Origin of the sequence: Bradyrhizobium sp. SZCCHNR1053 (assembly GCF_032381235.1) — a bacterium.
Classification (GTDB): domain Bacteria; phylum Pseudomonadota; class Alphaproteobacteria; order Rhizobiales; family Xanthobacteraceae; genus Bradyrhizobium.
Map to the genome: position 1 here is coordinate 57,239 of NZ_JAUHJM010000006.1, position 230,686 is coordinate 287,924.

A 230,686-nucleotide genomic window follows, 5' to 3' on the forward strand; every position below is an offset into this window, starting at 1 on the left:
TGGCAGCGAACGAGGCGAACCACGCTGCGACAAGTACGACGATTGATACACGCAGGTTCATGTTCCAGTCACTCTTCGTCGCCAACCTTGGATATCACCTCTGTTCCAGAGCTTGCATATGACTTCCAGCCGTTCCGGGCCTCATGGTTCGAGACGCGCCGCAAGCGGCGCTCCTCACCATGAGGGGCTTGGATTGCGCTCCGAACACAGACCTCGTCCTGAGGAGCGCGCCCCTTGGCGCGCGTCTCGAAGGACGGCCACAGGGCACTCCCGTTGGTGTCATCCATGTGAAAGCAGCCCCGCGTTCGTGCGGAAGAACCAAGGAGCGCCAATCTCGTTATGCACGCCGGCACCGCCCTGTTTTGTGGATACGGCGCGAGCCGCCTTTTCCATTATAGTCCGCCTCCATGAAGGAGAGCCGAATCGATGCACGGCCGCTCGCCACCCTGGCGACGGACTGTTGGCCAACCGCGCTTCTGCTCGCGGCGACGGTGCTCGCCGTGCCCGCACTCGGCGGCCTTGTCAGGCCGGCCTTCGTGCTCGGCTGCGCGGTCGCCGGCTGGTTCGCGTGGCGTCGCAGCCCCGCAGCCCACGTGCAGTCGGCGATCCTGATGTTCGCCTTTGCTCCTTTCGTGCGCCGCCTGGTCGACATCTCCGCAGGATTCGATTCGTCCGGCGTCATGCTGAGCGGCCCGCTGCTGTTCATCATCGCGCCAGTTCCGAGTCTGGTGCTCTCGCCCTCGGACAAGGACAGGCCGGGCAATCCCTGGCTCGTGGCGCCCTTCATCGTCCTCGCCTGCATCGTCTATGGCGGCGCGCTGTCGATCTTCCAGAACGACTGGTTCAACGCCGCCAATGGCGGAATGAAATGGGCCGCGCCCGTACTCTATGCGATCGCCCTGCAGCAGCGGGCGCAATCCGACGGCGTCCTGCTCGATGCCATCACGCGCGTGTTCCTGCTGGTGCTGCCGCTCACCGGCCTCTACGGCATCTGGCAATATGTCGATCCGCAAGGCTGGGATCGGTTCTGGATGGTGAACGCCAGCATCACCTCGGCCGGCTATCCGCTGCCCTACATGGTGCGCGTGTTCAGCACGATGAACGGCCCGGCCAGCTACGCGACCTTCACGGCCACGGGCCTGCTGCTGGTGGGCTTCCTGCGCCCGGGATGGCTGGCACTGGCGGCGATGGCGCCGGCGGCGCTCGGCCTGTTGCTGTCGCTCTACCGCACCAGCTGGATCACGCTCGCGGTGGGCGTGCTGTTCTGCATGTTGTTCCCCGCGACGCGGCGTCGGGCCGTATCGATCACGGGCGGACTGGTCGGCGCGGTGATCGTCACCGTCATGTTCACGCCGTTCGCGGAGGTCATCACCTCCCGTCTGGAATCGCTCGGCAGCGTGTCGCAGGACAGCAGCGGCAGCGAGCGGTTGGATGAGTTCGTCACGCTGTGGAATGCGCCGAACAGCATGGTCCTGGGATCTGGCTTCACCATCACGGACGTCGGCGTCGCCGGCGCGATGCCGATCGACGGGCAGATCATCGCAAGCTGGGTGACGATGGGCATTCCGGTCGGACTGATCTGCCTCGCGGCCTATGTCTGGGTTGGGCTCGCCGCCACCGGTGCCGCCTGGCGGATGCCGACGCGCGAGGGCGCCGTGCTCGGCGCGCTCGCCATCAGTGCGCTGCTGATCCAGCTGCCGCTGACCAGCATCTCCTCCGGCGAGGTCTCGGCGCTGTTCTGGATGCTCGTCGCCATGGCCTGTCCGCTCGACCAGATGGCCGGCGGCGCACGGCGCACCGTCGCCGCTCGGCAGCATCAGGCCGGCGCCTGATCGGACGTTGCAACGCGCGGCGCGATCACTGCGGCCTGCGACTTCCGGGAGGCCGGCGGTGCAAGCCCGAAGACCGGCAGCAGATGCAGCCGCTGCAGGATGGCATGCGCCATCAGAGGAAGCACGACACCGGCCGCCGTCCCGGCCAACAGATAGACCCATGGCGATGGCGGGATGTGCAGCTTGAGCATGATGATGCGCATGCCCGAGCCGCTGAGGATGTGCAGGACATAGATCGTCATCGACGCGACGCCTGCGGCCGCAAGCCAGCGATGACGCGCCGGGGCAAGCAGCTTGCAGAGCCCGACCGTGCCGGCGATCCCGAGCACACAGGCCGGCAGGGAGGCGAGCCCGTTGGCGTCCATGCCGGACAGCCGGCCGCCCAACGCCACTGCGGCCGCAAACGCAATCCCGATCACGGCCATGAAGGACCAGCCGAACGGCCGCCATTCCGCCACCACGCGAACACCGTAGACGCCCGCAACGTAGAACGGCAGATGATGCAGGGTGAGCGCGAGGTCAGGCCGGATCGGCAGCGTGAGGAACACGCAGAGCCCGGCCAGCGCGAGCGTGATCAAGACCGTCCGCGACGGGACCAGCACCGCGATCACGTGGCAGATCATCAACGCGTAGAGGAACCAGAACTGCGCGATCGGACGATACCAGATCGCGGCGAGATCGCCGGGATGGATCGGGATGTTGGCATCCCGTGCCAGCAGCATCGTGATCCCGCCCTGGATCAACGACCACAGCACGTAGGGATAGGCGATGGTCCAGAGCTTGGACGTGAGGAAGGGACGCGCGCCGCGCCGCAAGCTGTGCTGCACGTTCAAGCCGGCCAGGAAGAAGAACAGCGGCATGTGGAACGTGTACAGCGTGTAGTCCATCCAGCGCGCGACGGCTCCGTCCGGGAAGATGCCCGGGCGTACCAGACCGCCAAGCACGTGACCGTACACGACCAGGATGACGCCGAGGCCGCGCGCGAAATCGATCCACGCCGTGCGCGCGGTGTCAGCCGTTGCCCTCTGCGTTCCAGCCTCCACGCCCGATATGTCCTACCCTGTCGCGCAGCCCGCGTCCGGTTTGCGATCCTGCGAAGTCAGCGCCGCATTCATCCAAGTCATAGCGCAGCCGGCTTTGCAGCGCCGTCGGCGCCTGCCAGGACATCGGGGGTATTCTCGCGTTAGTCTTAACCAACCGATAAGCCTCTGCCGGATGGCTGCCGGCTACGCCGGGGATCGCGACCAGAGCCAGGCACGAGGTGGAGACGCTGGCCACCTCACCCGGCGCCGGCGATCAAGCGCGGCGCGTCCGATCCGCTGCGGCCTGGTCGGCACACGCGACTCGGGCTCCCGCGCGGCCCTTCCCAGGGGAACGGCCGACGCAGGGCTCGTTTGCAGCTCATGGCCCAAGAGCTGGCGCCGCATCCGACCCCAAGCCCGGGGCTCACCCCTGCCCTCGAACGCAACATCGAGGCGCTGGTCGACCGGCGCAAGCGCGAGCTGACGGAGGCGACCACCCAGCAGAAGGTGGCCGAAGCGATCACGCGCTTCACGGGGGCGATGACTTTCGTCTATCTGCATCTCACGGTGTTCGGCTTCTGGATCGTCGCCAATCTGCATCTCATCCCCGGCGTGCCCGCCTGGGACGAGAGCTTCGCCGAGTTCGCCATGATCGCGTCGGTCGAGGCGATCTTCCTCTCGACCTTCGTGCTGATCTCGCAGAACCGCATGGCGGCCGAAGCCCACAAGCGCGCCGATCCCGACCTGCAAATCAGCCTGCTGGCGGAGCACGAGCTAACTCAGGTCGAGACGCTGCTGAACCAGATGGCGCAGCGGATGGGCATCGAGCCGGATGCCAAACCGGAACTGTGCGACGCGTCGAAGGACATCGCGCAGGAGCGCGTGCTCGACAAGATCGAGGAGGCGCAGCGCTGACGTCGCGCGAGCAGCATGCGGGGCCGGTATCCCCGCGGTCGTTGCGCTCGCCCGGGCGACGCACCCCCGAGGCAGCAAAGGTGGAGCGGTTTCCACTTGCGCGCCACACTCAATCCTCATTCGCCTTGAAGCGCCCGAGTCCCTTGAGGACGAACGGTGCGACGAGCGCAATCAGCGCGACCACCAGCAGAGTGGCAGAGATCGGCGACTGCAGCAGGGTCATGGGATCGCCGAGGCTGATCGCGAGCGCCCGCCGCAACTGGCTCTCGGCGATCGGCCCGAGGATCAGCCCGACCACGACCGGCGCGATCGGGAAATCGAAGCGGCGCATCAGGAAGCCGAGCACGCCGAAGCCGGCCAGCATCGACAATTCGACCACGGACGGCTTTGCGGCGATCGTCCCCATCGTGGCGAACACGAGGATGCCGGCGTAGAGCCAGGGTGTCGGGATCGCGAGCAGCTTCACCCACAGTCCGACCAGCGGCAGGTTGAGCACCAGCAGCATCGTGTTGGCGATGAACAGGCTGGCGATCAGGCCCCAGACCAGGTCGGGCCGCTCGGCGAACAACAGCGGGCCCGGGTTGAGACCATATTGCTGGAAGCCGGCGAGCATCATCGCGGCGGTCGCCGAGGTGGGCAGGCCGAGGGTCAGCAGCGGCACCAGCGTGCCCGCGGCGGAGGCGTTGTTGGCGGCCTCAGGACCGGCGACGCCCTCGATCGCGCCCTTGCCGAACTGCTCGGGATATTTGGTCAGCCGTCGCTCGGTCGAATAGGACAGGAAGGTGGGGATCTCCGCCCCACCGGCCGGCAGCGCGCCGATCGGAAAGCCGAACATCGTGCCGCGCAGCCACGGCTTCCACGACCGCTTCCAATCCTCGCGCGTCATCCACAGCGAGCCCTTGATGGCCTCGATCTTCTCCTCGCTATGGTGCCGGCGCGAGGCGACGTAGAGCGCCTCGCCGACCGCGAACAGGCCGACCGCCAAGGTCGTCACCTCGACGCCATCGAGCAGTTCCGGCACGCCGAAGGCGAGCCGCGCCTGTCCCGTCAGTTTGTCGATGCCGATCAGGCCGAGCGTCAGGCCGATGAACAGGCTGGTGAGGCCGCGGATCGGTGAATCGCCGAACGTCGCGGACACCGTGACGAAGGCGACGCACATCAGCGCGAAGTAGTCCTCCGGCCCGAAGCGCACGGCGATGTCGACGAGATACGGCGACAGGAACGCGAGTCCGATGGTGGCGATGGTGCCCGCGACGAACGAGCCGATTGCCGCCGTCGCCAGCGCCGGGCCGCCGCGGCCGGCCTTGGCCATCTTGTTGCCCTCGAGCGCGGTCGCCATCGAGGCGCTCTCGCCGGGGGTGTTGATCAGGATCGCGGTGGTCGATCCGCCATACATGCCGCCATAATAGATGCCGGCGAACATGATCAGCGAACCGCCGGGATCGAGCTTGTAGGTCACCGGCAGCAGCAGCGCGACGGTGAGCGCCGGCCCGATGCCCGGCAGCACGCCGACGGCGGTGCCGAGGAACACGCCGACCAGCGCATAGAGCAGGTTCATGGGCTGGACGGCGATCGCCATCCCATGCGCGAGCGCGGCAAAGGTGTCCATCAGAGCAGTCTTTCGAGCGGACCGGCGGGAAGGCTCAGGGTGAGGAGGCGGTCGAATGCGAGATAGATCAGCGTCGTCAGCACCGCGCCGATGACGAGATCGGTGACGAAGGCGCGCCGGCCGAACGCGGCCGACGTCGTCACGAACAGCGCGGTGGTCGCCAGGATGAAGCCGCCACCGAAGCCGATGATCGCGATCAAGAGCGCAAGGCCGGCGAGGATCAACAGCACCGCCTTCGGATCGGAGCTCTCGCGCGGCGGCAGGTTGCCTCTGAGGGCATCGATCAGATTGGCCAGTGCAAGAATGCCGAGCCCGATCGCGATCACGACCGGCATGACCTGCGGGCCCATGCCGTACATCGTGGTCGCCGGGATCTGATTGGCGTCATAGACAAGCACGAGCGCGACAGCCGCCAGCAGCGCCGCAATGACGATGCCGGCCTTGTCGACGCCTCCCGAGGCGGGTGTCTCGGTGCCGGCACTCTCCGTCGTCATGACTTGACGAGGCCGACCGACTTCAACACGTCGGTGACGCGGACGTTCTCCTTTTTCAGGAAGTCAGCGAACGCATCACCCGGAAGATAGGCGTCATCCCAGCCCTTCTGCTTCAGGATCTCCTTCCACGCATCCGACTTCACCATCTTCTCGACGGCCTCGCTGAGCGTCTTCTTCTGCTCCGGCGTTATGCCGGGCGCCGCGACCACCGAGCGCCAATTGGCGAGCACGAGATCGATGCCCTGCTCCTTGAAGGTTGGGATGTCGACCCCTGGAATGCGTTTCTCCGAGGACACACCGATGGCGCGCAGCTTGCCGCTCTTGATCTGCCCGTCGTATTCCGACAGGCCGGAAATGCCCGCCGTGACCTTGCCGCCGAGGATCGCCGCCAGCGACTCGCCGCCGCCCGAGAACGGGATGTAGTTGACCTTCTTGGCGTCGGCGCCGACGGCGCCGGCGAACAGCGCCGCCATCACGTGATCGACGCCGCCGGCCGAGCCGCCGGCGAAGGTGACCTTGGCGATGTCGGCCTTCAGCGCCGCGGCGAGATCCTGCGCCGTCTTGATCGGCGAGTTCGCGGGCGCGACGATGACCTGGATCTCCTCGGTCAGCCGCGCGATCGGCGTCACCTGCTCCAATGTCACCGGCGACTTGTTCATGGCGAGCGCGCCGACCATGACGAAGCCGTTGACCATCAGTTGGTTGCCGTCGCCCTTGGCGCCGTTGACGAACTGCGCGATGCCGACGGTGCCGCCCGCCCCCGCCACGTTGGTGACCTGGACGCTGCGCGCCACGCCCGACGCCACGAAGGCCTGCTGCATGGCCCGCGCGGTCTGGTCCCAGCCGCCGCCGGGCGCGGCCGGCGCCATCACCTTCAGCTCGAGCTGCTGGGCGAAGGCCGGAGCACCGGCAAGGAAGGTCAAAGCGACGACAGCGCCGAACAGGCGCGTACAGAACGAATTCAAAGCGGTCCTCCACGGTCGGCCGAACGAACGGCTCGCGTTTCTTCTCTTGCCCCTCACGAGCGGCATTTCAGCGGGAAATGCGGCCTCTGTCCAGACGGGATTGCTCGCGCCGTCGCCCGCGTTGCAGCAGCAGCCCTGGGAGGACGAGACGGTTGTGGGAGGAGCGGCCTAACCGCAAGTCCAGACCATCCCCACTGGCGTCCGCGTCCAGCACGGGCCGAAGCTGCCGCCATTGTAATGGCCGCGATAGAAGCCTGGCTGGCCGAAATAATGCCACTCGCCGTTGTAGAGCATGTATTTCGGCGTACCGTCGATATACCAGTGGCGGCGGCTGCCGCGCGGCCCGTTGCGCATGGCCTCCTTGTCGGCATAGAGCGGCAAGCTGTTGTTGGGCGGCTGCTTGTAGCCGGGCAGGAAGCCATAGCCCTGCCAGCGGTGGGCCTTGCGCTTGTGCGACGGCGCCGCGGTCGCGATCGCGGGGACCAGCAGCAGAAGCGTCACGATCGAGACGATGAAACGATGTGGCATCACGGCAGCCCGATGGATACGAGGTCTCGAATCTTCAGTTCGATTGCGGCACGGCAACGGCCGTACCGTCATGAATTGTTTCAGCGATGCCGCCGATGCGCGCGGCGCGGCGGAGGCGACGGCGGGGCGTAGAAGGGATTGAGATCGCACATCGCCGCACGGCCCGACGCCGTCGCGCGACATTGCGGCAGCGACGTATAGCTGCAGTCGATCCACTCGCCACCGCCAAACCGGCCGCCTTCATAGACCTTCATGCACACGGGATAGCGCGGATCGTAGGCCTGGGCGTGAGCCGGCCCCGATATGGCCGAGCCCACCATCAAAGCGACCGCGACAGCGCTGCAGGTCAGGACACGCATTTCGGGACCTCCGGAACGGGTCTCGTCGGCCAAAGCCGATTCCCGAGACCTTGTTGCATCTGCTCTGTATCGCCGGCGCTGGCCGGTCGCAATGACGACATTACAACAGGTCGGTCTGCTCTCCGCCGCGGAACCCCATCGCCAGCACGTAGCGCTCCGACGAATCCTGCCGGCTCGCCGCCGGCTTGACGTGGCGGACGCTGGCGTAATCGCGCTTGAGCTGCGCCATCAAGTCGGCATCGGCGCCGCTCTGGAACGTCTTGGCGAGAAAGCTGCCACCCGGCTTGAGCACCTCGCTGGCGAAATGCGCGGCGAGTTCGACGAGACCGACGATGCGGAGCTGGTCGGTCTTGCGGTGGCCGGTGGTGTTGGCCGCCATGTCCGACATCACCACGTCGGCACGCCCGCCGAGCATCGCGCGGAGCTTTTCGGGCGCATCCTGGGCATGGAAGTCGAGCTGGGCGAAGGTGACGCCGGGGATCTCGCCCATCTCCAGCAGATCGATCGCGATCACCTTGCCCTTCCCGGCTTCGGCCCCGACCCGACGCGCCGCGATCTGGCTCCAGCCGCCGGGTGCGGCGCCGAGATCGACCACCGTCATGCCGGGCTTGAGCAGCCGGTATTTGTCATCGATCTCGAGCAGCTTGTAGGCCGCGCGCGAGCGATAGCCGTCGCGCTTGGCCTGGACGACATAGGGATCGTTGAGCTGGCGCTCCAGCCAGAGCTTCGAGGACAGCTTGCGCTTGCCTCCGGTCTTGACCTGCACATGCATGCGGCCGGTCGTGTCTTTTGCCATGTGTTTCTCGGTCGTCGTGACCAGACGCGGGAGGCGAAAATCCGTCCATGCTCGAGGTCTGGCGGAACTACAAAGGTCACCCTCCCCTGGAGGGGGAGGGTCGATCGGGAGCGAAGCGAGCGATCGGGGTGGGGTGAGCCACACGAAGACTGCTCGTGGAACTCACCCCACCCCGTCTCACATTGCGCTGCGCTCCATGTGAGACGACCCTCCCCCTCCAGGGGAGGGTGAAGTCGCTACGCCGTGCGCAGCGCACCGTCTTCGCGCATCATCTCGACCAGCATGCCCTCGCGCAGGCCGCGATCGGCGACGCGCAGCCGCGGCAGCGGAAACGCCAGGCGAATCGCGTCGAGAATGGCGCAGCCCGCGAGCACGAGGTCGGCGCGGTCGATGCTGATGCAGTTGTTCTCGGCGCGCTCCTGGTAGCTCATCGCCAGCAGCTTGGCGATCGTCGTCGTGATGTCGGCATCGTTGATCCAGATGCCGTCGACCCGGCGCCGATCGTAACGCGCGAGGTTGAGATGAATGCCGCCGAGCGTCGTCACGGTGCCGGAGGTGCCGAGCAGATGCATGCCGGAGAGGTCGCCGCCGTTCTCGGCCGCGAACGGCCCGACATGCTCGGCCACGGCCTCGACCATGGCGGCATAGATCTCCGGCGTCACGTCGCGGCCGCCGAAGCGTTCGGCCAGCGTCACGACGCCGAGCGGGATCGACATCCAGGCCTTGATCCGCGGCTCGGCGCTGCGGTCGGCCGGATCGCGCTCGATCCGCACCAGCTCGCTGGAGCCGCCGCCAATGTCGAACAGGATGGCCCCGCGCCCGCCTGGATCCAGCAGCGGCGCGCAGCCCTTGACGGCCAGCGCCGCCTCGGTCTCGCGGTCGATCACCTCGAGCTCGATGCCGGTCTCCGCCGCCACCCGGCTGCGGAACCCCTCCGCATTGGAGGCGGCGCGGCAGGCCTCGGTCGCGATCAGACGCAGGCGGCTGGCCTTCTTGGATTGGATCTTGTCCCGGCAGATGCTGAGCGCGGCGATGGCCCGATCCATCGCCGCATCGCTGATGCAGCCGGTGGTCGAGATGCCCTCGCCCAGCCGGACAATGCGCGAGAAGGAGTCGACCACGCGGAAACTGTCGCCCGAAGGACAGGCGATCAGGAGCCGGCAATTGTTGGTTCCGAGGTCCAGGGCCGCGTAGACGCTGCTGCCGTTGCTGGCGCAGGAAGGCGTCGCGACGTCCAGACCCGGACGCAAGCCGGGCTCCAGGTTCCCGCGCGGCGTGGGACTCTCCCGCAGCCGCGTGTCATTGATCATTCAAATGTCTTTCCGCTGGCCGAACCGGCCCAGATGGAAGTTCTCTTTCATGAGACATTATCAGTGGATAGCGCCGGCGCAACAGCCCCTCCGTCAGGCGTGATGCACCATTCCTAATCAACCGTTGTCCGGCCGCGGGCGCTGCACTATCTGGGAACAGCCCGCATTTGCGACCAATCCAGCCTCTTGGATCCTCATTCATGCAAGATCACACCGTCCCGGCCTCCCTCGAAAACGCGATCGCGCTGCAGAAATTCGGCGTCGGGCAGCCGGTCCGGCGCAAGGAGGACGACACGCTGGTGCGCGGTCACGGCAAATATACCGACGATTTCAACCTGCCCGGCCAGGCCCATGCCTGGATCGTGCGCTCCAGCCACGCCCATGGCATCATCAAGAGGATCGACACCGCAGCCGCCAAGGCCATGCCCGGCGTGCTCGGGGTGTGGACTGGAGCCGACCTCGCCGGAGCCAACTATGGCCCGTTCACCTGCGGCCTGCCGCTGAAGGGCCGGGACGGCTCGCCGCTGCTGCAGACCAACCGGCCGGCGCTCGTCACCGACAAGGTGCGCTTCGTCGGCGACCCCGTCGCGTTCGTGGTGGCGGAGACCGCGGCCCAGGCCCGCGACGCGGCCGAGGCGGTCGAGGTCGACATCGAGCCCCTGCCCGCGGTCACCAATGCCGAGGAAGCCGCCAAGCCCGGCGCGCCGCAGCTCTATGACCATATCCCCAACAACGTCGCGCTCGATTATCATTACGGCGACACGGCCAAGATCGAAGAGGCCTTCGCCAAGGCCGCGCACGTCACCAAGCTCGACATCGTCAACACCCGCGTCGCCGTGGTGTCGATGGAGCCGCGCGTGGCGCTGGCTGCCTTCGACGGCAAGACCGAGCGCTTCACCTTGCAGGTGCCGACCCAGGGCGTATCCGGCAACAAGGCGACGCTGGCCAAGATCCTGAACGTCGCGCCCGACAAGGTCCGCATCCTCACCACCAATGTCGGCGGCTCCTTCGGGATGAAGAACGTCTCCTATCCCGAATACGTCTGCATCCTGCACGCCGCCAAGCAGCTGGGACGTCCGGTGAAGTGGCGCGACGAGCGTACCACCGCCTTCCTGTCGGACAGCCAGGGCCGCGACCAGATCATCCATGGCGAGCTGGCGCTCGACGCCGACGGCAAGTTCCTCGCTGTCAGGCTGTCCGGCTACGGCAATCTCGGCGCCTACATCATGGGCGTGGCGCCGCTGCCGCTGTCGCTCAACACCGGCAAGAACCTCGCCAGCGTCTACAAGACGCCGCTGCTGGGCGTCGACATCAAGACCGTGCTGACCAACGTCACCCTGATGGGCGCGTATCGCGGCGCCGGCCGCCCCGAGGCGAACTACTTCATGGAGCGGCTGATCGACACCGCCGCGCGCGAGATGGGTATCGACCGTCTCACCATCCGCAAGCGCAACTTCATCAAGCCGAGCCAGATGCCGTTCCCGGCGGCGTCGGGCGTCACCTACGACTCCGGCGACTTCGCCGCGGTGTTCGAGAAGGCGCTGCAGGTCTCCGACTACGCCGGCTTCGCCAGGCGCAAGCGCGAGAGCCGCAAGAACGGCAAGCTGCGCGGCATCGCCGTCGGCTCGTATCTCGAGGTCACCGCGCCGCCGTCGGGCGAGCTTGGCAAGATCACCTTCGACGCCGATGGCGGCGTGACCCTCACGACCGGCACGCTCGATTACGGCCAGGGCCACGCGACCCCGTTCTCGCAGGTCTTGTCGGCGCAGCTCGGCGTGCCCTTCGAGAAGATCAGGCTGGAGCAGAGCGATTCCGATCTCGTGCGGTTCGGCAACGGCACCGGCGGCTCACGCTCGATCACCGCGACCGGCCAGGCCATCGTCGAGTCCTCGCAGCTCGTCATCGCCAAGGGCAAGCAGGCGGCGGCGCATCTGCTCGAAGCCTCGGAAGCCGACATCGAGTTCGCAGACGGCCAGTTCACCATCGCCGGCACCGACCGCAGCATCGACGTCATGGAGCTAGCGCGCCGCCTACGCGACGGCAAGATGCCCGAGGGCGTGCCGGCCTCGCTCGACGTCGACCACAACTCGACGGTCACGGAGTCGACCTTCCCCAATGGCTGCCACGTCTGCGAGGTCGAGATCGAGCCGGACACCGGCGTCGCGCAGATCGTCGCGTATACCGCAATCAACGACTTCGGCACGGTGATCAATCCGATGATCGTCGCCGGCCAATTGCATGGCGGCGTCGCCCAGGGCATCGGCCAGGCGCTGATGGAGCATCTGCGCTACGACGAGAGCGGCCAGCCGATCACCGGCTCGCTGATGGACTACGCGCTGCCGCGCGCCTCCGATGTGCCGATGATGACGGTGGACAACCATCCGGTGCCCGCCAAGAGCAATCCCCTGGGCACCAAGGGCTGCGGCGAGGCCGGCTGCGCCGGCTCGATGGCGAGTGTGATCAATGCGGTGATCGACGCACTGTCGGATTACGGTGTGAAGCATCTCGACATGCCGCTGACCACCGAGAAGCTCTGGCGCGCGATCCAGGACGGCAAGGCGAAGACCGCGGCGTAGCTGCTTCGCAGCGCTCGCGATGAGGCGAAAACATCTCATTGCCAAACGAAAAAGCCCGTAGCCCGCATGAGCGCGGCGATATGCAGGGTCTCACGGGCTGTATCGGTGAACCCGGATGTCGCTCCCGCCTGCACCCGCTGGGCGCCGGCGTGCGCGCATCCGGGCTACGGACTGTCGATCGGGCCGTGGGGCCCTCTCCACGTCATTGCGAGCGTAGCGCGTAGCGAAGCAATCCAGAATCCTTCCACGGAGACAGTCTGGATTGCTTCGCTGCGCTCGCAATGACGGGAGTGTGGGGCGACCAGCATGCCCCAATCTCAACTGTCATCGTCCGCATGCGGACGATCCAATACTCCGAGGCGGTTACGATTCAGCCGAGACGTCGCGGCGTACTGGATGCTCCGCCTGCGCGGAGCATGACAGCTGCTTTATGGATGCCGCCTGCCTTTTACCATTACGCCGCCGCCTGCGCGCGCGGCTGGTAGATCGCCACATGGTGACAGTGCGCCAGCGGCCGCGTGCCGTTCGCCACCACCAGCGCATCGATCTCGACGAAGCGGTGCCCCTTCTTCTCGTAGTTCGCGACCACCCGGCCACGCGCGGTGATCTCGTCGGTTTCGGCAATCGCCGACAGCAGCTGCATGCGGCAGCCGACGTGAATCCACGGACCGAGCACGATGTTGTCGACCAGCAGGCGGTTCATCACCCGCTGCAGCATGCCGGGATGACCGAGCCGCTCGCTGGAATAGATCGGATCGCGCTCGCGGATCTCGGCGAGATAGGCCGTCGCCGCCTGCCCCGGCCAGGCGCGTGGCGCAGTGCCCAGCCAGCTGCCGACGGCGAACGAGTCTGCGCCGATCGCCGACCGCACCGCTGCTGGCGGAACATCGCGATAGCCGGCCAGCACCACGTCGGGCGCCGCCGCCGGCAACGACGCGGAACCGGTGGCGCAGATCTCGCCTTTACTCGTCACCTCCAGGCGGAGCCCGTCGCCGACCTCCTCCGCCCTGACCTCGGCGATCTCGCCGTCATAGACTGGCTTGGTGAACCGCGCCTCGATCAGCCCACGTTCCAGGAACGCCCGCCCCCAGCGCGCGACCGGCTGATGCAGCATATAGGCCAGCACCTCGACGCCGGGCACCAGGCCGCCGGCGAAGCCGAACCGCCGGGCCACGCTGTCGTCGTGCATCTTGTTCTCGGACTGCTTGGCCGTGTTGAACGCCTCGACCGCATACGCCGCGATTCCGTCTACCATCCTTGCCTCCCGTTGCCCCATTTTTGGCCGATGGTAGCGGCCGGAAAGGCCGTGGCAAGCGGCGCGTTTGGCTCGCAATTCCCGCTGCGATGGAGTACCAACCGGACCATTCCAACCGATGGCCCGATGACGACCGAAACCGCCCCGATCAACATCTATGTCGACGCCGACGCCTGCCCGGTGAAGGACGAGATCTACCGCGTCGCGATCCGGCACGGTCTGCCGGTGATCGTCGTCGCCGGCGGCTTCATCCGCGTGCCGGAGGATCCGTTGATCACGCGCGTGGCGGCCGGCAGCGGCATGGATGCCGCGGATGACTGGATCGCAGAGCGCGCCGGCGCCGACGACGTCGTCATCACCGCGGACATTCCGCTGGCGAGCCGCTGCGTCAAGGCCGGCAGCGCCGTGATCGCACCGAACGGCAAGCCGTTCACCGAGGAGTCGATCGGCATGACGCTCGCTGTGCGCAACCTCATGACCGATCTGCGGTCATCGGGCGAGGTGACCGGCGGCCCGCGCTCGTTCACGCCGCGCGACCGCTCCACCTTCCTCTCCACCCTCGATACCACGATCCGCCGCCTGCAGCGCCAGCGCGCGGCGCGGGTCCAGCAGCAGAGCTAGAGATATGGCGCCGCCTCTCATCCAACTCAAAGACATCCGCCTGACCTTCGGCGGCACCGCGCTGCTGCAGGGCGTCGAACTGTCGGTCTCGCCCGGCGAGCGCGTCTGCCTGATCGGCCGCAACGGCTCCGGCAAGTCGACGCTGCTCAAGATCGCCGCCGGCCTCGTCGAATGCGACAGCGGCACCCGCTTCGTGCAGCCGGGCGCCACGGTTCGCTATCTGCCGCAGGAGCCGGATTTCTCCGGCCATGCCACCACGCTGTCCTATGTCGAGGCCGGGCTCGGCCCGGGCGACGATCACTATCAGGCGCGCTATCTCGTCGAGCAGCTCGGACTGACTGGAGAAGAGGATCCCGCGCATGTCTCCGGCGGCGAGGCGCGCCGCGCGGCGCTGGCGCGCGTGCTTGCGCCCAACCCCGACATCCTGCTGCTGGACGAGCCGACCAACCACCTCGACCTCACGACCATCGAGTGGCTGGAGAACGAGCTCGACGGCCGAAGCTCGGCGCTGGTGCTGATCAGTCACGATCGTCGTTTCCTCACCAATCTGTCCCGCGCGACAGCGTGGCTTGACCGCGGCCAGATCAGACAGATCGACCGCGGCTTTGCGGCGTTCGAGGCGTGGCGCGACGAGGTGCTGGCGGAGGAAGAACGCGAGCAGCACAAGCTCGACCGCAAGATCGTCAACGAAGAGCACTGGCTGCGCTACGGCGTCTCCGGCCGCCGCAAGCGCAACGTCAAACGGCTCGCCAATCTGCATGCGCTGCGCCAGCAGCGCCGCGACTATCGCGGCACGGCGGGCGCCGCCAACCTCGCCGCGGCCGAGGCCGACAAGTCCGGCAAGCTGGTGATCGAAGCGAAGGGCGCATCGAAGAGCTATGGTGATCGCAAGATCGTCGACAACTTCTCCATCCGCATCCAGCGCGGCGACCGCATCGGCATCGTCGGCCCCAACGGCGCCGGAAAGACCACGCTGGTCAACCTGCTCACCGGCGGCAGCGAGCCGGACAGTGGCAGCATCCGGCTCGGCGTCAATCTGGAGACGGCGACGCTCGACCAGCACCGCGAGAGCCTCGATCCCCGGACGACGCTCGCCGAAGCGCTGACCGGCGGCCGCGGCGATCACGTCATGGTGGCCGGCAAGCCGAAGCACGTCGTCGGCTACATGGAGGACTTCCTGTTCTCGCGCGAGCAGATGCGCACGCCGCTCGAAGTGCTCTCCGGGGGCGAGCGCGGCCGGCTGATGCTGGCGCGCGCGCTGGCCAAGCCATCGAACCTGCTGGTGCTGGACGAGCCGACCAACGATCTCGACTTGGAGACACTCGACGTGCTCGAGGACATGCTCGGCGACTACGAGGGCACGGTGATCCTGATCAGCCACGACCGCGACTTCCTCGATCGCGTGGTCACCTCGGTGATCGTCCCCGAGGGCAACGGCAAATGGCAGGAATACGCCGGCGGCTACAGCGACATGCTGGCGCAGCGCGGCGCCGACCTGAAGCGCCAGCATGCCAAGGCGGCTGAGGAGAAGAAGGAAACCAAGCACGCGGCCGCGGCGCCTGCGAGCGCGCCGAAGCGCAAGCTCTCCTTCAACGAGAAGCACGCGCTGGAGACCTTGCCGAAGACGATCGCCAAGCTGCAAGCCGAGATCGCCAAGCAGCAGGCCGTGCTCGCCGACCCCGCGCTGTATGCGAAAGACCGCAAGAAATTCGACGCCGCCTCCCTCGCGATCGCCACTGCGCAAGCCGAGCTCACCGCCGCCGAAGACCGCTGGTTGGAGCTCGAAGTGCTGCGCGAGGAGATCGAGGGCGCGTGACGTTCATCGAAATCACTTCGTCATTGCGAGCGAAGCGACATGTCCGCCATAGCCCGAAGGGCGACGGCGGAAGCAATCCAGGGCTGCAGTCGTGACTCTGGATTGCTTCGTCGCTTCGCTCCTCGCAATGACGGTTATATGGAGTAAATGACATGACCACCCCGCTCGCCGCCAAGATCGCCAGGGACTACGGCACGCCCTGCGCCGTCATCGACATGGACAGGGTTGAGCGCAACATCGCGCGCATCCAGACGCAATGCGAAGCCGCCGGCGTCGCCAACCGCCCGCACATCAAGACCCACAAGAGCCCGGTGCTTGCCAAGCTGCAGATCGAGGCCGGCGCGCAAGGCATCACCTGCCAGAAGATCGGCGAGGCCGAGATCATGGCGGCCGCTGGCATCAGCAACATCCTGATCAGCTACAACCTGATCGGCGAGGAGAAGATGGCGCGTCTTGCCGCGCTGCAGACCAAGGCCGATATGACCGTCGCCGCCGACAACGCGACCGTGATCGCCGGCCTGCCGCAGGCAGCAAAACAATCCGGCCGCACGCTGTCGGTCGTGGTCGAATGCGACACCGGCCGCAAGCGCGCCGGCGTCGAGACACCGGCCGAGGCGATCCAGCTTGCGCGCCAGATCAAGGCCAGCGAGGGCCTGCGCTTCGCCGGCTTCATGATGTACCCGACCGAGACCGGCTGGGACGAGGCGCAGCGGTTCTATGACGAGGCGCTGGCCGGCGTCCGCGCCGACGGGCTGGAGGCTGCCATCGTCTCGACCGGCGGCTCGCCGAACCTGAAGAATCTCGGCAAGCTCAAGGGCGCCACCGAGCACCGGCCCGGCACCTACATCTACAACGACCGCATGCAGGTCGCCGCCGGGGTCGCGACCTGGGACGACTGCGCGCTGCACATCTACTCCACCGTCGTCAGCCGCGCCGCGCCCGAGCGCGGCATCCTCGACGCCGGCTCGAAGACGCTGACGACCGACACCGGCGGCCTCGACGGCCACGGCCTGATCCTGGAGCACCCGGAAGCGAAGATCGCGCGCTTCGCCGAGGAGCACGGCTTCCTCGATCTCTCCCGCAGCAACACCCGCCCCAATGTCGGCGACGTCGTGCGCATCATCCCCAACCACGTCTGCGTCGTCGTCAACATGATGGACGAGGTCGTGATGGTGCGTGGTGAGGAGATTGTGGGCGTGTTGCCCGTCGCCGCGCGGGGCAAGCTGCGGTAGGACGAAGCTCTCTCGCAGCGTCACTGCGAGGAGCGAAGCGACGAAGCAATCCAGAGTCGCGCGCGTGACCCTGGATTGCTTCCACCTACGCTCGAGGAGCTTCGGCGGACACGTCGCTTCGCTCGCAATGACGAGAAATCTGTAGGGTGGGCAAAGACGCGAAGCGTCGTGCCCACCGCGTTCTTGTACGAATGCCAATGGTGGGCACGCTTCGCTTTGCCCACCCTACAATTCGAGCCGCTTCAAGACGCCCCTGCCCGCGGCGGCCCCGGTCGCGAACGAGGCTTGCAGCAGATAGCCGCCGGTCGGGGCTTCCCAATCGAGCATCTCGCCGGCGGCGAACACACCGGGCAGGCGTTTGAGCATGTAATCGGCGTCAAGCTCGTCATGCGCGATGCCGCCGGCGCTGGAGATGGCGCGGGCGAGTCCGGCGGTGCCCGCCAGCTTCAGCGGCACGGCATTGATCAGCGCTGCGAGACGATCGGGCGGCAGCGACGAGAGTGACAGGCCGTGCGCCTTGGCCGCCTCCTGCAGCAGCCCGATCGCCACCGGCGACAACTGCACCGCCTTGCGCAGCACGTTCGAGAACGACTGCTTGCCGCGCGGTGCCGAGAGCCGCGTGATGAGATCGGCTGTCGCGAGGTCGGGCCGCAGCGCGACGTGCAGGATCGCCCCCCCTGTCAGCGCGATCGCCTCGCGCAGCTCCGCCGACAGCGCATAAACGGCGCCGCCCTCGATGCCATCGCGCGTGACGACAGCCTCCCCGCGCACGCCGCGATCACCGAACGACAGCGCGATGCCCTTCAGCGGCTGGCCCTCGAAGCGATCGCGGAAGATGTCTGACCAGGCGACGGTGAAGCCGCAATTGGCCGGCCGCAGCGGCGCGATCGCGACGCCCTTCGCCGCCAGGATCGGCACCCAGCCGCCGTCGGAGCCGAGCCGCGGCCAAGAGGCGCCGCCGAGCGCGAGCACGACAGCGTCAGCGGCGACCGCGCGCGCTCCCGCCGGCGTTTCGAATGTGAGATGTCCGTCCGCGTCCCAGCCGGTCCAGCGATGCCGCAACTCGACGCGCACGCCCTGCGCATCGAGGCGGCGCAGCCACGCGCGCAGCAGCGGCGAGGCTTTCATTGCCCTCGGAAACACGCGGCCCGAGGAGCCGACGAAGGTCGGCTCGCCCAGCGCCTCGCACCAGTCGCGCAGCCGCTGCGGCGGGAACGCGCGGATCGCCGGCTCAAGCCACGCCGCCGCCTCGCGGTAGCGCGCCAGGAAGGCGGGCAGCTCTTCGCTATGGGTGAGGTTGAGGCCGCCGCGACCGGCCATCAGAAACTTGCGCGCCACCGACGGCATGGCGTCGTAGACGGTCACGGCAGCACCGCCCTCGGCCAACACCTCGGCCGCCATCAGCCCGGCCGGGCCGGCTCCGATGACGGCGACTTGGTTTGAAGAGGACATGGCGCCAATCTAGGCCGAGCAGGTCGCCGAGCAAAAGGTCGTCATGCCCGGGCTTGACCCGGCCATGACGGCGGAGTTCGACCCGGGCATCGTGTCTTACAGCTTGATCCCCAGCCGCGCGGCGGCCTGACCGACATATTTCTGCGTCTGCTCGAACGCTCCCTGCAGCGCCCTCGCCTTCGACATGTCGCTGATCTCGGCAAAATGCGCGGCGATCGCGTCCGGCGTCCATTCCTCCGGCGGCAGGTTGATGCCCTCGCTCTCCAGGATCCTGATCACCGCGAAGGAGCCGGCACCCGCGCCCACGATGGTCCGGGTCGGCGCGTCCTCGCTCAGCAGATACTCCACCGCGGGCGTGATCGATTCCGGCTTCATCAGCTGCAGCGCCTGCGGTGGCAGCAGTTCCTCCGTCATGCGCGTCGCCGCCGTCGGCGAGATGATGTTGACGCGGATGTTGGTCTTGCGGCCCTCCTCCGCCAGCACGTTCATGAGGCCGACCATGCCGGTCTTGGCCGCGCCGTAGTTGGCCTGCCCGAAATTGCCGAACAGGCCCGAGGACGAGGTCGTCAGCACGATGCGGCCGTAATTGCGCTCGCGCATGCCGTTCCACACCGCCTTGCAGCAGTAGAAGCTGCCGACAAGATGCACATCGAGCACCTTGGCGAAATCGGCAACCTCCATCTTGCCGAACGACTTGTCGCGCAGGATTCCGGCATTGGCGCACATGATGTCGACGCTGCCCCACTCTTTGGTTGCGCGCTTGACCATCGCCGTGACCTGCTCGAAATTCGAGACGTCGGCACCGTCAGCCATCGCGGTGCCGCCGGCTTTGCGGATCTCCTCGACCACCGTCTCCGCCGCGGTCATCGAGCCGCCGGTGCCGTCGCGCGCGCCGCCGAAATCATTGACCACGACCTTGGCGCCGCGGCTCGCCAGTCCCAGCGCATGCGCGCGTCCGAGACCATTGCCTGCGCCGGTGACGATGGCGACGCGTCCGTCGAATCTGATTGCCATGATGTTTGTCCTAGGTTCTAGGCTCGTCATGCCCGGGCTTGACCCGGGCATCCATCCACTTCGAAAAACTCTCAGTTTTGTTGGATCGCCGGGTCAAGCCCGGCGATGACGAGGGGTGGGTTGGGACGAAGAGAGTTAGCTGAGATAGATCAGTCCGATCCAGTCGGCGACCAGCGCGGGTTTGTCCTCGCCTTCGATCTCGACCGTGACATTGGTGCGCGACTGCAACTCCTTGGGCTTGCGCAGCGTGGCTTCCGCCAGCACGAAGCGGCCGCGCACGCGTTTTCCCGATTTCACCGGCGAGATGAAGCGCAGCTTGTCGAAGCCGTAATTGACGCCCATCGCCGTGCCCTCGATCGCCGGCATGACCTCGTAGGACATCACTGACAACAGCGACATCGTCAGGAATCCGTGCGCGATCGTGGTGCCGAACGGCGTCGCCTTGGCTTTCTCCGGATCGACATGGATGAATTGATGATCCTCGATCACATCGGCATAGGTGTCGATGCGCTGTTGATCGAGCACGTGCCACGATGACACGCCGATCTCCTGGCCCACCATGGCCTGATAGGCTGCGAGCGAAATCGGCGGCTTCTTCCAGATCTGGTTCATGCGTTCCTACACCTCGTGCCCGGACGGCCTGGTCTTCAGCTCCGGGAAATCCTCTTCCTTGAACTCCGTGCCGCGCAGATGATCCGTGCGGTCGTCCTCATGCTCCAGCCGGCGCAGCTGCACGCGGCGGATCTTTCCGGAGATCGTCTTCGGCAGCTCGCTCACGAGCTCGAGCCGGCGGATGCGCTTGAACGGCGCCAGCCGCGCCTGAAGATGCACGAAGATCGACAGCGCCGTGGCGCGCGAGCGCTCCGCGCCGGCCGTCAGCAACACATAGGCTTTCGGGATGGCGAGACGGATGGGATCCGGAGACGGCACAACGGCAGCCTCGGCGACGGCCTCATGCTCCAGCAGCACGCTTTCCAGCTCGAACGGCGAGATGCGGTAGTCGGACGATTTGAACACGTCGTCGGAGCGACCGACGAAGGTGAGATAGCCGTCGCCGTCCTGGAACACGACGTCACCCGTGCGGTAGCGCGTGCCATCGGCGCCGGACAGCTTACCGTCGTCGCCCTGATAGCCCTGCATCAGGCCGGCCGGACGCTCGCCGGTGAGCGCCAGCGTGATCTCGCCTTCGCTGGCGAGATTGCCGTCGATGTCGGCGACCTCGACGCGATAGCCCGGCAGCGGCCGACCCATCGAGCCGATCTTCAATTTCTGGCCCGGCGAGTTGCCGACGATGGCCGCGGTTTCGGTCTGGCCATAGCCGTCGCGAATCGTCAGCCCCCAGGCGGCACGCACCTGATCGATCACCTCCGGATTGAGCGGCTCGCCGGCGCCGCAGGCCTCGCGCAACGAGACCTTGAAGTCGGCGAGGTGCTCCTGGATGAACAGCCGCCACACCGTGGGTGGCGCGCACAGCGTCGTGACGCCGCAGCGTTTGATGATCGCGAGCAGCCCCTTGGCGTCGAAGCGCGGCTGATTGACCACGAATACCGTGGCGCCGGCATTCCAGGGCGAGAAGAAGCAGCTCCAGGCATGCTTGGCCCAGCCCGGCGAGGAGATGTTGAGGTGCACGTCGCCCGGCTGCAGGCCGAGCCAGTACATGGTCGAGAGATGGCCGACCGGATAGCTGCGGTGGCTGTGCCGCACCAGCTTCGGCTTGGCCGTGGTGCCCGAGGTGAAATAGAGCAGCATCGGATCATCCGGCTGCGTCGGCCCATCCGGCGTGAACGCCTCGGCCGCGTCAGCCGCCTGCTCGAACGGCAGCCAGCCGGCGGGCGTGGCCGCCGCGCCGACGACGATCCGGACGAGATCATCGGCGCCGAGATCGGCGAACTTCGCAACCTGATCCTGCGCCGCGACCACGGCCTTGGCGCGGCCGCGCTCCAGACGATCGCGCAGCTCGTCGGTGGTCAGCAGCGTCGTCGCGGGGATCACGACGACGCCGAGCTTCATCGCCGCCAACATCGTCTCCCACAGCGGCACGACGTTGCCGAGCAGCAGCAGCAGATGGTCGCCGCGCTTCAAGCCCTGCGCGCGCAGGAAATTCGCGACCTGGTTGGAGCGGCGCGACAGCGCCGCGAAGGACAGCTTGGTCTGGCGGTCCTGCGCGGCATCGAAGATCCATAGCGCCGTCCGCTCGCGACTCTCCGGATCAGATGCGAGTTCGGCATCGAACCAGTCGAGCGCCCAGTTGAACGGGACGGGATCGGGCCAGCGAAAACCCTTCACGGCCGCATCGTAGTCGGTGCGATGCGCCAGCAGAAACGCGCGCGCGTCCTTGAATGTCGTCATCAGATGGTCCCGGCGAGCTTACGGACGTGCTGAATGATCCCGGAAAAATCGACGCCGCCATGGCCGGCAGCCTCAAATGCCTTATAGATCTCCTGCGCATGCTGCCCGAGCGGCGTCGCCGCGCCGGCCGCCTTGGCGGCGTCCTGCGACAGCGTGAGGTCCTTGAGCATCAGCGCGGTCGCAAAGCCGGGCTTGTAGTCGTTGTTGGCCGGCGAGGCCGGCACCGGGCCCGGCACTGGGCAATAGGATGTCAGCGACCAGCACTGTCCTGACGAGGTCGAGGCGACGTCGAACAGCGCCTGATGCGACAGGCCGAGCTTTTCGCCGAGCGCAAAGGCCTCGCTCACCGCGATCATCGAAATGCCGAGGATCATGTTGTTGCATATCTTGGCCGCCTGCCCGGCGCCTGCGCCGCCGCAATGGACGATCTTCTTGCCCATCTTCTCCAGGATCGGCTTGGCCGTGGCGAAGGCGCTTTCCTCGCCGCCGCACATGAAGGTGAGCGTTGCGGCCTTGGCGCCGCCGGTGCCCCCGGACACCGGCGCGTCCACGGCGGCGATGCCGTGCTTGGCGGCCAGCACATGCGCGGCGCGCGCGCTCTCGACGTCGATGGTCGAGGAATCGATGATCAGCGCGCCCTTCGTCATTGCCGGCACGACCTCGGTCCAGACCGCCAGCACATGCTTGCCGGCCGGCAGCATGGTGACGACGGCATCGGCGCTTTTGGCCGCGGCGACGGCGCTGTCGGCGATTTCGGCGCCATCGGCCCTGGCCTGGACGCGCGAGGCCTCGACCAGATCGAACGCGACCACCTTGTGGCCGGCCTTGACCAGGTTGGCGGCCATTGGTCCGCCCATGTTGCCGAGGCCGATGAATGCGATCGTTGCCATGGTTCGTTCTCTCCCCTCGACCTGATTGTTATTTGCTCTGCGGAAAGGTCAGCTCGTCGGCGCCGATCTCGGCGAGATATGGCGCCAGCATCTCCGGTGTCACCTGATCAACATCAGGCGGCGACCATCTGGGATTGCGGTCCTTGTCGATGATCGCCGCACGCACGCCCTCGCGGAAATCGTCGCTGCGGAACACTTCGAGCGCCGCACGATACTCGCGCACCAGGCATTCCTCCAGGGACGCCGCACCGCGTGCCAGTCGCAGCAGCTTGAGCGTTACGACCATGCCGCGCGGCGACTTCTCCTTCAGCGTCTTCAGCGTCGCCAACGCGAGCTCCGAGCCGTCCGCTCTCAGCGCGGTAAAGATGTCGTGCATGCTGTCATGGGCGAACCACGCGTCGATCTTCGCCTGCTGCGCCGCCACCGGGCCGGCCGTCTCCGACGTCGCGAAGCCGGCGATCAGCCGGTCGATCTCGATCGACAGCGTGCCCGGCCTGACTTTGGTCAGGACCTCGCGCAGCGCCGGCCATTTCTCGGTCGGCACCACGGCATCGGCAAAGCGCGCATGGATCGCATCGGGCCCGTTCATGGTCTGCCCGGTCAGGCCGAAATAGGCGCCGAGTTCGCCAGGCGCGCGCGACAAGAGCCAGGTGCCGCCGACGTCGGGAAAGAAGCCGAGGCCGACTTCCGGCATCGCGAGCTTGGTCTTCTCGGTCACGATGCGGTGACGGCCATGCGCCGATAGTCCGACGCCGCCGCCCATCACCAGCCCGTCCATGTAGGCGACATAGGGTTTTGGGAACGCCCCGATGCGCGCGTTCATGATGTATTCCTGGCGCCAGAACACCTTGCCGAGATCGCCGTTCGTCTTCGAGCTCTCATAGAGCCCGCGGATGTCGCCGCCCGCGCAAAGTCCACGCTCGCCCGCGCCTTCGAGCACGACAATTGCGACGGCCGGATCGCCCTCGAACTGATCCAGCGCGGCATCGATGCCCATCGACATCTCCAGCGTCATCGCGTTGATCGCCTTCGGCCGATTCAGCCGGATGATGCCGGCCGAGCCTTCGCGGCGGATGATCAGGTCGCCTTCGATGACCTCGCTCATCGCGCCGCCTCGATCAGCTTGCGCGACACGATCAGGCGCATGATCTCGTTGGTGCCTTCGAGAATCTGGTGCACGCGCAGATCGCGGACGATCTTCTCGATGCCGTATTCGCTCAAATAGCCGTAGCCGCCGTGCAGCTGCAGCGCCTGGTTGGCGACCTCGAAGCCGACATCGGTCCCGAAGCGCTTGGCCATGGCGCACAGCATGGTCGCGTCAGCATCCTTGCGGTCGAGCGCAGCCGCCGCGCGCCAGACGAAGGTGCGCGCCGCCTCCAGCTCGATCGCCATGTCGGCGATGCGAAACTGCAGCGCCTGGAATTCGTCGAGCCGCTTACCGAACGCCTTGCGCTCTTTCGTATAGGCCAGCGTCTTGTCGAGCGCCGCCTGCGCGCCGCCGAGCGAGCAGGCGGCGATGTTGAGACGGCCGCCGTCGAGCCCTGCCATCGCGATCTTGAACCCAATGCCCTCCTCACCCAGCCGGTTGGCCACCGGCACCCGCGCATTCTCGAAGATCACGGCCCGGGTCGGCTGCGCATTCCAGCCCATCTTGCGCTCATTGGCGCCGAACGACACGCCGGGGGCATTGGCGTCGATCACCAGCGTGGAGATGCCGCCGGGACCATCGGCGCCGGTTCGCACCATCGCGACGAGGATGTCGGTGGCGCCGGCACCGGAGATGAACTGCTTCTGCCCGTTGAGCACGTAGTCGTCGCCGTCGCGCACCGCGCGCGTGCGCAGCGCCGCCGCATCGGAGCCCGCGCCCGGCTCGGTCAGGCAGTAGCTCGCGATCAGATCCATGGCGCAGAGCTTCGGCAAGTAAGCCTGCCTCTGCGCCTCGGTGCCGAAGGTGTCGATCATCCACGAGGCCATGTTGTGGATCGAGATGAAAGCCGAGACCGTGGGGCAGCCCGTCGCCAGCGCCTCGAAGATCAGTGCCGCGTCGAGCCGGCTCAGGCCCGAGCCGCCGACATCGTCGCGGATGTAGATGCCGCCCATGCCGAGGCCCGCCGCCTCCCGCATCACATCAACGGGAAAATGCTTCTCCTCGTCCCAGCGCAGCGCATGCGGGGCAATCTTCTCGGCCGCGAAGGCGCGCGCCATGTCGCGCACCGCGATCTGATCCTCGTCGAGAGCGAACTGCATCCGTTCTCCGCGTTTCCTAGTCTTGTTTGTTGGTCTTTGCGCTTTCCTCATGCGCCGTCATTGCGAGGAGCCGAAGGCGACGAAGCAATCCAGACTGCCTCTGCAGAAAGATCCTGGATTGCTTCGCTTCGCTCGCAATGACGAAGGAGAGAGTCCGAACGGACCCGACCTCACTTCATCAGCGGGATCGAGAACTCCGCGCCTTCCTTGACACCGGACGGCCAGCGCGAGGTGACGGTCTTGGTCTTGGTGTAGAAGCGGATCGAATCCGGACCGTGCTGGTTGAGGTCGCCGAAGCCGGACTTCTTCCAGCCGCCGAAGGTGTAGTAGGCGATCGGCACCGGGATCGGCACGTTGATGCCGACCATGCCGACATTGACCTTGGCCGCGAAGTCGCGCGCCGCGTCGCCATCGCGGGTGAAGATCGCGACGCCGTTGCCGTAATCATGCTCCGACGGCAGCGCCAGCGCCTCGGCGTAGTCCTTGGCGCGCACGACCGACAGCACCGGGCCGAAGATCTCCTCCTTGTAGATCCGCATGTCCTTGGTGACGTTGTCGAACAGACACCCGCCCATGTAGAAGCCGTTCTCGTAGCCCTGCATCTTGAAGCCGCGGCCGTCGACGGCGAGCGTCGCGCCTTCCTTGAGGCCAATATCGACATAATTCTTGACGCGCTCGACCGCCTCGCGGGTCACCAGCGGACCGAAATCGGCCGAGGGATCGACCGAGGTGCCGATCTTCAGGCTTTCAACGCGCGGGATCAGCTTCTCCATCAGCCGGTCGGCCGTGGTCTTGCCGACGGGCACGGCGACCGAGACCGCCATGCAGCGCTCGCCGGCCGAGCCGTAGCCGGCGCCGATCAGCGCATCGACCGCCTGGTCGAGATCGGCGTCGGGCATGATGATGGCGTGGTTCTTGGCGCCGCCGAAGCACTGGCAGCGCTTGGCGTGCGCAGCCGCGCGCGAATAGATGTACTGCGCGATCGGCGACGAGCCGACGAAGCCGATCGCCATGATGTCAGGATCCTCGAGGATGGCGTCGACCGCCTCCTTGTCGCCGTTGACGACATTGAGGATGCCCGCCGGCAGCCCGGCCTCGATCATCAGCTCGGCGAGCTTCATCGGCACGCCCGGATCGCGCTCCGAGGGCTTGAGGATGAAGGCATTGCCGCAGGCGATGGCAGGGGCAAACTTCCACATCGGAATCATCGCCGGGAAATTGAACGGCGTGATGCCGGCAACGACACCGAGCGGCTGGCGCATCGAATAGATGTCGATGCCGGGGCCGGCTCCCTCAGTGTACTCGCCCTTCATCAGGTGCGGAATGCCGCACGCGAACTCCGCGACCTCCAGGCCGCGCTGGATATCGCCCTTGGCGTCGGGGACGGTCTTACCATGCTCCCGCGCAAGCAGATCGGCGAGCTGGTCGTAGTCGCGCTGGACGAGTTCGACGAACTTCATCATCACGCGGGCGCGGCGCTGCGGATTGGTCGCGGCCCAGGCCGGTTGCGCCGCCTTTGCGTTCTCGACAGCGGCACGGAGCTCGGCGCGAGAGGCCAGCGCGACCTTGGCCTGAACGTCGCCGGTCATGGGCTCGAAGACGTCGGCCGTCCGTCCAGACGTGCCCTTGACCTCTTTGCCGCCAATGAAATGACCGATCGAACGCATGGGGTATCCTCCGCAGGGGTAAGCAGTGCCGATTTGGCCGGCATCTTGCAGTCTTTGCGGCGTTTGGGAAGGGTCTAAGCGCTGCCCGGCGCTGCGAAAATGCCGCCCCTTCGCTCGGCCGGCACGATCACGGCAGGCCCTGCAGCGTGGCGAGCTGCGTCCACCATCCGAGCCGCGCGACGGATCAGCGCTTCGCGGCTGCCGCCTTCTTCACGGGCCTTTTCGCGGGCGCCCGCGCAGGGGCCCTCCCCGCCGGCCCGCCGCCGCTGGCGACAGCCAGCGCCACCTCGCGCCCGGAGCTCAGGATTTCGTCTGACAATTCGCCGCTGCCCATGAGTCGCGCCATCACGAGCGTCCCCATCAGCGTCGCGAGCATCGCCGAAGCCCGCCTTCGCGCAGTCTTGGCCGGCACGTCGCTGATGTACTCGGCGAACAGGGCGATCAGCTCTTCCAGCTTCGCAGCAAAGGCCTTGCGGGTCTTTGCGCTCTCGCGGGCGATTTCCGCTCCGAGCGCAGGAACCGCGCAGCCGTGACCGACATCGTCGCGATGAGCCGCGGACAGATAGCCGTCGACGATGGCCGCGAGTCGCTTCTGCGGCGGCAGTTGGTCCAGCAGCTTGCGCCAATGCTCAATCGAACGGTCGATCGCATAACCGAACGCCTCCACGACCAGCGCCTCGCGCGAATCGAAATGCGCATAGAAGCCGCCATGAGTCAGCCCGGCCTCCTTCATCAGGTCGGCAACCCCGACACCGTGAGCACCACGCTCGCGCAGCCGCACCGATGCCTTGCGCACGATCCGCGCGTGGGTTTCCGCCTTGTGTTCCGGAGAGTAACGCATTGCCGTCCCATTGAATGTCTGCGGTCATACAATAACAGTTCTGCGTCCTGCTGACTGCAGCTATTTGATGAATTCGAGTTGATCTAAATCAACTTCGCTGGCCTGATTTATTCCCGGCACACTCTCCCTTGCCCAGGAACCCGACGAGGACAACCATGGACATGCTCAATTCCCACTGCGGCGTGAGTCGTGACGGCCGCGGCGTGGTCCGGCTGACGATCTGCAATGCCGGTCCGCTCAATATTCTCGGTTCGGCGGCGATTCTCGACATGGAAGCCGGCCTGCAATCGCTCGCCGCCGAAGCCGGCATTCGCGTTCTCGTTTTGGCCGGCGAAAGCGGGAAGAGCATGATCGGCGGCGCCGACATCAAGGAGATGGCGACGCTCGATCAGGCTTCAGCGGAAACGTTCATCTCGCGACTTGCCGGGCTCTGCGATGCGGTGCGAAATTTTCCTGCACCCGTGATTGCGCGGATGCCGGGGTGGTGTCTGGGTGGCGGATTGGAGGTCGCAACGGCCTGCGATATCCGTGTCGCGGCGCATGATGCCAAGTTCGGCATGCCCGAGGTTCGTGTCGGCATCCCCTCGGTCATTCATGCCGCGCTGCTGCCGCGTCTCATCGGCTGGGGCCGCACGCGCTGGCTGCTGATGACGGCCGAGACGATCGACGCGCCGACGGCGCTCGCCTGGGGCCTTGTCGATGCCGTCGCCGCCGAGGGAGAGCTCGACATCGCGGTCGAGAAGGCCGTGGCATCCCTGCTCGCCTGCGGTCCCGAAGCGCTGCGGACTCAGAAGGCTCTGCTGCGGCAATGGGAGGAGCTGCCGCTGAAGGAGTCCGTCGAGATATCGATCGGCGCCTTCGGACGGTCGTTCCTGACCGACGAGCCGAAACGGCTGATGCAGCAGTTCATCGACCGCAAGCGATAGCAAGTTTCTCCAAGTCTCGTCTCGCGGATCCCGGCAGTGTCGCGCCAGCTTCACGACAAGTTCAGCGCGATTGCCGGGGTTTCCTTTTTCGCGATGTCATTATATTATGCTCATCATCTTTCTCAAGGGAGAGCCTGTCATGGCCTCGTCCGATCCCGTCGTGATCCTGTCCGCTGCCCGCACTCCACTCGGCCGCTTCATGGGCGAGTTGTCGCCGCTGAGTGCGCACAAGCTCGGTGCGCACGTGATCAAATCCGCGCTCGAACGCGCCGCCGTTTCGCCTGACGCGGTCACGGAGGTTGTCATGGGCAACGTGCTTCCTGCAGGTCAGGGCCAGGCTCCGGCGCGGCAGGCGGCACGGGGCGCCGGCCTGCCCGATGCCACGGGCGCCACCACCATCAACAAGGTCTGCGGCTCTGGAATGAAGGCTACGATGCTGGCGCACGATATCATCCAGGCCGGTTCTGCCGACCTCGTCGTGTCCGGTGGCATGGAAAGCATGAGCAACGCGCCGTATCTGCTGACCAAGGCGCGCGGCGGCTATCGCGCGGGCCACGATCGGATCCTCGATCACATGATGCTGGATGGCCTGGAGGACGCCTATGAGACCGGACGCTCGATGGGCGATTTTGGCGAGGCGACGGCCGAGGCCTATCAGTTCACCCGCGCCGACCAGGATGCCTACGCCGTCGAGACGCTGACGCGTGCGCGCAGGGCGGTCGAGAGCGGCGCGTTCAAGGCCGAGATCGCGCCGATCACGCTCGTCGAGAAATCCGGCGCACGCCTGGTCGTCAATGACGAGCATCCGCTCAAGGTCGATCCGGCGAAGATCCCGGCGCTGAAGCCGGCGTTCCGCAAGGACGGCACTATCACGCCCGCGGCGTCCTCTGCGAACGCGGATGGTGCCGCAGCGCTCGTGCTCGCCAAGCGCTCGCGTGCGGACCGTGACGGGCTGCCCATCATCGCGGAGATCAAGGGCCACGCCACGCACAGCCAGGAGCCGCAATGGTTCACGACCGCGCCGATTCCGGCGATCAGGAAGCTGCTCGACAAGGTCGGCTGGCGGGTGGAGGATGTCGACCTGTTCGAGATCAACGAGGCGTTTGCGATCGTCGCGATGGCCGCGCAGCGCGACCTTGGCATTGCGCGTGACCGGCTGAACGTCAACGGCGGCGCCTGCGCGCTGGGCCATCCCATCGGCGCCACCGGCGCGCGGCTGATCGTGACGCTGCTGCATGCGATGCAGGCCCGTGGACTAAAGCGCGGCGTGGCGTCGCTATGCATCGGCGGCGGCGAGGCGACTGCGATCGCCGTAGAGCGACCTTGATGTCCTGAAACGAGGGAACTTAGCCATTTATGTCGTTGAGGCGCCCTGACAGAATGGGCGCGAAATCCCCATCGAACTGAGAAGCACATGATCTCGAACCGGCTCGCGGCAGCACTCGAACGGCGCAACATCCACTATGGCTGGATCATGGTGGCCGTAACGTTCTTCACGGCCCTGGTATCGGCCGGCACGGTGGGAGCACCCGGCGTGTTCATCGTGCCGCTGCAGCAGGAGTTCGGCTGGAGCACCGCGGAGATCTCCTCGGCACTGTCGATCCGCTTCGTGCTGTTCGGGCTGATGGCCCCCTTCGCCGCCGCCCTGCTCAACCGCTACGGTCTGCGCAACATCACGCTTTTGGCCCAGTTGATCGTCGTGACCGCGCTGCTTTCGTCGTTGGCGATGACCCATGTCTGGCACCTCGTGCTGCTGTGGGGCGTCGTGATCGGCATCGGCACCGGCATGACCGCGCTGGTGCTGGGCGCCACCATCGCGACGCGCTGGTTCGTCGCGCGCCGCGGCCTCGTCGTCGGCATCCTCACCGCCAGCGTCGCCACCGGACAGCTGGTGTTCCTGCCGCTGCTCGCCAGCCTCACCGAGCGGCTCGGCTGGCGCGTCGCGCTCGGGCTCATCTGCGTCATGCTCGGCGTTTCCGCGACCGCCGTGCTGCTGCTGATGCGCGATCGCCCGAGTGATCTCGGCCTGCGTCCCTTCGGCGACAAGGGCACCGACCCGATCGCCGCACCCGCGCCCGTCACCACACCGATCCTCGCCGCCGCGCTCGGCACCCTCCGCGATGCGGCGCGCGCACCGGTGTTCTGGATGCTGTTCGCGACCTTCTTCATCTGTGGCGCCTCGACCAACGGCCTCGTCCAGGTCCATCTGATCCCGATGTGCCTCGACTTCGGCATTCCGCAGGTGCAGGCGGCGAGCCTGCTCGCCGCGATGGGCATGTTCGACTTCGTCGGCACGATCGTCTCGGGATGGCTGTCGGACCGGTACGACAATCGCTGGCTGTTGTTCTGGTACTACGGCTTGCGCGGGCTCTCGCTGCTGTTCCTTCCATTCACCGACTTCTCGTTCTATGGCCTGTCGCTGTTCGCGATGTTCTACGGCCTCGACTGGATCGCCACCGTGCCGCCGACGGTGCGGCTGACCGCGCAGCGGTTTGGGGCCGAGCGGGCCAATCTGGTGTTCGGCTGGGTGTTCGCCGGACATCAGCTCGGCGCCGGCACCGCCGCGTTCGGCGCCGGCCTGTCGCGCACTCTGTTGCAGAGCTACCTGCCGGCGTTCTTCACGGCGGGCGCATTGTGCATCGTCGCCGCGCTCCTGGCGCTGGCGATCGCGCGGCAGGCGAAGCCCGCCGCGGCTTAACATCAGCGGCTCACGGCCGAGTCGTCATCGCCGTGGGCGGCCCGGGCGTGCGCAGCGGCTCGGCAAGGCGCGCAAACTCGCACAGCAGCGCGCGCGTCTTGCGCGGGTCGATGATCTCCTCGACCCAGAACTTCTCGGCCGAGCGGAACGGCGAGCGCAGCTTGTTCAGCCGATCCTCGATCTCCTTGAGCTTGGCTTTCGGGTCGGGCGCGGCGTCGATCTCGGCGCGATAGGCCGCCTCGATGCCGCCTTCGAGCGGCAGCGAGCCCCAATAGGCCGACGGCCAGGCGTAGCGGATCGAGAACCGGTCGGCTGGCTGATGCACGACACCGGCGACGCCGAAATTGTTGCGCACGATCACCGTGCACCACGGCACCGTCGACTGATTGACGGCGGCCATCGCGCGCACGCCATGGCGGATGGTTGCCGCCTTCTCCGCCTCGAGCCCGACCATGAAGCCGGGGCAATCCATCAGGTAGACGATCGGCAGATGGAAGGTCTCGGCGAAATCGACCCAGCGGATCACCTTCTGGCAGGCATCCGCGGTCCACGAGCCGCCATAATGATAGGGATCGCTCGCCAGCACCATCACCGCGCGGCCTTCGAGACGCGCGAGGCCGATGATGATCGGACGGCCATAGTTCTGCGTCACCTCGAAGAACGAGCCGTTGTCGACGACGGACTCGATGATCGGCCGCATCTTGTAGACGCGCCGGCGATCCCGCGGCACCGCGCTGATGAGCTGCTCGTCGACGCGCTGCGGGTCATCGGTGCAGGGCAAGGTCGGCGGCAGCTCGTAGACCGACGATGGCAGGTAGGACAGGAAGCGCCGCGCGCAGGCGAACGCCTCCGCCTCGGTGTCCACCGCATGATCGACGCCGCCGGCGCGGGTCTGGATGTCGGCGCCACCGAGCTCCATCTTGCCGAGGTCCTGCCCCAGCCGCTTCACGACCGGCGGGCCGGCGACGAACATCGCCGACTGCTTGGTCATCACCGAGTAGTGGCTCGCCGCGAGCCGCGCCGCGCCTAGCCCTGCGACCGAGCCGAGGCCGAGCGCGACCACGGGCACCAGCGACATGTTCTCGGTCGTGTAGCGGTACCAGCGATTGCCGCCGATGCCGCCAGGCAGGTTGGCCGCGCCCTTGGTCTCGATCGTCTTGACCGAGCCGCCGCCGCCGGAGCCCTCGATGATGCGGATGATGGGCAGACGGAAGTCGTGCGCCATCTCCTCCGCCATCAGCGGCTTGGCGGCGATCGATGCGTCGGCCGAGCCGCCGCGCACGGTGAAGTCATCCCCGACCACGACGACGGTGCGGCCGTCGATGCGGCCGCGCCCGAACACGCAATTGGCGGGCGTCACATGCGTGAGCTCGCCCTGCTCGTCATACTCGCCGATCCCTGAGACCGCGCCGATCTCGTGGAAGCTGCCGGGATCGACGACGCCGTCGATGCGCTCGCGAACGGTGAGGCGGCCCTGGTCGTGCTGACGCTTGACCTTGTCAGGCCCGCCCATCTCCCGCGCGAAGGCCTCGCGCCGGGCCAGTTCCTCGAGCTCCGGCTGCCAACTCATTCGTTCCCCCTGCCCCGGTGATGGTCTTGTTCTTATGGTTGGTCTTCGCGTTCACCTGGAGCGGCTTTCTGTCCATCCGGCTGTTGAAGACGTCGGCTTCCGCGCCCTGCAGCAGCGCGGCGATGCTGCGGCCGAGCTCGCGCATCGGCTGGGCGACCTCGTCGTGCAGCCGCTGCTCGTCGTACATCGCCGACAACAGGCCGATCGTGAGCACGACATAAGTCTGGTATTGCGGCGACCACAGCGGCAGCGCGACGCCATTGATGTGCGGACTCCACAGGCCGCAGGCTACGACGTAGCCATGCTCCTTGAGAAACTGTCTGTTGTGCTCGAGGCGTGGCCGCAGCAGCTTGGCCGCGTCCGGCATCTCGCGCTCCATCTCGGCCAGCAAGGCGTCGCCGACCTCCGGCTCGAGCGCGGCGACATAGGCATGACCGGCCGCGGTCGAGGCCATCGAGATGCGGCTGCCCGTGGTCTCATGCAGGCCGAGCGCATTAGCGGCGCGGCCGAACTCCAGATAGACGAGGTGGAAGCGGTCGGGAATGACGAAGCCGACGGTGCCGGGCAACTGCTCGGCGACGTCCTGCAGCCGCTGCCGGATCAGATTGCGCAACTGCAAGCCTCGGGTCATCGACGTGCTCATCGCCACGGCGCTCGGGCCGATGCGGTATTTCTGATCACGCGGCAGGTAGACCAGCTGGCCCATGCGCGTCAGCGTGTGCGTCAGCCGCGACACCGTCGACCGCGGCAGGCCGCAGCGGTTGGAGATTTCGAGATTGCCGAGCCGCGCCTCGTGCCCCTCGAAACAGCGAAGCACGTCGAACGCCCGCGACACCACCTGAATGACCTCGCCCTCGCCGGCGAGATCTCCGGGCAGCATGCTGCTCCTGCTCAATCGCTCAGACCGTCGTCCCATGCGTTTCCCACCAATTCCGTCATGCGGAATGATATTCCGCTTATCGAACAAGCTAACCCAGCCGTTTTGCCGTCACAACAGTAGACCGTCTCTAAAAGCCGCCATTCTTCAGCGTGTTGGCACAAGACTCGGCATCCTTAGACAACGGCCAGCGGTATGCGGGCGTGACGACCGTCGCCGGTTCCAAAGCGCGGTACCCCAGCGCTGGCTTTCGATCGGCATCGTCCCCGCGCATGGCAACACGGGGCGGTCATCGCGCCCGCAAACCCGCTCAATCGGTGAGCAGCGGCAACATTTGACCAGCGTTGCGACAAGTGTGGGCTGGCTGCGCCGTCGCAGCTGCGACATAACCGGCGCGAGACCTTGTTCCCGCCGAGCTTGCCATGACCACCCACCCGAGGCCGATCCGACATCCGCAGCATTGGGCGACGGCCGCGATGCCGCCGCTGCAGCGCTTCCTGTCGGCCTGCCATGCCGACTTCTGGCCTGACCACGACGGCGCGGTCGCGAACTACATTCCCGAGCTCGGCAAAGCCGACCCGGCGCATTTCGGCATCAGCCTCGCCACGCTCGACGGCCATGTCTATGAGGTCGGCGACAGCCGCGTGCCGTTCACGATTCAATCGATGTCGAAACCGTTCGTGTTCGCGCTGGCGCTCGATACGCTCGGCTCCGACGAGGTCGAACGCGTGATCGGCGTCGAGCCGTCCGGCGATCCCTTCAATTCGATCCGGCTCAATGCGGAGAACCACCCGTTCAATCCGATGGTCAATGCCGGCGCGATCGCCTGCAGCGGCCTGATCCGCAGGGCACGGCACGACGACGCCTTCGAGACCATCCGCGATGCGCTCGGCCGCTTCGCCGGCCGCAAGCTCGATGTCGACGACGCGGTGTTCGCATCGGAAGCCGCCACCGGCGATCGCAACCGCGCGATCGCCTATCTGCTGCGGACTTCCGACGTCATCAGGGAGCCTGTCGACGACGTGCTCGCGGTCTACTTCAGGCAATGCGCCGTGCTCGTCACAGCGCGCGACTGCGCGATCATGGCGGCCACGCTCGCCAATCGTGGCGTCAATCCGGTCACCGGCGAGCAGGTGGTGACGCCCTATGCGGTGTCGCGCACGCTGTCGGTGATGACCTCGTCGGGCATGTATGACTTCGCCGGCGAGTGGATCTACCGCGTCGGCATTCCCGCCAAGAGCGGCGTCGGCGGCGGCATCCTGGCAAGCCTGCCGGCACGGCTCGGGCTCGGCAGCTATTCGCCCAGGCTCGACGGTCACGGCAACAGCGTGCGCGGCATCAAGGTCTGCGAGGCGCTGTCGGCGCATTACGGCCTGCACATGCTGAACCGTTCCGACGATGCGCGCACCACGATCATCGCCGACTACGACATCGGCGCCAACCCGTCGCGACGCAGCCGCCGCGCTCAGGAGCGCAACATCCTCACCGCCCATCCCGACGCGGTGCGCGTGCTCGAGCTGGTCGGCACGCTGTCTCTTTCCAGCGTCGACTACGTCTCGCGCCAGCTTGCGGCGAGCACGCGACCGCAATTCGTCATCGTCGACCTCCACCGCGTCACCGCGATGACACAAGCAGGCCTGCGCCTGCTCTCCGAGCTGTTTCACGAGCTCGCCGACTTCCACGTCACCGTCGTGCTGTCGGGCATCCGCCGCAGCTCGCCGGAATGGCAGGAGATCGCGGCCCGTACCGGCGACAGCAAGAACGTGCGCGACTTCTACCTGCTCGACACCGCGATCGAATGGGCCGAGGACCAGATCGTCTATCGCTATGGCGGCGCCATCGATTTCCTCGAAACCACCGAGCTCGCCGAGCAGCCGCTGCTCGCGGGGCTCTCCGCGGACGAGCGCCATGAGCTCGCGGCACTGGCGATCATCCGGCACTATCGGCAGGGCGAACGCATCCTTGCGGCCGGCGATGCTGCGGCCTCGTTGTTCTTCCTGCGCTCCGGCGTCGTCCACGTCACCCTGCCCGACGGCATCCGGCTCGCGACGCTGACGGCAGGGCAATGCTTCGGCGAGATGGCACTGCTGGAGCCCGTGCGCTCCGCCGACGTCGTCGCGGATTTCTCGGCCACCGCTTTCGAGATCTCGCTAGTGGATTTCGAACGTTTCCGCGTGCGACATCCGAAAGCCGGCGAGCGGATCATGCGCAATCTGGCGCAGCTGTTGGCCGAGCGTCTGACTGTCGCCAATGCGCGGCTCAATTTGCTTGCGGCAGACTGATCTCAGTGCGTCGAAGTCCGTCATCGAAGTGTCGCACGCGGTCGAAGCAAACAATTTACTCAAGGTTGCAATCCACAGTAACTAACGGCTTTCGGTCGATAATTCGCATCACTCGTATTTGTACGGGCTCGCCTAAACGTTACCGGGACTCGGTCGCAGGACAACCATAAGCGAGCCCAATTCACGCCGCATTACCCGACGATGTTCTGAACCGTCGATGAACGCCGAGTGGGGACTCGCGAAGCGAACGTCGAAGTGGGGTGTTCCGAGTAAAATTCCAGCCGACGTAGCGTGTGTATTTGCGCCACGGAGAGTCGTGTCCAGTGTCCAGGGAGGAACGGCATGAAGGAAGCCACTAAGAGGGCAACGTCGGAGGCACTCGCGCATATGCTGGCGGTGACGTCCATGATCGTCATCGCCAGCGTCCTGTTCTACGGGCGATGAAGGGCTGTCTGGAGGTTCTGCGTCGCAGTTTCTTCATCGCCCGTAGGTAGGAATGTGAGCTTGATTGCTCACGCGAACGACCGAGTAGAGTTGCGTTTGAGTTGGTGAGCGTAGCGTAACAGTTTTGCGTCAATCGCGCGGCGATCCGGGTCGGGACGAATTTGTCATGCGTATCGTCCCGCCTCGGCCGCCTGCGCTTGGCGTGTCCTGTCATAGCGCGGCGCTCCATCGTCATTTCGCCTTCCTGAAGTAAGGCACCGTGCCGCCTGCAAAGGCGACGAAGCGCGCTTCGACCGAATCGCCGATCGCAAGTTCGTGGTCGCCATGGGCCATCATGCGAAAGCCCTCGCGCATATCCACCAGCACGATGTTGTAGGGCACATGCGCGCGCGTCTCTGGAGTCGCGGCCCGGCAGACCAATGATGCCGCATAGATGGTGCCTTCGCCCGTCGCCGCGTGATCGGTGAGCGCAAGCGAGCCGCAGGCCGCGCAGAAGTTGCGGCGGAAATACTGCAGGTGGGCGCAGCACGCGCAGCGCTGAAAGCGAATCGTTGCAACACCCCTGGTCCAGTCTGCCGATTCGCTCATCGCACCCGCTCCCAGAACATGCTGACATGCGACGACAGCACGCCGCCATCGCCATGCAGCAAGGTCAGCGTGGCGTCGCCCACCTGACGATGACCCGCCCGCTCCGTCATCTGCAGATGTGCCTCGCTGAGATGCGCCATCGCGCCGCCGACGCCGCAATGGCCATAGCTCAAGAGCCCGCCATGGGTGTTGAGAGGCACCGCGCCGTCACGGCTGAAATTCCCGGCCCTGACCCGCGCCGCAGCCTCGCCGCGGCCGGCGAGCCCAAGGTCTTCGAGCAGCATGCACAGCGTGATCGTGAAGCTGTCATAGACCGCGGCGTAGTCGACGTCGGCGATCTCGATGCCTGCGGCCGCCTTGGCCTTTTTGATCGCGATTTCGGCACCGAGCTCGCTCAGGGCCGGCGCCGCCGTGACGTGCTGATGTGTGTGCGCCTGGGCGCAGCCGCGCACGCGCACCGCTGTCGCTCCGGTCGGCTCGCGGCTGATGATGATGGCGGCGCCGCCGTCGGAGACCGGACAGCAGTCGAGCAGCTTCAGCGGCCGCGCCACCGGCTTCGATGCCATGACGTCCGCGATGGTGATCGGCTCATGGAATTGCGCGCCGGGATGATCGAACGCATGCGCCCGCATCAGCACGGCGAACTCGGCGAGGTCATGCTCGGTGACGCCGTATTCGTGCATGTAGCGCGAGGCGACGAGGCCGTAATAGGCAGGGATGGTCGGCCCCAGCGGCAACTCGTAGTCGGGATGGCCGACTTGCGCCAGCGCCTGGATCGAGGCGTCGCGGCTCTGCCCGGTCAGGCGGTTCTCGCCGGCGACCACGAGCATGTGCTTGACCACGCCGGCCTCGACCAAATGATGCGCCAGCATTGCCATCGCAAGCCCGGTGGCGCCGCCGACCTGGACGGCGTGAGCATAGGACGGCGTGAGGCCGAAATGCTCGGCGAACACGGTCGCGAGCATGATGTGCGGCGACACCGTGGAATAGCCACACAGGATGCCGTCGATGTCGCGCCGCCTCAGCCCGGCATCGTCGAGCGCGAGCTGCGCGGCCAGGCTCATGAGATCGAGCGAGGAGCGGCCGTCGTGTTTGCCGAACGGCGTGAGACCGGTGCCGGTGACGTAGGTCATCTGGCGCACCAAGAGCACCGCTGCGCTCCCCTCCCCCTTGCGGGGAGGGGTCGGGGGTGGGGGTGGCCGCACGAGGAGTCGTCGTGGGGTACCCCCCTCCCTGCCCCTCCCCCACAAGGGGGGAGGGAATGCGGGCAGCGTGCGTCCATCGCGATTGGGTTCATCATTTCAGCAAGAGTTCATCTCAATACGACTTGGGCAGGCCGAGGACCTTCTCGGCGATGAAGGACAAAATCAGTTGCGGGCTGATCGGGGCGATGCGGGGGATCAGGGATTCGCGCAGGTAACGCTCGACGTGATACTCGCGCGCGTAGCCGAAGCCGCCATGGGTCATCACCGCCTGCTCGCAGGCGTGAAAGCCGGCCTCTGCCGCGAGATATTTCGCGGCGTTGGCGGCCGGGCCGCACGCCATGCCCTGGTCATATTGCCAGCCGGCCTGCAGCACCATCAGCCAGGCGGCTTCCAGCTCCATCCAGTTCTTCGCCAGGGGATGCTGGATGCCCTGGTTCTGACCGATCGGGCGATTGAACACGTTGCGCGTCCGCGCATAGGCGCTCGCACGTGACAGCGCGAGATGACCGAGCCCGACGGCTTCGGCGGCAATCAGGATGCGCTCGGGGTTCATCCCATGCAGAATGTAGTCGAAGCCCCGCCCCTCCTCGCCCAGGCGGTCCTCGACCGGGATCTCGACATCCTCGAAGAATAGCTCGTTGGAGTCGACCGGCTTGCGGCCCATCTTCTCGATCTCGTGCACCTTGATCCGGCTGCGATCGAAATCCGTGTAGAACAGGCTGAGCCCATGGGTCGGGCGCTTCACCTCCTCCAAGGGCGTCGTTCGCGCCAGCAGCAGAATCTTCTCGGCGACCTGCGCGGTCGAGATCCACACCTTCTGGCCGTTGACGATGTAGCGGTCGCCCTTGCGCACGGCGCGCGTCTTGAGCTGGGTGGTATTGAGGCCAGTGTTCGGCTCGGTCACCGCGAAGCAGGCCTTCTCGCTGCCATCGACGATGCCCGGCAGCATCCGCGCGCACTGCTCTTTGGTCCCGAACACGACGACCGGATTGAGCCCGAACACGTTCATGTGGATCGCCGAGGCACCGGACATGCCGGCGCCGGATTCGGCGATGGTGCGCATCATGATCGCAGCATCGAGAATGCCGAGGCCGGAGCCGCCAAACTCCTCGGGGATGCAGATGCCGAGCCAGCCAGCCTCGGCCAAGGCCCTGTGGAAGTCGGCAGGAAAGCCGCCGTCCTTGTCCTTCTTCAGCCAGTAGGCGTCGTCGAAGCGAGCGCAGATTTTGGCCACCGCATCACGGATCGATTCCTGGTTGGCGGAGAGCGCGAAATCCATCGTCTCACTCCCTGGCTGGCGCCGGCGTGGTCACGCCGTCGCGGATCATCGCGGCGATCTCCTCGTCCGAAAATCCAAGCCCGTGCAGGATATCAGCGCCATGCTCGTTCGGCCGTGCCGCCAGACGCTGCGGCTCGGCCTTGGTCTCTGACCAGGTCGCCGAGACGCGGGTGCTGCGGATCGGACCTTCGGTCGGATGTTCGACCACGGGAAAGAAATCGGTCGCCACGAGGTGCGGATCGTTCAGCAGGCTTTCGAGGTCGTGCATCGGCATGACCGGCACGTCGGCGGCATCCAGCAGATCGGTCCATTCGGCCGTGGTGCGGGTCTGGAAGATGCGCGCTAGCTCGGCATAGACGAAATCGATGTTGGCGGCACGTCTGGCAAAGCTGTTGAACCTGTCATCCGCGCGCAGGTCGGTGCGGCCGGACGCGGTGAAGAATGCGTCCCATTGCTTGTCGTTGTAGACGATCACGCAGATATGGCCGTCGGCGGTCTTGTAGGGCCGGCGGTCGGGCGACAAATGCCGCGCATAGCCGCCCTTGTCGAGCGGCGGCTCGTAGGTGAGCCCGCCCATGTGGTCGCCCATGATGAAGGCCGACATGGTCTCGAACATCGGCACGTCGAGACGCTGGCCGCGCCCGGTGCGGTCGCGATGCACGAGGCTGGCGCAGATGGCGCCGACCGCGGTCAGGCCGACGATGCGGTCGACCAGCGCATTGGGTACATAGCGCGGGGTGCCATCACCGGCGACCGCCATCAGGTGCGACAGCGCCGCCCCACCCTGGATCAGGTCGTCATAGGCGGGCTTGGCCGCATAGGGACCGTCCTGGCCGAAGCCGAACACGCCGGCATAGACCAGCCGCGGATTGAGCGCGGAGACGACATCATAGCCGAGGTTCAGCCGCGCCATCGCCTGCGGCCGGATGTTGTAGAGCAGCACGTCGGCATCCTTGACCATGCGCAGCGCGGCCTCGCGGCCGGCCGTCTTCTTGAGGTCGAGGCAGATCACGCGCTTGCTGCGGTTGGTGTTGAGGAACACCGGGCCCATGCCGGGATGGTGCCAGGGGCCGATCTTGCGGGTGACGTCTCCTTCCGGCGATTCCACCTTGATGACATCTGCGCCGTAGTCGCCGAGCGTCTGGGCAGCATACGGCCCCATCAGCACGGTGGTCATGTCGATGACCTTGATGCCCGCAAGCGGTCCCATCGTGGCGTCGGCTCCCTCGATCCTTGTTGTCGCCAGAGCTAACGGCACCTGATGTTCCCTAGCAAGCGGGCCTGCGGGTATGGGGCCATGCGTCTGATCCCCCGCCGCAACATTCCGTGTCGCGGATCACGGACGAGGACCGCTGCGCTGCACCAGATGTTCCCTGCAGCGAGCTGCATTCTAGGATTCCATTTCAACGTTCAGGTGTGTCAGCATGCCGGTCCAACATCCAGAACACACACGAGGGAGAACGCTCTCATGACGCTCTATCAGGGCAAATGCTTCTGCGGCACGGTCGAGATCGAGGCCGACGGCGAGCCGGAGGCAATGGGCTATTGCCATTGTTCGTCGTGCCGGTCCTGGTCGGCCGGCCCGGTCAACGCCTTCACCCTGTGGAAGCCACAGAGCGTGCGGGTGACAAAGGGCGCCGATGCGATCGGCACCTACCACAAGACCGACATGAGCTACCGCAAGTACTGCACCAAGTGTGGCGGACATCTGATGACCGACCACCCGCCGCTCGGCATGATCGACGTCTATGCCGCGACGATTCCGACGCTGAAGTTCACGCCCGGCGTGCACGTCAACTACGCGGAAACGGTGCTGCCCATCAGGGACGGCCTGCCGAAGCTGAAGGATTTCCCGGCCGAGTTCGGCGGCTCCGGCGAGATGATGCCGGAGTAAGGCAAGGTCTGCTTCCAGCAACCACGCGAGCATCAGGGGCCTCGCGACAGGATCTGTCCGAGCTGTGCTGATCGAAGCCGCCCCCTTCGAAACAGAGGGCGCAGGGAAGGCCGGGTGCCGACTGGCACCCGTGGCCCCCGTGCGAAAGAAAGCACGGGGAGAGAACCACAGGTTCAGCCGGACCGACCCGGCCTTCCCTGCGCGATGGTTTTCACGCTTACTTCGCGATCTCCTCGGTGCACCGGCTTTTGGCCACCGTCGCCGTTGGGATCATCATGCCCCTTAGGCTTGGCATCAGCGTCGGGATGCCGGGACCACGCGACTTCACGTCCGCGCCATGCCGTTCGTCCGCGCAGACAAGCTACGCTGCGACACGTCGCGGCCACCGCCTCCCTGCCTCAACGTTCGTGACGATCGCGAAGCGCCCCTCGTGGCGAAGCAGGATGGCGGGAGTGAAACATATTTTCTGTAAAAACGAAACATGAATATTTTTCGCGCGGGGACTGGACAGGGCAAATCAGCCTGAAGGCACAAGCGAAATTCGCCGCTCGACGCAGCCATAGGCCCGAAGCCCGGATGACCGAAGCGATATCCGGGGTCACGCGAGCTGTGCGAATGAACCCGGGTGTCGCTTCGCTCACCCGGGCTGCGCGTTCTACGCCCGGACCTGCACCCCCTCCGCCGTCCGCTCCGGCGCCAGCTCGGGGGCGGCGTCGGGTGGCCTCGTATCCAATTCCTCGATCATGCCGCGCGCGATCTCGCGCTCGCCCATGATGACCTTGTCGGCGCCCAGCGACTTGAGATGATCGACCTCGGCATCGGAATGCGCCCGCGCCACGATGTGCAGCGCCGGATTGGCGGCGCGCGCCTGCTCGACGATCTGCCCGGCCTCGAACGCCTCGGGGATGGCGATGACCAGCGCGTGCGCCAGGGCCGGATTGGTCGCGCGCAGCACGTTGCTGCGCGCGGCGTTGCCCGTGATGGTCTCGACGCCGGCGCCTTTCAGTTGCTTCGGGATGTCCTCCGACGTCTCCACCACAAGGAACGGATGCCCGCGCTGCTGCAGCGCCTCGCCGACGAGGCGTCCGACGCGGCCATAGCCGACGATGATCGTGTGCTCGGTCAGTTGCGTCACCGGGATCTCGGCCGGCGGTGTTGCGGCCGGCGTCGAGGCATCGGCGCGGCGGCGCTCCAGCCGCGGCAGCAGCCAATCGAGCGCGGCGAACATCAGCGGATTGAGCATGATCGAGATGATGGCACCGGCCAGGATCAGGTCGCGGCCCGCTTTCGGCAGCAGGTTCGAGGCACCGCCGATCTCGGCGAGGATGAAGGAGAACTCGCCGATCTGGGCGAGGCTCGCGGAGATCGTCAGCGCCGTCGACGTGGGATGGCGGAATGCGATCACGATCAGGAACGCGGCAACCGACTTGCCGAACAGGATGATGAACAAGGTGGCGAGCAGCGGCCAGGGCTCGCGGATGACGCTTCCCGGATCGAACAGCATGCCGGCGGAGACGAAGAACAGCACCGCGAAGGCATCGCGCAGCGGCAGCGACTCCTGCGCGGCGCGCTGGCTCAGCGGCGACTCGCCGAGCATCATGCCGGCGAAGAAGGCGCCTAGCGCGAGCGACACGCCGAACAGTTTTGTCGATCCGAAGGCGACGCCGAGCGCGATCGCGAGCACGGCGAGGCGGAACAGCTCGCGCGAGCCGGTGTGGGCGATGTAGTGCAGGATCCACGGGATCAAGCGGCGGCCGACCAGCAGCATCACCGCCATGAACACGCCGATCTTGACGAAGGTCAGCAGCAGCACGCCGGTCAGCCCGAGGCCGAAGCGGGCGGCGAGCGGATCGGCGGCGGCGACGTCGCCATTGCCGTTCTGCAGGCTGGCAAAGGCCGGGATCAGCACCAGCGCCAGCACCATCGCGAGATCCTCGACGATCAGCCAGCCGACCGCGATGCGGCCACGCTCGGTGTCCATCAGCCGCCGCTCCTGCATTGCGCGCAGCAGCACCACGGTGCTGGCGACCGAGAGCGCGAGACCGAACACGAGCCCCCCGCCGATCGACCAGCCCATCGCCCAGCTCAAGGCCATACCCATCAGGGTCGCCACAGTGATCTGCACGATCGCGCCGGGCACGGCGATGGCGCGCACCGACATCAGGTCCTTGAGCGAGAAATGCAGGCCGACGCCGAACATCAGGAGAATGATGCCGAGCTCGGCCAGTTCGGTCGCCAGCGCCTGGTCGGCGACGAAGCCCGGCGTGAACGGACCGACGGCAACGCCGGCGAGGAGGTAGCCGACCAGCGGCGGGAACCGGAACCGCTGCGCGAGCGCTCCGAAGACGAAGGCCAGTCCAAGGCCGGCGACGATGGTCGCGATGAGGGGTGTGTCGTGCGGCATCTCAACTTGTTGCACAGGAGGCGCAGCGATGCACCGCGACCAATTGTGGCAGAGTTCCGCAACGCGCATGGGGATGGTGCACGGATGGCTGCGGAAATCGGTGGTGAATGGCGTGATCAGTTCCGTATGATCTGAAGCGAGCCATCACGGGGTGCCCTGTCCCAATGCCCGCCGATCTCGTCCAGACCTTTCGCGCCTTCGCCTATAACAATGCATGGGCCAATCACCGGCTGCTGACCGCCTGCGGCCAGCTCAGCGCCGAGGATTTCGCCGCCGAGCGCACGGGCTTTTTCCCGAGCCTGCAGCGGACGCTGAACCACATCTACATCATCGATCTGTTCTACATCGATGCGCTGGAAGGCGGCTGGCTCGGCCCGATGGCGTGGCAGAACGAGGTGCCGTTCCCGCGCCTGGCCGATCTTGCGAAGGCGCAGAGCGCGATGGACCGCCGGCTGATTGCGTTCTGCGAGGCGCTGACACCGGCGCGGCTCGACGTGAATGTACGCATCAACCGCGAGAGCCGCGTGCAGAACGAGCGCTGCGACCGCCTCCTGCTGCATCTGTTCCAGCACGACATCCACCACCGCGGCCAGGCGCATGCGATGCTGTCGAGCACGTCGGTGAAGCCGCCGCAGCTGGATGAGTTCTTTCCGGCGGATGACGCCTCGTTCCGGACGAAGGATTTTGCCGAACTCGGCTTCAGCGAGGAAAAGGTCTGGAAGCCGTAGCCCGGATGAGCGCAGCGACATCCGGGGTCACACGAGCTGTCGCGATGGACCCGGATATCGCTGCGCTCATCCGGGCTACCAGAATGGCACCCTGGGGTGGGCAAAGGCGCTGCCGCGCTCTCTCCACGCGTGCGCTTGCAATGGCGCCGTGCCCACCATCCTGCTGATGCGCACGCCGCCCGACGGTGGGCACGCTGCCGCCTTCGGCGGCCGCTTTGCCCACCCTACCGCATCTCGCTCTTGGCCCACATCTCGCGTGGCAGCCGGTACATCACCTGCCGGCGCAGCGGACTGTCCGCCTCGACCCGCGGATGATCGAAATCGGACGCTTCGTCGCGGATCATGCCGAGCTTGCGCATGACGTTCTGCGAGGCGTGATTGGCCGGCGCGGCATAGGCGATGATCTCATCAAGGCCGAGCTCATCGAAGCCGAACGCGAGCGACGCGCGCGCTGCCTCCGTCGCGATCCCCTGCCCCCAGGCCGCGCGCGCCAGCCGCCAGCCGATCTCGACCGCCGGCGTGAACGGCGCGTCGAAGGTGACGCGGAACAGACCGGTGGCGCCGAGGAAAGTGCCGGTGGCGCGGTCTTCGACCACCCAGAAGCCGAAGCCGTGCGCGGCCTGATGGGCGATCTGGAAATCGATCCACCGGTCCGAGTCCTGCCGCGTTGGCAGCGCGCGGAGGAATTGCATCACGGCCGGATCGACGGACATCGCCGCGAACGGCGCCCGGTCCTCGTCGCGCCACTCGCGCAAGGTCAGACGTTCGGTGGAGATGATCATGATAGGCAATCGGACCAGCGAATGACAAAGAGCTTCCGCATCGCGGAAGCTCTCCTGTATCACCGTCATTGCGAGGAGCGCAGCGACGACGCAATCCAGGGCAGCATGCTCGGCCCTGGATTGCGTCGCTTCGCTCGCAATGACGGAGGATGGACCTCGCCTACTTCGCCGGCTCCAGGATCGAGACGTAGTTCGCAACCGCCGCACCGCCCATGTTGAAGATGCCGCCGAGCTTGGCGTTGGGGAGCTGCATGCCCTCGGGCGCCGTGCCGGTGAGCTGCATCGCGGTCATCACGTGCATGGAGACGCCGGTGGCGCCGATCGGGTGGCCCTTGGCCTTGAGGCCGCCGGACGGATTGACCGGCAGCTTGCCGTCCTTGAGCGTCCAGCCTTCCTTGATGGCGCGGGCGCCCTGCCCTTTCGGGGTCAGGCCCATCGCTTCGTACTCGATGAGCTCGGCGACAGTGAAGCAGTCATGGGTTTCGACGAAGGAGAGATCGGACAGCGTGACGCCCGCCTTCTCCAGCGCGCGCTGCCAGGCCACCGTGCAGCCTTCGAAGGCAAGGATGTCGCGCTTGCTCATCGGCAGGAAATCCTGCGCATGCGCCGTGGCGCGGACATTCACCGCCTTGGCGAACGACTTCGCGGTCTCGCTGTCGGCCAGCACCAGCGCGGCGGCGCCGTCGGACACCAGCGAGCAATCGGTGCGCTTCAGCGGACCGGCGACATAGGGGTTCTTCTCGCTCTCGGAGCGGCAGAACTCGAAGCCGAAATCCTTGCGCATCTGTGCATAGGGGTTGGCGACGCCGTTCTTGTGGTTCTTGGCGGCGATCAGCGCCAGCGCGTCGGACTGGTCGCCGTATTTCTGGAAATAGCCCTGCGCGATCTTACCGAACACGCCGGCGAAGCCGCCGACGGTGTCGCCGTCCTCCGGCAGATAGGACGCCTTGAGCAGGTTCTTGCCGATCTCCGGGCCCGGTGTACGCGTCATCTGCTCGACGCCCACGACCAGCACGATTTTCGCGGCGCCGGCGGCGATGGCGCGGATGCCCTGGTGCACGGCGGCCGAGCCCGTGGCGCAGGCGTTCTCGACCCGCGTCGCCGGCTTGAAGCGCAGCGCGGGGTCGGCCTGCAGCACCAGCGATGCCGTGAAATCCTGCGGCGAGAAGCCGGCGTTGAAATGGCCGAGCACGATCTCGTCGACGTCGCCGGCCGAGATTCCGGCATCCGCGATCGCCTCGTTGGCGACCTTGACGACGAGGCTCTCGACGGTCTCGGCGTCGAACTTTCCGAACGGCGTATGCGCCCATCCGACAATGCTGGCGGTCATGATCTCTCTCCCGAATGTCTCCCTCTCCCAAAATGGCGCTTCGCGCCATTCAGGTCCAGGGCCTGGCGTTCTCAGGCCACGAACTTACCACCGAGTTCGTCCTCGATGTGAATCCGGATGATGTCGTCGAAGGTCTTTTCTTCCGTGGTGAAGCCGAGTTCGCGGGCCCGCTTGGCCTCGAAATTCCGCGGCCAGCCGTTGACGATGCCGATGATGAAGGGATCGGGAACCCGCTTGATGCGAGCCGCGACGTTATCGCCAGCGACGCGCCGGAGCGCGGCAATCTGCTCGCCCACCGTCGCCGACAGGCCGGGCATGGTGAGGTTGCGGCGCGGGCCGATCCGCGCGGTGTCCATGGTCGCGGCATGCAGGAGGAAGCCGACAGCGGAGCGCGGCGTCGCGTGCCAGTGCCGGACGTCCTCGGACACCGGCAGCACGGCCTCCTTGCCGGCCAAGGGCTCGCGCAGGATGTTGGAGAAGAAGCCGGAGGCGGCCTTGTTGGGCGCGCCGGGGCGGATGCAGATGGTCGGCAGGCGGATGCCGACGCCGTCGAAGAAGCCGCGGCGGGAATAATCGGCCAGCAGCAGCTCGCCGATCGCCTTCTGGGTGCCGTAGCTGAGCAGCGGCGCATTGACGAACTCGTCGCCGATCGCGTCGGGGAACGGCGCGCCGAACACCGCGATCGACGAGGTGAAGACCAGCCGCGGCTTGTAGCCGTCGCCGATCAGCCTGACCGCGTCGAACAGCATCCGCGTGCCGTCGAGATTGATGCGGTAGCCCTTGTCGAAATCGAGCTCGGCCTCGCCGGAGACGATCGCGGCGAGATGGAAGATCACGTCCGGACGCGCGGCGACCAGCTTCTCGGCAAAACCTGCGACGGCGAAATCGCCGGCGATGGTCTCGACCGCGATGCTCGTATCCGGCTTCGCCGGCGCCACGATGTCCTGCAGCGTCATGCGGGTGATGGCGCTGTCGCCGAGGCGGCCGTCGCGCACGAGCCGCTCGACCAGCTTGCGTCCGACCATGCCGGCGGCGCCGAGAACGAGAATATGCAAGGGAGTGCTCCTTCAAAATGTAGGGTGGGCAAAGGCGCATAGCGCCGTGCCCACCGCAGCACCGGGTGATGCCGGACGACGGTGGGCACGCTTCGCTTTGCCCACCCTACGAAAACTGGTCGTCATTGCGAGGAGCGAAGCGACGAAGCAATCCAGAGTCTTCTCCATAGCTCTGGATTGCTTCGCTGCGCTCGCAATGACGGAACACGCGAATCTCGCCTACTCCTTCACCGCGCCGGTCATCGCCGACACATAATGCTCGACGAAGAAGGCGTAAAGGATCACGAGCGGCAGCGAGCCGACCAGGGCGCCGGCCATCAGCGATCCCCATTTGTAGATGTCGCCGTCGACGAACTCGTTGACGATGGCGACCGGCACCGTCTTGTTCGGCGTCGACTGCAGGAAGGTCAGGGCATAGATGAACTCGTTCCAGCACAGCGTGAACGAGAAGATGAAGGCCGAGATCAGGCCGGGCACCGCGAGCGGCACCACGATCTTGACCAGGATCTGCCAGCGACTGGCGCCGTCGATCAGGGCGCATTCCTCGAGTTCGAACGGGATCGTCTTGAAGTAGCCCATCAAGAGCCAGGTCGAGAACGGGATCAGCAGGGTCGGATAGACCAAGATCAGCGACAGCGGCGAGTCGAACAGCCCGTAGGCCTGGATCACCGAGGCCAGCGGGATGAACAGGATCGACGGCGGCACCAGATAGGCGAAGAAGATCAGCACGCCGACGGTGTCGGCGCCCTTGAAGCGCAGCCGCACGATGGCATAGGCCGCGAGCACGGAGGCGAAGATCGACAGCGTGGTCGCGCCGACCGCGACATACATCGTGTTCCAGAGCCAGCGCGGATACTGCGTCTCGAACAGCAGCTTGGAGATGTGCTTGAAGGTCGGATGCACCACCCAAAACGGATTGTACTTCTCCATGTCGATCAGTTGCTCGTCGGGTTTGATCGACGTCAGCCCCATCCAGTAGAACGGGAACAGCAGCACCACGAGGATGATGAACAGCGGCAGATACAGCGTGATCAGCCGGCGCGGCAGCGACTCCAGGTAGCTCATGCCCTCGGATTCGTCGGAGCCGGCCGTGGTGGGCGCCTTGGCGTGCAGCGTGGTGTCGGTCATTGGTCGGATCCTTGCTGCCATTTGCGCCGTTGCATGCCGAACCAGGAGATCGCGATCGCCGCCATCAGGAACGGGATCATGGCGGTCGCGATCGCGGCGCCCTCGCCGAGCCGTCCGGAGATGATGCCGCGCTGATAGCTTAGCGTCGCCATCAGGTGGGTGGCGTTGACGGGGCCGCCACGGGTGAGTGCCCAGATCAGCTGGAAGTCGGTAAAGGTGAACAGCACCGAGAAGGTCATGACGACTGCGATGATCGGCGTCAGCAGCGGATAGGTGATGAAGCGGAAGCGCTGCCAACTGGTGGCGCCGTCGAGCGTGGCGGCCTCATAGAGCGAGGGTGACACGGTCTGCAGGCCGGCCAGCAAGGTGATGGCGACGAACGGCACGCCGCGCCAGATGTTGGCGATGATGACGGAGGCACGCGCCCAGTTGGTGTCACCGAGAAAGTTGATGTTCTGAGTGATGACCCCGAGCTTGATCAGCGACCAGGAGATGATCGAGAACTGCGAATCGTAGATCCACCAGAACGCGATCGCCGACAGCACGGTCGGCACGATGAAGGGGATCAACACGATGGCGCGGATCATGGCCTTGAACGGCATGTGCCGGTTCAGCAGCAGCGCGAGATACAGGCCGATCGCGAATTTGATGGCGCTCGCCACGATCGTGTAGAGCAGCGTGTTGAACACCGACAGCCAGAAGATCGAGTCGTCCCACAGCCATTCGTAGTTCTCGACCCCGACGAAGACGCCGGTGCGGCCGATCTTCTCGTCGGTGAAGCTCATCCAGACGCCGAGCCCCAGCGGATAGGCCAGGAACAGGATCAGGAAGGCCGCCGCGGGCAGCATGAACCACAGCGCAATGACGTTGCGGTTGGTCTTGATGCGCACCCATGCCGAGGGCTCGCCGACGGCGGCGCCTCGCGGCAACGAGGTCTGAATGGTACTCATGGGTCGAGCAGCTCCCTTCGAACCGTAGGGTGGGCAAAGCGTAGCGTGCCCACCGGCGTTCGGGACGGATAGAAAAGTCGTTCCGTCATTGCGAGCGAAGCGAAGCAATCCAGGGCCGAGCAAAGAAACTGGATTGCTTCGTCGCCTTCGGCTCCTCGCAATGACGACAGTCAGCAACCCGTATGGTGGGCACGGCGCGCGATAGATCGCGATCTCTCGATTCGATCTCGGCGCGCCTTTGCCCACCCTACAAGGTCGGCGATCTTCCTCAGCGGAAGATGCGCTTGGCGGAGCGCTCGGCGCTCGCCATCGCCGTCTTCACGTCCTCGCGGCCCGTGCAGTAGTTCGCGAACATGTCGACCAGGACGAAGTCGGCGATCGCGGCCGCAGCCGCCTCGCCGAGCTTGCCGAGGCCGGCCGGCGTGGTCGCGGTCGCCGCGACCTCGCGATACGGCGTATTCTTCGGATCGACCGTCCAGATCGGGTTGGCGTCGTAGCCCTTCAGGAAGTGCGACAGATAGCCCTGCGCCGCCTCGATCCACGGATTGAACTGCTCCGGCTCCAGCAGGAAGGCGGTGAACGCCTTGCAGGTCTGCGGGTACTTGGAGAAGTTGAACACCAGGATCGGGAAGCCCAAATGCATCTCGCGGGTCTTGCCGTCGAGGCCGGGCGGCAGATGCGCGTGGTTCATGTCCTCGGCGATCTGCGGCGCCTCCTTCTTGGCGGTGACATAGATCGAGATGCCGTTGACGGTCGCGTAGAGCTGGCCGGCCAGGAACGCCTTGTTGTTGGACGAGTCGTTCCACGACGCGGTGCCCGGCACGAAATTGTCGTACAGGCCCTTGACGTATTCGAGCGCTTTGGCGGTCTCAGGCGAGTTGATGACGACCTTGTTGTCCTTGTCGATCAGATTGCCGCCATGCGCCCACAGCGCCCAGTGCACCCAGCCATTGGCGTCGCCCGAGGCGTGGCCGAGCGCCATGCCGCCCGGGGTGCCGTTCTTGTTCATCGCCTTGAAGAACTCGGACAGGCCGGCGAGATCCTTCGGGAACTGCTTGAAGCCGGCCTTCTCGGCCGCCGAGATGCGGTAGTTGACGAGGCCGCCGGTGGCGGCCACCGGGATGCCGATCCACTTGCCGTCGAGCATGCCATAGGCCTTGCCCGAGTCGGTCCAGCCGCCGCACTTCTTGCCGAGGTAATCGGCGACGTCGGTCATGTCGACGCACTTGTTGGAGAACAGGAAGGGCAGCGTGTAGAGGCCCCACACCATGTCGAGCCCCTGCCCCGTATTGGCCGCGACCGAGGCCTTGGGCTGGACGTCGTCATAGGATTCGTTGGAGACGTTGATGGTGACGTTGTTGGCCTTCTGGAAGGCGTCGACGATCTTCATGAAGGCCACGTCCTCGGCCTCGACGAAGCGCTTCCAGCGCATCATGTTGATCTTGGCGCCGGGCTCCGGCTTGAAGGGCGAGGTCTGCGCCCAGGCCTTGGCGTAGCCGAGCAGGTCCTCGGCCGACATGGTCGCGGCAGCCGCCAGCAAGGTCGCGCCGCCCTTGAGCAGAGACCGTCGATCGGTGGGGAAATGAGCCATCTGAAGTTTTCTCCCGTTGAGTATTTTGCTTGTTTTGCTTGTTGTCAGTTCCGCGCCGTGCGGCTGGTCAAATTCTCCGGCCGCTGTCCTTGTCGAACAGATGCGCCGCCGACGCGCGCGGACGCAAATGGATCTTCGCCCCAGGATTGACCTCGTGGCGATCGCGGAACACCGCGATGATGTCCTGGGTGCCGATGCGGGCGACGATCTGCGTCTCCGAGCCGGTCGGCTCGACCACGACCACTTCGGCCTCGATGCCGTCATCGGCGAGTTCGAGATGCTCGGGCCTGACGCCGTAGACGACGGGGCGGCCGTCGGAGGCAGACGGCGCGGTGAGGATCGGCAGCCTGGCGCCGTTCTCGGTCTCGACATAGACCGAGCCGTTGGACTTGAGGTGGCCGTTGAGGAAGTTCATCGCCGGCGAGCCGATGAAGCCGGCCACAAACTGGTTGTCCGGCTTGTCGTAGAGATCGAGTGGCGAGCCCATCTGCTCGACGATACCATCATGCATCACGACGATCTTGTCGGCCATCGTCATGGCCTCGATCTGGTCGTGGGTGACGTAGACGGTGGTGGTCTTGAGCCGCTGATGCAGCTCCTTGATCTCGGTGCGCATCGCGACGCGCAGCTTGGCGTCGAGGTTCGACAACGGCTCGTCGAACAGGAACACCTGCGGATCGCGCACGATGGCGCGGCCCATCGCGACGCGCTGGCGCTGGCCACCGGAGAGCTGGCGCGGATAGCGGTCGAGCAGCGGCGTCAGCGCCAGGATCTCGGCGGCGCGCGCGACGCCCTTCTTGATGTCCTCGGGCCGTGCGCCGCGCAGCTTCAGCGAGAAGCCCATGTTGTCGGCGACCGTCATATGCGGATAGAGCGCGTAGTTCTGGAACACCATCGCGATGTCGCGCTCTTTCGGCTGCACGTTGTTGACGACGCGCTCTCCGATCGAGATGGTTCCGGCGGTGATGTTCTCGAGCCCTGCGAGCATGCGCAGCAGCGTCGACTTGCCGCAGCCGGACGGCCCGACCAGCACGACGAACTCGCCATCCTCGATCGGAATCGTCACGCCGTGCAGCACCTCGAATCCGCCGAATGATTTGCGCACGTCGCGAATTTGCACCGACGACATCAATTTCCTCCTCAAAGACCGACAGCATTGGCTGCTTGCCGGCGGCATTCTGACCGTTGTTCTCGGCCGTTTGATCAGGCCGCTTGTCGTTTTGTAGTCTTGGTCGTGCAGTCTTGCTTTTGGTGGTCTTGTTGTTGGCTCTGGTCGCTCCGACTGGATCTGAAACAAGGACCAGCTCGGCTGACATTGTCCGCAGTTCAGTTCGCTTCCGCAATGCCTCGCTTAGCAACCGCGTGATAGCGCTGTCAATATCGCTTGTGTACCAGACCGCCTATGCTATGAGCGAGGCATGGGACGGAAACGCATCGAGCCGGGCAAAGTCCGGCTGACCGAAGTTGCGGCACTGGCGGGCGTCAGCCCGATCACGGTGTCACGCTTCTTCCGTAATCCCGCCACGGTCTCGGCCGGCCGCCGCACGCGGATCGAGAGCGCCGCCAAGGAGCTCGGCTATGTGCCGAACCTCGCCGCCCGCGCGCTCGCTTCGCAGCGCACCGAAGTGATCGGCGTGCTGATACCGTCCCTCACCAACAACGTGTTCTCCGACGTGCTGCGCGGCATCTATGACGCGTTCGAGGGTAGCCGCTACAGCATCCAGCTCGCCAACACCCGCTACAGCGTGCTGCAGGAGGAACGCCTGTTGCGGCTGTTCCTCATGCAGAAGCCGGCCGGGTTGATCGTGACCGGTCTCGACCAGACGGCGGAGAGCCGGTCGATCATCCAGGCAGCGGACTGTCCCGTCGTGCAGATCATGGAGCTCGGCACCGACCCGATCGACATGATGATCGGATTTTCGCATGTCGATGCCTGTTTTGCAGCCATTTCACACCTTCTCGCGCAGGGCTGCCGCCGCATCGGCTTCATCGGCGCCCGCATGGACCCAAGGGTGCAGCGCAGGCTGCAGGGCTATCAGAACGCGATGAAGGAGGCCGGTTTGTTCGACCCGCGTCTCATCGTCACGGCGCCTGTTCCGACCTCGACCACAATGGGTGGCAGCCTGTTCTCCGATCTGCTGATGAAGGCGCCGGATCTCGACGCAGTGTTCTGCGCCAATGACGATCTCGCCCTCGGCGTGCTGTTCGAATGCCAGCGCCGGCACATCGCGGTGCCCGAGCAGGTCGCGATCGTCGGCTTCAACGACATGGAATTCATGGCCGCGGCGGTTCCGACGCTCACCAGCGTGCGTACCAATCGCTACGAGATGGGCCGGCGCGCGGCAACGATGATCATGGACGCCGTCGAAGGGCGTCCCGTGGCGGAGCGCGTCGTCGATCTCGGCTTCGAGGTGATCGAACGGCAGAGCTCGACCTTGCAGCGCGCCGCCGCAAGTCCGCAGCCCGCGTCGGGGCGCGCTTCCGGAACAAAATGGTAGCGCAACCAAAAGCCATGAACTAGAACCACTCGAACCAACAACGACCTGAACGAAAGACGTAGGCGATCTTCGACAGCGGGCCGATGGCGCGCAGACGACAGACCGGCCTCGCCACGTTTGCACTGCGGGAGAAAACACATGACGAAGTCGAACGGGCATGCCGGCAACGGCGCTGACAAGAGCCGCAAGCTGCGCTCGCAGGCGTGGTTCAACGATCCGCACAATCCGGGCATGACCGCGCTCTATCTCGAGCGCTATCTGAATTACGGCCTGACCCGCGCCGAGCTGCAGTCGGGCAAGCCGATCATCGGCATTGCCCAGACCGGCAACGATCTCTCGCCCTGCAACCGCCATCACATCGAGCTGGCGCACCGCGTCCGCGAGGGCATCCGCGCCGCCGGCGGCATCGCGATGGAATTTCCGACCCATCCGATCCAGGAGACCGGCAAGCGCCCGACGGCCGCGCTCGACCGCAACCTCGCTTATCTCGGCCTGGTCGAAATCCTGTTCGGCTATCCGCTCGACGGCGTGGTGCTGACGACCGGCTGCGACAAGACGACGCCGGCCTGCCTGATGGCCGCGGCGACCGTGAACATCCCCGCCATCGTGCTGTCGGGCGGCCCGATGCTGAACGGCTGGCACGAGGGTCAGCGCACCGGCTCCGGCACCGTGGTGTGGAAGTCGCGCGAGCGGCTCGCCGCCGGCGAGATCGGCTATGAGGAGTTCATGGAGATCGTCGCCTCCTCGGCGCCGTCGGTTGGCCATTGCAACACCATGGGCACGGCATCGACGATGAATGCGCTGGCCGAGGCGCTCGGCATGTCCCTGCCCGGCTGCGCCGCGATCCCAGCGCCCTATCGCGAGCGCGGCCAGATCGCCTACGAGACGGGAACACGCATCGTCGACATGGTGTGGGAGGACCTCAAGCCCTCTGACATCCTCACCCGCAAGGCGTTCGAGAACTGCATCGTCGCCAACTCCGCGATCGGCGGCTCGACCAACGCGCCGATCCACATCAACGCGCTGGCGCGCCATGTCGGCGTCGAGCTCGACATCGACGACTGGCAGAAGTTCGGCCACGACGTGCCGCTGCTGGTCAACATGCAGCCGGCCGGCTTCTATCTCGGCGAGGAATTCCATCGCGCCGGCGGCGTGCCGGCCGTGATCGGCGAGTTGATGCGCCACAGGCGCATCCACGAGGACGTCATCACCGTCAACGGCCGCAGCATGGGCGAGAATTGCCGCGAGGCGCCGAAGCCCGACGGCGACGTGATCTGGTCCTACGACAAGCCGCTGGTGAAGGACGCCGGCTTCCTGGTGCTGCGCGGCAACCTGTTCGATTCCGCGATCATGAAGACCAGCGTGATCTCCAAGGAATTCCGCGACCGCTATCTCGTCAACCCGAAGGACCCCAACGCGTTCGAGGGCCGCGCCATCGTGTTCGAGGGTCCGGAGGACTATCACGACCGCATCGACGATGCGTCGCTTGCGATCGACGAGCACTGCGTGCTGTTCATCCGCGGCGCCGGGCCGATCGGCTATCCCGGCGGCGCCGAGGTGGTCAACATGCAGCCGCCGGCGGCGCTGATCAAACGCGGCATCCTGTCCCTGCCCTGCATCGGCGACGGCCGGCAGTCGGGCACCTCGGGCTCGCCTTCGATCCTCAATGCCTCGCCGGAGGCCGCCGCCGATGGCGGGCTCGCTATCCTCAAGACCGGCGACCGCGTGCGCATCGACCTCAACAAGGGCTCGGCCAACATCCTGATCTCGGACGAGGAGCTCGCGAAGCGGCGCGCCGAGCTGAAGGCCAAGGGCGGCTTCCCGCACCCCGCCAACCAGACGCCTTGGCAGGAGCTCTATCGCAACACCGTGGGCCAGCAGTCCACCGGCGCCTGCATGGAGCTTGCCACGCGCTATCACAACATCGCCGGCACCGTCGGTGTGGCGCGGCATAATCACTAGTCACAACGCACAAAGCCAACCACTGTCATTGCGAGGAGCGAAGCGACGAAGCAGTCCAGAGTCCTCGTTCGGCCCCTGGATCGCTTCGCTGCGCTCGTGATGACGGAAGACATCAAATCGCATCTCCAGGGAGACCCCATGTCCGACCGCCTCAAGGGCAAGCGCGCCTTCGTCACTGCCGCCGCTGCCGGCATCGGCCGCGCCTGTGCCATTGCCTTCGCGCGTCAAGGCGCCACCGTATTCGCCACCGACATCGATGAGAACGGCCTGAACACGCTGAAGAGCGAAGGCATTGCCGAGGTCGCGACGCTCGACGTGCGCAACACCGCGGCCGTGAACGCGATGGCCGAGCGGGTCGGCAAGGTCGAGATCCTGCTCAATGCCGCCGGCTTCGTGCATAACGGCACAATCCTCGACTGCTCCGACGACGACTGGGATTTCTCGTTCGATCTGAACGTCAAGTCGATGCACCGCACGATCCGCGCCTTCCTGCCGAAGATGCTCGATCAGGGCGGCGGCGCCATCGTCAACATCGCCTCCGCCGCGGGCGTGTTCAAGGCGGCGCCGAACCGCTACGTCTACGGTGCGACCAAGGCGGCCGTGGCGGCGCTGACGCGCTCAGTCGCCGCCGATTTCGTGGGCAAGCGCATCCGCTGCAACTGCATCTGCCCGGGCACGATCGAAACGCCCTCGATGCTGGGGCGCGCGGCCTCGGCCGGCCCGAACGGACTGGAGATGTTCATCTCGCGCCAGCCGATGGGCCGGCTCGGCACGGCGGAGGAGATCGCCCATCTCGCGGTCTATCTCGCCAGCGACGAGAGCGCGTTCACGACCGGCGTCGCGCATACCATCGACGGCGGCTGGACGCTGTAATTCTGCTCCGTCATTCCGGGGCAGCCCGCAGGGCTGAACCCGGAATCTCGAGATTCCGGGTTCGCGCTGCGCGCGCCTCGGAATGACGACAACAAAGATCGACCGGGGAAACATCATGAACCACATCGACCTTACCAACCGCTGCGCCGTGGTCACCGGCGGCGCGCAGGGCTTCGGCCGCGCCATCACCGAGCGCTTCAAGGCGTCGGGCGCGAAGGTCGCGATCTGGGATCACGACATCGCGCTGGCGGAGAAGACCGCGCAGGCGATCGGTCCGGAGGTGCTGGCGCTGCAGGTCGACGTCACCGACACCAAAGCGGTCGAAGGCGCGCGTGACGCGACGCTGGCCGCGTTCGGCGGCATCGACATCCTGGTCAACAATGCCGGCATCGCCGGCATCAACAAGACGGTGTGGGAGACCGATCTCGAGGAGTGGCGCAAGGTGCTGCGCATCAATCTCGACGGTCCCTTCATCTGCGCCAAGGCGATCGTGCCGGTGATGCTGAAGCAGGGCTATGGCCGCATCGTCAACATCGCCTCGATCGCCGGCAAGGAGGGCAACCCGAACGCTGCGCACTACTCGGCGTCCAAAGCCGGCCTGATCGCGCTGACCAAGTCGCTCGGCAAAGAGCTGGCGCAGCACAACATCACGGTCAATGCGGTGACGCCCGCCGCGGCGAAGACCGCCATCTTCGACCAGATGACGGAAGCGCACATCAATTTCATGCTGTCGAAGATCCCGAAGGGCCGCTTCGTGCTGGTCGAGGAACTGGCCGCGCTGGTGTCGTGGCTCGCCTCGGAAGAATGCTCGTTCTCGACCGGCGCCGTATTCGACATTTCCGGCGGCCGCGCGACTTATTAGTTTGGTTAGTTTGGTACGTCCCATGTGTAGGGTGGGCAAAGGCGCCGTCGCAGACGGCAACGTGCCCACCATCGGCTTTCGCCCATCAGGACGGTGGGCACAGCGCGCGGGAGATTTTGCGAGAACACAGGGCATGACTGCCTCGCGCCTTTGCCCACCCTACACGTCTCGCTGACGACACGGATTTCTGACCCATGGAGCTTGCCTGATGACCCACCACGGCGGCTGCTTCTGCGGCGCGGTGCGCTTCCAATGCACCGGCGAGCCGATCAACGTGCGCGTCTGCCACTGCCGCAACTGCCAGCGGGCGACGGGCGCGCCGTTCTTCGCCCGCGCGCTGTTCGCGCACGACGCGCTGACGATCACCGGCGAAACCGCGCGCTTCCCCTCCTCCGACGCGCTCGACCGCATGTTCTGCCCGCGCTGCGGCGTCAGGCTGTTCTCATGGCGCAACACGCGCGCGGTGGTCGGCGTGGCCCTGGCCTGCTTCGACGACCGCAACGCCTTTGCCCCGACCGAGCACATCTGGGTCTCGGAAAAGATGGATTGGGTGCAACTCAACGACGGCCTGCCGCAATTTCCGGAGAATCCCGCGTAGCATCGGGGAACCATCGTGCCTATGTAGGGCCGTAACGCGTCCGGAACCCCGATCCTTGAACATCTCCCTCTACGGCATCTCCGTCTGGATCCTGCCGATCATCATTGCCATCACCTTTCATGAGGCCGCTCACGCCTTCGTCGCCTGGCGCTTCGGCGACGACACTGCGTTGCGACTCGGTCGCGTCAGCTTCAACCCGCTCAAGCACATCGATCCGTTCGGCACCATCCTGCTGCCGGGCATGCTGCTGCTGTCCGGCTCGCCGTTCCTGTTCGGCTACGCCAAGCCGGTGCCGGTCGATTTTCGCAATCTGCGGCCGCTGCGCGCGGGCATGGTGATGGTGGCGCTCGCGGGCCCGGCGACCAACATCGTGCTGGCGCTGGCGGCCGGACTGGCGTTCCACGCCCTGCCCCTGGTTCCGCCGGAGGCTGCCCGGTGGGTGGCCAGCAATCTTTGGAATATTTTCTCGTTCAACATCCTGCTCGCCGTGTTCAACATGCTCCCGATACCGCCGCTGGACGGCGGCCGGGTCGCGGCCGGCCTGCTGCCGTCGGTGCTGGCGCGGCCTTTTGCCCGGCTCGAGCCCTATGGCATGCTGATTCTGATCGGATTTTTGATCCTTCTGCCGCTGGCGGGTTCCCAGTTCGGTCTCAATCTTGATCTTGTGTCGGGGCTGCTCCGCGCCACGACCGATTCTCTGAAGCAGCTGCTTCTGTTATTGACGGGTAACGTCTAAATCTACCCGTCAGGGATGGTAACGAACGAGCCCCGAGGCACTCTTGGTCAAAGCCGCCGACATGATGATCGCACGCCGCGCCGACACCCGCGCCCGTGCCGATTTCGCGACCTGGAAGATGATCGCCAAACTGAACGGCGCCTCCGGCCTGCCGCCGGCGGCGCAGGACTTCCTGGCAAGCTACAAGACCCGCCTCGGCGACATGTCGGAGGACGAGGCCACCGAGGCCACCATCCGCGAGATGTACAAGGCCTATTATGCCGAGATGGGCGGCGGCGGCGCCCCGCCCGAAGTCAAGCCGGTCGCCGCCGAGCCGGTGACCGACAACGTCACCGCCTTCCGCAAGCTGCCGCCGAAGCCGAAGGCCGCGCAGAGCGGAACGACAGCACCGCGCAAGCTGCCGGTCGCGTTGATCTTCGCCGCGCTCTGCGCGGTCTATGTCGGGGTCAGGCTGTATTGGCAGTGAGGTCGGCCAAAGCCCATGCCCTCATTTCGGCGGGTTGAACTTGACCGGCAGGATGAAGGAGAATTCGTCGTCGGTGAGGCCCGCGGGAGGCTTTGGCACGGGATCCGAACGGCGGACCATGCTGACGGCGGCCTGATCGAACTCCGGATCGCCGGACGTTTCCCTGACGTCCACCGAGACGACACGGCCGAGCCGGTTGAGCACGAGCGCCAGCTTGAGCTGGGCCGCAACCTTCTTTCCGGATGGATACTTCTTGTGCAGTTCGAAATAGGCGCTGATCTTGCGGCCCCAATTGGCCGTCAGCCTTTGCACGTCCTTGCCGATGCCGGCATTCGGCGCTTTGGTCTTCTCGGCTTCAGGAACCTTCTCGTCCAGGGCCTTGCGCGCCGTGTCCTCGGAGGCTTCCTGCGCCTCTGATGCCTGTGTCTGGACCGTCGCGACCCTCTGCTCCTCGGTCGGCTTCTTCACGTCGGAGGTCGTGACCTCGCGGTCGGCCTCCTCGGTCGTGGTCGGGACATCCTTCTGGAGATCAGTCTGCTCGACCTCGGCCTTCTGCTCCTGCATCTGCGGAGCGGCGGTCTGCGCCACCGAGTCCTGTCCGACCGGAACCTCGTCGTTCTCGACCTTCGGCGAGCCCATGTCGATGTCGATGACCTCAGCGCCTGCCGCGCCGAGGCCGCCGGCGTCCTCGTCGTCCTTCAGATGCGTCAGCGCCAGTGCGGCGCCGCCGACATGCAGCATCAGCGCGCCCATGATGGCCAGAAACCACAGACGGCGCGAGGGGGAGTGCTCGATGTCGAGGTCGCTCATCACAAGCCAGCGCCCCTCACGGCTGCGCGGGCTGGGCCGGCGGCACCTGGGCGGCCGCGGCAGGCGGCGCTTCCAGCGCCACCAGCTTGATCTTGGTGTAGCCGCCGGCGCGCAGCAGCTCCAGGACTCCCATCAGCTCGCCATAGGGCACCAGCTTGTCAGCGCGCAGGAAGATCGGCCGGTCCTTGGGCTGATCGGTCATGGCGTCGAGCTCGCGCACCAGGTCGACGCGTTTGACCAGGTTTTCCCCGATCGCCAGCGACAGGTCCGGCTTGATCGAGACATAGGTCGGCTTGTCCGGCTTCTTCTGCGGCGTGGCGCTGGAGGACGGCAGGTCGATCGGCAGGTCGACGGTCGACAGCGGCGCCGCCACCATGAAGATGATCAAGAGCACCAGGATGACGTCGATGAACGGCGTCACGTTGATGTCGTGGGTCTCGTCGAAATCGTCGTCGAGATCGCCTTCGGAGAGCGAAACGGCCATCGCCTGCTACTCCGCCGCGCGCACGTGAATGCCGACCTGGCTGCGGTCGAGATCACGCGACAGCAGGCGGCCGGCGGCGCCCGATGCGCGGTTGACGAGCTCGAGATAGCCCTTCGTCACGCGCGAAAAGTGATTGTAGATGATGACGGCCGGGATCGCCGCGGCAAGCCCGATCGCGGTCGCCAGCAGCGCCTCGGCGATGCCCGGCGCGACCACCGCGAGGTTGGTGGTCTGCGATTTGGAAATGCCGATGAAGCTGTTCATGATGCCCCAGACGGTGCCGAACAGCCCGACGAAGGGCGAGATTGCGCCGACCGTGGCGAGCAGGCCCATGCCGACGCGCACGCGCCGGGCCTCGGCACGCACGATCTCGGTGAAGCTCGAGGCCGCGCGCTCCTTGATGCCCTCATCGCTGTTCAGCCCTGCCGACAGCCGGGCCTCCGATATCGCCGCCTGCAGCAGTACCGCCGCAACGTTTCTTCCATGGCCGAGCGCGAGCTGCGCTTCCGCCAGCGACTTGGCGCCGGTGAGCTTGCGCAGCGCGCCGACGAGCCGCCGGCGCAGCACGGAAAACTCGATGCTCTTGGCAATCAAGATCGCCCAGCTCGCGACCGAAGCCAGCGCCAGCGCGATCATGACCGCTTTGACGACCATGTCGGCCTTGAGGAACATGCCGAGTGGCGACAGCTCGTCGAGTCCGGTGGCAACCGATTTGCCGCTTCGGGTGCCGCTCTCTGCGCCGGCCGGCGCAGCAGCCGTCGGCGCGGCCTGGACCGATGCCGGTGGTGCCATCGTGTGTGCCGTGCCCGGCGCCGGCGCGGACGGATCGGTCGAGACCGCCGGTGCGGACCTGGCTGGCTCCTGCTGCGCATATGCAGGTAGCCCCGCAGCAACAGACAGACATGACAGGACGATTGCAAACCTAACGAGGAACGATGTCATCATACTTCGGCCCATTAGACCTCGGCCCATTGCCGGATCAGATTGTGATAGATGCCGGTCAGCTTGACAGCATCGGGATCGTCCCTCCCGAGGCGTTCCGCCAAGCTCTGGATCGCCGTGTCCAGATCGAAGATCATGCTCCGGACGTGGGCATCCCGTATCATGCTCTGCATCCAGAAAAAAGAGGCGACCCGGGCGCCGCGCGTGACCGGCGTGACCATGTGAAGGCTCGATGACGGATACAGCACCGCGTGCCCCGCGGGCAACTTGACTTCGTGCGAGCCGTAGGTGTCCTCGATCACAAGCTCGCCACCATCATATTCGTCGGGCTCGGCGAGGAACAACGTCATCGACAGGTCGGTGCGGATGCGCAAGCCGGTGAGCGGATCGCCGCGCACGGCATTGTCGACATGGATGCCGAAATGGTCGCCGCGCGAGGCAGTGTAGCGGTTGAACAAGGGCGGAAAGATCTGCAGCGGGATCGCCGCCGACAGGAGGCGCGGATGCTTCGTCAACGCCTGGATGACGCGCTGGCCGAGCACCCGCGCCGCCTCGCCATCCGGTGGCAATTGCTCGTTGCGCTTGACCATGGCCGACTGCGCCCCGGCCGTCGAGCGGCCGTCCTCCCACTCCGCCGCATCCATGATGCGGCGGAACTCGGCCACCTCGTCCTTCGACAGAACGTCGGGGATGCAGATCAGCATGATCAGAACTTCGCAGTGGTGACGATGTAGAAGGCGCGCCCCGGGGCCACGGCGACGAACGGCACCGCGCTCCGATACAGTGTGTCGTAATAGAGCTTGTTGGTCAGGTTCTGGGCATAAAGCTTCATGGTCCAGTGCGCATCAAGCTTCTTCTCGACGAACGCGTCGAAGCGCCAGTAGCTCGGCAGCTCGTTGCCGGTGTTCGCCGCGAAGGTACCGCCATAGACCTTGGAGCGGTAGACCGCCTGGCCGCCGATCTCCCAGCCATTGTCGAGCTTGTACTTCGACAGCATGCTGAACGACTGATGCGCGATGTTGGCGAGCTGCAGGCCGATGTTGGAGGCGACGCCGCTCTGCGTGACCTTCGACTGCATCAGCACCAGGCCGCCGAAGATGCTCCAGCGATCGGTGAGCTTGCCTTCCGCCTCGATGTCGATGCCCTGGATGCGGTAGGCCGCGCCCGAGGTGAGCAGGCCGCCGACGGTCTCGCGGGCATTGTCCTTGGTGGTCTGGAACAGCGCGGCTGAGACCAGCAGATGGCGGTCGACCAGCTCCCATTTGGTGCCGAGCTCGGCCGCCTTGTTGCGCTCGGGTCCGAGCAGGACCGCGGTGTTGGCGGGCACGCCGCCATAGTCGGTGCCGGTGGCGTCGAGCTCGGAGCCGAACGGATTGGCCGAGGTCGCATAGGCCGCGTAGATGCTGCCGATCGGCATCGGCTTGTAGACCAGGCCGACATTGTAGTTGACCAGGTCGGCGTTCATCTTGAGGTATTTCGGCGAATTGGTCGACGAGCTCATGGTGTAGCCGTCATAGCGCACCCCACCGTTCAGGATGACCGTGTCCTGCCAGTTGGCCGTGTCCATGACGTAGACGCTGTTGGTGTTGACGCCGTAGCGCGTCGGGTTGCCGACCAGCGACGGCGTATTGCTGAATGGGATGTAGGTGTACTGCGGCGAGTACACGTTGACGCCGGTGACCGCGCCCGAGCTGGTCGAGCCGCCGCCGAACAGTTCGGACGAGAGGCCGGTGTAGCGATCGATCGAGATGTTCTCGTTCGAGAACTCGGTACCAAGCACCGCCGTGTGCTTGATGCCCCCGGTATCGAGCTTGAACGTCGCATCGTTCTGGTTGGCCCAGACGTCCACCGTCTGATAGCGGCTCTGCGCGCTCGCCGTGGTGGTCCAGAGCAGCGGATTGGGGCTGGTCGTGTTCGGATTTTGCGGCAAGGTGCCGATATAGTTGAGCAGCGAGTGCTCGCCACGGAACTTGCTGCTGAGGGTGATCGCCTCGTTGACCTTGTACTCGGCCGCGGCAGTGCCGAAATCCTGCCGCGCCGTCTGGAAGTCGCGATTGAGGAAGCCATACCAGGTGCCGCGCGGAATGCCCGCGGAGGTCACGGGGACGTTGCCTTGCTTGTAGTAGGGTACGCCGAAATCCGGATAACCCGACAGATCGGTATGGACATAGTTCGTCGTGATCTTGAGATCGTCGATCGGCGTCCACTTGGTCGAGAGGAAGGCGCCCCAGCGGTCGTCGGTGACGTAGTTGCGCCCCGCGACGTTGGAGTCCTGGAACAGACCGCCGGTGCGCACCGAGAAGGTCGGCGAGATCACCTGGTTCACGTCGAGCGTGACGCGCTTCTGCTGGTCGGTGCCGAACTCGGTATCCATCCGCTTGAAGTTCGTATCGCCAGCCTGCTTGGTGACGATGTTGATGGCGCCGCCGGCGGTGCCGCGTCCGGCATACGAAGAAGCCGGGCCGCGCAGGATCTCGATCTGCTCGGTGAAGAAGTTCTCGCGGATCGACACGGCGGGATCGCGGATGCCGTCGATGAACACGTCGTTGCGGGCATCGAAGCCGCGAATGAAGAAGCGGTCGCCGAACGCATTGCCGCCCTCGCCCGAGCCGAGCGTGACGCCGGCGGTCGAGCGGCCGATCTCCTTGAGCGCCGTGATGTGCTTGTCCTGCAGCACCTCCTTGCTCATCACCGTGATGGTCTTGGGCGTATTCAGGAGCGGCTCAGGAAACTTGCCCGACGCCTGCACGCGATTGACCTTGTAGGGCTCGGCTGCGTCTGCGTAAGGGTTGGCGTCCGGCGCAGATAGCCCGCCCGCGTTCGGGAACGCCACCGCGGCCTGCTGCGCCGCCTGTTGACGGGCCGCCGCGCGGCGCAGGGCATTGCGCGCGCGGACCTGCTCGGCGGTCGGCTTGGAGGACGTCGGCTTGGCGCGCGCGATCGGCGCGTCGACGTTGACCGGGGGCAGGTCGGAAGCCGGCTGCGCCTCGGCCGAGGACATCGATGCCACCGCCATCAGCCCGGCCACTGCCGACACCTTGGTGACGGAGGGCCCCTCTCCTCGTCCGTCATTGACCTTCATCGCTGCGACCCCACGCAGCGAACGCGGTGCTCTCACCTGTCCCATTTTATTTTCACGCGCCCCAGATTTTTTCATTCCACATCGCGAACGCGGATCATTTGCGTTGCAACGATGTGTCGTTGGTATCGGGCGTGTTTCAGGGGGTCAATTTGAGGAGCCCCAATTTGGCCTTGAATAGTTCCAGATCAAAACAATTCTAAAACGCTCAACTAACAACATGCGGAACTTGAAATCGTTCTAAACAGCGCGAATTGACTCGCGCTGCCGTCGAATCGCTGCGCTTGTCAGTTCGACGAGCCAGCCGGCTCGTCGCTGCTCGGCGGCTTCATCAGCGAGAACAGCTCGTCCACGGTCTGCACCGCGATCTGGCGCACGCGATCGGAATCATCGACCCCCGCGATCCGCACGCCCTTGACGACGGCCCTGATCTCATCGCGAAAATCGGTCAGGAAGCGCAAGGGATCGCGCTGCTCGTTGGCGACGCGCGCGATCAGGCCGGTGACCAGGATCTGGCACGCGAGCATCTTTCCATTCAGTTCTTCCATCGTGAGCTCCCCATTCGCTATCGTCGCACGGCGCATCGTCGGGCGACGCAGCCTCGCTCCGGTTGAATCCTGCCCCTGCCCGACGGCGCCATGACGGCGGCCGGACTCATCGGCTTCTAATCAGCTCCCATCGGGCGCGACAAGACGGCGAGAATAGGTCGGAGTGCGGCTTTCGCACGAGAGACCCGCGCGGTCAGCGACAGATCCGGCGCGGCGCGCTGGCCGACGATGGCGGCAGAGGAATGCCGCAGACCGCCCTGCTCTCGCGCAGGCCGCACCGCGGCAATGGCAAGCTTCTGCGCCATTTTTCGCACTCAAGATGTTTTAGTATAACGACGCAACTCAAGATGGGATCAAGACGGTCCGCGCTGCGGCTCGGCTATTTGAGCGCGACCTCGGCTTTCGGATCGGATAGCGTCTTGATCCGATCCTTCAGGTCCCTGAGCGTGGACAGGCTGGTCGCGACGGCCTCGTCCGGAATGTCGTGCAGAACCTCGCCGGCAATCGCATCGCGCAGCTCGTCGAGATCATCGACGAGCTTTCGTCCCGCGGCGGTGAGATGGAGACGGTTCGCGCGGCGATCCCTCGGATCGTGCCGGCGCTCCAGCAGCCCCTGCTCGACCAGCCTGTCGAGCAGACGCACCAGCGAAATGGGCTGCAGTTCCAGCACTTCTGCGAGATCGACCTGTGACATCCCCTCATGCGCGCGCAGCCGAAACAGCACCACCCATTGTGCGCGGGTCGTGCCGCGCTGTTTGGCACGATGATCAATATAGTTGCGCAGGATGCGCGAGCTTTCGACAAGCTGCGCAACGAGCTGACGTCTCATATCCAGCGACATGGCTGTGAACTCCCTTGCGATCCCTCGAAGCTTGCCGATTGTTTAGGTTTGTCCACGCGCTCGTGTGTTTACACATTAATTGCGTGCGTACTATATCTGGCGTGCTGGGAATGGTTTTAAAGACCGGTTATCCTGTTCGTCTCAGCATGTGGGCCAGCATGAAGACATCGCGAACCATAGGTTGGATCCTGCTGCTGGCGGCTCTCGGCGGCGCCGGCTATTACGGCTGGCAGCGCTATCAGGGCGCTGAGGCAGCGAAGAAGACGGCTGCGCAGAAATCGGCCGGGCCGCAGGCCGTTCGAGTCTCGACCGTGCTGGTCCAGAAGACGGACTTCCCGGTCTTCCTCACCGGCCTGGGGACCGTGCAAGGCTTCAATACGGTCCAGGTCCGCACCCGCGTCGACGGCCAGATCGACAAGATCGCCTTCACCGAAGGCCAGCTCGTGAACGAGGGCGACCTGCTGGTCGAGATCGACCCGAGGCCGTTCCAGGCGGCGCTCGATCAGGCCAAGGCCAAGCGGGCGCAGGACGAGGCCAATCTCAACAACGCCAATCTCGACCTGCAGCGCACCACCAAGCTCGGCGAGTTCGCGACCCGGCAGCAGCAGGACACGCAGCGCGCCACCGTCGCGCAGCTCACCGCTCAGATCGCAGCCGACGACGCCGCGATCGCCAATGCCCAGACCCAGCTCAGCTACACGCAGGTCAAGGCGCCGATCTCCGGCGTCGCCGGCCTGCGCCAGGTCGACATCGGCAACATCGTCAATGCCTCGACCCAGACCGGCATCGTTTCGATCGCGCAGATCGAGCCGATTGCGGTGATCTTCACCGCGCCGGAGGAGCAGTTGCCCTATATCAACGAGGCGCAGAAGGTTGCTGCCCTGAAGGTGATTGCGCTCACCACCGACGGCAAGAAGCAGCTCGCCGAAGGCAAGCTGATGGTCGTGAACAACCAGGTCGACACGTCGAGTGGAACGATCCGGCTGAAGGCGGTGTTCGACAACAAGGACCACGTGCTGTGGCCTGGACAGTCGGTGTCGACGCGGCTCCTGGTGCGGACACTGAAGGACGCCACGGTGGTTCCCGACGACGCCGTCCAGCATTCGACCAACGGGCTCTATTCCTACACGGTGAGCCCGGACAACAAGGCCGAGCTGCGCAAGGTGAAGGTCGGCGTTTCGATCGATGGCCGTACCGTGGTCGAAGAGGGGCTGACCCCCGGCCAGCAGGTGATTACGGGCGGTCAATTCAAAGTGCAGCCAGGCTCGGTCGTGACCACCGCGGTGGCCAGCTCGGAGCCGGCGCCAGCTAAGGTCCGGCAGGAATGAACGGCGGCGGCATCTCGGCACCCTTCATCAAATACCCCATCGGTACCTCGCTGCTGATGGCGGGCATCCTGTTCATCGGCCTCGTCGCCTATCCCCTGCTGCCGGTCGCGCCGCTGCCGCAGGTCGACTTCCCGACGATCCAGGTCACGGCCAACCTGCCGGGCGGCAGCCCCGAGACGATGGCAACCTCGGTCGCCCAGCCGCTGGAACGGCAGTTCGCCCAGATCCCGGGCATCGCCCAGATGACCTCGACCAGCTACCTGGGCACCGCATCGGTCACGATCCAGTTCGACCTCAATCGCAGCATCGACGGCGCCGCCAACGACGTCCAAGGCGCAATCAATGCCGCCTCCGGCCAGCTGCCGAAGAATCTGCCGTCGCCGCCGACCTACCGCAAGGTCAACCCGGCGGACTCGCCGATCCTGCTGCTGTCGGCGACCTCCGAGACGCTGCCGCTGACCACCGTCAGCGACGCGGTCGACGCCGGTCTCGCTCAGCAGATCAGCCAGATCTCGGGCGTCGCCCAGGTGATCATCGGCGGCCAGCAGAAACCATCCATCCGCATCCAGATCGACCCGGCCAAGCTCGTCGCCAAAGGGCTGTCGATGGAGGATGTGCGCAGCCAGATCGCGATCACCACGGTCGACGCGCCCAAGGGCAACATCGACGGCGAGCGGCGGGCCTATACGATCTACGCCAACGACCAGCTCACCGAGTCGAAGGACTGGAACGACGTCATCATCGCCTACCGCAATGGCGGCCCGCTGCGCATCCGCGACATCGGCAAGGCTGTGACCGGGGCCGAGGACGCCAAGCAGGCGGCTTGGGCCAATGGCAAGCGCGGCGTGTTCCTGGTGATCTTCAAGCAGCCCGGCGCCAACGTCATCGAGACCGTTGACCGCATCAAGGGGCTGTTGCCGCGGCTGGTCGCGGCGATCCCACCGGCGATCAAGATCGATCTCATCTCCGACCGGACCACCACCATCCGCGCCGCCGTTGAGGACGTTCAGTTCACGCTGATCCTGACCATCTTCCTGGTGGTGATGGTCATCTTCATCTTCCTGCGCAGCTTCTGGGCGACGGTGATCCCGACCATCACAGTGCCGCTGGCGTTGCTCGGCGCCTGCGCGATGATGTGGGGGGTTGGCTACACGCTCGACAATCTGTCGCTGATGGCACTGACGATCGCGGTGGGCTTCGTGGTCGACGACGCCATCGTCATGCTCGAGAACATCTCGCGTTATGTCGAGGAAGGCGAATCGCCGATGGCCGCCGCCTACAAGGGCGCCAAGGAGATCGGCTTCACCATCGTCTCGATCTCGATCTCGCTGGTCGCGGTGCTGATCCCGCTGCTGCTGATGGGCGGCATCATCGGCCGGCTGTTCCGCGAATTCGCGGTCACCCTGGCGATGACCATCTTCGTCTCGATGATCGTGTCGCTGACGCTGACGCCGATGATGGCCTCGCGCTTCCTGCGCAACGAGCACGCCGCGCAGCACGGCAAGTTCTATCAATGGAGCGAGGCCGCGTTCGACGCGATGCTGCGCGCCTATGAGAAGGGGCTCGATGTGGCGCTGCGCTGGCGCTTCGCCACCTTGATGGTGTTCTTCGCCACGCTCGGATTGTCGGTCTATCTGTTCATCCTGATCCCGAAGGGCTTCTTCCCGCAGCAGGACGTCGGCCTGATCACCGCGACCTCGGAGGCCTCCCAGGACATCTCGTTCAAAGCGATGCAGTCGCGCCAGGAGGCGCTCGCCAACATCGTAATGGCCGATCACGACGTCGCCAGCGTGGCCATGGCAATCGGCGGCTCCGGCCGCGCCGGCAACAACGGCAACATGTTCATCACGCTGAAGCCGCGCGAGGAGCGCAACGCGACGGCGCAGCAGATCATCACCCGCCTGCGGCCGCAGCTCGAGAAGGTCGAGGGTGCGCGGCTCTACATGCAGGCAGCGCAGGACATCCGGCTCGGCGGCCGCCCGTCCCGCACCCAGTTCGAGTTCACCTTGCAGGATCCCAACGTCGCAGAGCTGAACGAATGGGCGCCGAAGATCCTTGAGAAGATGCGTTCGCTGCCGCAGCTGCGCGACGTCGCCACCGACCAGCAGGCCGACGGCACCACCGTGCAGCTCACGATCAACCGCGACACCGCCTCGCGGTACGGCATCTCGCCGCAGCTGATCGATGACACGCTGTATGACGCGTTCGGCCAGCGCCAAGTCGCGCAGTACTTCACCCAGCTCAACTCCTACCGCGTGATCCTGGAGATCCTGCCTGAGCTGCAGGGCAACATCGACACGCTCAACAAGCTCTACGTGAAATCGCCGACCACCGGCGACCAGGTGCCGCTCTCGACCTTCGCCAGTTGGACCAACGTGCCGGTGCGGCCGCTGTCGATCAGCCACCAGGGCCAGTTCCCGTCGATCACGATCAGCTTCAACCTCGCCCAGGGCGTCGCGCTCGGCCAGGCCACCGATGCGGTGCAGCGCGCGATGGTCGAGCTCAGCGCGCCGGCAACCTTGAACTCGAGCTTTCAGGGCACTGCGCAGGCGTTCCAGCAGTCGCTGTCGACCGTGCCGCTCTTGATCCTCGCCGCCCTCGTCGTGGTCTATCTGATCCTCGGCATCCTCTACGAGAGCTACATCCACCCGATCACGATTCTCTCGACGCTGCCCTCGGCCGGCGTCGGCGCGCTCGCGATCCTGATGGCGTTCGGCTACGATTTCAGCCTGATTGCGCTGATCGGGGTCATTCTGCTGATCGGCATCGTGAAGAAGAACGGCATCATGATGGTCGACTTCGCCATCGCCGCCGAACGTGACCAGCATCTGCCGCCGGAGCAGTCGATCCGCCAAGCCGCCCTGCTGCGCTTCCGTCCGATCATGATGACGACCATGGCCGCGCTGCTCGGCGGCGTGCCCCTGATGCTCGGCAACGGCACCGGCTCGGAGATCCGCCAGCCGCTCGGCTATGCGATGGTCGGCGGCCTCATCGTCAGCCAGATGCTGACGCTGTTCACGACGCCGGTGGTCTATCTCTATCTCGACAAGGTCAACAACGCCTTCGCGCGCTGGGGCCGCACGCATATCGACCACGAGCCCGAGACCGCAGCGGCAGGTCCGGTCAAGGAAGCGGCGGAATAATCCGCCGCTTCTTGTCGCCTACTGCCGCGCCATCTCGGCGTTGGCCACGCCCTCGCCGTCCAGGCTTTGCTCGTCCTGCATCGTCACGGTCACGTGCGAGAGCCGTCCGGTGAACGAGATCGCGGAACGGCTCGGCGCCTGCCTGGTCCTGCTGCTGGGCGCCGGCCCGGACGGGCTGCGAAAGCCGCAGGCCGCGAGAGGCGGGCGCTAGGCCCCTGCCGGCCCGTGGCGCGGCGGCGGCCAGAGCACGTTGGAAATCCGTCATCCAGCGGCTTGCCAAAGCCTGAGACATGCGGGTAGAAGGACCCGTCGTCGCCGCCCTGCTTTGCCGGCCGGCGCGCAGAACGGTGCCAGACAGTCCGGCAATTGCTTGAAACTGCAGGGCATTCCGTTGGGGAATGGTGTAACGGTAGCACAACAGACTCTGACTCTGTTTGTCTTGGTTCGAATCCAGGTTCCCCAGCCATTTCGGCGCTGACCCACTATCCCACTATTTTTGAGGTCAGCCGGTTTCGACTCGCGAACGAAATGTCACCCCGTTGTCGCGCACACTTCGTCCCGTCACTGCACCTCGGCGTCTCCGCGCACTTCGTCCTCGGAGAGCTTTCTCGATCGCAGCGGTGCCCTGTTCTTCCAGATCCTCCAGCGCGATGCTTGCGATGGCGGATGGTCGACACCGCCTGACCCGGCGCCGAATTGCCAGGAACACAGTCCTCCCGATTGCGAATCGGCGAAAACAAAACAACCATTGCGAGCAATGAAGCGCTCCCCGGAGGATTGCACTTGCAGAGCAGCGTTGGCTCCCGCGCCTTTCAAAACGCAAGGCTGCAGAAGCGCGCCAAGAAACAGGCGGACGTGCTGTTGCCAGCGGCGGTCAAGGCCTACCGCGAAGGCCGACATCCGGAAGCTCAGGCACTGTGCCAGCAGATCCTGCAGGACCTGCCGCATCATTTCGGCGCCCTGCATCTGCTCGGCGTATCCGAGCGGGATTGCGGCCGTTTCGACCAGGCGGTGCTCGTCCTGACACGCGCGGTCGAGATCGACCCGCGCTCGGCCGGAGCCCAGTCCGATCTTGGTCTCTCGTTATTTCGGCTCGGCCGCTATCAGGAGGCCCGCGCTCGTTACGAACGCGCCGTCGAACTCCAGCCGAACTTCCCGGCCGCGCTCACCAATCTCGGCACTACGCTGATGAGCCTCTCGCGTTTCGAGGAGGCGATTGCTGCGCATGACCGCGCCATCGCGCTGAACCCCGGCTATGGCGACGCCCACGCCAATCGCGGAATGGCGCTGCTGCTCACGGGCCGGTACGAGGACGCCGGCCGGAGCTTCGATCGCGCGCTCACGCTGCAGCCGCGGTTGCTGACGGCCCTGTTCGGCAAGGGCCTGGTCAGCATGAACCTGCGGAATTTCGATGCTGCACTGGCGGCGCTGACTGCGGCGCTGGCCATCAATCCGAATGCGGCCCCTGCCCTCGCCCAGCGCGGGCGGGCCTATCAGGAGCAGGGCAAGTTCGACGAGGCAGAAGCCGATTTTGACGCGGCACTGGTCCTCGAACCGTTGCTCGAAGACGCCCTGCGCGGCAAGGCCACGGTTTCGCTCGTGCGCGGCAACATCGCCCTGGCGATCTCGTTCGTCGACAAGATCCTGGCGCAGAACCCGAAGCAGGAGAGCGCCTGGACCCTGCTCGGGGTCTGCTCTGCGATGCAAGGCGACATCGCCACGGCGATTGCGGATTACGACCGCGCGCTCGCGATCAACCCGAACTACGAGGACGCGATCACCAAGAAGATCTTCGCGCTGGATTTCCTGCCCGAGATCGGAGTCGAACGTCTCCAGGCAGAGCGGAGATATTGGTGGGAGGCGATCGGCTCGCGATTGCCGCGTCTGCCGCTCGGCGAGCGGAATCTGGACCCGGACCGGCGCCTTCTCGTCGGCTACGTGTCGTCCGATTTCCGCGAGCATTCGGCGGCTCTCGGCTTCCTGCCGATCCTGCGCCATCACGACCGCGCAAAGTTCGAAATCGTTGCGTATTCCTGTTCGCCGGCGAGGGACGCCAAGACGGAGCTGTGCCGTTCGCTGGTCGATCGCTGGGTCGACGCCTGGCAGTTGACCGACGAGAGGCTCGCCGAGCAGATCCGGGCCGACAAGGTCGACATCCTCGTCGACCTCTCGGGGCATTCCGCCGGCCATCGGCTCACCTTGTTTGCGCGCAAGCCCGCCCCGATCCAGGTCTCCGCCGTCGGCAGCGTCACCGGCACGGGGCTGCCAGTGATGGACTATCTGCTGGCCGATGCGGTGACGATCCCGGCCGCGGTCCGGCATCTGTTTGCCGAAAGGATCTACGACCTACCGTCGCTGATCACGATCGAACCGCCGCCGCCAATTCCACCGTCGCCGCTGCCCATGCTTCGCAACGGTCACGTCACCTTCGGCTCATTCAATCGCGCCGACAAGTTTTCGGAGCCCACTCTGGCTCTATGGTCGAAGCTGATGGCTGCGACGCCGGGCTCTATGATCGTCGTCAAGAACCATGCGATGAGCGATCCCCTGCTGCGCGACCGATTGATCGCCCGCTTCGTCGCCCACGGCATCGCCGCGGAACGCCTCCGTTGCGTCGGAAAGACGTCGCGCGAGGAGCATCTTGCGATGTTCGCCGATATCGACATCGCACTCGATCCGTTCCCGCAAAATGGCGGCATATCGACGTGGGAGTCACTGCAGATGGGCGTGCCTGTCGTCACCAAGCTCGGCAGCAGCCCCTCGGCACGCGCCGGCGGCGCGATCGTCAAGGCGGTCGGCCTCGACGCGTGGGTCGCCGATGACGACGAAGGCTATCTCGCGGCAGCGCTGAAATTCTGCTCGCGGCCCGGCGAGCTTGCCGAGCTCCGCGCTGAGCTGCCGGCCAGGGTATTGAATTCAACCGCCGGAAACGGCGCGCTCTACACGCAGCATGTGGAGCAGGGATACCGGACGTTCTGGCGTGACTATTGCGCACGAGCGACGACCGGCTAGCGCTTGAATCAGATCTCGTCCGGCCGGCACAGCGTCGCACCCGTGCGCCGTTCGACCCATGCCGACGCTTGCGGTGCATCGATGACGCAGTCCCGCCGATCATCGTCGGCTCGCCGTCACGATTCCGCCAACGTGCGCCCGATCACGGAATTAACCCGTCATTCACCACGATCCTCATCCAGCCGGAACGATGCAATTTGCTTCAAATTGTCCGGCCAGGGAGACGGGACATGACCAAGCTGACGGACCTCGACGACCAGATTGAGCGGGCCGAGCGGCTCGAGCGGAGCATCACGGACACGCTGACGATCGAGCGGCTGCGCCAATTCGCGGCCAAGTGCCGGCGCGAGCGCGAGCGGCTGTCGCGGCACCAGCAGCACGCGGCCTGAGGGATTTGATCCGCTTCCGTCGGCGGCGGACGCGGCCGCTCACGAGCAGGTCGTCACCATGTTGGTGCAGAGCTGCCGGGTCCAGCCGATGCCTTTCTTCATGCGGATCTTGGCGAAGTCGCCGAAGCAGCCGAGCAGTTCGACAGCCTGGTCGCCGTTCGCATGCGGATCGAGCTTCGGGCTCGAGGCGGCATGGTCGCGATAGATCACCGCACCGTTCTGCAGGCCGCCGACGCCCACCACGCTCCGATGCACGAAGCCCCTGCCCTGAAAGATCACGCTCTCCTTGCCCTGATCGACGTCGTTCAGCACGGCCCGGTCGATCTCGAACCAGTCGCCCTGCTGCGCGGTGAGATGCACGACGATCCAGCCGTCGCTGGTCGGATTCTTCAGCGCCTTGATGATGCTGCCGCCCGGCTCCGCGCGGACATTGGCGCCGTTCGGATCGCGGTCGGCGATGTCGACCTCGACGTTGCAGGCTTCGCGATGAGGCGCCTGCGCAACGGCCACGCTCGGCGCCGCGAGCAGCGCCGTCAGCAACAGCATTTTCGTCAGCGTCATGCGGTCAACCGGCCTCGGATTCCTCTCGCATTGGTCGTGCCGCGAGCGCCGCAGTTCAACGCCGCGCGATAGGCGACTGCGCCGGGCCCGCCATGCGCATCGGCTGCCTCGATGGAGCCGGGCCATGGGTGCGGCCCTCACGCAAGACTGCCTGCTTCATTCGAGAAGGTGTTATGCTTGCACGAAGCTGACCCGAAAAAAGTCGTCAGATGCGTGAACGCCCCTCCGCCCGCCTGCTGGTGCTCGATCCCCACGACAGGCTTCTGCTGTTCAAGTTCGTCCACCTTGCCGGCGCGCTGACTGGGACGCAGTTCTGGGCCACGCCGGGCGGCGGCGTCCATCCCGGCGAGAGCTACGAGGCCGCAGCCTGCCGCGAGATGTTCGAGGAGACAGGCATTTGCATCGACGACCCTGGGCCGCAGATCGCGCAGCGCTTGGTCACCTTCACGATGGTCGATGGCGAGGAGGTCAGCTCGGACGAGCGCTATTTCCTCGTCAGAGTTGCGCGCGCCGACCTGTCGTCGATGCACTGGACCGAACTCGAGCGCGCCGCGATTGCAGGACAGCACTGGTGGCGGGAGGCCGAGCTCGCGGAAGCGGCCGACACCGTCTACCCCGAGGACATCATCGACATATTGACGCGTGCACGCGTGTGGTGACGGCTCCCTGCTACAGCCGTCCGCCCGCAAGCGCCGCAGCGCGCGGGCGGCCGACATCATCGAGCACATGCGGCATCGGGGTCACCGGGAAGACCGCGTTGATCTGGCCCGTCCCAGACGACGGGAAGAACGGGGTCACGACCTCGACGCCGCGGTCGTAGTGGTTCCAGCCGAGCGCGCCGAGCAGCATGGCCGTATCGTGCATGAAGCCCTCGCCATGGCCCTTGCTGGCATATTCCGGCAGCATGTCGCAGAAATCCGGCCACTCGCCGTGCTCCCACATCTGGATCACCTCGTGGTCGAGCCGCTCCAGGAACGGGCTGAACATCCGGTCGCGATACTCGTCGGCGGTGCCGTTCTGGGCGAAGCGATGGCTCAGCGAGCCCGAGGCGAAGAAGGCCACCGTGCCGTCGTAATGATCCTCGACCGCGCGGCGGAACGCCCAGCCGAGCTTGGCGCTGTCGGCGAGATAATGCGAAGTGCACAGCGCCGAGACGGATACGACCTTGAAGTGGCGGTCGGGGTTCATGTAGCGCATCGGCACCAAGGTGCCGTATTCCAGCGCCAGCGACGTCGCATCGTGGGCCATGGTGGCAACGCCATGGGCGTTGGCGCCCTCGGCCAGGATGTGGCCGAGCTCCGGGTTGCCGTCGTATTCATACGTCATGTTGGCGATGAAGTGCGGCAGCTCGTTGGAGGTGTAGAGCCCCTCGAAATGCGGCGCGCAATTGATGTGGTAGCCGGCATTGACCAGCCAATGGGTGTCGAACACGACGATGGTGTCGACGCCAGCCTCGCGGCAGCGCCGGCCGATCTCGATATGACCGTCGATCGCCGACTGTCGCTTGCCCTTGGCCGGACCATCCAGCTCGCTGAGATACATCGACGGCACATGCGTGATCTTGGCCGCCAGTGCGAGCTTGCCCATCCTCTCGTCTCCCTTCCGGTCGTTCCCCGGTCCGGCATCGCAGACCGTTTGCTTGGGAGGCAGACTACCCCTGCAGCTCCGCGAAAAAAAGGGCCGCGCGCGCGGCCCTTCCTCGGCGTCCAATCCATCGCCTGTCCCACGATCATGGGACAGAAAGCCACGCGATGCGGTCACGCCGCCTTGATGTCGATGGTCTTGGCGGCCTTCTGCACCTCGGGTTTCTTCGGCAGGGTGACCTTGAGCACGCCCTGCTTGAACACGGCCTCGATCTTGTCGGTGTCGACGCCGTCAGGGATCTGGAAGGAACGTTCGAAGGATCCGAAGCTGCGCTCACGGACGTAATAGTCCTTCTTCTCCTTCTTCTCCTTCTTCTCCTCCTTCTCCTCCTGCTTCTCGCCCTTGATCGAGAGCACGCCGCTCGCAACTTTCACCTCGACGTTCTTCCCGTCGAGGCCCGGCAGCTCAGCCGTGACCTCATAGGCATTGTCGTGCTCGGCGACGTCAACCGCCGGCGCCACGGCAAAGGACCGTGCGCGGGCGAGACCCGGCAGTTGGTCGAACAGCGACGGCGTGCGCCAGATCCCGCCATGGAAGTCCTCGAACACGCGATCGATCTCGCGGCGCAGGTTCTCGAACGGCCGCCACCCCTGCATGGATGGCGCACCTGCCTTCTCGGTGTTGACGGGCAGCTTGGTAGGTTCAGCCATAACATCATCCTCCTGCTTCACGCGAGGATCGGGTCCGCAACGGCATGGGCGCGACCGATTTCGTTCGACGAGATCGGCGGCATCCGCTCCCTCGCGCTTGACGGGCAAAATATAGCAGGCACGCCCGGGTTCCAGATTGCTGCGATCAAATCGCTGAGCGGCTGGACGGGTTCGGATCGGCGTGGGACCATCCACTTGGCTTTCGGCAATCTTTCGGCACCGCGCGCCCCAGAGCTGAAGAGCCTTACAGGAAGAGCCTCCAGGAAGAGCCTCCAGGAAGAGCCTTGGAGATGGTGAACCGGACGTTAATCCGAGCGGCTCGCGCGACGCTTTAGGGAAGGATGCAGAAAGCCTTATGCCGCAAGGTGTTAGGCGCCATTGAGAAGGTGCATTCGCAACGCTCCGCGCGCCCCTCCGACCGCCGGGCTGGGCGGCAGCACGTTCACAAACATTGCCCGCTTAACAAATTTTCCAGTCCCAGCAGAGAAGGTGTCAGCTCAACAATTCACCACAGGTTTCATGACCGTGACATCCTTCGGACGCGTGATCTCGGTGCGGGGCTCCCAGGCCCGCGTCGGCATTCTGTCGACCCAGCAGATGACCGTTTCCGATATCCGCGCCACAGTCGGCCGTTTCATCAGCATCCGCTGCCCGAGCGCCACGATCATTGCGATCATCACCGAGGTGACCAGCGAAGACCTGTCGCATGCCAGCGAATACGTCGCGACGGCGTCGGTGGACCTGCTGGGCGAGATCCTCGGACCGGCCGAACGGCCCAAGTTCCAGCGCGGCGTCACCCACTACCCGACCATCGGCGACGCCGTCGACATGATCACGAGCGAGGAGCTGCGCACGATCTACACGCCGACCGCCGGCGACCACATCGACATCGGCGCGCTGCAGCAGGACACCTCCGTGCGCGCCTGTGTCAATGTCGAGGAAATGCTGTCGAAACACTTCGCCGTGCTCGGTTCGACCGGCGTCGGCAAATCGACGGGCGTGTCGCTCTTGCTCAACGAGATCCTCAAGGCGCGGCCGAACCTGCGCATCTTCCTGCTCGACGTCCACAACGAATATGGCCGCTGCTTCGGCGAGCGCGCGCTGGTGCTGAACCCCCGCAATCTGAAGCTGCCGTTCTGGCTGTTCAATTTCGAGGAGATCGTCGACGTCCTGTTCGGCGGCCGGCCCGGCGTGCCGGAGGAGCTCGACATCCTCGCCGAGGTGATCCCGCTGGCGAAGGGCATCTACACCCAATACCAGAATACGGACCGCATCGGGCTCAAGCGCGTCGATCCCAAGATGGTCGGCTACACCGTCGATACGCCGGTGCCCTACCGCCTTGTCGACCTCATCAACCTGATCGACGAGCGCATGGGCAAGCTGGAGAACCGCTCCTCGCGCATCATCTATCACAAGCTGATCTCGCGCATCGAGACCGTGCGCAACGACCCGCGCTACGCCTTCATGTTCGACAACGCCAATGTCGGCGGCGACACCATGGCGGAGGTCATCAGCCATCTGTTCCGCCTGCCGGCCAACGGCCGCCCGATGACGGTGATGCAGCTCGCCGGCTTCCCGGCCGAGGTCGTCGATTCCGTCGTCTCGGTCGTGTGCCGCATGGCGTTCGATTTCGGCCTGTGGAGCGACGGCGTCTCGCCGCTGTTGTTCGTCTGCGAGGAAGCGCACCGCTACGCCTCCGCAGACCGTTCGATCGGCTTCGGTCCGACCCGCAAGGCGATCTCGCGCATCGCCAAGGAAGGCCGCAAATACGGCGTCTATCTCGGCCTCATCACCCAGCGGCCGGCCGAGCTCGACGCCACCATCATCTCCCAGTGCAACACGCTGTTCACGATGCGCCTCGCCAACGAGCGCGACCAGTCGCTGCTGCGCTCCGCGGTGTCGGACGCCGCCGCCAACCTGCTCTCCTTCGTCCCGTCGCTCGGCACCCGCGAGGTGCTGGCGTTCGGCGAAGGCGTCGCGCTGCCGACCCGGCTGCGCTTCAAGGAGGTGCCGCTGCATCAGTTGCCGCGCAGCGAAGCGACGATCGCGACTGTCCGCTCGGTCAATGCCGGACACGACATGCATTTCGTCAGTGCCGTGCTGGAGCGCTGGCGCGGAGCGACCTCGAGCCGCGACGCTGCGAGCGGCGACAGCGGCGCCGGCAGCCTCGGAGATCGCGGCAATCTGTCGGCCTCGCTGGACGCGCCGATGCTGCAGCCCTCGATGGGCCTCGATCCGGACCGCTTCTCGCTGCTGAAGAAGCCGCTGCGCTAAATACGGCGGCGCCCCCCTCCCAAATCTCGATCGACGACGCCTTCGAGAAGGCGTTGCGGGCATTCCGCCACGGGGCGAGGTGATGGGCTGAGCTGGACCGTTGCGCCTGCGCCGCGATCCACTAAGGTTCGCCCCCTGCCACACATGTCGGACCCGTTGCCATGACCCAGCCCGCCATCAGCCGCTTTCCCGTTCCCGCAATCGAAGCCCTGCCGGACGACATCCGCACCCGGCTGCTCGGCGTGCAGGAGAAGAGCGGCTTCGTGCCCAACGTGTTCCTGACGCTCGCGCACCGGCCGGACGAGTTCCGCGCGTTCTTTGCGTATCACGACGCGCTGATGGAGAAGGACGGCGGGCTGACCAAAGCCGAGCGCGAGATGATCGTTGTCGCGACGTCGAGCGCCAACCAGTGCCAGTATTGCGTGATCGCGCACGGCGCGATCCTGCGCATCCGCGCCAAGAATCCCCTGCTCGCCGACCAGATCGCGATCAACTACCGGAAAGCGGACATCACGCCGCGGCAGCGGGCGATGCTCGATTTCGCAATGAAGGTGGCGCTGGAGGCGCAGACGGTCGGGGACGCCGATTTCAAGGCGCTGGCCGGCCACGGTTTCAGCGACGACGACATCTGGGACATCGCCGCAATCGCAGCGTTCTTCGCGTTGTCGAACCGGATGGCAAATGTCACGGGCATGCGGCCCAACGACGAGTTCTATCTGATGGGGCGGCTGCCCAAGGCGAAGTGAGCCAGTCAGTCGTCCGACGCGGGTCCGCACCAGCCGGGCAGATAGACGGCGTCGTGGCTCTTTGCGGCCGCCAGCGCGTGCTCCATGGCGGCGGCGAAATGGGTCTCGACCGTCTTGCGCTTGACCTTGCGGCGCAGGAAGTCGGCCCATAGGAACTCGCTGAACGGCGTCGTGTCCTTGGCAAAGCCGCCTGCGCGGCGCAACTCGCCGGCCAGGCTGCGGAACGGATCGTCCTTCATATCCGCGACGGTCTTCGGCAGGTCTTTGAAATGCCGCCGCTCGCCCTTGGCGTCGTAAGGATAGGCCCAACGCTTGTTGTCCATCACGCCCCAGAACGCCTCGCGATCGACCATCGACAGATCGCCGATCACCGTGACCAGCACGTCCTTGACGCCCTCGTCATGGAGCGCGCGGGCGAGGTGATGGTGGTCGACGACGTAGTGCCGCTGGTCGGGACCGAGCACCACCGGGATCATGTGCTTGCCGAGCAGCTCGGCCTGCTTCTTCTTCGACTTGTGCTCGCGCCAGCGCTCGCGCTTCTCCTTCACTTCGCGCATGCCGACGGTCATCTGCGTCGGGCGCAGCGACAGGATCGGCACGGGATGAAGCAGCGGCTCGCGGGTATTGGCCATGGCCTGGGCTCCCGGGGGATGATCAGCATTATGCCACGCCTGCCGAGCCGTTCCAGTGCATCTGCCCGTAGCTGCGACGCCGTTCGGACCGGTCGCGGCAGGTTCCAATCACCCGCGGAGCGGGCGCCGATTGGATGCATCCGAGGAGGGAGATGTTTTGCTGATGCAGCTCAATTGTGGCAAAGTTTCTTTGTGAGAGGTTGGGCCCGCGTGCTAAAAAGGACCATCGGAGTCGAGGCATGAAGTCCCAGCGCCCCATTGCAGCGGAGGAAGAGCATCGCGTGGTGCCGTTCCGGCCGCGCAGCAGTCCGGTGCGGCGCGTGACCGAGGGCGGCAGCCCGCCGATTCAGCTGCATCGGCGCGAGCGGCCGACACTCGATCTCTCCCGGTATGAGCAGCCGCGCGAAGAGCCCGACGATTTCCGGCACCGCATCCTGGCCAACATCGCGGCGATCGCCTTCACGGTCGCGTTGACCGCGATCGGCATCTGGCTGGCGATGAGCATTGCCGACCTGCGCAAGACCCAGGACTGCCTGCTGACCGGACGGCGCGACTGCGCCCGCATCATCACCGAGACCTACACGCCCTGATCCCTGCTGGACGCCTCTCGGCCGCCAGCGGCGGAGCATCACAATCCCGCCACAACCGCCGTGTCCGGCTCCATTGAACTCACCGCGTCGCTCCGATATACGGGCACACGACTCCCGGGCGGCGGGGGTAGAAGGGCTCGCATCAGACGGCCCCGGGGGCGCGGTGTCCTCCCGTCGCCACCTACCGGATTAGCTCCAAAATATCAAAGGCTTAGTGATGTCCTCAACATTCGATCAGGTCGCCACGATCATCGCTGAAACCTGCGACATCCCGCGCGACACGATCACGCCGGATAGCCACGCCATCGACGATCTGGGCATCGACAGCCTCGATTTCCTCGACATCGCGTTTGCGATCGACAAGGCCTTCGGGATCAAGCTGCCGCTCGAGAAGTGGACGCAGGAAGTCAACGACGGCAAAGCCAGCACCGAGCAGTATTTCGTGCTGAAGAACCTGTGCGCCCGCATCGACGAGCTGGTCGCCGCCAAGGGCGCCTGAGCGCCCGCCATGCAAATCGAATATTTCCTGCTCATCGACCGCATTCTTGACCTCCGACTGGACGAGAAGGCCATCACTGTCGAAGCCAAGGTTCCCACCGAAAGCACGATCTTCGAAGGACACTTTCCGGGCTATCCGATCATGCCCGGTGTTCTCTTGATCGAGTCCATGGCCCAGACGTCCGGCTGGCTGCTGCTCGCGCTGATGAAGTTCGAGCGGATGCCGTTCCTCGCCGCCGTGAAGGAAGCCAAGATGCGCGGCTTCGTGTCGCCGGGCGAGGTGCTGACCGTCGAGGCCAACGTGCTGCACGAGGGCTCCGGCTACGCCGTGACCGAAGCGCGCGTGAAGGTCGGCGGCAAGCTGCGCTCGAACGCGACGATCACTTTCAGCCACGTCCCCTTCCCCAATCCGGAGCTGCGCGGACACATGGACGCCGTCGCCGAGCGCGTCGGCTTTCCGCAACAGGTCCTGCAGCGATGAGTGAGACGACAGCCGTGACCTCCAATCCCGTCGAAGTCTGGATCACCGGTATCGGTCTTGCGACCTCGCTTGGCGAGGGACTCGATGCGAACTGGGACGCCCTCAACTCCGGCCAGATCAACATCGACGAGCAGGGTTTCGCGCCCTACATCGTGCATCCCTGGGCCAAGGTGAATCTGGAAGCGCAGATCCCCAAGAAGGAGCAGCGCCAGATGGAGGCGTGGCAGCGCATCGGCACCTATGCCGCCGGGCTGGCGCTGGATTCCGCCGGCCTCAAGGGCAACAAGGACATCCTGTCCCGGATGGACATGATCGTGGCCGCGGGCGGCGGCGAGCGCGACATCTCCGTCGACATCGCGATCCTCAACGCGGAAGCCCAGGGCAATTGCACGCCCGGCTTCCTGAACGACCGGCTGATGAACGACCTGCGCCCGACCCTGTTCCTGGCGCAGTTGTCCAACCTGCTCGCCGGCAACATCGCGATCTCGCACGGCGTCTGCGGCACCTCGCGCACCTTCATGGGCGAGGAGGTTGCGGGCGTCGACGCCTTCAAGATCGCTTTGGCCCGCATCGCCGGCGGCCAGAGCGACATCGCTCTGGTCGGCGGCTCGCACAATGGCGAGCGCAAGGATCTGCTCGTGCTGTACGAGTTCGGCGACTACAATCTCAAGAACGAGTTTAAGCCGGTCTGGGCCCGCAAGGACCATCCGGGCTTCGCGCTCGGATCGGCCGGCGCGTTCCTGGTGCTGGAATCCAAGCCGCATGCCGAGGCCCGCGGCGCCAAGCCGCTGGCGCGGCTCAGCAAGGTCGTCGCCGACCGCGCCCGCCGCAAGGAGGCAGGTGCCGTCACCGGGACGCTCGACCGTCTTTGGTCGGCGCTGGACGTGCATGACGCGCCGGGCGCGATCATCACCGGCGCGACCGGTGCCGAGCCCGTGACGTCGGAGGAACGCGCGTTCCTCGACCATCACAAATCCTACGCCGTGCGCTCGAGCGGCACCCGCTTCGGCCACACGATGGAGGCGCATTTCGCGCTCGATCTCGCGCTGGCGGCGCTGTCGATCTCGCGCGGTGCCCTGTTCGCACCGGGCGACTCCTCGGGCGTCGAGGCGGACATGAAGGAGGCTCCGACCCAGATCGTAGTGGTCGGCGCCGGCCATTACCGCGGCGAAGGCATGGCCTTGGTCGAAGCAGTCAAGTGAACGCGGCTCGGCAGACCGATTCACGACGGGGGACATCATGAGTGTACGCGACAAGTTTGGACGTCCCATCGTGGTCGTGACCGGGATGGGGATCGTCACCTCGCTCGGGGCCGGCAAGTCGGACAATTGGAACAAGCTCGTTGCGGGCGAGTCCGGCATCCGCACCATCACGCGCTTCCCGATCGACGGCCTGAAGACGACGATGGCCGGCACGGTCGACTTCGTTCCCGTGGCCCCGTTCACGTCGACGGGTCTGTCCGAACGGCTGGGCCACATGGCCGTTGAGGAAGCCATCGCGCAGGCCGGGATCGGCTCCAAGGGGGACTTCCCGGGGCCGCTGTTTCTCGCCGTCGCCCCGGTCGAGATCGAATGGCCGCAGCGGCTCGAGCTCGCGCACGAGGTCGGCGGCACCCAGTTCACCTATGACGACCTGCTGAAGGTCTGCGGCGGCGGCAAGTTCGTCAACTATCACCACCGCTTCCTGTTCGGCTCGGTGGCCGATTCGCTGTCGGACACATTCGGCACCAAGGGCTCGCCGATCTCGCTGTCGACTGCCTGCGCCTCCGGCGCGACCGCGATCCAGCTCGGCGTCGAAGCGATCCGGCGCGGTGAGACCGACGTTGCGCTATGCGCCGCCACCGAAGGCTCGGTCAATCCGGAAGGGCTCGTGCGCTTCTCGCTGCTGTCGGCGCTGTCGACCCAGAACGACCCACCGCAAGGCGCCTCGAAGCCGTTCTCGAAGAACCGCGATGGCTTCGTGATGGCCGAGGGCGCCGGGGCGCTGGTGCTGGAGAGCTATGATGCGGCGGTCGCGCGCGGCGCCAAGATCCTCGGCGTCGTCGCCGGCTGCGGCGAGCTGACCGACTCCTTCCACCGCACCCGCTCCTCGCCGGACGGCAAGCCGATCATCGGCTGCATCCGCAAGGCGCTGGCCGACGCCGGCATGGCGCCGGAGCAGATCGACCACATCAACGCCCACGGCACCGCCACGCCCGAGAACGACAAGATGGAATATGTCGGCGTCTCCGCGGTGTTCGGCGAGCACACCGGCAAGATCCCGGTGTCGTCGAACAAGTCGATGGTCGGGCATACGATCTCGGCGGCCGGCGCGGTCGAGGCGATCTTCTCGCTGCAGACGCTCGAGCATCAGCGGATTCCGCCGACCATCAACTACGACATTCCGGATCCCGCGATCCTGTTCGACGTGGTCGGCAACAAGGCCCGCGACGCGCGGGTCACCACCGTGATGTCGAATTCGTTCGGCTTCGGCGGCCAGAACGCCTCGCTGATCCTGACGCGCGAACCGGCCTGATCCGCCGCTGCCATCGATGAGTCTCCTGCCACTCCGGACCAAGCTCGTGATCCGCCGAGTCGTGAAGTCGGCCGGGGCTTCCGCCGTCGGCGCGCTGACGGTCGGCATGCTCAGGACCACGCGCTATTTCGACCCGCAGAAGACGGCCGACCGCTTCGCGCGCATCGCGCAGATGATCGGGCCACGCCTGCGCGAGCAGCGCATCGGTCGCGACAATCTCACCGCGGCCTTCCCGGAGAAATCGCCCGCGGAGATCGAGAAGATCCTCGCCGGCGTGTGGGACAATCTCGGCCGCGTCGGCGCCGAGTTCGCCCATCTCGACAAGATCTGGGATTACGACGAGGCGCATCCCGAGCTCAGCCGGATCGAGCTGTCGCCGCGCACCCATGAGCTGTTTCATCAGCTCCGTCTCGACGGCAAGCCAGCCCTGATCTTTGCCAGCCATCTCGCCAATTGGGAGATGCCGGCGCTGGCGGCGGTCGCCCATAAGCTCGATACGGCCATCCTTTATCGCCGACCCAACATCGCCGCCGCCGACCGCATCATCCAGGAGATTCGGCAGGTCAAGATGGGCACACTGGTCCCGGCCGGCCGCGACGCGCCGCTGCGGCTGGCACAGGCGCTCAAGAACGGCCAGCACGTTGCCATGCTGGTCGATCAGTATCTGACCGGTGGCGTCGAGGTCACCTTCTTCGGCCGCAAGACCCGCGCCAATCCGATGCTGGCTCGCCTGTTACGCCAGGTCGAATGCCCCGTGCACGGCGTCCGCATCATCCGCCTTCCCGGCAATCGCTTCCGCGCCGAAGTGTCGGAGGAAGTGAAGCCGGTGCGGACGGCCGACGGTCAGATCGACATCCAGGGCACGACGCAGGCGGTCACCGACGTCGTCGAGGGCTGGATCCGCGAATATCCGGAGCAGTGGCTTTGGCTGCACCGGCGCTGGCGGTAGTCGGCGCCTGGACAAGTTTCACCACAAGGAAGCGGGACTGCAGCATCCTCTACCACTGACGGGCCATTCGAAGAAAACTCTTACCTCTTCCATCGACGCTCGCTACCTTGGCCTCGTATCCGACAGATGTTCGGAAGCTCCAGGGAGGATAAGCGCGAATGTTTTCGCATGTGATGATCGGCACCAACGACCTCGACAAGGCCAAGGCCTTCTACGACAAGCTGCTGGGGACGCTGGGCGTGCGCCCGGCCAGGGTCGACGGCCACCGCATCTTCTACATCACGCCGACCGGCATCTTCTCGGTGTCAAAGCCGATCAACGGCCAGCCCGCGACCCCTGCCAATGGCGGCACCATCGGCTTTGCCTGCAGCTCGCCCGAACAGGCTGACGCGTGGCATGCAGCGGGCCTGGAAGCCGGCGGCACCACCTGCGAAAATCCGCCCGGCATCCGCGAAGGTTCGACGGGCAAGCTTTACCTCGCCTACTTGCGCGACCTCGACGGCAACAAGCTCTGCGCCATGCATCGGTTGGGGTGATCCGAGAGGTTGCCAACGGCGGGGATCGCCCATTGCCGGGCGGTTCCGGTCGATGAAGGCGCGGGGCTGACGATCGACTGGGACACGCCCGTTGGGCCTGATCAGGTCGCGCACCAGTCAGCGCAAAAGATGGACGCCGCGCGACAGCGGACCGCCAAGAGGGCTTTCGTCCAAACCTCGGCCAAGCTCGACGACCCCGTCATTCCAAACGCTGATCTAAATGGATCTCGGCGCGGCCGGTGACGGCTACGCGGTCGTCTGGCCGCGCCGACGCCATCAAAGCGGCGCATCACTCGCGCGAGACGCCGCCAGCTCGCTGAAGTGCCGTCCACCCCTCCTGCAGACGAACCCCTCAGTCGCCGGGAGCGACGAACCGCGCTGTCCGACCGTCATGGTCGCGCGTGTGAAGCGCCCGGCACCAGCGTGCGGGCACGGCTCTGGCCTGTGAGTTGCAATTAGCAAGTTACTCGGGCATGGTGGCGGTATGCAGCCGAAGAAATTCAAATCTGCGGAATGTCCCGCCGCACGGGCGGTCGAGTGCGTCGGCGAGTGGTGGAGCATTCTGATCTTGCGCGACGCGTTCCAGGGACTCACTCGCTTCGACGAATTTCAGGACAGCCTGGGTATCGCGTCCAACATCCTGTCGCGTCGCCTCGCGCATCTCACCGATACGGGCATGTTCGAACGGCGGCTCTATAACGAACACCCGCCCCGATACGAATATGTCCTCACCCCCAAGGGCCAAGACTTCTTCCCGGTCGTGGTGGCGATGTTCGCGTGGGGAAACAGGCACCTCGCCCCCGAGGGCAAATCGATTGTCATGGCTGATCGCAACAGCGCACGCACGTTCGATCCGGTCGTGGTGGATGCCTGCAGCAAGACGCCGATCACGCCGACGAACGCGGTGCTTCTCCCTGGTCCGCGAGCAAGCGCAGGCATGCGCAAGCGTCTCGCCTCGATCAGAGCAATGCGCCCGGAGACGTCTTCCTCGCCAGACTAGCTAGGAGAGCAGCATGCGTCGGATTGTCGTGACGGGATTGGGTGTCGTGTCCCCTTTGGGATGCGGCGTTGAACTTGCGTGGGCGCGTCTGCTGTCCGGCCGGTCGGGACTCCGCGCGCTACCCGAATGGGCTGCAGCCTTGCCGGCCAAAGTCGCCGGGATCGTGCCCAGCAAGAGCGAGGATGCCGAGGGTGGCTTCGATGCCGACCTTGCCGCATCGCCAAAGGACCAGCGCAGGATGGACCGGTTCATCATTTTCGCCTTGGCGGCTGCCGCCGAGGCGATCGCCCAGGCCGGATGGGCGCCCGCTGATGCACACGCGGCCGGACGAACCGCCACGATCATCGCGTCCGGCATCGGCGGTTTTCCGGCTATCGTCGAGGCGGTCAGGACCACCGAGCAGCGAGGCGTGCAACGGCTGTCGCCTTTCACAGTACCATCATTCCTGCCCAATCTCGCAGCGGGTCATGTCAGCATCCGGTTTGGCTTCAAGGGGCCCATAGGAACGCCGGTTACCGCATGCGCAGCGGGCGTACAGGCGATCGGCGATGGAGCACGCCTGATCCGATCGGGCGAAGCTGACATTGCGGTGTGTGGCGGCACGGAGGCCTGCATCGACCTCGTCAGCTTGGGAGGTTTCGCCGCGGCTCGGGCGCTATCGACCCGCTTCAATGACACGCCGGACCGCGCGTCCCGGCCGTTCGATCGAGACCGCGACGGCTTCGTCATGGGGGAAGGCGCCGGCGTCCTGGTGATCGAGGAGTTGGAGCATGCGCTTGCACGCGGGGCGTCGCCAATCGCCGAGATCGTCGGCTATGGCACAACCAGCGACGCCTTTCACATCACGTCCGGGCCCGAGGACGGCGAAGGCGCGCGTCGCGCAATGGAGGCTGCGCTGCGACAGGCCGGGCTCGAACCGGGCGACGTGCAGCATCTGAACGCTCACTCGACCTCCACGCCATCGGGCGATCGCAGCGAGCTCGAAGCGATCAAGGCGGTGTTCGGGTGCGACAGGCGCATTGCCGTGAGCGCGACGAAGTCATCGACCGGCCATCTCCTCGGAGCAGCCGGTGGGCTGGAATCGATCTTCACCGTTCTGGCTCTGCGCGATCAGATCGCGCCGCCGACCCGCAATATCACCACGCCCGACGCAGCGGCCGACAGTGTGGACCTGGTCCGCGGTGAACCGAGATCGATGAGAATGGACCGTGCGATCTCGAACGGCTTTGGCTTCGGCGGAGTCAACGCCAGCATCGTTTTCCAGCGCTGGTCGTGACCCTTTCGAGTCAGGTTCAACCGCATCGACGATCCCGTACGCGCCCACGCGCTCGAGCCATCCTTTACGCTTCGCCATGCTGCTGACTGTTGCGCGATGTTGTCATCCAGAGACAATCGTCTCGGACACCAGGTGTCGCGTCACCGCCCCGTCTTCACCTTGGTCCACAACCGGTTGATGGTCCGCTGCGTGGCCGGATCGCGGGCGGTGATGACGAACAGCTTCTTCAGCGTCGCCTCGTCAGGATAGATGTTCTTGTCGCCAAAGATTTTTGGATCGATCAGCTTCTGGCTGGCCAGGTTGCCGTTGGCATAGGACAGGAAGTCCGAGTTCCTGGCGGCGATCTCGGGGCGGTAGAGGTAGTTGATCAGCGCATACGCCTCAGCTACGTGCGGGGCGTCGGCGGGAATCGCAAAATTGTCGAAGAACATCTGCGCGCCCTCTTTCGGAATGGCATAGCCGATCTCGACGCCGTTCTTCGCTTCCTCGGCCCGGCTCCTCGCCTGCATGATGTCGCCCGACCAGCCGACCACCAGGCAGATCTCGCCGGTGGCGAGCGCGCTCAGATACTCCGACGAATGAAACTTGCGCACCGATGGTGCGACCTTGCCGACCACGTCGCCCGCCTTCTCCAGGTCGGCCTGCTTGGTCGAGTTCGGATCGAGACCGAGGAAGTTGAGCGCCGCCGGAAAGATGTCGTCGGCGGAATCCAGCATGTGGACGCCGCAATCCTTGAACTTGGCGAGGTTCTCCGGCTTGAACACCATGTCCCAGCTGTCGATCCGCGCGCCGGGACCCAGGATCTTCTCGACCGCCTTGACGTTGTAGCCGATCCCGGTCGTACCCCACATGTAGTTGGCCGCGAACTGATTGCCGGGGTCGTAGGTGGCGAGACGCTCGGTCACGACAGGCCAGGCATTGGCGAGGTTCGGCAGCTTCGCCTTGTCGAGCGGCTGGAAGATCCTGGCCTTGATCTGGCGCTGCAGGAAATACGCGGTCGGAACCACGACGTCGTAGCCGGATTTGCCGGCGAGCAGCCGCGTCTCCAGGGTCTCGTTGGCGTCGAACGTGTCGTAGACGACCTTGATGCCGGTCTCCTTGGTGAAGTCGTCAAGGACACCTGGCGCCATGTAGTTCGACCAGTTGTAGAAGTTGACGACGCGCTCCTCCGCGCGCCCCGCCGGTACGGAAAGCGTCAACGCCGCGACAGCCAGCGCCAGAGCCGAACCCATGCAGCCGCGCGTCATCACTCTTGTCTCCTAGCGCCGGTGGATGGCGTCCGAGAGGCGCTCCAGCGCCGTATCCAGGGTTGCGTCCTTCTTGGCGAAGCAGAACCGCACGACGGAGGTCACGGCATCCGTCTCGTAGAACGCCGACACCGGGATGGCGGCCACCTTGTAGTCGTGGACGATGCGCCGGCAGAACTGCTCGTCGGTCTCGTTGAGGCCGAGCGGCGAAAGGTCGACGGTCAGGAAGTAGGTCCCCTGCGCCTTCAGCACGGGAAACCCCAGGCTTTCGAGACCGGCCGTGAGCCGGTCGCGGCTGAGCGCGAGCTCGCTGCGCATATTGACGAAATAGTCGTCCGGCTTGCCGAGCCCGTAGGCGACCGCGACCTGCAGGTTCGGCGCGGTCGTGAAGGTCAGGAATTGATGCACCTTGGCGGCGACGCGCAACAGATGCGGCGCAGCGCAGACGAAGCCGATCTTCCAGCCCGTCAACGAGAAGATCTTTCCTGCCGAGCCGACCTTGATGGTGCGGTCGCGCATGCCGGGAATCGTGATCAGCGGAATGTGCGCACGGCCGTCGAACACCACGTGCTCCCAGACCTCGTCGCAGATCGCGACCGCATCGAACTCCTGGCAGAAGCGCGCCAACAGCTCGAGGTCCTCGCGCGGATAGACCACGGCGGCCGGATTGAGCGGGTTGTTGAAAAGCACCGCCTTGGTCTTCGGCGAGAACGCCTGCCGCAGCATCTCCTCCGAGAGCCGCCAATGCGGCGGCTCGAGCCGGACGAGGCGCGGAATGCCGCCGGCCTGGCGGATGATCGGCAAGTATGAATCATAGACCGGCTGGAAGCAGATCACCTCGTCGCCAGGCTCCACCACCGACAGGATCGCCGACGTCAGCGCCTCAGTGCCGCCGGAGGTGACCATGACCTCGCTCATCGGGTCGAGATCGAGCTTGTGCCAGTGCCGGTAGTGGGCCGCGATGGCCTGGCGCAGCTCGGGCAGGCCCATCATCGACGGATACTGGTTGTAGCCGTTGAGGACGGCGTCGGCCGCCGCGCGGCGGATATCCTCCGGGCCCGGATCGTCGGGAAAGCCCTGCCCCAGATTGATCGCGTTGTTGTCGCGCGCGAGCTGCGACATCTGCTCGAAAATGGTGACGGGCAGGTCGGCGAAGACCTTGTTCTGCGAGATCATGATCGCCTGTCAGCCGCCGGTCCTGGTCGGCAGGCCGGCCGCCTTCCAGCCGAGCATGCCCCCCTGGAGATGCTTGTCGTAGGGCAGACCGGCGGCCTGCGCCGCCAGCGAGGCCGTCACCGAGCGCTTGCCGGAGCGGCAGGCGAACACGACATCCTTGCCTTGGGGATCCGGGATCAGCTTCGGGTCGAAGCCCGACAGCGGAACGACGACGCCGTGGGGATAGGCTTCCGCAGCAACTTCGTTCGGCTCTCGCACGTCAACCAGAAGAATTCGCCCTTCCGCGATCCCCTGGGCCACGTCCTGCGGGGTCAAATCGTGCACAACAGCCACGCCCATCCTCCAAGCCTTCAGCAGGGCCGTACCGACCCTGATCCGGCCGCCAAACTCACCCTAGACGCTACGAAAATCAAGCGCTTCGGCACACTGGCGCGGCGGGTCCAGAGCTCAGATCGTGACCTGGGTGCCGACCTCCACCACCCGTCCGCTCGGGATCTGAAAATAGTCGGTCGCATCGTTGGCGGAGCGGCTCATCGAGATGAACAGGTGATCCTGCCAGCGCGGCATGCCCGAATGCGCAGCCGGCTTCAGCGCGCGGCGCGACAGGAAGAACGAGGTCGACATGATGTCGAACTGCCAGCCGAGCTTGCGCGCGATCGCCAGCGCGCGCGGCACGTTGGGCGATTCCATGAAGCCGAAGCGCAACGTCACCTTGGAGAAAGTCGGACTGATCTGCTCGAGGCGAACGCGTTCGGACGGATCGATGCGCGGCGTCGGCGCGGTCTCGATGGTCAGGATCACGTTCTTCTCGTGCAGCACCTTGTAGTGCTTGAGGCTGTGCATCAGCGCGGTTGGCGCGCTCAAGGGATCGCTGGTCAGGAACACGGCCGTTCCCGCCACCCGCTGCGGCGGACGTTTCTCGAGCATCGCAACGAGATCGGCGAGCGGGAACTCGAGCTTGCGCGACTTGTCGAACAAGAGCCGGCTGCCGCGCCGCCACGTGTACATCAGCGTCATCACGAAGCCGCCCAGCGCCAGCGGCACCCAGCCGCCTTCGAGCACCTTCAGGAGGTTCGCCGCCAGGAAGGTCAGGTCCAGGAAGAGGAACGGCGCGATCAGCGCGGCCGCCGCGAACGGCGACCAGCGCCAGACCTTCCAGATCACGACGAAGCCCATCATCGCGGTGACGACCATGGTGCCGGTGACCGAGATGCCGTAGGCTGAGGCCAGTGCGCTCGACGACTTGAACATCAGCACCAGCAGCATGACCGAGATCAGCAGCAGCTTGTTGATGCGCGGAATATAGATCTGACCCGAATGCGCCTCGGAGGTGTGGCGGATCTCGAAGCGCGGCAGCAGGCCGAGCTGGATCGCCTGCCGCGTCAGCGAATAGGCGCCGGTGATGACCGCTTGGCTCGCGATGACCGTCGCCATCGTGGCGAGCGCGACCATCGGGATCAGCGCCCAGTCCGGGAACATCAGGAAGAACGGGTTCTCGATCGCCTTCGCGTCTGCGATGACCAGCGCCCCCTGCCCCAGATAGTTCAGCGCCAGCGACGGCAACACGATGAACAGCCATGCGGTCTGGATCGGCCGCTTGCCGAAATGGCCCAGATCGGCATAGAGCGCCTCGGCGCCGGTGACGGCCAGAAACACCGCGCCCAGCGTGATGAAGCCGATGATACCGTGATGCAGCATGAAGGTGACGGCCTTCATCGGATTGATCGCCCACAGCACCTCCGGATGACGCAGGATCGGCGGCAGCGCCGCGATCCCGATCACCACGAACCAGATCAGCATGATCGGGCCGAAGAACGCTGCCACCTTGGCCGTGCCGCGCACCTGGACCGCGAACAGCATGACCAGGATGATGACCGTGAGCGGCACGACGTAGGGATCGAACGCCGCCGTCACCAGCTTGATGCCCTCGATCGCCGACAGCACGGACAGGGCCGGCGTGATCACCGCATCGCCATAGAACAGCGCGCCCGAGATGATGCCGAGCAGAACGATGACGCTGGCGCCGCGCGTGACCGCGCGCTGGGCGAGCGCCATCAGCGCCAGCGTTCCGCCCTCGCCGTGGTTGTCGGCGCGCAGCAGGATCACGACGTATTTGAGGGTTACGACGACGATGAGAGCCCACAGGATGAGCGAGATCACCCCCATCACGGCGTGAGGCGCAGGTTCGCCGCCGCTGCTCGCTGCCATGACCGCTTCACGCAACGCGTAGAGCGGGCTGGTGCCGATGTCGCCATAGACGACACCGATGCTTCCCAGTGTCAGCGCCGCGAAGCTGGCCGTGGAATGGGCGTTGCCATGCCCGTTGGTCGCCGGCGCTTCCGCGGGCGTAGCTGCGACGTCGACTGTCATGGGGTAGCCCCCTCGAGGACTCGTTAATGCTTCACTGCACAACGCGGCAGAGCGCGCGGCTTATAGCGGCAGAGCGCTGCTATGGACCTGAAGAGAATGCGCTTCAGCCATGCAATTAAGCATGCATGAGCCGCCAGGGAAGATCAATCGATTAAATCGTTACCTGGGTACCCACTTCGACGACCCGGCCCGTCGGAATCTGGAAGTAGTCCGTGGCGTCATTGGCCGACCGGCTCAGGCCAATGAAGAGATGGTCCTGCCAGGTCGGCATGCCCGATTGGGACGATGGCTTCAACGAGCGGCGCGAGACGAAGAACGACGTCGACATGATGTCGAACTGCCAGCCGAGCTTGCGCGCCACCGCCAGCGCGCGCGGCACGTTCGGGGATTCCATGAACCCGAAGCGCAGCCGCACCTTGGAAAACTTCTCGCTGATCTTCTCCATGCGCACGCGCTCCGACACATCGACCCGCGGCGTCTGCGCGGTCTCGATGGTCAGGATCACATTGTGCTCGTGCAGCACCTTGTTGTGCTTGAGATTGTGCAGCAGGGCCGTCGGCACGGAGGTCGGATCGCTGGTGAGAAACACCGCCGTGCCCTTGACGATGTGAGGAGGCCTCTTCTCCAGGCTGGTGATCAGGTCGTCCAGCGGAACCTCGATCTTGCGCGTCTTGAGCACCAAAATCGCCGAGCCACGCCGCCAAGTCCAGATCGTCACGACCATCGCGGCACCGAACAGCAGTGGAACCCAGGCTCCTTCGAGGAGCTTCAGCAGATTGGCGCTGAAGAAGGTCATGTCGACGATGACGAAGGGAGCGATCACGGCCGCCGCCACGGCCGTACGCAAGTTCCACAGCTTCCAGATCACCACGAAGCCCATGATGCCGTCGGCCACCATGGTGGTGGACACCGCGATGCCGTAGGCGGAGGCCAGATTGCTCGAGGTCCGGAACAGCAGAACCAGTAGCAGCACGCCGATCAGCAGCAACCGGTTGACGCGCGGCAGATAGATCTGGCCGGCATGGCTCTCGGACGTATAGCGGACCTCGAAACGCGGCAGCAGGCCGAGCTGGACCGCCTGGCCGACCAGCGAATAGGCACCGGTGATCACGGCCTGGCTCGCGATGACGGTCGCGGCGGTCGCCAGCACCACCAGCGGCAGCAGCAACAGTTCAGGCACCATCCGGTAGAACGAATTCTCGATCGCGGCGGGATCGGACAGCACCAGGGCGCCCTGCCCGAAATAGTTGATCAGCAGCGCCGGTAGCACGAAGAACAGCCAAGCCGACTGGATCGGCCTGCGGCCGAAATGACCGAGATCCGCATAGAGCGCCTCGCCGCCGGTGACCGCGAGGAACACCGCGCCCAGGGTGATCAGGCCGATCGTGCCATGCGAGAGCAGGAACTGCACCGCGTAATAGGGATTGATGGCCGCAAGCACGGAGGGGTCGTCGCTGATGTGGACGATTCCCATCACGGCGAGGCTGGTGAACCATGTGATCATGACCGGGCCGAAGGCGGAGGCGACGCGCGCCGTCCCCTTGCTCTGGACCGCGAACAGCACGACCAGGATGAACACGGTCAGCGGCACGACGTAGTGCTCGAGCGCGGGCGCCGCGAGCTTGAGGCCCTCGACCGCGGACAACACCGAGATCGCCGGCGTGATCATCGAATCGCCGATGAACATCGACGCGCCAATCACGCCCAGTGACATCAGGAACAGGCTGCGCCGGCCCAGGGCGCGCTGTCCCAGCGCCATCAGCGACAGCGTTCCGCCCTCGCCATTGTTATCGGCACGGAGCAGCAGCAGCACGTATTTGGCCGTCACCACGATGAACAGCGACCAGAGGATCAGGGAAAGCACGCCGAGCACGATGATCCGCGACACCGGCTGTCCCTGAGCAGCGCCGTGCGCAGCCTCGCGAAAGGCGTAGAGGGGCGAGGTGCCGATGTCGCCGAACACCACGCCGATGCTGCCAAGCGTCAGCCCCCAGAACCCCGACGTGCTCGCGGTGTCCTGTCCTTCGGTCGATGTCGCGCTGGCCGTCATGTTGCTTGGAACGCATCTTCCTGTCTGGCCCGGCGCGTGTGAACGCAGACCGTTCGCAGGTCAAGCCTCTACCGTAAACAGACCGATGTTCCCAGGCCGCAACCAAACGGCACGGCTGACGCCGATGTCGCATGCCGCATCGCGGCAGGCGCCTTTAGCCCAAGCATCCTGAGGCAGATGTCGGATCTGCCTCGGGCGAATCAAGTGCCTGCCGATGCTCTTCGTTGCCGTTCGCAAGCCGCCATGCGGCAATATGATGCGGGAAGCGAAGCGTCCCGGCTAGGGCTTCAGATCGGGCGGCAATGGCGGGTCTTCCCGCATCAGGGTGATCGTCACGCGGCGGTTGGCGGCCAGCGAGGGGTCGTCCGGGAACAGCGGCTGGGTGTCCGCCTTGCCGGAGACCGCGTAGATGTGGCTCGCCGGCAGCCCTTCCCGCTCCAGGATCTGCCGCACCGCGTTGGCGCGATCCGCCGACAGGTCGAAACCACCATAATCGCTGCGGGCGGGAACGAAGCCGGCGGCCGTGTGCCCGGTGATCTGCACCCGAAGCGGCGTCGCCTTCAGCGGCGCGGCCAGCTTCTCGATCAGGCGTCGCGTGCGGTCGAAGGGCACCTTCGAGCCATCCGCGAACATCGACCGCCCGTCCTGGTCGACGATCTCCAAGTTGAGCCCCTGTTTGGTCTCTTCGAACATGATGTGCTTGGAGATCTCGGTCATCTCCGGCATGTCCTGCAGCGCCTGACGCAGCGAGGCGGACGCCAGCGCGAACTGGCGATCGATCTTCAGCTTGGCGCCATTGGTATGCTGGCGCTCCTCCTGCTCGGGGCTCGGCTCGCGCGCGGTCTCCTCCGGCGAGATGTGGGCGGCGTTCTTGAGCTTCGGCCGGGTCGGCAGGCCGTCGGATTCCACGATGCCCGAATAGCGCGACTCGGACTGCACGCCGAAGGCGTCGCGCATCGAGCCTGCGACGACTTTCAGCTTGTTGTTGTCCATGGTGGAGAACGCGACCAGCATCACGAAGAAGCTGACCAGAAGTCCCATCAGGTCGGCAAAGGTCACGAACCAGCCGTGACCGCCGCCATGCGCATCGCCCCTCTTCTTCTTTGCCATTGCCTACCCCACCCCGGATCGCCCCGCCGCAGCCGATCAGGCCGGCACGGGCTCGCCTTCGGCGTGGCGATGCTTCTCGGGCAGATAGGCCAGGAGCATTTCGCGGACCAGGGCCGGGCTCTTGGAGTCACGGATCATCAGGATTCCGTCGATGATCAGCGTCCGGTTGGTTTCCTCGTCCAGCAGCTTGCCATGCAGCTTGTCGGCGATCGGCAGACAGATCAGGTTCGACACCAGAGCGCCGTACAGGGTCGCGAGCAGCGCGGTCGCCATGAACGGGCCGAGCTTCGAGGGGTCGGTCATGTTGGCGAACATCTGCACCATGCCGATCAGCGTGCCGACCATGCCGAACGCCGGGGCGCAGTCGCCGATGGCGCGATAGATCTTGCTGCCTTCGTCCAGGTGCATCAGGAAATTGTCGCGGTCGCGCTCGAGATTGTCGCGGATGAATTCGAGATCGTAGCCGTCGGCCACGTAGCGGATTCCCTTGGCGAGGAACGGCTCGTCGGTCTCGACCTTTTCCAGGCCGACCGGGCCCTGCTTGCGCGCGATCTCGGCAATGCGGGCGAGCTCGTCGACGAGCTCGCGGGCCGACAGGCGGCTCATGGTGAAAGCGTACTTCATTCCAAGCGGAACGCCGTGCAGCATGACGCCCAGCGGGAAGCGAATCATGGTGGCTGCGATCGAACCGCCGAAGATGATGATTGCGGCGTGCTCGCTGACGAACATCTCGAGATCGCCGCCCAGCAGCATCATCGTCGCGATGACGATCACGCCAGCCACGAGCCCCGCACTCGTCATAATATCCATGAGTCAACTCCACCCGCGTACGCAAACCACGGACCCTGCCGGACCGACGCGGTGCTTCTGGACCGCGTGTCACGACACTAAATGTCCGCCATTAAGGACGAGTTACTGAATTCGGTAGGCATAATGAAAGGTAAACAGCAGCGCCGCAGACCACGCCGACCTCGCTCAAGCGGCTGACGCTCCGGACTTGAGCAGGTTAGCCGCGGCGAAGACGGCTGACTGATCGAATGATCGCTGCATCTTGTGGATCATCTCCAGCATCTGCGCCGGCTCCATCGTCGACGATCCGACCTCGAGTTCGCGCGACAGGCGCGACAGCGCCGAAAAACCGAACGTCGCCGACGAACTCTTGATCGAATGCGCCTCGCGCCTCAGTTCGAGGCGATCCTCGAACTTGGCGGCAAGCGTGCCGAACTTTCCCGAGGTATCGTCGAGGAACGTGCGCAGGACTTCCAGCGCATCCTCCTCGCCGAGCTCGGAGACCAGGGTCTGATAGATGGATTCGTCGAATTGCACCAAGTCGGTCATGCGACAAGCCTTTCCTTGTGTGTAGCAGCGACCGCGCGAAGCAGAGCGGCATTCAGTCGATCGCGCGTGACCGGCTTGGTCACGAAGTCGTTCATGCCGGCCTCCGTGCACGCCAGATGATCCTGGCTGGTGGCGTTGGCCGTCAGGGCAATAACGTAGATGTCCTGGGCAGGCGGCGGCAGCGAGCGGATCATCCGCGTCGCCGTGAGCCCGTCCATCTCGGGCATCATCATGTCCATCAGCACGAGATCGTAGCTCTGCCTCTGCACGGCCGCGATCGCCTGCGTTCCGTTCTCGACGATGTCGTAGCGGTGACCGAGCTTGTCCAAGAGCTTCTTGACGACGAACTGATTGGTCAGATTGTCCTCGGCAACGAGAATCTTCAGTGGCTCGACGCTGGCCGGACGTTCCTCGGCGATCGCCTCGCCGACCGGCGCGATGGTCGCTTCGGGCGCGCTCACCTGCTCGACGTCCGGCTGCGGCTGGACCTGGATCGAGAAGGTGAAGGTGCTGCCCACGCCCACCTTGCTCTGCACCTTGATGTCGCCGCCCATGCAGGTGACGAGGCGCTTGCAGATCGCGAGCCCCAGACCGGTGCCGCCGAAGCGGCGCGAGATGGAATTGTCGACCTGCGAGAACTGCTTGAACAGCCGGCTGACGGCGTCTGCGGGAATGCCGACGCCGGTATCGGCCACCGAGAACACCAGCGTCAGGTTCGGCCCGGCAAGGTTCTCGGCACGGACATCGACATGGACGCCGCCCGATTCGGTGAATTTGAGCGCATTGCCGACCAAGTTGAACAGCACCTGGCGCAATCGCGCGGGATCGCCGACCACGTAGCTCGGCACTTCCGGCGCGATCGAGGTGGTCAGCTGCAGACCCTTTTCCTTGGCGCGGGACACCAGCAGTTCGGCGGTCGCCGTCACCGACCGGTGCAGGTCGAACTCGATGTGCTCGATCTCCAGACGATCGGCATCGAGCTTGGAGAAATCGAGGACGTCGTTGAGCAGCTGTAACAGGTAGTCGGCCGACTCGCGCAAGGTCGTCGCGATCTTGCGCTGCTCCGGCCCGAGGTCCGCCGACAGCAAGAGATCGGCAAGGCCGATGACGCCGTTCATCGGCGTGCGGATCTCATGGCTCATCATCGCCAGGAATTCGGAGCGCGCCCGCGTACCTGCCTCGGCGGCATCACGTGAGGCGGCAAGCCCCGCCTGATAGCGCGCGATCAGGATCGTGATGATGCCGATGACCACCGTCAGCAACGCCCCGACCAGCAGATCACGATCGCGGTTGAGCTTGAAGGCGCTGAAGATCTCCTCGGAGGCCTGACCGACAATGACCACCAGCGGCAGATCCTTGATGCGCTGGAACGAGTAGATGCGCGTGACGCCGTCGATCAGACTCTTGAAGGTGTAGAAGCCGCTGCTTCTGTGCTGAATGGCGCTCATCACCGGGCTGCCGGCGAGCGAGGATCCCACGCCCCCCGGGCCGGCCGAGGCCCGTGCGCGCACGATGCCGTCGAGACCGAGGAGCGTGACATTGCCCTTCTTGCCGAGATCGACCGAATTATAGAAGCTCGACAGATATTCGGGATCGAGCGAGACCACGACGACGCCGCCGAACGAACCGTCCGGCATGATGATGCGGCGGGTCAGCTGGATCGACCATTTGTTGGAGACGCGGCCGAAGATCGGCTTGCTGATGAAGAGAAAATCATCCTTTCCGCCGGCATGAACGCGGAAGTGCTCGCGGTCGCGCAGGTCGAGGCCGCGCATGTTCGGATCGATGTTGCTGGACAGCATGATGCCGTCCTTTCCGATCACGACGACCTGAAACGAGAAGTCGGACAGGAACTGGCTGTTCTTCGACCATAGCGACATGTCGAAGTTGTGCGGGTCCCTGGCATAGGAGTCGCGGACGTAGAGCAAGGTCTGATCTGCCGCGCGGATCGAGCGGATGATCTGCTCCTCGAACGCGCGGGCCAGGTTGGCGCCGTTCTTCAGCGCCGACTGCTCGGTGCGAGTATGCTCTTCGGAGATCGTGTAGAAGATGCCGGCCCACACCAGGGCGATCGCCGAGAGGCCGATCGCGGCGCTGCCGAAATGTCCGATCAGCCGAACCATCTTGTCGACGGTCCGGTCGAGCCGCCCGAACAACGGCCTCGATTTCGATATCAGCCTGCGCATGTCCTTCGCCCTCGGGCGACATGCCTATCGGGACAGGCTGGCCATCAGGTAAAGCTTGATGGATAAAATCTTCTCAACGAACGACGGCCGCTTAACCTTCGGCAAATCCCGGCCTGTTTGCGGGTCATTCGCCACCACGCCCGATACTTTCGGCGGAAGCTCGGCCGCCACCCCGTAGTCATCCGGATGCGGTTGCAGCGTCGCAGTTCGGCGAGCGGCCCTGCGCAGGGCCCGAACGGGGCCGCACCGCCGAGCGGTACGGCTCTCGCTGATTGGGACCGGAGCGAAGCGAGGCTCAATGAATCTCCGCCGACCGCTTCAAGGCGGCCTTGAGCTTCTCGAGCGAGAAATCCGCTGACCGCGCGATCTCCAGGATCGGCGTTTCGCGGCGCGCGCACAGCTCGGCCGCCTCGGGAAGCTTCGCCGCGATGTCGGCCGGGATGACGATCGCACCATGGCGATCGGAGTGGATCAGATCGTCCGAGCGCACGGTCATGCCGGCGACGCGGACCTCGCCGCCGAAGCTCTCGGCATGCACCCACGCATGCGACGGACCGATCGAGCCCGCCAGAGCCTGGAAGCCGGCAGCCCATTGCGGAATGTCGCGGATCGATCCATCCGTGATCACGCCGAGGCAGCCGAGCGCCTTGTGGACATTGCTCTGCACCTCGCCCCAGAACGCGCCGTAGCCGATGTCGGGACCATCGATGTCCTGGATCACGACGATGCGGGGACCATGACCGGTGCCGACATATTCGTAGTAGTCTGTGCGCCGCCTCGCCTGCTCGTCCGCCGGCAATCCCGATTTGACGACGGACCGGATCGTCGCCGTCCGCGCGTAGCCGACCATGGGCGGCAGATCGGGGAACGGACACACCAGCGGCTTGGTCGTGTAGCCGACCAGGCGGCGTTCGGGCGCCACGATCTCCATCGCGTTGCAGATGGTCGGCGTATCGTAGCGCGCGAGCGCCTCGAGAACGGAAGCAGCGAGGGGCGCGGCGGCAGTGCGTGTCACGGGCGTTTTCTCCAGATGATGCGGACGGCATTCGCGGCCGTCCTTGGCCATCCGGTATAACTGAGGCGCCGAAGCCGGCAAAGCGCGCGCTGGGTCTTGGTGCCCTGCGCTCAGTGCAGCCGTTCCGGCGGCCGCTGCCCCTGCTCCGCCGCTGGCGCGCCGGTCGGCGCAAAAGCCGTCGCGGACGAAGAAGAGGCGTGCGGCGCTGCAGCCGCGGCACCAAGGACCGCAGAGTGCCGCGCCGCCTGCTGCCGATACAGCCGCCAGCCGAACGGAAGGCTCAGGATGTAGAGGATCGATCCTGCCGACAGGATGTGCCAGGGATAGACCACCAGCAGCGCCACGAAGAACACCACCGAGGCGAACACTGGCAGCACGAGTTCGGGCGAGACGCGCATCCGCGTGGTCTTGCCGGAGAACACCGGCAGCCGCGACACCATCAGGAAGGCGATCAGCAGCGTGTAGAAAGCCGTCACCAGCGCCGGCGGCCTCGGCAGATCCAGGAACGCCAGATAGACCGGCAGCAGCACCGTGATGGCGCCAAGCGGGGCCGGCACGCCGGTGAAGAAATTGGCGGCGAAGGGCGGCTTGTTGGGATCGTCAATGCTGGCATTGAAGCGCGCCAGCCGCAGGCCGCCGCTGATGGCGTACATCATGGCGGCGATCCAGCCGCCGTCGCGCAGCTCATGGAGCTGCCAGAAATACAGGATCAGACCGGGCGCCACGCCGAAATTGACGAAATCGGCCAGGCTGTCGAGCTCGGCGCCGAACTTCGACTGGCCCTTGATCATGCGGGCGATGCGGCCGTCGATGCCGTCCAGGAAGGCAGCGAAGACGATGGCGCCGACGGCGAGCTCCATCCGCCCCTCGGTCGACAGCCGGATTGCGGTCAGGCCGGCGCAGATCGCCAACAAGGTGATCATGTTCGGCACCAGCAGCCGCACCGGGATCGGGCGGAAACGGCGCCGGCGCAGTTCGGGAGAGTTCGGATCGAAGCTCATGATCACACCACGTGTGGGTTGGTCGAAACCTTGTGTCGGAAGGTGCCTCAAGGACCTTTAATGAGTCATCATCGGCCGGCGACGGTTCACTGGCTCCGGAAGGTCAGGCCGGGCACGGGCACGTCGAAATCGGCCAGGATCGTCTCGCCGGCAATGGCCGTCTGCCCCTCCGAGACCAGAACTTCCGTGCCGTCAGGCAGATAGACGTCGAGCCGCGAGCCGAAGCGGATCAGGCCGAAGCGCTCGCCAGCCCCGATGGTCTGCCCCTCGCGCACGAACGACACGATCCGGCGCGCCACGAGGCCGGCGATCTGGACCACGCCGATGCGGCCATGGGGCGTCGAGATCGCGAGCGAGTTGCGCTCGTTGTCCTCGCTCGCCTTGTCGAGCTCGGCGTTGATGAAGGCGCCCGGACGGTAGGAGATCTTCTCGATCCGGCCAGCCACCGGGCTGCGGTTCACATGCACGTTGAACACGCTCATGAAGATCGAGACCCGCAGCAGCGGCCGGTCGCCGAGGCCGAGCTCGGCCGGCGGCAGGGCGCGCGTGATCATGGAGATGCGCCCGTCGGCCGGCGCCACCACCAGCCCTTCCCGCTGCGGCGTGACCCGGATCGGGTCGCGGAAGAACAGCGCGCACCAGACGGTGAGCAGCGTGCCGATCCAGCCCAGCGGGGTGAATATCCAGAACAGGATCAGGCTGACGAGGGCAAATCCCCCGATGAAGGGATAGCCTTCCGGGTGGATCGGCGGGATCTGAGCGCGGATGGAATTGCTGATCGACATGGCCTGCTTCGTTGAGTGTTGTCGCTCTGACCTCAGAGCGGACCGCCGCCTTGACTAGGTCGATGGCCGGCGAAGGTCAAAATGAATCCTTAATGCATTCTTGAGTTCAGATCAGGGCGGTCCGCGGCATCATTCGGCGGCACTCGCCACCTGGCCGGTCCGATCGGGCCCGACCGCGTCCGGCTCGCTCCGATCCGGCGGATTGCGGTTCGGCGCCGCCGCATCGTCGCCGATCTGCGCCAGTTTTTCGCGCGCCTCCTCGGCCTCGCGCTGCCGGTTCCACATGCCGGCATACAGCCCGCCTTTGCCCAGCAGCTCGGCATGGGTGCCGCGCTCGGCAATGCGCCCCCGGTCGAGCACGATGATCTCATCGGCCGCCACGATGGTCGAAAGCCGGTGCGCGATCACGAGCGAGGTGCGATTGCGCGACACGCCATCGAGCGCCTCCTGGATCTCGTGCTCGGTATGGCTGTCCAGCGCCGAGGTCGCCTCGTCCAGCACGAGGATCGGCGGCCCCTTCAGGATGGTGCGGGCAATCGCAACGCGCTGCTTCTCCCCACCGGAGAGCTTGAGGCCGCGCTCGCCCACCTGCGTCTCGTACCCCTTCGGCGCCATCCGGATCAGACCGTCGATCTGCGCGAGGCGGGCCGCCTCCTCGACCGCGGCGTCGTCGGCATCCCAGCGTCCGTAGCGGATGTTGTAGCGGATGGTGTCGTTGAACAGCACGGTGTCCTGCGGCACCATGCCGATCTGGGCGCGCAGCGACACCTGGGTGACGTCGCGGATGTCCTGCCCGTCGATCAGGATGCGGCCGCCGGAGACGTCGTAGAGGCGAAACAGCAGCCGCGAGATGGTCGACTTGCCGGCACCTGACGGACCCACGATCGCGACCGTCTTGCCGGCCGGCACCTCGAAGCTCAGGCCCTGCAGGATCGGCCGCTCCGGCTCATAGGCGAAGCGGACGTCCTCGAAGCGGACATGGCCGGAGGTCACCACCAAAGGCGTCGCCCCGGGTGAATCCTTCACCTCGGCATCGCGCGTGAGCACGCCGAACATCTTCTCGATGTCGATGATCGCCTGCTTGATCTCGCGGTAGACCATGCCCATGAAGTTCAGCGGCTGGTAGAGCTGGATCATCATGCTGTTGATCATGACGAAGTCGCCGACCGTGTTGCGGCCCTGGCGCACGCCCTGGGCGCACATCAGCATCGCCACCGTCAGCCCGATCGTGAAAATCACGGCCTGCCCGGCGTTGAGCACTGCGAGCGAGGTATAGGTCTTCACGCTGGCGCGCTCGTAGCGCTCCATGGAACGGTCATAGCGCTCGGCCTCGCGCGCCTCGGCGCCGAAATATTTCACCGTCTCATAGTTCAAGAGCGAGTCGATCGCCTTGGTGTTGGCATCGGTGTCCGAGTCGTTCATGCGGCGCCGGATCTCGATACGCCACTCGGTCGCGATGTAGGTGTAATAGAGATAGGCTGCGACCATGGTGAGCGTGACCAGCACGTAGCGCCAGTCGAACTGCCAGAGCAGCACCGCCGTCAGCAGCGAGACCTCGACGATGGTCGGGATCAGCTGCAGGATCACCATGCGCACGATGGTCTCGATCGCGTTGCGGCCGCGCTCGAGCACGCGGGTCAGGCCGCCGGTCTTGCGCTCCAGGTGAAAACGCAGCGACAATTCGTGCATGTGGACGAAGGTGATGGTCGCGAGCTTGCGCACCGCATGCATGGCGACGCGGGCAAAAATACCATCTCGCCACTGCGTCAGCACCGCCATCAGGACGCGCATCCCACCGTAGCTTGCCGTCATGACGAGCGGTGAGGCCACCAGCCAGAACGCCCAGTTGGCGGGCGCAATCGGCGCGGTGTTGGCGCCGGTCAGCGCGTCGGTCGCCCATTTGAAGGTGAAGGGCAGGACCAGCGTCGCGACCTTCGCCACAATCAGCAGCACCACCGACCATAGCACGCGCATCTTCAGGTCGGCGCGATCGCTCGGCCAGATGAAGGGCCACAAATGGCGCAGCGTGCCGGCCAGCGTTCCCTGCTCGAGGGACGATGGCTGGCTGGCGGCTGGTTCGGAGGAGGAATCGGGCGGCATCGAATGTTCTGGAACAGCGAGTGTCTCGGCATGTTGTGATGCCGGCGTTGCTGGTCATATAGAGTGTCCGGGCGCCGGATGCACCCGTGCGTCGGCGGATTCCGTTGCCGCGGCGCAGTATTTGCATACTCCATTCCCAGGCAAATGGATCCATCCAGTCCGCATCATTCCGTGAAAGCCCGCGAATCCACGCCCTCCGCCCTCGTCTTGACGCCTTTCAACTGCAGTGTCACATCCGTCCAATGACTGAAATCCGCACCGTCTGTGTCTATTGCGGCTCCGGCCCCGGGACCAATCCCAGCTTCATCGAATCAGCGAAAGCGCTCGGCAAGGCGCTCGCCGAGAACGGCGTCAGGCTCGTCTATGGCGGCGGCTCCATCGGCATGATGGGCGCGGTTGCCAAGGCGGTGCTCGACCATGGCGGCGACGTCACCGGCATCATTCCGGACTTCCTTGTGAAGAAGGAAGTCATGATGCCGCTGAAGGATCTCATCGTCACGCCCGACATGCACGAGCGCAAGCGGCTGATGTTCGAGCATTCCGATGCGTTCGTGGCGCTGCCCGGCGGCATCGGCACGCTCGAGGAGCTGGTCGAGCAGTTGACCTGGAAGCAGCTCGGACGCCACGCCAAGCCGGTGCTGATGGCCAACATCGACGGCTTCTGGGAGCCGCTGTTCTCGCTGCTCGCCCATATGCGCGAGACCGAGTTCATCCGCCCCGGCTTCTCGATCGAGCTCTTGAAGGCCGAGCGCGTCGAGGACATCCTGCCGCGCCTGCGCGCGGCTGCCGCCGGCATCGCCAGGGAAGAGACCGAAATGGCGCCGGAGATCGCCAAGCGGCTCTGATCCCTACTCCGCGGGAAATGTGACGGCTTCGATCCGGTTGCCGTCGGGATCGAGCACGAAGGCGGCGTAGTAGCGCACGCGATCATGCGGCCGTAGCCCAGGCAGGCCGTCTGAAACACCGCCCGCCTCCAGCGCCGCCGCATGGAATGCATCGACCTCGGCGGTGCTCCTGGCACGGAAGCACAGATGCGAGCCGGTGTCGGACGATACCCGCGCCATCGCGGGGCGCAGATTGATCCAGAACTCCGGATAGGCCTTGCCGAAGCCGATGGTCGCCGGGCGCGCGACCAGGCGCGTCATCCCGAGCGGCGCCAGCGCGAGCTCATAGAAGCGGGCGCTGCGGGCGAGATCGCTGACGCCGACGGAGACGTGGTCGATCATGCGTTACCTCCTGCCCTCTCCTCCGTCATTGCGAGGAGCAGAGCGACGAAGCAATCCAGACTCGATCCGCGGAAAGACTCTGGATTGCTTCGCTTCGCTCGCAATGACGGATACACCATCTCACCCCGGCGCGCCGGATTTCACCAGCTTGTAGAATACCGAATCCATCAGCGCCTGGAACGAGGCATCGATGATGTTCGGCGACACGCCGACCGTGGTCCAGCGCTCGCCCTTTTCGTCCTCACTCTCGATCAGCACGCGCGTGACCGCCTCGGTGCCGCCATTGAGGATGCGGACGCGATAGTCGATCAGCTTCAGACCATCGATATAGCCCTGGTACTTGCCGAGATCCTTGCGCAGCGCGACGTCGAGCGCATTGACCGGACCGTTGCCCTCGGCCGCCGAGATCAGCCGCTCGCCAGCGACGTCGACCTTGACCACGGCCAGCGCCACCGTGACGCGCTCGCCGAGCGCGTTGTAGCGCTGCTCGACATTGACGTCGAACTGCTCGACCCGGAAGTACTCGGGCACCGAGCCCAGCGTGCGCCGCGCCAACAGCTCGAACGAGGCGTTGGCGGACTCGTAGGCATAGCCCGCGGCCTCGCGCTCCTTCAGCTCCTCGACCAGCCGCGTCAGCTTCGGATCGCTCTTGGTGAAGGGAATGCCACCACGCTCCAGCGCCGCGATCACGTTGGAACGGCCCGCCTGGTCCGATACCAGCACCTTGCGACGATTGCCGACGCTCTCGGGCAGAATGTGCTCATAGGTTTGTGGATCCTTGAGCACGGCCGAGGCATGAATGCCGGTCTTGGTCACGAAGGCGCTCTCGCCCACATAGGGCGCGTGGCGGTTCGGCGCGCGGTTCAGCATGTCGTCGAGCGTCCGCGAGACCTTCATCAGCCCGGCGAGCTGCTGGTCGGAGACGCCAATCTCGAAGCGATCCGAGAACTCCGTCTTCAGCTTCAAGGTCGGGATCAGCGAGCACAGATTGGCGTTGCCGCAGCGCTCGCCGAGCCCGTTCAGCGTGCCCTGGATCTGGCGCACGCCGGCGCGCACCGCGGCAAGCGAATTCGCCACCGCCTGTTCGGTGTCGTTGTGGGCGTGGATGCCGAGGTGATCGCCCGGCACGTGCTTGACGACCTCGCCGACGATCGCCTCGATCTCGTGCGGCATGGTGCCGCCATTGGTGTCGCACAACACGACCCAGCGCGCGCCGGCCTCATAGGCCGCGCGGGCGCAGGCCAGCGCGAACTCCGCATTCTCCTTGTAGCCGTCGAAGAAATGCTCGCAGTCGAGCATCACCTCGCGCCCCGCAGCCTTCGCGGCCGTCACGCTGTCGCGGATCGAGGCGAGATTCTCTTCGTTGGTAGTCTCCAGCGCGACGCGCACCTGATAGGCGGATGACTTCGCGACGAAGCAGATCGCGTCTGCCTTGGCCTCCAGCAACGCCGCTACGCCCGGATCGTTGGACACCGAGCGTCCCGCCCGGCGCGTCATCCCGAAGGCGGTGAAGCAGGCGTGGCCGAGCTTGGGCTTGGCGGCGAAGAACTCCGTGTCGAGCGGATTGGCGCCGGGATAGCCGCCCTCGACATAGTCGATGCCGAGATCGTCGAGCATGCGCGCGATGGCCTGCTTGTCGGCCAGCGTGAAATCGACACCGTTGGTCTGCGCGCCATCGCGCAGGGTGGTGTCGAACAGATAAAGTCGTTCCCTGCTTGTGCCTGCCGTGCTCATGCCTGTGCTCCCCCGGAGCCGAGCGTCTTCTTCATCGTCGTGTTGGCGAGCCACTCGCCGTTGATGGAGACGCTGTTGCGCTGCTGCGCGACGTAGCCGCGCTTGCGGAAGAATTCGACCGCCGTGTCGCTGGCGTCGACCGACAGACCGGTCGTGCCGCGCGCGCCCGCCAGCTTTTCCAGCGCGTCGCATAGCAGGGCCCCGACGCCCTGCCCCGCCGCGTTCGGATGGACATAGAGCATGTCGATGTGATCGTTTCCCTTCAGCGCGGCGAAGCCGACCGGCGAGCCCTGCAGGGTCGCAATCAAGGTGAGCTCGGACGCCAACCTTTTGCCGAAGCCCGTCTCATCGTCCACAGCGGAAGCCCAGGCCTCCTGCTGCTCCTCGCTGTAATCGTCACCGGTCAGCTCCTGGATGCTGGCGACGAAGATCGCGGCCAGAACCGGCGCATCAGCGGGAAGAAACGGCCGCAGCGCGGGCCTCGGGAGAGCCTGTCCCATGCGTCACCACATGCCGTAGAGTTTCGTGACCAGCGCCACTGCGCCCGCGATCAGAACCAGCTTGAGCAGGATGTAGTACAGCCAGTGCCGGGGAAACGGCGTGTCGGGCTTGCTCATCGCGCGATCTCCCAGGTCGTCACCGGCTTGCCGTCGGCGCCCTTGCCATCCTTCAACACGACACCCATCGCCGCGAGCTCGTCGCGGAGGCGATCGGACTCCTTGAAGTCCTTGCGCGCGCGAGCCGCGGTGCGCTCGGCGATCAGGCTTTCGACCTTGGCGGCGTCGACGCCTTTGGCCTGCTGCTTTCGCGCCTCCCATTGCGCGACGGTTTCTGACAGGAAGCCCGCAAAACGAAGCGAGCCTGCAAAGGCAGCGCGATCCGTCTCGCCGCCGGACGCCGCACGGCTCCGCAACGCGTGCAGCTCTGCGATCATCAGCGGCGTGTTGAGGTCGTCGACGAGGGCGGCGATGATCTCAGGCTCCGGCTGCTCGCCCGGCGCATCGGCCGCGACGCGATACCAGTCGTCGAGCGTCTTGGCACTCTCCTCCAGGCCCTTGACCGTCCAATCCGCCGGCGAGCGATAATGCATCTTGAGCATGTTGAGGCGCAACACCTCTCCGGGCCAGTCCGCCAGCAGGTCTCGGATGGTGACGAAGTTGCCGAGGCTCTTCGACATCTTCGCGCCCTCGACCTGGACGAACTCATTGTGCAGCCAGTAGTTCGCCATCACGGACGTGCCGTGCGCGCAACGCGACTGCGCGATCTCGTTCTCATGATGCGGGAAGATCAGGTCGAGCCCGCCGCCATGGATGTCGAAGACCTCACCGAGAAAGGCCGCGCTCATCGCCGAGCACTCGATGTGCCAGCCCGGCCGTCCGCGGCCCCACGGGCTGTCCCAGCCCGGCTCGTCCTCCGACGATTGCTTCCACAGCACGAAGTCGGCGGGATTCTTCTTGTGCGCATCGACGGCCACGCGCGCGCCGGCGAGCTGCTCGTCGAGCCTACGACCTGATAGCGCGCCATAGTCCGGCATCGACCGGGTGTCGAACAACACCTCGCCGCCCGCCTCATAGGCGTGGCCACGCGCGATCAGCTGCTTGATCAGGGTCACCATATCCGCCTTGCCATCAGGGCGCGGCAGCACGAACTCGGTGGCGCGTGGCTCGAAGGTCGGCGGCAGACTGCCGAGCGCAGCCGCGTCGCTGTGGAACTGATTGGCCGTCACCTCCGTGACCTTCCGGATCGCCTCGTTCAGCGGCAGCCCGGGAAAGTCGCGTGCGGCGCGGGCGTTGATCTTGTCGTCGACGTCCGTGATGTTACGGACGTAGGTGACGTGATCCTTGCCATAGAGATGCCGCAGCAGCCGGAACAGCACGTCGAAGACGATCACGGGCCGCGCATTGCCGATATGGGCGAAGTCGTAGACCGTCGGTCCGCAGACATACATGCGGACATTGTTCGGATCGAGCGGCACGAAGGAGCGCTTCTCCCGCGACGCGGTGTCGTACAAACGCAAGTCCATGGTCCGTCCCCGAATGCCCTGTGCTCACCGCCCCGCCGGACCGACAGTCCATGACGAGGCGCAACGGGTGTCCTACGCCGCACGACCGCCCGCGAGCGGGCCGCCACGGCACGAATCACACTTCCGACCTGCCGGCCGGGCGTCCTGATCATCTCTGTTGAGAAAAGACGGCCTCAGCCAGCGAATCGCTAGCGCGTAATCTCGCGGCAAATGCAGCAGATGGCGAGGAAACCGTTCATGAAACTCACCATGCTGCAGCCGGCTGTCTCCGTCAAGAGCCGCAAAACGGCCGTTTTCACTGCCCAAATGCTCGCGCCCCGCCTCATGGTTAATCATTTTTAACCTTTTGGGCCTAACCATGAGTTGTCTCCTACACCCACCGGTGCACCATGCGAATCTCCTCGGCGCTGCTCGCCTGCTGTGTTCTCCTCGCCGCCGCGACCACCGCCACGGCGGAGAGCCGCATCTTCATCATCGCCAACGAAGCCGACGGCTACGGCGTCGACCAGTGCCTCGCCAAGGGCGACCGATGCGGCGCCTCGGCCGCGCGGTCGTACTGCCAATCACGGGATTTTGCACAGGCCTCCTCCTATCGCCGCGTCGACCCCGATGAAATCACCGGATCGGTGCCGAAAGCTGGCGCAAACTGCGCCCATGGCGGCTGCAGCGACTTCGTCGCGATCACCTGCCAGCGCTGAGACGGCCGGGAACGGCTGTTCCCGCCACCCCGGCGCCCCGGAAACGACGTGACGATGCCCGACAAAGCGGCTAAGGGATGCCCGCCGCTGCCGCGATTTTTCCGAATTCTGTGCTAGTCCCGCGGCTGCACCCATGGACCGGAATACCGCATCTTGATCGCATCCTTGTCTCCGCGCCTGTTGGCCGTCTCTGCGCTGCTCGGATTGACCCTGACCGGCTCGCACGCCCTGGCGCAATCCAGCTCCGAGTCCTATGCGCAGATGCCGCCGGGCCAGCCCGGGCCGCAGGCCGGCGTCAATCCGATCTGCCCGCGTCTGGAAGCGCAGCTCGCCTCGATCGATCGCGGCGGTGGCGGCGATCCCGCGCGTGAGGACCAGATCCGGCGTTATCAGGACGCGGCCGCCAAGCAGCAAGGCGAGCTCGACCGCGTCAGCATGCAGGCCAAGCGCATGGGCTGCGACAGCACCGGCTTCTTCTCGCTGTTCAATGGCCGTTCCGCGGAATGCGCTCCGGTCAACAACCAGATCCAGCAGATGCGAACCAATCTCGACCAGATCACCAACAGCCTGGAGCGGCTGCGCGGCGGCGGGTTTGGTGGTGAGCGCGACAATCAGCGCCGCTCGGTGCTGGCAGCGCTCGGCCAGAACAATTGCGGCCCGCAGTACCAGCAATATGCCAACGCCAATCGCGGCGGCGGCAACTTCCTGACCAGCCTGTTCGGCGGCGGCGCCGACAGCAATCCGGCCGCATCGCTGCCCCCGCCGAGCGCCGATCTCGCGGCGCCGCAGGGCACCTACCGGACCGTGTGCGTGCGTAGCTGCGACGGCGCCTATTTCCCGATCTCGTTCGCCACCGTTCCCGGCCGCTTCGCCGATGACGAGCGCGCCTGCAAGGCGCAATGCCCCGCCGCCGACGCGACGCTGTTCACCTATCGCAACCCCGGCGAGGACATGAACCAGGCGGTCTCGGTCAACGGCCAGCCCTACACCGCGCTGCCGAACGCCTTCAAGTATCGCACCGAGTTCAACCCGAGCTGTTCCTGCAAGGCCGCGGGACAGACCTGGGCCGACGCGCTGAAATCGATCGATGACAAGGCCGCAGCCGAGCAGCAGGGCGACATCATCGTCACCGAGGAGAGCGCCAAGCGGATGCAGCAGCGCCAGACCGGTAAGCCGCCTGCGAACGCCGCCCGGAAGGGTGCCGCGCCGGCCGAGGCCGCAGCGCCCGCGACCGCGGACACCACGGGCGCCGGTGGCGACAAGCAGATCCGCACGGTCGGACCGACCTTCATCCCGGCGCGCTGAGCGAAATCGCCGGACCATCGGGTCATCCTTCGAACGCATCTGAGAACGCGCGGCCAGCGAGATCGGGCGATATGACTTCGCCCGACGGTCCCAGCGCGTTCGCAGGCTTCCAACGATTGCGAAGCGCTGCGAGACGAACGATCTCGGCCTGGGACATGTCGTCGAATAGAGTGACACCGCCGGTCGCGTCACCGATCTCACAGCCATTCCGATCCGACTCCTCGCCGGTAGCGACGGCAAGCGCACCGGAGAGGCTCGCCAAGCCCAGCAGCAGCGCGCCGCGCACGCGCGCCAGCAGGGCGTGACGGGCGCCGCTCGCCAGCGGACCGGGCAGAACCGTTTCGAAGCCGGCCACTGCCGCCGCGATCGGCAACACCTCGGCGGCGACACCGAGCCGCGCCGCGATTGCAATAGCCCGCGCCTCCTGCGGCATGTCGGGCCCGGACAGCACCACGCCGCGAACCCTCGCAGCTCCCAGCGCATCGACGGCCATCGCCAATGACAGCGCGGATTCGATGCCTCCGGTCAGGCCGAGCACGATGCCGGTGAAGCCGTGCTTCTCGACATGGTCGCGCAGGCCGAGCACGCGGGCCGCGTAGTCCGCCTCGTCGCCCTCGATCAGCGTGGTGACCGGTCCCCGGCACTGCCAGCCATCGTCTCCCCTGCTCCATGCCAAGGTCGTGACTTCAGCGACGAAGCCCGGGAGCTGTGCCGCCACCGAGAGATCGGCGTTCAGCGCGAAGGACGCGCCGTCGCACACCTCGTCATCCTGTCCGCCGACCTGATTGAGCCAGACGAGCGGCAGATCGCTTTCGGTGACGCGCGCCACGGCGGCCGACAGGCGCCGGTCGCCGCCGCCGCGCATGTAGCATGAGCGGCTCGGCACGACGATGAGCTCCGCCCCGGTTTCCGCCAGCGTCTCGATGACGTTTTCGTAGTCCGAGGATTCTTCGAGCGAGATGTCGTCGCCGATCGCGACGCCGATGCGGACGCCCCGCACGCTGAGCGGGCCGGCAGCCGGGCCGCGCGTGAACAGGCGCTTCTGATCACCATCGGGCAGGTTGGCCTTGAAGCGCGTCGCGGCGATGCGGCCGGCGTCGAGCAGCACGCAGGCATTGTAGAGCTTGCCGTCCTCGATCCAGGGCGTACCGATCAGCACCGCCGGCCCGCCATCGCCGGTCTCGCGCGCGAGAGCCTCGATCGCGGCCTGGCACGCGGCCTGAAATGCCGGCTGCAAGACGAGGTCCTGCGGCGGATCGCCCGCAATGAACAACTCCGGCAGCACCACGAGATCGGCGCCATCGGCCGAAGCCTTCGCACGCGCCTCGCGCGCCTTGGCGACGTTGCCGGCGATGTCGCCGACCGTCGGGTTGAGCTGGGCCAGCGTGATCCTGAAGATGTCAGCGACCATCGCTCAACTCATTCAAAGCAGCCCAAGCCGCTCGGCGATCGCGAACAGCCAGAAGCAGCCCGACATCAGCAGCGCGACGCCGACCGCGGCCGAGCCGAGATCCTTGACCCGGCCGATCTGCAGATCGTGCTCGGTGGTGAGCCGGTCCGCGAGCTTCTCGATCGCGGTGTTGAGCAGCTCGACGACCAGCACCAGCACCACCGCGCAGACCAGCTCGACGCTGCGCATCGGCGTCGCGCCGATGACATAGGCCAGCGGCAGCGCCAGCAGGAACGCGACCACCTCCTCGCGCACCGCCTGCTCGGAGCGCAGCGCGAAGGCCAGGCCGTTGCGCGAGTTGACCGTCGCGCGCCACAGACGCAGCATCAGAAGCCCGCGACGGCCGGCATCGGTGCGGACTTGCCGCCGCGCTGCTGCTTCAGCAACTCGGCGATCAGGAACGCCATGTCGATCGACTGCTCGGCGTTCAGCCTGGGATCGCACACCGTGTGATAGCGGTCGTTGAGATCCTCATCGGTGATCGCCCGCGCGCCGCCGATGCATTCGGTGACGTCCTTGCCGGTCATCTCGAGATGGATGCCTCCGGCATGGGTGCCCTCCGCGGCATGCACCGCGAAGAACGCCCGCACCTCGGATACAATGCGATCGAACGGCCGCGTCTTGTAGCCCGAGGTCGAGGTGATGGTGTTGCCGTGCATCGGATCGCACGACCACACCACCTTGCGCCCTTCCCGCTGCACCGCGCGGATCAGTCCCGGCAGATGATCGCCGACCTTGTCGGCGCCGAAGCGGTTGATCAGGGTCAGCCGGCCCGGCTCGTTGTCGGGATTGAGGATGTCGATCAGCTTCAGCAGCTCGTCCGGCTTCAGCGACGGGCCGCATTTCAGGCCGATCGGGTTCTTGATGCCGCGGAAATATTCGACATGGCCGTGGTCGAGCTGGCGGGTGCGGTCGCCGATCCAGATGAAATGGCCTGAGGTCGCGTACCAGTCGCCAGTGGTGGAATCGACGCGGGTGAAGGCCTGCTCATAACCGAGCAGCAACGCCTCGTGGCTGGTGTAGAAGTCGGTGGCACGCAGCTCCGGATGGCTCTCGAGGTCGAGGCCGCAGGCGCGCATGAAGTTGAGCGCCTCGGAGATGCGGTCGGCGAGCTCCTTGTAGCGGCGCGACTGCGGGCTATCCTTGACGAAGCCGAGCATCCATTGATGCACGCTGCCGAGATTGGCGAAGCCGCCGGTGGCGAACGCGCGCAGCAGGTTCAAGGTCGCCGCCGACTGCCGGTAGGCGTCGAGCTGGCGGCGCGGATCGGGAATGCGCGCCTCGGGCGTGAACGCGGTGTCGTTGACGATGTCGCCGCGATAGCTCGGCAGCTCGACGCCATTGATCTTCTCGGTCGGCGACGAGCGCGGCTTGGCGAACTGGCCGGCGATGCGGCCGACCTTCACCACCGGCACCGCGCCGGCATAGGTCATGACCACGGCCATCTGCAGCAGCACGCGGAAGAAGTCGCGGATGTTGTTGGCGCCGTGCTCGGCGAAGCTCTCGGCGCAGTCGCCGCCCTGCAGCAGGAAGGCCTGGCCGGCCGAAACCCGCGCCAGCGCCTTCTTCAGGTTGCGCGCCTCGCCGGCGAACACCAGCGGCGGGAAGGTCGCAAGCTGCGCCTCGACCTCGGCCAGCGCCTTCTGGTCGGGATAGTCAGGCACCTGCTGCACCGGCTTGGAACGCCAGCTCTCCGGGCTCCAGCGCTCGGTCATGGCTTCAACTCCCTTGCGAATACCGCGCGTTCATCCCCTACTGCGGCGCGCGCCTTATACACAGCCTGCCTCCGCGCCGCCACTTGGAATTTAAGGCGCAGACACAAGGGCTTGCACCGCAAGCCGAATTTGACTTTGCTGCGGTCCGGCGCGGGATGGGAGGACGAGGCGTGGGCGAGACGGGATCCAATGGCGTTTCGAGTGAGGATCTGACCATTGCGGCCATCGACGGCTTTGAGCTCGCGGGCACCCTGTTCGCGCCGCGCGGTACACCCGCGCATGCCGTGCTGATCAATTCCGGGGCGGCGATCCCGCGCCGGATCTATCGCGGCTTCGCTGCTCATCTTGCCCAGCAGGGTTGCGCGGTTCTGACCTACGACTATCGCGGGATCGGCGGCAGCCGTCCCCTCTCCCTGAAGGGCTTTGCGGCCTCGATGACCGACTGGGCCGCACTCGACATCACCGGCGCGGTCGGTTGGATGCGTGCGCGCTACGGTGCGCTGCCGCTGCGCTATGTCGGCCACTCCTTCGGCGGCCAGACGCTCGGCCTGCTCGCCAACAACACCGAGGTGTCGCGCGCCCTCTTCATCGCCTCGCAGGCCGGCTATTGGAAGCTCATGGCCCCGGGCGAACGCTGGCGCGTGGCGACGATGCTCAACGGCGTTGGCGTCCCGCTGACTCATGCGCTGGGTTACACGCCGGGCTGGAGTGGCGTCGGCGAGGACCTGCCGAAGGGTGTCTTCCTGCAATGGGTGCGCTGGATCATGAGCCCGCGCTATCTGTTCGATGACGCATCGCTGCCGCTTGCCAACTACGCCAACTTCAAGAGTCCCGTCCGGGCGCTGTGCCTCGCCGACGATCCCTGGGCGACCCGGCCGGCGGTCGAGCTGCTGTGCGCCGGCTATACGGGCACCACGCCGGAACTGCTCAGCATCGCGCCGCAGGACGTCGGCGCGTCCGCAATCGGCCATATGGGCTTCTTCCGCGCGGCGCATCGCGACACGCTGTGGCGCAGCGCGGCAGAGTGGCTGCTCGAAAGCTGACGCAGCGAACGGTTCGTCATGGCCCACGAGCGAGCGCTCCCGCGGCAGGTGCTGCCCGAGCTGTGCTGATGTCGTTCACCCTCATCAAGTCGGAGGGCGCAGGGAATGCCGGGTGAAGGCCTCACCCATGGCCCGCCTGCGGAAGAAAGTGCAGGCGGCAGGTACCACAGGTGCAGCCGATCAACCGGCATTCCCCGCGCGACAGTCTTAACGCTTATACGCAGTCTGCCTGGTGCGCCGGGCTTGTTGGCCACCATGCACGCAACGCGCTTACGCGCCTTGCGTGGGACACCAGCATCGGGGTGTCAGCACGCTGCGACTTCACGTCCGCGCAAGCCGTTCGTCCGCGTGTCCGAAGACACGCTGCGGCTTACTCGCGGCCATCGCTCCCCGCCCCGCGTGTCGTGACGATCGCGCGCAACGCCCCTCCGAGTGAGGCGGGATGCGCACAATAGAGCACGATTTCTGATATTCGTAAAGAGGAATCTTCGTCGGAACGACCGCTTTTGCCGTCGACAGAACCGCGAGCGTAGCGACATCCGGCCTCGGCCCACTGATTGTCGTCCTCATCCGCAGCGTGCTACTGATCGTGCCAAGCGCCGATTTGACCATCAGCTTGCGGGCGCGTCTCAAAGTGCAGCTAAAGCGAACGGTTCATTGCATGGCAACGCCCTGCCCGCCGTTCCCTGAACGGAGGCTCTCATGCGGTTTGCGGCCATCGCCGACATCCACGGAAATTGCGACGCGCTGGCGGCCGTGCTGGCCGACATCGCTTCGCTTGGCATTGATGACGTCGTCAATCTCGGCGACCATCTCAGCGGCCCGCTCGCGCCGATACAGACGGCCGAGATGCTGATGGCACGCGATTTCCCGTCGGTCAGGGGCGATCAGGACCGGCATATGATCGATCGGCATCGTGCCGGAGATTTGTCCCGCGGGGACGTACGTGCGCTCCGGCAGGAGCAAGTCGCGTGGCTGGCGGCACAGCCGGCGACGTTGCTGTATCGCGATGAGGTGTTCCTGTGTCACGCCGCCCCGGACGACGATGCGGCGTTCTGGCTCGAAGGGATCACGGAGGGCGACACACCGCGTCCAAGCAATCTTGCCAGCATCGAAGCGCGGGCCGCCGGCATCGATGCCTCGCTGATTTTGTGCGAGCACAGCCACATTCCGCGCATCGTCCGGCTCGGCGATGGCCGGCTGATCGTCAATCCCGGCAGCGTCGGGCTGCCGGGCTATCGGATCTCCACGCCCAAGCGCTATCACGTGCAGACTGGCACGCCGGACGCCTGCTATGCGATCGCAGAGCGCCGAGATGGATGCTGGTCATTGACGTTTCGCTACGTGCCTTATGACGGCACAGCGATGGCCGCCCTTGCCCGACGCGGCGGCCGGCCGGACTGGGCCAACGCCATCGCGACGGGATGGGTGGAGTGATCGGCCATCACCTGCAATGCTCAGCAAGCAACGACGTCCCTCCCGTCAGACGGCCAGCAGCAGCCCTGACGCCAGCAGAATGCTCAGGATGATCTTCCTGAACAGCGCGTCGTTGATCTCACGGAAGACAAGGACGCCCAGCGAGCCGGAAGAAGCGGGGTTGGTCGGCCTTTCTCCGCTCGTCATCCCGAACCGCCACTATGGCCGCCGACGATCGGAGAGCGCAGGCGAAAGGGCCGTGCGGAAGCGCAGCAACTCCAGCTTGCACCCGCTGTTCCGACACGCCGCGCAGAGAACATGCATCGATCCGTCATCAGGCCGACACGCGACAGATGATATCGCGCGCCCCGTTATCCGGCATCATCGAGGGGATTCGACCAATGACACTTCGCCTATGGGCGGGCGCAATCGCGCTTGGATGCGCCAGTCTGCTCGGCAGCGCGCTACACGCAGCCGACGGAACGTTCAGCACGCTGACCTACAACGTGGCGGAAACGCCGACCGCCTATAACGGCGGCAGCGACGCACATTCGCGCGTGATCAGCTGCTACCTGCGCCAGTTCGGCATCGTCAACGTGCAGGAGGATTTTCTCTGGCACGCCGCGCTCTATGACACCTGCGACAACCATCCGTATCGCACGCCGACCTCGGGCACGGCCGGAATCGGCGACGGCATGAACACGCTCAGCACCTACGCGTTCGACGATCTCGATCGCGTCACCTGGACCAAGCGGGCCGATTCCGACGCGCTGACGCCGAAGGGATTCTCCCTGGTCCGCACCCGCCTCGCCGAGGGCGTCTATCTCGACTTCTACAACCTGCACGCCCAGTCCGGCACGTCCTCCACCGATCTCGCCTATAGCGAGTCCGACGTGGTGCAGATCCTGAGCTACATCGAGGCGAATTCCGCCGGCAATGCCGTCATGGTGATGGGCGACACCAACACGCGCTACACGCGGGCCGGCCAGAACATGTGGGAATTCCTGCATCACGGCTTCAGCGATGCCTGGATCGAGACGATGCGCGGCGGCAGCGTGCCTCCGATCGGCGCTGCATTGGTCTGCGGCGATCCCCAGACGGCACGGCCGGATTGCGAGATCGTCGACAAGGTGCTGTGGCGCAACAACGGCGTCCTCAACCTGCAGGCCACGTCCTATGTCGACCGGCAGGACGCGCTCGATTCGAGCGGCGCGCAGCTCTCCGACCATCACCCGATCGAGGTGAAGTGGAGCTTCTCGACGGCCGCGAACCGCAGGCTGAGCGATCAGTTCGGCGGCCCGCATGGCACGAGCTACAATGATTCATCGGCGCTGCCCGCCGATCCCGCGGTCAGCAAGCTGACCATCCGCACCGGAAGCCGGGTCGACCAGGTCGAACTGACGCTCTCCAACGGCTATGTCTACAGCCATGGCGGCACCGGCGGCACGGCGCAGAGCCTGACGCTCGGCAGCGGCGAATATCTCACCTCGGTCGGTCTGTGCAGCGATCAGTACCAGGGCCATACGCGCATCTTCCGGATTGCGTTCACCACCAGCACGGGCCGCACGCTGGCGGGCGGCGCGACCACCGCGACCTGCACCAGCTACGCCGCGCCGAGCGGCTGGCAGATCACCGGCTTCCATGGCCGGTCCGGTGACGGGATCGACAAGCTCGGCGTCGTCTACGCGCCGGTCTCCAGCGCCGCGCCACCATCGCGCCAGCCGGTCCGCATCGTCAACCGCACGTCCGCGCTGTGCATGGACGTCAATGGCGGCGCGATGGCCGACGGCACGGCCGTGATCCAGTGGTACTGCACCGGCGCCGCCAACCAGACCTGGAGCTACGACGACGCCAGCGGCATGATCCGCAGCATGCAGGATCCGCACTACTGCCTGGACAACAACGGCACCTATGGCGATGGTGCACAACTGATCATCTGGACCTGCACCGGCAACAACAACCAGCGCTTCCGCTATGATGCTGCGACCGGCACGATCGCGCTGCGCAGCTATGCCATCGAGGTCGTCAGCCAGAACGGCACCTCGGTCGGCAACCAGCTGCTGACCACCGCCGCCACGGCGGTGGGATCGCAGCTGTGGACGCTGACGCCCTGATCGCATCGTGACGCAGCGGTGATCCGGGCGGCATGCCGTCCGGATCACCCGATCGATCATCAAGGATGAAGCTTGCGCTTGACCGATCGATAACCGTTCGGTTATGGATAAACCCATAACCAACGAGTTATGGATTGAATGCCGCGCTCTCCCGACATGCTGTTCCGCACGCTTGCCGACCCGACGCGGCGCGCCATCTTCGAAGGCCTGTGCCGGCATGGCGAGCAGACCGTCGGGGCGCTGACGGCCAAGGCCGGCGTATCGCAGCCGGCGGTGTCGAAGCATCTCGGCCTGCTCAAGCAGGCGGGCCTCGTGCGGGAGCGTCACGAAGGCCGCCAGACGCATTACCGTGCGCAACCGAAGGCGCTGGCGCCGCTGCTCGACTGGACCAGCCGGATGGCTGCGTTCTGGGAGAGCCGGTTCGACGAACTCGACACTCTGCTCAACAGGATGGATCAATGAGCTCACCTGCGCCAGAAGCCCGCACCGTCGTCGTCGAGCGCGAATTCGCGCATCCGCCCGAAAAACTCTGGCGCGCGCTGACGCAGCCGCATCTGATCGCAGAGTGGCTGATGACGAATGATTTCGCGCCGGCGGTCGATCATCGCTTCAAGCTGAAGGCCGACTGGGGCGTCGTCGACTGCCAGGTCGTGACCATCGAGCCGCACAAGACGTTGTCCTACACCTGGGCGGCGGCTGGCCTCGACAGCGTCGTGACCTGGACGCTGACGCCGACCGCCTTGGGCACGCACCTGCGCATGGAGCAGACCGGCTTCGCAGCCGACCAGACCCGCGCCTATCAGGGTGCACGCTATGGCTGGCCGAAATTCTTCGATGCGCTCGAACAGAGCGTCGCGCGCCTCGGCTGAGGCGTGCGCATCACGACGTCATCAGGGGAGAAGCACTTGAACTGGAACAACACCGTCCGGCAGGTCCATCGCTGGGTATCGATCGCCTTCACGGTCGCCGTCATCGTCAACATCGCCGCGATGACGCAGACGCAAGCCCCGCTGTGGGTCGGCCTGCTGGCGCTGATTCCGCTCATCGTGCTGCTCGGCACGGGGCTGTATCTGTTCGCGCTGCCCTACGTCGCGACGAAGTTGACCGCCTCGCGGGTGGAGCGCTGAACGGGCAATCGCGCCCAGCGGCGTTTTCCGGGAGGGAGTCAAGCCTCTTGGCGATCCGGCAGGTCGAGCGTGCGTCAGCGAAGACGATCGCTGGCCGCCTCCAAGGAACGTCTTGCGTTCGCGGCCGAACCGCGCCCTACTGGCGCGTCTTCCGCCGACGAGGCCATTCTGACGTGAACGCTCTTACGCTCTTCAGCTTCGCCATCGTCGCCTTCATCGGGATCGCGACCCCCGGTCCGACGGTGCTGCTGGCCCTCACCAACGGCTCGCGTGTCGGTGTACGCCGCGCCTGGGCCGGCATCGCCGGCGCGGTGGCTTCGGACTTCATCCTCATCGGCGCCGTCGCGGTCGGCCTGGGCGCGCTGCTGGCCGCTTCCGAATTCTGGTTCTCGGTCGTGAAGTGGATCGGCGTGGCCTACCTCGCCTATCTCGGGCTCATGCTGCTGCGGTCCAGCGGGTCGATCGACCTTGCGGCGTCCGCAGACGGCAAGGACGGGTCACGACAGCCGCACGCGCTGTTTCTGAAAAGCTTCCTCGTCGCGATCACCAATCCAAAGGGCTATCTGTTCTTCTCGGCATTCCTGCCGCAGTTCGTGGTGCCGTCCGCGCCGCAGCTGCCGCAATATCTCACGCTGGCCCTCACCTTCGCGATGCTCGATGTCCTGATCATGCTCGCCTACGCGAGCGCGGGCTCGCAAGCGATGCGTTTCCTCAAGCGCTCCGGTGCCCTCTGGCTCGATCGCATCTGCGGCGGCGCGCTGCTGAGCCTTGCCGGCGCCCTTGCGCTTTACCGGCGAGCCGGCCCCTGACCCGGCCGCGCGTCGCGGTCGTCCACCTACTCCGCCGCCTGCCGCACGTGGCGCTCGGTCACCGTGCGCATCGTCACCAGCTCCTCCGCGGCCGAGAGATGCCTGGCGCCAACCTCAATCGCACGAGCTTATACGTTCGTCGCGGGACGAGAAAAGCACGGCATCACGAAGGCCGGTCTCATGAAGCCCAGCCGGCGGTTCAAGGCCGCAGCAACCAGCAGAATGCCTCGCGCAGGATCTCGGTGCCGTCAGTCGGGTGCCAGGCGCCATGGGCGATCACGATCCGCTCGGGGTGCCATGCCAGCATGGTCTCGACCGCGGCCCGCAACTCGGGTCGGTGCCGCCAGGTAAATGTCAGCCGGAGATCGCGCGGCAGGCCGCCATGCGGCGGACCGACGCCCCCGATCCAGCTCAGGTAGCGCGCCAAGCCGGCACCGATCTTGGCCGGCTCGAAATTCTCCATCAGATCGGTCAGGATCAGCGTGCGCGAAGGGCGATGGAAGAACACGACCTCCGTCATATAGCTGCCGACGACGGGCAAGGTCGCGATCTCATCATCCCAGGGATAGCCACCGCTGCGATCCAGCGGCCTGCCCTCGAATTCGATGCGGCCCTTCGCCTGCGCGCGAATGCCCGGCGCCAGATAGATCGCCGCGTCGGGAAAGGCCGCCTGCCAGTCGGGGATCCACCAATAGTGGATGCGATTCGGACCGATGATGTCGCGGACGCGGCCTTCCCGCTCGATCTCGGCCCGCAGCGCCGGCGTCAACGGCGTGGGCGAGTGGATGAACAGATCTCCGGAGGCGCATCGCACCACGGTCATGCGGGTGGGAAACGGAAATTTCAGCCCGGGAATGCCGAAGCGGATCACGGGCCCGTCGACGATCCAGATGTTCTCGGCAACGGGCTTCAGGGTGTTCAGCGGCGGATAGGTCGCAAGGCAATCATCTTGGGACATGCTGGTCGCTCTCCAACCGCTGAACGGTTCCAACGGCAGCAAGCCCGATCGGCCACGGTGTGGACCGTCGTCAGACCGTGAGCACCGGCCCACCGCAGTCGCTACGGACGCCGGCCGCGCACGAGCCCCAAAAGCAGTTGGCGCCCTACTCCGCCGCCTGCCGCACGTGGCGCTCGGTCACCGTGCGCATCGTCACCAGCTCCTCGGCGGCGGAGGGATGCAACGCGATAGTGGCGTCGAAATCGGCCTTGGTCGCCTTCATCTTGATGGCGATGGCCACCGCTTGCGTGATCTCGGCGGCCATGTCGCCGACGATGTGGCAGCCAAGCACGCGATCGCTGGCGCCGTCGACGACGAGCTTCATCAGCACGCGGGTGTCGCGGCCGGACATCGTCGCCTTGATCGGGCGGAAGTTCGTCTTGTAGATGTCGACGCGGTCGTACAGCTCGCGCGCCTGCGTCTCGGTGAGACCGACGGTGCCCACTTCAGGCTGGCAGAACACGGCCGTCGGAATGTCCGCGTGATCAACGCGAACGGTCTTGCCGCCGAACACGGTGTCGGCGAAGGCGTGGCCCTCGCGGATCGCGACCGGCGTCAGGTTGAAGCGATGGGTGACGTCGCCGATCGCGTAGATGCTCGGCACCGAGCTCTGCGAGAACGCATCCACCGCAATGCCGCCGTTCCTCGGATTGATGGCGACGCCGGCCTTCTCCAGGCCGAGATTGGCCACGGCAGGATGGCGGCCGATCGCGAACATCACCTTGTCGGAGGCGATGCTGGAGCCGTTCGACAGATGCGTGGTGTAGTCCTGGCCGTGCTTGTCGACGCTCGTCACCGTGCAGCCGGTCAGGATGGTGATGCCTTCCTTCTCCATCTCGGAGCGGACGTGGCGGCGAACGTCTTCGTCGAAACCGCGCAGGATGTTGTCGCCGCGATAGACGACGGTCACGTCGGCGCCGAAATTGGCGAAGATGCAGGCGAATTCGAGCGCGATGTAGCCGCCGCCCTGGATCAAGATCCGGCGCGGCAGCTCGTCGAGATGAAACGCCTCGTTGGAGGAGATGACGTGCTCGATGCCGGGAATCGGCGTGCCGTGGTTGGGCGCTCCGCCGGTCGCGATGAGAATGTACTTGGCGCGGACGGTCTCGCCGGTCGTCAGCCGCACGGTGTGGGCGTCCTCGAGCACGGCGCGGGTCTTGACGATCTTGGCGCCAGACTTCTCGACGTTGCTGGTGTAGGCCGCCTCGAGCCGCGCGATCTCCTTGTCCTTGTTCCTGATCAGCGTCGGCCAGTCGAAGGTCGCGGTCGGGATCATCCAGCCGAAGCCGGCGGCATCGGCGATCTCCTGGCGGACATGCGAGCCGATCACGAACAACTTCTTGGGCACGCAGCCGCGGATCACGCAGGTGCCGCCCATGCGGTATTCTTCGGCGACCATCACGCGGGCGCCATAGCCGGCGGCGATGCGGGCGGCGCGTACGCCCCCCGAGCCGCCACCGATCACGAACAGGTCGACGTCGAATTCAGCCATCTCTCCCCCGACCTGGCCTTTCGGCCGCAAGCCTCAGATCGGCTTGTTGCGCTTGCGCATCTCGGCGCGGAACTGCGCGGTGACGGTGTCGGAAAACTCCGCCGCCCACAGGTTCATCGCCTGCATGCTCATCTGGATCGCCTTCGGCTCCGCCGCAAGCAGCTTCTGGCCGATGGCTGACTTGTAGAAGGCGACGAGGTTGGCGATCTCCTGGTCGGAGAACTCGTTGCAGTAGATCTGCGCCATCTTCTCGCCGATCTCCTTCTCCTTGCCGGCATAGGTCTGCGCGACCGAGACGGCGACCTCGTCGAGGTCTTTCTGGTAGTTGAGATTGGACTGCAGCAGCGCCTGCTTGGTCTGCTGCACGATGCCCGGGACGGCATTGGCGTACATCGCAGCCGCGTTCTTCATCCCCAGAATCTCGCGCGCGCCGGCCATGCAGGCGGGCGAGGCCGGCTTCAGCGCCGGTGCCTGACCCTGCGCCGCAACCGGGCTTGCCGAGGCCAGGGCCAGCACGATTCCGGCGGCCGGCAAGATTCTGAACACGCTCTTCATTCCAAGTCTCCTGTGAGTTGCCGCCCTGAGCACAGCCTCGTGCCGCGCTCAGGGCCGCTGGATAACGCGAATTCCCTGTGCGCCCGCCAGGATCGCCGTGCTGCCGAGGCCGATGAACAGCCCATGCTCGACCACGCCCGGAATTGCGCTCAAAAGACCCGCCAGGCGCGGGGGATCCACGATCTCCCCAAGGCGGACGTCGATAATCCAGTGGCCGCCATCGGTGACGAAAACGTGGCCGTCTGCGGACTTGCGCAGGCTCATCGGCCCGGACACGCCGGCCGTGGCGAAGGCGTCACTCATCTCGCGCTGGGTCGCGGCGAGGCCGAACGGAACCACCTCGACCGGCAGCGGGTAGCGGCCGAGCTGCGCCACCCATTTGCTGTCGTCGGCGATCACGATCATGCGATCCGAGGCGCTGGCGACGATCTTCTCGCGCAGCAGCGCGCCGCCGCCGCCCTTGATCAGGTCGAGCGCCGGATTGATCTCGTCGGCGCCGTCGATGGTGATGTCGAGCCGGTCGATCTCATCGAGCGTGGTCAGCGGCACGCCGCACGCTTGCGCCTGCGCCCTTGTCGCCTCCGAGGTCGGCACGCCCACGATCTTGAGGCCGGCGCGCACCTTTTCCCCGAGCAGATCGACGAAATGCTTGGCCGTCGAGCCGGTGCCGAGACCGAGCTTCATGCCGCTCTCGACCTCTTCCAGCGCACGCGCCGCCGCCTGCCGCTTCAATGCATCCATGTCGACCAAGGAACCCGCCCTTTCGCACCCCGAGACCCCCACGGACGGGGGCCGAAAGCCGGCGCATATCTAGCGATGTTTTGACGCGGGGCCTAGCTCTCGCCGGCCACGAAATCGGACAAAAAGCCATTGCGGGCCTCTTGCAAGGACATGAGCCGGCCGCTAGCGGATACCGATGCCCATCTCCAGCACCATCGTCTTCGATCTCGACGGCACCCTGGTCGACACGGCGCCGGATCTCATCAGCGCGCTCAACCACATCCTGCAGCGCGAGGGTCTGCGGCCGATGCCGCTGGCCTCGGCCCGCAAGATGATCGGGCACGGCGCCCGCAAGCTGATCGAGCGCGGGCTGGAGGCGGAGGGTCGCCTGGCCAGCACCGATGACATCGGCCGCCTCACCACCGATTTCATCGATTTCTACGCCGACAACATCGCGGTCGAATCGCGTCCCTTCGAGGGGCTGGAGTCGGCGCTGGACGACCTCGCCGCGCGCGGCTGCCAGTTCGCGGTGTGCACGAACAAGCTGGAATGGCTGTCCAAGCGGTTGCTCGACCAGCTCGGCCTGTCCTCCCGCTTCGCCGCGATCTGCGGTGCCGACACGTTCGGGGTCGCCAAGCCGGATCCGGCGATCCTGCGCCAGACCATCGCGCAGGCCGGCGGTGAGATCGGGGCAGCGATCATGGTCGGCGATGCCGGCACCGACGTCGGCGCCGCGCGCCGCGCCGGCGTGCCGGTGATCGGCTGCACCTTCGGCTATACCGACGTACCGATCGCGGAGCTCAATCCGGACCACCTGATCGACCACATGCGCGAGCTGCCGGCGGCCGTCACGGCCCTCAGCCCATCGCTCAGGATCGCCTGAGCGGACTTGCGATTCCACTGCCGCATCGCACCCTAACCCACTGCCCTGTCGACCTGAATCCGCACCTTGCGGTGCATTAACGTTCTGTTGAGAATAGGGTTGACCGCAGTTGCGCCGCTGTTCTGACGCTCCTATGGTCGCCCTGGGATTGCGGCCGATGGCCGCAGGGTTGTGGGGCGGACATCATGATGCGGCGTGTCATCGCAATTGCGGTTGCGGGAGCCGGCTTGGCCGGGTGCTCATCCTTCTCCATGGACAGCTTCAAGATGGCAGCGCCCGAGGTGCCGGTGCAGCTCGACTCGGTGCCGCCGGGCGCCGACGCCAAGACCTCGCTCGGACCGGGCTGCAAGACGCCGTGCTCGGTCTCGGTGCCGGCGCCCGATGCCGGCTTCAGCGTCACCTTCACGATGGACAGGTACCAGCCCGCGACCATCCCGGTGCAGGTGATCCGCAACACCGGGGATTTCAACAGTTCGCCGCCCGTCGTGATGGATCCGAGCCCGGTGGTCGCCGAACTGCAGCCGATGCCGGGCGCGCCGCCGAAGGCCGTCAAGCACATGCGGCCGAAGAAGCCGAAGCCGCAGAAATCGGCCGCTGCGCCGGCGGCGCCCGCAACCACCGGTTCAGCCTTCCCCGCCCCCGCGCCGGGACGCCAGTAGCGGACCATCGTCCCGCGCGCCACCTGCCAGGGCGAAGCTGCATTGCAGCATCGACGGATCCACGTCGATGATTGTGAGGCGCGCCGATCATGATTAGATTGTCATGAGACCGACAACCGGCCGCGCTTGCGCGGCCGCCGCGTGGCATCGCCGCCACCTGGGCCGCCACCAGCCAAGGCTTTCCATGACCGCAGAGACGTTGAGTGACACCGCCCTGACGCGCCCGATGACCGACCCGTTCGGTCGCCGCATCAGCTATCTGCGCGTCTCGGTGACCGACCGCTGCGACCTGCGCTGCTTCTACTGCATGTCCGAGGACATGACCTTCCTGCCGAAGGCCGACCTGCTGACGCTTGAGGAGCTCGACCGGCTGTGCTCGGCGTTCATCCATAAGGGCGTCAAGAAGCTCCGGCTCACCGGCGGTGAGCCGCTGGTCCGGCGCAACGTGATGGGCCTGGTCCGCTCGCTGTCGCGGCATCTGAAGAGCGGCGCGCTCAACGAGCTGACGATGACGACCAACGCGACGCAGCTCGCCAAATATGCCGCCGAGCTCGCCGATTGCGGCGTCCGCCGCATCAACGTCTCGCTCGACACGCTCGATCCTGACAAGTTCCGCGCCATCACCCGCTGGGGCGATCTCGACCGCGTGCTGGCCGGCATCGAGGCGGCGCGCGCCGCAGGTCTCGCCGTGAAGATCAACGCGGTCGCGCTGAAGAACATGAACGAGGACGAGATCCCCTCGCTGATCGACTGGGCGCACGGCAAGGGCATGGCGCTGACCTTGATCGAGGTGATGCCGATGGGCGAGATCGGCGAAGGCCGCATCGACCAGTATCTGCCGCTGTCGCTGCTGCGCGCGCGCCTGGCGCAGACCTACACCATGACCGATCTCGACGAGACCACCGGGGGCCCTGCCCGCTACGTCCGCGTCGCCGAGACCGGCGGCACAATCGGCTTCATCACGCCGATGACGCATAATTTCTGCGAGAGCTGCAACCGCGTGCGCGTCACCTGCACCGGCACCTTGCACACCTGCCTTGGCCACGAGGACGCCTCCGACCTGCGCAAGCCGCTCCGTGCGTCGGCGAGCGACGAGGAGCTCAGCGCCGCGATCGACCGCGCCATCGGCCTGAAGCCGAAGGGCCATGACTTCATCATCGACCGCCGCCACAACCGTCCGAGCGTCAGCCGGCACATGAGCGTGACGGGCGGGTAATCGGCGTCCATAACCATCGGGCCCTGCGATCAATCGCAGTCGGAACCTCATCGTTTCTAGGCTTGCGGCACGTCCCCGTGCGGCGTAGCTTTCAACTGCAGATCGCGCATTCGAAAGCAATTTGTCGGTTCGGCCTAGCGGGAGACAGCGATGGCAGACCCAGTCGCATGGCACCTGTCCGGTGACTATTTCGAGAATTGCAGTTGCAGCCTGCTGTGTCCGTGCCTCATGTCGGCCGCCCCTCCCCTGACCGCGCAACCGACCGAGGGCTTTTGCAACGTACCATTGCTGTTCCACATCGAAACCGGCCGCTATGGCGATGTCGCGCTCGATGGCCTCAACGCTGCGGTGATGCTCCATGCGCCCGGCGTGATGGCGGAGGGAGACTGGTCGATCGCCGCCTATATCGATCAGCGCGCCGACGACCCGCAGACCGAGGCGATGGCCGCGATCTTCACCGGGGCTGCCGGCGGCCCGATGGCAGCGTTCACGCCGCTGATCAGCACCAATCTCGGCGTGCGCAAGGCCGCCATCACCTTCCGGATCGACGGCAAGACGCGGTCCGCCGACATCGCCGACATTCTGCACATGTCCGTCGATCCGCTGCCGACCATGCATCCGAGCGGTGAGATGTGGGCGAATATCGGCCATCCCGTCAGCCCCGACCGGATGGCGCTGGCCGTCGGCGCTGCGGGCAACACCTACAACGATCACGGCATGCGCTGGGACAATTCCGGCAAGAACGGCCTGTACGCGTCGATCAGTTGGTCCAACCAGGCCTGATGCGACGTGCGGCAAGGCCGCCAACCCACCTTGCAGATGACGGGCAGCGCCCTGGAAGCCGTGCTGCGGCGTGATCGCTGGATCGTGGGCGGCGCGATCGCGATCATGGTCGCCCTGGCATGGGCCTATGTGCTCTGGCTCGCCAACGACATGGACATGGGCGGCATGGACATGACCGGCTTTCGCATGATCCCGGCCGGCATCGGAATCATGTTGCCGGCCAGCGAGCCCTGGCGCGCGATCGAATTCGCCTATGTGTTCCTGATGTGGGCGGTGATGATGGTCGGGATGATGGCGCCTTCGGCCGCGCCCATGGTCCTGATGTACGCCCGTGTGGGTCGACACGGTCGCGCGCGGGGCCAGCCGTTCGCGGCGACCGGCTGGTTTGCGGCCGGCTATCTGCTCGCCTGGAGCGGCTTTTCGCTGGTGGCGACCTGCCTGCAATGGGTTGTGGAGCGGACTGCGCTGCTGGATTCGCGGATGGCGATCGACAACCATCTGCTCGGCGCCATCGTGCTGATCGCGGCAGGCGTCTATCAGTGGACGCCGCTGAAGAGCGCCTGCCTTGCCCAATGCCAGTCGCCGCTAATGTTCCTGATGCGCCACGGCGGCTTTCGCGGCGACCTGCAGGGCTGCCTGCTGCTGGGCCTTCGACACGGCGGCTATTGCGTCGGCTGCTGCTGGGCTCTGATGGCGCTGCTGTTCGTCGGCGGGGTGATGAGCGTGATGTGGATTGCCATTCTGACCCTGCTCGTGCTGTTTGAGAAACTGACTCCGGTCGGACGATGGATCGCGCGCGCGGCCGGCATTGCTTGCAGTGCCGCGGGCGCCTGGATGCTGGTGTCCCCACCGCAATGACGCGCAACGACGCGATGCAGGTCGTCGCGAGAGTGGCGACTGCCCCTTGGCACGGGATGCGGGCAACATGGTAAGCAGGCTCCAGCGTGGCGACTCTGTCGCCTGGAATGCCGCAACCGAATTAACGCGAGACGCCCGTGATTCCCTGGAAGCTGATCGACACCGCAGACGTGCCCGGCGGCGGTGAGCCGCTGCGGCTGATGCAGCGTGGCAAGGAGTTCTCGATCAAGCTCGGCTCGAACGAGCTGATGAACAGCCGGCTGCACGGATCCGAAGAGGCGCTGGCGACCCTGAGCTGCGCCCGCATCAAGGCCGAGCCCGCTCCGCGGCTGTTGATCGGGGGCCTCGGCATGGGCTTCACGTTGCGGGCGGCACTGAAAGTGATGGGTCCGCAGGCCCGCGTCACCGTCGCCGAGCTGGTGCCGGCAGTGATCGCGTGGGCGCGCGGGCCGATGGCCGAATTGTCCGGCGCCAGCCTTGCCGATCCGCGCGTCGACATCCGCGAGGCCGACGTCGTGAAGCTGATCGCCGCAGGGCGCAGCGCCTACGATGCGATCCTGCTCGACGTCGATAACGGCCCGCAGGGACTGACTCGGCAATCCAACGACGCGCTCTATGATTCCTCGGGCTTGCGCACCGCGTTCGCCGCCTTGCGTCCCGGCGGCGTGCTGGCGGTGTGGTCGTCACATCCCGACGACCGTTTCGCCCCGCGCCTGCGCAAGGCCGGCTTCGCGGCCGAGGAGATCAACATCCGCGCCACCGGCCGCGGTGGCGGCGGCGCCCGCCACGTGATCTGGATTGCCACCCGTCCAGCGTGACAGCGTCGTTGCCGCGCGTAGCTCAGCGCGGTGCTACTGGCCCGGAGAACTCTCTCCAGCGACTGGGTCACCTCGCTCACATCTCCCGTTCGGTTCGGAGTGGTGACACGTCGGCCATCGTCCTATGATGCGTCAGCCTCTGCGAGGCCTGCGGATGCCCGCATCCACGCGCGAAAGCCTCTAGGATGCTCCATTCTCCGGCCTGCAGACTGTAGCTCTGCAACGAGAGCGCGCAGCTGAATGGGAGATTGCCATGGATGACCGCGCCACGCGCGCTGCCCTGCAGCACCATTGGGATGCATCGGACGCAAATGATTTTGAGGCCGAGCACGCCATCTATCGCGACGATGCCGTGCTGGATTATCCGCAATCGGGCGAGCGGATCCACGGCCGGCGCAACATTCAGAAAAGCCGCTTCGTGCAGCCCAACCACAAGCGCTTCTCAGTGCGGCGGATCCTGGGCAGCGGCGATCTTTGGGTGACCGAACTGGTCCTGACCTATGATGGCGCCCCCTCCTACGTGGTGAGCATCATGGAATTCCGCGACGGCGGAGTGGCGCACGAGACGCAATATTTCAGTGATCCCTTCGACGCAGCGCCCCTCGCGCGCGCATCTGGTCGAGCACGTCGGCGTATTTCGGTGACAGTGCACTTTTTACCCGCCCGCCGCGTCGCTCCAGCGGCGCACCCGCGCCTCCCGCCACGCAGCAGAAGGCGCCATACCATCTCAGGTTGATTTCTCCCCCGCGCGGTTTACGCTTCCGCTCCTCGGCTCTGAATGTCGAGCGGGGTCCTTTGCATGGCGAGTCCCAAGATCATCATCCTGTCCGACGGGACCGGCAATGCCGCCTCGAGCGTGTGGCGAACCAACGTCTGGCGCATGTTCCAGGCGCTCGACCTGCAGGGCAATGCCCAGGCGGCCAAGTATGATGACGGCGTCGGCACATCGTCGTTCGTTCCGCTCGCCCTGCTCGGCGGCGCGTTCGGCTTCGGCCTCAAGCGCAACATCCTGGATGCCTATAAGTTCGTCTGCCGCAACTACGACCACGCGGACGGCTCGAAGATCTATTTGTTCGGCTTCAGCCGCGGCGCCTTCACCGTCCGGGTGCTCGCCGCGCTGATGCTCGATCAGGGGCTGATCGTTGCCGACACCGAGGCTGAGCTGCACGACGGCGCCGTGAAGGCCTATCGCGCCTATCGCGCCAAGGGATACCATTCGATCTGGCGGATCGAGGTGCTGTTCCGCTGGCTTCGCGATCATGTGCTGGTGCCGGTGATCGACCGCATCATGGGCCGCAAATCGCTCGACCTCATCGTGCGAAAGAGCCTCCCGGCGATCGAGTTCATCGGGCTGTGGGACACCGTCGCGGCCTATGGACTTCCGATCGACGAGATGACGCGGGGCATCTCCAACTGGGTGTGGCCGCTCGAGCTCCCCAACCGCGTGCTCAGTCCGCGGGTGACATGCGCGCGCCACGCGCTCGCGCTCGACGACGAGAGGACGACCTTCCATCCGGTGCTCTGGACCGAGGCGGGTGAGACCAAGCCGCAGGATGCCAAAACGATCGATGACGAAAGACTGGTGCAGGTCTGGTTCGTCGGCATGCACGCCAATGTCGGTGGCGGCTATCCGGACGATTCCCTCTCCTACGTCCCCCTGACCTGGCTCGTGGACGAGGCCGTCAAACGCGGCTTGGTCTTCAAGACCGCGCCCGAGGCCGATCCGGATGCGATCAAGTCGATCGTCACGTCACAGGACAAGGACGGACGCCTCTACAACTCGCGCTCCGGGCTCGGCTCCTATTATCGATACGGCCCGCGCAAGGTGTCGGAGTTGTGCAACGACCCGGCGGCGGGCGTCCAGGTGTCGATGCCGAAGATTCACGAAAGCGTCTTCGACCGCATCGACAGCGGCTGCAATGCCTATGCGCCCATCGGCTTGCCGGACAACTACGTCATCGTCCGCTACGACGGCACGCTGGCGCCTCTCGGGCCGACCACGTTCGAAACGCCGGCGGGAGCGACCGCCCGGTTCGTCGCCCAGGAAAAGCTGTGGAATCTGGTGTGGTTCAGACGTCTCGCTTATTTCGCGACGCTGGCGGCCTCCCTCCACCTCGCGGCCTTCTGGCTATTCCACGACCTCGATCGCACGCACGAATACGACTCGCGCATCAGGATGGTCTCCGAGGCGGTCCGGCTGGTCGAATCGTTCCTGCCGACATCGCTGCACTGGTGGACGGACTGGTATGCCGCCAATCCCGAATGGTTCGCCGGCGGGATCATCATCCTCGTCGCGCTGACTGCGGCCGGGGCATTCCTCAGCGACCGCATCAGCGACCTGATGCGCGTGATCTGGCGCGAACGAGCAGCGCCCCCGATGCTGTCCGGCCCGATGCATCAAGCCATCTACGCCCTCCGGACCAATCGCGCCTATCAGTTCGCCATCAGGAACGGCAAGCGACATGCCGGCCCGTTGTTGCTCGCTATCGGCACCGTCTGGCTCGCGGCCACGCTGATCAGCCATGTCCTGTTCAACGCCGCGGATTCGATGGGCGCCTTCTGCCATGGCACCCCTGCCCACGAGCTCGTCGCGGTCGACAAAGGCATTCCGCAGGATGCCAGGGATTTCTCGACCGATGCGGTTTGCGCTCCCACCGGGTTGAGAGTCCGTCCCGGCTTCTCCTACGAGATCGTCGTCACCATGACCGACCCGTGGGAGGACGCCGGGCATCCGGTCACGCCCGCCGGCTATCGCACCTCGACGGTCCGGGGCTACGCCCGCGGGACGTTCTACGCAGGCATCCTGCTGCGCCGCGTTCTCTTCCGGCCCTGGTATCGGCTGATCGCCAGGGTCGGCGAGACGGGAGTCGACGAATATTTCCTCGACCCCGTTCCCGCCCCCAACACGACGCCTCAGGCCTACAAGGCGAGGTTCAAGGCCGAGCGCGGCGGTGAGCTGTTCCTCTATGTCAACGACGCCGTGATCGGGCTGCCCTGGGTGTACGATGCATTCTATCCGAACAATACCGGCAAGGCGAAGGTGACCGTCAGGCTGCTCTGAATCGCTACCGCCGCCAGTGCGCCGGCTCGTCGATATCGCGACGTCCGTCGATGCACGGACGAGGTCGTGATCGATGTTCGCCTGCCAACCGCGGCGCGACGCGCTTGGGACACTGGCAAGCGCGCCACGGCGGGCGAGCGCGCGTGTCGCTGGATCCTGACGGGATCTCGCGTCCATCGCTGCCGACACTGCATCGCATCAACACAGGCTGCGCGTGGCGTACCGGAACCCCGACCAGCCGGCCGAGTTGCAAAGGCGGAGCATCGAACGATGAGGCAGAAAACTCCTCATCGAATCCCGCTCCCCTTTTGGCTGTTCTTGGAAAGAGAGGCGACAATGAAAGCACCCCTTCTTCTTGCCGGCGCAGTGATCATCGGATCGGTCGCGCCAGTGCTCGCGGACGAATACTACATCGTGCAGGGACCGAGCCATCGCTGCACCATCACCACCACACGCCCCGCCGACCGCGAGGTCGTCACGCAGATCGGACCGATGGCGTTCACCAGCCGCGTGGAAGCCGAGGACCGCATCCGCCAGACCAAGGTCTGCGAGGACGAAGGCACGGTCGGCAGCTCCACCAGCACCACCACGGTCATCAAAGAGAAGTAGTCGGCGGCGTCATTGCTATCGGCGCTTGCCGCGACAAGGCCGCGTCCATGTCCGTGGGCGCGGCCTTTCTGTTTTCCACAGATCATATTGCGCTCGCGGCAACGCCGCGCCCGGCGCATTCGCGACGGCGATGAACCGAGGATATCAGCTTTTCCGATAGCGAGCGGCCGGCAGCGGAGGTTGCGTTCCGCCGCAGCGTTGAGTACCCCAGCGCGGGATCGGATCAGGACATCATGGCCTCGCAATCGCTCAAGCTCGCCATCGGCAGCCTCGTGGTCGGAACGATCGTGCTCGGCCTGAAGTATCTTGCCTATTGGATCACCGGCTCGGTCGCGCTGTACTCGGACGCCCTCGAGAGCATCGTCAACGTCGTCACCGCCGCCGTCGCGCTCGTCGCGGTGCGCATCGCAGCCAAGCCCGCCGACGCCAACCATCCGTTCGGCCACCACAAGGTAGAGTATTTCAGCGCGGTGATCGAGGGCGTCATGATCGTCGTGGCGGCGCTGCTCATCATCCATGAGGCTTACGGGAATTTCTTCAATCCGCGGCCGTTTTCGGCGCCCGTCGAAGGGCTCGCCGTGAATGGGCTGGCGAGCGCGATCAATGCGGTCTGGTGCTGGCTGTTGATCACGCGGGGCAAGCGGCTGCGGTCGCCGGCGCTGGTGGCCGACGGACGCCATCTGCTGACGGACGTCGTGTCCTCGGGCGGCGTCGTGGTCGGCCTCGGCCTCGCGGTGATGTTGCAGCTGCCGATCCTCGATCCGGCACTGGCCGTGCTGGTCGCCATGAACATCCTGTGGTCGGGATGGCAGGTGCTGAAGGAATCCACCAGCGGGCTGATGGATGAAGCGGTCCCGGACGCCACGCTGGCGCGCATTCGCCTGATCATCAGTCAGCATGCCGGCGGCGCGCTGGAGGCGCATGATGTCCGGACCCGCCATGCCGGCAAGCTGACCTTCATCGAGTTCCACCTCGTGGTGCCCGGCGAGATGTCGGTCAACCAGGCGCACGAAATCTGCGATCGGATCGAGGCAGCGTTGCGCGAGCACGACGAGCACAGCTGGATCACCATCCACGTCGAACCCGAGAACAAGGCCAAGCATTCCGGCGTGGTGGTGCTGTAGCGCCGCACATCAGGCGGCGCGGCCAGTTTTTTGATTTTTGAGGAGGCTCGCCGCGTCGGGTCAGGCCCCTGGCATCCCGCAGATGCCTGCGGGTTCGACGGTGTCGGAGTGCCCGCCGCCAGCGGTCACGAAGCCATTTCACTTCTCCTGGAGCGCGTACTGCTTCGACAGATGGTCTCCAATCTGGACCAACATGGCGACGCATTCGGGATAGCCAGGCCTGCCGATCGTCTCCTGATCGGCACTGGCGCGAAACTCCCAGGAATTTCCGTCCCGCACGACCGCGATGCGAATGCCCTCGGCGTACTCGGTATGAGCCTTCAGCTCGGCCACCGCCATCGCGATCAGTTCGGCTTCGGTCTTGCTCGGCTTGCTCATCCGGTTGGTCCCTGCATCAAACGTCCACGACGACGCTTTTTATCCAGCTTGTGGCCCCACGCCAACATTCCCTTGCCGGGGATCAGACGCCTCGCCGGATCACCACACCACATTCTGATCCCGCGCTCCGTCCCAGACAGCCCACGCGACCATCCTCCACGGCCGCCCCCATCGGAGCGATGGACGGCCGGCAGCGAACTGCCCGCTCTTTCGGCAGGCCGGACGCCGCCCCCCGAACCCGGGTTTAGCCAGCGCCGCCAGACTGTTGCCGGCGCGTCAATGTGTCCATTTTCCGATTGACGGCAGGACGGCGCGCTGAAATGGTGCCCCCGCTTTCAGGCCCAGCGCGGCCGATGGGCGCTCGCCCTTCATACAAGCGCCGAACAAGAGCTGAAGGCATCGAGGGGGAGGACGTTTCGTTGGATTCGCTTCAAGCGCGCCGTCATGACGACATGCACGTTCTGCGTGATCGCGAAGCCGTGCCTCCTGAGAGCTCAGGCGCGCTCGTCTGACAGCGCCCGCAGCGGAGACAATGATGCGCCCCTTGTTGGCAATCAGTAACGCCATCGATCAGCTCAACGAAAAGATCGGTTACGTCTGCAATATCATGGTGCTGCTGGCCTGCCTGGTCAGCGCGATCAACGCCATGATCCGCTACGCCTTCAGCTACTCGTCGAACGGCTGGCTGGAATTGCAGTGGTACATGTTCGCGCTGCTGGTCATGTTCGGCGCCTCCTACACCTTCCGGCGCAACGAGCATGTTCGGGTGGAGCTGCTCTATCTCTATCTGTCCGAGCGCGGCCAGCTCTGGCTCGATCTGATCGGCACGCTGTTCTTCCTGATCCCGACCTGCCTGCTGCTGGCCTACCTGTCCTGGCCGTTCTTCATGCAGTCCTATTCGGTCAACGAGATGTCGGCCAATGCCGGCGGCCTGCTTCGCTGGCCGGTGAAGTTCGCCATCCCCGCGGGCTTCGTGATGCTGGCGCTGCAGGGCCTCTCCGAGGTGATCAAGCGCGCCGCCGCGCTGCGCGGTGAAGTGACGATCGACGCCAAATACGAGAGGCCGACGCAATGATTACGCTGGAGATGATGCCGCCGCTGATGTTCGGCGGCCTGGTCCTGGCGATGCTGATCGGCTTCCCGGTGGCGTTCACGCTCGCCGCCGTCGGCCTGTCGTTCGGCTTCCTCGCCATCGACTTAGGGTTCTTCGACCTCAACTTCCTGCAGGCGATTCCGGGCCGCATCTTCGGCAGCGTGCTCGCCAACGACCTGCTGCTCGCGATCCCGTTCTTCACCTTCATGGGTGCGATCCTGGAGAGATGCGGGCTCGCCGAGGACATGCTGGATTCGATGGGCCAGCTGTTCGGGCCGATCCGCGGCGGCCTCGGCTATTCCGTCATCATCGTCGGCTTCATCCTCGGCGCCATCACCGGGACGGTGGCGGCACAGGTGATCGCGATGGCGATGATCTCGATGCCCGTGATGATGCGCTACGGCTACAACATGCGCTACATCACCGGCGTGCTCGCGGCGTCCGGCACCATCACCCAGCTGGTGCCGCCGTCGCTGGTGCTGATCGTGCTGGCCGACCAGCTCGGCAAGTCGGTCGGCGACATGTATCTCGGCGCCTGGGGCCCCTCGATCTTCCAGGTCGTGCTGTTCGCCGGCTACACCTTCGTGCTCGGCCTGGTCAAGCCGGGCCACCTGCCGCCGGTGCCGAAGGAGGCGCGTACGCTGACCGGCTGGGCGCTGTGGAAGAAGTGCCTGATGGGCATCATTCCCTCGGCGGTGCTGATCTTCGTCGTGCTCGGCACCATGATGATGGGCCTGGCCACGCCGACGGAAGCCGGCGCCATGGGCGCGGTCGGCGCGATCGTGCTGGCGGTGATCCACCACAAGGAGTTCACCAAGAGCGATCGCAGCATCCTGATCGTCGGCGTCGTCGCCGCCGGCATCGGCACCATCATCGCGATGCTGTTCACCGAGAACCTCGCGTTCAAGCTCTCTTTCGCGGTCACCTATCTCGCGGTTGCCTGGCTCTGCATCCGCGCCGTCGCCCTCCCCGACCTGCGCGACCTGATCAAGCAGGGCTACGAGACAACCATGCGCATCACCTGCATGGTCACTTTCATCCTGATCGGCTCGACCTGCTTCTCGGTGGTGTTCCAGGGCGTCTCCGGCGGCGAATGGCTGGAGCACCTGCTCACCTCCCTGCCCGGCGGCGTCTGGGGCTTCCTGATCTTCATCAACATCTTCATCTTCTTCCTGGCCTTCTTCCTCGACTTCTTCGAGATCGCCTTCATCATCCTGCCGATGATCGCACCGATCGCGCAGAAGATCCTGGCGCCGGTGGTCGGCCCGGAGGCCGCCCTGATCTGGTTCGGCGTCATGCTGTGCGTGAACATGCAGACCTCGTTCCTGCATCCGCCGTTCGGCTTCGCGCTGTTCTACCTGCGCGGCGTCGCGCCGAAGGAAGTGAAGAGCTCCGACATCTATTGGGGCGCGATGCCATGGATCGGCCTGCAGGCGATCATGGTGCTGCTCGTAATCGCGTTCCCGGTCACGGTGACCGGCCTGCTCGACAAGCCGGTCCAGGTCGACCTCGACAAGGTCAAGATCGAGGTGCCGCAGATCGATCTGCCGCCGCTGGATTTCGGCGCGCCGAAGCAGTAGACGGCGGCTCCGACCGAATGAAGAAAGCCCCGGAAGCTCCGCTTCCGGGGTTTTTGTTTGGGGCCGCCTCTTTTGTTTGGGACCTGTTTGGGACCGTCTCTATCAGCGCGTCATTGCGAGGCGACCTTGCGCCGAAGCAATCCAGGGGCACGCGCGCAGCCCTGGATTGCCTCGCTGCGCTCGCAACGACGGAATCTCGCTCAGCTCTGCGACCGCCGGGCCATGAAGTTGTCGTAGCCGACCTCGGCGACCTGGAACCAGGAATAGCCCGCACCCGAATAGGCCGTGAGCGAGTCCAGCGCCTTCTTGAAGTTTGGATTGCCGGCGGCGACCTCGGCATGCAGCTCCTTGGCGGCCTTGAACGAGGCTTCCATGACCGGGGCCGGGAACGGATGCAGCTTGGCGCCGCCGGCGATCAGCTTGCGCAGCGCCAGCGGGTTGGCGGAATCGTACTTGGCCATCATCCAGTTGTTGGAGTAGTGGCCGGCCTGCTCGAGCAGCTTCTGATAGTGCTTGGGCAGCGCGTTCCACTTGTCGAGGTTGATCATGGCGAGCAGCATCGGCCCGCCCTCCCACCAGCCGGGGAAGTAGTAGTGCGGCGCGACCTTGTAGAGGCCGAGCTTCTCGTCGTCATAGGGACCGACCCATTCGGCGGCGTCGATCGTGCCCTTCTCCAGCGCCGGATAGATGTCGCCGCCGGCGATCTGCTGCGGCACCGCGCCGAGCTTCTGCAGCACCCGCCCGGCAAAACCGCCGATGCGGAATTTCATGCCGTTGAGATCGTCGACGGAGTTGACCTCCTTGCGGAACCAGCCGCCCATCTGGCAGCCGGTGTTGCCGGCCAGCAGCGAGGTGACGTTGTAGCTCTTGTAGAACTCGTTGAGGATCTCCTTGCCCCCGCCCATCAGGTACCAGGCCTGGTTGATGCGCATGTTCGGGCCGAACGGCACCGACGAGCCGAAGGTGAAGGTCGGGTCCTTGCCAAAATAATAGTAGGACGCGGTGTGGCCCATCTCGACGGTGCCGTTCTGCACGGCGTCGAGCACCTGCAGGCCGGGCACGATCTCGCCGGCGGCGAAGGTCTGGATCTGGAATTTGTTGTCGGTGGCCTCACCAATCATCTTGGCCATGATCTCGGCGCCGCCATGCAGCGTGTCGAGCGATTTCGGCCAGCTCGTGGTCATGCGCCATTTGATCTCGGGCATCGATTGCGCGATCGCGGGCGATGCGATCGCGGCGGCGCCTGCAGCGCCGAGCCCGGTGACCTTGATGAAGTCTCTCCGCTTCATGCTCTTTCCTCCCTTGTGGTGATTGTGTTCGTTTCCTGGGCAGCCTTCTTGCGAGGCTTAGTTCCAGTGTGGATCAAAGTGCGTCGGAGTGCCATTGCAAAACGATGTCGCAATGCAACGCAAAAGCCCGGCCTCTTGCGAGGCCGGGCTCAATGTCCATCCGCCGATCGAAATGCTGAAGATCAGCCGCGGGTGCGCGAGCGGATCATGAAGCTGTCGTAGGTGTATTCGGCGACCTGCCACCACAGATATTCGTCCGAGCGGTAGGCCTGCATGGCATCGATCGACTTCTTGAAGTCGGGATTCTTGGCCGAGATCTCGCCCCAAAGCTCGTTGGTCGCCTTGAGACAGGCTTCGAGCACCTCGTTCGTGAAAGGACGCAACTGGGTACCGCCGGCGACCAGGCGCTTCAGCGCCGACGGGTTCTGCATGTCGTAGCGCGCCGCCATCCAAGTGTTCGCGGCCATGGTCGCGTTGGTCAGGATCGCCTGGTAGCTCTTGGGCAGCGAATTCCACTTGTCCAGGTTGGTGTAGGCATGGACGGTCGGACCGCCTTCCCACCAACCCGGATAGTAATAGTACTTGGCCACCTTCTGGAAGCCGAGCTTCTCGTCGTCATAGGGGCCGACCCACTCGGCCGCGTCGATGGTGCCCTTCTCCAGCGCCGGGTAGATGTCGCCACCGGCGAGCTGCTGCGGCACGACGCCGAGCTTCTGCAGCACCTGGCCGGCGATGCCGCCGATGCGGAATTTCAGGCCCGAGAGGTCGGCGGCGGTCTTGATCTCCTTGCGGAACCAACCGCCCATCTGGGTGCCGGTGTTGCCGCAGGGAAAGCCGATCACGCCGAACTTCTTGTAGAACTCGTTGGCGAGCTCGTTGCCGCCGCCCTGATACAGCCAGGAGTTCTGCTGCCGGGCATTGAGGCCGAACGGCACCGAAGCGAAGATCGCGAAGGTCGGGTCCTTGCCGACGTAGTAATACGACACCGTGTGGCACATCTCGACGGTGCCGTTGGCGGTCGCGTCCAGCGCCTGCAGGCCGGGAACGATTTCGCCGGCCGCGAACACCTGGATCTGGAACTTGTTGTCGGTCATTTCGGCGACGTACTTGGCCAGCTCGGTGGCGCCGCCATAGATCGTGTCGAGCGACTTCGGGAAGCTCGAGGTCAACCGCCACTTGATCTCGGGCGACGACTGCGCGATCGCCGGCGAGGCGATGGCCCCCGTCGCCGCGGCACCGGCGGCCGAAACCTTCAGAAAATCACGACGCTTCATATTAGGGCATCTCCTTGTTGGGGGCGTTTCCCGTTGAAAAAGCATTTATCCGCCGATGCGATTGGCCGCACACGGTCGAAGGCGATCCGGGCCGGGCTTTAGCACGGAACCGGTTAAGCGAAAACGCGACGTTGGAATGACAAACGGTCCAATAGTCGCACGCGCTTCGCTGCAGTGCATCAAGCAGCGGCGATGGCGTCCTTGAGCTGATCCCGCACCGACGCGGCGATGCTCCGGTAGATCGCCGCGTGCGGACCGTTCGGCTCGCTCTCGACCAACGGGTTGCCGGCGTCCGACGTCGAGCGGATGTCCATGTGCAACGGGATCTCGCCGAGGAACGGCACGCCGAGCCGCTCGGCCTCGTGGCGCGCGCCGCCATGACCGAAGATGTCGGACCGGGTGCCGCATTGCGGGCACTGGAAGTAGCTCATGTTCTCGATGATGCCGAGCACGGGCACGTTGACCTTGCGGAACATCGCAAGCCCGCGGCGGGCGTCGATCAGCGACAGGTCCTGCGGCGTCGACACGATCACGGCGCCCTTCAGGGGCACGTTCTGCGCCAGAGTCAGCTGGGCATCGCCGGTGCCCGGCGGCATGTCGACGACGAGCACGTCGAGCGTACCCCAGGCGACGTCGCGCAGCATCTGGTTGATGGCCGACATCACCATCGGGCCGCGCCAGATCATCGGGCTGTCCTCGTCGACGAGAAAGCCGATCGACATGATCGACAGGCCGAACCGCGACAGCGGAATCATCTTCTTGTCGTCGGTGAGCTTGGGCTTTTCCTGCAGGCCGGTCAGTCGCGGCACCGAGGGGCCGTAGATGTCGGCGTCGAGCAGCCCGACCTTGAGGCCGAGATCGCGCAGGCCCAGCGCGAGATTGATCGCGGTGGTCGACTTGCCGACACCGCCCTTTCCGGAGGCGACGGCGATGACCGCCGCGATGCCCGGGATCGGAGCCTGCCGGGACATCGGCGAGTCGGCCGGATGCTGGTGCTGATGCGGACGATGCGCCGCGACCGGCTGCACGCCGCCCTGCCGCGGCGGCGGGGCGGCAGCGCCCGCCTTGCGCTCGGCGGTCAGCGCGATCATCGCCATGGTCACGCCGGGAATGGCGCGCACGGCGGCTTCGGCTTGCGCGCGGGTGTCTTCCCAGGCGCGGGCCTCGCTGGCCTCGACATTGATCGAGAAGAACACCTTGCCGTCATTGGCCGTGATCGGCGAGAGCACGCCGGCGTCCGGCAGCGCCACGCCGCGCGGCGAGCGGACCCGCTTGAGTGCCTCGATAACCTGCTGCTGCGTCACGCTCACGGCGCGTCTCCTGAAGAAGTTCAGAACGCGCCACATCGTCGCGCCCTATCCTGTTGACCGGACATGATCTTCCGTCGTCCGCGACGGGACCGCCCCCGGCCCTGCGTTGCGCTGCTTCATAAGGCCGGCCGGCTCAAAACGCCACCTTGGTTCCGATGTCGCCGGCGGTCTCCACCGGCGCGTCGTCGGCCTGCTCCTTGGCCGCCTCGTAATTGAGCTCGATCGTCACGCCGTTGGGGTCGCGCACGAAGATCTGCCACAGCTCGCCGCCGGGCACCTGGCGGGCATCGAACGGCATGCCCTTGGCGGCGAGCCGGGCCTTCATGCCGGCGAAGCCGCGGCTGACGAAGGCGACGTGGTGGACGACGCCGGAATCCGGCTTCTGTGCCTCGGATGTCGGCGAGATGTCGACGAGGTGCACCACCGGCCGGCCCTCGCTGTACATCCAGGCGCCAGGGAATGCGAAATTCGGCCGGGCGCCGTTCTCGAGCCCGAGCACGTCCTCGTAGAAGCGCACGGTCTCGGCGAGGTTGCGGGTCCGGATGTTGAAATGATCGAGCACGCCGACGCTGACGCCCATGCGAGACACTCCCTGGCTGATTCGTTGGTTGACTGGATTTCGTTGCCGGACGACGACTTTGCAAGCCGTCATGATGATGCCTCTTTAGCACGGGCGGACGTTTTCGCATCCGTCACGAAGCCGTTGCCCCTGTTTCGCAAGCGGCTATGGTGCGGCGTCCAGCGCCGCCGCCGGAACCCGGCCGGCCGCTGATGTTTTCCGTCAAGAACGGCCCGGCCCTCTCAAGGCTGTCGGCAGAACCCCAAGGTCAAGGTAGCTCATATGGCTAAAGTCGCTTTCATCGGTCTCGGCGTCATGGGTTTCCCCATGGCAGGACATCTCGTGAAGAAGGGCGGTCACGAGGTCACGGTCTACAACCGTACCGCGGCCAAGGCGAAGGAATGGGCTGACAAGTTCGGCGGCAAGACCGCCGCGACGCCGAAGCAGGCCGCCGAGGGCCAGGACTTCGTGATGTGCTGCGTCGGCAACGACAACGATCTGCGCGCGGTGACCATCGGCCCGGACGGCGCTTTCGCCGGCATGACCAAGGGCGCGACCTTCGTTGACCACACCACGGCCTCGGCTGAAGTGGCACGTGAGCTCGATGCCGCAGCCACCAAGGCCGGCTTCAAATTCATCGACGCGCCGGTGTCCGGCGGCCAGGCCGGCGCGGAGAACGGCGTGCTGACGGTGATGTGCGGCGGCACCGCGGACGCCTATGCGGGCGCCGAGCCGGTAATCGCGGCCTATGCCCGGATGTGCAAGCTGCTGGGACCGGCGGGCTCCGGCCAGCTGACTAAGATGGTCAACCAGATCTGCATCGCCGGCCTCGTGCAGGGCCTGTCCGAGGGCATCCATTTCGCGAAGAAGTCGGGCTTGGACGTGCCCGCCGTGATCGAGACCATCTCCAAGGGCGCCGCCCAGTCCTGGCAGATGGAGAACCGCTATAAGACCATGAACGATGGCAAGTATGACTTTGGTTTTGCGGTGGAATGGATGCGCAAGGACCTGTCGATCTGCCTCAGCGAAGCGCGCCGCAACGGCGCCCATCTGCCGGTGACCGCGCTGGTCGACCAGTTCTATTCCGAGGTCGAGAAGCTCGGCGGCAAGCGCTGGGACACGTCGAGCCTGCTGGCCCGCCTGGAGAAGTAATCCGCGATCGCGATCCGATGAACGTGCCGCCGCGCGCTTCGAGCGGCGGCACGTTTATTTCTGCCCCGTGACGACCAACTGGCTCGTCATCGCCGTCGGCCGGGACCTCGCGCGCCCTATCTGACCCGTATCAGCCGGCGCCATTGCGCACCCTCCGACTCGCTGATACCCGTTGCAATCGCCAATCGTTCGCATGTGTTGCCGAACAGAGACAGGCTTGACCAGAAGAGAAGATATGTAATGTTATAACATCACATATCTAACGTTCTGCGTTAGCTCTCGTCCCGGTCACAAGAGCGCTGGAGGGGGCGCGGACACCGGCATGGCCGGACCGCGGGTGGGGGAATCGGAATGAGCATGCGGGACGTCCGGGGTTTGATTGCGTTGGCGGGGCTCGTTGCGGCGGTCTTCTGCGCAGCCGTTCCGCTGGCCCATGCGCAGCAGGCAGCAAATCCTGGCGTGAGGCCGGCGGCCCACACGCTGCTGCCAGACGTCACCGTCGATGCGCCGCGCCAGCGACAGGCTGCCGGCCGTTCGCCGTCACCGGTCAGAACAGCCAGCGGGACGGTACACCCCATGCCCCGAGGCACAGCGACGCCACCGCCGGCAGCCGCGCCATCGCCCCACGCCTCCGCCTCCCCAGCGGCGACGCCGCTCAACGGCAATGCGGCTCCGGCGGTCGGCGGCCGGCTGGGCCTGATCGCGCGCGAGGCGCCGGCATCGATCGAGGTCGTGGGTGCAGCGACGCTGCGCGAGCAGGGCTATCACACCACCGTCGATGCGGTGAAAGGCGCCACCGGCGTCAGCGCCGGCGATGCCCCGAACGACGTCGGCTTTGCCATGCGCGGCTTCCAGGGCAACCAGGTCAACGTCCTCTACAATGGCATCAACATCGGGCCGACCGGCTTCACCGCGCTGACGATGGAGACCTTCAACCTCGACCGGGTCGAGTTTCTCAAAGGCCCCTCCTCGCTGATCTCCGGCCAGGGCGCGGTCGGCGGCACCATCAACTTCGCGACCAAGGCGCCGCACACCGGACCGGTCCAGAACGAGGCTTTCATAGGCTTCGACCAGCGCGGCACGTTCCGCAGCGGCTTCGGCTCCGGCGGCAGCACCGCGATCGAGGGCCTCGACTATCGCTTCGACATCAGCCGAACCAGGGAGGTCGGCTTCATCGACGACACCGAGTTCAAGAACGTCCATGTCTCGGGCCAGCTCGACTACCGACTGTCCGACAGCTTCAAGACCTTCTTTGCCGCCGAGTTCAAGGACTACAAGGCCAAGCCCTACGAAGGCACGCCGCTGGTGCCGGTGGCCTCCAGCGGCGCCAATGCGACCAGCGGCATCGTGTCGGGCACCAAGGTGTCCGCCTATAATGGCACCGATCTCGGCGCGGTCACGATCGACGGCCGCACGCTATCGACCAACTACAACGTGATCGACGGACACAAGACGATCAAGGAGTCCTGGGTTCGCAGCGGCTTCGAATGGGACCTGAACAACGCCGTCAAGCTGCGCAGCCAGATCTACAACTACAATGCCAGCCGCGACTGGTACAACAACGAGGTCTCGGCGTTCAACGCGACCACCAACACGGTCGATCGCGAGCGCTTCTTCGTCCACCACAACCATAACATGGTCGGAAACACCACCGACATGACCTGGAACGGCAGCATCTTCGGCCTTTCCAACCGTCTCGTCACCTCGGTCGAGAGCTCCCATACCGACTTCACGCGGCCCGGCGCGGCGAACTTTCCCGGTGACTCGGTCCCCCTGGTCGGCTTCGACCGCGGTGTTTATGGCCAGCTCGGAACGCAGTTGCAGACCGCCACGATCGACAGCGTCGCCCTGAACCTCGAGGACCGGCTGAAGCTCACCGACACGTTCGCCCTGGTCGGCGGCCTGCGCTACAATCCGTTCACGCTCGATCGCAACTCGATCGACAGGAATGGCGCGGTGAAAAGTGGCTTCCCCTATTCGAAGAGCTGGCAGCCGGTCACCGGCCGCATCGGCTACACGTGGGAGGCGCTACCCGGCACCACCTTCTACAGCCAATATGCGACGGCCACCGACATCTCGGCCGACAGCATCTTTATCTTGAGTCCGACGCAGAACCTCGCGCTGTCCGACTCCCGCAGCTACGAGACCGGCGTCAAGCAGCTGCTGTGGAACGGGCGCGCGGAGTGGACCTTCTCGGCCTTCGACATCGCGCGCAACAACGTCTACAGCGCCCAGGCCGGCCAGCAGCTCAACCTCGCCGGCAAGGTGAAATCGCAGGGCATCGAGGTCGCGGCCGCCATGCGGCCGACGCCGGAGAGCAAGCTATGGGGCAACGTCGCCTATGTCCGCGCCCGCTATGCCGACTATGATCTCGCGGGCGGCGGCTCGTTCTCGGGCAACACGCCGCCCAACATTCCCGCCATCATCGTCAATGGTGGCGGCTCCTACCGCTTCCTCAATCCCGGCTGGTGGCCGGTCGAGCTCGGCTTCTCGGTTCGTCACGTCGGCGACCGCTGGAGCACCGATGCCAACACGGTGAAGCTAAACGCCTACACCACCGCCGATCTGTTCGCCTTCGTCGATCTGCCGAAGGTGCCGATGTTCGCCACCGCGACCAGCACGCGCCTCGCCTTGCGCATCCGCAACGTCACCGACAGGCGCTACGCAGCCTGGAGCGATCCGTTCTATCCCGACCAGATCTTCCTCGGCGCGCCGCGCACCTACGAGGTCGAGGCCTCGTTCAAGTTCTGATGACAGCATGATCCAGGCGCTGATCCTCATGCACCGCTGGTTGAGCATCCCGCTCGGTCCGCTGTTCGTGCTGTGGTTCGCGACCGGGATCGTGATGCACTACGTGCCATTCCCGGCGCAGACCGAGAGCGAGCGCTTCGCCGCGCTGCCGGTGCTCGACATCGCCGTGTCGCTGCGCAGTCCCGCGGAGGCCCTCGCCGCTGGTGGCATCGATTATCCCGCCCGCATCCGGCTGTTTCAACGCGTGGATGGTCCGGTCTATGTCATCTCGGCCGCCGGCCGCAGCGCGGCCTTTCATGCCGACACGCTGGCCGCAGCCGACGTGAACGAGCCCGGTCTCGCACTGTCGGTGGCACGCGCAACAGCCCAGCAACGCGGGCTCGAGGCCGATCGCGCCGCCATCGCGGCGCTGGACAGCTACGATCAATGGACGGTGCCGAACCGGTTCGATGTGCATCGTCCGCTGCACCGGATCGCGCTCCACGATCCCGACGGGACCGAGCTGTACGTGTCGTCGAAGACCGGCGAGGTCGTGCTCGACACGACACGCTTCGAACGCGCCTGGAACTACGTCGGCAGCGTTGTCCATTGGATCTATCCAACCGTCCTGCGCAAGGACTGGGCGGCCTGGAACATCGTCGTGTGGTGGCTATCGCTCGCGGCCGTCATCGCCGCCGTGACCGGCGCCCTGCTCGGTCCGATGAGGCTGCGACCTCGCGAGGCGCGGCTATGCTCGCGCTACCGCGGCTGGCACCTGTGGCATCATTGGGCTGGTCTGCTCTGCATGCAGTTCGTGCTGACCTGGATGGTCAGCGGTTGGCTGTCGATGGACCATGGCAGGCTGTTCGCGACCGGCCATCTGACGCCGTCCGAGGAAGCCATGCTGGTCGGCACACCGGATTGGAGCCGCCTGACTGCGGTTGCACTCGCGGCGGTGCATGGCGAGGCTCGCGAGATCGAGTGGTTCGCCTTCGGCGGCCGCCTCCATCAGCGCACCCGGCGAGCGCCGGGCCAGCAGCAGATTTCGGTGCTGGACGGCGCTTCGGCAAGGATCATCGGACGCTTCCTGCAGCCGGCCGACGTCAATGCCGCAACGTCCCGCCTGGGCCACGATTGCGCGCGCTCGACCGAAGTCGAGCCGGGCGACGACTATCCGTTCGTCTCCGATGTGCCGGGCGCGCCGGTCCATCGCGTGATCTGCGGCGACACCTGGTATCATGTCGACGCCGCCTCCGGCGCGGTGCTCGAGAAGCTCGATCCGTCCCGACGCGCCTATCGGTGGCTCTATCAGGCGCTGCACACGCTCGACTTTCCGGCCCTGCTCGCCCATGCGGCGCTGCGCACGGCTCTCATCGTCGGCCTTTGCGCGATCGGCCTCGTCTTCAGCATCACGGGCGTGGTGATCGGCTGGCGCCGCCTGCGAATGAAGCTCCGCTGAGCCTCGCACAATGGTTAATTTAACGCGCGGTTAACGCAAATTTTTCGTTGTCTATAATCCGTCTTAAGGATTTGGGCCCAGTTATAGACAATGCAGAAAGCAGCCCGTACCTCGCGGGCAGGATTTGTGTTGTTTGATGAGTAAACCCGCTGAAAAGCCTGAGGTCGTCGAGCTTCCGGCAGATCCGCCGGCGCTTGCACCGGCAAGCCAGCGCCGGGCCGCGCAGCAGCGGGTGCGCGAGGCGCGCGACCGGTTAACGTCGACATCGGGAACGCGTCCGGCCTTCGATCGCGAGCTGCTGCGCCAATATGCGCAGACCCGCATCTCCGCCTCCTACATCGTCGTGCTGCTGGTGGTCGCAACCGGCCTGATGCTGAGCGCCTGGCTCCATACGCTGGCGGCCGGCGCCTGGACGGCCGGCGTGCTTTGCATCCATGCTGCGATCGTCCGCAACTGCTCGAACTTTCTCGCCGACCAGCCGTCGATGGCGGCGACGCGGCGCTGGCGCACGCGCTTCGTGCTGCTCGACCTGCTCTACGGCGTGTGCTGGATGGCGATCCTGATCCACCCCGCACTCGCGGCGGTGTCAGGCACGCTGATGATGTTCCTGATGCTGCTGGTGATCGCCGTCTCCAGCATGCTCGCTGCCAACCTGCCCGTCGCAGCCGTCGCGGTCACCGCACCGGTCACGGTCGCGATCACCCTCAGCCTCGTGCTGTCGGGCACGTTCGACAATTACCTGCTGGCCGGATTCGCGGTCGCAGCAGAAGGCTATTTCGTGCTGCTCGCCCATCAGCTGCATTCGACCACGCTCGCCACGCTCGAAGCACGCGCCGAGAAGGACGCCCTGATCGGCGAGCTCGAGCAGGCCAAGGCGATCTCCGACGAGGCGCGCTACCGGGCAGAAGCGGCCAACGTTGCCAAGTCGCGCTTCCTCGCGCAGATGAGTCACGAGCTGCGAACGCCGCTGAACGCCATCCTCGGCTTTTCCGAGGTGATGAAGAGCGAGATCTTCGGAACGCACGCGGTGCCGGTCTACAAGGAATATTCGGCCGACATCCACAATTCCGGCGTCCACCTGCTCAACCTGATCAACGAGATCCTCGATCTCTCGCGCATCGAGGCCGGCCGCTACGAGCTCAACGAGGAAGCCGTGGCGCTCGTGCACGTGATCGCCGACTGCCATCATCTCCTGAAGCTGCGCGCCACGAGCCGCGGCATCACCATTCACGAGGTGTTCGAGCGGAAGATGCCGCGGCTGTGGGCGGACGAGCGCGCGATCCGCCAGGTCGTGCTCAACCTGCTCTCCAACGCCATCAAGTTCACGCCGCAGGGCGGCGACATCTGGCTCAAGGCCGGCTGGACGGCCTCGGGCGGGCAATATCTCAGCGTCAAGGACACCGGCTCGGGCATCCCCGAGAACGAGATTCCGATCGTGCTCGCCTCGTTCGGCCAGGGCTCCAACTCGATCAAGTCGGCCGAACAGGGGGCCGGGCTCGGCCTGCCGATCGCCAAGAACCTGATCGAGATGCATGGCGGCACGTTCACGCTGAAATCGAAGGTCCGCATCGGCACCGAGGTGATCGTCACCTTCCCGCCGGAGCGGGTGATGTCGGCGCTCGCTCCGCTGTCGGACGAGGCCCCGCCATTGCAGCCGGAGCATGCGATCGCCCCCGCTAAGGAGAAGCGCCGGGTGCGCAAGCCGATCATGAATGCCGGAACGGGACTGTGAGATGATTGCACTTGCACGACAGTGGCAGAACCTTTCAAACTCGCTCCATGAGCCAGGATACGCCCTGCATCGCCGTCTGCATGATCGACCCGAAGACGAAGCTCTGCTTCGGTTGCGGACGCACGCTGCCGGAGATCGCCCGCTGGGGCCGCATGTCGCGCGACGAGCGGCTGGCGCTGATGGACGGGCTGCCGTCCCGCATGCACGACGCCGGCCTGCCCGCGCTGGCGCGTCGGCGCGACTGAGCACCTCCGTGCCGACGGGAGGCGCGGCATGAACAAGATCGCGCTCGTTCTCGTCACCATGGTGCTCACCGCGGGCGCCGTGATCGTCTACAAGGATCCCGAGCAGGCGGCGCTCGCAAGCGACACCGTGTCGGAGGTTCTGCGCAGCCGCGTGCTCAGAGCCAAGGCGAGCCCTCCGACCAACGCGGTCGAGATCGAGCGCACCAGAGGCGGTGAGTTCGCGTTGCGCGCCAAGATCAACGGCGTCACCGCGCCGATGGTGGTCGACACCGGCGCCACATCGGTAGTTCTGACCTACGAGACCGCCAAGGCCGCAGGCCTGCCACTCGAACTGCTCGCCTACGACGTCGACGTCGAGACCGCCGGCGGTCACACCAAGGCGGCGCGCCTGACCTTGGACCGGCTTGCGATCGGCAAACTGGTGGAACGCTCGGTTCCGGCCTTGGTAGTGCCGCACGGCCAGATGAAGACCAATTTGCTCGGCATGAGCTTCCTCGACCGGCTGGAGCGCTGGGAAGTGCGCTCCGACCGGCTGATGCTGCACGGCTTTCCCGACCGCAGCTGAGGCCCAGCGCCTCGTTGCAGCCCTGCCGGAGGAGAATGCGCTCGCGCGACAGACCGTCACCGAGTTGCTGCCGCCGGCCTGATCCGCTCAGGCGAGCGCCGCAACCGCCGGACGATCCTCGACCATTGCCACCGCCTCGCGCAGCACCTCGATGCCGGCGTCCGGCTTGACTCCACGTTCGGCAAGATGGCGGCGGAAGGCGCGCGCCCCCGGCACCGCATGATAGGCCCCGACGAGATGCCGCGTCATCGCGTGCAGCCGCGTGCCCTGCCCGAGCTGATGTTCGATATAAGGCTCCAGCGCCGCCAGCGCCTCTTGCATCGACAGATGCGGCGCGGCCTCACCGAACAGCATGGGATCGACATCGAGCAGCCGCCACGGCTCCTGATAGGCAGCTCGCCCGAGCATCACGCCATCGACATGCGCGAGATGACCTTGCGCAGCCTCGATGCTGCCGATGCCGCCATTGATGATGACCGGCACGTGCGGCAGCCTCGCCTTCAGCCGGTACACCCTATCGTAGTCGAGCGGCGGGATGTCACGGTTCTCCTTCGGCGACAAGCCGTCCAGCCACGCCTTGCGCGCGTGCACGATCAGCGCGTCTGAGCCGCTGTCGACGACCGCATCCGCCAGCACATCAAGTGCGATTTCCGGATCCTGATCGTCGATGCCGATGCGGCACTTCACCGTGACGGGAATGCGAACGGCGCGCTTCATCGCGGCGACGCAGGCGGCGACGAGCGCAGGCTCGGCCATCAAACAGGCCCCGAAGCGGCCGTCCTTCACCCGGTCCGACGGGCAGCCGACGTTGAGATTGATCTCATCGTAGCCGAACTCCTCGCCGATCTTGGCTGACGTCGCGAGATCGCCGGGATCGGAGCCGCCGAGCTGCAGCGCCACCGGATGCTCGCTTCGATCAAAGCCGAGCAGCCGCTGGCGGTCGCCATGAATCACGGCGCCGGTGGTGACCATCTCGGTGTAGAGCAACGCCCGGCGCGACAGCAGCCGATGGAACACGCGGCAGTGCCGGTCGGTCCAATCCATCATGGGCGCCACGGCAAATCTATGTGATTGATATTGCTTCATTTTTCGAGCATATTCAACTCGTTAGGTCGCCTCGTGTGCACTCTATTCTACGCCACAGCGCGATGTTTTTTTGGCTTTTTGCCGCCTCAGTGCACACGGAGCGCACACGCGTGGCAACTATCACCAGACTGAAATCCGGCTCTTGGAGAGCCCAAGTCCGACGAAAGGGGGAATATGTCAACGGGACGTTTCTCCGCCGAAAGGATGCCGAGGAATGGGCCATCGATATCGAGCGGCGGATCGATCGCCAAGAACCGACAACGACGCAAAAGTCCCGCGACGTCCAACTCTTCGGCGATCTCGTCACGCTTCATCGTCAAGATTTGGCCGAGGTGGGAAAGGACATTGGTCGCTCCAAAACTGCGAGCCTCATCTTCCTGAACGAAAGACTTGGGCATCTTCGTCTTCCAGAGCTTGATCGAGAGCGGTTCATCAAATTTGGAAAAGAGCGCGCGATGGAGGGGGTCGGCCCGGTGACCGTCGGTATCGATCTTGGATACATCAAAACGATTCTGTCTTACGCCGCCGCAGTACACGGCATCGTTGTTTCAACCGAACCACTCGACCACGCCCGGATCGATCTTCGACGTCTCGGGCTCGTCGGAAAAGGCTATGAGCGCAACCGCCGTCCCACGCAAGACGAACTCGATCGTATTATCTCAGCGTTCGAATTAAACAGTCGGCAACAGATCCCAGTCGGTCGTGTGATCCGATTCGCGATCGCAACGGCTATGCGGCAAGATGAAATTGCAAGAGTCGAATGCGCGACTTCGACGCCGGCAACCGAATGCTCCTCATTCGCAATCGGAAAGATCCCCGAAAGAAGAAGGGCAACGATCAGCGAATTCCCCTGCAGGACGATCCGTTGGAACGGCATTTCGCCGTCAGTGCCAACAATTGAAGATCGATGACCTACATTTCCACGATCTGCGCCACGAAGGCACGAGTCGTCTTTTCGAGGCAGGATTTTCCATTGAACAGGTTGCACTTGTCACCGGACACAAGGATTGGAAAATGCTGCGTCGCTACACGCATCTAAAGCCAGAGACTCTCCATTCCATCCGTTCGGTGCGGGTTGCCTGACAGGCGCCGAAAACAAGAAGAAAGTGAAAACTTCATCTGGAGCGATGAAAGGTCGAACATCGTACTCAGCTTGGAAGGGTTTCGGCATTTGAATACTTTCAAGGTGCGTTCGGACAAAACGCAGCTCTAGGCGCGATTGAACTGACATAGCTTTTCTGGATTGTCCGATTGATTGAAGCGGGCCCAAAAATCGCCCCTCGCCTACGGACCAGAGATAGTCACTATGCCTGAAAACATGGTTGGCGCGCCCGCGATCCAACATGTAGGAGCCACCATCTTGAGGCATCGGTGGTTCGAGTCGGGGGTCCGCTACATCGCTAGACCCACTATTTCGGAAGCCCTGTTTTCTTGTCGGCGGGCAGCCCAAATGCCAATGAACAAGTCCCAATCCCGGGGCCCGCGACACCAATTCTTGCGATCGGTGGAACGGATTCCCGGGCTCGTCGTAGCGTCACGTTTGGTTAAGGCGAATGCATAAGGCCGCCGCCTCAATGCGTTCACATCGCCTTGGCGAGCACGAACAACCGGAAATCCTCGAGCGCCGCGTGCCGATGCGGGGCGACTTCGCGCTGGTAGGTCTCGGTGTCGACGATCGAGCGGAAGGCGGCGAAATCGCCGTATTCATTGATCGCCGCTTCGTCCCAGCGTTTGCCTTGCGGGCCGACCAGGCTCGCCAGGACCGGCCCGGAAAACATCCGCACCAGCGGCTTACCGGCTGCGAGACGCCGGAAGGCCGGTCTATAGCGTTCGTTAAATGCTTCGCGGCCCGAACAGGGCGCGGCGTCGAAGCCGTCCTCGTAACGCGCATACGCGCGGTAGCGCAGCAGATTGAGCATGTAGACCGGCTGGCCGGGGGGAATCGCGCGCTCGGCGGCGTCGAGGGCTTGCAGCGTGATTTCGATGGCGTTCATGGGACTTCTCGCGGTTTCTAGCGGCGCAGCATGCGCGCTAACGCTCCCCATTTGGCCCATCGGAACGGCCTCTTGTAGCGACCCCGTCGCCATGACTATGTGGACTGAATGTCCACAACAGCCTTGCCTCCCGACCTCTCGCGTCTCCTCGCCTTCGTCCGCGTCGTCGAGGCGGGCTCCTTCGCCGAAGCCGCGCGGCGGGCGGGGACAACCACCTCGGCGATGTCCAAGGCGGTCGCCCGCCTCGAACAGGCTCGCGGAATACGGCTTTTGCATCGCACCACCCATTCGCTGGCGCTGACCGAAGAGGGCGAGCGGCTGATGGCGGCGGGACGCGCGCTGGCCGAAAGTCTCGATCGCGTCCAATCCGCGCTCGGCGAAGCCGCGCGTAACGATGGCGGACGGGTGCGAGTGACCGCCCCCGCCTCGTTCGCGCGTGCCTGCATCCTGCCGCGACTGCCTGCGTTCCTGCGGGAGCGGCCGGAAATCGAGATCGAGATCAAATTTCGCAACGAGATTCTTGATCTCGCAGCGGAAGGCGTCGACATCGCCATCCGCTCAGGACCCCTCGATCGCGCGCCCGGTCATCTGGCGCGGCGGCTTTGCACGTTCTCCTGGATCGCTTGCGCCTCGCCCGCCTATCTGAACGCGCGCGGCGCGCCGGCGACTCCATACGAGCTGTCCGAACATGACCACGTCGGCTTCCGCAATCCCGCGAGCGGGCAGATCCTGACCTGGCGCTTCACCGACCCGCGCGGCAAAAAACTCGTTCGCGTCGCGCCCAAGCCCAAGCACATTTGCGACGACGCGCACGCTTCGGTCGCTTTGATCGCGAATGGGTTCGGCATTGGCTGGGGCCCGGCATGGCTCGTCCACGACGACTTGCGCACAGGTCGGCTCGTCGAAGTGCTTGAGCCGTGGCGCGCGCCGGCGGAGCCCCTATGGATGCTGCGCACCTCGGACCGCCGGCCGCCCCTGCGCACGCAGCGCGTCATGGCGTTCCTCGCTGCGCTTCCTGCCGCGTTCAGCAACAAATCGGGATGAGGCGCCGGCCGTCAGCTGGGCTCTGCGGTCGGCGCGTAGGACGCCAGCCGTTTGGAGGGGAAATCGGGGACAGACCACGATTTCCCCGGCTTCCTGGGCTTCCGCCTGGGCGCGGTCAGCAATCTGCAGCATGCCGGCACGAACGGGCTGCGCGCCGTCGCTCAACGTCGTCCATCCGTGGTCAGTCAACATGCAGACTGGGCACATCTGAGTTCACCTCGACAGAAGGACACGGCAGTACCTACCCCGAGACGTAGGAGGCACCGGGGGCGCCGTGCAAGAAGCCGTTGGCGAATGGAACGTCCGGATAGATCTCGCGCAAGCGGTCCCTGGCTGCCTCAGCTTCCACGCGGCCCGCCAGGACCGCCTGGAATTGCTCGGACACCGCGACCATGTCGCAGGTCTGAGGTGACAGCCGCAGCGATCTCACGCCGCTCTGCGTCAGACGATCGAGATCGCCGAGCAGGTTGCAGCAACCATGCGACAACGTCTGCACGCCATTCATGGTGAGGAACGCTTCATTGTCCAGCGTCGTCACGACGAGGCCGTCCGGATCCTGCTCGCACACGAAGCGGCAATTGTCCTTGGCGAGCTTGTGCAGGCGGGCGTGATAGCAGCGCGCGGAGATCGCGAGCGGCACACGGCCGAAGGCGAACACTTCGATCGCCACCTGCGGCACGGCGCCGGCGATCGCGGCAACCGAGGACAGTGGCAGCTCCGGCGGGAGGCAGATCCGGGTAGCGCCCTGGGCGGCATGAAACGCGGCGCTGGCCTCGTTGTAGATGTTGACGAATGGCCCGATGGCATGCGGCCGACCGGCGATCGATTTGAGGCAGGTGAGGTCGTTGACCTCCACCAGACCGTGGCCGAACTCGGCGAGGCTTGCCGTCTGCCGGCGCTCGCGTCGCAACGACACCAGGACCAGCGAACCCAGCAGCACCTGCTTGCCGGCAGCCATAAGCCGCTCGATGACTTCAGGCAAATGGGGTTCGAAGAACGGCGCGCGCTTAGAGCAGACGACCTCGCCGACCACGACGCGGTCGAGCGGGGCCTCGTCGGCCATGCGAAAGTAAAAATCACGCCAGCGCTCGGGCTGCCAATTGTAGAGCACGGGCCCCAGAGTGAGCTGCATTCGGCCTGCGCTTTGTTCCGCCATTGTCATGTCGTCCTAGCGCCAGGTCTTGCGGTAGGCGCCCTGCGTGGTGGCCTGCCCTTCGGTGAACGCCGTGAGGTCGGACGCGTCGGCGGACCGGCCGGCATCGAGCGCTGCCAGCACGCTGCGGAAATGCCGCACGACGCCGTCGACATAGGCGCGGCCGCGCTGGCGGCCCTCGATCTTGAGCGCGGTGACGCCGGCTTCGCGCAAGCCTGCGAGCAGGGTCGTGGCATCGAGGCTGACCGGATCCTCAAAGATGTAGCCAGAGCCCTGTGCGGTCGAGAAACGCCCCTTGCACAGCGTTGGATAGCCGGCAGGTTCGTTGCGTCCGAAGCGGTTGATTGTGAAAGCGCCAAGCCGCGAGGTCGTGCCCAGTATCGTCTCCTGATAGACGACATCACTGGCCGGCGAGCATACCCCCTGCATGTTCGGCGACTTGCCGGTGGCGTAGGAGGACAGCGAGCAACGCCCCTCGGCCATAACGCATAGTCCGCCAAACACGAACACTTCGGTCTCGCATGCCGTCTCACGGGTGATATCGGCGATCTCGGGCACGCTCAGCACGCGCGGCAGCACCACGCGGCGGGCGCCGAAATTCTCGACATAGAACGCAATCGCGTCGACATTCGCCGCCGCCGCCTGCACCGAGACATGCAGTCGCTGTTCGGGATGGCGCCGCGCGGCATAGTGCATCAGCCCGACATCGGCAAGGATCAGCGCGTCGGCTCCGGCCTCGACGGCATCGTCGACCGCGCGACGCCACAGCTCGACGGCGCCGGCGCGCGGGAAGGTGTTGATCGCAACCAGCACCTTGGCGCCGCGCCGATGCGCGAACGTTACTCCTTCGCGCATCTGCTCGCGGCTGAAATTCAGCCCGGGAAAGTTGCGGGCATTGGTCTCGTCGGCGAAGCCGCAATAGACGGCATCGGCACCGGCTTCGACCGCGCTCTTCAGCGCCGCCGGCGTCCCTGCCGGACAGATCAGCTCCATGGTCGCATCCCGCTTTCGTTCGTCGTTGATCTCAGCAGCGAGTCACGCGCGGCCGCGAGCAGGCGTTGCGCGGGCACGCCGAACGGCCCCGAAAGCGCTGCGATCTCGCCGACCAGATCCAGACCGGCATCGTCGATCGCATTGCGGAGCGCCAGCACCGCCTCGATATCGCCTTCGATGACGAGCTGACGCGAAAACATCAGCGCGTCGCCGTCGAGCCGGCCCTCGACCAGCGCCAACAGGCTCACGATCGACGAGGAGATGGACGCATCGAGGCCGGTGGGCAGCTCGCGCACCGCCGCGAGTTGCGGCTGCTGTGGGCCCGCCTGAATCACGAATGCGAACGGCAGATCGGTCGGCTTGATGCCAAAGCGCTTTCCGCGATGCGACCCGAGCCGGTCGAGCAGATGCGGATGCCGGCGCAAGAGCCCACGCAGGAAAGCGCCGAGCGCGATCTGCAGGGGCAGCAACGGCAACGGACGCAGCACCTGCCTGAGCAGTGGCGGCAACAGGGGCAGTGAGGTCGAAGACGCGTCCTGAAGAGAGCTCATGGCACAAGCTCTGGCCGGATCGGCGGGGGAAGTATTTGACCCGGAACAAAGATCACACTGATTGTTCCAGCTACGAGGCGTTTTTTGAACGGAGCCTATCGTTGCGACGTGATGTCCCTCGCTTCCGCGAGCTGTCGGATTTCCTGCGCTTTCTCGACGAGCGGGGACAGCTGCGACGCATTCGCGACAGCGTCTCGGTCGTCCACGAGATCACCGAGATCCATCGCCGCGTCATCTCCGCCGAAGGGCCCGTGCTGCTGTTCGAACGACCGATCAAGGCATGCGGATCGCTCTCGGCAATGCCGCTCGTCACCAATCTGTTCGGCACCGTGGAGCGAGTGGCCTGGGGCATGGGCGTGCAGCCGGAACGATTGGCGGAGCTCGGCGAGATGATGGCGGAGTTGCGCGCCCCGCAGCCGCCGCGCGACATCAGGGAAGCGCTGCAGAAGCTGCCGCTGGCACGCGCAGCACTGTCGACCCGGCCGAGGCTGCGATCAGCCGCGCCGGTGCATGAACGTGTCACGATGGGCGATGACATCGACCTGACCACCTTGCCGGCCCAGATCTGCTGGCCGGGCGAGCCAGCGCCACTGTTGACGTGGCCGCTCGTCATCACCGTGCCGCCGGACGCGTCCGCCGGCGAGCAGGAAAATGTCGGCGTCTACCGCATGCAGGTGCTCGGCCGCGATCGCGCCATCATGCGCTGGCTCGCCCATCGCGGCGGCGCCCGCCACCACCAGCAGTGGCAGGCGCAGGGGCGCGACATGCCGATTGCGGTCGTGATCGGGGCCGATCCGGCCACCATCCTCAGCGCCGTGTTGCCATTGCCCGAGACCATCTCCGAGCTGCGCTTCGCCGGCATCCTGCGCGGCGACCGTCCCGAGCTGGTCGAATGCCTCACCGTGCCCCTGACGGTGCCGGCGGCCGCCGAGATCGTGATCGAGGGCATCGTGTCGGCCACGGAGACCGCGCCGGAGGGGCCCTATGGCGATCACACCGGCTACTACAACGCCGTCGAGAGCTTTCCGGTGCTTCAGGTCACCGCGATCACCACGCGTCGCAGCCCGCTCTATCTGTCGACGTTCACGGGACGCGCGCCGGACGAGCCGTCTCGAATTGGCGAGGCGCTGAACACGCTGTTCGTCCCCTTGATCCGACGACAATTCCCGGAGGTCGTCGACTGCTATCTGCCGCCGGAGGCCTGCTCCTACAGGATCGCCGTAGTAGCGATCGAGAAGCGCTATCCGGGCCAGGCCCGCCGCATCATGCTCGGCCTGTGGTCGATGCTGCCGCAGTTCAGCTACACCAAGCTCCTCATCGTGGTCGACCACGACATCGACGTCCGCGACTGGCGCGCGGTGATGTGGGCCGTCGCAACGCGCTGCGATTCCTCGCGCGACCTGCTGCCGCTTGCCAACACGCCGATCGACTACCTCGACTTCGCCTCGCCAAAATCCGGCCTCGGCGGGAAGCTCGGCATCGACGCCACAACCAAGCTCGGGGTCGAGACCGAACGCCCCTGGGGCGAGGTGCTGGCGATGAACCCCGCTGTAGCCGCGCGCATCGACGCGATGTGGCCGAGCCTCGGCCTCGGCGATGCCATAGCCGACCGAACGGCCTCGGCATGAACGGGCGGCATCACGTCATCGTCGGCATCAGCGGCGCCTCGGGCGCCGCGATCGGTGCGCGCATCGTCGAACGGCTCGCGGAGCAGCCGCAATGCGCGGTCCATCTCGTGGTGTCGGACGCTGCCATGCGCACCTTGCACGAGGAGGTCGGCCAGGGCGGCCTGGCGCGGCTGCGCGATCTGGCGGCGCATGCTCATGATGTCGCCGACATCGGCGCGAGCATCGCCAGCGGCTCGTTTTCTGCAGCCGGCATGATCGTGGCGCCCTGCTCGATCCGCACCCTCTCGGCGATCGCCTGGGGTCAGCTCGACAACCTACTGGTCCGCGCCGCCGACGTTCAACTCAAGGAGCGCCGCCGGCTGATACTCCTGGTGCGGGAGAGCCCGCTGCATCTCGGTCATCTCCGAGCGATGACGCAGGCCACCGAGATCGGCGCGATCATCGCGCCGCCAATGCCGGCGTTCTACCTGAAGCCCCAGTCGCTCGATGACGTCATCGAGCAGATCGCCTGTCGCGCGATCAACCTGCTCGGCGTCCCCGGGCTCCACGCCAACGCGCGGGAGTGGCTTCCAGACCGGACGACCGAAGCAGGCAACCTTGTTGAGATAGGGAAGCAAGACAGACGATAGGATTTGAAGACAGAACACGACAGACGCACTCGGGGGATGGGCCGAAGGCGTCCACGACGGTTGACGTGTTCTTCGACGAGCGGGAGTAACGACGCCGTCTCTCCGGCCGAGCCGCTGCCAGCTTTTCGCTTTCGTTCGGTCAGTTGACGTTGTCGAAACCCAGCGCAGCACGAACGGCCGGATCAATTCTGGACGGCGTCCAAGGCGGATCGAATGTCATCGTCACGTCCACGGCTTCGACGCCCGCAATCTCCGCAATGCTGCTTGCGACCCCTTCCTTGAGAAAACCTGTTGCGGGGCACCCGGGCGTTGTGGCCGTCATCGTGACATGCACGACGCCATCCGTCGCCGTGATCTCATAGATGAAGCCGAGATCGACCACGTCTTCCCCCAGTTCCGGATCGATGACCACGCGCATTGCGTCGCGGATGCGGTCGATGACATCGCGGCTCATAGCGGAGCCCTCACCGACAGTTCGTAGGTCGATCCATCCGGCGTAAACCCGCCGAGCCAGCGAAAGCCACGCTTCTCAAGTTCAGGGAACAGGAAGACCGGCTCGCGGCCCAGAAGTGCCGACAAGGTCTCTCCAGGGCCCAACTCCTCCGCGGCCGCAAGGATGCGCACCATCGGCTCGGGTGGGTCGAGCTCTCGGTTGTCGAGCGTGACTACGGGATCTGGCCATCGCTCGAATGCGAGGCTGGCACCAGCGTCTTCCTGACCGGCGTCCTCGGCAGCCAACGGCGAAAACAGCACTTCCCAGTCGCCATCGTCGAGCGGTCGATCGGTGTGAGCGAAGCCCTTTCCTGCCATGACGGAGAGCAGCGGAACCGGCCTGAAGCTCGCGATCAGCCGCACACCCTGGCCTGGCGCAAGCCGGTCGACCGCGTCCATGATGATGGAGAACGGTTCGCCTCCGGCCCTGAGAATCGGTCGGACGTCGACGTCAATGTACGCGGTCATGGCTCTCCTCCTAGTTTCTGGCGAACAACAGGCTTGGCGCGATGGCTCCGGCCGGAAGCCTCCGGGAGCCCGCAACATCGGAAAGACGTCGGACTCGCACAAGCTCGTGTATGATTCCAAGACTGCCCACGGCCATGACCGCCGCGGCGCCGCGAAACGCCTGGCCCTCGCCCATCATCAACATGATGGTCGCCGCCCAGACGCCTAGAAAATAGATGATGAACCACTTCTCGGACCGACGTTCCACCGCCAGGTCCTGAACCCGTGGCGTCGGGGCGCGCCCCATCACGGGACCGTAGGTTTCGAGCCAGGTCAGAAAGGCAACAATCTTGTAGAGCTTCGCGAATATGAGACCAGACAGCCAGCCGAACACGGCCAAGAACGCGAACGCGCCGACATGAACGCCGACCTTTCCGCTGACGATGATGACGGTGCCGAGCGTCACCGTCGCCGCCAGATTGGCGAAAGACACGGTTGCCATCCGCATGTTCAGCTCGAGCTGGCGCCGTTTGCGGGAGCGATAGATCGTCGCGATGTCCCGTCCATAGAGCGCAAGCGAGATCACCCCAAGAACGGCGGCGAGGATGAGCACGGCTCCGAGCTCGGCCCCGAGGCCGATTGCGAACAATCCGCCCACGACTGCCACCGATAGCGCGAGCGCACCGAATTTCAGCGCGGATGTGCTCTGTCGCTCGCCGAGGTCCGCCGAGAGCATGAACATGGCCAGCAGGCGATAGCTCACCCCCATGGCGGTCAGGGTCAGCCAGCCTCCCAGCCCGGCAATCGCATGGATCGGAATCGCCGCGGCCAGGAGCGCGTCGCCGAAGGCGCCCGCCGATCCGGCGAGGGCAAACGCGAACGCGGCGCCGAGCGCGACAGTTGCGCATAACGCGCCAAGTCCGGCGATGACAAATAGAGCAGATCCCTTCGGCTGGCTGAAGAGAGTCAGGCCCAGATCGAGCGCGACCATCGCCAGACCCGCGCCGAGCACCACGCTGCCGGCCGGCAGAAGCCAAACGGCTGGGGCAATTCGTCCGGCCAGTGAGAGGAAACCCAATATCAAGCAGACCAGACCGACGTTGATGAGGAACAAGGCCGGCAAGGCCCATTTGTCGAAGGGGAGCGGCCTTGCGACGAGAACGGGAACGAACTGGAACAAGGCGCCGCATACCGAGAGACTGAGCCAACCGATACAGACCGCATGCACAACGACAAGCGTATCGGGAGCACCGAGCTCTGCGGTGGGGTAACCGAGTCCGCCGACCAGCATTGCCAATGCAACGAGCAGCCACCCCAGCGCTGCCGCGAAATAGCTCATCGTCCAGCGCGAGATTTTCGCCCCAATCATGAGCGGCTCCAGTTCTTGATCGCGGACGCAGCACTCGCGACGACGATGCATCATTCGGCAGTTGCCGTGGCGCCCGGAGGAACGCAGCCAAGGGGACGCGAACAATGAGCTTGCGCCATACGATCCCCGGCGATCGGAAAGATGCTAAACTGGCCCGACCGGCCATTCTTTGTCGGAGCGCAACATTCTGCGTCATCAGGGTCGTGATGACCACTCCAGCTCGACCGACGGACTCCCTGTCGCGTCGAGGAACATCCATGTCAGCCGGCAGATATCTTCGGGGGTCTGGCTTGGCAGTTCTGTGTCCCCCGCCCCCTCGATTGCTCGCAATCGCAATCAGCGCAGCTGGCTGGTTGAGTCTATAGTTCGATCCTGCCGAACACTTTCCAGCCACCGCTCCACGTCTCCGCGGGCTTCGAGCTCAACCCCCATATCTCCGGCGAAACCTCTCCAGGCATCGATATTGCTGCGCGGCACGCCGACAATCGTCGGTATCGCAAGGTCCAACGCGCGGGCAATCAGATCAAGCGTTCCGCCTCCCCCGCACTCTGCCTTACCAAATTTGTTCAACACCAGGATGTTTGGACGCGCATCCAGGCTGGCGACGACTCGAACTGTCACCTCTGCCAGCGCCGATTCATCCAGCCGGCAACCTGTCGCTCCCGATCCACGATCCTCGAAGATCGGGGTTTGATTTGCCGTGTCGAGCTCCTCAAGCAGGACGTCGCACCTGCGATTTTCGTCGAGGAACAGCCTTCGCTGCAGTGCGCCGGCGACCTTCAATCGCGCTCGACGCGAGCGATCCACGAGGTGATCGAACGTCTCGTAGGGATATTTCCCGTCGTCGTATACGAGCGCCACGAGCGGCGCGGCCGCAACGCCGACTTTCTCTACTATCTCATCGTGCATGCGAATCCCAACATCAATTTGACGCTTCGACATTTTTAGCCCGCCCCTCCAGCACGGATAGCCTGCGGTGGATCCGTTCTAGGAGTGATCGATTTCATCCCTCTGCAGCGACCACTTGATCATGGAGGTCAGACAGACGATCGCGGGGTCGGCGGCGCGGTCGATAGCGCTCATCAACCCGAGCCAATCCTCATTCTCTGCGAGATTTGCAAAGCGCCGGACAGCAGCCGACGCATACTCACCGACATCCTCGCCAAGGCGATCCGCGACAGAGCTGATGCGCACCAGGAGCGTGAGGTCGCCACACCCCTGCAACACCGCACTCGACTTCGCGTCGTCACTGAGATCGTGAATGAGATCCCCGAGCAGCATGATCGCCCCCCTACTGCGGCAGTACCGATTGCGGCGCCGGCAACGTCACGCCAACGATCTCGGCGCGGCCTGCCAGATTGGCTACATATTGCGCGAGCGCCTGATGCCGCACACGCTCGGTGAGATATTGCGAAATGCGCGCCCTTGCCATGTCGAACGGCAGGACTTGTCCGAGGGCCCGTCGGTCGAGGCGCACGACATGGATACCAAAGCGTGTCTCAATCAGACCGACCTCTCCAACCGACATCCGGGCCAGCGCGGCGTCGAACTCTGCGGTCGTCTGCCCACGCGACAGCTGCCCGAGCCTGCCACCATTCTCCGCCGAGACCCTGCAACCGGAGCGATCGCGCGCGATGGTCTCGAACAGTTCCGGGCTTCTCTGCACGGCCTCCACGATCGTCCGCCCCTCGTCTCGCGCAGCCGACCGAGCCAGCGAATCGCTGCTCGGCGCGATCAGCAGGATGTGAGACGCTTCGTAGAGTTCTCCGACCAGGAACCGCTGCCTGTTCTGATCGTAGAAGCGACGGCACGTCGATTCGTCCGGCTCGTGTATCAGAACCTCACGCGCGATCAGCGCCCGCATCGCCGCCTCTTCCTCGGTTTCGCTGCGACCTTCGGCATCGCGCAGGGGAGCGGCCGTTATGCCGAGCCGCCTGACCTCCTGTCTCAGCAATTCGCGCACCGCAAGCGCGCGCGCCGCCGCTTGCCAGGCGAGGATCGGCTTGTCCGACGGATGGTTCTGAACTTCCCGGGCAATGACGTCGCGTTCGATCACGACCCCGTTCACACTGACCGGCTTCGGCTTTGGAAGCGCCGCGCCCAATGAACAGTCCATCGGCTACTCCGCGGGCTGAATTGGTTGCACAAGATGACGGCGCCCGTCGCGGCTGCGCACCACCTGATAGCCGCGGCGGCCGAGATACCACACCGGCGCACTCCAGATGTGGACCAGGCGGGTGAAGGGGAAGAGCAGGAAGATGGTCATTCCCAGGACCAGATGCGCCTTGAAGATCGGATGGACGTCGACAATGTTGGCGGCGATTCCGGGCTGCAACGTGAGAATGCCCTGCGCCCAGGCCATGAACTTGACCATTTCATGACCATCGAGATGACCGAGCGACACGGGGATGGTCGCCAAGCCAAGCAGCAGCTGGACGAACAGCACCAGAAGGATACCCGTGTCAGCAAAAGACGACGTCGCGCGAATCCTGGGATCGAAAAGCCTGCGATGCGCGAGGAGTGAAATGCCGACCAGACACATCAGTCCGGCGCCGCCACCGGCGACGATCGCGAGCATCTGCTTGAAGCCGTGGGACACGCCGAGCATGTCAAACACCCAGATCGGCGTCAGCAGCCCGACGAAATGACCCGCAAAAATGAAGAGGATCCCAACATGGAAAAGGTTCGAGCCCCAGATCAATTGGCGCCGCCGAAGCAGCTGACTCGAGCCTGAGCGCCACGTGTATTGCTCGCGGTCGAACCGAATCAGACTGCCGACCAGAAAGACTGTCAGGCAGAGATAGGGATACCAGCCGAAGACGATGGCATTGAGCGTTTGCATGGCCAATCCCTCATTGCAACTGTGACGGCGGCGCGTTGACCGCACGTTTGGCGTGGCGCAGTTTTGCGATCAGATTGTCGTGCCCACAGGCTGCCTGGTCGCCCCCTCCCGGGCCAAACCTGACCTCTTCATCCTCCCAGGCCGCGTCGAGCGCGTGCAGGTCCATCGGATCCACGTCCGCCGCCTTCAGCAGCTCATCGACGATCTCCGCGCGGGGCTGCTCCGCGGCGATCTGGAGCAGCGCATCGAACACCGCCCTATAGCTCGACTGCCGACGCCCCAGTCGTTCCGCGAGCGCGGCGATGATGTGGCTGGTCTGGCCAAGCAACTCGCGCGCGTCCGCAAGCTCCCGGGTGGCGAGGAATTCGAGGAACAGCGGCAGATAATCCGGCAGCTCGTTGCCGGCGATGACGAGGTTCGCACGGTCATACATGGCCCGCAGGTCGACCATGGCCTGGCCGCGGTCGCGGCCTTCGCCATGGACGTGCTCGAACAGATGCAGCGCCAGGGTCTTGCTGCGATCGAACAGCAGGCCGTAGCGCTCCTGCAGGTCGTAGACGTCGCCCGTGGCGATCTCCTGCAGCAGCACATCGAGCTCCCGGCGAATGCCAGGCTGGACGAGGCCTTCCTGGTCGAGCACCCACGCGAGCTCCGGGATAGCCGTGATCATTTCCCCGCTCGGATAGTTCAGCAGTGCCGACAGCACCTTGAACGTCTTCATCAGGCGACCTCCATCGGGTTCTTGGCCTTACGCGGCGATCCGAACAGGTTGACTTCGCTTTCGCCCCCGGAGCAGCCGTTGCCGAACGAGAAGCCGCAGGAGCCGCGGATATCAAACGCGTCGGCACCGAGCTCGCGGTGCGCGGTCGGGATCACGAAGCGGTCCTCGTAGTTGGCGATCGCCATGATGTGGTACATGTCGTCGATCTGCGGGCCGCTCAGGCCGACGCGCCTCGCGATCGCCTCGTCGACCACGCCATCGATGGTCTTGGCCCGCATATAGGCACGCATGGCCAGCATTCGCTCGAGCGCCAGCGTCACCGGCTTCTCGTCGCCCGCAGTCAGCAGATTGGCGAGGTACCGCATCGGAATGCGCAAGGATTTGACGTCGGGCATCTCGCCATCGTGCCCGATCTTGCCGAACGAGGCCGCCGACGTGATCGGCGACAGCGGCGGCACATACCAGACCATCGGCAGGGTCCGATATTCCGGGTGCAAGGGGAAGGCGACCTTCCATTCCATCGCCATCTTCCAGATCGGCGACCGTATCGCCGCCTCCAGCCATGCATGAGGGATGCCCTGGCGCTCGGCTTCCGCAAGCACGCTCGGATCGTTCGGATCGAGAAAGATGTCGAGCTGGGCCTGGTAGAGATCGCCCTCGTCTGGCTTGGCCGCGGCCTCTGCGATGCGGTCCGCGTCATACAGCACGACACCGAGATAGCGAATGCGCCCGACACAGGTCTCGGAGCACACGGTCGGCTGCCCTGCCTCGATCCGAGGATAGCAGAAGATGCACTTCTCCGATTTTCCCGAGGACCAGTTATAATAGATCTTCTTGTATGGACAGCCGGAGACGCACATTCTCCAGCCGCGGCACTTGTCCTGATCGATGAGGACGATGCCGTCCTCCTCGCGCTTGTAGATCGCACCGGACGGGCAGGATGCGACGCATGCCGGATTGAGGCAATGCTCGCACAGCCGCGGCAGATACATCATGAAGGTGTTCTCGAACTGGCCGTAGATCTCCTTCTGCACGCCGTCGAAATTGATGTCCTGAGAGCGCTTGGCGAATTCGCCGCCCAGGATCTCTTCCCAGTTCGGCCCCCACTCGATCTTTTCCATCCGCTCCCCGGACACCAGCGAGCGCGGCCGTGCCGTCGGCATCGCAGATGCCTCGGGCGCACTTTGCAGGTGCTGATAGTCGAACGTGAATGGCTCGTAGTAGTCATCGATCTCGGGGAGGTCGGGATTAGCGAAGATATTCGCCAGAACCCGCCACTTGCCGCCGATCCGCGGCTGGATCGACCCGTCGCGATTGCGCGACCAGCCTCCCTTCCAGCGGGACTGGTTCTCCCAATCCTTGGGATAGCCAACGCCCGGTTTGGTCTCGACGTTGTTGAACCACGCGTATTCCATCCCCTCGCGGCTGGTCCAGACGTTCTTGCAGGTCACGCTGCACGTGTGGCAGCCGATGCACTTGTCGAGATTGAGCACCATTGCGATCTGAGCACGGATCTTCATTCTGCAGCCTCCGAGGGAGTCGTGGCCGACCGGTCAGCAGTCGGCTGGTCCAGCCAATCAATCTTCGACATCTTCCGGACGATGACGAACTCGTCGCGGTTGGCGCCGACCGTGCCGTAGTAGTTGAAGCCATAGGCCTGCTGAGCGTAGCCCCCGATCATGTGCGTCGGCTTCGGAACGACACGCGTCACCGAATTGTGGATGCCGCCGCGCAGCCCCGTCTGCTCGGAGCCCGGCACGTTCACGATCTTCTCCTGAGCATGATACATCATGCACATGCCCTGCTTGACCCGCTGCGAGACCACAGCGCGCGCAACCAGCGCGCCATTGGTGTTGTAGGCCTCGATCCAGTCATTGTCGGCGATACCGGCAGCCTTTGCGTCGATCTCGCTGATCCACACGATGGGACCGCCGCGCGACAGGGTCAGCATCAGGAGATTGTCGGTATAGGTGGAGTGGATGCCCCACTTCTGATGGGGCGTAATGAAGTTCAGGATGACGGACGCATTGCCATTCGGCTTGCGATCGATCACCGGCTTGACGGTCTTGGTATCGATCGGCGGCCGATAGACGCAGAAGCCCTCGCCGAAGGCCCTCATCCATAGGTGATCCTGATAGAGCTGCTGCCTGCCGGTCAGCGTCCGCCACGGGATCAGCTCGTGGACATTGGTGTAGCCGGCGTTGTAGCAGACCTTCTCCGACTCGAGCCCCGACCAGATCGGCGACGAGATGATCTTGCGCGGCTGCGCGACGACGTCGCGGAACCGGATCTTCTCATCCTCCTTCGGAATGGCGAGATGAGCATGGTCGCGGCCGGTGAATTGCTCCAGGGACGACCACGCCTTGACTGCGACCTCGCCATTGGTTTCCGGCGCCAGGCTGAGGATCACCTCGCAAGCGTCGACCGCACTGTCGATGCGAGCCAGCCCCTGGGTCGGCCCGTCGTCAGCGACGACGCCGTTGAGGCGCTTCAGGAGTTCGACCTCATGGTCGGTGTTCCAGGCCATCCCCTTGCCGCCATTGCCGAGCTTGTTCATCAACGGTCCAAGCGAGGTGAAGCGCTTGTAGAGATTCGGATAGTCACGTTCGACCACCGTGACCGCCGGCATGGTCTTGCCGGGGATCGGATCGATCTCGCCCTGCTTCCAGTCCTTGACGTCGAACGCCTGCGCGATTTCGCCCGGACTGTCATGCATGATCGGGGTCAGCACGACGTCCTTCTCGACCCCGAGCACTTCGGGCGCGACCCTGGAGAAGGCCTCCGCGATCCCCTTGTAGATGTCCCAATCGCTGCGCGATTCCCACACCGGATCGATCGCCGCCGAGAGCGGATGGATGAAGGGATGCATGTCGGACGTATTGAGGTCGTTCTTCTCGTACCAAGTGGCCGTCGGCAGCACGACGTCCGAGTACATGCATGTGGTCGACATCCGGAAGTCGAGCGTGACCAGCAGATCGAGCTTTCCTTCCGGGGCCTCTTCGTGCCAAGTGACCTCGACCGGTCTATTGTGGCCCTGGTCGCCAAGATCCTTGCCGATCACGCCATGCTTGGTGCCGAGCAGATGCTTGAGGAAATATTCGTGGCCCTTGCCTGAGGCGCCGAGCAGGTTGGAGCGCCAGACGAAGAGGTTGCGGGGCCAGTTCTTCGGATGATCGGGATCCTCGCAGGAGAGCTTCAGCTCCCCCGACTTCAAGGCCTTAGCGACGTAGTCCTTCGGCTCCAGGCCGGCGGCGGCGGAGCGCTTCGATACCTCGATCGGATTGGCCTGCAGTTGCGGCGCGGACGGCAGCCATCCCATGCGCTCCGCGCGGACATTGTAGTCGATCAGCGCTCCGTCCCAAGAACCGGCCGGTGCGGTCGGTGAGAGAATCTCGCTGACATTGACCGTCTCGTAACGCCATTGGTCGGTGTGAGCGTAAAACGCCGAAGTCGAATTCATCTGCCTCGGCGGGCGCCCCCAATCGAGCGCAAAGGCGAGCGGCGTCCAGCCCGACTGCGGCCGCAGCTTTTCCTGACCCACATAATGCGACCAGCCACCGCCGGACTGGCCGACACAGCCGCACATCACCAGCATATTGATGATGCCGCGATAGTTCATGTCCATATGGTACCAGTGGTTCAGACCGGCCCCGACGATGACCATCGAGCGCCCCCGGGTCTTGGACGCATTCGAGGCAAACTCGCGGGCAACCGCGATGATCTGGCCGCGCGGCACGCCGCAGATCGCCTCGGCCCATGCCGGAGTGTACGGTTCCAGATCGTCGTAGCTCCTGCCGAGGTGGTCGCCGCCGAAGCCGCGATCGACGCCATAATTGGCGGCGAACAAATCAAAGACAGTGGCCACGACCGCCTCACCATCGGCAAGACGAAGTCGCTTCACCGGCACGTTGCGGGTCAGCACATCCGGATGATTGGTGCCGCTGAAGTGATCGTGCTGACGGTTGCCGAAATAGGGGAACCCCACCGGCGCGATGTCGTCCTCGATGCCGGCCAGAGACAGCCGCAGCCGAGTGTCGTTGTTCGCCGAGCTCTTCTCTTCCAGGCTCCACTTGCCTTTTTCGCCCCAGCGGAAGCCGACCGATCCCTTGGGCACGACAATGGCCCCGCTGATCTCATCATAGGCGACGGTCTTCCATTCGGGATTGTTGGCCTCGTCGAGCGATGTGGCGAAATCCGAGGCGCGCACGAACCGCTCAGGAACGAGCCGTCCCTCGGATCTCACCAGCCGCACCAGAAATGGCATATCCGTATACTGGCGCACATAGTCGTTGAAGTATGGCGTCTGCCGGTCGATGTGAAACTCCTTGAGGATCACGTGACCCATCGCCATCGCGAGCGCCGCGTCGGTGCCCTGCTTCGGCGACAACCAGAGATCGGCGAATTTCGCGGCCTCGGAATAATCCGGGCAGACAACGACGCTCTTGGCCCCCTTGTAACGAACCTCAGTATAGAAATGCGCATCCGGCGTACGCGTCTGTGGCACGTTGGAGCCCCACAGCATCAGGAAGCCTGAATTGTACCAGTCCGCGCTTTCAGGTACGTCGGTCTGCTCGCCCCAGGTCTGTGGCGAGGCCGGCGGCAGGTCGCAATACCAATCGTAGAACGACATGCAGACGCCGCCGAGCAGCGACAGATAGCGCGCGCCGGCCGCGTAGCTCACCATGGACATCGCCGGGATCGGCGAGAATCCGAACACGCGGTCCGGACCATGGGCTCTGACCGTATAGGCATTGGCTGCCGCGATCAGCTCATTGACCTCGGCCCAACTCGCCCGCACGAAGCCGCCCAGTCCGCGCTTCTGCACATAGTCCGAGCGCTTGCCCGGATTCTCGACGATCGACCTCCAGGCTGCGACCGGCGTCATCCGCGCTCGCGCCTCGCGCCACAGCCTGAGCAGCCGCGAGCGCACCAGCGGATATTTCACCCGGTTTCCGGAATAGAGGTACCAGCTGTAGCTCGCGCCGCGGGCGCAGCCGCGCGGCTCATGATTGGGAAGATCAGGGCGCGTCCGGGGGTAGTCGGTCTGCTGGGTCTCCCAGGTGACGATGCCGCCCTTGACGTAGACCTTCCACGAGCAGGAGCCGGTGCAGTTCACACCATGCGTCGAGCGCACGATCTTGTCGTGCTGCCAGCGCTTGCGATAGCCCTCCTCCCAGGAACGGTCCTCGGTCGTCGTCACGCCGTGTCCGCCTGCGAACTCCTCCTTGGCCCGGGTGAAGAAGGTCAGCCTATCGAGAAAATGGCTCATCGTTTACGTCCTCATTCAGCGGGTTGGGCAGCGGCCGCGATCGCCCGGCGCCGTTCGACGTCGTGCAGGACGCCGCCCTTGCGGGTGTAGACGGCCCAGGTGATCAGCACGCAGGTGACGTAGAAGCCGAAGAAGCCCCATAGGGCGGCCTGCACGCCGCCGGTGAGGTCGATCGAGGTGCCGTAGGATTTGGGAATGAAGAATGCGCCGAAGGCGGCAATCGCGGAGGTGAAGCCGGTGATGGCGGCGGATTCCTTCTCGGCCTGGCGCAGCCGAGTCTCCGCGTCCGCGGTCGGCATGAGCCGGGTCATTTCCTGGCGCATGATGTTGGGGATCATCTGGAAGGTCGATGCATTGCCGACGCCGGTCGCGAAGAACAGCAGCAGGAACATCGCGAAGAAGCCCCAGAATGCACCGGGCTGATCCTTGATGCCGAGGAAGTAGAGCACCCCGAGCACGCCGGCCATCATCAGCAGGAACACCCCGACGGTCACGCGCCCGCCGCCCCATTTGTCGGCCATCCAGCCCGTCGCGGACCGCGACAAGGCACCCACCAGCGGCCCGAGGAATGCGAACTGCAACGCGTCGACGGCCGGGAACTGGGTCTTCGCCAGCAGCGGGAAGCCCGCGGAATAGCCGATGAACGAGCCGAACGTGCCGGTGTAGAGCCAGCACATGATCCAGTTGTGCCGCCGCTGGAAGATGACGGCCTGATCGGCGAAGGACGCTTTCGCGGAGGCGATGTCGTTCATCCCGAACCAGGCGGCGAAAGCACTGGCGACGATGAACGGCACCCAGACGAAGCCGGCGTTCTGAAGCCAGATCGGCATCGGCTGCGACCCGCTCGTCGCCATCGCCGGATCTCCGCCGAACCAGCCGAACACGCCGACCGTGATGACGATCGGCACCACGAACTGGACCACGCTGACGCCGAGATTGCCGAGGCCGGCATTGAGCGCGAGCGCGTTGCCCTTCTCGGCGCGGGGAAAGAAGAAGGAGATGTTGGCCATCGACGAGGCGAAATTGCCGCCGCCAAAGCCGCACAACAGAGCCAATATCAGGAACACCGGATAGGGCGTTGCGGGATTCTGCACCGCATAGCCGATTCCGATCGCGGGTATCAGCAGCGACCACGTGGCCAGCGTGGTCCACAGCCGGCCGCCGAAGATCGGCACCATGAAGGAGTAGAAGATGCGCAGAACTGCACCGGAGATCCCAGGCAGCGAAGCCAGCCAGAACAGCTCATCGGTCGTGAACTTGAAGCCGACCGAAGGCAGCTTCGCAACCACGACAGACCAGACCTGCCAGACCGCGAAGGATAACAGCAGCGCCGGAATGGATATCCAGAGATTGCGTCGCGCGATGGCTCGGCCCTGCTCCCTCCAGAACGTGTCGTCCTCAGGCCGCCAGTCGGTGAGAACCGCGCCGGACAGGGCTCCGATGTGCTCGGGCCGGTGGATCTCCTCCATTTCCGGCAGCTCCGGCAGCCTCTTCAGCGCCTCGCCGGCAACGCCGCGCTCCATCTGCCGGATCGAGAGATGCATCCAGACCAGCGCGACCCCGACGAGCAGGAAGAGCAGCATGAAGCAGCTGGTTCGCAGACCGGTGAGATCGACCAGCGCGCCGAACGCGATCGGGAGCACGAATCCGCCGAGCCCGCCGATCATGCCGACCAGGCCGCCGACGGCTCCGACATTGTTCGGATAGTAGACGGGGATGTGCTTGTAGACGGCGGCCTTGCCGAGCGCCATGAAGAAGCCGAGCACGAAGACGATGACGACGAACGGGACGAGTCCCATCTCCAGATGAAAGCCGACCTTTCCGTTGACGGTCGTCACGACGTAGTCCGTCGGCGGGTAGGACAACAGGAAGGTCGCGGCGACACCGACCAGAAATGTCCAGTACATCACGCGACGGGCACCGAAGCGATCGGACAAGTGTCCGCCGTAGGCGCGAAACACGCTGGCCGGAAACGAGAACATGGCGGCCATCATGCCGGCCGATTGGATTCCGACACCGTAGACCTTGATCAGGTATTGCGGCAGCCACAGCGACAGCGCGACGAAGGCGCCGAAAACGAAGAAGTAATACAGCGCAAAGCGCCAGACCTGGATGTTCTTGAGCGGCGCGAGCTCGAGCCAGGCGCTGCCGGCCTTCTGCTTGCGCTGCCTTCGCGAGCGGACCACCGGGTCCTCCTCGGAGAACAGCCAGAAGACGATCGCCATGACGCCGATCGCGAGCGCCCATATCTGGGCCACGGTCTGCCAGCCATAGGCGACCAGCACGAACGGCGCGACGAACTTGGTGACGGCGGCGCCCACATTGCCGGCGCCGAAGATTCCAAGCGCAGTGCCCTGCTTGGCCGTCGGATAGAACCGCGACACATAGGCGACGCCGACCGCGAACGAACCACCGGCGATTCCGACAAAGAGCGCGGCGACGAGAAATTGCGGATAGGTATGCGCCCAGGTCAGGAGATAGGTCGCGACCGCCGCGGCGAGCATCACGACGGTGTAGACGCGGCGCCCGCCATACTGATCGGTCCAGATGCCCAGTATCAGCCGGATCAGCGAGCCGCTCAGGATCGGGGTGCCGATCAGGAGACCGAACTCGGTTTCGTTCAGATCCAGCTCTTGCTTGATCCGGATGCCGATGATCGAGAAGATCGTCCACACCGCAAAGCAGATCGTGAACGAGATTGTTGAGAGCCAGAGTGCTCGCGTTCGGTGCTCAGGGCTGAAATCTGCGGCGTCCATGGTGGCCTCGACGTATGGCTTCGACGCCACAGCAGTTATTCGGGGCACCAGGGAAAGGTTTTGCGATGCATCAACCGGACGGTCCGGTCGGCCACAATCTGCCAAATGTCTCAGATCGGATTGTCAGACTGCACGTATGCAATTGACTTTTGTCACGGTTCGGCGCGATAGCGGGTGAGTGACTCCTGGAGCTTCGCTTGCGCCCCGACGAACTCGCCCAGTTGAAGACGCTGCCGCTGTTTGCGGACCTCAGCGAGGAGAACCTGAAGCGGTTGCTCGGCGCGGCTCTGCTGCAGCAATTTCCGGCCGGGGTGCGGTTGGCTCGCGAGGGAGATCAGGCCGACTTCCTGCATGTGCTGATTGGCGGGTTGGTGGAAATCTACACCGAGCAGGACGAGGCCGAGTGGGGCATCTCACTGCTTCGTCCCGTGTCGACCTTCATACTTGCTGCAGTCGTGGTCGATCAGGCGTATCTCAATTCAGCCCGCACGCTGACGGAGTCGCGGGTGCTGCTGATCCCCGCCCGCGATGTAAGGGCACTCTTCGACGAAGACATCGCATTCGCACGGATTGTTGCTCAGGAGCTGGCGTATGCCTATCGCGCTTCTGTCAAGAAACTGAAGGGCACCCTGGCCCGGTCGAGCATCGAGCGTCTCGCCAACTGGATCCTCGCCGAAGCCCAGCGCGAACCGGGGCATGCGAATATCGTCATCCCATTCGACCGCGGCACGCTGGCCTCCCACATCGGCACGACGCGCGAAAACCTGTCACGCAGTCTTGCCCAACTTACGAGCCATGGGATTCGCGTCCGCGGACGAGAGATCGTCATCGACCACAAGGAGCGGTTGGAGCTGTTTGCCCGGCCAAAGCCCCTGATCGACGATCCCGGCTCGTAGGCTTCTTTGGCGTTCGGTCCTGCCCCTCTGTTGGGAACGGCAAATCAGCAGAGTACGGAAACGGAGCGTCGATATAGTTCTTCTCCGCCGCACACCCACTCCGCGTGACAGACGCTGAGACGCCCCGAATCCGATCGGCCCTGGAAAGTGCGGCCGGCAAAGCCGTGATCGCGGGCGACGCTGAGCCTTGTCCACGAACTCGTCGATCTCGATCGTACGCGTGGACTCCAGGGCGATCTCCTCGAGCTCCTCCTTCGAGACCTCGATGTACTGGCCCTTCTCGAGCTCATAGCCCTTGACGATGTCTTCGTGGGGGACCTCTTCGCCCGTATCGGCGTCGACCTTGACGTACTTGATCCGGTGGCCAGTTGTCCGGTTCAGCTGATTGAAGCTGATCTTCTCGGACTCGGAGGTGGCCGGGTAGAGGGCCACCGGGCACGTAACGAGCGACAGGCGCAGGAAGCCTTTCCAATTGGCGGGGGGCCATGTACGCGGAACTCCGGTTGAAATGGTCCGGACTCAAGACGAATGGCGGCGCCGGGTTCCGACGGGCGGCTTTGGTACGCTTCTAAATGGCTGATATCTCAGATAAAATAATTAAATCAACGCTTTGGCGCTTCTCCGTGGTGCCGATGATGGGTCTGGTCATCGTTCCCTGACGGGCCTCATGCGATACAACCGTCTGCGCCGAACGGCTGCTCCCGCAGCTTCTGTCAAACCACCGTCACGTAACGCGAACACAAGGAAACGATCCCGACCTTGGCGGCCGGGGCAGCCGAGCTTGATCCAGTGCTCGGAGCTGCGCCCGCACGGCGCGCTGCATCCGAAGACCGATCGCAGGAATTGCGGGTACCGAATCTTGACCGAAGCAGGCCATGCAGGCCCGTGCGACAATGATCTGATCGCGGAGAAGCAAGGCGTCGGGTCTCTCGGCGTCGGTCCCGTCGCCTGCCGGAGCACGGCTCGGCTGAGGGCGCTGAGGCTGCTGATTGCTGCATCCGGCCTCGCCGGGCTGGGCTATGAGATCGTCTGGACGCGTCAGCTCGCCCTCGCCCTGGGCACGGAAATGATGGCCGTGCTCGGCGCCATCGCAGGATTTTTCGCCGGACTGGCGGTGGGCGCCTTCTTCCTCGATGGCAGGATCCGCCGCGCCGCCAATCCGCACCGGGTGTATGCCGTTCTCGAAACGGTCATCGGCCTGTGGGGGCTGTGTGCGATCTGGCTGCTTCCCGCGTGCGCGCACGCCCTCGCGCCGCTGCTCGGCACGGCGCCCTCCCCCGCCTTGTTATGGAGCGCGAGCTTCCTGCTGCCGACGCTGGTGCTGTTGCCGGCGACGGTTGCGATGGGCGGGACGCTGACCGCGCTGGAACGCATGATGTCCGCGGCGCGCGGCCCGCAGCCCGTCAGCGCCGGCGTCTACGGCGCGAACACGGCCGGCGCCGTCGCTGGCACGCTGCTGTCCACCTTCGTGCTGATCCCCGCGCTTGGATTGTCGACGACGCTGCTTTGCCTGGCAGCCGTCAACGCAGCCTGCGCGTTGGCAGCGCTCCGCCTCGGCGGAGCCGTGCAAGTCGACCCTCGGGCGGGCGATGATCGCGAGCCTGCTGTCGCCGACCTCCGCCTGACAGGAACGCTGTTCGTCACCGGCCTGCTCGGCATCGCGTTCGAAGTGCTGGTCGTGCGCCTGGCCGCGCAGATGATGCAGGACACGGTCTATAGCTTCGCCTGTCTGCTGGCAGCCTACCTGCTGGGCACCGCGATGGGCGGCATGATCTGGCAGCGCGTCGGGCCGAGGGTTGCGCTCGGCAAAACCGCCTTGATCAGCAGCACCGCGCTCGTCTGCCTCGGCACGGCGCTCATGACGCCCTTGCTTGGCGGCGTCGCTGACAGCGCGGCGAGCCTCGGTGTCGCCGGCGAGCTCGGACTCGCGCTGACGCTGTTCCTGTTACCCGCGATGGCGATGGGCGCCTTGTTCGGCCAGCTCATGCAGGATGTCCGCAACGTCAGGGGATCAGTCGGCTGGGCCGTCGGCATCAACAGCCTCGGCGCAGCCGTTGCGCCGCTGACCGCGGCACAGCTGCTGATTCCCGCTTTCGGCACTTGGAGAGCATTGGTCCTCGTTGCCGTCGGATATCTTCTGCTGCTGCAGCCCCAACGCGCTGCGCTGCGCTGGGCGGCGGCGCCCGCTCTACTTGCACTCGCGCTGTTGTGGCTTCCCGCCCCCCTGCTCATCAAGGTCCCGCCGGGCGGCAAGCTTCTGGCCGTGCGCGAGGGACCGATGGCGACCGCGAGCGTCGTCGACGACGCCTCAGGAGCACGCTATCTCGAGGTGAACGGCCACTTCCGCATGGGCGGCACCAGTTCGGTGCGATCCGATTTCCGCCAGGCCATGCTGCCGCTGCTCTTGCATCCAGCGCCGCGCAGCGCCCTCTTCCTCGGTGTAGGCACCGGCGCGACCGTGCTCGGCGCGGCGCAGATGCCGGGCCTCGACGTGCGCGCGGTCGAGCTGTCCTCCGAGGTCGTCGCGCTGCTGCCCTGGTTCGACAACCCCGCGGCCGAGAAGGAAAGGCCGCCGATCTCCGTTGCCGATGCCCGGCGCTTCATCATCGCCGATGACGGACGCTACGACGTGATCGTGGCGGACCTGTTCCACCCGGCGCTCGATGGCAGCGGCGCGCTGTACACGGTCGAACATTTCGCGGCCGTCAAGCGGCGACTGGCGACCGAGGGCGTGTTCTGCCAGTGGCTGCCGCTCTATCAGCTCGATACGCCGTCGCTGCGCGCGATCGTCAGAAGCTTTCTCGCAGTCTTCCCACAAGGGTCCGCCTGGCTGAACCATTACAGCGTGCGCACGCCGATGCTGGCTCTGATCGGATCAGGCGCCCCGAGCCCGATCGACCCCGAGTTCGTCGCCGCACGGTTCTCCGACCGGAAGCTTCACCCGGTCATTCAACCTCTCGGCTTCGATCAGCCGATCGATCTTCTGGGCCAGTATGTCGCCGGCGCGAAAGCGCTCGCGAGCTTCGCCGGTCCGGGACCGCGCAACACCGACGATTTCCCGTTCGTCACGTTCGACGCGCGCAGCAATGTCCACGCTCTCTCCGCGGCCCCATGGCAATTGCTGCTGACGGTCCTCAGCCAGACAAAGACCGACGCGGTCGATTTGCTGGAAGACTCGAAACGCGGAATGTGGGAGGAACGGCTCGGCGCCTATTGGCGGGCCCGCAACCGATTCATCCAGGCCGGCGCCGCGCTGACCGGCGAACCGCGCGGGCCGGCGCTCATCGCAGCCGCCGCACCCGGTCTCCTCGATTCCGTTCGCGCCAGCGCCGAGTTCGAGCCGGCCTATGCGCCGCTGATGAGCATGGCAAAAGCGCTGCTTGCATCGGATCGCGCGGCTGCTGAACGCCTGCTTCGGGCGATCGACGCCGCCGCGCCGTCGCGACGCGACGCGCGCGATCTGCTGTCGCGCGAGTTCGAACGGTAGCGCGTCAGGACGAGAAGCTGACGCGGTAGCCCCAGCAGTCCAGATGATCAGGAATCGCGTTGAAGGCGATCGTGATGCGCTGATCGCCCTGATTGCGCGGCACCTCGTGATAGAGATAGCTCGGGAACAGCACGAGATCGCCCGGCTCCGCCTCGGGCAGCACGTATTTGCCGGCATTGAACGGGCCGACTGCGGCGCTGCGCGTGTGATGGCGGAACGAGAAATCGCTGCCACCGGGCGGCCGCACGAACACGGTGCGGCTGCCGGGATGCGACGGCGTCAGATAGAAGATGCCCGAGATGAAGCTGTTGGCGTGGGCGTGCAGGGTCTGGTTGCCGCCGGTCTCCAGCATGTTCGTCCACATCTCCTTGACCGTCCAGCGCAGCTTCTCGCCGAACAGCAGCTCGCCGAAATCGACCAGCTTGGGCACGGCGAGTTCGGCGATGGTCTGAAACAGATTGTTGGCGCGGGGATCGGCGACCTCGGTGTGGAACAGCTGTCCGGACCGCAGATTGTTCTCGATCTTCGAATTGCGGATGGCTGCCACCGCCGCGTCCTTGAGCTCGGCGCTCAAGAGCCCGGGCGAACGCAACAACGGTATCGGGAAAAGAGCTTCGATCTGGTCCATGTCTCAAGGCCTTGCACGCGCCGCAACAGGACCGACAAATTGCCGACTTGCATGACAGCCGGATGACGAGAGTGGAGACGCGGCGCGCGCCCGTCAGCGCGTCGGCATTTCGTCGGCCCGAAGAATGTTGAGCCGCTCGCCGGGCTTCAGGCTGTGGGGCCGGTCGCGCACTTCCAGCACGGCCCGCTCGGCCTTCTCGACACAATCATCGAACTCGCCATTGCCGGCCTCGACCAGCGCCTGCTGAATGTCCCGCTCGGCGAAATAGCGCGAGACGTCGTCCGCCGGCAAGGTCGCCGCCTGCGCACGTGCCTCGGCCACCGCGGCGTCGCAGGCCTCCTGCGTCGGCTCCTCGTCATGCGCCGATGCGACGACGGTCGTGAGGGCAAGAACGGCGAGAATCACGGCGAACAAGCGAGGCATCACGTCGGCGAACCCCAGAGCACAGGTTTCAAAGACGAAGCACCGGTTCGCAAACCGGCGCTCGGAGCGAGCAGGATCCGACGGGGCGGTATCGTCCCGCCGGATCGATGCCGATCAATCAGTCGCGGTTGAAGGCCCAGCGACCCCAGTGGCCCCAGTGGCCCCAATGATCCCAGTCGTGCCAGTGGTGATGGTCGTGAGCCAGCTTTCGCGCCAGCTCCTTGTTCTTCTCCACCAGCAGCTTGGGCGCATCGTACGGACGGACGAAGATCGGGTTCGCATAGAACCAGACGTTCGACCAGGCCTGCACGTCGTTGGTCACCTTCTTCACGCCGCCGACCGTGCCGAGGTGCGACGGACATGCCGGATCCGTGCAACTGACGGTGGCGTTGCTGGCGTCGAGCAGCGGATTGCCGGCGCTATCGGACACGTTCGGCGTGGCCGGCGGAATGTTGGTGCCGCGGGCGCGGATGTAGAACGGTGTCTGGCCGGCGATGAAGGTGGTCGTGAAGCTGAGGCGGGTCGAACCGTCGCGCAGCTTGCGGCTCCGCATCTTGGTCGCCTGGATCTGCTTCGCGATCTTGGCCGACGGGTTGTAGACGATGGCCGCACCATCGACACCCTTGGCATTGGCCACCGCATAGCCCGGGGCGCCCGGCGCGATCGGACCGGTGATGTCGCCGGTAATCAGATCGACGTGGTCGAGATAGGGCTTGTTCAACGGCTGCTTGATGCCGACCGGCAGCAGCAGCGGATTGTTGAAGCTGTACGGACTGTTGTTCGACGCCGGAACGGTCATCTCCATCTCGAGCGTGACCTTCTCGCCGGGACGCACGACCAGCGTCTCGCCCATCGTCTTCCAGTCGTCGTCCCACTCACCCTTCGCACGGAACTCCATGTCGGAGTCGATGATGTGGGCGTTGACCGAATAGGAGTTGCCCGAACGCATGCCGTCGATAATGGACTGCTGGGAGAAACGCCGCTCGTTCGGCACGTAGAGCCTGGTGTACTCGCCGGGGATGAAGTCCGCCGTCGTGCTGGGATCGCGCGCGCCATAGACGCCGCGGCTGTGCCAGTCCGAGCTCTGGAACAGGAAGAAGTTGCGGCCTTCGCCGAGCAGACCATCCCACAGCCCGCCGACCTTGGCGGTGTAGACGCCCTGCATGCCGTAGGTGCCGCCGCCGACTGCGCCTGAGCCATAGGAGCCCGAGCCGCCGTTCAGGCCGCCCTCGGCCATGTGACCCGGGGCCTCGATGCCGAACGCGACCGTCGGGCCGGCATTGTTGAAGTCACGGAAGTGCTCGATGTTGTAGCCGGCCGAGCCGTTCGGGTTGAACGGTCCCTGCCGCTCGGTATGGGTCGGCACCACATAGGATTGCAGCGGGTGGTTCGCCTGCAGCCAGGCGATGCCGGCGACTGCCTTCTGGTGGCCGGCCGTGCCGGAATTGTTGACATTGTCCTTCCCGGCCCAGACCGGGTTGTTGCTGGCATCGACCGGACCGATCGCGTCAGTGTCCCCGCGGTCGAAGCGATATTCGAACTCGGCCATCTTGTCCGCATTGCCGTAGCCCCGCGGGTTCTGGCCGGCGATCACCGCGACGTCGCCATGCTCGTGGCCGGGCAGGATCCACTCCAGGCCCTCGACCAGCACCTTGTTGTAGGTCGCGGTGCGATTGACGATGGTCGGATACTCGATCTCCTTGATCGACTGCCAGCGCCACATCTTGGCGCTGGTGCCGGTGCCGTTGGGCGTACCCTTCAGGCTGGTGATCGTGATGCCGTCGATGGTCTTGCCGAGCGTCTGGCTCCAATACGTCGTCGTGTTGTCGCCGGGGATGTTGGCGCTCGCATCGCTGAAGCGGCAATCACGATTGCCCGAACCGCCGTGGTTGCCGAGCGTGAACCAGTCGAGATCGAAATTGGTGCCGCCAGCAGCCGCGGTGCCCTTGCCGACCGAGCGGTCGATCGCATAGCCGGCTGCGACCGAACCGTCGGTGCAGGTGTTGTGGTTGTGCATGTCGCCGGCGACATACGGATTGTTCTTGCTCGCTTCCCCCCAACGCTCCCCAGCGTCGGCGCTCTGCGACAGAGCCAGCGAGACCGAGGCCGCTGTCAGCAGGATTTTCTTGGCAGATGGAACCATTATCGTCGCCCCTAAAGAATTCGATCGATCTCCAAACCGGATGACAACGCGACCGATGCGCCGTTGTCATTCGCGGCGCGAACAAACCAAAACTCGGAGACAGTTTGTTGAAGGATTTATTTTTGCCGGTGCCTTCCCAACGAACATTCGCGGTCCGCAGTCGTTGCGAAATTTTTGTGACACCGACGTTTGCCCGGTGACAACGGCAAGTGTGCCGTTGCATATACGCGCCGCGCAACGAGCGCGGTCCGAGTTGTAAAGAACGTATGTCAGCCCCTGCCATGTCGAATGCGGCGCAGACCTTCGAGAGCGCCTCTGCACGCTCCAATCAGCAAGATGGCAACAGCTCTTCCCCTGCGCGATCATCATCCGTGACCGCCCTGCGCGGGCTCAGCAGGGAGCCACTCCTGCACTTCCTTGTTCTCGGTGGCCTGATCTTTGCGGCCGATGCCATCATCCACCCGCCGGCGAAGGACGAGAAGGTCATCACCGTGACCAAGGCACTGCGCCAGTCCTTCATCGACACGTTCGACGAGGACAAGCAGCGGACCCCGAGCGAGGCCGAGCTGCAGAAGATGGTCGAGGCCTGGGTCGCCAGCGAAATCCTCTATCGCGAAGGCAAGACGCTCGGCGTCGACCGCGGCGACGAGATGATCCGCGACCGTGTCGCGTTCAAGCTGCAATATCTGATCTTCGATCAGGTGCGCGTGCCACAGCCGAGCGAGGAGCAGTTGCGCGCCTGGTTCGCCGACAATCATGCCCGGTTCGACGAGCCCGAGCGTGTGAGCTTCCTCATGACGCCACCCAGCGACGAAGCGACGGCGCGGCGCTACCTGGACGACATTCGCGAGCAGCGCGAATCCGAGGAGCTGCGCGATCAGACGCGCGCGGTTCTCGACCGACCGGTGCCGAGCCTGGCCGCCGGCTTCGGCGACGGCTTCAGCGACGGCCTGCTCAAGGCGCCCCTCCAGGAATGGACCTTGCTGCAGTCGAAGGACGGGTGGCACGTGGTTCGTCTCGACGCCCGGACGCCGGGCGCTCCGGCAAAACTCGAGGACATTCGCGCCGAGGCGGCCAAGATCTGGCACACCGAAGAGACGCGGAAGCGGGCCTGGGAGGCGGTGAGCCGGCTCAAGGCCAACTACACGATCAGGTACGAGCCGTGACCGGCGCGCGCGCCCTGCTCGCCATCGTGCTCGCGCTCGCGGCGCTGCTGCCTGGGCGGCCGGCGGCTGCGCATCAGGCGACGATCGCCGTGCTCGAGTTTCGCGAGATGCGCTCCGGCGTCTATATCGGGCGATGGACGACCTTGCCGAAGGATGGCGTCAACCGCATCGATCTCAAGATGCCCCCGCATTGCTACCTGCGCCTGCCGGAGCTGAATTGCGGCGACAAGGGCCTCGTCGGACAGATGACGATCGCCAATCTCGGCGAGGACATGTCGGCAGCCATCATCCGTGTGACGTCCCTGGCTGGAGAGACGCGCAGCTACACGATCTCGGCGGCCAATCCGGTCGTGACGGTGCTCGGCACCGACGCGCCGACGCTCGAGACCTGGCTCGAGCTTGCGAAGACCTATGTCAATCTCGGCATCGACCACATCCTGCTCGGCGCCGATCACCTGCTGTTCGTGCTCGGGCTGATCTGGATCGTCCAGGGCGGCTGGCGCCTGCTCAAGACGATCACGGCCTTCACGATCGGCCACAGCGCCTCGCTCGCCGCAACGGCGTTCGGATGGATCGGCGTTGCCGAGGGGCCGCTCAATGCCTGCATCGCGCTCAGCATCGTGTTCGTCGGCGTCGAGATCGTCAAACAGCAGCGCGGCGAGACCGGGCTGACCGCCCGCTATCCATGGGCCGTCGCCTTCAGCTTCGGTCTCGTGCACGGCATCGGCTTCGCCAGCGCGCTGGCCGGGCTCGGGCTCGAGCGGCGGATCCTGCCTGCGGCGCTGCTCTTCTTTAATGTCGGCGTCGAGATCGGACAGATCCTGTTCGTGCTGCTGGTGCTGGCGCTGATCTGGGCGCATCGCCGCCTCGGCGCGGCGCTGCCGCGATGGGGCGCCGAGCTGCCGGCCTATGCGATCGGCTCAGTGTCGATGTTCTGGTTCCTGGGCCGTCTGGTGCGGGTTCTGGCGGCCGCATGATGACGAATGGGACGAACATGATCGCGCGCAAACTCCTGCACACCATGTTGGGTGCGGCGCTGCTCTCGCTGCTGTCGGCGGATCCGAGCCTTGCCCACGAGCAGACGGGCGTCGGCGGCGGGCTAGCCAGCGGCCTGCTGCATCCCTTGACGGGGCTGGATCACCTGGTCGCGATGGTTGCAGTCGGCATCTGGGGCGCGCAGCTCGGCGGCGCTGCGATCTGGATCCTGCCGGTCGTCTTCCCGCTGGTGATGGCGTTCGGTGCCGTCCTGGGAATCCTCAAGATCGGGCTGCCCGTCCCGGAGCTCATCATCGCGCTCTCGGCGCTGGTCCTCGGGCTTGCGGTCGCGCTGCGCATCCGTGTCCCGTTCGCGGTTGCGGCCGTCATCGTTGCGATCTTCGCCATCTTTCATGGCCACGCGCATGGCGTCGAGCTTCCGACGGCGGCGAATCCGCTGGCCTATGGCTGCGGCTTCGTGGTCGCGACCGGGCTTCTCCACGCCTGCGGCATCACCATCGGCGCGCTCGCGCGCTGGCCGGGCGGAGAGCGGATCATCCAGGGCGTCGGGGCAGCCATCGCCGCGCTCGGCGGCTACTTCCTGGTCGCCAGCCTGGGAGTCGCGGCATGAGCACGTTCCGCCGGACTGCGCTGCTCGCATCCGTGCTGCTGCTGACGCAAGCGCAGATCGCCGATGCCCACATCGTATCGGCCCGGCTCGGCGACTTCTACGCCGGTGCCCTGCATCCGCTGCTCACCCTGCAGGACGTCGTGGTCTGGGTCGCGCTCGGATTGCTGGCCGGCTCGCTCGGCGCGGCGAGCGGACGATGGCTGGTCGTGGTGTTTCCGGTCGGCCTGTGCGCGGGGCTTGCGCTCGCCGCCGGCTCGGGCGTGACGGCAGTGTCCCCGTTCGTCGATGCCGCGACCATTCTCATTCTCGGGCTGCTGCTCGCGACGGCCTTGCGCATTCCTGTGGTACTACTGAGCGTGGTTGCATTCGTGCTCGGTGTGATGCGCGGTGCCGCCAATGCCGGCGAGCTCGGGCCGCAGACCGACCGCCTCCTCTACGCCGCCGGGCTCGCCGGTGCGGGCTACGCCACCATCACCCTCGTGATGGCGCTCGCGCTCAGCTTCAGGCGTCCCGACACCGAGCCGCTGTCGAGCTGGCACGGGATCGCCGTGCGCGCGGTCGGCGGCTGGGTCGCCGCGATTGGCCTGATGATGGCGGGACTATCGCTCGCATCCTGAGCCGCCTATGCTCAGGCGATCTGACACCGCTAGTCCCCACATCGCGTGACGAACGCCATCAACATCCTCTCCATCCTCGTGCTGCTCCTGACCTGCGCCGGCCTGATCTGGACGGATCTGCGCAGCGGCCTACTGCCGGACTGGATGAATGCGCTGGTCGCCGCCAGCGGCCTTCTAAGAACCGCGACGCTCGACGATCTGCCCGAGGCGCTCTGGAATGTCGCCGGAGCCGTTGCCGTCGGTGTGGCGCTGCTGCTGCTGCGCCACCTCTACGCGGTGGCCCGTGGCCGCCAGGGACTGGGCCTCGGCGACGTCAAGTTTCTCATGGCGGCAACGTTCTGGGGCGGCCTGCCGAGTCTGCCGATCCTGCTGCTCATTGCCACGACCACGGCACTCGCCGCGGCGCTCGCGCTCTCCGTCACGGGCCGCCGGCTGACAGCTCAGACGGCGCTACCGTTCGGCCCGTTCCTCGTCCTCGGCCTGCTCGCCGTGCTCGCCCTGCAGGCCACCGGGAGCGAATTGCTCGTGACCTTTTGACTGCGGTGAGCCGGTGAACTCAGCGCGCCCGCCGCGCCACCCGCTCGCGTCCGCCCGGCGGCACGGGCGGGGTCATCGGTCCCGCTTGCACGTCGCCGCTGCCGGCTGTGCCGAGCTGCGGCATCTGCAAGGTGACTGTCTCCGGTGCCTTCAGCAGCGAGGCCTCGCGCGGTCGCAGCGACTGCAGCACCCATCCCTCATGCGAGGCGCCGACCCGCAAGCGCAGCGATGCCTGCGACGAGGCATCGACGAAGATGCCGAAGCTCTCCTCATCCCCGATGACCGTGCCCACGAGTTGCAGGTTTGGTCGTTCCGGCTCTCTCGGCGGCGGAGGCGGCGGCGCGCGCATCACCATGACGGGTGCGGCAACCGGCGGCGGCCGGCGCGAGGCCGAGAAGATCGGACGATCGCGCGTCGCCGAGAGAGCGCTGATGGGAACGTCCCACAGCGGATTGGCGCTCGTGCCAGCCGGGACTTGCACGCTGGCAGCAGCGGCCGGCCGGTTGGAATCGAATGGCGCGGCCTGGACAGGCGAAGCAGGCTCGAGACCATCCGCCGTCTCGCCCCACGCCCGGCCGAGCGAAGCTATAAGAATGCACACGGTAGCAACGGTGACGAGACCTGAGCCGACGAACGATCGCATCACATTTTTCCTTGCCATTGGCCCGACACGGTGACCAGCACCGTCAGCCGCCCCACGCCGCCGGCGGCAGCCGCCAGCGGCTGCTGCACGTGCAGTTGATCGACGAAGAGAAACGGCAATCCGGCTTCGAGGTCATAGAGCAGCTGCTGCAGCGCCGGCTGTTCGAGCTCGCAGCTGGCGACGACGCTGATCAGGTTGGCGTTGGTGGTGGCGCGTGCCGCCGGCAGCTCGACCTGGGTCGACAGCACGCTGCCGCCGACCTTGCTGATCGCCTCCGTGAGGCGCTGCACCAGCGCCGCGCCCGCGATGGTGACCGTTCGTCCTTCGACGAACACCGATCCGCCCGGAGCCGTCGCGCTGCCCGCGGCCGAACTGCTGGCCGGCCGTTTGCGTCCGGAAAACTGCGACAGCTGCGCGTTGGCGTCGTTGAGCTGGTCGCGCTTGGCGACGAGATCGACGACCGCTGCAGCACCAAGCCAGAGCAGCGCCACGATGGTCACCGCATAGAGGATCGCAGAAGCGGCCGGCGAGTTCACGAAGATTCGGCGCAGCGATGCCGACCAGTTCATGCCCGGTCTCCGAAATAGGCGTTGATGCGCGCCTCGATATGGAAGCGCTCGCCCGCTTCCCCGGCGGTGCGCGTCGTCGGCGCGTAGAAGGTGGCGCGGCTGAACTGCGGCGATTGCTCGATCAGCCGGATCAGCGCGGGTGCATCCTGGGTCAGGCCGGAGATCTGCAGCCGATCGTTCTCGATATGCATCTCGACGACGTAAGTCCCGTCGGGCAGGATCTTCGACAGCGTGTCGAGGACGATGACGCTGGCGGGGCTGGTCTGCTTGCGCTTGGCGAGCAGCCCGTCGGCGGCGGTGGCGCCCATCGCGGGCCGCAAGGCGGCGCGAAGCCGCGCGACCTGCGCCTGGGCGTCATCGAGCTCGCCATCCACATATCCGCCGATCAATGTCGTCGTGATCAGCAGCATCGCAGTGGTCGCAGCCACCGACAGCCAGCCGAGCTTGAGCACGCGCCCGAGATCGCAGCCGCCGACGAACGACGAGCGCAGCGACGTCTTGAAGATCTGGATGGGGGCGGCATCGGGTGAGCCTGAGCCGACGTCGGTCGTGATGACGAGCTTGGCGGCGCCAACCTGATCGGCCAAGGCGAGCAAGGGCTGGACCAGAGCCCGCGGCGTCGCCGCGAGCGTCAGTGCGATCCGGTCGTTGGTAGTGCGTGGGGCGCTGTAACCGTAGAGGACCTGTTCGAGATTCCACGGCGTCAGCCTGCCGATCTGGGTCCGGATCATGCCGTCGAGAAACGGCTCGGCCTGCTTCGGATAGTCGAGGGGGCGGATCAGGACACTCTCGGCGGCAAGATGAATCTCCAGCGCGGCGCCGCGCAGCGTTCGCAGCCACTCCGGCGAGAGCCCGGCCAGCGCTGCGCCCGCGGCCGGATTCACCCTTGCCGGCGCCAGCGTCGGTTTCGCCTTCGGCGGCGCCTGCACCGTCATGACGACGGTTTCTGGCTGATCGTAGCGGATCAGGACCCGCGGACGTCTGAGCTGCCGATCGGCTACGGCCTCGATCGCTGCGGCGACGCTCGCCGTCCACACCGTCAGTCCGCGCTCGATCGCTTCGGTCAGCTTCATGGCATCCTCCGCGCCTGAAGCGCTCCCCTCGGTTGCGGCCCCTCGTCCTGGCGCGCCAGCAGCCGATAAGGCTCCTCGCCTTCGCCGGGAACGATCACCGCCGTCGCCGCATGACGAAGCCCGCCCGCCGGACCGACGACGATGCGCAGCCGATAGGCCTTGCTCTTGCCCTTGGCCGCATCCTTCGCGGCGGGGCCCAGCGTCTTGGCCAGCGTATCGGCATCCTGTGACAGCGACGCCCTTGCGTTGAGGAAATCCTTCAAGATCAGCGGCGTCATTCCCGGCAATGCGGCAACGACCTCGGGTGCAGCGATCGTCGGATCGATTCCGGGAGAGCCGTTGAAGACGGTCACCAACGGAAGCACCCGATCGACGAGCGATGCGGGAATGCCGAGGACGAGCGACAGCTCGCCGACATGCGCGAACGGCGCCAGCCGCGGGACCCGTTTGAGACCGGCCGCCGCATAGCGCGCCTCCTCCGCCTGCACCTTGGCTGCATCGGATGGCTTGGAGCGCCAAGCAACCATCCGCTCGGCGTGATCCTTGGCAGCGTCCCGGTCGACGCCTAACGTGACGAAGAGATTTTCGAGCATGTCCTCCGACGCGGTGTTGAGATCGATCCGCGCCGCTTCGTTGACGAACGAGACCGCAATATCGTTGCCTGCAAGCGCCAGCCGGAAACCGCCCTGTCTCGGCCGCTCCTCGTCCTTGGACAGCAGCAGACGATAGGCCGAGAGTTCGATGGCCGCCGAGATCAGCGCATCGGCCTCGACCGCTTCGTCTTCGAGCCGCAGCAATCGCGCCGAGCTTCCCAGTTGCTGCGAGACGACCACGACGAGGGCAGCCAGCGCCGCAAGCATCCACAGCGCCGCAATGAGGATGAAGCCATCCTGCGCGCCGCGCCCGTCGGCAGAGCCTCTGGTGACGGAAGGGGCCGGCATCAGTCGATCGGCTCGCTCTTGTTTGGTTGTGGCGGCTCGGCCGCGGCTGGCTGGTTCGCGGTGCCGCCCGCTCCCGAATCGGCAAAGCCGCCGCCCGGCGCATCGACCTGAATACGGACAGCGCTGACGAGAACCGCGGCGCCGCCGCGGCTGTCGTCGTACACCGTCATGCGAACGGCGGACGGCAGCCTGGTCGCATCGCGCCACTCCGTCGTCCACGCCATCGTCCTGTCAGCATAGGCGAACGACATGCGGAACGGCGCAGACAACAGCACCACGGGATCGCCGAAACGGAAATGCTCGGTCACTGGCTGACCGACCGACACAGGCTCGAACGCGGCACGCGATCGCCGCAGAGCGCGCTCGCCCCTTCTCCCTTCCTCACCGATGCGCACGATATCGAGGCCATGTCCCGCATTCGGACCAAACTCGGCGCGCACGAACACCGCCGAGACCTCGTTGCCCACGAACAGCGGTCCCTTCTGCTCGCGATTGGCCGAAACAAACTGCGCGGCGGCGAAATCATCGCCGACCCGCCGCAGCGCAGCGGCCACCATCTCCGCGCGCTGCACGCGATCCAGGCCACGCTTCCACGCCGGCAGCCATTGCGACGTCACTGCGGCCAGCGCCGATAAGACGATGCCGGCAATCGCGAGCGCGCCGAGCGCCTCGATCAGCGCGAAGCCCTGCTGTTGCGGCCGATCGGATCGGACGATCATCAGCGCGCTCCTCGCGCGAGGCGGACCGTCTGCACATCGGCCATGGCGCCCGAGCCGGTCTTGACGCGCAAGGTCACCGCCTCCGGAATCCACCCGGTCTGTCCGGCCGGTTCATTCCAATCACCGCCGAGCGGCCTGATCTGCAGCACCACCGCACCGGAGCCGGAGCGCTGATCGGTGCTGCCCGGCTGCAGCCGGCCGCGATCGGCCAGCAATGTGGCCAGCGCCAGCCTCATGTCGGTGACGAGGGTGACGTGCTGCTCGAGCTTGCGAACACTGGCCGCGTTGCGCGACACCACGGCGCCGATGGCGATGATCGACACGCTGACGATGGCGAGGGCGACGAGCACCTCGATCAGCGTGAAGCCGGCTTCGCTGCGATCAGCGGTCTCAACCATTGGCGAGCGCACGCGAGACAATGTCGATTCTCCCCGTCAGCCAGTTGACCCTGATCTCCAGGCTCAATTCGGCGCGCGACAATGTGATCGCTCCTCCGCAGGACAGTCCGTCAGGAAAGAAGCTGATCGTCGCCAGCACCGGCCGATGCTGGCAGCTGCGCGGCAACGTTGCCAGAAACGCGACATCGTCGGGCAGCTTCAGCGCAGCCGCGCCGCTGCCGGAGCGGATCAGGCGGCGCGACGTGTCGATCTCGGTGTCGACGCGCGTGCCGGTCCGCATCGACGAGGCACGATCCGACTTCAGGAGTGTCGCGGCCTGCAGCGCATAGGCCTGCAGCCGCGGCCGCGACGTCTGCCGCGGCAGGTAAGGCAGCGCGACGGACGCCAGCAGCGCGACGATCGCGAGCACACAGACCATCTCGAGCAGCGTAAAGCCGCGCTGGCCGTCGTCACTCACCGCGCGCGCTCGTCTGCGTTCCCAGGACGATGTCCGCCGCCGTCCCGCTGCCGCCCTCCTGGCCATCGGCGCCGTAGGACAGGATGTCATACGGGCCGTGATCGCCCGGTGCGCGGTAGACGTAGGCCGTGTTCCACGGATCTTTCGGCACGGCCCCGCCTCTGAGATAAGGACCGTTCCAGGTGCTCAGTCCGGCCGGCCGTTGAGCCAACGCACCGAGGCCTTCCGAGGTCGAGGGGTAGCGGCCGGCATCGAGATAGAACAGGTCGAGCGCCGCCGAAAAGCTCTGCAACTGGATCCGCGCTGCCTTGGTCTTGGATTCGCTGAGATAGCTCAGAACGCGCGGACCGATCAGCCCCATGATCAGCCCGATGATCGTGATCACGACCAGCATCTCGACCAGCGTGAAGCCGCGCTCGTGTTCGCGCCCGGCCCTCGTGGCCGGCTCGATCTGCGTATCCGATCTCATGTCGTTCTCCTTGATGTCGGTCAGCCGACCAGTTGCGTCACCGAAAGCAGGGCCGTCATGATCGAGACGATCAGGCCACCGACGACCACGCTGATGAGCAGAATGGCGGCGGGACCGACGATGCCGACGACACGGTCGAGTCCCCGTTGCAGCTTGGCTTCGTAGAACTCTGCGATCCGGGTCGACAGCGTCGGCAGTTGGCCGGTCTCCTCGCCGAGCCGCAGCATGCGCAGCGCCATCGGCGGCAGCGTGTTGTCGGCCGACAGCGCCTGGGACAGCTTGCCACCGTGACGGACGCGATCCGCCGCCGCCGACCATGGCGCGCGCGACGACGTCACCGCCATCACGTCAACGAGGATGCGCAGTGCCGCGCTCAGATTGACGCCGCAGCCGAGCAGCAGGCCGAGATTGCGGCAGAACAGGCTGGTTCGATAGAACAGCAGGAGGCTGCCGATGCCGGGCGTCACCGCCAGCACACTGGTCAGGCCGGCGCGAACCGCGGGCTGACGCAACAGCCACCAGCCTGCCGCAAGCAGCGCCGCACAGCCGAGCGTGATCGCAGCTGCATTGGCGCGCAGCAGATCCGACATCGTCATGAAGAAGCCGAGCGCGGTATCGGCACGGCCACCGAAGTCGCGCAGCACGGCGGAGAAGTTCGGCAGCACGGCCACGAGAAAGAACAGCATTACGCCGATCGCCGCGAGGAACACGAAGGCGGGATACTGCATCGCGTCGGTCAATTTGCGGCGCGTCGCCTCCGAACGCTCGCGTTCGCCGGCCAGCGCGGTCAGCACATGATCGAGCGTTCCCGACGCCTCCCCGACGCGCATCAGCGCGACATACATCGGCGAGAACAGCTGCGGCTGGGCAGCCGCCGCGTCGGCGAAGCTTTCACCGGCCATGATCGCCGCGCGCAGCCGCGCCACCACGGGACGCAGGCGACCGATGTCGGAATCGCCGGACAACAGATCGAGCGCGTCGTCGAGTCGCGCGCCGGCCTTGAGCAGCAGGGCCAGATCGCGCGTGAACGTGGTCACCTCAGCCGCGGACGGAGCGCCGAAGGAAAGTCCGGACGCACCGCCCGTCCGCTCCTTCGTCTCCTCGACGGTTTCGATCGGCAGCAGCTGCAGATAGGAGATGCGCCGCTCGACCTCGCCGCGCGACGGCGCGTCGAGAGATCCCACGACGATTTCACCGGATTGCGTCAGGGCGCGATAGCGGTAGCTCGGCACGATCCACCTCACCGCGCCACGAGGACACGAAGCAACTCGGAGGCCGAGGTGACGCCGGCGCGGCACTTGGCGACACCGTCGTCGAGCATCGTCGTCATGCCTTCCCGGATCGCCAGCCGATCGATCGCGAGGCCGTCGGCACTGTCAGCGATCAGCTCACGCAGGCTGCTGGTCAGCTCGAGCAGCTCGAACACGCCGACACGGCCGCGATAGCCGCTCTGACCGCATCGCTCGCATCCCGTCGGATGCCAGGTGATGTCGCCGGGCACGAGGCCGAGATGACCGAGGCGCGGATCCTGGCGGCACGTCTCCTCATCAAGCGGCTGCGGCGTCTTGCAGTGATCACAGAGCTGGCGCACCAGCCGCTGCGCGATCACCGCGCGCAGGGTCGAGCGCAACAAGAAGCCTTCGACGCCAAGGTCGAGCAGGCGCGGCACCGCCGCCGCGGCGGTTTCCGTGTGCAGCGTCGTCAGCACCAGATGGCCGGTCAGCGCGGCATGGACGGCGACATGTGCCGTCTCGCTGTCTCGGACCTCGCCGACCATGATGACGTCGGGATCCTGACGCACGAAGGAGCGCAGCGCGCTCGCGAATGTCAGCCCGATCGCCGGCTTGATCTGCGACTGATTGATGCCGGGGATCTCATATTCCACCGGATCCTCGACGGTGAGGATCTTGCGCTCCGGCGTGTTGAGCATCGACAGGATCGTCGCCAGGGTCGTGGTCTTGCCGCTGCCGGTCGGCCCCGTGATCACGATCATGCCGTGCGGCAGCGTGATCAGGCGCCGGAGCGCGGTGTCATCGCGCGTGGAGAGGCCGAGACGGCTCGCCACGAGCTGCGAGCGATCCTTCGGCAGGATGCGCAGCACCGCCGATTCCCCGTGCTGGGTTGGCATGATCGCAACACGGACGTCGATCTCGGCTCGGCCGGCGCGAATGCGCGCGGCCCCGTCCTGCGGCAGACGCCGCTCGGCAATGTTGAGACCGGCGACGATCTTGATGCGCGAGATCACCGCCTGCGGCAGCACGCCCGCAGGCGCCGCGATCGGACGCAACAGGCCGTCGACCCGCAGCCTGACCACGAGACCGGTCGAGAACGGCTCGATGTGGATGTCGCTGGCGCGCATCTCGACGGCCTTCTCGATCAGGTCGTTGACCGCGCGGACGACCGGCGCGCCGCTCGCGAGATCGCGCAGGCTTTCGATGTCGTCGTCGCGGAGCTCCTGCGCCGGCGAGATCTCGGCCTCGTCGGAATCGCCAAGTCGTTGGTCGAGGACGACGGCGATATCGTCATGCGAGGCGACCTTGAAAAGAGTCTGCGGGCCGAGCACCAGCTCGGCGGCCCGGCGCACGGCCTGATCGGTCGGGTCGGCCATCGCGAACACGGCGGCGCCGTCAGAGTCTTTGTATGGATAGCCGAGCACTTCGCGCAGGAAGCGATCGGAGAACTCACTCACCGCGGGCAGTGCCGCCATCAGCTCGCGCAGCGCGACGCGCTCCAGTCCGGTGAAGCCGGCAACCTCCTCCGCGAAAACGTCGGCGGTCAAGCCGAACCTGTCCCAGAGCGCGATCTGCGTTTCGCCCGCGGCTCCGCCTTCGCCCGCCGCCAGGGGATGGCGCTCGCGAAGATAGGCATGGAATTGGGTCGACAGTGTACCGCTCATGGCGTGATCCGGGTGGCGCCCGTGCCGGCTCTACGTCTCGGCACGGCGCAACTGGCGACCGACGTTATCGATCGCGAACATGACGGCTGTACGAATGTGGACGGCGCGGACATTTCCGACACACATGTCGCGCAAAGGCGGGCGGCATCAGGCAAAGATACATAAGTGTCACATTGGACCGCTATGCAGGCTGCGCGGTCGAACGAGGCGCGATCCTGGTTCGGCCGGTCAACACGAGTAGATCGGTAAGTCCATGTTTCGTATCGGCAATCGAAGCCAGTCCGCTGCGGTTGTCAGACATGCCTGGTTGCTGACCATCGCGGTGCTGCTCGCGTCCTGCAACATGGCAACGCTCAATTCCCAGGCCAGCGCGCCGGCCGATGTCGACGTCATCGACAAGGTGCGCTCGCTCGATATCCTGCCGCGCGACAATGCACCGGTCGCATCGATCCAGGGACGCCCCGAGGTCGAGCGGGCGAGCGCGCGGACCTATCAGGGGACCACGGTTCAGGAGGTCGCCGAGGTCAGGCCGCTTCCGGCGGCCGATGGCAAGGGCTATGACCTCAATTTCGAGAACACGCCGATCGCAGTGGTCGCGAAGGTCGTGATCGGCGACATCCTCGGCGCGGGCTACTCGATCGATCCCCGCGTGCAGGGCAGCGTCAGCCTGGTGTCGGCGCGGCCGGTGCCGAAATCCGACATCCTGTTCGTGCTGGAGAGCGCGCTGCGCCTGTCGGGCGTCGTGCTGGTCCGCGAAGGCGGCGGCTACAAGCTGACCCCGCTCGGCGACGCTATCGGCGCCGGACGCGTCGACGGCGAGGCCGGCCGCGCCGAGCCCGGCTACGGCGTCTCCGTCGTGCCGCTGCAATATGTCGGCGCGCAGACGATCCTCAAGCTGATGGACAGCTTCGCGACCCGGGCCGGCAGCGTGCGCGCCGACACCACCCGAAACCTGCTGCTGATCCAGGGCACAGGAGCCGAGCGACGCTCCGCGATCGAAACAGTGATGAGCTTCGACGTCGACTGGATGCGCGGCCAGTCGGTCGGCATCTTTCCCGTCAGCAATTCGGCCCCCGAGCCGTTGATGGCGGAGCTGGAAAAGATCATGGATTCCGGCGAGAACGGGCTGAGCCAGAGCCTGGTCAAGCTGCAGGTCGTCAACCGCCTGAACGCGATCATGGTCGTGACGCGCAAGCCGGCGCTGCTGCAGAGCGCGGCGACCTGGATCCGCCGGCTCGACCAGGCCGACTCCGGGCGCACCAGCGTCCACGTCTACCGGGTCCGCTACGGCGACGCGCGCCAGCTCGCCAAGGTGCTCACCGACATGTTCGGCGGCGCCGGCTCGTCCTCCACCGACGGCGCCGACGGCCAGACCGCGCCGGGGTCCGACGGCACGACCACGTCGGTCGCCGATCGGCTCTCCTTCAACACCAATGCAGCGGGATCATCGAGTTCGAGCGCCAATCCGACGAGCAGGTCCCAAGGCAGTGGTCTCTCGAGCATGTCATCTTCGAGCACGTCGTCCTCCAGCAGTACGCCGTCCTCGACCGGGCTGGAGCCGCGCAGCAGTGGTGCCGGCGGAGGCCAGGCCATCATGCCGAATGTCCGGATCACCCCGGACACGGTGAACAACTCGCTGCTCATCTACGCCGACCGCGAGAACTACCGCATCATCTCCAGCACGCTGCAGCAGCTTGACCAGCCGGTGCTGCAGGTCGGGATCGACGCCACGATTGCCGAAGTGACGCTCACCAACGAGCTGTCCTACGGCGTGCAAGCTTATCTTTCGAGCAAGGTGCTCGGCCTCGGGACCGACAAAGGATCGATCACCAATACGCAAGCCACGTCGGTGGCCACGGCCACGACATCCGCGGCGACGACGGCCTTGATCAACCGCGCTCTGCCCGGCTTCAACTTCCTGATCGGGCACGAAGCCTCGCCCAACATGATCCTCGACGCACTCCATACTGTCACCAGCGTCAAGGTGCTCTCCAATCCCTCGCTGGTCGTGATCAACAACCAGACCGCCACCCTGCAGGTCGGCGACGTCGTGCCGGTATCGACCGGCAGCGCGACCGTACTGTCGTCGAGCAACACGGTGGTCAACACCATCGACTATCGCAACACCGGCATCATCCTGCGCGTCGTGCCGCGGATCGCCGCCAACGGCAATGTGCGGCTCGAGGTCGAGCAGGAGATCAGCAACGTCGCGGCCCAGACCGCCGCGAGTCTCACGCCGACGGTGTCGCAGCGCAAGGTCAAGAGCGCCATCTCCGTCGCCAACGGCCAGACCGTGCTGCTGGCGGGCCTGATCAGCGAGCAGCAGACCGGCAATCGCAACGGCATTCCGGGCTTCGACGAGATTCCGGTTCTTGGCGACGCGTTCTCGCATCAGGGCAAGAAGGGCACGCGCACCGAGCTCATCATCTTCATCCGGCCGCAGATCATTCGCGACGGCAGCGATGCGCATCAGGTGGCAGAAGAACTCCGTTCCAAGCTCCGCGGATCAGTCGGAGCGAGCATCACGGATGATTTGCGTGTCCGCACTACCCGTTGACTCCAGCCAAGTGATCCGGCCGACGATGGGGCGCCTCGCCATCGCCTGCACCGCAGTCATCCTGCTGCTGGGAGCACTGGCCTCGCCCGTTCGCGCCGATTCGGTCAGCACCGCACGCATCGCCTATGCGCGCGGCGACTTCGTCCGCGCCGTGCGCGTGCTGACCCCGCCTGCCCTGCGCGGCGATCCACGCGCTCAGGCGATGCTCGGCTTCATGTATGAAAACGGCTTTGGAACCCCGCAGGCCTACGAGGTCGCCAGCGATCTCTATTGCCAGGCCGCCGCAGCCGGCAATCCGTTCGGCCAAGCGATGCTCGGCCTGATGTACGACAAGGGTCATGGCGTTCCACAGGACGTCGTGCTCGCCTACAAATGGCTGAACCTTGCTGCCGGACATGCCAAGTCGACCCAGCGCAGCTACTTCCTGCGGCTTCGCAACGCCGTGGCCTCGAAGATGTCGGCCAGCCAGATCGCCCAAGGCCAGGCCCTCGCGCTGGACTGGGTCCCGGGCCAGCTCTGACCGGCATCGCCGATCGGCGATCTTCTTCAGAGTTCAGAGCGAGCCGGCTTCCTGCGGCGATGAGCGAAGGCCCGCCGGCATGTGATGCCGGGCCTGCACGATGCTGAGCCGTGCGTCTCCTGCATCTACGCAAACGCGCGTCTCGCGCGCATTTCACAAAACCGAAGCAAGACCGACACCACGTTGCAATTTGTTGCCGCGATAAATTGCCGCAGGCGAGCAGCCATTCGTAAGCGCGCGCCACCACCCCACTCCGTCCGGAGATGTCATGACCAGAACAGTCACGCGGTCCAAGGCACTCGCCCTTGCGACCACCGCCGTCTTCACCGCGACCAGCGTCGCACCAGCCTTCGCCGGCGCGGCGACCAGCACCCCGATCGAGCACGTCATCATCATCGTCGGTGAGAACCACACCTTCGACAATCTGTTCGGCACCTACAAGCCGAAGGCTGGTCAGGCCATCGACAATCTGCTCAGCAAGGGCATCGTCAACGAGGACGGCACGCCGGGGCGGCATTTCAAGAAGGCGGAACAGCGGATCGGTCGCGACGAGGCTCGCTACAGTGCCGAGACCGCGTCCACTGGCGCCTACGCAACGCTGCCGCAGCCCTACACCACATATGGAATCGGCCTGCCGCAGAACGTCCTCGACACCCGCTTCCCGGCCAATCTTCCCAATGGCCCGTATCAGATTTCGAAATACGTCTCCTACGCCGCCTATACCGGCGATCCGGTGCACCGCTTCTTCCAGATGTGGCAGGACATCGACGGCGGCAAGCACGACAAGTTCGTGTGGGTCGAGCAGACCATCGGCACCGGCTCGAACGGACAGCCCTATCCGGCCGGCGGGTTCAACCCGATGGAAGGCGCCATCTCGATGGGCTTCTACAACATGAACCCGTTCACCGATGCCTCCGGCAAGGCCCAGCCCGGTGACGCGCCGTTCTTCAAGCAGCTCGCCGACGAATATGCGATCAGCGACAATTATCATCAGGCCATCATGGGCGGCACCGGCGCCAACTTCCAGGCCCTCGTGACCGGCCACGCCGCGTTTTTCACCAACCCCGAGACGATGAACGGCGCCCCGGCCGTGCCCTATGCCAACCAGATCGAAAATCCGGATCCGGTTGCCGGCACCAACAACTACTACAAGCAGGACGGCTACAGCGGCGGCTCCTACGTCAACTGCTCCGATCCGTCAGCGCCCGGCGTCGCCGCCATCAACGAGCAGCTGTTCAAGAACGGCGTCACCAGCAACAATTGCGCGTCGAACCATTATTATCTCGTCAACAATTACAGCATGTTCTGGAACCAGACCAGCGCGAAGCCGAATGCGCTCGGCTCGGACAAGTTCGTGCTGCCGCCGCAGAGTGCGCCGACCATCGCTGACGTGATGACGGCAAAGGGCGTGTCCTGGAAGTACTACAGCGCCGATCGCGGCGACGACGCCACCACCTTCGCCAAGAGCGTCGACGGCGTGCCGCTGCTGTTCCACTCCTATTGCGGCATCTGCGACCCGCTCACCGGCTTCAACAAGATCATGAAGACTCCGACGGAGGAAGCCAAGCTGCAGAACTACGGCGCCTTCGTGAAGGACGTGCAGAGCAACACGTTGCCGGCCGTGTCGTTCGTGCGTCCGTTCGAGGCGCTCGCCGGGCATCCCGCCGATTCGACCACGGACCTCTATGAGAAGTTTCTCGAGGCCCTGATCAATCGCGTCAAGGCCAACCCGCAGCTCTGGGCCAAGACCGCGATCTTCATCACGACGGACGAGGGCGGCGGCTACTATGACTCCGGCTATGTCCAGCCGGTGGACTTCCTCGGCGACGGCACCCGCATTCCCTTCATCCTGGTCTCGCCGCTGGCCAAGAAGGGTCATGTCGACCACACCTATTACGATCACGTCTCGCTGCTGAAATTCATCGAGCGCAACTGGCGGCTGCCCACGATCTCCGCCGTCAGCCGCGACCGGCTGCCCAACCCGATTCATGATCGGGACGACAACCGCTACGTGCCGAAGAACCGTCCGGCGATCGGCGACCTGATGAACCTGTTCGCCTTCAGCGATAACGATGGCGATCACGATCACGACGGCGGCTGGCATCATCACGACCACGGTGAGCACGGACACGGCGACGACCGCTGATCGACGGGAGTCTGCCGTTGTCAAGAACAGCCCGCCGCACACGTTGCGGCGGGCCCTTCTGTGCATTGTCCGCGGCGGACGACATTGATGGTGCACCGAATTGCAACATCGTGACGCCGTCAGCGGATTGTCAGCCGATCGTCACGCCCCCGTTATCGACCCTCCGCATCGTCCCGCCGCCGCTTAACGAAGCGGCGCGATGCAACCGAGGTCTTGGGGGATCTTGTAGAATGTCACTTCGATCATCATTCAAATCTGCCTTTCACGAACTGCTCACATTGTCTGTCACGATGTTGTTGCTCGCGTTCGCCGCCGCCGCGCCAAGCCTCGCGCACGATCACGGCTTCGACGACGATGACGACAGCTACGCCATCGGTCTGTGGGGCGACCTACCCTATTCCACGCTGCAGGCCACCGTCGGCGTCCCGAACCTGATCGCGGACATGAACGCCCACCGGCTGAAATTCACCGCGCATGACGGCGACCTGAAGCAGGGCTCCAATTCCGCCTGCGACGCCGGCCTCTATGCCCAGGCGCTCGCCTTCTTCAACAGCCTCGAGGCGCCGGCCATGTTCACGCCCGGCGACAACGACTGGGTCGATTGCGATCGCCCCTCGAATGGCGGCTTCAACTCGCGCGACCGGCTCGACTACGAGCGCAAGGTGTTCTTCTCGACGCCGTTCTCGCTCGGCCAGCGCAAGCTGCGCCAGGAGGTGCAGACCGATCCGCTGTGTCTCAGCGCCAACGGCACCAAGGTCGGCTGCGTCGAGAATCGCCGCTGGACCGTTGGCCGCGTGACCTATGCGACGCTGAACATCCAGGGCTCCTGCAACAATCTCTGCGACACCAATCCAGATCCGGACGAATACAACGCGCGCAATGTAGCCGTGATTCTCTGGATGCAGCAGACCTTCGCAGAGGCCAGGAAGCGCCATTCCGCTGCGGTGATGTTCATCACCCAGGGCAACCCGGGCTGGGACCAGGCCGATCCCACGCGCGCGCCGCTGCGCGATCCCAAGACGCTCGCCGAGACGGACGGGCAGCCGGACGGCTTCATCAGCTTTCTGACCGCGTTGCGCACCGAAGTCGAGGCGTTCCGCAAGCCGGTCGCCTACGTCCACGGCGATTCCCATTACTTCCGGATCGACCAGCCCTTCCTCAACAGTGCCGGCCAGCGGCTGGAGAACTTCGTTCGTGTCGAAACGTTCGGCGACAATCAGGGCAACGGCAACAACGACGTGCGCTGGGTCAAGGTGACCGTCGATCCGCGCAGCCGCGACGTGTTCTCCTTCCAGCCCGTCACGGTGCCGGCGAACCGCACCGCCGTGCCGGCGCCGACCCGCAACTGAGCCTCATCATGATCGGGTCGCCCAGCCTGGCTGGGCGACCCTCGTCTTTCGCCAAGCAGCTCTTAAGTCGGACTCAACCGAGCGACCGCAGCCAAGCCAGTCGTGCGATCGCCTGCGACGCCAGCCGCTGCATCAGATCGAGCCGGTCCGGTTCGGTCGCTCGCTCCGCATGCTCCAGATACGCGTCCGCGAGCGCCTCCGCCAGCACGGCTGCATCGGCTTGCGCGAGCGCAGCTGGCAGGCGCAGCAGGTCCGCAACCTCCGATGCCATTGCCGCCGCTTCCCGCGCAAGCTCGCGCACGCGATCTGCCGGTCGGCCCGTGGCACGCGACGCCATCGCGCCGAGCAGTTCCGCGAGGCGACGTTCCAGCCGGCCGGCGTCGATCGTGCCCGTGTCCGACGCCACCGTCGCCGCGCGCCGGGCGTCGGCCTCAAGATGATAGGCACGGCGCCGCTCCTTGCGCAGCGTCGCGACGTGACCGAGTTCCTCTCGCGCCATGGCCTCGGACGCCTTCTTGACCTCGGGATCATCGGCAAATGCCGCGACATAGGACCAGAACGCGAAGGCCCGCTCCTCGTTGCGCACCGCCATCGACAGCGCGCGGTACGGCGTCATCAGCCGCGAGTCCTGGATTTCGCGCGCCGCGCCGGGCTCAAAGGTCTCCGGCGGCTGCCAGCGCACCAGCGACGCATCGGGGGCACGCCCCGTTCGCGCTTGCGACCATTGCGCGACACTGTCGACATGCTCGCGCTCGGCCGCGGCCAACCTCGCGAAGACGTCGGCCAGATCGAGCCGGCCTTGACGCTGCATCTCTCCGGACAGCTCGTCGTAGCGATCGGCCGCCTCCTGCTCCATCGCATTGGCGAGCGCGAACAGCTCGTCAATCGAATGCAGGTTCCCGGCCGGTTCCGACTTGAGCGAAAGCGTGCGTGACAACAACATATGATAGTCTGCCTGATTGTCCTGGCCTGTTTGATCCAGCGCAACGTCCGTCGGATTGCGACCCACTAGACAACCGGCACGATAAGGAGTCAATTTAGCCCGACTCTATTTGCTCCGGGATTGTCAATGGCGACGATCCCTTCCTTCCCCGAAACAGTCCTGACTGGAATACGGCCCCTTCGGGGCCGGCCGTTCCGCTTGAGGTGATCATGGTTGCGAGTGATGTCGCCACCAAACGGTGGCGCATGCCTGCTATCTTGGTAGCAATCCTCATCGGGCTCTGCACGATCGCGGCCCCGCGCGCAGCACATGCTGCCGGCGATCTCGCAACCTACCTCTCGAAGATCACGCCGGGCGAGCTCTTCCCCGATGCGGATCGTTTCGGCGTGCCGCAAGGCGAGCCGCCGATCATGCCGGTGTATCGCGGCGATCAGCTCAAGGGTTACGTCTATCTCAACTCCGATTTCGCCAATTCCGTCGGCTATTCGGGCAAGCCGATCCACATCCTCGTCGGCATCGATCCCAAGGGCGTCATCACCGGGCTGAAGCTGGTCGATCACAAGGAGCCGATCGTGCTGATCGGCATTCCCGAGCCACGCATCGTTGCCGCACTCAATGGCCTGCTCGGCAAGGACATGACGCCGATCGCGCACGGCGCAGAACATGCGCCGCAGGCCGACATCGTCTCGGGTGCCACGGTCACCGTGCTGGTGATGCACGACAGCATCGTGCGCGCCGCCACGCGCCTGATCCGCAGCGGCCGCATTGGTGCCGGCGCTGCGGCGAGCGCCGCCGCAGCACAGCCGGGCGTGACCAGGACGGTCGATCCCGACAAGAGCGAGATCCGTGACTGGGGCAGCCTGCTCGGCGACGGCTCGGTGCGGCGCCTGCATCTCAGCATCGGCGACGTCAACGACGCATTCGCCAAGTCGGGCAATGCGGCGGCCGCGCAAAATCCCGAGCCCGGCGATGCCGGCGACACCTTCATCGATCTCTATGTGGCCATGGCCAGCGTGCCCACCATCGGCCGCAGCCTGCTCGGCGACGAGGGCTATCAGCGACTCAAGCAGCGATTGCAGCCCGGACAGCAGGCGATCGTCGTCGCCGGCGACGGTGTCTACTCGTTCAAGGGCTCCGCCTATGTCAGGGGCGGCATCTTCGACCGCATCGAGGTGCTGCAGGAGGGCGGGAGCACACGGTTCCGCGACAAGAACCACATGCGACTCGGTGCGCTGGCCGCCGCCGGCGCCCCTGCCCTGCGCGAGATCGGACTGTTCGTCACGCCGCCCGAATTCACGCTCGACCCGACCGAGCCATGGCAGCTCCAGCTCCTGGTGCAACGAAGCACCGGCAGCCACGACAAGGCGTTCCTGACATTCGATGTCGACTACACGGTGCCCGACGCCTACTTGAAGCAGCAGGCGCGCCCCGCTGTGCCGGCAGCAAAGGCGACGACCGCACGTCCCGCCCCGGCCACGGCGCAACCGGTCGCCGACGACACCGAGGAGCCGTTATGGATGCGCATCTGGCGCTCGCAGACGGTCTCCATCGGCATCACCGCGCTCGCGCTGGCCGTGCTCACCGGGATCTTCTTCTTCCAGAACGTTCTGGTGCGCCGTCCCCGGCTCTACACCTGGGTCCGCCGCGCCTATCTCCTGTTCGTGCTGGTCTGGCTCGGCTGGTACGCCAACGCCCAGCTCTCTGTCGTCAACGTCGTCACCTTCATCAACGCGCTGCTGACCGGCTTCCATTGGGAGTTCTTCCTCGCAGCGCCCTTGATCTTCATCCTGTGGGCGGCAACGGCGGCTGGACTGCTGTTCTGGGGCCGCGGGCCGTTCTGCGGCTGGCTCTGTCCGTTCGGCGCGCTGCAGGAGCTGACCAACACAGTGGCAAAATGGCTCAAGGTGCCGCAGATCACGGTGCCCTGGGGGCTGCACGAGCGGCTGTGGCCGATCAAATACATCATCTTCCTCGGCCTGTTTGGGCTGTCGCTGTATTCGGTCGCGCTCGCCGAGCAGGTCGCGGAGGTCGAGCCGTTCAAGACCGCGATCATCCTGAAATTCTCGCGCAGCTGGCCGTTCGTGCTGTATGCCGCGGCGCTGCTCGGCATCGGCCTGTTCATCGAACGCTTCTTCTGCCGCTATCTCTGCCCGCTGGGCGCCGCGCTCGCGATTCCCGGTCGCATCCGCACCTTCGAATGGCTGCGCCGCTGGAAGGAGTGCGGCTCGCCCTGCCAGCGCTGCGCCAAGGAATGCCCGGTGCAGTCGATCCATCCCGAGGGACACATCAACGTCAATGAGTGCATCTACTGCATGCATTGCCAGGAGCTCTACTACGACGACCAGCGCTGTCCGCACATGATCCAAGTCCGGCTCAAGCGCGAGAAGTTCGAGGCGATGTCATCGCCGTCGATGCGCGCCGCCAAATCCGGTCCGAAGACCGTGATCACCCACGCCGGCCGGCCGACGACGGCGCCGGCCCAATCCAACGATCTCACCCATCCATCATAAGGAGACGACGATGGCGCACGACGACGACCAGACGAAACTCAGCCGCCGGCAGATCGTCGGCACCGCCGCACTGGGCGCGGCCGGCGTGGCCGGCAGCATCGGCCTCGGCAAGAGCATCGAGACGACACCGGCCGCGGCGCAGGCGCGAGCTGGACAGAGCGGGGGCAAGGCCGAGGTCGCGCCGGGTCAGCTCGACGAATACTACGTCTTCTTCTCCAGCGGTCAGACCGGCGAGCTTCGCATCGTCGGCATGCCGTCGATGCGCGAGCTGATGCGTATCCCCGTCTTCAACCGGTGCAGCGCCACCGGCTGGGGCCAGACCAACGAGAGCCGCAAGATCATGACCGAGGGGCTGCTGCCCGAGACGCGCGAGCGGCTCAAGGATCGGCTCGGCATCTGGATGAACGGCGACTGCCACCATCCACACATGTCGTTCACCAACGGCACCTATGACGGACGCTACGTCTTCATCAACGACAAGGCCAATACCCGCCTAGCCCGCATTCGCACCGACGTCATGAAGTGCGACAAGATCATCGAGCTGCCCAACCAGTACACCATCCACGGCATGCGGCCGCAGAAGTTCCCGCGCACCGGCTACCTGTTCTGCAACGGCGAATATGAGGTGCCGCTGCCGAACGACGGCAAGGTGCTCGACGACAAGTCGAAATACTGGTCGATGTTCTCGGCCGTCGATGGCGACACCATGACGGTCGCCTGGCAGGTGATCGTCGACGGCAATCTCGACAACACCGATTGCGACTACCAGGGCAAATATGCCTTCGCGACCTGCTACAATTCCGAGAAGGGCGTGACGCTCGCCGAGATGACCGCGAGCGAGCAGGACTGGGTGACGATCTTCAACATCAAGCGCATCGAGGAGGCCGTCAAGAAGGGAGACTTCAAGGAGATGAACGGCGTTCCCGTCATCGATGGCCGCAAGGGATCACCCTACACCCGCTATGTTCCGGTCTCGAACAGCCCGCACGGCCTCAACACGGCCCCCGACGGCATCCATGTCATCGCCAACGGCAAGCTGGCGCCGACGGTCACGGTGATCGACGTCCGCCTGATCGACAACCTGTTCGACGACAAGATCAAGCCGCGCGATGTCGTCGTGGCCGAGCCGGAGCTCGGCCTCGGGCCGCTGCACACCGCCTTCGACGGCCGGGGCAATGCCTACACCACGCTGTTCCTCGACAGCCAGGTCTGTAAATGGAGCCTCGATCTCGCCAAGCGCGCCTTCAAGGGCGAGAAGGTCAACCCGATCATCCAGAAGCTCGACGTCCACTATCAGCCGGGCCACAACCACGCCTCGATGGGCGAGACCAGGGAAGCCGACGGCAAATGGCTGCTGTCGCTGAACAAGTTCTCCAAGGACCGTTTCCTGAATGTCGGCCCGCTCAAGCCGGAGAACGACCAGCTGATCGACATCTCCGGCGACAAGATGGAGCTGGTGCATGACGGCCCGAGCTTCGCCGAGCCGCACGACGCCGTGATCGTGCATCGCTCCAAGCTCGAGGGGCGCGTGACCTCGATCTGGAAGCGCGACGACCCGTTCTTCGCCGACGCCCGCAAGCAGGCCGCGGCCGACGGCGTCACACTGGAGAGCGACGCCAAGGTGATCCGCGACGGCAACAAGGTGCGCGTCTACATGTGGTCCAGCGCGCCCGCCTACGCGCTCGAGAAGTTCGAGGTCAAGCAGGGCGACGAGGTGACCGTCTATGTCACCAACATCGACGACGTCGAGGACCTGGTGCACGGCTTCTGCATCGTCAACTACGGCGTCAACATGGAGATCGATCCGCAGCAGACCTCGTCCGTGACGTTCATCGCGGACAAGCCCGGCGTGTACTGGTATTTCTGCACATGGTTCTGCCACGCCATGCACATGGAAATGCGCGGACGCATGCTGGTCTCGCCGCGGAACGCGTGAGCGATGCGGCGCATGCGCCATATCAAGACTCTGGGGCTGGCGACGCTCGTCGTCGCCGGCCTGCCCTTCCGCGCCCAGGCGGCGACTCTGCAGGTCGGAGCTGAAACCACCGACCTGCAGGCCCTGCTCGACCGCGCCGCCGACGGCGACGAGATCGCGCTCGCCACCGGCACCTATCGCGGACCGCTACGGATCAGCCACCGCTTGACGCTGGCTGGGGCTCCAGGCGCCGTGATCAGCGGTGGCGGCGAGGGCAGCGTCATCACCGTGGCGGCGCCGGGCACCGTCATTCGCGGCCTCGCCATCGACGGATCCGGCCGTGCGCTGGAGCAGATGGATTCCGGCATCTTCGTCGAGCAGGCCGCGCACGACGCACTGATCGAGAACAACCGCATCGAAGGCAATCTGTTCGGCGTCTATCTGCACGGATCGGCCAACGCCATGGTCCGTCACAACAGCATCATCGGCCTGCGCGCGACGCGTGGCGGCGTGACCGGCAACGGCGTCTCCGTCTGGAACGCGCCGGGCGCCAAGGTGATCGACAACCAATTCCGGTACGGCCGCGATGGCGTGTTCGCCATCACCAGCCGCAACAACGTCTTCAGCCGCAATCGCTTCAGCGACCTGCGCTTCGCGGTGCACTTCATGTACACCAACGACAGCGAAATCTCCGGCAACGTCTCGACCCGCAACATCATCGGCTATGCGATGATGTTCTCCAAGGCGCTCGTCGTGAGGGATAACGTCTCGGATCACGACCGCGACCGCGGCTTGCTGTTCAACGCGGCCAATGGCTCGCAGATCTCCGGCAACAGCGTGATCGGCGGGCTCCAGCCGGCAGACCGCTGGGCCACCGCGGAGAACCGGGGCACCGACGAAGGCGTGCCGCAGGCCGATGCGAGCACGGCCACGCCGACCGCCGGCGCCCGTCCCGGTCCCGAGAAATGCGTGTTCATCTACAACACCAACAACAACCATATCACCGACAACTGGTTCGAAGGGTGCGAGATCGGCGTTCACTTCACCGCCGGCTCCGAGGGCAACGACATCAGGGGCAATGCCTTCGTCAACAATGCCAGCCAGATCAAGTATGTCGGCACCCGCCATCTCGACTGGTCGAAAAACGGCCGCGGCAATTATTGGAGCGACAACCCGGGCTTCGACCTCAACGGCGACGGCATCGCCGACACCGCCTATCGGCCGAATGATCTGATCGACCGCGTATTGTGGACCGCGCCGGCCGCCAAGGTCCTGATCAACAGCCCAGCCGTGCAGGTGATCCGCTGGGCGCAGGCGCAGTTTCCCGCGATCCTGCCCGGCGGAGTCGTCGACAGCCATCCCCTGATATCGCCGCCGGCGCGCCGCGCCGCTGCAGAAAGCGGGCCTCGATGACCGCGACGATCCATGTCGCCGACGTGATCAAGCACTACGGCAAGGTCGAAGCCGTGAGGGGCGTCTCGTTCGATCTCGCCGCCGGCGAGATGGTGGCGCTGATCGGCCACAACGGCGCCGGCAAGACGACGCTGATGAAGATCATGCTCGGGCTGATCCGCCCCACCCGCGGCACCATCGCCGTACTCGGTGAAAATCCAGCCGCCGGCGAGTTCTCCTCGCGGCGCCGCCTCGGCTACCTGCCGGAGAACGTCGCCTTCGATGCCGCCCTTACCGGCCGCGAGACCCAGACCTTCTACGCACGGCTCAAGCGCGAGCCGGTCGGACAGGCCCTCGAGCTGCTCGACGTCGTCGGACTAGGCGATGCCGCAAAGCGCCGCGTCAACACCTACTCCAAGGGCATGCGCCAGCGCCTTGGGCTGGCACAGGCGCTGATCGGCCGCCCGCGCGTGCTGCTGCTCGACGAACCGACCAGCGGTCTCGATCCGGAGCTCCGCCAGACCTTCTACGAGGTGATCGAGCGGCTCGCCGCCGAGGGCACGACGGTGCTGCTGTCGTCGCATGCGCTGACCGAGTTGGAGGAACGCGCCGGCCGCGTCATCATTATGAACCGCGGCCTGAAGGTCGCCGACGGCACACTCGACGAGCTGCGCCGCCTCGCGCGATTGCCGACCCGGATTCGAGTCAAGGTCGCCTCCCTGCCGCCGTCGGGCCCGCCGGCCTGGCTCCCGCCGGCCGCGTCCTATCGCCGGGTGAACGGCCACATCGTCGAGATCGACGCAGCGCCGGACGAGAAGATCGAGCTGCTGCGTCTGGCGACGGCCGACGCCACCGCCGTCCAGGATCTCGAGCTCATTCCACCCAGTCTCGACGAGCTCTACGCGCATTTCCTGCGCCACGCGGAGCACCCGCAATGACCAGCGTCATCACCATCGCCGCCAAGGAGATCCAGCAGGCGATCCGCAATCGCTGGGTGCTGGCCTCGACCCTGCTGCTGGCCGGACTCGCGCTGTCGCTGACCTTCCTCGGCAGCGCACCGACCGGTACCGTCGGCGCGCGAGCGCTCGATGTGGTCATCGTCAGCCTGTCGAGCCTGACCATCTTCCTGATCCCGCTGATCGCGCTTCTGATCTCGCACGATGCCATCGTCGGCGACATGGAGCGCGGCACCATGCTGCTGCTGCTCAGCTATCCCGTAGCGCGCTGGCAGGTGCTGCTCGGCAAGTTCCTCGGTCATCTCGCGGTGCTCGCCTTCGCGACCTGCCTCGGCTATGGCGCCGCCGCGGTGGCGCTGCTGATCGCCGGCAGCCACTTCGACAGCGACGGGCTCGCGGCCTTCGCGGCGATGATCGGCTCCTCCGTTCTGCTTGGCGCGGTGTTCGTCGCAATCGGCTATCTCGTCAGCGCCGTCGTGCGCGACCGCGGCACCGCAGCGGGTGTCAGCATCGGCCTGTGGCTCGTGCTCGTCCTGATCTACGACATGGCGTTGCTCGGCCTTCTGGTGATCGACCAGGGCCGCAACGTCTCCGGCGGCGTGCTCAGCGCGCTGCTGCTGCTCAATCCGACCGATGCCTACCGGCTTTTCAACCTGACCGGCTTCGCCAATGTCAGCCTGTTCTCCGGCATGGCCGGGCTCGCCGGCAGCAGCACGCTGTCGGTGCAGGCGCTGCTCGCGGCGCTGGTGCTGTGGACGTTGGTACCGCTCGCCGGCGCCGCGCTGGCCTTCTCACGGAGGGAGCTATGAAACGCCTCGCTTTCGCCTGCGCGCTCATCGCCGCCTTTGCTCTCGGTGCCTGCAACGACAAGCAGGCCGCCGCGCCGCCGCCGCCGATCAAGCTGACGGCGGAGGCGATCGGGCACTATTGCGGCATGAACCTGCTCGAGCATTCCGGTCCCAAGGGACAGATCTTCGCCGCCAGCCTGATCGAGCCGGTGTGGTTCTCCTCGGCCCGCGACGCCATCGCCTTCACGATGCTGCCCGACGAGCCCAAGGACATCCAGGCGATCTACGTCTCCGACATGGGCAAGGCCGCGAGCTGGGACAATCCGGGTGCCGACAATTGGGTCGAAGCCCGCAAGGCGGTGTTCGTGATCGGCAGCCGACTCAGAAGCGGCATGGGCAGCGACGAGGCGGTGCCGTTCTCGGATCGGAGCGCCGCCGAGCGCTTCGCGGCCGAGCACGGCGGTCGCATCGTCGGCTTCACCGAGGTGCCGCGCGACTATGTGCTGAGCTCCCCCGACGACAACGCCGGCACGAACGAGCCGGACCACAAGGGCACGACTGAGGTGCGACGATGACAAATCAGCTCTCGCGTCGGCGCTTCATCCGCATCAGCGCCGCACTGGCGGGCCTTGCGATCGCACCCTGCGGCAGGCAGGCGGCCGGCAGCACCGCTGGCCTCGTCGAATGGCGCGGCACGTTGCTCGGCGCCGTTGCCACGATCAAGCTTCATCACCATGACCGGCGCGAGGCCGAGCGGGTGATCACGGTCTCGATCAGCGAAGCACGGCGACTCGAGCGCCTGTTCAGCCTTTATCTTGAGGACTCGGCGCTGGTCACATTGAACCGCACCGGCGTGTTGGTCGCACCGGCGCCGGAGCTGGTCGACATCCTCACGCTCTCGCAGCGCTACGCCGCGTTGACCGACGGCCGCTTCGACCCGACCGTGCAGCCGCTGTGGACGCTCTATGCCGATCATTTTTCGCGCCCCGATGCGAATCCCGACGGCCCACCGCAGGCGGCCGTACAAGAGGCGCTGACGCGGGTCGGCCATCAGCGGCTCAGCGTCAGCCGCGATCGCATCGTCATGCCGCGCGGCACGGCGCTCACCCTGAATGGCATCGCGCAGGGCTATGTCACGGATCGGATCGTCGACCTGCTGCGCAGCGAAGGCGTGCAGCAGAGCCTGGTCGACATGGGCGAAGCCCGCGCCATCGGCGCGCGGCCGGACGCCCGGCCCTGGGAGATCGCAATCGCCGACCCCGACGTTCCCGATCGGATCGCCGCGATGCTACCGATCATCGATCGGGCCGTATCGACGTCAGGCGCCTATGGCCTCCGCTTCGATCCGCACGGCCGCTTCAATCATCTGTTCGATCCGCACAGCGGCGGCTGCGCGCAGCGCTATCGCAGCGTGACCACGGTCGCCGGCAATGCCACGGCGGCCGACGCGCTTTCGACCGCGTTTAGTCTGATGTCGGAGCCTGAGATCCGTACGCTGCTGCCGCGCACCGAGGTCGACCGTGTCCACCTGATCGACGCGGCGGGAGCCGCAGTCGACCTTATCGGTTGAATTCTTTCTGCGGCTGGATCAGTCGAGAGCACGATCACAGGACGCCAGTCGAGGGACGAAACCACCGGCAGCTCGGACGCGACGCGCAGCGGGCCCGCCTCTTCATGTCATATCAAAACCGTGCAGCCATCTCCACGAGCCGCCTGTGCGCCCGCTCACGCGCCACGCCGGTGTGCGCGGCCGGCCCGCTGGTCGGCCCGATCGCCACGAAGTGCAGATCGCGAAGCCCCATGAAGCGCAGCGCCTCGCGCAAATAGGGCGTCGCGAGATCGGTGCGCCCCCGGCTGACGCCGCTGGTGAAGTCGCCGCCGCTGGCGAGGATCACCAGCGTTGGACGATCCTTCAGAAGTGGCAGGTAGCCGCGCGACGGATCGAAGCGAAAGGTGAGGCCCGGCTGATTGATGATATCCAGCCAGTGCTTGAGCTTGTAGGGAATGCCGAAATTCCACATCGGCGTCGAGATCACGACGCGCTCGGCCAGATCGAGCCGCACCGCCATGCGCTCGGCCACCGCGAACGCCTCCCGCTGGCCATCGGTGAAGGCGCGTCCGCCCATGCGGGCATACTTCGCCTGCAAAATCTCGCCCTCGAACTCCGGCAGCTTTTCGCGCCACAGATTCATCTCGTCGACGTCCCAGCCCGGCCGCGCCTGCCTGAAGCGGTCGAGGAAGGCGTGCGCGCCGGCGCTGGATTCCGAATCTGCCCGCGGCGAGGCGACGAGATGCAGCAGCTTGGGCATGTCTCACCCCAGCGCCCTGATCACTGCGTCGGCCCTGGTTACGACAGCAACGTTCTGCATGGCGAAGTTGATCGACGCATTGTGCCAGTCCGCGTTCATCGTCGAGCAGCAATCCTCCGGCACCACCATGAAGTAGCCTTTGTCGGCTCCCGTGCGCGCGGTGTGCTCGACCGACATGTTGGTCCAGGCCCCCGTATTGATGATCACGTCACGCCCGGTGGCCTTGAGAATGGTCTCGAGCCGCGTGCCCTCCCAGGCGCTCATCCGCATCTTCTCGACGACGAAGTCCCCGCTCCGCGGCTCCAGCCCAGCGACCGGCGCAGCCCCCCAGCTGCCGCGCACCATCGCCTTGCTGTCGACCAGCCCCTCGAACAGCGGCGCGTTCAACGTCACGCCGGGGGCACCGGGCTCGACGACGAACCAGACGTGGACGATGACGACGCCGCGCGCGCGGGCGACCTCGGCAAGCCGGCGGACGTTGTCGACGACGCGCTGCTGCCTGGCATGACCGGGAGCCCCCGAATCGGCAAACGCGCCGCCGTCCATGATGACGTCGTTCTGCAGATCCTGGATGATCATCGCGCAGCGGCGCGGATCGAGCTGCATGTCGCCCGACGCCAGCAGCGGCGCCGGTGGCGCGCCTGTGGACGTCGCGCTGGATGGGGACGAGCCCGCCGCAGCCCCCCGCGTCTGGGCCCTCATATAGGGCTCGTGGCGCGGGCCGACCTTGGTCGCGATCGCATAGACCGAATGCGTCGCGGTGAGATAGAGCGTGCGAAAATCGGCGCCGCCCCAGGCGAGATTGGCGACCAGTTCCGGGACGCGCACCTTGCCGAGCAACTCGCCGGTGCGCGCATAGACCCAGACGCCGCCCGGCGCGGTCACCCAGACATTGCCGCGCTGATCGCATTTCATGCCGTCGGGCACGCCGGGCTCCAGCTCGGAGCGGATGCCGCTGGCAAACACGCGCCCGTTCGAGAGCGGCCCGTCGCTACCGACGTCGAACACGCGGATCAACGCCTGCACGGTGTCGTTGACATAGAGCAGCGCCTCGTCCGGCGAGAAGCACAGCCCGTTCGGCTGGTCGAACAGATAACGATCGACCAGCAGCCGCGGCGGACCGCCGCCCGGCGGCACCCGGTAGACGCCCTGGAAGCCGAGCTGGCGCGGCCGCTCGACGCCGTAGACCGGCATGCGGCCATACCAGGGATCGGAGAAGTAGATTGCGCCGCTGGAATGGACGCACACGTCGTTCGGACTGTTGAGCTCCTGGTTGTCGACATGCGAGGCCAGGATCTCGCGGCGGCCATCGGGCCGCTCGCGCACCAGCGACGACGTCGCGTGCTCGCAGACGATCAAATTGAGGTCGGCATCATAGGTCATGCCGTTGCACTTGTTCGACGGCCGACGCATCTCGACCACGCCGCGCTTCGCGTCCCAGCGGCGGCGGACGTCGGCCGGCATGTCGGAGAACAGCAGGAAATGCTCGATCGGGTGCCAGATCGGCCCTTCCGTGAAGTCGAAGCCGGTCGCGACCTGGGACACCGGTGCGTAGGGGTCGATCAGGCTCTCGAATTCAGGGCGCAAGGTCACATGGGTCATGGCCGATCCTCGCGCCGACTACGCCGGAAACCATTGCCGCTGCGGCAGCGACTGCACGATGGGACCCGGCACCTGGTCGTGCAACCGCCCTGTCACCACGCCGCCCTCGATCTTGGCCGGGCGATCATGCACCGGCAACAGATAGCGGGAGCTCGACAGCAGCTTCTTGATCGCCGCCTTCTCGGCGCGCTTCGAGGTGCCGTGATTGCCGGTCGTGCGCGGCTCCGCGTCCTGGATCTCGTTGAACGGGGTCACGATCTGGTCGTTGAAGTCGTAGATCACGTCGCCGCAGATGGTGGCGATGCCGTCGGCGGTGTGGACGTGGATGTTCATCGAGCCTTCGGTGTGGGCATTGGCGGCATCGCAATAGACCCCCGGCATCAGCTCGACAGGTCCGGTCAGCTCGAGATCGAGGAAGCGCAGCGCGCTCTTGGTGTGCAGCCGGTCGATCAGGTGCTTGATGTCCGGCGCCGGATATTGCGGGTGCATCAGCCCGGACACCGAATATTCAAGCTCGCGGCGGTTGAGCACGACCGTCGTGTTCATCGGGAACAGATCGTCCTTTCCCGCATGATCGATGTGCAGATGGGTGTGGCAGACATAACGGACGTCGCCCATGCGCACGCCATGCCGCGCCAGCTGGTTCTCGATCATGTTCTCATGGTACTGCAGCCCGCGCATGCCCAGCGTCTCCATGATCTGGTTGGAGCGGTAGCCGGTGTCGACCACGACCGGATACGGTCCGCCCAGGATCAGGAAGCCGAGCGTCAGCACCCGGCGGGTGCGGCCGCAGTCGCGGCCCAGCACGAGGAAGCTCGATTCGAGCTCGATATCACCATAGTCGAGAATCTTGATTTCCAGCGCCATGAGCGTTCCCTGTTGCTTTTGTTGTCGTTGCAGGCGGTATCATCCCAGCCGATAGACGCGGCGCGCCGTCTCTCCCATGACCTGCGCGCGTGCACGCTTGTCGAGGCCGTGGATGGCAGCCTCATAGGCTGCCACCAGTGTGCGATAGTCGGTCCAGAGCTTCTCGATCGGAAAGTTCGAGCCGAACAGGCAGCGCTCGGGGCCGAAGATAGCGAGGGTCTCGCGTACGACATCGGCGACATCAGCGGGATCGTTGCGGCGGATGAAGGTGCCGAGGCCCGAGAGCTTGCTGACGACATTGCGGCAGGCCGCAAGCTTATGCATGCCGGCGCGCCATTGCTCGCGTCCCGCCGGCGACCGGTCCTCCAGCATGCCGGCGTGCTGGAGGACGAAGGTGACGGCCGGACAGCTCTCGGCCAGCGCCGCGGCGCCGGCCATTTGCCCGGCAAACACCTGCAGGTCGAACGACCAGCCGTAGTCGGCCAGCCGCGCCATGTTGGCGCGGACATTCCGTTGACTGCAGAGATCGGGCGACTCCGCGAACCGGTACAACGGATTCTCATGCCAGTGCAGCTGCATGCGAACGCCGCGCACCAGCGGATAACGCGCGAGCCGATCGAATTGCGGCCGCGCGTCATCAACGGCGAGATCGGCATAGGCGACGATGGCATGCGGATAGCCGTGCTGATCGGCGGTGCGCTGCACCCACGCGGCCTCCTCCTCGAAGCCGTCCTTGGCCCAGTTGGTCTGGACGTAGACCGATTGCGTCACACCGCTGCCGGCGATGTCCCCGAGATATTCCTCGATCGGGTAGTCGCGCCGGATCGACTCATAGGGCCCGAAGATCCGCGGCTGCATCGGGCCGACCAGCCAGGGCAGGTCGGCCTGGCGCCAGATGTGATGATGCGCATCGACATAGCCGGTCATGCCGCCCTCCTCTGCGCCAGCGACAACACATGCGCGACGATGGCTTCGTCCGAGCCGCCCGGCACCATGTCATCGACAAGTGGCGCAATGGCCTGCAGCGCTTCCGTCTGCGGCCTGAAGCCCGGCCCAGTCGCCAGCGGCGTCAGCCAGCTCAGGCGCCAGGCGCGCAGCGACAGTTTCCACACGGCTTCGCGGAGCACTTGATGGTCACCCCGCTCCAGCCCGTCCGAGATCACCAGAACCGCCGCGCCCCGCGCATAGATCGAGAATCGCGGCACGCCGAGGAAGGCCTGCAGCGCCTCGCCGATGCGCGTGCCGCCGTCCCAGTCGCTGACGAGATGCGAAGCCGCCAGCAGCGCCTGCTCGCGCCGCTTCAGCCGCAACGGCCGCGTGACCCGCGTCAGCCGCGTGCCCAAGGTGAACACCTCGGCCTGCGGCACCGCCTGGACCAACACATGAGCGAGCCGCATGTTGTCCTCGGTCCGCGCCTTCATCGAGCCGGAGACGTCGATCAACAGCAGCAGCCGGCGCAGCCGCGGCCGGCGCCTCAAGCGCCGCAGCGACAGCACCTCGCCATCGCGCCGCACGCTTTCACGCAAGGTTCGGCGCAGGTCGACGAAGCTGCCGCGCCGCGCGCGCATGCGCCGATGGCCTCGCCGCTTCGGTAGCTTCGCACGCGCCTGACGCGCCAGGCGCTGCAGGGCATTGCCGTCGGTTGTCGCCGCCAGACGACGGGCCACCACGGCCTCGGCGCGCGTGGCGGCGAGCCCGGATTCGTTCTGCTCCTGGGCGCTGTCGGGATCGACGCCGCCGTCGCCCTCCTCCTGCAACCGGACGACATCGTCCGGCTGATCGGTCTCGCTGAGAGCCGTCCGTTCGGTCACACCGAAATGGATGTCGAACAGCAAATTGTAGGTCGCGAGCCGCTCGGGCGGTGGCGCCAGAGTGGCCGCCCCGGCGCGGCGAATATCGTCGAGACTGGTCGGACCTAGCAGTTCGATCGCAGCGAGGAAGGCGGTGGTCTGCTCCGGCGCAATTGCGAAGCCGTTTCGCCGCAACAGCGAAGCGAATGTCACGAAGATCTCAGTCGCCTGCGGCAGGCGCGCCTCGCTCATGTCATCGCCTCCGCGAGCAGGGCATCGAGCCGAGGCGCGATGAAGGACAGATCCTCCTCGTCCTTCAGCGCTACGCCGATCGAGCGCCGGAAGGCGTCGGGCCAGCGCGCGCCGGTCTGGTTCAGAAGCGTCGCGGCCTCGGCCCAGTCGACCGCCTCGGCAATGCCGGGCGCCTTGCTCAACGGCTCACGCCTGAGCTTCGCCACCGCCGCCACGACGGCGCGCGCGGTCGCCTCGGCCACGCTGGACGCGCGCATCATCACGATCCGTGCCTCGCGCTCCGCATCGGGATAGTCGATCCAATGATAGACACAGCGGCGGCGCAGCGCTTCATGCAGCTCACGGGTGCGGTTCGAGGTCAGCACCACGATCGGCCGCTCGGCGGCACGGATCGTGCCACGCTCTGGAATCGAGATCTGGAAGTCGGAGAGGAATTCGAGCAGGAAGGCCTCGAACTCCTGGTCGGCGCGATCGATCTCGTCGATCAGCAGCACCGTCGAGTCGGGCGCGCGCAGGCAGGCCAGCATCGGCCGCTCGATCAGAAAACTCTCGCCATAGATGTCGATGCTGTCCTCGCCGGCCTGGCGGATCGCGAGCATCTGGCGCGGATAGTTCCACTCGTAGAGCGCCGCCGCAGCGTCGACGCCTTCATAGCATTGCAGGCGGATCAGCTTGCGGCCGAGCACCGCGGCGACTGCCTTCGCCGCCTCGGTTTTTCCGACGCCGGGCGCACCCTCCAGCAGCAGCGGCTTGCCTAGCGCAAGCGCGAGATAGGCAGCGGTGGAGAGTCCCTCATCGGCGAGATAATAAGCCGCGCGCAGCGCCTTCTCCAGCGCCTGCGGCGAGTCGATGCCGACGATGTTGCTGCGGACGACCATATCGTTTCACCGCCGCGTCTGCGGCCGCGCGCCGCCCTGAGCCTTGATCGCGCGCAGCACCTTCTCCGGCGTGATCGGCAGCTCGTCGATTCGCACGCCCACCGCATTGAAGATCGCATTCGCGATCGCGGGCAGCACCGGATTGGCGCACATCTCACCCGGCCCCTTGCCGCCGAACGGGCCGTCCGGCGCGGGGCGTTCCAGCACGGCGATGTCGTGCGGACAGATGTCGCCGGGTCCCGGCATCAGATATTCGACGAAGTCGCGCGGCCCTTGTTTGGGATCGGGATAATACGGCTCGGTCGTCTCATAGAGTGCATGGCTCATGCCCATCCAGGCGCCGCCGACCAGTTGCTGCTCGACCAGACGCGGATTGAGCGCACGTCCCAGCTCATAGGCGCTGTCCATCCTGACCACGCCGACCTCGCCGGTCTCGTCATCGACCTCGACCTCCGCGACGAGGCACGCATGCGCGTAGCAGGTGGCCGGCGACATCTCGCCGGTCTCGGGATCGACGTCCGACAACGGCACCAGGAAGATGCCGCGACCGGAGATGGTCTTGCCCTGTCGGAACTGGGCGGCGATGGCGACGTCCTTGACCGAGATCGAGCGATGCGGCGCGCTCTTGACGTGGATGTTGCCGCGGCCGTCGGTTTCGAGATCGCTGGCGTTGACCTCGAGCTCCTCGGCCGCGGCCTCCATCATGACGCCGCGCGCCTCCTTGGCCGCCGCCATGACGGCATTGCCGACGCGATGGGTGCCGCGCGAGGCGAACGAGCCCATGCAGTGCGGCCCGGTATCGGAATCGGCGGTGTCGACATAAACGTCCTCGACCGGCACGCCGAGCGTCTCGGCGCAGATCTGCCGCGTGACCGACTTCATGCCCTGCCCGAGATCGATCGACGACAGCGCCACCGTGAACTTGCCACTGGGATTGGAATGCACCAGTGCCTGGCTCGGATCGCCGCCGAGATTCATGCCGATGGGATAGTTGATCGCCGCCATGCCGCGGCCGCGGTGCCTGGTCATGTCAGCGCCTCCTCGTTCCGAACACCGACGAGAACCGCGTCGCGCCATGCGCGGGAGCCGGTGCCGGGCTCTGTGGGGGTGGTGACGGCGGCTCAGGAGGTGGAGAAACTGGAAGCCCTCGGTCGTAGCTCGTGCGCTGCTGCGCCGGCGCAGGCCGCGCGCTCACCGGCTCACGTGGCGTGGAGGGAACAGCCGCCCGGGCCCCGCCGCCATCCTTGCGCGACGACATGCGGCGGAACTCCTCGCGGATCGGCCATTTGGCCTTCTCGGCCGCGACCTGCACGCATTCGATCAGCGCCGTGTTCTTGGCCTCGCGGCGATGCGCCTTCATGTCGCCGTCGCGATAGGCGTTGAGGATGCGGAACTCCATGGGGTCCATGCCGATCAGATGCGCGAGCTTGTCCATCTGGCATTCGAGCGCGAAGTCCATGCCCGTGATGCCAAAGCCGCGCATCGCGGTGGCCGGCGTGCGGTTGGTGTAGACGCAGTAGATGTCGCCATGGACGTTCGGGATCGTGTAGGGACCGGGCAGGTGCGCGGCGCATTTGACCACCGCGTAGCTCGACAGCCGCGTGTAGGCGCCCGAGTCGAAATAGGCGCGGATCTGGCGCGCGACGATGCGGCCGTCGCGCATCACGCCGTCCTTGACGTAGATGCGCTCGGCGCCGCGTGGTGGGCCGAACTGCATCTCCTCCTCGCGCCCGAGCACATAGCGCACCGGCCGCCCCGTCAGCATCGCGGCCAGAATGGCGAGCGGCTCGGTCAGCGTATCGACCTTGCCGCCGAAGCCGCCGCCCACGGTGCCGCCGATGAAGTGGAAGGTGTTCGACGGCAGGTCGAGGATCTTGGCGCAGGTGTCGAGCGAGAAGAACAGCGCCTGGGTGGAGGTGTAGACGACATAGCGGCCGTTGGTGTCGGGTGCGGCGATCGAGCCGTTGGTCTCGACCGGCGCGTGCTCGATCGGCGACATCTGGTAGCGCTGCTCCAGCACATGGTCGGCCTGCGCAAAGCCGCGCTCGACATCGCCGAAGCGCAGCTTCTGGTGATCGTAGCGCTCGTGATAGGTGAACGTGTTCTTCGGATAGGTCTCGTTGACAACAGGCGCGCCCGGTCTCAACGCCTCCTCGACATCGAACTCGGCCGGCAAGCTCTCGTAGTCCACCCGCACCTTGGCAGCCGCCTCGGCTGCGGCGCGCGGCGTGTCAGCGACTACGGCAACGATCGGCTCGCCCTTGTAGCGGACCTTATCGACGGCGAGCGTCGGCTCATCGTCCTTGCCGAAATTGATCAGGCTGAGCAGCGTGTTGAGGTTGCGCGGCACGTCGCTGCCGCGGATGACCCGCCGCACGCCCTCGCTCCGCTCAGCCTCGCTGATGTCGATGCGGCGCAGCCGGGCATGCGGCTGCGTCGACCTCACGACCCTCAGATGCAGCATGCCCTGCAGCTTGTGATCGTTGAAATAGGTCGAGGTCCCCGTGACATGGCCCAGCATGTCCTGGCGCTGCGTGCCCTTGCCGACCTCGTTGAGATTGTCGTCGCGCTCGTCGGCGAAGATGTCCTTGCGCAGTTCCAGCATGGCGATCTCCCCTCAGGCGCTCGCGCGCAGCGACGCGGCTGCCGCCAGCACCGCATTGATGATCGGCTCGTAGCCGGTGCAGCGGCAGATGTTGCCGGAGATCGCCTCCACCACCTGCTCGCGGCTCGGCTGCGGGATCTTGTCCAGCAGCGCCTTGGCCGCCATCAGCATGCCCGGCGTGCAATAGCCGCATTGCGCGGCAAAACCCTCGGCGAAAGCGCGCTGCAGCGGATGCAGGGTCGGGCCGCTCTTGATACCGTCGAGCGTCTCCACCGCGCGGCCCTCGACGGCTTCGGCGAGCGTCAGACACGACAGATGCGCGTCGCCGTCGATCAGCACGGTGCAGGCGCCGCAGCCGCCCTGACCGCAGCCGAATTTCGGCGTGACGTCGCCGATCATCTCGCGCAGCACGACCAGGAGATTGGTGCCGCCGTCGACGAACAGCGCGACGTCGCGACCATTGTGCCGGAACTGAAGTGGGGTCTTGGCCATGGTCTAGCTCTCCTGTCCCGACAGCAGCCGCCGCAGATGCACGCCGACCACTTCGCGGCGATACCACGCGCTCGCCAGCGAATTGTCCGTGGGTGCCGTTCCCTCGGCTGCCGCAGCAGCGGCGGCGCTGATCGCGCCGGCATCGAGCGGCCGGCCTTCGAGCGCGCGCTCAGCGGCCTTGGCGCGAACAGCGGTCGGCGCCATCGATCCCAGCGCGATCCGCGCGCCGGTCACGCGACCGCCGCTCTGTGGAAGATGCGCCGCGAGCGTGATCACCGATCCACCCTTCGGCTTGATGCGCGCGATCTTGCGATAGCGGAACGCATCTGATGACGCCGGCCTGATGCAGGACACGGCGACCACCAGCGCAGCACCCTGGCGGTCGCGCGATTGCAGGAAATCCTCGATCGGCATATCCCGGACGCCAAAGCCGCCCTGCAGCGAGACCATGCCGTCGAGCGCCAGCAGCGCCACCGTGAAGTCGCCGAACGGCGCCGGCGCGAACAGGTTGCCGCCGATGGTGCCCATGTTGCGGACCGCCGGGCCGCCGATCGAGCGCGCCGCCGGATGCAGGAAGGACAGCTCGCGCTCGGCCAGAACGCGGGCGAAGGTGACGCCGGCGCCGATCCGGATGCGCCCGCCCGTGGCGTCGATGCTCCGCAGCGCGCGATCGGTGGCGCGGATCACGGTGGCGATCGAGACGTCGCCTTCGTTGAGATCGCGCATGACCAGCGTGCCGCCGCCCAGATAGCGCGCGGCGCGGTCCGACGACAGCGCAGACGCAGCTTCGCTCGCGGCCTGAAACGTCTTCACCGTAACCGGCATCGATTCACCTCGTCCTCATGCCGCCTGCTTCAGATGCGATCGGATCGCTTCGAAGCCGGCTTGGTAGATGTCTTCCGCCACCATGCGAGTCAGCGCCTCGGCCTGTTCGGGTCGCGTCGTGAAACGGCTTTCCCAGTGCCAGAAGGTGCGGTCGCCGTCGGTGACCGGCAGCAGCCGGACATGGGCGACGTAGTTGAACAGCTGTAGCGGCGTATCGAGCAGGCAATAGCTGAAGCTCTGTTCGAGATCGGACAGCGCCAGCAGCTGCTCACGCAGCTCTGAGCCATCCTTGAGACGGAAGTGCCTGACACAGCCGATCTTGTCAGACGTCTGCGAACGCTCGATCGCCGACGTCGCGACCGCCGGGTGCCAGCGGTCATGGCCGTTGAAGTCGCGCAGCACCTCCCACACGGCCTCCGTCGGCGCATCGATGATGGTGCTCTTGACGACGTGCGGCACGGCGTTAGCCTCCGAACGCGCGCTTGAGCGCATCGAAGCCGCCCTGGAACACGCCGCCGCCGATCGAGGCGACGAGATCGGCCTCGCGCTCCGGCGCGCAGTCGAACTCGGCGGTCCATTCCAGGAAGGTCTTATCGCCATCCGTGACGGGGGTCAGCCGCAAGGTGGCGACGTAGTTCGTCACCCCCATCGGCGATTCCAGGATCGAATAGGTGCAGAACATGTCGTAGTCGGACAGGCCGAGCAGCTTCTCGCGGATGCGGTCGCCATTGCGTAAGCGGAAATCCCTGACACAGCCGATCTTGTCGGCGGGCTCACCGCCCTCGATCCGGCTCTCCGCAATCGCCGGATGCCAGTTCGGCAAGCCGTTGAAGTCGCGGACGCGCGCCCAAACCCGATCGTTGCGGGCGCTCACGACGGTGGAGACGTAGACCCTCGCCATGGTGCCTCACCCCTTTTTGCGCGGACCGCGGTCGGCCGGCGGTTCGGTTGGGCTGGCGTCCCCCCCTCCGCTTCCCCCTGCGTCCTTGCGCGCCGAGGTCTCTTTGCGGATGCCCTGCATGTCCCTAGCTTCGCGGATCAAGCCCGGCATCTTGGCAAGGCTGCCGCCCTCGACGCCGATGTCGGAGAGGATGGAGTCGATCAGCGGCGCCTGGACACGGTAGCGCAGCGCGGAGTCGATCACCTCGTCGGTAGCGCTGCGGCCCCCATTGCCGTTGCCGCCATTTCCGTTCAGGCCGTCGACCTGGAGGATGCGGATGCCCTCGATCTTCTCCATCGGCTTGACGCTCTCGCGCACGATACCCTCGATCCGGTCGAGCAGCTTGCGCCGGAACAGCGAGTAGCGCGCCTGGTCGGTCAGCACATTCTCGGCCTCGTTGAGCAGCTTCTGCGCTTCCGCCTCGACAGCCGCGCGGACCCGCTCGGCCTCGGCGGCGATCCGGGTCTCCTCCGCCTGCTTTTCGGCAATCAGCACCTCCACGGTCTTGCGCCGGCGGGCGATCTCGCTCTCGCGCGCAGTGATCACCTTTTCCGTTGCCTCGGTCGCACGCGTGCGCGCCTCCTCGGCGGCGACCTTGGCCGCGGATTCCTCCAGCGACTTCTGATACAGCGCGATCGCCTTCTCCATCAGCGCCGTCTCGACGTCCTTCTCGCGGTTCACTTCCAGCTTGCGCAGCTCGCGCTCGCGGCCGATGCGGGCCTCGTCGAGACCGCGATCGGAGGCGATGCGCGCGCGCTCGACCTCCTCGCGGGCGGCGATCTCGGCCTCCTGCAGCGACTGCACACGCGCGACCTCGAGCTGCTCGATGGCGCGGCGGCGCTCCAGCCGGACAGCCTCCAGCGCCTGTTCGCGCGACACGTCCGCAGTCTCGACCTGCTTGCGCGCGACGATCTCGGCTTCCTTGACCTGCCGATCGGCATCGATGCGCTCAGCGCGCTTGGCGGCGAGCTCAATCACCCTGATCTCATCGGCGAGCTCGATCGCCTTCTTCTGATCGATGTTCAGCACCTCGCGCGTCCGCGACGAGGCGATGCGCTCAGCCTCCAGCGTCAGCTCGACCTCGATGCGGCGCCGCTCCACGGCCTCGCGCCGCTTCAAATCCGCGGCTTCGACGGCCTCGGTGCGCTGGATCTCCAGGCTCCGCGTCTCCTTCTCCGAGCGGATGCGCTTCTCGGCGACTGCCTGCTCCTGCGCGATACGGGCCGCCTCGATCGCCTCGCGCGAGGCGATGTCGGCCTCCTCGATGGTCCGGATGCGCGCGATCTCCAGCGCACGCACCCGTTCCTCCTGCGCGATGCGGCTGGCTTCCGTCGCCTCGCGCGCGGCAATGCCGGCGATCTCGATGCCCTGGTTGCGCTCGATCTCCAGCTTGCGCGTGGCATGCTCGGCGGCGATGCGCTCTGCGGACAGCACCTGCTCACGCGCAATGCGCGCGGCTTCGACCGCCTTCTGCGCCTCGATCTCGGCCTCCTGGATGTTGCGCACCTGGGCGATCTCGGTGGCGCGCGTCCGCTCGTCGGAGCTGATGCGCTCCAGATTGACGATCATGGTCTGCGCGATCCGCGCCTTCTCGGTCGCCTCGCGCGCCGCGATCTCCGCCTCCTCGATCGCGCGGGTTCGCTCGATCTCGCGGCGGCGCGTCTCCTCGTCGTTGGCGATGCGCGCATCCGAGACCACGCGATCCTGCTGGATCCGCGCCTTCTCCACTGCCTCGCGCGCCGCAATCTCGGCCTCCTCGATGGTACGCGTCCGCTCGATGTCGCGCTGGCGCACCTCCCGCTCGGATTCGATGCGCGCGGCATCGATCGCGCGCTGGTTGGCGATCCGCGCCTTCTCGATGTCCTCGCGCGCCAGCAGCTCGCGCTCCTCGACCGCCCGCGTACGTTCGATCTCCCGCTGCCTTGTGTCGCGCTCGGCCGCGATCCGCGCCTCCGCAATCGTCAGCTCGTTGGCGATGCGGGACTTCTCGATCGCCTCCCGTGCCATGATCTGTGCCTGCTCAGCCTCGGTCTCACGCAGCGCGCGCTCGCGCGCGACCTCCGTCCGCTGCAAGGCACGGCGCATCTCGATGTCGCGCTCCTGCTCCAGCCGTGCCGTCTCGCTCTCCCGCTCGATCTCCAGCGCCTCGCGCTCGGCTTCGAGATTGCGGGTGCGGATCTTGATCATCGAGTCCTGCTCGATGTCGTTGCGCAGCTTGCGCTTGCTTTCGATGTCCTCCATCAGCCGTGTCAAGCCCTCGGCGTCGAACCGGTTCGAGGGGTTGAAGAATTCGAGATCGGTCTGGTCGAGATCGGTGATCGCGACCGATTCCAGCTCGAGGCCGTTCTGGGCCAGCGCCTCGGCGGCCGCCGCTTTGACGCGCGAGACGTAGTCGCCGCGCTGCTCGTGCATCTGCTCCATGGTCATCTCCGCGGCGACCGCGCGCACGGCGGAGATGAACTTTCCGGACAGCAACGCGTGCAATTTTTCCGGCTCGAGCGTGCGGCGGCCAAGCGTCGCCGCCGCGATCGACACGGCCTCGCGGGTCGGCTGAACGCGAACGTAAAAATCGGCCTCGACGTCGACCCGCATCCGGTCGCGCGTGATGACGGCGTCCTGCCGCGCACGCGTGATGCCCATCGGCAGAACGTTCATGTTGACCGACGTATAGTCGTGGATGAACGGCAGCACGAAGGCGCCCCCATTGATCACGACGCGCTCCCCCATGAAGCCGGTGCGGACGAAGGAGACCTCCTTCGAGGAGCGATGATACAGCCAGTTGACGATGTAGACGGCGACCACGATGACGACGATCGCGACGATCAGCCAAAGGATCAGCTCACCAACCAGAACCCCGGACATCTCATTCCTCCCTCGGTCTCCCGTCCGGCGAGCGCCGCGCCGCGCACCGTTGCTGCCGAATCTCGTGTTGTCGCCTCAGACGCGGCGTGGCCGCGAGCTGATCGCCTTGAAATGTCGCACCTGCTCCGTCAGCGCCCGCTCCACCGGCAGCCGTTCCATCGAGGAGGCGCCGTAGAAGCCGTGGCAATTCTTCGTATGCTTCATGATGAAGTCGGCATCGGCCGGCTCGGCGATCGGGCCGCCATGCGCCAGCACCAGGATCTCCGGGTTGACGCTGAGCGCAGCCGAGGCCCAGCTATCGATCAGGCCGGGGCAGTCATCGAGCTTGGGCGCGGTCTGCGCGCCGATCGAGCCGCCCGTGGTGAGACCGAGATGGCAGACGATGATGTCGGCGCCGGCGATCGCCATACCCGCGGCCTGGGCCTCGTTGAACACGTAGGGCGTCGTCAGCAGGTCCTTGTCATGGGCGCGCCCGATCATGTCGATCTCCAGCGCGTAGGAAATGCCGGTTTCCTCCAGATTGGCGCGGAAGGTGCCGTCGATCAGGCCAACGGTCGGAAAGTTCTGCACGCCGGAGAAGCCGAGCGTCTTCAGCTCATCGAGGAAGACATCCATGTCGCGGAACGGGTCGGTGCCGTTGACGCCCGCCAGCACTGGGGTGGACTTCACCACCGGCAGCACCTCGCTCGCCATCTCCACGACGATCGCATTGGCGTCGCCATAGGCCATCAGCCCGGCGAGCGAGCCGCGGCCGGCCATGCGATAGCGACCGGAATTGTAGATCACGATCAGGTCGATGCCGCCGGCCTCCTCGCATTTGGCCGACAGGCCGGTGCCGGCGCCGCCGCCGATGATCGGCACACCACGGCGCACCATGTCGCGAAACTTCTTCAGCAGCGGTGCGCGCTCATATCTCGCCATCCCCTCACCTCGCCTGTCTGCGCCGCGCCGGCAGCCGCCCGAGCATCGGCCTGATGGCGCCGACGACCATTGCTGCGAACTCATTGTCGTTGATGTGATGCGGCACGCGGATCAGGCGCCGGCTCGAGGTCTGCCGCACGCTCTGTTCGAGGCTGCGGAACAGCGCCTCGTCCGCCTCGCGATCGAAGAACGGCTGGCCCGGCGCATCGAGCGCCGAGACGCCCTTCTCGGGCAGGAAGAACCGGACCGGCCCGTCCATGCGATTGAGCCGCTCGCCGATCCAGCGCCCCATCTGCGCGTTCTCCGCCGCCGTCGTCCGCATCAAGGTGACCTGCGGGTTGTGGACGTGAAACTTGCGGCCGCGATAGCGCTCGGGAATGGTCTCGGGCGCGCCGAAATTCACCATGTCGAGCGCGCCGACCGAGCCGACATAGGGCACGCGGCTGCGGATGATGGCGCCGAAGCGATCCTCGATGGCCGGAAACACACCGCCCATCAGCAGGTCGCAGACCTCGGTCGTGGTGAGATCGATCACGCCGGCGAGCATGCCGGACTCGACCAGCTTCTCCATCGAGCGGCCGCCGACGCCGGTGGCGTGGAAGACCAGGCACTCGTAGTCGTCGCGCAGCTCGGCCGTGAGCTTCTGCACCGCCGGCGTGGTCACGCCGAACATGGTGATGCCGATGGCGGGACGTTGCGGTCGGGTGCGGTCAGCGACGGCGGACTGCTGCTCGCGCGCCGTCACCATGCCGGCAAGCGCATGCGCGCCATTGCTCAGCACCGCGCGCGAAATCGAATTGAGTCCTTGGACGTCGGTGACCGAGTACATCATCGCGATGTCGGCCGGCCCGACATAGGCGCCGACGTCACCGGATGCGACAGAGGAGATGATCAATTTCGGTACACCGACCGGCAGGTCGCGCATTCCCGGCGCGACCAGCGATGTGCCCCCAGACCCTCCGGCCGAGATGATGCCGGCTACGTTGTCCTGCCGCCGCAGCCAACGTGCGAAAGCTTCTGCCATCGCGGTGACCGATGCGCCGCGATCGGGGCCGAACACGGCGGAGCCGCCGCGGGGATGATTGAGTGCGACCTCCTGGGCCGAGACGTCGCAGCTCGCGTGCCGTCCGCTGGTGGAGACATCGACAAGTCGGGTGCGCAGGCCGTGGCCCGCGACGATGTCGCGGATGAAGCGCAGCTCGTCACCCTTGGTGTCAAGCGTGCCGACCACGATCACCGCCGGTGGGCCCGCCGCGATCGACACGGCGCCCTCGCGACTCTGGCGAGTTGCCTCGTCGAGCCGGGTCACACTGGTGGAGAGCGTGCGCGCCCTGGCCTCGATCTGCGTGATCGGCACCGGCTGCGACCAGCGCGTCGGCAGCACGGGATTAGAGACGTAAACCTTGACGGGCGCAGCTTTCGGCGTCGTTGGCACCGCCGCACCTGCGACGGGCACATCCTGAACCTCGCCCGTCCCGAGATCGGTCTCGTCGCCGGCATGCTGGCCGACGCCGAGCAGACGCTGCTGCAGCTCGCGATCGGCGGCGAGCCGGGCCGAGTCGATGATGCGGTTGATGCGGCCGTTGACCATGATGGCCACGCGCGGCGAGATCGCCGTGGCGACGCCGATGTTCTGTTCGATCACGAGGACCGCCATGTCGCCGTCCTGGCCGAGCCGGATCAGCATCTCCTCGACCTGGGCGACGATGACCGGCGCCAAGCCCTCTGTCGGCTCGTCCATGATCAGGAGCTGCGGATTGGTCAGCAGCGCGCGCGAGATCGCCAGCATCTGCTGCTCGCCGCCCGACAACTGGCCGCCGCCATTGTTGCGCCGCTCGGCCAGGCGCGGAAATGTCTCGTAGACGCGCTCGACGGTCCAGGCACCGCGGCGCTGGCCCGCTGCCAGGCGCAGATGCTCGTCGACGCTGAGCGAGCGCCACAGACGCCGCCCCTGCGGCACATAGCCGACGCCGAGCCTTGCGATGCGCGCCGGATTGAGCCCGGTGATATCCTCACCACGCAGCCGAACCGATCCGCCGGACGGCCGCAGCAGGCCCATGATGGCCTTGCACAGCGTCGTCTTGCCCATGCCGTTGCGGCCGACCAGCGAGAACACGCCGCTGTCGAGCCGGAGATCGACGCCCTGCAGCGCATGCGAATGGCCGTAGTACACGTCGAGGCCGCGGACCTCGAGCGCAGGCGCGGAGCGGCGGACGTCATTCATGGCCGCCTCCGAGATAGAGCTCCTGCACCTCCGGATCAGATTCGATCTCCTGCGGCGCGCCTTCCTTGAAGATGCGGCCGTTGTGCATCATCGTCACGCTCTCGACGACGCGTAGCGCCACGTCCATGTCGTGCTCGATGATGATGTAACCGATGTGCGGCGGCAGCGACGTCAGGATCTCGACCAGCTCGCGCCGCTCGGTCGGCGACAGACCCGCCGCCGGCTCGTCGAACAGGATGAATCGGGGCGCACCGGCCAGCGCCAGCGCGATCTCGAGCTGCCGCTGCTGGCCATGGGCGAGCTCCGAAACCAGTTGATCACGCACGGACGTCAGATGCACCGCCTCGATCAGGCGTTCAGTCGCCTGCATCAGTGCATCGTTGACGCTGGGTCGCAGCATCGAAAACCGCGCGCGCGAGACGCCGCGGCAGGCCAGGTAGACATTGTCGCGCACCGAGAGGCCGAGGAACAGCGCCGAGATCTGGTAGGTGCGGCGCAGCCCGCGGCGGATCCGCTCATAGGGCGGAAAGGCGGTGATGTCCTCGCCGAAGAAGCGGATCGTGCCGGAGGTCGGCAGAAAGTCGCCGGTGACGCAATTGAACAAGGTGGTTTTCCCGGCGCCGTTCGAGCCCAGCACCGCGCGCCGCTCCCCAGGCCGCACCGTGATCGTGATGTCGGTCAGCGCGGCGAGCGCACCGAACATCCGCGTCACGCCGCGCAATTCGAGGGCTGCAGTCGAGCCGAGCGCCGAGAGCCGGTCCGCGACCCTATCCATGGCCGTGACCTCCGCCTCCGGGACGCGACCGCGTCTGCGATGCCTCGCTGCGACGGCGCCACCGATCATAGAGGCCGATCACGCCATCGGACGACCAGAAGACGATGGCGAGGAAGCCGAGCCCGATCAGCAGCCGGAACCGGTTGCCGTCGAGCCCGACCTTGACCAGGAAGTCAAGCGCAAAGGTGCGCAGGATGACGAAGATGAAGGCGCCTATATACGGCCCGACCGGCCGGGTGATGCCGCCGACGACGGCGACGATGAGAATGTCGATGCAGCGCTCGACCGCGACAGATCCTGGCGAGATCTGCCGATAGTTCCAGACCTGCAGCACACCGCCCATGCCGGCGATCAGGGCCGCGAACGCATAGGCGGCGATGCGATGTGCATTGACGTTGAAGCCGAGCGCGGCCATGCGCCTGGGATTGTCGCGCACGCCCTGCAGCGCCAGGCCGAACGGCGCGCGCGACAGATAGAGCACAGCGAAATAGCATAGTGCGGCCACCGCCAGCGTCAGGTAATAGAACGCGATGTCCATGCGCCAATCGACGCCGAGAAAATGCGGCGTGGCGATCGTGTTGATGCCGGTGTGGCCGTTGAAGATCGCCCAGTTCTGGTTGGTGAAGTAGTAGAACGCCGCGCCGATCGCGAGCGTGATCATGATGGTGTAGATGCCCTCGGTACGCACCGCGAGCGAGCCGCCGAGCGTGCCGAACAGCACCGCGAGCACCAGCGCCATGGGCGTCGCCAGCCACCACGGCCAGCCCAGGCTGATATTGGCGTTGCCGCTGACGCCGAACACGGCAACCATGTAGCCGGCAAAGCCCGCAATGGTCAGTTGCATCAGGCTGACCATGCCGCCATAGCCGGCGAGGAACATCAGGCTCAGCGCGACGGTGCCGAGGATCAGGGTGGTGCCGAAGATCTCGATCAGGAAGAAGCCGTTGGCGATCAGCGGCATGATCAGCAGCAGCGCCGCCACTGCCCAGGCCCAGGGCTGCTCGGTCACCGACCACGCCGCCGGTTGCGCTCTCGCGCTTCCCGCCAGCATGCTCTCCCGCGCCCGTGCCTCCTGGATCAGCGACATCTCAGCGCCTCGCCAGCAGGCCCTGGGGCCGCACCGCCAGCACCAGCACCATGATCAGGAAGGTCACGACGATCGCATAGGTCGGGATGTAGACCGAGCCGAGCTGCTCGGCGAGGCCGATGATGACAGCGCCGAGCGCCGCGCCAGGGATGGATCCCATGCCGCCGACGATGACGACGACCAGCGAGGCCAGCAGAAAGCGCGTATCCTCGCCGGGCGAGATCGACTGGAAGGTTCCGCCAACCACGCCGGCAATGCCGGCCAGCCCCGCGCCCAGCGCGAACACCAGCACGAAGACGAGCTGAATCTGGACGCCGGTCGCCGCCAGGATCTCGCGATCATCGACGCCGGCACGCACGATCATGCCAACACGGGTGCGGTTGAGCGCGAGCCACATCGCGACGCCGATCACGACCGAGCCGCAGAAGATCACCAGCCGCACCAGGGGATACTGCAGGAACACCGGCTCGCCCGACGATTTCATCGCCGTCATCAGCGGGAGCTGCACCGGTCCGATCAGCCAGGCCGGCGTCTGGATCTGATAGAAGTCGCCGCCGAACGCCCACAGCATCAGATCGGCGAATACGATCGAGAGGCCGATCGTCACCATGGTCTGGCGCAGGTCCTGGCCCTCCATGCGGCGAAAGACGAGCAGCTGCAGGAGAACGCCGATGGCCGCGACGACGATGAAGGCGGCGACGAAGGCGAGGATCCATGACCCGGTCGCGGCGGACACGCCGTAGCCCACATAGCCGCCGAGCAGATAGAGCGAGCCGTGCGCAAGATTGACGTTTCGCATCAGGCCGAAGATCAACGTGAACCCGCTCGCGACCAGGAAATACAGTCCGCCCAGCGTGATGCCGTTGAACACCGCACTCAGGAACACCTTCTTCCGACCGATCGCCTCCTCAAGCCCCGGCGGCCAGACGGCGACAATCAGCCACGTCAGCAGCGCCAAGGCGAGAAGAATGATGAGGGACCAGATCGGGTGACGCTCGATGAAGCGGCTCATCGTCCCTCCCTCATGGTCAGAGGGACCGATCCGTCATCACAGCGGAAAGGCGCATTCAGCCGAAGATCGCCGGGTGTGCCGGCCATCGCTCGTCCTCCCTCGTCGGATCCTTTTCCGGATCACGTTCCGAAGAGTGTAGCGGCAGACAAGCATGCGCACTTGATCGACAGTCTCTTTTCGCGCGACGCGCAGCAGCACGTCAGGCGCGCAGCACTTTTGCAGCGCGGCGATAATCGGTCGGCGCCATGCCGACATTTCCGGCGAAGAAGCGCGTGAAGCCGCTCTGGGAGGTGAATCCGAGATCGAAGCCGATGTCGGCGATCGGCGACTCCGTCGCCACCACCGCATCGAGCGCCCGCTCCATCAGCAGCGTATTCAAATAGAGGTTGGGCGTTACTCCGGTCTGGCTACGGAACAGCCGATAGAAATGCGGCCGCGACAGTCCGGATTCGCGGGCGATGTGATCGAGCTCGATCTCGGCGCACGGACTGTCCGACATCAGCTTGATGCACTTGCGAACTCGAAAATCCGTCACTTCCGCGCACGGCCGCTCGGGTACCTGCTCCGAAACGCGCCAGCTCTCCTCGTAGCAACTGTCGATCAGCTGCCGCAGCTCGCCGTCGAGGCAACCCAGCGATGGCGCGCCACATACCAGCGCTGCGGCGCGGCGAATGCAGCGGTCGAGGGCGGCGGTTCGCCGAAAGCAGGTACGACCAAACCGCAGGCCCTGCTCGCGCGCGGCCGACGGCGTGAACCACTCCGCATTGACGTAGAGCACGAAGAAGATGGCGCCGTTGCCGACATCGTTCGGCAGGAAGTTGTGCGGCTCCCACGGATTGACCGCGACGATCCAGTCCTCGCCGATCTGATAATGCTGGTCGCAGACGTCGATATCGGCCGGCGTC

Annotated in this window: 208 protein-coding genes, 1 tRNA gene and 3 pseudogenes (2 of these 212 cut by a window edge); 87 read left to right on the plus strand and 125 right to left on the minus strand. The window is 65.6% G+C overall.

What is annotated here, in order from left to right; translation table 11 throughout:
- Positions 1–85, minus strand: partial view of a sialate O-acetylesterase gene (locus QX051_RS16455; protein WP_315776835.1) — the 5' portion only. 1,130 nt of this gene lie to the left of the window's left edge; the window shows 85 of its 1,215 coding nt (coding positions 1–85); the start codon lies at positions 83–85; the stop codon falls past the left edge of the window.
- A 322-nt stretch (positions 86–407) separates the two neighbouring features.
- On the opposite strand from QX051_RS16455, the gene QX051_RS16460 reads away from it, so the two are divergent.
- Positions 408–1,832 (plus strand): O-antigen ligase domain-containing protein, encoded by a 1,425-nt coding sequence (locus QX051_RS16460; protein ID WP_315776836.1) that lies wholly within the window; start codon positions 408–410, stop codon positions 1,830–1,832.
- On the opposite strand, the gene QX051_RS16465 is transcribed toward QX051_RS16460, so the two are convergent.
- Positions 1,817–2,875, minus strand: a complete 1,059-nt coding sequence (locus QX051_RS16465; protein WP_315776837.1) for an acyltransferase — start codon at positions 2,873–2,875, stop codon at positions 1,817–1,819. The genes QX051_RS16460 and QX051_RS16465 overlap by 16 nt on opposite strands.
- Before the next feature lie 360 nt (positions 2,876–3,235).
- On the opposite strand from QX051_RS16465, the gene QX051_RS16470 reads away from it, so the two are divergent.
- Positions 3,236–3,769: a DUF1003 domain-containing protein gene (locus tag QX051_RS16470; RefSeq protein ID WP_315776838.1), complete on the plus strand. Its 534-nt coding sequence runs from the start codon at positions 3,236–3,238 to the stop codon at positions 3,767–3,769.
- A gap of 109 nt (positions 3,770–3,878) precedes the next feature.
- Here the strand turns inward: QX051_RS16470 and QX051_RS16475 are convergent, their stop codons facing one another.
- From QX051_RS16475 to QX051_RS16505, 7 genes are all read right to left on the minus strand, one after another.
- Complete coding sequence (locus tag QX051_RS16475) at positions 3,879–5,378, minus strand: tripartite tricarboxylate transporter permease (protein WP_315776839.1); 1,500 nt, start codon at positions 5,376–5,378, stop codon at positions 3,879–3,881.
- Positions 5,378–5,872 (minus strand): tripartite tricarboxylate transporter TctB family protein, encoded by a 495-nt coding sequence (locus QX051_RS16480; RefSeq protein WP_315776840.1) that lies wholly within the window; start codon positions 5,870–5,872, stop codon positions 5,378–5,380. Before QX051_RS16480 ends, QX051_RS16475 begins: the two co-directional genes overlap by 1 nt.
- On the minus strand, positions 5,869–6,837 hold the full coding sequence (locus tag QX051_RS16485) for a Bug family tripartite tricarboxylate transporter substrate binding protein (protein ID WP_315776841.1): 969 nt from the start codon (positions 6,835–6,837) through the stop codon (positions 5,869–5,871). Before QX051_RS16485 ends, QX051_RS16480 begins: the two co-directional genes overlap by 4 nt.
- Before the next feature lie 168 nt (positions 6,838–7,005).
- Positions 7,006–7,365: a hypothetical protein gene (locus tag QX051_RS16490; RefSeq protein ID WP_315757910.1), complete on the minus strand. Its 360-nt coding sequence runs from the start codon at positions 7,363–7,365 to the stop codon at positions 7,006–7,008.
- An 80-nt stretch (positions 7,366–7,445) separates the two neighbouring features.
- A complete protein-coding gene (locus tag QX051_RS16495) occupies positions 7,446–7,724 on the minus strand; it encodes a DUF3551 domain-containing protein (RefSeq protein WP_315739173.1) in 279 nt (92 codons plus the stop codon).
- Positions 7,725–7,824: 100 nt separating this feature from the next.
- Positions 7,825–8,520: an RlmE family RNA methyltransferase gene (locus QX051_RS16500; RefSeq protein ID WP_315776842.1), complete on the minus strand. Its 696-nt coding sequence runs from the start codon at positions 8,518–8,520 to the stop codon at positions 7,825–7,827.
- 236 nt (positions 8,521–8,756) lie between these two features.
- Positions 8,757–9,830 carry a Ppx/GppA phosphatase family protein gene (locus QX051_RS16505; protein ID WP_315776843.1) on the minus strand — a complete coding sequence of 358 codons (1,074 nt, stop codon included), beginning with the start codon at positions 9,828–9,830 and terminating at the stop codon, positions 8,757–8,759.
- Positions 9,831–10,030: 200 nt separating this feature from the next.
- Here QX051_RS16505 and QX051_RS16510 point away from each other — a divergent pair, with 200 nt between their 5' ends.
- Complete coding sequence (locus tag QX051_RS16510; RefSeq protein ID WP_315776844.1) at positions 10,031–12,406, plus strand: xanthine dehydrogenase family protein molybdopterin-binding subunit; 2,376 nt, start codon at positions 10,031–10,033, stop codon at positions 12,404–12,406.
- A 454-nt stretch (positions 12,407–12,860) separates the two neighbouring features.
- Here QX051_RS16510 and QX051_RS16515 read toward each other — a convergent pair whose 3' ends face one another.
- Positions 12,861–13,661 carry a hypothetical protein gene (locus QX051_RS16515; protein WP_315776845.1) on the minus strand — a complete coding sequence of 267 codons (801 nt, stop codon included), beginning with the start codon at positions 13,659–13,661 and terminating at the stop codon, positions 12,861–12,863.
- 126 nt (positions 13,662–13,787) lie between these two features.
- Between QX051_RS16515 and QX051_RS16520 the strand changes: the two genes are divergently transcribed.
- From QX051_RS16520 to QX051_RS16530, 3 genes are all read left to right on the plus strand, one after another.
- A complete protein-coding gene (locus tag QX051_RS16520) occupies positions 13,788–14,282 on the plus strand; it encodes a YaiI/YqxD family protein (protein WP_315776846.1) in 495 nt (164 codons plus the stop codon).
- A gap of 4 nt (positions 14,283–14,286) precedes the next feature.
- The gene (locus tag QX051_RS16525; RefSeq protein ID WP_315776847.1) at positions 14,287–16,098 is read left to right on the plus strand and encodes an ABC-F family ATP-binding cassette domain-containing protein; all 1,812 of its coding nucleotides are present in this window, start codon (positions 14,287–14,289) and stop codon (positions 16,096–16,098) included.
- Between the two features lie 152 nt (positions 16,099–16,250).
- The gene (locus tag QX051_RS16530) at positions 16,251–17,330 is read left to right on the plus strand and encodes a D-TA family PLP-dependent enzyme (protein WP_315776848.1); all 1,080 of its coding nucleotides are present in this window, start codon (positions 16,251–16,253) and stop codon (positions 17,328–17,330) included.
- Positions 17,331–17,555: 225 nt separating this feature from the next.
- Here the strand turns inward: QX051_RS16530 and QX051_RS16535 are convergent, their stop codons facing one another.
- From QX051_RS16535 to QX051_RS16575, 9 genes and pseudogenes are all read right to left on the minus strand, one after another.
- The gene (locus QX051_RS16535; RefSeq protein ID WP_315776849.1) at positions 17,556–18,782 is read right to left on the minus strand and encodes a TIGR03862 family flavoprotein; all 1,227 of its coding nucleotides are present in this window, start codon (positions 18,780–18,782) and stop codon (positions 17,556–17,558) included.
- Between the two features lie 96 nt (positions 18,783–18,878).
- A complete protein-coding gene (locus tag QX051_RS16540) occupies positions 18,879–19,796 on the minus strand; it encodes an SDR family NAD(P)-dependent oxidoreductase (protein WP_315776850.1) in 918 nt (305 codons plus the stop codon).
- A 135-nt stretch (positions 19,797–19,931) separates the two neighbouring features.
- Positions 19,932–20,408 carry a MaoC family dehydratase gene (locus QX051_RS16545; protein WP_315739161.1) on the minus strand — a complete coding sequence of 159 codons (477 nt, stop codon included), beginning with the start codon at positions 20,406–20,408 and terminating at the stop codon, positions 19,932–19,934.
- A 6-nt stretch (positions 20,409–20,414) separates the two neighbouring features.
- Complete coding sequence (locus QX051_RS16550) at positions 20,415–22,145, minus strand: AMP-binding protein (protein WP_315776851.1); 1,731 nt, start codon at positions 22,143–22,145, stop codon at positions 20,415–20,417.
- Positions 22,145–23,053 (minus strand): annotated as a pseudogene (gene mmsB, locus QX051_RS16555) (3-hydroxyisobutyrate dehydrogenase); the annotation flags it as partial. The pseudogene mmsB and the gene QX051_RS16550, both read right to left, overlap by 1 nt.
- Positions 23,054–23,063: 10 nt before the next feature.
- Positions 23,064–24,140, minus strand: coding sequence for an enoyl-CoA hydratase/isomerase family protein (locus QX051_RS16560; RefSeq protein WP_315776853.1), 1,077 nt, complete (start codon positions 24,138–24,140; stop codon positions 23,064–23,066).
- Complete coding sequence (locus tag QX051_RS16565; protein ID WP_315776854.1) at positions 24,137–25,282, minus strand: isobutyryl-CoA dehydrogenase; 1,146 nt, start codon at positions 25,280–25,282, stop codon at positions 24,137–24,139. Before QX051_RS16565 ends, QX051_RS16560 begins: the two co-directional genes overlap by 4 nt.
- A gap of 170 nt (positions 25,283–25,452) precedes the next feature.
- Positions 25,453–26,949: a CoA-acylating methylmalonate-semialdehyde dehydrogenase gene (locus QX051_RS16570; protein ID WP_315776855.1), complete on the minus strand. Its 1,497-nt coding sequence runs from the start codon at positions 26,947–26,949 to the stop codon at positions 25,453–25,455.
- Positions 26,950–27,133: 184 nt separating this feature from the next.
- Positions 27,134–27,790, minus strand: a complete 657-nt coding sequence (locus QX051_RS16575; protein WP_315739155.1) for a TetR/AcrR family transcriptional regulator — start codon at positions 27,788–27,790, stop codon at positions 27,134–27,136.
- Positions 27,791–27,945: 155 nt separating this feature from the next.
- Between QX051_RS16575 and QX051_RS16580 the strand changes: the two genes are divergently transcribed.
- The 3 genes from QX051_RS16580 to QX051_RS16590 all read left to right on the plus strand — a co-directional run bounded on the left by QX051_RS16580 (position 27,946) and on the right by QX051_RS16590 (position 31,414).
- A complete protein-coding gene (locus QX051_RS16580; protein ID WP_315776856.1) occupies positions 27,946–28,716 on the plus strand; it encodes an enoyl-CoA hydratase in 771 nt (256 codons plus the stop codon).
- Positions 28,717–28,855: 139 nt separating this feature from the next.
- A complete protein-coding gene (locus QX051_RS16585; RefSeq protein ID WP_315739153.1) occupies positions 28,856–30,043 on the plus strand; it encodes an acetyl-CoA C-acyltransferase in 1,188 nt (395 codons plus the stop codon).
- Between the two features lie 87 nt (positions 30,044–30,130).
- A complete protein-coding gene (locus QX051_RS16590; protein WP_315739152.1) occupies positions 30,131–31,414 on the plus strand; it encodes an MFS transporter in 1,284 nt (427 codons plus the stop codon).
- A 10-nt stretch (positions 31,415–31,424) separates the two neighbouring features.
- On the opposite strand, the gene QX051_RS16595 is transcribed toward QX051_RS16590, so the two are convergent.
- Both QX051_RS16595 and QX051_RS16600 read right to left on the minus strand, forming a co-directional pair.
- The gene (locus tag QX051_RS16595) at positions 31,425–32,984 is read right to left on the minus strand and encodes an acyl-CoA carboxylase subunit beta (RefSeq protein WP_315739151.1); all 1,560 of its coding nucleotides are present in this window, start codon (positions 32,982–32,984) and stop codon (positions 31,425–31,427) included.
- Complete coding sequence (locus tag QX051_RS16600) at positions 32,914–33,900, minus strand: IclR family transcriptional regulator (protein ID WP_315739150.1); 987 nt, start codon at positions 33,898–33,900, stop codon at positions 32,914–32,916. The genes QX051_RS16595 and QX051_RS16600 overlap by 71 nt, the downstream gene beginning before the upstream one ends.
- A gap of 383 nt (positions 33,901–34,283) precedes the next feature.
- Here QX051_RS16600 and glsA point away from each other — a divergent pair, with 383 nt between their 5' ends.
- A complete protein-coding gene (gene glsA, locus QX051_RS16605; RefSeq protein ID WP_315776857.1) occupies positions 34,284–36,143 on the plus strand; it encodes a glutaminase A in 1,860 nt (619 codons plus the stop codon).
- 675 nt (positions 36,144–36,818) lie between these two features.
- On the opposite strand, the gene QX051_RS16610 is transcribed toward glsA, so the two are convergent.
- The 4 genes from QX051_RS16610 to QX051_RS16625 form a co-directional block, all read right to left on the minus strand.
- Positions 36,819–37,175, minus strand: a complete 357-nt coding sequence (locus tag QX051_RS16610; RefSeq protein ID WP_315776858.1) for a Zn-ribbon domain-containing OB-fold protein — start codon at positions 37,173–37,175, stop codon at positions 36,819–36,821.
- Positions 37,172–38,308 (minus strand): thiolase family protein, encoded by a 1,137-nt coding sequence (locus QX051_RS16615; RefSeq protein WP_315776859.1) that lies wholly within the window; start codon positions 38,306–38,308, stop codon positions 37,172–37,174. Before QX051_RS16615 ends, QX051_RS16610 begins: the two co-directional genes overlap by 4 nt.
- A 184-nt stretch (positions 38,309–38,492) precedes the next feature.
- Positions 38,493–39,659 carry an acyl-CoA dehydrogenase family protein gene (locus QX051_RS16620; RefSeq protein ID WP_315776860.1) on the minus strand — a complete coding sequence of 389 codons (1,167 nt, stop codon included), beginning with the start codon at positions 39,657–39,659 and terminating at the stop codon, positions 38,493–38,495.
- A gap of 4 nt (positions 39,660–39,663) precedes the next feature.
- Positions 39,664–40,869 carry a CoA transferase gene (locus QX051_RS16625; protein ID WP_315776861.1) on the minus strand — a complete coding sequence of 402 codons (1,206 nt, stop codon included), beginning with the start codon at positions 40,867–40,869 and terminating at the stop codon, positions 39,664–39,666.
- Between the two features lie 258 nt (positions 40,870–41,127).
- Between QX051_RS16625 and QX051_RS16630 the strand changes: the two genes are divergently transcribed.
- Complete coding sequence (locus QX051_RS16630; RefSeq protein WP_315739144.1) at positions 41,128–41,553, plus strand: GFA family protein; 426 nt, start codon at positions 41,128–41,130, stop codon at positions 41,551–41,553.
- A 655-nt stretch (positions 41,554–42,208) separates the two neighbouring features.
- Here the strand turns inward: QX051_RS16630 and ybaL are convergent.
- Positions 42,209–43,957: a YbaL family putative K(+) efflux transporter gene (gene ybaL / locus QX051_RS16635; protein WP_315776862.1), complete on the minus strand. Its 1,749-nt coding sequence runs from the start codon at positions 43,955–43,957 to the stop codon at positions 42,209–42,211.
- 164 nt (positions 43,958–44,121) lie between these two features.
- Between ybaL and QX051_RS16640 the strand changes: the two genes are divergently transcribed.
- Positions 44,122–44,685, plus strand: coding sequence for a DinB family protein (locus QX051_RS16640; RefSeq protein ID WP_315739713.1), 564 nt, complete (start codon positions 44,122–44,124; stop codon positions 44,683–44,685).
- A 224-nt stretch (positions 44,686–44,909) separates the two neighbouring features.
- On the opposite strand, the gene QX051_RS16645 is transcribed toward QX051_RS16640, so the two are convergent.
- The 7 genes from QX051_RS16645 to QX051_RS16675 form a co-directional block, all read right to left on the minus strand.
- Positions 44,910–45,467, minus strand: coding sequence for a GNAT family N-acetyltransferase (locus QX051_RS16645; RefSeq protein WP_315776863.1), 558 nt, complete (start codon positions 45,465–45,467; stop codon positions 44,910–44,912).
- 160 nt (positions 45,468–45,627) lie between these two features.
- Positions 45,628–46,797, minus strand: coding sequence for an acetyl-CoA acetyltransferase (locus tag QX051_RS16650; protein WP_315770907.1), 1,170 nt, complete (start codon positions 46,795–46,797; stop codon positions 45,628–45,630).
- Positions 46,798–46,868: 71 nt separating this feature from the next.
- Positions 46,869–47,852 (minus strand): D-erythronate dehydrogenase, encoded by a 984-nt coding sequence (gene denD, locus QX051_RS16655; protein WP_315776864.1) that lies wholly within the window; start codon positions 47,850–47,852, stop codon positions 46,869–46,871.
- Positions 47,853–48,071: 219 nt separating this feature from the next.
- On the minus strand, positions 48,072–48,980 hold the full coding sequence (locus QX051_RS16660) for a carbohydrate ABC transporter permease (protein WP_315739708.1): 909 nt from the start codon (positions 48,978–48,980) through the stop codon (positions 48,072–48,074).
- Positions 48,977–49,930 (minus strand): sugar ABC transporter permease, encoded by a 954-nt coding sequence (locus QX051_RS16665; protein ID WP_315739707.1) that lies wholly within the window; start codon positions 49,928–49,930, stop codon positions 48,977–48,979. The genes QX051_RS16660 and QX051_RS16665 overlap by 4 nt, the downstream gene beginning before the upstream one ends.
- 268 nt (positions 49,931–50,198) lie before the next feature.
- Positions 50,199–51,521: an ABC transporter substrate-binding protein gene (locus tag QX051_RS16670; protein ID WP_315739706.1), complete on the minus strand. Its 1,323-nt coding sequence runs from the start codon at positions 51,519–51,521 to the stop codon at positions 50,199–50,201.
- A gap of 67 nt (positions 51,522–51,588) precedes the next feature.
- Positions 51,589–52,650 carry a sn-glycerol-3-phosphate ABC transporter ATP-binding protein UgpC gene (locus QX051_RS16675; RefSeq protein ID WP_315776865.1) on the minus strand — a complete coding sequence of 354 codons (1,062 nt, stop codon included), beginning with the start codon at positions 52,648–52,650 and terminating at the stop codon, positions 51,589–51,591.
- Between the two features lie 289 nt (positions 52,651–52,939).
- On the opposite strand from QX051_RS16675, the gene QX051_RS16680 reads away from it, so the two are divergent.
- The 7 genes from QX051_RS16680 (at position 52,940) to QX051_RS16710 (ending at position 59,516) form a co-directional block, all read left to right on the plus strand.
- On the plus strand, positions 52,940–54,019 hold the full coding sequence (locus tag QX051_RS16680) for a LacI family DNA-binding transcriptional regulator (protein ID WP_315776866.1): 1,080 nt from the start codon (positions 52,940–52,942) through the stop codon (positions 54,017–54,019).
- A gap of 138 nt (positions 54,020–54,157) precedes the next feature.
- The gene (locus QX051_RS16685) at positions 54,158–55,981 is read left to right on the plus strand and encodes an IlvD/Edd family dehydratase (RefSeq protein ID WP_315776867.1); all 1,824 of its coding nucleotides are present in this window, start codon (positions 54,158–54,160) and stop codon (positions 55,979–55,981) included.
- Between the two features lie 138 nt (positions 55,982–56,119).
- Entirely contained in the window at positions 56,120–56,854 is a 735-nt protein-coding gene (locus QX051_RS16690; RefSeq protein WP_315757943.1) for an SDR family oxidoreductase, read from the plus strand.
- Positions 56,855–56,969: 115 nt separating this feature from the next.
- The gene (locus QX051_RS16695) at positions 56,970–57,716 is read left to right on the plus strand and encodes an SDR family NAD(P)-dependent oxidoreductase (RefSeq protein WP_315776868.1); all 747 of its coding nucleotides are present in this window, start codon (positions 56,970–56,972) and stop codon (positions 57,714–57,716) included.
- 208 nt (positions 57,717–57,924) lie between these two features.
- Positions 57,925–58,314 carry a GFA family protein gene (locus QX051_RS16700; RefSeq protein ID WP_315739700.1) on the plus strand — a complete coding sequence of 130 codons (390 nt, stop codon included), beginning with the start codon at positions 57,925–57,927 and terminating at the stop codon, positions 58,312–58,314.
- A gap of 55 nt (positions 58,315–58,369) precedes the next feature.
- Entirely contained in the window at positions 58,370–59,050 is a 681-nt protein-coding gene (locus QX051_RS16705; RefSeq protein ID WP_315776869.1) for a site-2 protease family protein, read from the plus strand.
- A gap of 61 nt (positions 59,051–59,111) precedes the next feature.
- Entirely contained in the window at positions 59,112–59,516 is a 405-nt protein-coding gene (locus QX051_RS16710; protein ID WP_315739726.1) for a hypothetical protein, read from the plus strand.
- Between the two features lie 21 nt (positions 59,517–59,537).
- Here QX051_RS16710 and QX051_RS16715 read toward each other — a convergent pair whose 3' ends face one another.
- The 7 genes from QX051_RS16715 to QX051_RS16745 all read right to left on the minus strand — a co-directional run bounded on the left by QX051_RS16715 (position 59,538) and on the right by QX051_RS16745 (position 66,220).
- Complete coding sequence (locus QX051_RS16715; RefSeq protein ID WP_315776870.1) at positions 59,538–60,326, minus strand: TonB family protein; 789 nt, start codon at positions 60,324–60,326, stop codon at positions 59,538–59,540.
- 16 nt (positions 60,327–60,342) lie between these two features.
- Entirely contained in the window at positions 60,343–60,810 is a 468-nt protein-coding gene (gene exbD, locus QX051_RS16720) for a TonB system transport protein ExbD (protein WP_315776871.1), read from the minus strand.
- Positions 60,811–60,816: 6 nt separating this feature from the next.
- A complete protein-coding gene (gene exbB, locus QX051_RS16725) occupies positions 60,817–61,755 on the minus strand; it encodes a tonB-system energizer ExbB (protein ID WP_315776872.1) in 939 nt (312 codons plus the stop codon).
- A gap of 11 nt (positions 61,756–61,766) precedes the next feature.
- Positions 61,767–62,456 (minus strand): Fe2+-dependent dioxygenase, encoded by a 690-nt coding sequence (locus QX051_RS16730; RefSeq protein WP_315776873.1) that lies wholly within the window; start codon positions 62,454–62,456, stop codon positions 61,767–61,769.
- A gap of 2 nt (positions 62,457–62,458) precedes the next feature.
- The gene (locus QX051_RS16735) at positions 62,459–64,879 is read right to left on the minus strand and encodes a TonB-dependent receptor (protein WP_315776875.1); all 2,421 of its coding nucleotides are present in this window, start codon (positions 64,877–64,879) and stop codon (positions 62,459–62,461) included.
- 239 nt (positions 64,880–65,118) lie between these two features.
- Positions 65,119–65,379: a hypothetical protein gene (locus QX051_RS16740; protein ID WP_315739693.1), complete on the minus strand. Its 261-nt coding sequence runs from the start codon at positions 65,377–65,379 to the stop codon at positions 65,119–65,121.
- 379 nt (positions 65,380–65,758) lie between these two features.
- Positions 65,759–66,220 (minus strand): MarR family transcriptional regulator, encoded by a 462-nt coding sequence (locus QX051_RS16745; RefSeq protein WP_315739692.1) that lies wholly within the window; start codon positions 66,218–66,220, stop codon positions 65,759–65,761.
- Positions 66,221–66,378: 158 nt separating this feature from the next.
- Between QX051_RS16745 and QX051_RS16750 the strand changes: the two genes are divergently transcribed.
- The 5 genes from QX051_RS16750 (at position 66,379) to QX051_RS16770 (ending at position 74,092) form a co-directional block, all read left to right on the plus strand.
- Positions 66,379–67,548, plus strand: coding sequence for an efflux RND transporter periplasmic adaptor subunit (locus QX051_RS16750; protein ID WP_315739691.1), 1,170 nt, complete (start codon positions 66,379–66,381; stop codon positions 67,546–67,548).
- Complete coding sequence (locus QX051_RS16755; RefSeq protein WP_315776876.1) at positions 67,545–70,691, plus strand: multidrug efflux RND transporter permease subunit; 3,147 nt, start codon at positions 67,545–67,547, stop codon at positions 70,689–70,691. Before QX051_RS16750 ends, QX051_RS16755 begins: the two co-directional genes overlap by 4 nt.
- A 392-nt stretch (positions 70,692–71,083) precedes the next feature.
- Positions 71,084–71,157 (plus strand) — tRNA-Gln (locus QX051_RS16760).
- A gap of 317 nt (positions 71,158–71,474) precedes the next feature.
- Positions 71,475–73,703, plus strand: a complete 2,229-nt coding sequence (locus tag QX051_RS16765; protein ID WP_315776877.1) for a tetratricopeptide repeat protein — start codon at positions 71,475–71,477, stop codon at positions 73,701–73,703.
- Between the two features lie 230 nt (positions 73,704–73,933).
- On the plus strand, positions 73,934–74,092 hold the full coding sequence (locus QX051_RS16770; protein WP_315776878.1) for a hypothetical protein: 159 nt from the start codon (positions 73,934–73,936) through the stop codon (positions 74,090–74,092).
- Positions 74,093–74,131: 39 nt separating this feature from the next.
- On the opposite strand, the gene QX051_RS16775 is transcribed toward QX051_RS16770, so the two are convergent.
- A complete protein-coding gene (locus tag QX051_RS16775) occupies positions 74,132–74,653 on the minus strand; it encodes a hypothetical protein (protein ID WP_315776879.1) in 522 nt (173 codons plus the stop codon).
- Between the two features lie 209 nt (positions 74,654–74,862).
- Between QX051_RS16775 and QX051_RS16780 the strand changes: the two genes are divergently transcribed.
- On the plus strand, positions 74,863–75,312 hold the full coding sequence (locus QX051_RS16780; protein WP_315776880.1) for an NUDIX hydrolase: 450 nt from the start codon (positions 74,863–74,865) through the stop codon (positions 75,310–75,312).
- Between the two features lie 10 nt (positions 75,313–75,322).
- On the opposite strand, the gene hpaD is transcribed toward QX051_RS16780, so the two are convergent.
- Complete coding sequence (hpaD, locus tag QX051_RS16785; protein WP_315776881.1) at positions 75,323–76,240, minus strand: 3,4-dihydroxyphenylacetate 2,3-dioxygenase; 918 nt, start codon at positions 76,238–76,240, stop codon at positions 75,323–75,325.
- A 170-nt stretch (positions 76,241–76,410) separates the two neighbouring features.
- Positions 76,411–76,947 (minus strand): Hsp20/alpha crystallin family protein, encoded by a 537-nt coding sequence (locus QX051_RS16790; RefSeq protein ID WP_315776883.1) that lies wholly within the window; start codon positions 76,945–76,947, stop codon positions 76,411–76,413.
- A gap of 519 nt (positions 76,948–77,466) precedes the next feature.
- Between QX051_RS16790 and QX051_RS16795 the strand changes: the two genes are divergently transcribed.
- Positions 77,467–79,221: an ATP-binding protein gene (locus QX051_RS16795; protein ID WP_315739682.1), complete on the plus strand. Its 1,755-nt coding sequence runs from the start codon at positions 77,467–77,469 to the stop codon at positions 79,219–79,221.
- Between the two features lie 161 nt (positions 79,222–79,382).
- On the plus strand, positions 79,383–79,967 hold the full coding sequence (locus tag QX051_RS16800; protein ID WP_315739681.1) for a peroxidase-related enzyme: 585 nt from the start codon (positions 79,383–79,385) through the stop codon (positions 79,965–79,967).
- Positions 79,968–79,972: 5 nt separating this feature from the next.
- Here the strand turns inward: QX051_RS16800 and QX051_RS16805 are convergent, their stop codons facing one another.
- Positions 79,973–80,599 (minus strand): ParB-like protein, encoded by a 627-nt coding sequence (locus tag QX051_RS16805; RefSeq protein WP_315739680.1) that lies wholly within the window; start codon positions 80,597–80,599, stop codon positions 79,973–79,975.
- Between the two features lie 239 nt (positions 80,600–80,838).
- On the opposite strand from QX051_RS16805, the gene QX051_RS16810 reads away from it, so the two are divergent.
- From QX051_RS16810 to fabF, 9 genes are all read left to right on the plus strand, one after another.
- The gene (locus QX051_RS16810; protein ID WP_315739679.1) at positions 80,839–81,189 is read left to right on the plus strand and encodes a hypothetical protein; all 351 of its coding nucleotides are present in this window, start codon (positions 80,839–80,841) and stop codon (positions 81,187–81,189) included.
- A 217-nt stretch (positions 81,190–81,406) separates the two neighbouring features.
- A complete protein-coding gene (locus tag QX051_RS16815; RefSeq protein WP_006609130.1) occupies positions 81,407–81,688 on the plus strand; it encodes an acyl carrier protein in 282 nt (93 codons plus the stop codon).
- 9 nt (positions 81,689–81,697) lie between these two features.
- Complete coding sequence (locus QX051_RS16820) at positions 81,698–82,168, plus strand: 3-hydroxyacyl-ACP dehydratase FabZ family protein (RefSeq protein ID WP_315739678.1); 471 nt, start codon at positions 81,698–81,700, stop codon at positions 82,166–82,168.
- Positions 82,165–83,370: a beta-ketoacyl-ACP synthase gene (locus tag QX051_RS16825; RefSeq protein ID WP_315739677.1), complete on the plus strand. Its 1,206-nt coding sequence runs from the start codon at positions 82,165–82,167 to the stop codon at positions 83,368–83,370. The genes QX051_RS16820 and QX051_RS16825 overlap by 4 nt, the downstream gene beginning before the upstream one ends.
- 37 nt (positions 83,371–83,407) lie before the next feature.
- Positions 83,408–84,682: a beta-ketoacyl-ACP synthase gene (locus QX051_RS16830; RefSeq protein ID WP_409997704.1), complete on the plus strand. Its 1,275-nt coding sequence runs from the start codon at positions 83,408–83,410 to the stop codon at positions 84,680–84,682.
- Positions 84,683–84,698: 16 nt separating this feature from the next.
- Positions 84,699–85,631 (plus strand): lipid A biosynthesis lauroyl acyltransferase, encoded by a 933-nt coding sequence (locus tag QX051_RS16835; RefSeq protein ID WP_315739676.1) that lies wholly within the window; start codon positions 84,699–84,701, stop codon positions 85,629–85,631.
- Positions 85,632–85,789: 158 nt separating this feature from the next.
- Complete coding sequence (locus QX051_RS16840; protein WP_315739675.1) at positions 85,790–86,167, plus strand: VOC family protein; 378 nt, start codon at positions 85,790–85,792, stop codon at positions 86,165–86,167.
- Positions 86,168–86,651: 484 nt separating this feature from the next.
- Entirely contained in the window at positions 86,652–87,167 is a 516-nt protein-coding gene (locus QX051_RS16845; protein ID WP_315739674.1) for a helix-turn-helix domain-containing protein, read from the plus strand.
- A 13-nt stretch (positions 87,168–87,180) separates the two neighbouring features.
- Positions 87,181–88,443: a beta-ketoacyl-ACP synthase II gene (gene fabF, locus QX051_RS16850; RefSeq protein ID WP_315776884.1), complete on the plus strand. Its 1,263-nt coding sequence runs from the start codon at positions 87,181–87,183 to the stop codon at positions 88,441–88,443.
- A 140-nt stretch (positions 88,444–88,583) separates the two neighbouring features.
- Here the strand turns inward: fabF and QX051_RS16855 are convergent, their stop codons facing one another.
- The 14 genes from QX051_RS16855 to QX051_RS16920 all read right to left on the minus strand — a co-directional run bounded on the left by QX051_RS16855 (position 88,584) and on the right by QX051_RS16920 (position 104,821).
- Positions 88,584–89,690 carry a polyamine ABC transporter substrate-binding protein gene (locus tag QX051_RS16855; protein WP_315776885.1) on the minus strand — a complete coding sequence of 369 codons (1,107 nt, stop codon included), beginning with the start codon at positions 89,688–89,690 and terminating at the stop codon, positions 88,584–88,586.
- A 12-nt stretch (positions 89,691–89,702) separates the two neighbouring features.
- Complete coding sequence (locus tag QX051_RS16860; protein WP_315776886.1) at positions 89,703–90,866, minus strand: aminotransferase; 1,164 nt, start codon at positions 90,864–90,866, stop codon at positions 89,703–89,705.
- A gap of 9 nt (positions 90,867–90,875) precedes the next feature.
- A complete protein-coding gene (locus tag QX051_RS16865; RefSeq protein WP_315739670.1) occupies positions 90,876–91,205 on the minus strand; it encodes a rhodanese-like domain-containing protein in 330 nt (109 codons plus the stop codon).
- 108 nt (positions 91,206–91,313) lie between these two features.
- On the minus strand, positions 91,314–93,236 hold the full coding sequence (locus QX051_RS16870) for a potassium transporter Kup (protein WP_315776887.1): 1,923 nt from the start codon (positions 93,234–93,236) through the stop codon (positions 91,314–91,316).
- Between the two features lie 151 nt (positions 93,237–93,387).
- Positions 93,388–95,286, minus strand: coding sequence for a potassium transporter Kup (locus QX051_RS16875; RefSeq protein WP_315776888.1), 1,899 nt, complete (start codon positions 95,284–95,286; stop codon positions 93,388–93,390).
- Positions 95,287–95,565: 279 nt separating this feature from the next.
- Positions 95,566–96,396 carry a flagellar motor protein MotB gene (locus QX051_RS16880; RefSeq protein ID WP_315739667.1) on the minus strand — a complete coding sequence of 277 codons (831 nt, stop codon included), beginning with the start codon at positions 96,394–96,396 and terminating at the stop codon, positions 95,566–95,568.
- Between the two features lie 36 nt (positions 96,397–96,432).
- Positions 96,433–97,206, minus strand: coding sequence for a motility protein A (locus QX051_RS16885; protein WP_315714499.1), 774 nt, complete (start codon positions 97,204–97,206; stop codon positions 96,433–96,435).
- Between the two features lie 165 nt (positions 97,207–97,371).
- Complete coding sequence (locus QX051_RS16890; RefSeq protein WP_315739666.1) at positions 97,372–97,734, minus strand: Hpt domain-containing protein; 363 nt, start codon at positions 97,732–97,734, stop codon at positions 97,372–97,374.
- Positions 97,731–99,920, minus strand: a complete 2,190-nt coding sequence (locus QX051_RS16895; RefSeq protein WP_315776889.1) for a hybrid sensor histidine kinase/response regulator — start codon at positions 99,918–99,920, stop codon at positions 97,731–97,733. Before QX051_RS16895 ends, QX051_RS16890 begins: the two co-directional genes overlap by 4 nt.
- Before the next feature lie 24 nt (positions 99,921–99,944).
- Complete coding sequence (locus tag QX051_RS16900) at positions 99,945–100,091, minus strand: hypothetical protein (RefSeq protein WP_315776891.1); 147 nt, start codon at positions 100,089–100,091, stop codon at positions 99,945–99,947.
- Between the two features lie 124 nt (positions 100,092–100,215).
- Entirely contained in the window at positions 100,216–100,935 is a 720-nt protein-coding gene (locus QX051_RS16905) for an RraA family protein (protein WP_315758933.1), read from the minus strand.
- Positions 100,936–101,045: 110 nt separating this feature from the next.
- Positions 101,046–101,936 carry a phosphatidylcholine/phosphatidylserine synthase gene (locus QX051_RS16910; protein WP_315739662.1) on the minus strand — a complete coding sequence of 297 codons (891 nt, stop codon included), beginning with the start codon at positions 101,934–101,936 and terminating at the stop codon, positions 101,046–101,048.
- An 86-nt stretch (positions 101,937–102,022) separates the two neighbouring features.
- Positions 102,023–102,757 carry a phosphatidylserine decarboxylase gene (locus tag QX051_RS16915; protein ID WP_315739724.1) on the minus strand — a complete coding sequence of 245 codons (735 nt, stop codon included), beginning with the start codon at positions 102,755–102,757 and terminating at the stop codon, positions 102,023–102,025.
- Between the two features lie 93 nt (positions 102,758–102,850).
- Complete coding sequence (locus QX051_RS16920; RefSeq protein WP_315776892.1) at positions 102,851–104,821, minus strand: ABC transporter ATP-binding protein/permease; 1,971 nt, start codon at positions 104,819–104,821, stop codon at positions 102,851–102,853.
- A gap of 242 nt (positions 104,822–105,063) precedes the next feature.
- Between QX051_RS16920 and QX051_RS16925 the strand changes: the two genes are divergently transcribed.
- Positions 105,064–105,666 (plus strand): TIGR00730 family Rossman fold protein, encoded by a 603-nt coding sequence (locus QX051_RS16925; RefSeq protein ID WP_315739659.1) that lies wholly within the window; start codon positions 105,064–105,066, stop codon positions 105,664–105,666.
- A gap of 3 nt (positions 105,667–105,669) precedes the next feature.
- Here QX051_RS16925 and QX051_RS16930 read toward each other — a convergent pair whose 3' ends face one another.
- The 4 genes from QX051_RS16930 to cysS form a co-directional block, all read right to left on the minus strand.
- Entirely contained in the window at positions 105,670–106,047 is a 378-nt protein-coding gene (locus QX051_RS16930; protein WP_315739658.1) for a VOC family protein, read from the minus strand.
- Positions 106,048–106,167: 120 nt separating this feature from the next.
- Entirely contained in the window at positions 106,168–107,781 is a 1,614-nt protein-coding gene (gene cimA / locus QX051_RS16935; RefSeq protein WP_315776893.1) for a citramalate synthase, read from the minus strand.
- Positions 107,778–108,281: a GNAT family N-acetyltransferase gene (locus QX051_RS16940; RefSeq protein WP_315776894.1), complete on the minus strand. Its 504-nt coding sequence runs from the start codon at positions 108,279–108,281 to the stop codon at positions 107,778–107,780. The genes cimA and QX051_RS16940 overlap by 4 nt, the downstream gene beginning before the upstream one ends.
- Positions 108,282–108,394: 113 nt before the next feature.
- On the minus strand, positions 108,395–109,804 hold the full coding sequence (gene cysS / locus QX051_RS16945) for a cysteine--tRNA ligase (RefSeq protein WP_315776895.1): 1,410 nt from the start codon (positions 109,802–109,804) through the stop codon (positions 108,395–108,397).
- 389 nt (positions 109,805–110,193) lie between these two features.
- Between cysS and QX051_RS16950 the strand changes: the two genes are divergently transcribed.
- Together QX051_RS16950 and QX051_RS16955 are read left to right on the plus strand one after the other, a co-directional pair.
- Positions 110,194–110,502, plus strand: coding sequence for a hypothetical protein (locus QX051_RS16950; RefSeq protein ID WP_315739652.1), 309 nt, complete (start codon positions 110,194–110,196; stop codon positions 110,500–110,502).
- Between the two features lie 153 nt (positions 110,503–110,655).
- A complete protein-coding gene (locus QX051_RS16955) occupies positions 110,656–111,807 on the plus strand; it encodes a DUF2865 domain-containing protein (RefSeq protein ID WP_315776896.1) in 1,152 nt (383 codons plus the stop codon).
- A 22-nt stretch (positions 111,808–111,829) separates the two neighbouring features.
- On the opposite strand, the gene QX051_RS16960 is transcribed toward QX051_RS16955, so the two are convergent.
- The 3 genes from QX051_RS16960 to QX051_RS16970 are packed head-to-tail and all read right to left on the minus strand — an operon-like array spanning position 111,830 to position 114,972.
- Positions 111,830–113,218, minus strand: coding sequence for a nitrilase-related carbon-nitrogen hydrolase (locus QX051_RS16960; RefSeq protein ID WP_315776897.1), 1,389 nt, complete (start codon positions 113,216–113,218; stop codon positions 111,830–111,832).
- A gap of 12 nt (positions 113,219–113,230) precedes the next feature.
- Positions 113,231–113,584 (minus strand): diacylglycerol kinase, encoded by a 354-nt coding sequence (locus QX051_RS16965; protein WP_315776898.1) that lies wholly within the window; start codon positions 113,582–113,584, stop codon positions 113,231–113,233.
- Positions 113,584–114,972 carry a class II 3-deoxy-7-phosphoheptulonate synthase gene (locus QX051_RS16970; RefSeq protein WP_315776899.1) on the minus strand — a complete coding sequence of 463 codons (1,389 nt, stop codon included), beginning with the start codon at positions 114,970–114,972 and terminating at the stop codon, positions 113,584–113,586. Before QX051_RS16970 ends, QX051_RS16965 begins: the two co-directional genes overlap by 1 nt.
- Positions 114,973–115,142: 170 nt before the next feature.
- On the opposite strand from QX051_RS16970, the gene QX051_RS16975 reads away from it, so the two are divergent.
- Both QX051_RS16975 and QX051_RS16980 read left to right on the plus strand, forming a co-directional pair.
- On the plus strand, positions 115,143–116,015 hold the full coding sequence (locus QX051_RS16975; protein WP_316227494.1) for an alpha/beta fold hydrolase: 873 nt from the start codon (positions 115,143–115,145) through the stop codon (positions 116,013–116,015).
- A 702-nt stretch (positions 116,016–116,717) separates the two neighbouring features.
- Positions 116,718–117,452 carry a metallophosphoesterase family protein gene (locus tag QX051_RS16980; RefSeq protein ID WP_315776901.1) on the plus strand — a complete coding sequence of 245 codons (735 nt, stop codon included), beginning with the start codon at positions 116,718–116,720 and terminating at the stop codon, positions 117,450–117,452.
- 45 nt (positions 117,453–117,497) lie between these two features.
- Here the strand turns inward: QX051_RS16980 and QX051_RS16985 are convergent, their stop codons facing one another.
- Positions 117,498–117,638, minus strand: a complete 141-nt coding sequence (locus QX051_RS16985) for a hypothetical protein (RefSeq protein ID WP_315739645.1) — start codon at positions 117,636–117,638, stop codon at positions 117,498–117,500.
- 194 nt (positions 117,639–117,832) lie between these two features.
- Here QX051_RS16985 and QX051_RS16990 point away from each other — a divergent pair, with 194 nt between their 5' ends.
- The 5 genes from QX051_RS16990 to QX051_RS17010 all read left to right on the plus strand — a co-directional run bounded on the left by QX051_RS16990 (position 117,833) and on the right by QX051_RS17010 (position 121,481).
- Entirely contained in the window at positions 117,833–119,545 is a 1,713-nt protein-coding gene (locus tag QX051_RS16990; RefSeq protein ID WP_315776902.1) for a jacalin-like lectin, read from the plus strand.
- 138 nt (positions 119,546–119,683) lie between these two features.
- Positions 119,684–120,007 carry a metalloregulator ArsR/SmtB family transcription factor gene (locus QX051_RS16995; RefSeq protein WP_315772894.1) on the plus strand — a complete coding sequence of 108 codons (324 nt, stop codon included), beginning with the start codon at positions 119,684–119,686 and terminating at the stop codon, positions 120,005–120,007.
- Positions 120,004–120,414 (plus strand): SRPBCC domain-containing protein, encoded by a 411-nt coding sequence (locus QX051_RS17000; RefSeq protein WP_315776903.1) that lies wholly within the window; start codon positions 120,004–120,006, stop codon positions 120,412–120,414. The genes QX051_RS16995 and QX051_RS17000 overlap by 4 nt, the downstream gene beginning before the upstream one ends.
- Before the next feature lie 36 nt (positions 120,415–120,450).
- Positions 120,451–120,672, plus strand: coding sequence for a hypothetical protein (locus QX051_RS17005; protein WP_315739639.1), 222 nt, complete (start codon positions 120,451–120,453; stop codon positions 120,670–120,672).
- A 173-nt stretch (positions 120,673–120,845) separates the two neighbouring features.
- Complete coding sequence (locus QX051_RS17010; protein ID WP_315739638.1) at positions 120,846–121,481, plus strand: LysE family translocator; 636 nt, start codon at positions 120,846–120,848, stop codon at positions 121,479–121,481.
- Between the two features lie 199 nt (positions 121,482–121,680).
- On the opposite strand, the gene QX051_RS17015 is transcribed toward QX051_RS17010, so the two are convergent.
- The 4 genes from QX051_RS17015 to rpiA form a co-directional block, all read right to left on the minus strand.
- Positions 121,681–122,439: a DUF4336 domain-containing protein gene (locus QX051_RS17015; RefSeq protein ID WP_315776904.1), complete on the minus strand. Its 759-nt coding sequence runs from the start codon at positions 122,437–122,439 to the stop codon at positions 121,681–121,683.
- Between the two features lie 145 nt (positions 122,440–122,584).
- Positions 122,585–123,970, minus strand: coding sequence for a glutathione-disulfide reductase (gene gor, locus QX051_RS17020; protein ID WP_315776905.1), 1,386 nt, complete (start codon positions 123,968–123,970; stop codon positions 122,585–122,587).
- 33 nt (positions 123,971–124,003) lie between these two features.
- Positions 124,004–124,525 (minus strand): DUF2059 domain-containing protein, encoded by a 522-nt coding sequence (locus QX051_RS17025; protein WP_315739635.1) that lies wholly within the window; start codon positions 124,523–124,525, stop codon positions 124,004–124,006.
- Positions 124,526–124,573: 48 nt separating this feature from the next.
- Positions 124,574–125,266, minus strand: a complete 693-nt coding sequence (rpiA, locus tag QX051_RS17030; protein WP_315739723.1) for a ribose-5-phosphate isomerase RpiA — start codon at positions 125,264–125,266, stop codon at positions 124,574–124,576.
- A 175-nt stretch (positions 125,267–125,441) separates the two neighbouring features.
- Here rpiA and QX051_RS17035 point away from each other — a divergent pair, with 175 nt between their 5' ends.
- The 10 genes and pseudogenes from QX051_RS17035 to QX051_RS17080 all read left to right on the plus strand — a co-directional run bounded on the left by QX051_RS17035 (position 125,442) and on the right by QX051_RS17080 (position 135,256).
- Positions 125,442–126,128 (plus strand): HAD family hydrolase, encoded by a 687-nt coding sequence (locus tag QX051_RS17035; RefSeq protein ID WP_315739634.1) that lies wholly within the window; start codon positions 125,442–125,444, stop codon positions 126,126–126,128.
- Between the two features lie 266 nt (positions 126,129–126,394).
- Positions 126,395–126,787, plus strand: a complete 393-nt coding sequence (locus tag QX051_RS17040) for a hypothetical protein (protein ID WP_315776906.1) — start codon at positions 126,395–126,397, stop codon at positions 126,785–126,787.
- Between the two features lie 184 nt (positions 126,788–126,971).
- Positions 126,972–128,003, plus strand: a complete 1,032-nt coding sequence (gene moaA, locus QX051_RS17045) for a GTP 3',8-cyclase MoaA (RefSeq protein ID WP_315758957.1) — start codon at positions 126,972–126,974, stop codon at positions 128,001–128,003.
- Positions 128,004–128,153: 150 nt separating this feature from the next.
- Positions 128,154–128,786, plus strand: a complete 633-nt coding sequence (locus QX051_RS17050) for a DUF1326 domain-containing protein (protein WP_315776907.1) — start codon at positions 128,154–128,156, stop codon at positions 128,784–128,786.
- A 36-nt stretch (positions 128,787–128,822) separates the two neighbouring features.
- On the plus strand, positions 128,823–129,644 hold the full coding sequence (locus QX051_RS17055; protein WP_315776908.1) for a DUF2182 domain-containing protein: 822 nt from the start codon (positions 128,823–128,825) through the stop codon (positions 129,642–129,644).
- A 137-nt stretch (positions 129,645–129,781) separates the two neighbouring features.
- Positions 129,782–130,462 carry a spermidine synthase gene (locus tag QX051_RS17060; protein ID WP_315776909.1) on the plus strand — a complete coding sequence of 227 codons (681 nt, stop codon included), beginning with the start codon at positions 129,782–129,784 and terminating at the stop codon, positions 130,460–130,462.
- Positions 130,463–130,715: 253 nt separating this feature from the next.
- Positions 130,716–131,106: pseudogene (locus QX051_RS17065) on the plus strand (nuclear transport factor 2 family protein).
- A gap of 155 nt (positions 131,107–131,261) precedes the next feature.
- Complete coding sequence (locus tag QX051_RS17070; protein WP_315776910.1) at positions 131,262–133,523, plus strand: DUF2235 domain-containing protein; 2,262 nt, start codon at positions 131,262–131,264, stop codon at positions 133,521–133,523.
- 336 nt (positions 133,524–133,859) lie between these two features.
- Positions 133,860–134,132, plus strand: coding sequence for a hypothetical protein (locus QX051_RS17075; RefSeq protein WP_315717640.1), 273 nt, complete (start codon positions 133,860–133,862; stop codon positions 134,130–134,132).
- A gap of 233 nt (positions 134,133–134,365) precedes the next feature.
- Positions 134,366–135,256 (plus strand): cation diffusion facilitator family transporter, encoded by an 891-nt coding sequence (locus QX051_RS17080; protein ID WP_315776911.1) that lies wholly within the window; start codon positions 134,366–134,368, stop codon positions 135,254–135,256.
- Positions 135,257–135,394: 138 nt separating this feature from the next.
- Here the strand turns inward: QX051_RS17080 and QX051_RS17085 are convergent, their stop codons facing one another.
- Positions 135,395–135,634, minus strand: a complete 240-nt coding sequence (locus QX051_RS17085) for a hypothetical protein (protein WP_315776912.1) — start codon at positions 135,632–135,634, stop codon at positions 135,395–135,397.
- Positions 135,635–136,169: 535 nt separating this feature from the next.
- Here QX051_RS17085 and QX051_RS17090 point away from each other — a divergent pair.
- Both QX051_RS17090 and QX051_RS17095 read left to right on the plus strand, forming a co-directional pair.
- Entirely contained in the window at positions 136,170–136,709 is a 540-nt protein-coding gene (locus tag QX051_RS17090) for a TRAP transporter small permease subunit (RefSeq protein ID WP_315739620.1), read from the plus strand.
- On the plus strand, positions 136,706–138,307 hold the full coding sequence (locus QX051_RS17095) for a TRAP transporter large permease subunit (protein WP_315717636.1): 1,602 nt from the start codon (positions 136,706–136,708) through the stop codon (positions 138,305–138,307). The genes QX051_RS17090 and QX051_RS17095 overlap by 4 nt, the downstream gene beginning before the upstream one ends.
- A gap of 200 nt (positions 138,308–138,507) precedes the next feature.
- Here QX051_RS17095 and QX051_RS17100 read toward each other — a convergent pair whose 3' ends face one another.
- The 4 genes from QX051_RS17100 to QX051_RS17115 form a co-directional block, all read right to left on the minus strand.
- Positions 138,508–139,596 (minus strand): ABC transporter substrate-binding protein, encoded by a 1,089-nt coding sequence (locus tag QX051_RS17100; RefSeq protein ID WP_315758965.1) that lies wholly within the window; start codon positions 139,594–139,596, stop codon positions 138,508–138,510.
- A gap of 182 nt (positions 139,597–139,778) precedes the next feature.
- Positions 139,779–140,915: a TRAP transporter substrate-binding protein gene (locus QX051_RS17105; protein ID WP_409997703.1), complete on the minus strand. Its 1,137-nt coding sequence runs from the start codon at positions 140,913–140,915 to the stop codon at positions 139,779–139,781.
- A gap of 134 nt (positions 140,916–141,049) precedes the next feature.
- Positions 141,050–142,180: an Mrp/NBP35 family ATP-binding protein gene (locus QX051_RS17110; protein WP_315776913.1), complete on the minus strand. Its 1,131-nt coding sequence runs from the start codon at positions 142,178–142,180 to the stop codon at positions 141,050–141,052.
- Between the two features lie 133 nt (positions 142,181–142,313).
- Positions 142,314–142,760: a VOC family protein gene (locus QX051_RS17115; protein WP_315776914.1), complete on the minus strand. Its 447-nt coding sequence runs from the start codon at positions 142,758–142,760 to the stop codon at positions 142,314–142,316.
- Between the two features lie 261 nt (positions 142,761–143,021).
- Here QX051_RS17115 and QX051_RS17120 point away from each other — a divergent pair, with 261 nt between their 5' ends.
- The 6 genes from QX051_RS17120 to QX051_RS17145 all read left to right on the plus strand — a co-directional run bounded on the left by QX051_RS17120 (position 143,022) and on the right by QX051_RS17145 (position 150,622).
- A complete protein-coding gene (locus tag QX051_RS17120; RefSeq protein WP_315739612.1) occupies positions 143,022–143,891 on the plus strand; it encodes an NAD(P)-dependent oxidoreductase in 870 nt (289 codons plus the stop codon).
- 351 nt (positions 143,892–144,242) lie between these two features.
- Positions 144,243–146,642, plus strand: coding sequence for a TonB-dependent receptor (locus QX051_RS17125; RefSeq protein WP_315776915.1), 2,400 nt, complete (start codon positions 144,243–144,245; stop codon positions 146,640–146,642).
- A gap of 7 nt (positions 146,643–146,649) precedes the next feature.
- Complete coding sequence (locus tag QX051_RS17130) at positions 146,650–148,080, plus strand: PepSY domain-containing protein (protein ID WP_315776916.1); 1,431 nt, start codon at positions 146,650–146,652, stop codon at positions 148,078–148,080.
- A gap of 136 nt (positions 148,081–148,216) precedes the next feature.
- Complete coding sequence (locus QX051_RS17135; RefSeq protein ID WP_315739609.1) at positions 148,217–149,812, plus strand: HAMP domain-containing sensor histidine kinase; 1,596 nt, start codon at positions 148,217–148,219, stop codon at positions 149,810–149,812.
- A gap of 47 nt (positions 149,813–149,859) precedes the next feature.
- Positions 149,860–150,057: a DUF1289 domain-containing protein gene (locus QX051_RS17140; protein WP_315776917.1), complete on the plus strand. Its 198-nt coding sequence runs from the start codon at positions 149,860–149,862 to the stop codon at positions 150,055–150,057.
- A 28-nt stretch (positions 150,058–150,085) separates the two neighbouring features.
- Complete coding sequence (locus QX051_RS17145; protein ID WP_315739607.1) at positions 150,086–150,622, plus strand: TIGR02281 family clan AA aspartic protease; 537 nt, start codon at positions 150,086–150,088, stop codon at positions 150,620–150,622.
- An 87-nt stretch (positions 150,623–150,709) separates the two neighbouring features.
- Here QX051_RS17145 and dusA read toward each other — a convergent pair whose 3' ends face one another.
- Positions 150,710–151,708, minus strand: coding sequence for a tRNA dihydrouridine(20/20a) synthase DusA (gene dusA / locus QX051_RS17150; RefSeq protein ID WP_315776919.1), 999 nt, complete (start codon positions 151,706–151,708; stop codon positions 150,710–150,712).
- 110 nt (positions 151,709–151,818) lie between these two features.
- Between dusA and QX051_RS17155 the strand changes: the two genes are divergently transcribed.
- Both QX051_RS17155 and QX051_RS17160 read left to right on the plus strand, forming a co-directional pair.
- Entirely contained in the window at positions 151,819–152,619 is an 801-nt protein-coding gene (locus tag QX051_RS17155; protein WP_315776920.1) for a hypothetical protein, read from the plus strand.
- The gene (locus tag QX051_RS17160; RefSeq protein ID WP_315776922.1) at positions 152,606–152,791 is read left to right on the plus strand and encodes a tyrosine-type recombinase/integrase; all 186 of its coding nucleotides are present in this window, start codon (positions 152,606–152,608) and stop codon (positions 152,789–152,791) included. Before QX051_RS17155 ends, QX051_RS17160 begins: the two co-directional genes overlap by 14 nt.
- A gap of 497 nt (positions 152,792–153,288) precedes the next feature.
- On the opposite strand, the gene QX051_RS17165 is transcribed toward QX051_RS17160, so the two are convergent.
- Complete coding sequence (locus QX051_RS17165) at positions 153,289–153,702, minus strand: hypothetical protein (protein ID WP_315772874.1); 414 nt, start codon at positions 153,700–153,702, stop codon at positions 153,289–153,291.
- 108 nt (positions 153,703–153,810) lie between these two features.
- Here QX051_RS17165 and QX051_RS17170 point away from each other — a divergent pair, with 108 nt between their 5' ends.
- Entirely contained in the window at positions 153,811–154,746 is a 936-nt protein-coding gene (locus tag QX051_RS17170; protein ID WP_315776923.1) for a LysR family transcriptional regulator, read from the plus strand.
- 241 nt (positions 154,747–154,987) lie between these two features.
- Here the strand turns inward: QX051_RS17170 and QX051_RS17175 are convergent, their stop codons facing one another.
- Genes QX051_RS17175 through QX051_RS17185 form a run of 3 tightly spaced genes read right to left on the minus strand, consistent with a single transcriptional unit; the run spans position 154,988 to position 157,317 of the window.
- Positions 154,988–155,878 carry a U32 family peptidase gene (locus QX051_RS17175; protein WP_315739601.1) on the minus strand — a complete coding sequence of 297 codons (891 nt, stop codon included), beginning with the start codon at positions 155,876–155,878 and terminating at the stop codon, positions 154,988–154,990.
- Positions 155,879–155,914: 36 nt separating this feature from the next.
- Positions 155,915–156,892 carry a peptidase U32 family protein gene (locus QX051_RS17180; RefSeq protein WP_315776924.1) on the minus strand — a complete coding sequence of 326 codons (978 nt, stop codon included), beginning with the start codon at positions 156,890–156,892 and terminating at the stop codon, positions 155,915–155,917.
- A complete protein-coding gene (locus QX051_RS17185) occupies positions 156,883–157,317 on the minus strand; it encodes an SCP2 domain-containing protein (RefSeq protein WP_315776925.1) in 435 nt (144 codons plus the stop codon). The genes QX051_RS17180 and QX051_RS17185 overlap by 10 nt, the downstream gene beginning before the upstream one ends.
- A gap of 227 nt (positions 157,318–157,544) precedes the next feature.
- Between QX051_RS17185 and QX051_RS17190 the strand changes: the two genes are divergently transcribed.
- Together QX051_RS17190 and QX051_RS17195 are read left to right on the plus strand one after the other, a co-directional pair.
- A complete protein-coding gene (locus QX051_RS17190; RefSeq protein WP_315776926.1) occupies positions 157,545–159,071 on the plus strand; it encodes a UbiD family decarboxylase in 1,527 nt (508 codons plus the stop codon).
- Positions 159,068–159,700, plus strand: coding sequence for a UbiX family flavin prenyltransferase (locus QX051_RS17195; protein WP_315776927.1), 633 nt, complete (start codon positions 159,068–159,070; stop codon positions 159,698–159,700). The genes QX051_RS17190 and QX051_RS17195 overlap by 4 nt, the downstream gene beginning before the upstream one ends.
- Positions 159,701–159,839: 139 nt before the next feature.
- On the opposite strand, the gene QX051_RS17200 is transcribed toward QX051_RS17195, so the two are convergent.
- From QX051_RS17200 to QX051_RS17250, 11 genes are all read right to left on the minus strand, one after another.
- Entirely contained in the window at positions 159,840–160,154 is a 315-nt protein-coding gene (locus tag QX051_RS17200) for a metal-sulfur cluster assembly factor (RefSeq protein ID WP_315776928.1), read from the minus strand.
- Positions 160,151–160,660, minus strand: a complete 510-nt coding sequence (locus QX051_RS17205) for a DUF2249 domain-containing protein (RefSeq protein WP_315776929.1) — start codon at positions 160,658–160,660, stop codon at positions 160,151–160,153. Before QX051_RS17205 ends, QX051_RS17200 begins: the two co-directional genes overlap by 4 nt.
- 10 nt (positions 160,661–160,670) lie before the next feature.
- Positions 160,671–162,008 carry a hypothetical protein gene (locus QX051_RS17210; protein WP_315776930.1) on the minus strand — a complete coding sequence of 446 codons (1,338 nt, stop codon included), beginning with the start codon at positions 162,006–162,008 and terminating at the stop codon, positions 160,671–160,673.
- Between the two features lie 336 nt (positions 162,009–162,344).
- Positions 162,345–162,950, minus strand: a complete 606-nt coding sequence (locus QX051_RS17215) for a DUF2478 domain-containing protein (protein ID WP_315776932.1) — start codon at positions 162,948–162,950, stop codon at positions 162,345–162,347.
- Between the two features lie 45 nt (positions 162,951–162,995).
- A complete protein-coding gene (locus QX051_RS17220; RefSeq protein ID WP_315776933.1) occupies positions 162,996–163,289 on the minus strand; it encodes a hypothetical protein in 294 nt (97 codons plus the stop codon).
- 10 nt (positions 163,290–163,299) lie between these two features.
- Positions 163,300–164,124 carry a peptidylprolyl isomerase gene (locus QX051_RS17225; protein ID WP_315776934.1) on the minus strand — a complete coding sequence of 275 codons (825 nt, stop codon included), beginning with the start codon at positions 164,122–164,124 and terminating at the stop codon, positions 163,300–163,302.
- A 3-nt stretch (positions 164,125–164,127) separates the two neighbouring features.
- Positions 164,128–164,850 (minus strand): respiratory nitrate reductase subunit gamma, encoded by a 723-nt coding sequence (narI, locus tag QX051_RS17230; protein ID WP_315714236.1) that lies wholly within the window; start codon positions 164,848–164,850, stop codon positions 164,128–164,130.
- 10 nt (positions 164,851–164,860) lie between these two features.
- The gene (gene narJ, locus QX051_RS17235) at positions 164,861–165,571 is read right to left on the minus strand and encodes a nitrate reductase molybdenum cofactor assembly chaperone (protein ID WP_315776935.1); all 711 of its coding nucleotides are present in this window, start codon (positions 165,569–165,571) and stop codon (positions 164,861–164,863) included.
- Complete coding sequence (gene narH / locus QX051_RS17240) at positions 165,571–167,091, minus strand: nitrate reductase subunit beta (protein ID WP_315776936.1); 1,521 nt, start codon at positions 167,089–167,091, stop codon at positions 165,571–165,573. Before narH ends, narJ begins: the two co-directional genes overlap by 1 nt.
- The gene (locus tag QX051_RS17245) at positions 167,088–170,840 is read right to left on the minus strand and encodes a nitrate reductase subunit alpha (RefSeq protein WP_315776937.1); all 3,753 of its coding nucleotides are present in this window, start codon (positions 170,838–170,840) and stop codon (positions 167,088–167,090) included. The genes narH and QX051_RS17245 overlap by 4 nt, the downstream gene beginning before the upstream one ends.
- Before the next feature lie 11 nt (positions 170,841–170,851).
- The gene (locus tag QX051_RS17250; RefSeq protein ID WP_315776938.1) at positions 170,852–173,596 is read right to left on the minus strand and encodes an MFS transporter; all 2,745 of its coding nucleotides are present in this window, start codon (positions 173,594–173,596) and stop codon (positions 170,852–170,854) included.
- Positions 173,597–173,793: 197 nt separating this feature from the next.
- Here QX051_RS17250 and QX051_RS17255 point away from each other — a divergent pair, with 197 nt between their 5' ends.
- Entirely contained in the window at positions 173,794–174,492 is a 699-nt protein-coding gene (locus QX051_RS17255; RefSeq protein ID WP_315739582.1) for a helix-turn-helix domain-containing protein, read from the plus strand.
- 129 nt (positions 174,493–174,621) lie between these two features.
- Here the strand turns inward: QX051_RS17255 and QX051_RS17260 are convergent.
- Positions 174,622–175,002: pseudogene (locus tag QX051_RS17260) on the minus strand (Ku protein); the annotation flags it as partial.
- A gap of 556 nt (positions 175,003–175,558) precedes the next feature.
- Here QX051_RS17260 and QX051_RS17265 point away from each other — a divergent pair.
- Positions 175,559–177,979 (plus strand): spermidine synthase, encoded by a 2,421-nt coding sequence (locus tag QX051_RS17265; protein ID WP_315776939.1) that lies wholly within the window; start codon positions 175,559–175,561, stop codon positions 177,977–177,979.
- A 4-nt stretch (positions 177,980–177,983) separates the two neighbouring features.
- Here the strand turns inward: QX051_RS17265 and QX051_RS17270 are convergent, their stop codons facing one another.
- From QX051_RS17270 to QX051_RS17280, 3 genes are all read right to left on the minus strand, one after another.
- Complete coding sequence (locus QX051_RS17270) at positions 177,984–178,571, minus strand: 2OG-Fe(II) oxygenase family protein (protein ID WP_315776940.1); 588 nt, start codon at positions 178,569–178,571, stop codon at positions 177,984–177,986.
- Positions 178,572–178,700: 129 nt separating this feature from the next.
- Positions 178,701–179,030, minus strand: coding sequence for a hypothetical protein (locus tag QX051_RS17275; protein ID WP_315776942.1), 330 nt, complete (start codon positions 179,028–179,030; stop codon positions 178,701–178,703).
- 118 nt (positions 179,031–179,148) lie between these two features.
- Positions 179,149–181,173 (minus strand): hypothetical protein, encoded by a 2,025-nt coding sequence (locus QX051_RS17280; protein ID WP_315776943.1) that lies wholly within the window; start codon positions 181,171–181,173, stop codon positions 179,149–179,151.
- A gap of 281 nt (positions 181,174–181,454) precedes the next feature.
- Here QX051_RS17280 and QX051_RS17285 point away from each other — a divergent pair, with 281 nt between their 5' ends.
- The 5 genes from QX051_RS17285 to QX051_RS17305 are packed head-to-tail and all read left to right on the plus strand — an operon-like array spanning position 181,455 to position 185,099.
- Positions 181,455–182,339, plus strand: a complete 885-nt coding sequence (locus QX051_RS17285; protein ID WP_315777026.1) for a peptidylprolyl isomerase — start codon at positions 181,455–181,457, stop codon at positions 182,337–182,339.
- Positions 182,336–183,316: a HupE/UreJ family protein gene (locus QX051_RS17290; RefSeq protein ID WP_315739576.1), complete on the plus strand. Its 981-nt coding sequence runs from the start codon at positions 182,336–182,338 to the stop codon at positions 183,314–183,316. Before QX051_RS17285 ends, QX051_RS17290 begins: the two co-directional genes overlap by 4 nt.
- A gap of 17 nt (positions 183,317–183,333) precedes the next feature.
- Positions 183,334–183,945, plus strand: coding sequence for a HupE/UreJ family protein (locus tag QX051_RS17295; RefSeq protein ID WP_315739574.1), 612 nt, complete (start codon positions 183,334–183,336; stop codon positions 183,943–183,945).
- A complete protein-coding gene (locus tag QX051_RS17300; RefSeq protein WP_315776944.1) occupies positions 183,942–184,562 on the plus strand; it encodes a HupE/UreJ family protein in 621 nt (206 codons plus the stop codon). The genes QX051_RS17295 and QX051_RS17300 overlap by 4 nt, the downstream gene beginning before the upstream one ends.
- A gap of 45 nt (positions 184,563–184,607) precedes the next feature.
- A complete protein-coding gene (locus tag QX051_RS17305) occupies positions 184,608–185,099 on the plus strand; it encodes a prepilin peptidase (protein ID WP_315776945.1) in 492 nt (163 codons plus the stop codon).
- 19 nt (positions 185,100–185,118) lie between these two features.
- On the opposite strand, the gene QX051_RS17310 is transcribed toward QX051_RS17305, so the two are convergent.
- From QX051_RS17310 to QX051_RS17355, 10 genes are read right to left on the minus strand one after another with little or no spacing between them, the layout of a single operon-like run.
- The gene (locus QX051_RS17310) at positions 185,119–185,742 is read right to left on the minus strand and encodes a hypothetical protein (RefSeq protein WP_315776946.1); all 624 of its coding nucleotides are present in this window, start codon (positions 185,740–185,742) and stop codon (positions 185,119–185,121) included.
- Positions 185,742–186,311, minus strand: a complete 570-nt coding sequence (gene gspM / locus QX051_RS17315) for a type II secretion system protein GspM (protein ID WP_315776948.1) — start codon at positions 186,309–186,311, stop codon at positions 185,742–185,744. The genes QX051_RS17310 and gspM overlap by 1 nt, the downstream gene beginning before the upstream one ends.
- Positions 186,308–187,384, minus strand: coding sequence for a PilN domain-containing protein (locus tag QX051_RS17320; RefSeq protein ID WP_315776949.1), 1,077 nt, complete (start codon positions 187,382–187,384; stop codon positions 186,308–186,310). The genes gspM and QX051_RS17320 overlap by 4 nt, the downstream gene beginning before the upstream one ends.
- Entirely contained in the window at positions 187,381–188,325 is a 945-nt protein-coding gene (locus QX051_RS17325; protein ID WP_315776950.1) for a type II secretion system protein GspK, read from the minus strand. Before QX051_RS17325 ends, QX051_RS17320 begins: the two co-directional genes overlap by 4 nt.
- Entirely contained in the window at positions 188,325–189,044 is a 720-nt protein-coding gene (locus tag QX051_RS17330; protein ID WP_315776951.1) for a type II secretion system protein, read from the minus strand. Before QX051_RS17330 ends, QX051_RS17325 begins: the two co-directional genes overlap by 1 nt.
- Complete coding sequence (locus QX051_RS17335) at positions 189,044–189,442, minus strand: type II secretion system protein (protein ID WP_315776952.1); 399 nt, start codon at positions 189,440–189,442, stop codon at positions 189,044–189,046. The genes QX051_RS17330 and QX051_RS17335 overlap by 1 nt, the downstream gene beginning before the upstream one ends.
- Complete coding sequence (locus QX051_RS17340; RefSeq protein ID WP_315776953.1) at positions 189,435–189,899, minus strand: prepilin-type N-terminal cleavage/methylation domain-containing protein; 465 nt, start codon at positions 189,897–189,899, stop codon at positions 189,435–189,437. Before QX051_RS17340 ends, QX051_RS17335 begins: the two co-directional genes overlap by 8 nt.
- The gene (gene gspG / locus QX051_RS17345; protein ID WP_315776954.1) at positions 189,892–190,368 is read right to left on the minus strand and encodes a type II secretion system major pseudopilin GspG; all 477 of its coding nucleotides are present in this window, start codon (positions 190,366–190,368) and stop codon (positions 189,892–189,894) included. Before gspG ends, QX051_RS17340 begins: the two co-directional genes overlap by 8 nt.
- Positions 190,369–190,388: 20 nt before the next feature.
- Positions 190,389–191,600 carry a type II secretion system F family protein gene (locus tag QX051_RS17350; RefSeq protein WP_315739561.1) on the minus strand — a complete coding sequence of 404 codons (1,212 nt, stop codon included), beginning with the start codon at positions 191,598–191,600 and terminating at the stop codon, positions 190,389–190,391.
- A gap of 8 nt (positions 191,601–191,608) precedes the next feature.
- Positions 191,609–193,264, minus strand: coding sequence for a GspE/PulE family protein (locus tag QX051_RS17355; protein ID WP_315776955.1), 1,656 nt, complete (start codon positions 193,262–193,264; stop codon positions 191,609–191,611).
- 253 nt (positions 193,265–193,517) lie between these two features.
- Here QX051_RS17355 and gspD point away from each other — a divergent pair, with 253 nt between their 5' ends.
- The 4 genes from gspD to QX051_RS17375 all read left to right on the plus strand — a co-directional run bounded on the left by gspD (position 193,518) and on the right by QX051_RS17375 (position 199,836).
- Positions 193,518–195,821 carry a type II secretion system secretin GspD gene (gene gspD, locus QX051_RS17360; RefSeq protein WP_315776956.1) on the plus strand — a complete coding sequence of 768 codons (2,304 nt, stop codon included), beginning with the start codon at positions 193,518–193,520 and terminating at the stop codon, positions 195,819–195,821.
- Positions 195,793–196,341 carry a tetratricopeptide repeat protein gene (locus tag QX051_RS17365; protein ID WP_315776957.1) on the plus strand — a complete coding sequence of 183 codons (549 nt, stop codon included), beginning with the start codon at positions 195,793–195,795 and terminating at the stop codon, positions 196,339–196,341. The genes gspD and QX051_RS17365 overlap by 29 nt, the downstream gene beginning before the upstream one ends.
- 268 nt (positions 196,342–196,609) lie before the next feature.
- Positions 196,610–198,487 carry an alkaline phosphatase family protein gene (locus QX051_RS17370; RefSeq protein ID WP_315776958.1) on the plus strand — a complete coding sequence of 626 codons (1,878 nt, stop codon included), beginning with the start codon at positions 196,610–196,612 and terminating at the stop codon, positions 198,485–198,487.
- Between the two features lie 230 nt (positions 198,488–198,717).
- The gene (locus tag QX051_RS17375) at positions 198,718–199,836 is read left to right on the plus strand and encodes a hypothetical protein (RefSeq protein WP_315776959.1); all 1,119 of its coding nucleotides are present in this window, start codon (positions 198,718–198,720) and stop codon (positions 199,834–199,836) included.
- A 73-nt stretch (positions 199,837–199,909) separates the two neighbouring features.
- Here the strand turns inward: QX051_RS17375 and QX051_RS17380 are convergent, their stop codons facing one another.
- Complete coding sequence (locus QX051_RS17380; RefSeq protein ID WP_315776960.1) at positions 199,910–200,779, minus strand: ferritin family protein; 870 nt, start codon at positions 200,777–200,779, stop codon at positions 199,910–199,912.
- 209 nt (positions 200,780–200,988) lie between these two features.
- Here QX051_RS17380 and QX051_RS17385 point away from each other — a divergent pair, with 209 nt between their 5' ends.
- From QX051_RS17385 to QX051_RS17415, 7 genes are read left to right on the plus strand one after another with little or no spacing between them, the layout of a single operon-like run.
- A complete protein-coding gene (locus tag QX051_RS17385; RefSeq protein ID WP_409998108.1) occupies positions 200,989–203,289 on the plus strand; it encodes a 4Fe-4S binding protein in 2,301 nt (766 codons plus the stop codon).
- A 10-nt stretch (positions 203,290–203,299) separates the two neighbouring features.
- A complete protein-coding gene (gene nosZ, locus QX051_RS17390; protein WP_315776962.1) occupies positions 203,300–205,225 on the plus strand; it encodes a TAT-dependent nitrous-oxide reductase in 1,926 nt (641 codons plus the stop codon).
- Positions 205,226–205,228: 3 nt separating this feature from the next.
- Positions 205,229–206,617 (plus strand): nitrous oxide reductase family maturation protein NosD, encoded by a 1,389-nt coding sequence (locus QX051_RS17395; RefSeq protein WP_315739551.1) that lies wholly within the window; start codon positions 205,229–205,231, stop codon positions 206,615–206,617.
- Complete coding sequence (locus QX051_RS17400; protein ID WP_315776963.1) at positions 206,614–207,534, plus strand: ABC transporter ATP-binding protein; 921 nt, start codon at positions 206,614–206,616, stop codon at positions 207,532–207,534. The genes QX051_RS17395 and QX051_RS17400 overlap by 4 nt, the downstream gene beginning before the upstream one ends.
- Positions 207,531–208,361: an ABC transporter permease gene (locus QX051_RS17405; RefSeq protein ID WP_315739548.1), complete on the plus strand. Its 831-nt coding sequence runs from the start codon at positions 207,531–207,533 to the stop codon at positions 208,359–208,361. Before QX051_RS17400 ends, QX051_RS17405 begins: the two co-directional genes overlap by 4 nt.
- Positions 208,358–208,915 carry a nitrous oxide reductase accessory protein NosL gene (locus QX051_RS17410; protein WP_315776964.1) on the plus strand — a complete coding sequence of 186 codons (558 nt, stop codon included), beginning with the start codon at positions 208,358–208,360 and terminating at the stop codon, positions 208,913–208,915. The genes QX051_RS17405 and QX051_RS17410 overlap by 4 nt, the downstream gene beginning before the upstream one ends.
- A complete protein-coding gene (locus tag QX051_RS17415) occupies positions 208,912–209,910 on the plus strand; it encodes an FAD:protein FMN transferase (protein ID WP_315776965.1) in 999 nt (332 codons plus the stop codon). The genes QX051_RS17410 and QX051_RS17415 overlap by 4 nt, the downstream gene beginning before the upstream one ends.
- Before the next feature lie 112 nt (positions 209,911–210,022).
- Here QX051_RS17415 and QX051_RS17420 read toward each other — a convergent pair whose 3' ends face one another.
- The 19 genes from QX051_RS17420 to QX051_RS17510 form a co-directional block, all read right to left on the minus strand.
- Positions 210,023–210,649 carry an NAD(P)H-dependent oxidoreductase gene (locus QX051_RS17420; protein ID WP_315776966.1) on the minus strand — a complete coding sequence of 209 codons (627 nt, stop codon included), beginning with the start codon at positions 210,647–210,649 and terminating at the stop codon, positions 210,023–210,025.
- A gap of 3 nt (positions 210,650–210,652) precedes the next feature.
- Positions 210,653–212,251, minus strand: coding sequence for an isochorismatase family protein (locus tag QX051_RS17425; protein WP_315739543.1), 1,599 nt, complete (start codon positions 212,249–212,251; stop codon positions 210,653–210,655).
- Between the two features lie 18 nt (positions 212,252–212,269).
- On the minus strand, positions 212,270–213,118 hold the full coding sequence (locus QX051_RS17430) for an MBL fold metallo-hydrolase (protein WP_315758239.1): 849 nt from the start codon (positions 213,116–213,118) through the stop codon (positions 212,270–212,272).
- 39 nt (positions 213,119–213,157) lie between these two features.
- Complete coding sequence (locus tag QX051_RS17435) at positions 213,158–214,045, minus strand: amidohydrolase family protein (protein WP_315739541.1); 888 nt, start codon at positions 214,043–214,045, stop codon at positions 213,158–213,160.
- Positions 214,042–215,160, minus strand: a complete 1,119-nt coding sequence (locus QX051_RS17440) for a VWA domain-containing protein (protein ID WP_315776967.1) — start codon at positions 215,158–215,160, stop codon at positions 214,042–214,044. Before QX051_RS17440 ends, QX051_RS17435 begins: the two co-directional genes overlap by 4 nt.
- On the minus strand, positions 215,157–216,038 hold the full coding sequence (locus QX051_RS17445) for a MoxR family ATPase (RefSeq protein WP_315739539.1): 882 nt from the start codon (positions 216,036–216,038) through the stop codon (positions 215,157–215,159). The genes QX051_RS17440 and QX051_RS17445 overlap by 4 nt, the downstream gene beginning before the upstream one ends.
- A 6-nt stretch (positions 216,039–216,044) precedes the next feature.
- The gene (locus tag QX051_RS17450) at positions 216,045–217,067 is read right to left on the minus strand and encodes a xanthine dehydrogenase family protein molybdopterin-binding subunit (RefSeq protein WP_315776968.1); all 1,023 of its coding nucleotides are present in this window, start codon (positions 217,065–217,067) and stop codon (positions 216,045–216,047) included.
- A 1-nt stretch (position 217,068) separates the two neighbouring features.
- The gene (locus QX051_RS17455) at positions 217,069–218,643 is read right to left on the minus strand and encodes a xanthine dehydrogenase family protein molybdopterin-binding subunit (protein ID WP_315776969.1); all 1,575 of its coding nucleotides are present in this window, start codon (positions 218,641–218,643) and stop codon (positions 217,069–217,071) included.
- A 12-nt stretch (positions 218,644–218,655) separates the two neighbouring features.
- A complete protein-coding gene (locus QX051_RS17460) occupies positions 218,656–219,135 on the minus strand; it encodes a (2Fe-2S)-binding protein (protein ID WP_315776971.1) in 480 nt (159 codons plus the stop codon).
- 3 nt (positions 219,136–219,138) lie between these two features.
- Complete coding sequence (locus tag QX051_RS17465) at positions 219,139–219,960, minus strand: FAD binding domain-containing protein (RefSeq protein ID WP_315776972.1); 822 nt, start codon at positions 219,958–219,960, stop codon at positions 219,139–219,141.
- 15 nt (positions 219,961–219,975) lie between these two features.
- The gene (locus QX051_RS17470; RefSeq protein WP_315776973.1) at positions 219,976–220,419 is read right to left on the minus strand and encodes an SRPBCC family protein; all 444 of its coding nucleotides are present in this window, start codon (positions 220,417–220,419) and stop codon (positions 219,976–219,978) included.
- A gap of 4 nt (positions 220,420–220,423) precedes the next feature.
- Positions 220,424–220,861 carry an SRPBCC family protein gene (locus QX051_RS17475; protein ID WP_315758248.1) on the minus strand — a complete coding sequence of 146 codons (438 nt, stop codon included), beginning with the start codon at positions 220,859–220,861 and terminating at the stop codon, positions 220,424–220,426.
- 6 nt (positions 220,862–220,867) lie between these two features.
- Positions 220,868–223,762 carry a flotillin family protein gene (locus QX051_RS17480; RefSeq protein ID WP_315776974.1) on the minus strand — a complete coding sequence of 965 codons (2,895 nt, stop codon included), beginning with the start codon at positions 223,760–223,762 and terminating at the stop codon, positions 220,868–220,870.
- Positions 223,763–223,837: 75 nt separating this feature from the next.
- Positions 223,838–224,683, minus strand: a complete 846-nt coding sequence (locus tag QX051_RS17485; protein ID WP_315739529.1) for a phosphoenolpyruvate hydrolase family protein — start codon at positions 224,681–224,683, stop codon at positions 223,838–223,840.
- A gap of 4 nt (positions 224,684–224,687) precedes the next feature.
- On the minus strand, positions 224,688–226,907 hold the full coding sequence (locus tag QX051_RS17490; protein WP_315776975.1) for an ABC transporter permease: 2,220 nt from the start codon (positions 226,905–226,907) through the stop codon (positions 224,688–224,690).
- Positions 226,900–227,682 (minus strand): ABC transporter ATP-binding protein, encoded by a 783-nt coding sequence (locus QX051_RS17495; protein ID WP_315776976.1) that lies wholly within the window; start codon positions 227,680–227,682, stop codon positions 226,900–226,902. Before QX051_RS17495 ends, QX051_RS17490 begins: the two co-directional genes overlap by 8 nt.
- Positions 227,675–228,769, minus strand: a complete 1,095-nt coding sequence (locus QX051_RS17500; protein ID WP_315776977.1) for a branched-chain amino acid ABC transporter permease — start codon at positions 228,767–228,769, stop codon at positions 227,675–227,677. Before QX051_RS17500 ends, QX051_RS17495 begins: the two co-directional genes overlap by 8 nt.
- 1 nt (position 228,770) lies before the next feature.
- The gene (locus QX051_RS17505) at positions 228,771–229,781 is read right to left on the minus strand and encodes a branched-chain amino acid ABC transporter permease (protein ID WP_315776978.1); all 1,011 of its coding nucleotides are present in this window, start codon (positions 229,779–229,781) and stop codon (positions 228,771–228,773) included.
- A gap of 199 nt (positions 229,782–229,980) precedes the next feature.
- Positions 229,981–230,686 carry the 3' portion of an AraC family transcriptional regulator gene (locus QX051_RS17510; RefSeq protein ID WP_315776979.1) on the minus strand. The gene runs 119 nt beyond the window's last position, so 706 of the gene's 825 nt are visible here — the last part of the coding sequence; the start codon falls outside the window, past its right edge; it ends in the stop codon at positions 229,981–229,983.

Coding starts and splice junctions, on each gene's coding strand:
- QX051_RS16590 (WP_315739152.1), top strand. CDS start 30,131: ATGATCTCGAACCGGCTCGCGGCAGCACTCGAACGGCGCAACATCCAC.
- dusA (WP_315776919.1), bottom strand. CDS start 151,708: ATGAAGCAATATCAATCACATAGATTTGCCGTGGCGCCCATGATGGAT.
- QX051_RS16530 (WP_315776848.1), top strand. CDS start 16,251: ATGACCACCCCGCTCGCCGCCAAGATCGCCAGGGACTACGGCACGCCC.
- QX051_RS16835 (WP_315739676.1), top strand. CDS start 84,699: ATGAGTCTCCTGCCACTCCGGACCAAGCTCGTGATCCGCCGAGTCGTG.
- QX051_RS17145 (WP_315739607.1), top strand. CDS start 150,086: ATGAACAAGATCGCGCTCGTTCTCGTCACCATGGTGCTCACCGCGGGC.
- QX051_RS16995 (WP_315772894.1), top strand. CDS start 119,684: ATGCCGCGCTCTCCCGACATGCTGTTCCGCACGCTTGCCGACCCGACG.
- QX051_RS17105 (WP_409997703.1), bottom strand. CDS start 140,915: ATGCTTTTTCAACGGGAAACGCCCCCAACAAGGAGATGCCCTAATATG.
- QX051_RS17170 (WP_315776923.1), top strand. CDS start 153,811: ATGTCCACAACAGCCTTGCCTCCCGACCTCTCGCGTCTCCTCGCCTTC.
- QX051_RS17485 (WP_315739529.1), bottom strand. CDS start 224,683: ATGGCGAGATATGAGCGCGCACCGCTGCTGAAGAAGTTTCGCGACATG.
- QX051_RS16880 (WP_315739667.1), bottom strand. CDS start 96,396: ATGGCAAAGAAGAAGAGGGGCGATGCGCATGGCGGCGGTCACGGCTGG.
- QX051_RS17355 (WP_315776955.1), bottom strand. CDS start 193,264: ATGAGCGGTACACTGTCGACCCAATTCCATGCCTATCTTCGCGAGCGC.
- exbB (WP_315776872.1), bottom strand. CDS start 61,755: ATGATGACATCGTTCCTCGTTAGGTTTGCAATCGTCCTGTCATGTCTG.
- glsA (WP_315776857.1), top strand. CDS start 34,284: ATGACCACCCACCCGAGGCCGATCCGACATCCGCAGCATTGGGCGACG.
- QX051_RS17365 (WP_315776957.1), top strand. CDS start 195,793: ATGATTTGCGTGTCCGCACTACCCGTTGACTCCAGCCAAGTGATCCGG.
- QX051_RS17195 (WP_315776927.1), top strand. CDS start 159,068: ATGAACGGGCGGCATCACGTCATCGTCGGCATCAGCGGCGCCTCGGGC.
- QX051_RS16730 (WP_315776873.1), bottom strand. CDS start 62,456: ATGCTGATCTGCATCCCCGACGTTCTGTCGAAGGACGAGGTGGCCGAG.
- QX051_RS16545 (WP_315739161.1), bottom strand. CDS start 20,408: ATGAACCAGATCTGGAAGAAGCCGCCGATTTCGCTCGCAGCCTATCAG.
- QX051_RS16695 (WP_315776868.1), top strand. CDS start 56,970: ATGAACCACATCGACCTTACCAACCGCTGCGCCGTGGTCACCGGCGGC.
- QX051_RS17245 (WP_315776937.1), bottom strand. CDS start 170,840: ATGAGCCATTTTCTCGATAGGCTGACCTTCTTCACCCGGGCCAAGGAG.
- QX051_RS17500 (WP_315776977.1), bottom strand. CDS start 228,769: ATGTCGCTGATCCAGGAGGCACGGGCGCGGGAGAGCATGCTGGCGGGA.
- QX051_RS17080 (WP_315776911.1), top strand. CDS start 134,366: ATGGCCTCGCAATCGCTCAAGCTCGCCATCGGCAGCCTCGTGGTCGGA.
- QX051_RS16890 (WP_315739666.1), bottom strand. CDS start 97,734: ATGACCGACTTGGTGCAATTCGACGAATCCATCTATCAGACCCTGGTC.
- QX051_RS16675 (WP_315776865.1), bottom strand. CDS start 52,650: ATGTCGTCGGTGCAAATTCGCGACGTGCGCAAATCATTCGGCGGATTC.
- QX051_RS17380 (WP_315776960.1), bottom strand. CDS start 200,779: ATGTTGTTGTCACGCACGCTTTCGCTCAAGTCGGAACCGGCCGGGAAC.
- QX051_RS16790 (WP_315776883.1), bottom strand. CDS start 76,947: ATGGCTGAACCTACCAAGCTGCCCGTCAACACCGAGAAGGCAGGTGCG.
- QX051_RS17505 (WP_315776978.1), bottom strand. CDS start 229,781: ATGAGCCGCTTCATCGAGCGTCACCCGATCTGGTCCCTCATCATTCTT.
- narH (WP_315776936.1), bottom strand. CDS start 167,091: ATGAAGATCCGTGCTCAGATCGCAATGGTGCTCAATCTCGACAAGTGC.
- moaA (WP_315758957.1), top strand. CDS start 126,972: ATGACCGCAGAGACGTTGAGTGACACCGCCCTGACGCGCCCGATGACC.
- QX051_RS16925 (WP_315739659.1), top strand. CDS start 105,064: ATGACTGAAATCCGCACCGTCTGTGTCTATTGCGGCTCCGGCCCCGGG.
- QX051_RS16645 (WP_315776863.1), bottom strand. CDS start 45,467: ATGATCATCTCCACCGAACGTCTGACCTTGCGCGAGTGGCGCGACGAG.
- QX051_RS17435 (WP_315739541.1), bottom strand. CDS start 214,045: ATGACCGGCTATGTCGATGCGCATCATCACATCTGGCGCCAGGCCGAC.
- QX051_RS16825 (WP_315739677.1), top strand. CDS start 82,165: ATGAGTGAGACGACAGCCGTGACCTCCAATCCCGTCGAAGTCTGGATC.
- QX051_RS17325 (WP_315776950.1), bottom strand. CDS start 188,325: ATGCCGGCCCCTTCCGTCACCAGAGGCTCTGCCGACGGGCGCGGCGCG.
- QX051_RS16615 (WP_315776859.1), bottom strand. CDS start 38,308: ATGACCTACGTCACCGGCACCGGTCTCACGCCGTTCGGCAAACACGAC.
- QX051_RS16700 (WP_315739700.1), top strand. CDS start 57,925: ATGACCCACCACGGCGGCTGCTTCTGCGGCGCGGTGCGCTTCCAATGC.
- QX051_RS16815 (WP_006609130.1), top strand. CDS start 81,407: ATGTCCTCAACATTCGATCAGGTCGCCACGATCATCGCTGAAACCTGC.
- QX051_RS16970 (WP_315776899.1), bottom strand. CDS start 114,972: ATGACCGAGCGCTGGAGCCCGGAGAGCTGGCGTTCCAAGCCGGTGCAG.
- QX051_RS17115 (WP_315776914.1), bottom strand. CDS start 142,760: ATGGGCGTCAGCGTCGGCGTGCTCGATCATTTCAACATCCGGACCCGC.
- QX051_RS17370 (WP_315776958.1), top strand. CDS start 196,610: ATGACCAGAACAGTCACGCGGTCCAAGGCACTCGCCCTTGCGACCACC.
- QX051_RS16660 (WP_315739708.1), bottom strand. CDS start 48,980: ATGACCGACACCACGCTGCACGCCAAGGCGCCCACCACGGCCGGCTCC.
- QX051_RS16780 (WP_315776880.1), top strand. CDS start 74,863: ATGCGTGAACGCCCCTCCGCCCGCCTGCTGGTGCTCGATCCCCACGAC.
- QX051_RS16980 (WP_315776901.1), top strand. CDS start 116,718: ATGCGGTTTGCGGCCATCGCCGACATCCACGGAAATTGCGACGCGCTG.
- QX051_RS16640 (WP_315739713.1), top strand. CDS start 44,122: ATGCCCGCCGATCTCGTCCAGACCTTTCGCGCCTTCGCCTATAACAAT.
- QX051_RS16965 (WP_315776898.1), bottom strand. CDS start 113,584: ATGCTGCGTCTGTGGCGCGCGACGGTCAACTCGCGCAACGGCCTGGCC.
- QX051_RS17135 (WP_315739609.1), top strand. CDS start 148,217: ATGAGTAAACCCGCTGAAAAGCCTGAGGTCGTCGAGCTTCCGGCAGAT.
- QX051_RS16475 (WP_315776839.1), bottom strand. CDS start 5,378: ATGGACACCTTTGCCGCGCTCGCGCATGGGATGGCGATCGCCGTCCAG.
- QX051_RS16620 (WP_315776860.1), bottom strand. CDS start 39,659: ATGGATTTCGCGCTCTCCGCCAACCAGGAATCGATCCGTGATGCGGTG.
- QX051_RS16560 (WP_315776853.1), bottom strand. CDS start 24,140: ATGAGCGAGGTCATCGAAGGCGACCTGATCATCCGCCGCGAAGGCTCG.
- QX051_RS17140 (WP_315776917.1), top strand. CDS start 149,860: ATGAGCCAGGATACGCCCTGCATCGCCGTCTGCATGATCGACCCGAAG.
- cimA (WP_315776893.1), bottom strand. CDS start 107,781: ATGAGCACGGCAGGCACAAGCAGGGAACGACTTTATCTGTTCGACACC.
- fabF (WP_315776884.1), top strand. CDS start 87,181: ATGCGTCGGATTGTCGTGACGGGATTGGGTGTCGTGTCCCCTTTGGGA.
- QX051_RS16910 (WP_315739662.1), bottom strand. CDS start 101,936: ATGAGCTTCGATCCGAACTCTCCCGAACTGCGCCGGCGCCGTTTCCGC.
- QX051_RS16610 (WP_315776858.1), bottom strand. CDS start 37,175: ATGAGCGAATCGGCAGACTGGACCAGGGGTGTTGCAACGATTCGCTTT.
- QX051_RS16770 (WP_315776878.1), top strand. CDS start 73,934: ATGACCAAGCTGACGGACCTCGACGACCAGATTGAGCGGGCCGAGCGG.
- QX051_RS16940 (WP_315776894.1), bottom strand. CDS start 108,281: ATGGGACAGGCTCTCCCGAGGCCCGCGCTGCGGCCGTTTCTTCCCGCT.
- QX051_RS17095 (WP_315717636.1), top strand. CDS start 136,706: ATGATTACGCTGGAGATGATGCCGCCGCTGATGTTCGGCGGCCTGGTC.
- QX051_RS17180 (WP_315776924.1), bottom strand. CDS start 156,892: ATGGAGCTGATCTGTCCGGCAGGGACGCCGGCGGCGCTGAAGAGCGCG.
- QX051_RS17220 (WP_315776933.1), bottom strand. CDS start 163,289: ATGCTGCTCGGGGATCTCATTCACGATCTCAGTGACGACGCGAAGTCG.
- QX051_RS16580 (WP_315776856.1), top strand. CDS start 27,946: ATGGACATGCTCAATTCCCACTGCGGCGTGAGTCGTGACGGCCGCGGC.
- QX051_RS17395 (WP_315739551.1), top strand. CDS start 205,229: ATGCGGCGCATGCGCCATATCAAGACTCTGGGGCTGGCGACGCTCGTC.
- QX051_RS16565 (WP_315776854.1), bottom strand. CDS start 25,282: ATGCAGTTCGCTCTCGACGAGGATCAGATCGCGGTGCGCGACATGGCG.
- QX051_RS16735 (WP_315776875.1), bottom strand. CDS start 64,879: ATGGGACAGGTGAGAGCACCGCGTTCGCTGCGTGGGGTCGCAGCGATG.
- QX051_RS16535 (WP_315776849.1), bottom strand. CDS start 18,782: ATGTCCTCTTCAAACCAAGTCGCCGTCATCGGAGCCGGCCCGGCCGGG.
- QX051_RS17130 (WP_315776916.1), top strand. CDS start 146,650: ATGATCCAGGCGCTGATCCTCATGCACCGCTGGTTGAGCATCCCGCTC.
- QX051_RS17480 (WP_315776974.1), bottom strand. CDS start 223,762: ATGTCCGGGGTTCTGGTTGGTGAGCTGATCCTTTGGCTGATCGTCGCG.
- QX051_RS17420 (WP_315776966.1), bottom strand. CDS start 210,649: ATGCCCAAGCTGCTGCATCTCGTCGCCTCGCCGCGGGCAGATTCGGAA.
- nosZ (WP_315776962.1), top strand. CDS start 203,300: ATGGCGCACGACGACGACCAGACGAAACTCAGCCGCCGGCAGATCGTC.
- QX051_RS17285 (WP_315777026.1), top strand. CDS start 181,455: ATGTCGAATGCGGCGCAGACCTTCGAGAGCGCCTCTGCACGCTCCAAT.
- QX051_RS17075 (WP_315717640.1), top strand. CDS start 133,860: ATGAAAGCACCCCTTCTTCTTGCCGGCGCAGTGATCATCGGATCGGTC.
- QX051_RS16540 (WP_315776850.1), bottom strand. CDS start 19,796: ATGGCAATCAGATTCGACGGACGCGTCGCCATCGTCACCGGCGCAGGC.
- QX051_RS16710 (WP_315739726.1), top strand. CDS start 59,112: ATGATGATCGCACGCCGCGCCGACACCCGCGCCCGTGCCGATTTCGCG.
- QX051_RS17495 (WP_315776976.1), bottom strand. CDS start 227,682: ATGGATAGGGTCGCGGACCGGCTCTCGGCGCTCGGCTCGACTGCAGCC.
- QX051_RS16985 (WP_315739645.1), bottom strand. CDS start 117,638: ATGACGAGCGGAGAAAGGCCGACCAACCCCGCTTCTTCCGGCTCGCTG.
- QX051_RS16870 (WP_315776887.1), bottom strand. CDS start 93,236: ATGACAGTCGACGTCGCAGCTACGCCCGCGGAAGCGCCGGCGACCAAC.
- QX051_RS16745 (WP_315739692.1), bottom strand. CDS start 66,220: ATGTCGCTGGATATGAGACGTCAGCTCGTTGCGCAGCTTGTCGAAAGC.
- QX051_RS16950 (WP_315739652.1), top strand. CDS start 110,194: ATGCGAATCTCCTCGGCGCTGCTCGCCTGCTGTGTTCTCCTCGCCGCC.
- QX051_RS16795 (WP_315739682.1), top strand. CDS start 77,467: ATGACCGTGACATCCTTCGGACGCGTGATCTCGGTGCGGGGCTCCCAG.
- QX051_RS16865 (WP_315739670.1), bottom strand. CDS start 91,205: ATGGGCGTGGCTGTTGTGCACGATTTGACCCCGCAGGACGTGGCCCAG.
- QX051_RS16800 (WP_315739681.1), top strand. CDS start 79,383: ATGACCCAGCCCGCCATCAGCCGCTTTCCCGTTCCCGCAATCGAAGCC.
- QX051_RS16480 (WP_315776840.1), bottom strand. CDS start 5,872: ATGACGACGGAGAGTGCCGGCACCGAGACACCCGCCTCGGGAGGCGTC.
- QX051_RS16650 (WP_315770907.1), bottom strand. CDS start 46,797: ATGACCGCCAGCATTGTCGGATGGGCGCATACGCCGTTCGGAAAGTTC.
- QX051_RS17125 (WP_315776915.1), top strand. CDS start 144,243: ATGAGCATGCGGGACGTCCGGGGTTTGATTGCGTTGGCGGGGCTCGTT.
- QX051_RS16805 (WP_315739680.1), bottom strand. CDS start 80,599: ATGGCCAATACCCGCGAGCCGCTGCTTCATCCCGTGCCGATCCTGTCG.
- QX051_RS16820 (WP_315739678.1), top strand. CDS start 81,698: ATGCAAATCGAATATTTCCTGCTCATCGACCGCATTCTTGACCTCCGA.
- QX051_RS16630 (WP_315739144.1), top strand. CDS start 41,128: ATGACGCTCTATCAGGGCAAATGCTTCTGCGGCACGGTCGAGATCGAG.
- QX051_RS17275 (WP_315776942.1), bottom strand. CDS start 179,030: ATGCCTCGCTTGTTCGCCGTGATTCTCGCCGTTCTTGCCCTCACGACC.
- QX051_RS16715 (WP_315776870.1), bottom strand. CDS start 60,326: ATGAGCGACCTCGACATCGAGCACTCCCCCTCGCGCCGTCTGTGGTTT.
- QX051_RS16570 (WP_315776855.1), bottom strand. CDS start 26,949: ATGCGTTCGATCGGTCATTTCATTGGCGGCAAAGAGGTCAAGGGCACG.
- QX051_RS16575 (WP_315739155.1), bottom strand. CDS start 27,790: ATGCGTTACTCTCCGGAACACAAGGCGGAAACCCACGCGCGGATCGTG.
- QX051_RS17210 (WP_315776930.1), bottom strand. CDS start 162,008: ATGATTGGGGCGAAAATCTCGCGCTGGACGATGAGCTATTTCGCGGCA.
- QX051_RS16830 (WP_409997704.1), top strand. CDS start 83,408: ATGAGTGTACGCGACAAGTTTGGACGTCCCATCGTGGTCGTGACCGGG.
- QX051_RS17280 (WP_315776943.1), bottom strand. CDS start 181,173: ATGGTTCCATCTGCCAAGAAAATCCTGCTGACAGCGGCCTCGGTCTCG.
- QX051_RS17295 (WP_315739574.1), top strand. CDS start 183,334: ATGATCGCGCGCAAACTCCTGCACACCATGTTGGGTGCGGCGCTGCTC.
- QX051_RS16470 (WP_315776838.1), top strand. CDS start 3,236: ATGGCCCAAGAGCTGGCGCCGCATCCGACCCCAAGCCCGGGGCTCACC.
- QX051_RS17165 (WP_315772874.1), bottom strand. CDS start 153,702: ATGAACGCCATCGAAATCACGCTGCAAGCCCTCGACGCCGCCGAGCGC.
- gspG (WP_315776954.1), bottom strand. CDS start 190,368: ATGAGATCGGATACGCAGATCGAGCCGGCCACGAGGGCCGGGCGCGAA.
- QX051_RS16600 (WP_315739150.1), bottom strand. CDS start 33,900: ATGGGACGACGGTCTGAGCGATTGAGCAGGAGCAGCATGCTGCCCGGA.
- QX051_RS16685 (WP_315776867.1), top strand. CDS start 54,158: ATGACGAAGTCGAACGGGCATGCCGGCAACGGCGCTGACAAGAGCCGC.
- QX051_RS17415 (WP_315776965.1), top strand. CDS start 208,912: ATGACAAATCAGCTCTCGCGTCGGCGCTTCATCCGCATCAGCGCCGCA.
- QX051_RS17205 (WP_315776929.1), bottom strand. CDS start 160,660: ATGACCGCGTACATTGACGTCGACGTCCGACCGATTCTCAGGGCCGGA.
- ybaL (WP_315776862.1), bottom strand. CDS start 43,957: ATGCCGCACGACACACCCCTCATCGCGACCATCGTCGCCGGCCTTGGA.
- QX051_RS17300 (WP_315776944.1), top strand. CDS start 183,942: ATGAGCACGTTCCGCCGGACTGCGCTGCTCGCATCCGTGCTGCTGCTG.
- QX051_RS17490 (WP_315776975.1), bottom strand. CDS start 226,907: ATGAATGACGTCCGCCGCTCCGCGCCTGCGCTCGAGGTCCGCGGCCTC.
- narJ (WP_315776935.1), bottom strand. CDS start 165,571: ATGAAGACGTTCAAGGTGCTGTCGGCACTGCTGAACTATCCGAGCGGG.
- QX051_RS16920 (WP_315776892.1), bottom strand. CDS start 104,821: ATGCCGCCCGATTCCTCCTCCGAACCAGCCGCCAGCCAGCCATCGTCC.
- QX051_RS17265 (WP_315776939.1), top strand. CDS start 175,559: ATGATGGCCGTGCTCGGCGCCATCGCAGGATTTTTCGCCGGACTGGCG.
- QX051_RS17000 (WP_315776903.1), top strand. CDS start 120,004: ATGAGCTCACCTGCGCCAGAAGCCCGCACCGTCGTCGTCGAGCGCGAA.
- QX051_RS17120 (WP_315739612.1), top strand. CDS start 143,022: ATGGCTAAAGTCGCTTTCATCGGTCTCGGCGTCATGGGTTTCCCCATG.
- QX051_RS17450 (WP_315776968.1), bottom strand. CDS start 217,067: ATGACCAGGCACCGCGGCCGCGGCATGGCGGCGATCAACTATCCCATC.
- QX051_RS16670 (WP_315739706.1), bottom strand. CDS start 51,521: ATGGCTCATTTCCCCACCGATCGACGGTCTCTGCTCAAGGGCGGCGCG.
- QX051_RS16665 (WP_315739707.1), bottom strand. CDS start 49,930: ATGAGTACCATTCAGACCTCGTTGCCGCGAGGCGCCGCCGTCGGCGAG.
- QX051_RS17035 (WP_315739634.1), top strand. CDS start 125,442: ATGCCCATCTCCAGCACCATCGTCTTCGATCTCGACGGCACCCTGGTC.
- QX051_RS17320 (WP_315776949.1), bottom strand. CDS start 187,384: ATGAAGCTGACCGAAGCGATCGAGCGCGGACTGACGGTGTGGACGGCG.
- exbD (WP_315776871.1), bottom strand. CDS start 60,810: ATGGCCGTTTCGCTCTCCGAAGGCGATCTCGACGACGATTTCGACGAG.
- QX051_RS16810 (WP_315739679.1), top strand. CDS start 80,839: ATGAAGTCCCAGCGCCCCATTGCAGCGGAGGAAGAGCATCGCGTGGTG.
- QX051_RS17440 (WP_315776967.1), bottom strand. CDS start 215,160: ATGAGCGAGGCGCGCCTGCCGCAGGCGACTGAGATCTTCGTGACATTC.
- narI (WP_315714236.1), bottom strand. CDS start 164,850: ATGCAAACGCTCAATGCCATCGTCTTCGGCTGGTATCCCTATCTCTGC.
- QX051_RS17460 (WP_315776971.1), bottom strand. CDS start 219,135: ATGGCCAAGACCCCACTTCAGTTCCGGCACAATGGTCGCGACGTCGCG.
- QX051_RS17385 (WP_409998108.1), top strand. CDS start 200,989: ATGGTTGCGAGTGATGTCGCCACCAAACGGTGGCGCATGCCTGCTATC.
- QX051_RS17215 (WP_315776932.1), bottom strand. CDS start 162,950: ATGTCGAAGCGTCAAATTGATGTTGGGATTCGCATGCACGATGAGATA.
- QX051_RS17040 (WP_315776906.1), top strand. CDS start 126,395: ATGGCAGCGCCCGAGGTGCCGGTGCAGCTCGACTCGGTGCCGCCGGGC.
- gspD (WP_315776956.1), top strand. CDS start 193,518: ATGTTTCGTATCGGCAATCGAAGCCAGTCCGCTGCGGTTGTCAGACAT.
- QX051_RS17445 (WP_315739539.1), bottom strand. CDS start 216,038: ATGGTCGTCCGCAGCAACATCGTCGGCATCGACTCGCCGCAGGCGCTG.
- QX051_RS16625 (WP_315776861.1), bottom strand. CDS start 40,869: ATGGGACCGCTTGCGGGCATCAAGGTCATCGACATGACCACCGTGCTG.
- QX051_RS17465 (WP_315776972.1), bottom strand. CDS start 219,960: ATGCCGGTTACGGTGAAGACGTTTCAGGCCGCGAGCGAAGCTGCGTCT.
- QX051_RS17175 (WP_315739601.1), bottom strand. CDS start 155,878: ATGCAGCTCACTCTGGGGCCCGTGCTCTACAATTGGCAGCCCGAGCGC.
- QX051_RS16840 (WP_315739675.1), top strand. CDS start 85,790: ATGTTTTCGCATGTGATGATCGGCACCAACGACCTCGACAAGGCCAAG.
- QX051_RS17425 (WP_315739543.1), bottom strand. CDS start 212,251: ATGACCCATGTGACCTTGCGCCCTGAATTCGAGAGCCTGATCGACCCC.
- QX051_RS16585 (WP_315739153.1), top strand. CDS start 28,856: ATGGCCTCGTCCGATCCCGTCGTGATCCTGTCCGCTGCCCGCACTCCA.
- QX051_RS17400 (WP_315776963.1), top strand. CDS start 206,614: ATGACCGCGACGATCCATGTCGCCGACGTGATCAAGCACTACGGCAAG.
- QX051_RS17330 (WP_315776951.1), bottom strand. CDS start 189,044: ATGATCGTCCGATCCGATCGGCCGCAACAGCAGGGCTTCGCGCTGATC.
- QX051_RS16750 (WP_315739691.1), top strand. CDS start 66,379: ATGAAGACATCGCGAACCATAGGTTGGATCCTGCTGCTGGCGGCTCTC.
- QX051_RS17025 (WP_315739635.1), bottom strand. CDS start 124,525: ATGAAGAGCGTGTTCAGAATCTTGCCGGCCGCCGGAATCGTGCTGGCC.
- QX051_RS16525 (WP_315776847.1), top strand. CDS start 14,287: ATGGCGCCGCCTCTCATCCAACTCAAAGACATCCGCCTGACCTTCGGC.
- gor (WP_315776905.1), bottom strand. CDS start 123,970: ATGGCTGAATTCGACGTCGACCTGTTCGTGATCGGTGGCGGCTCGGGG.
- QX051_RS16895 (WP_315776889.1), bottom strand. CDS start 99,920: ATGCGCAGGCTGATATCGAAATCGAGGCCGTTGTTCGGGCGGCTCGAC.
- QX051_RS16550 (WP_315776851.1), bottom strand. CDS start 22,145: ATGACGACATTCAAGGACGCGCGCGCGTTTCTGCTGGCGCATCGCACC.
- QX051_RS16500 (WP_315776842.1), bottom strand. CDS start 8,520: ATGGCAAAAGACACGACCGGCCGCATGCATGTGCAGGTCAAGACCGGA.
- QX051_RS17475 (WP_315758248.1), bottom strand. CDS start 220,861: ATGGCGAGGGTCTACGTCTCCACCGTCGTGAGCGCCCGCAACGATCGG.
- QX051_RS16515 (WP_315776845.1), bottom strand. CDS start 13,661: ATGGTAGACGGAATCGCGGCGTATGCGGTCGAGGCGTTCAACACGGCC.
- QX051_RS17405 (WP_315739548.1), top strand. CDS start 207,531: ATGACCAGCGTCATCACCATCGCCGCCAAGGAGATCCAGCAGGCGATC.
- rpiA (WP_315739723.1), bottom strand. CDS start 125,266: ATGGATGCATTGAAGCGGCAGGCGGCGGCGCGTGCGCTGGAAGAGGTC.
- QX051_RS16855 (WP_315776885.1), bottom strand. CDS start 89,690: ATGACGCGCGGCTGCATGGGTTCGGCTCTGGCGCTGGCTGTCGCGGCG.
- QX051_RS17015 (WP_315776904.1), bottom strand. CDS start 122,439: ATGTCCCAAGATGATTGCCTTGCGACCTATCCGCCGCTGAACACCCTG.
- QX051_RS16490 (WP_315757910.1), bottom strand. CDS start 7,365: ATGCCACATCGTTTCATCGTCTCGATCGTGACGCTTCTGCTGCTGGTC.
- QX051_RS16990 (WP_315776902.1), top strand. CDS start 117,833: ATGACACTTCGCCTATGGGCGGGCGCAATCGCGCTTGGATGCGCCAGT.
- QX051_RS16680 (WP_315776866.1), top strand. CDS start 52,940: ATGGGACGGAAACGCATCGAGCCGGGCAAAGTCCGGCTGACCGAAGTT.
- QX051_RS17085 (WP_315776912.1), bottom strand. CDS start 135,634: ATGAGCAAGCCGAGCAAGACCGAAGCCGAACTGATCGCGATGGCGGTG.
- cysS (WP_315776895.1), bottom strand. CDS start 109,804: ATGGACTTGCGTTTGTACGACACCGCGTCGCGGGAGAAGCGCTCCTTC.
- QX051_RS17055 (WP_315776908.1), top strand. CDS start 128,823: ATGACGGGCAGCGCCCTGGAAGCCGTGCTGCGGCGTGATCGCTGGATC.
- QX051_RS17090 (WP_315739620.1), top strand. CDS start 136,170: ATGCGCCCCTTGTTGGCAATCAGTAACGCCATCGATCAGCTCAACGAA.
- QX051_RS16460 (WP_315776836.1), top strand. CDS start 408: ATGAAGGAGAGCCGAATCGATGCACGGCCGCTCGCCACCCTGGCGACG.
- QX051_RS17375 (WP_315776959.1), top strand. CDS start 198,718: ATGTCACTTCGATCATCATTCAAATCTGCCTTTCACGAACTGCTCACA.
- QX051_RS17430 (WP_315758239.1), bottom strand. CDS start 213,118: ATGGCGCTGGAAATCAAGATTCTCGACTATGGTGATATCGAGCTCGAA.
- QX051_RS16510 (WP_315776844.1), top strand. CDS start 10,031: ATGCAAGATCACACCGTCCCGGCCTCCCTCGAAAACGCGATCGCGCTG.
- QX051_RS17310 (WP_315776946.1), bottom strand. CDS start 185,742: ATGCGATCGTTCGTCGGCTCAGGTCTCGTCACCGTTGCTACCGTGTGC.
- QX051_RS16495 (WP_315739173.1), bottom strand. CDS start 7,724: ATGCGTGTCCTGACCTGCAGCGCTGTCGCGGTCGCTTTGATGGTGGGC.
- QX051_RS17410 (WP_315776964.1), top strand. CDS start 208,358: ATGAAACGCCTCGCTTTCGCCTGCGCGCTCATCGCCGCCTTTGCTCTC.
- QX051_RS16595 (WP_315739151.1), bottom strand. CDS start 32,984: ATGAGTTGGCAGCCGGAGCTCGAGGAACTGGCCCGGCGCGAGGCCTTC.
- QX051_RS17100 (WP_315758965.1), bottom strand. CDS start 139,596: ATGAAGCGGAGAGACTTCATCAAGGTCACCGGGCTCGGCGCTGCAGGC.
- QX051_RS16875 (WP_315776888.1), bottom strand. CDS start 95,286: ATGACGGCCAGCGCGACATCGACCGAAGGACAGGACACCGCGAGCACG.
- QX051_RS16775 (WP_315776879.1), bottom strand. CDS start 74,653: ATGACGCTGACGAAAATGCTGTTGCTGACGGCGCTGCTCGCGGCGCCG.
- QX051_RS16860 (WP_315776886.1), bottom strand. CDS start 90,866: ATGATCTCGCAGAACAAGGTCTTCGCCGACCTGCCCGTCACCATTTTC.
- QX051_RS16845 (WP_315739674.1), top strand. CDS start 86,652: ATGCAGCCGAAGAAATTCAAATCTGCGGAATGTCCCGCCGCACGGGCG.
- gspM (WP_315776948.1), bottom strand. CDS start 186,311: ATGAACTGGTCGGCATCGCTGCGCCGAATCTTCGTGAACTCGCCGGCC.
- QX051_RS16930 (WP_315739658.1), bottom strand. CDS start 106,047: ATGATCGACCACGTCTCCGTCGGCGTCAGCGATCTCGCCCGCAGCGCC.
- QX051_RS16885 (WP_315714499.1), bottom strand. CDS start 97,206: ATGGATATTATGACGAGTGCGGGGCTCGTGGCTGGCGTGATCGTCATC.
- QX051_RS16755 (WP_315776876.1), top strand. CDS start 67,545: ATGAACGGCGGCGGCATCTCGGCACCCTTCATCAAATACCCCATCGGT.
- QX051_RS17070 (WP_315776910.1), top strand. CDS start 131,262: ATGGCGAGTCCCAAGATCATCATCCTGTCCGACGGGACCGGCAATGCC.
- QX051_RS16740 (WP_315739693.1), bottom strand. CDS start 65,379: ATGGAAGAACTGAATGGAAAGATGCTCGCGTGCCAGATCCTGGTCACC.
- hpaD (WP_315776881.1), bottom strand. CDS start 76,240: ATGGGCAAGCTCGCACTGGCGGCCAAGATCACGCATGTGCCGTCGATG.
- QX051_RS17335 (WP_315776952.1), bottom strand. CDS start 189,442: ATGGTTGAGACCGCTGATCGCAGCGAAGCCGGCTTCACGCTGATCGAG.
- QX051_RS17200 (WP_315776928.1), bottom strand. CDS start 160,154: ATGAGCCGCGATGTCATCGACCGCATCCGCGACGCAATGCGCGTGGTC.
- QX051_RS17225 (WP_315776934.1), bottom strand. CDS start 164,124: ATGGACTGTTCATTGGGCGCGGCGCTTCCAAAGCCGAAGCCGGTCAGT.
- QX051_RS16690 (WP_315757943.1), top strand. CDS start 56,120: ATGTCCGACCGCCTCAAGGGCAAGCGCGCCTTCGTCACTGCCGCCGCT.
- QX051_RS17050 (WP_315776907.1), top strand. CDS start 128,154: ATGGCAGACCCAGTCGCATGGCACCTGTCCGGTGACTATTTCGAGAAT.
- QX051_RS16505 (WP_315776843.1), bottom strand. CDS start 9,830: ATGATCAATGACACGCGGCTGCGGGAGAGTCCCACGCCGCGCGGGAAC.
- QX051_RS17455 (WP_315776969.1), bottom strand. CDS start 218,643: ATGCTGGAACTGCGCAAGGACATCTTCGCCGACGAGCGCGACGACAAT.
- QX051_RS17250 (WP_315776938.1), bottom strand. CDS start 173,596: ATGGACGCCGCAGATTTCAGCCCTGAGCACCGAACGCGAGCACTCTGG.
- QX051_RS16520 (WP_315776846.1), top strand. CDS start 13,788: ATGACGACCGAAACCGCCCCGATCAACATCTATGTCGACGCCGACGCC.
- QX051_RS16960 (WP_315776897.1), bottom strand. CDS start 113,218: ATGGTCGCTGACATCTTCAGGATCACGCTGGCCCAGCTCAACCCGACG.